This window comes from Neorhizobium alkalisoli (genome assembly GCF_007829835.1).
In the GTDB taxonomy this organism is placed as follows: domain Bacteria; phylum Pseudomonadota; class Alphaproteobacteria; order Rhizobiales; family Rhizobiaceae; genus Neorhizobium.
In genome coordinates this window covers 56,819-283,267 of the sequence record NZ_VIWP01000004.1, presented here as the reverse complement: position 1 = coordinate 283,267, position 226,449 = coordinate 56,819, and the positions used below count along the sequence as shown (strand labels likewise).

Sequence of the window (226,449 nt, the reverse complement as noted above, 5' to 3'; positions counted from 1 at the left end):
GCCATCTGGCCGAGCCGATAGCCCGGATCGGAGACGAGGGGCGTGCCGGCATCGGAGACGAGTGCAACGGATTTGCCCTGCTCAAGCGCGGCCAAGAGCTTCGGCCCGGCGTCGCCGGCATTGTGTTCGTGATAGGCGTAAGGACGCTGGACGATGCCGTAACGATCCAGCAGGACGCGGGTGACGCGTGTGTCCTCGCAGGCCAGAACTTCAACGCCGGCAAGGGTTTCCAGTGCGCGCAGCGTGATATCGCCGAGATTGCCGATCGGCGTCGCGACCAGATAAAGCGCAGGCTCGATCGGCCGCGCGGGAATGAATGTATTGCCGATACGGTAACCGCGCTCTCTGCTGCGCTGTTCCGTTGCGGGCTCTGAAGGATGCTCGATGGTCATGGCCTGTTATGCGCGAGCCGGCTGGCTTGGGCAAGCAGGCTTGAGCGGGCGGTGATCACCCATGTTTTCTGTGTGCAAATGCCGCGCGAGCAAGCAAATCCGACAGGGAACCCTGCGTTCTCCCCTTGCGTTCCCAGCAACTTGTCTGCCATTTTGCCCGTCCACGTCATCCGGCTTTTCCAAAGCCGCAGAATATCAGACGGTCCGGTCCGACCGGATCGCCACGGTCGAAAGCGATTGCGTCCATGCGTATTACTCTTGAGCGGTCCAACCTGTTGAAGTCGCTGAACCACGTTCACCGCGTGGTCGAGCGTCGGAACACGATCCCGATCCTGTCCAACGTCCTGCTGCGCGCTTCCGGCGCCAATCTGGATCTGAAGGCGACCGACCTCGATCTGGAAATCACCGAAGCCGTACCGGCCATGGTAGAACAGGCCGGTGCAACGACCGTGCCGGCACATCTGCTCTACGAAATCGTCCGCAAGCTGCCGGACGGTTCGGAAGTGCTGCTCGCGACCAATCCGGACGGCTCGTCGATGACGGTCCAGTCCGGCCGTTCGAAGTTTTCGCTGCAATGCCTGCCGGAAACTGATTTCCCGGATCTGACGGCCGGCACGTTCAGCCATAATTTCAAGCTGAAGGCGACCGATCTGAAGATGCTGATCGACCGCACGCAGTTTGCCATCTCGACCGAAGAGACCCGTTATTACCTGAACGGCATCTTCTTCCACACGATCGAGGCTGGCGGAGACCTGAAGCTGCGCGCCGTCGCCACCGACGGCCACCGCCTCGCTCGCGCCGATGTCGACGCGCCCTCGGGCTCGGAAGGCATGCCGGGCATCATCATTCCGCGCAAGACGGTCGGCGAATTGCAGAAGCTGGTCGACGATCCGGAAATGATCGTCGCGGTCGAAGTGTCGGACGCAAAAATCCGCCTGACGATCGGCTCGATCGTCATGACCTCAAAGCTGATCGACGGCACGTTCCCGGATTACCAGCGCGTCATCCCGACCGGCAACGACAAGGAAATGCGCGTCGATTGCCAGAGCTTCACCAAGGCTGTCGACCGCGTCTCGACGATTTCGTCGGAGCGTGGCCGTGCCGTCAAGCTCGCCATTTCCGAAGGCCAGCTGATGCTGACCGTCAACAACCCGGATTCGGGTAGTGCGACGGAAGAAGTGGCTGTCGGTTACGACAACGATCCGATGGAAATCGGCTTCAACGCAAAGTATCTGCTCGACATCACCGCACAGCTTTCCGGCGACGACGCGATCTTCATGCTTGCCGATGCCGGCTCCCCAACCCTGGTGCGAGATACGGCCGGCGACGACGCGCTCTACGTGCTGATGCCGATGCGAGTTTGATTTTTCTCAAGAATTTTAAGGCGGCTAGCGATAGCCGCCTTTTTTAGACCACATTCCAGAAGCGACATTTTCTCTTGTCTTTGCGCCGCTTCGGCCCAGATACAAAAGCAACCATGAGGAGTTGGATGAATGGAATTACGCCTGAAGGAACGGCTCGGCCGGAAATTTGACGAGGAGATCCGTTTCTTCAAGGGCTGGATGGATGGGCCAAAGCGCGTTGGCGCGATCTGCCCGACATCCTCGATCACTGCCAAACGTATGGCGAGCGTTATCGATCCATCCTCCGGCCTGCCGGTTCTCGAACTCGGCCCCGGCACGGGCATCATCACCAAAGCCATCCTCGAACAGGGTATCGCGCCGGAAAAGCTGACATCGATCGAGTTCTCGACCGATTTCTACCAGCATCTGGTGCGCACTTATCCCGGCGTCAATTTCATCAATGGCGACGCTTTCGATCTCGATCGGACGCTTGCCGGCATGGATGGCGTGATCTTCGACAGCGTCGTTTCCGCGATCCCGCTCCTGAGTTTTCCTATGGAGCGCCGCATTGCGCTTCTCGAAAGCGCGCTTTCCCGCATTCCGGCCGGCCGTCCCTTCATGCAGATCACCTACGGCCCGGTTTCGCCGATCATCGCCAATCCCGACCGCTACCGGATCAAGCATTATGACTTCGTGATGCGCAACATCCCGCCGGCGCAGCTCTGGATCTATACGCGAGGATAAGTCTCCGTGACCTTTGCGCTCTACATCACCCATCCGCAGGTGAAGATCGATCCGGAGATCGAGGTCCCGCTCTGGGGGCTTTCGGAGGTCGGGCGCAAGAGAACAGAGGAAGCCGTCGCACTCGGCTGGCCGAAGGAAATCGGCCGCTTCATCTCCAGCGAAGAGACGAAGGCGATCGAAACGGCGGAGATCCTTGCCGAAGCGGCCGGGATTTCGATCGAGATCGCCGATGATATGCATGAAAACGATCGGTCAGCGACCGGCTTCCTGCCGCCGCCGGAATTCGAAAAGGCGGCGGACTGGTTCTTCGCCAATCCGAACGACAGTTTTAAAGGCTGGGAACGTGCGGCCGATGCGCAGATCCGCATCGTTGCGGCCGTCGAAAAAATCCTGGCCGATCATGATCCCACCGTGCCGATTGCCTTTATCGGCCATGGCGGCGTCGGCACGCTTTTGAAATGCCACCTTTCGGGCACGCCGATTTCCCGCGATCGCGACCAGCCGGGCGGTGGTGGCAATCTGTTCCGCTTCACCCTTGCAGACAGGCGCATCTCATGCGACTGGACCCCCATTGAAAAATGGCCGGGAGAATAAAGCACATGAGCGCACGTGAACGCCTGATCGTGGGACTGGATATCCCGACCGTGGCGGAAGCCGAAAAGATGGTGGCGACGCTCGGCGATACCGTCTCCTTCTACAAGATCGGCTATCAGCTGGCCTTTGCCGGCGGCCTTGAATTCGCCCGTGACCTTGCGAAGGACGGCAAGAAGGTCTTTCTCGACATGAAACTGCTCGACATCGACAACACGGTGGCGAAGGGTGTCGAGAACATTGCCAAGATGGGCATGACGATGCTGACCCTGCATGCCTATCCGAAAGCGATGCGCGCAGCCGTGGAAGCCGCCAAAGGGTCGGGCCTCTGCCTGCTCGGCGTGACCGTGCTGACGTCCATGGATGCCGAAGACCTGATCGAGGCTGGTTATGCCCAGAGCCCGAGCGAGCTCGTGGCGCGCAGAGCTGAACAGGCACGCGCAGCCGGCATGGGCGGCATTGTCTGCTCGGCCGAGGAATCCGCCATCGTGCGCGAGATCGTCGGGCCGGACATGGCGGTGGTTACCCCCGGCATTCGCCCGGCCGGCGCCGATGCCGGCGACCAGAAGCGTGTCGTGACGCCCTTCGACGCACTGAAGGCCGGATCGAGCCATCTCGTCGTCGCCCGGCCGATCGTCAAGGCACCGGATCCGAAGGCTTCCGCTGCCGCCATTCTGGAAGAAATGCGCCAGGCGCTGTGGCCGGCCAACGACGCCTGACCGGCTACAGTTACCCGCCTTATTTGTTATTCGACACGATATTGTTCTTGTCGCTGTCGAGAATGAAGGTGGCCAGACCGCCGGTGAGGCGGTTGCCGGTCACCTTGTTATATTGCGCAAAATCGAGCGGGCTTGCGCCACTGCCGAAAGACGATGTCGGCCGCATGATGCAATAGGGGCTGATACCCTGGCGGCTGCCGAGCCAGACGGCAGGCGCCGCCACGAGGCTTTTATAGCGGAAGTCATTGTCGGTAATGATATTGTGCTGCGGCGGCTGGTGCCGGATTGCTCCGCCCTCACCGCAATTGCGGTAGAGGAAGATGCCGCCCTTGACCGGGTTAAGGAAGGTGTTTCGCGAGATGAGATTGTCGGCGGAGCCATCGACGGCAATGACTTCGCGCCAGCTCGTATCCGTATCGAACGTGTTGCCGACGATGCGATTGCGGGCCGATTCCGCATCGAGATAGACGACCGTCGAGCTGACCTTCCCGGTGAAGCGGGAATTTTCGACGCTGACATCGGTCACGCCGGGCGCGATATAAAGCGGGATGACGTCGTTCGCGACAAAATTGATGTTCGACAGGATGATGCGGCTCGGTGCTGCCGCCTGCGCCCGTTCCAGATGGCCGGGCTGCAGCGACGAGGCTTTCACCTTCTCCGCCTGACCGTTGCCGCCCATGCCCTGGATGCGCAGATCACCCTTGATCGTGCAATTGCGGATGCGGATGTTCTGCGGCACGTCCCAGCGGCCGTCCCTGCCCTGCATCGAGCGGATCAGTACCGTGCGCCCTTTCGGCACGGTGCCATCGAGCGTGGCGCCGTTGCAGTCCAATACCGCACCCGATGCGCGCGATCCGGAAAAGGCGATCGGCACCTTGATGACGTCTCTTTTCGAAAGGGTGACATCGCAATCGAGCTCGACGGGCCGCGAGCCGGCGGCCGCCGGCGCATGCAGGGCAGCCATCACGTCAGGGCTGCAGGTGGCGGCATCGCTTCTTGCGGGAAAGGCGGCAATCAGGAGAAGCAGAAGGGGGGCAAACAGGCAGGAGTATCGCATCACATTCCGTATCATATTGACTTGTGGAGGAATCCTGCCTGAAATCGGCGTAACAAAAAACCCTTGGGAGGAGAGTTTCATGGCAAAAGGGTACTGGATTGCACGCGTCGACGTTCACAATCCCGAGCGTTACAAGGATTATGTCGCCGCTTCGAAGGTCGCCTTCGAGAAATACGGAGCGCATTTTCTGGCGCGCGGCGGCGCGATCACAGAGCTTGAAGGCACTGCCCGCATGCGCAATGTCGTGATCGAATTCGCCTCCATGCAGGCCGCGGTCGATTGTTACAATTCGCCCGAATACCAGATCGCCGCAAAAATCCGTCAGGAAGCTGCGGATGCGGAAATGGTGGTGGTCGAAGGCATCTGATCGGCAATCCGATTCATTCCCCTAGAATCACTTCCACCCTCGCCGCGATTCGGCTACACAGCAATTATACCCACCTTAAAGGCTCCTGGAGCACGCCATGACAGTCAACAATCTTCCGCCTCTCGTCACTGTTTTCGGAGGATCGGGCTTCGTTGGTCGACATGTCGTGCGTACGCTCGCGAAACGCGGTTACCGCGTTCGCGTTGCGGTTCGCCGGCCGGATCTCGCAGGCTACCTCCTGCCGGCCGGTTATGTCGGCCAGATTTCGCTTGTCCAAGCCAACCTGCGCTACCGCCAGTCGGTCTACAAGGCGGTCGAAGGCTCGGCGCATGTCGTCAACTGCGTCGGCATTCTCTTTGAAAGCGGCCGCAACACGTTCGACGCCGTACAGGATGTCGGCGTGCGCCTGCTTGCGGAAGCCACCAAGGCGGCCGGTGCCAAGCTCACCCATATTTCGGCGATCGGCGCCGATCCGCAGTCGGCCTCCAGTTATGGCCGCAGCAAGGGTCGCGCCGAGGTGACGATCCAGTCCATGCTGCCGGATGCCGTGATCCTGCGTCCCTCCGTCATTTTCGGTGCAGACGACAGCTTCTTCAACAAATTCGCCTCGATGGCCCGCAGCTTCCCCGCCCTGCCTCTGGTTGGCGGCGGCAAGACCAGGCTCCAGCCGGTTTATGTCGAGGACGTTGCTGAAGCCGTTGGCCGCTCCGTCGATGGCACGATCGCTTCCGGCAAGACCTATGAACTCGGCGGCGGCGAAGTGATGACGCTGCGCGATTGCATGGAAACCGTTTTGCGGGTGACGAACCGCGAGCGTCCGCTCATCTCGCTTCCATTTGGTGTCGCTTCCCTGATCGGCAGCATCGCTTCCATGGTACCCTTCGTGCAGCCGCCGATCACGGCCGACCAGGTTCAACTGCTGAAGAGCGACAATGTCGTTTCGGACGCGGCAGTGAAGGAAGGCCGTACGCTTGCCGGCATCGGCATCCGTCCGACGCTCCCGACCTCGATCCTGCCGTCCTATCTCGTTCGTTACCGGCCGCAGGGCCAGTTCACCGGCTCCGGCAAGGCTGCCTGATTTATTTCAGCGACTTACTGCAACAAAACAGTGGATGGGCGCCCTTTCGGGCGACCTCCGCAGATCGAGAAATTGTCTTCACGCCCAATTATGTGGCTTAAACGCCGCAGTTAATCGCAGTCTCGCGTTAACGGGCAGTTTAATAAAAAGCTTTATTGAATCTGTCTCATACGCGCCGTACATCGACCGGGCAAAATCCGGTCTGCGGCGATGACGAGATACCCAGACCCCGTTTGAAAGGCGTTCGTACATGGGCAAGCCTATCGCCCTCTTTTTTGCGTGTGCAGCATTGGTGATCCTCGCAGGATCCTTCATGGCGCCCCAGACCGGCGCCGCCGGCAAGCTGGATTGCTCGCCGGCCTATGGCGTCGATCCGTGCAGCACGGCTTCGATCAAGCACTGAGACACGTAAAATAAAGGCGGCCATTGGCCGCCTTCGTCATTTCCGAGATATCACCGCACATCACTTGGTAATGACGGGACGCAGTTCGGTCGCGGCAGCGGCCGGCGCTTCGTCGTTCGACTGCGGCATGTAGCCAAGCGCGACCATGCCGAGCAGAAGTCCACCGAAGATGATGCGGTAGATGGCAAAGGCCGTGAAGCGGTTGGTCTGGATATAGGCCAGCAGCCACTTGACCGAGATGAAGGCGACGATCGTCGAGACGACGAATGCGATACCGAGTGAGGTCCAGTCCTCACCGGCCATGCCGCCATCCTTCACCGTTTTCAGAAGTTCATAGCCGCTTGCCGCATACATGGTCGGAATGCCGACGAGGAAGGCAAATTCGGTGGCAGCGGCGCGGCTGCCGGTGCCGGCAAGCATGGCGATGAAGATCGTCGTGCCGGAGCGCGACAGGCCGGGAAAGACGCCGGCGACGACCTGGGCGATACCGACAAGGATCGCGACATACCAGGTGATCGAGGTATAGGGCGGTCTTTTGGCAGCGGCCCATTCGGCGAAGATCATCCAGATGCCGCCGATGACCAGCGCCCAGGCGATCGGTGTGGCGTTATCCGGCAGTTCGAAACCCATCTTCTTGACGATGAGGCCGAGAACGGCGGTGATCAGGAAGGCGACGATCAGCTTGCCAGCGTAAAGACGATTCTTCGGCTCCCTCCAGCCGAGCGCCAGATCCATGAGGCGGCGCCAGTAGATGATGGTGACGGCGAGAATGGCGCCGGCCTGGATGACGATATTGAACGTGTCCGAACGCTTGCCGAGCCATTGCTCGGCGATAATAAGGTGGCCGGTGCTCGAAATCGGGAGAAATTCGGTTATCCCCTCGATAACGCCGAGCAGAACGGCGCTGATAATCGACTGGTCTGCCATTCTTAATCCTTTGCTGACAACTTACAGGCAGTTTTAATCACGGCATGGCGCCTTGCTTGTCTTGGCCCTACCAAATCCATATAGCTGCCATATGTCCGGTGGGGCGCACGAAGCAGCCATGCCCTTCCTATACAATATAATCGAAACCCAAGTATCCATGCCGACGCTCTATCATCACTCCATGTCCTCTGCCTCTCGCTTCGTGCGTTTGATCCTCGCCGAATATGGCTTTCAGATGGATCTCGTCGAGGAACAGCCATGGGAAAAACGCCGAGAGTTCCTCTCGCTCAATCCGGCAGCGACCTTGCCGGTCTATGTCGACGACAATATGCGCGTCCTCTGTGGACATTCTGTCCTGATGGAATTCCTGGACGAGACCCATGGCGTCTTGAAGCGCGACCGGCGGCTTCTGGCCGAAGATCCCTGGCAGCGCGCGGAAATCCGCCGCCTGACCGAGTGGTTCCTGCAGAAGATGGAGCAGGACGTGACGCGGCCGCTGACACGCGAACGGGTCTATAAACTGCAGATGACCGCGGCGCAGGGCGGCGGCGCGCCGGATTCGAAAGTGCTGCGCACCTCGCGCGCCAATATCCGCCAGCATATGAAATATCTCGCCTGGCTCGCCGGCTCGCGCCAATGGCTGGCAGGCGAACGCCTGAGCTATGCCGATCTTGCTGCCGCGGCCTCCATTTCGGTTCTCGACTATCTCGGCGAGATCGACTGGGCGGAAACACCGATTGCCAAGGACTGGTATCAGCGGATCAAATCCCGCCCCTCCTTCCGGCCGCTGCTTGCCGAGCGCATTCGCGGCCTCACCCCGGTGTCTCATTATGCGGACCTCGATTTCTGATCAGGATCGGATGATCGACGACCGGGCAGCCGCAAAGGCACAAGCGCGACGAGAGAAGCTGACCGCCTTCATCCGCGAGGAAGCGAAGGCGCAGGGGTTCGATCTCTGTCGCGTGACCGGGCCGGACAGCATTCCGCGCGCACCTGAACGATTGGAAATCTTTCTCGCCGACGGCCATCACGGCACGATGGACTGGATGGAAGAGACGCGCGAACGGCGCGGCGATCCCAAGGTGCTTTGGTCGGATGTGCGGTCCATCGTGATGTTTGCGATGAATTACGGGCCGGAGGAAGATCCGCGCGGCATTCTCGACAGGCCGGATAAGGCCGCGATCTCCGTCTATGCGCGCAATCGCGACTATCACGACATCATCAAGGGGCGGCTCAAGGAAGTCGCCACGCGCTTTGCAGCGCGCGCCGGCGAGGACGTCAAGGTTTTCGTCGACACGGCCCCTGTCATGGAAAAACCGCTCGGGGAAGCCGCCGGCCTCGGCTGGCAGGGAAAACACACGAACCTCGTCAGCCGCACGCACGGATCCTGGCTGTTTCTCGGCAGCATGTTCACCACGGCCGACCTTATAGTGGACGAGCCGGAGCGCGACCATTGTGGCTCTTGCCGCGCCTGCCTGGACGCCTGTCCGACATCGGCCTTTCCGGCGCCCTACCGGCTCGATGCCCGGCGCTGCATTTCCTATCTGACGATCGAGCACAAAGGGACGATCGCCCCCGCCTTCCGGCCGCTGATTGGCAACCGCATCTATGGCTGCGATGATTGCCTTGCCACCTGCCCGTGGAACAAGTTTGCCGCCAGCGCCTCAGAAATGAAGCTGAAGGCGCGCGAAGACCTGAAGGAACCCGCAATCGCCGATCTTCTGACGCTCGACGATGCCGACTTTCGGGCGCTGTTCAGCGGCTCGCCGGTAAAGCGCATCGGCCGCGACCGTTTTGTCCGCAATGTGCTGATCGCTGCCGGAAACTCTTCCGACGGGAGCCTGATCGCGCAATGTCGGGTGCTCTCGGCCGACAGCTCGCCGGTCGTGCGAGGAATGGCGATCTGGGCATTGAAGCAATTGATGACGGACGAGGTTTTTCGCGCGTTTGCGGACGAACGTGGTGCGGAAGAGGATCCGGACGTGCTTGAAGAATGGCGAATGGCAGGAGCGGCTTGATGCGGGTGATGATTTTCGGATGCGGTTATTCCGGCATGGCGATTGCCAAAGCCTTCCAGGCCGCAGGCGCAGACGTGGCCGGAACTGCAAGAAGCACCGAAAAAACCGACATCATATCCGCTGCCGGAATCGTGCCGTTTCTGTTTGATGGCAGTGCATTCGCCGGCGATATCCTTTCGTGGATGGGAAGCGTCACTCATCTCATCCAATCGATCCCGCCGGGACGGGAGGGCGATCCATTATTGAAACTGGTCACCGGCCGGCTTGCCGCACTTTTCCCAAAGCTCGAATGGATCGGCTATCTCTCCACCGTCGGCGTCTATGGCGATCACGGTGGCGGCTGGGTGACGGAAGAGACGCCGGGAAGCCCGATCCTCGGCCGCTCGATCGAGCGGGTGGATACGGAAGAGGCCTGGACAGCGGAAGCGGCGACGGCTGGCGTACCGGTGGCGGCGCTGAGGCTGTCCGGCATTTACGGGCCGGGCCGCAACGCTTTCGTCAATCTCTCCCGCGGCACGGCGCGGCGCATTATAAAGAAGGATCAGGTGTTCAACCGGATCCGCGTCGAGGATATCGGAGGCGCGGCGCTCTTCCTCGGCACAGCCAGGATTGGCGGCATATATAATGTCACCGACGACGAGCCCGGTCCGCCGCAGGACGTGATCGTGGAAGCGGCGCGCCTGATGGGTGTCGAGCCGCCGCCGGAACTGGATTTTGACACGGCCGAAATGACACCTATGGCGCGCTCTTTCTATGGCGCCAACAAGCGCGTTTCGAATGCCAGAATCCGGGCTGCGGGTTTCCAGTTCCGCTTTCCGAATTACCGGATGTCGCTTGCCGAAATGTGGGATTCAGGCCGCTGGAAAGGATGATATTCCCAAACTGGAACAGGTGAAAATTCCATCCAGCGGCACCTTTCTAGTCATTCTTTCTTAACCCATGCGGCATGTCGCCACAAATTTTGCCCGAATGAGGCAAAGAATCTGCCTCGGCGATAAATTTTTTTCTGCTGTTTTCGTGATCGCAGAGTCTCTCGCCACACACGCGGAACGAAATTTCGTTTCCAGACTGTTTTTAAAGGTTTTATTCCGACGAAACTTAGCTGGCTTCTTAAAAAGATCGGCAGCAATCTAATCACAAATGTTACAATCCGTAACGTTCCGTGATCAAAAGTCCCACGTTTTCGCCACTTTTGGCCCCGCTTAAGCCCCGCCGCACGACTTGTGCAGGGACAAAACGACGGGGACGATCGATTTGACAACAATTCGAAACGCGACTTTCGCGGCGGCCGTGATAGCTGCATTCGCATTCAACGGCGTGGCGGAAGCCAATGCCGCACCGGGCTGTGGCCACGCATCGTGGTACTCGGCCGGATCCAGGACTGCATCCGGCGAACGGATGAACGCATCACTTCTGACGGCAGCACATCGCAGCCTGCCATTCGGCACGAAGGTTCTGGTGACCAACAAGCGCAACGGCAAAAGCGTCATCGTGCGCATCAACGACCGCGGCCCGTTCATCCGCGGACGTGTCCTGGATGTTTCCAAGGCAGCTGCCCAGGACATCGGCATGGTTTCCTCCGGCACCGCGCAGGTCTGTTATCAGATCGTCGACGCCGGCAGCCAGAAGGTCGCCGGCAAGGGCATCAAGGAAGATAACGGCTAATCGGCTCTGCGCCTGGGGTTGATCCAGGTTGACGGCCTCTCACAGTCCTGACGGACCTCACCTCTTGCCCTTCGGCTCAATCGCCGCTAGGACCCTTCCCATACGGGTTCAACCGACGGAGACCGAGATATGCGACTGGGCGGACGAGTGGCCGGAGCCATTGATGTGTTGGCCGACATCGAGACGCGCAAGCGTCCTGTCGCCGATGCTCTGAAGGACTGGGGCCTTGCCCACCGTTTCGCCGGATCCGGCGACCGGGCTGCGATCGGCAACATCGTCTATGACGCGCTGCGTATGCGGCTTTCCCACGCCTACCTGATGGATGACGAAAGCCCGACCGCATTGGCCTATGCCGTGCTCCTGCGCCAGTGGGGCTATTCCGCCGAGGCACTTGCTTCGGACTTCGCCGATGACAAGTTTGCGCCGCATCCGCTGAGCGTCGACAATCTGGCCGCCTTCACCTCCCGCGATCTTTCCGATGCGCCGCTGCATATCCAGGGCGACATTCCTGACTGGGTCGAGCCGTCCTTCGAAGCCAATTTCGGCGAGGACTGGCTGAGCGAAGCCAAGGCACTGGCGGAACGCCCGACGCTCGACCTGCGCGCCAATACTCTCAAGGCTGGCCGCGACAAGGTCGTGAAGGCGCTCGAACGCTCAGGCGCGAGGCCCGCCTCGATCGCCCGTAACGGCATCCGCATTGCCGCAGGCGACGGTGCCTCGCGTCTTCCAAACGTCACAGCCGAGCTTTCGTTCCAGAAAGGCTGGTTCGAGGTTCAGGACGAGGGTTCGCAGATCGTTGCCGATCTCGTGCAGCCGGGCGAACACGACCAGGTGCTGGACTATTGCGCCGGCGGCGGCGGTAAGACGCTCGCCATGTCGGCTGCGATGAACAACAAGGGTCAGGTGCATGCCTATGACGCCGATCGCAAGCGGCTGGCGCCGATCATCGAGCGCCTGCGCCGCGCCGGCACCCGCAACGTTCAGGTGCACGACGATCCGCAGCAGCTCAATGGGCTGAGAGGCAAGCTCGATACCGTGCTTGTCGATGCACCCTGCACCGGCACCGGCACCTGGCGCCGCCGCCCCGACACGAAATGGCGGCTGACCCAGAAGAACCTCGACGAGCGGATTGCCCAGCAGCAGGAAGCGCTTTCCGAAGCGGCCGTGTTCGTCAAGCCCGGCGGGGCGCTGGTCTATGTCACCTGCTCCATCCTGCCGGAAGAAAACGACCGCCAGGTGGCGCGCTTCTGCGCCGAGAACCCGGGTTTCTCCATCGCACCGGCCGCCCAGAACTGGGGCGCCCTGTTCGGCGCGCAGGCTCCGGCGCCGCGCTCCAGCGACGGATCGACCGTGACGCTGACACCGGCCAGCACCGACACGGATGGTTTCTTCTTCTGCCGGATGCAACGCAAGGCATAAATCCGCTGCGGTTTGGAGCCTTTGGCAAGCCAAATACATCTGACGGTTTTATTTGAAACCGTTCTAAACTAGATTGTTTGACACCAGTTTGCATTTGCGCAAAGTACCCCACGGACGGCCTTCAGATCAGGCCGCGAAGGAGAGGGATATGATCCGCAAGATCGCTTTCAGCGCCACATTGGCGCTTCTCGCCGCTTCGGCGACATTCACCGTGACACCGGCCAGAGCCGAGACCGTGACGACCGCCGCCGTGCTCAAGCACTATTCCGAGCTGGCCCATGCGAAATACCAGGATGCGCTGACCACCGCGCAGGCGCTGAACAAGGCAGTCGATGCCCTGATTGCCAAGCCGAGCGACGAAACGCTGAAGGCTGCCCGCGAAGCCTGGATCGCAGCCCGCGTTCCCTACCAGCAGACGGAAGTCTACCGTTTCGGCAACCCGATCGTCGACGACTGGGAAGGCAAGGTAAATGCCTGGCCGCTGGACGAAGGCCTGATCGATTACGTCGATGCCTCCTACGGCACCGAAAGCGATGAAAACGCGCTCTATACCGCCAATGTCATTGCCAACAAGAAGATCAAGGTCAATGGCAAGACCATGGACCTCACCAAGTTCAACGCCAAGACCCTGCGCGGCCTGAACGAGGCCGGCGAAATCGAGGCGAATGTCGCCACCGGCTATCATGCGATCGAATTCCTGCTCTGGGGTCAGGACCTGAACGGTACGGGACCGGGCGCCGGCAACCGGCCCTTTACGGATTACAGCAAGGCCGATTGCACCCATGGCAATTGCGACCGCCGCGCCCAGTATCTGAAGGCCGCGACCGATCTTCTGGTTTCCGACCTGAAGGACATGGTCGCCGCCTGGGCACCGAAGGGCAAGGCTGCCAAGCATGTCGAGGCCAATGGCAAAAAGGGCCTGACCGCGATCCTGACCGGCATGGGCTCGCTCTCCTATGGCGAACTCGCCGGTGAGCGCATGAAGCTCGGCCTTCTGCTGCATGATCCGGAAGAAGAGCATGATTGCTTCTCCGACAACACCTACGCCTCGCACCTGAACGACGCGATCGGTATCAAGTCGGCCTATACGGGTGAATATACCCGCGTCGACGGCACGAAGATGACCGGCCCGTCGCTCTCGGATCTCGTTGCCGCCAAGGACAAGGCGCTCGATACCGAGATGAAGGGCAAGCTCGATACGACGCTCGACGCCATGAACGCCATGGCCGACCGCGCTCACAAGGTCGAGGCCTATGACCAGATGATCGGTGAAGGCAATACCGAGGGCAATGCCGTCGTGCAAAAGGCGATCGACGGTCTGATCGACCAGTCGAAGTCGGTCGAGCGCGTGCTCGCCGCACTTGACCTCGGCACCGTCAAGCTCGAAGGTTCCGACAGCCTCGACAATCCCGACGCCGTCTTCAAATAAGAACCGAAAAGGCGGGCCGCGGCGTTTTCGTTTACGCCTGCGGCCCGATCATTCATGAACGCGCCCAAAACACTTGCGCCAAAAGCGCTCGCCTTTCTGCTGCCGCTGATTTCGGGCGCCCTGGTTCTGACGCCACTGATCGCCACCGGCGGTGACGTGGCCTTTCCGACCACCCGCACGGATCTCAATCCGAAAGACCTGAAGCGCGTCGAGACCGTGACGCGGCCGACGACCGATTTTTCCAAGCCGGAACAGTTCGAACTGATGGCAGGCGGAGCGGCGACCACGCGCGCCGATGTCAACGGCGATTCATTTTCGCATTTTTCCGCCAATATCACCTTTGCCGAAGAGGGTACTTTCAAGCTCGGCAATGCGCTTTTCACCAAGCTTTGGGTAGCAGCCCCCTCCTCGACCCAGGCTTCCGACGGGCTCGGGCCGCTGTTCAATGCGCGGGCCTGTCAGAGCTGTCATCTGAAGGACGGGCGCGGGCATCCGCCGGAAGGCGGGGCCGACGCGACCTCGATGTTTTTGCGGCTGGCACGCCCGGCGCGCACCGAGGCGGAAAAACAGCAGGTCGCGACCTATCAGAAACTGAATTTCCCGGACGCGGTCTATGGCGAGCAGTTTCAGGACCTCGCCGTTCCGGGACTTGCCTCGGAAGGCAAGATGCAGATTTCCTATGAGGAGATCCCGGTCAAGCTGGCGGATGGCGAGATCGTACACCTGCGCAAGCCGACCTATTCCGTCACCGATCTCGGTTACGGGCCGATGGAAGGCGATGTGACGCTGTCGCCGCGCATTGCGCCACCAATGCTCGGCATGGGCCTGATCCAGGCAATCCCCGAAGCCGACATTCTTGCCAGGGCCGATCCCGACGACAAGGACGGTGACGGCATTTCCGGCAAGGCCGCGATGGTGCGCGATCACAAGAGCGGTGAGCTGAAGCTCGGCCGGTTCGGCTTCAAGGCTCAGAACGCCTCGGTGCGCGACCAGAGTTCTTCGGCCTTCGCTGGTGACCTCGGCATCTCGACGCCGGACGATCCGTTCGATCACGGCGACTGCACCAAGGCTCAGGCTGCCTGTCTTGCCATGCCGACCGGTGTACAGGAACGGCTCGGGCCGGTGGAGGCACCGGACCCGGTTCTCGACCTCGTCACCTTCTATTCCGAAAACCTTGCCGTGCCGCAGCGCCGCGATATGGGCAATCCGGAAGTGCTGAAGGGCAAGGAGATGTTTTATCAGTCCGGCTGCACCGCCTGCCACACGCCGAAATTCGTCACCCGACGCGATGCCGGCAACAAGGCGCAGTCGTTTCAGCTGATCTGGCCCTATTCCGACTTCCTGCTGCATGACATGGGCGAAGGTCTCGCCGATGGCCAGCAGGTGGGCGTGGCCGACGGTAATGAATGGCGCACCCAGCCGCTCTGGGGCATCGGCCTTACAAAAACCGTCAACGGCCATACGTTCTTCCTGCATGATGGGCGCGCCCGCAATCTTACCGAAGCCGTTCTCTGGCATGGCGGCGAGGCCCAGAAATCCCGCGATGCCTTTGCAGCGCTTTCCAAGACCGATCGTGCCGCCCTTCTCAAATTCCTGGAGTCACTCTGATGCGTAGGATCCTTGCCGCCGGCCTCCTCTCCCTTCTGCCCCTATCGGCCTTTGCGCAGGAGGCGGATAATGCAGCGCCCGCGGTCGCACTTCCTGAAGCGGAAGTGACGAAGGTGATGACGGCGGCGGTCGATGGTTTTATCCGGCCGGGTTACGATGCGCTTGGGGTTTCGGCTGAGGCGATGGCGGCTTCGATGAAGACGTTGTGCGATGCGCCTTCCAAGGCAAATCTTGCCGCGTCGAGAACCGAGTTCGGCAAGCTCGCGGCCAGCTGGGCGCATATCGAGATCGTCCGCGTTGGTCCCGTCATCGAGCAGAACCGTTTTGAACGCATCCTGTTTTATCCCGACCGCAAGAGCACCGGGCTGAAACAGGTCCAGGCCATCCTCTCGAAATCCGACGAGACGGCGACCGATGCGAAAACGCTCGGCACCAAGAGCGTTGCTACCCAAGGGCTCGGCGCGCTGGAATATCTGCTGTTCGGCACCGGGTCGGAGACACTTGCCGCTGACAAGAACAGTTTCCGCTGCCGTTATGGCGCAGCCGTTGCCGGCAATGTCGGCAATGTGGCGAAGGAACTTTCGGATATCTGGGATGCGCCTGACGGTATCCAGAAAGCCTGGGAGCAGCCAGGCCCGGACAATCCTGCCTTCCGCACTGGCGGCGAGGCGATCACCGCGCTGCTCGGCATTCTCGTGCATGGCGCGGAAGCCGTGCGCGACCAGCGGATCGAAACCTTCTACAAGGGCGCCGACAAGGTAACTTTTCCGAAGCAGGCGCTGTTCTGGCGTTCGGAAAACACATGGCCGATGGTCGCCGCCAATCTGAGCGGACTTTCGTCGCTGCTTGAGAAATCGGGCATGGTTGCCCTGCTCGACGAAAAGGACCGGCCCGTGGTCAGTGCCATCCATGTCCAGCTCAAGGCGATGACCGATCTGACGGCGAAGATCGACCCGGATCTCGAAAAGGCTGTCGTCAATCCGGCCGACCGCAAGAAGCTGGATGCCCTGCTTGCCGATGGCAAGGATGTGATCGCCAAGCTGAACGATGGTTATGGCGGTGCAATCGGCCTCTCCTCCGGCTTCTCCTTTGCGGACGGAGACTGAACCTTGTCCTTTCGCGGCGAGACGATCGACCGGCGCAATTTCCTGAAGGCGGCAGGCATCACCTTTGCCGCAGGGCTGGTACCCGGCTCGCTGATGGCACTGGAACGGGCCGACGCCGTTTACGCCTCCGGTTTTCGCGCGCCGGATGGCGCGTTCGGTATCGCTACCGTATCCGAACGCGGCGAGATCATCGACCGGATCACTCTGCCGGCACGCGCCCACGGGCTTGCCTTCAGTCCCGCCACTGGCCGCGCCGTCGCCTTTGCCCGCCGTCCGGGCACATTTGCCATGGCTTTCGACCCGGCGCGCAAGGCCGAGCCGGTCATCATCACCTCGCCGGTAGGCCGGCACTTCTACGGCCACGGACACTTTTCGCCGGATGGAAGACTGCTTTACGCCAGCGAGAACGACTTCGAAGGCAATCGCGGCATGATCGGCATCTATGATGCGGGCCAGTCCTTCCAGCGTATCGGCGAATTCGAGGCGTATGGCATCGGCACCCATGACATGACCGTGTCCGACGATGGAAAAATGCTGGTGATCGCCAATGGCGGGATCGAGACCCATCCGGATTTCGGCCGCACCAAGCTCAATATCGACCGGATGGAACCGTCCCTGGTGCTGCTCGATGCGAAGAGCGGTGCCCTGATCCAGAAACACACCCTGCCCTCCTCGCTGGCCCAGCTTTCCACACGGCATCTCGATATCGCCGACAATGGCCGCATCTGGTTTGCCTGCCAGTGGGAGGGCGCCCGCAACGCGCTGCCGCCGCTGGCGGGTTGGCTATCGAAGGGCGAGGATATCGCGCTGCTCGATCTGCCGGAGGAGACGACGGTACGGCTCGGCAATTATGTCGGTGCGATCGCCGTCAACCGTCGTGATGGCGTGGTTGGCCTCACCTCCCCGGTCGGCGGGACGGCCGTAACGCTCGATGTGAAGACCGGGCTGGTGCTGAAGGAAGATGTTTTGCGCGAGGCGGCGGGCGTTGCACCAGCAAAAAGCGGCATCGCCACCTCCTCCTATGACGGGCAGTTCAACCAGACCCGCAGCAGGGTGGCCTGGGACCAGCATATCGTGCGGATAGTCTGACTTCCAAACCGCCCTGCCCGCCCTATCTGCGCGGGCATGAGCAAGGTCATCGTCTTCAGCATTTTCATCCTCGCTTCCATCGCCATCGGCGTGATCAGCGGTGTCAGCAATCTTCCGGGCGAATGGTATCAGTCGCTCAACAAGCCCTTCTTCAATCCACCCAGCTGGATCTTTGCGCCCGTCTGGACCGTGCTTTACGGGATGATCGGCGCAGCCCTTGCCGCAACCTGGTATGACGAGAATAACGGGCGGCGGCTTATCGTGTTCGCAATACAGGGATTTCTGAACATCCTCTGGTCGCCGGCCTTTTTCGGCATGCAGAACCCGGCGCTCGGACTGGCGATCATCATCCCGATGCTTGTCTTCATCCTTCTCTTCATCGCCATGAGCTGGCGGCCGAACCGCTGGGCGGCTCTGCTTTTTGTGCCCTATGCGCTCTGGGTCGCCTTTGCGACGATGCTCAATCTTTCGATCGTCATGCTGAATTGATGTGACATTCCGGTGGCTTGCCTGATGGCGCAGGGCGTGCGAGTTTCATGAACACTATAGGAAAGACAGCGAGCGCACCCGATCCCCATGATTGATACCGGCGACTTCCGAGACCGCATCAGGCAGAGTTTTGGCCGGCAGGGGGCAATGGACATGCTCGGCGCCGAGCTGACCCGTGCCGAACAGGCCATGGTCGAGATCGAATTTGCCTATGACGAAAAGCTGACGCAGCAGCATGGCTTTCTGCATGCCGGCGTGATTTCCGCCGCGCTCGAAACCGCCTGTACCTATGCCGCCTATACGACGATCGCTCCGGACGTCTCGATCCTGACGATCGAGTTCAAGGTCAACCTTCTGTCGCCCGGACGCGGCGAACGGTTTCTGTTTCGTGGCGAAATCACCAAGCCGGGCTCGACGATCATCGTTGCCGACGGCCGCGCCTATGCGATCGGCGACGGGCCGGCAAAGCTGATCGCCTCCATGACCTCTTCGATGATGGTAATCCGTGGCCGAGAGGATGTGGTCGGATGAGTTTCGAACTGAAAACACTTGGCGGCAAACAGGTTCTGTTCGTCATGGCTGTCGATGCGGAATATGGGCCGCATCTGAAAAGCCGCATCAAGCCGCTGATGACCGGCGTCGGCCCCGTCGAGGCGGCCATCGTGCTCTCGCATGCGCTGACAAAACTGCAGGCGTCAGGGACGATGCCGGATCTTCTCGTTTCGCTCGGTTCGGCCGGTTCGCGAAACCTCGAACAGACGGAAGTCTATCAGGTTTCCTCCGTCGCCTATCGCGACATGGACGCCTCGCCGCTCGGTTTCGAGAAGGGTCGCACGCCGTTTCTCGATCATCCCGCCATCATGCCCCTTTCGCTTATCATCCCCGACGTTCCCAGGGCATCGCTTTCGACCGGCGGCAATATCGTGTCCGGCGCAGCCTATGATCTGATCTCGGCCGATATGGTGGATATGGAAACCTTTGCCGTGATGCGCTGCTGCCAGCTGTTCGGCCTGCCGCTGATCGGCCTGCGTGGCATTTCGGATGGCAAGGAAGAGCTGAAACATGTCGGCAGCTGGACCGAATATCTGCATGTGATCGACGAGAAGCTGGCGATCACCATCGATGCGCTCGAAAAGGCCCTCGAAAGCGGCGTTTTGGCACTCTGACGCAGTTGCAAAAAACGCGAAGCTTCTTTAAAGGCTCGCCATGACCCAGATAGCTCATCCCGACAGCATCCTCATCATCGATTTCGGCAGCCAGGTGACGCAGCTCATTGCGCGCCGTATCCGCGAGGCCGGGGTCTATTGCGAAATTCATCCGTTCCAGAACGCCGCTGAAGCTTTCCAAAAGCTGCAGCCGAAGGGCGTGATCTTCTCCGGCGGCCCGGCTTCGGTGACGACGGAAGGCAGCCCGCGCGCTCCGCAGGCGGTGTTCGACAGCGGCGTGCCGATCCTCGGCATCTGCTACGGCCAGCAGACGCTCTGCACCCAGCTCGGCGGTGTCGTCGAAGGTGGCCATGCCGCCGAATTCGGCCGCGCCGATGTCGAGATCAAGAAGGCAAGCCCGTTGTTCGACGGGTTCTGGGAACAGGGTAGCCGTTATCCGGTCTGGATGAGCCATGGCGACCGCGTCACCCAGCTGCCGGACGGTTTTGAAGTCATCGCAACCTCGGAAAACGCGCCGTTCGCGATCGCAGCCGACGAGAGCCGCCACTATTATTCGACCATGTTCCACCCGGAAGTGGTGCATACGCCGGATGGCGCCAAGCTTCTTTCCAACTTCGTGCACAAGATCGTCGGCCTGAAATCCGACTGGACCATGGCGGCCTATCGCGCCGAAATGATCCGCAAGATCAAGGACCAGGTGGGTTCCGAGCGCGTCATCTGCGGCCTTTCCGGCGGCGTCGACTCGTCCGTTGCAGCGATCCTCATCCATGAGGCGATCGGCGACCAGCTCACCTGCATCTATGTCGACCACGGCCTGATGCGTCAGGGCGAGACCGAACAGGTCGTCGGCATGTTCCGCGATCACTACAACATTCCGCTCGTGGCCGTGGACGCATCCGAACTCTTCCTCGGCCAGCTCGAAGGCGTTACCGACCCGGAAGTGAAGCGCAAGACGATCGGCCGGCTGTTCATCGAAGTGTTCGAAGCGGAAGCCGCCAAGATCGCCGCGGACGGCAAGGGCGCTCCGCGCTTCCTGGCGCAGGGCACGCTTTATCCCGACGTCATCGAAAGCGTCTCCTTCTCCGGCGGCCCATCGGTCACGATCAAGAGCCACCACAATGTCGGCGGCCTGCCCGAGCGCATGAACATGCAGCTCGTCGAGCCGCTGCGCGAACTGTTCAAGGACGAAGTCCGCGCGCTCGGCCGCGAACTCGGCCTGCCGGAATCGTTTATCGGCCGTCACCCCTTCCCGGGTCCGGGCCTCGCGATCCGCTGCCCGGGCGGCGTTACCCGCGAAAAGCTCGATATCCTGCGCAAGGCGGATGCGATCTATCTCGACGAAATCCGCAAGGCCGGCCTCTACGACACGATCTGGCAGGCTTTCGCCGTGCTGCTTCCGGTCCAGACCGTCGGCGTCATGGGCGACTACCGCACCTACGATTTCGTCTGCGCTCTGCGCGCAGTCACCTCGGTCGATGGCATGACGGCGGATTTCTATCCTTATGACATGAACTTCCTCGGCCGTGCAGCAACCCGCATCATCAACGAGGTGCGCGGCATCAACCGCGTCGTCTATGACGTCACGTCGAAGCCGCCCGGCACGATCGAGTGGGAATAAGCCTGTTCGCATCCCGAGATGTGGGGCCTTTGCCCCACTCTCCCAAAGAAGCTCTTCTTTGAATTACGCTTTTCGCCTTAACCGATGAAGGATCACACGAAACTTCATCGCGTCTGCGCTTGACCTTTCCGACCCATATGTGGATTTTTCTGACGCTCCGGACAGCCGGATTGCGGCGGCGCACAAAGTTCGTCGTCTTCAGGCCGTATTCATAAATACAGATCACGCCGTCGGTCACGAAATCACACAGGAAACCCAAAGCATGCTGCGTAGACTCTATGACTGGACCATGGCGCTCAGCGCCCGCAAATCCGCGGAAATCTGGCTGGCCGTCATCGCTTTTGTCGAAAGTTCAGTCTTCCTCGTCCCCGCGGACGTGCTTTTCCTGCCGATGTCGCTGGCAAAGCCCGAACGGGCCTGGCGTTATGCGCTGGTCGCCACAGTGTTTTCCGTTCTGGGCGGTATTGCGGGCTGGTGGATCGGGTATTTCGCCTTCGACGCGATCGCAGCGCCGATCCTGGAATTTTATGGCAAGCTCGACACGTTCAACCAGCTGAAATCCGGCATCACATTCGAAACGATCGTGCTGATGCTGGTGACGTCAGGTTTTGCGCATCTGCCGCCGATCAAGGTCGTGACGATCCTCTCCGGCGCCGTGCATGTCGATATCTGGCTGTTCATCGTCTCGGCGATCATCACCCGCGGCGCGCGCTTCTTCCTGCTCGCCTGGCTGCTGCGCCGTTATGGCGAAGGTATTCGCCATTTCATCGAAAAGCGGCTCGGGCATATCGCCATGGCCGTGGCAGCGGTGCTGATCATCGGTTACGTCGCGTACAAATTCCTGGCCCATTAAGGGCCAGATCACCGCCTCAGAAGGCCAGGGATTGCTGGGCCGGTTCGGCAGCGGCAAGCACGATGCCTTCCAGCTCCAGCATCTTCGCCTTCGAATGCGAACCACCCGGCGCGGAAAAGCCGCCGATCTTGCCGCCTGCCGCCAGAACGCGGTGGCAGGGGATGATCAGGGCAACCGGGTTCTTCGCCATGGCCTGGCCGACATCGCGGGCCGCTTCCGGCCCGGCGCCGAGCGATTTTGCGATCGTGCCATAGGTCGTTGTTTCACCCCAGGCGAGTTTTCGCGCAGCCGTATAAATCTGCCGGAAGAAATCTTCCTGGGCGCCGAGATCGAGCTTTACGCCGCTGAAATCGACGTTTTCGCCGGCGAAATAGCGCCGGATATCGGCGATCACCTTTTCGATCTCTGCGGATGGCATTACCGCAACCGCTTCGTGCGCAAGGCGCTTCAACAGCAATTTTTCCGTTGCATCGGCAGACTGCGTCGGCAACTGGAATCGGGTTATACCATTGGCATTCCAGGCGATGCCGCAAAAGCCGCCGGCAGTTTCAAAGATTGAATAAGAATGCTCAGCCACGAGTGACCTCCCGCGTTTGTTGAAGCCTTGAGAATCGCGCCACGCACAGCCGGTTTCAACCCGTTTCTTGCGCGCTCACAAAACACCCACTGATTTCAGCTTGAAGCAAAATCATCACCGAAACCATATGTTCACTTTATGTTCTTTATATAATACGCTGCCGGCATCGAGGCAACAGGAACATGATATCGGAGTGGAGCAATGGGTGCCGTCGAGGCATTACAGCCAAAACCTGGCCAATTGCCGCTTCTGGGCACAGAGGGCTGGACGCGCCATCGCGCGGTAAAAGGTCGATCAAAGAGCGAGTTGATCTTCGTTTTCAAGCCACCCGCAGCCCTTGCCACGCGCATGCACGAGGATGCGGCGCTGTACATGGGCGGCCAGAGCGACCGTCCGCCGCATCCGGCGGATATGCTGCATATTTCACTGTTGGCGCTGGATGACCCGAAAGGCACGCGGGATGAAACGGTTGCCAAGGCGGTTGCAGCGGCAGTGGAGATCAGCGCCCGCCCCATTCCGATCACGCTCGACAGCGTCGGCCTCTTCGGCGGCGCCAGACATCTGGCGCTCTATCCGGAGAAAGATCATGGACAGGTGGCGCAATTTGCAGAACGGCTCGCCAAAGCTCTTAAGGGCCGAAACGTCCCGCATTCCTACAAGAGAGATTCAACGCCGCATGTGACGCTGGTGTATGGCTGCGGCAGGATCGAGCCGCAGCCGATCACACGCAACTATGCCTGGATCGCAGGCGAATTCATGCTGATCTGCAGCCATGTCGGCGAAACGCGACATGAAGAGATCGGCCGGTGGCAGCTTGATCCCGCAGCACCTGCCTACGCGGAAAGGCCACGGCAGTTGCAGTTGAGGATTTGAGCAGCTCTAGCCTGAGCGCCGGAAATCCAGCGCCCAAGATCAATCAGGCGATTAGCCGATGCGGTTGAAAGCCTTGGCGTCGATGCCGAGCGTTTCGAGGTCCTGGGCGCGGGCGCGGCGGCCACCTTCGACAGCGGCGGAAACCGAGATGGCAGCACCGAGAACTGCGAATGCGCGACCAATGCGGCTGCCACGGATATTCTTGTGAGCGGACATGATAAGCTCCTTTTTCGTATGACTAATATATGCGTGCGAGAGGCCGTTTGTGCAACGCACAAGGGAACAGGTCAGGCATGCAAAGGCAGCATGCCCCGCTTGACCGGCATCAATGTCGCCTGCCTTCCTTGCGACCAATCTGAAAACCTTGCCATCGGCAGCCGGCGCTTGGTATCGCTTGCAGTGGCAAAAGGATTTTGAAATGACGATCACCATTTACGGCATCAAGAACTGCGACACGATGAAGAAGGCGCGCAGCTGGCTGGACGACAAGGGCGTGGCCTACACGTTCCACGACTACAAGGCTTCGGGCATAGACCGCGCGCATCTGGAAGCCTGGACGAAAGAAGCCGGCTGGGAAACGGTGCTGAACCGCGCCGGCACCACCTTCAAGAAGCTCGACGATGCCGACAAGCAGGATCTGACCGCGGACAAGGCGATCGCGCTGATGCTGGCGCAGCCTTCTATGATCAAGCGGCCGGTTCTGGAAAAGGACGGCAAGCTGATCGTCGGGTTCAAGCCGGAGATCTACGACTCCGCGTTTTCGGTCTGAGGCACCATGTCCAAGACCACCCGTGCGACCCAGGCGCTGCAGAAGGCCGGCAAGGCGTTTACCACCGTCACCTATGACTACGACCCGAATGCCGACCGGATCGGCATGGCGGCGGCCGAGGCGATCGGCGAGGCGCCGCAGCGGGTGTTGAAGACGCTGATGGCGGAAGTGGATGGCAAGGCAGTCTGTGTTGTTGTGCCATCGGACCGGGAAGTGTCGATGAAGAAGCTGGCGGCGGCTTTTGGCGGCAAGTCGGCCAACATGATGAAGCCCGCCGATGCGGAGCGGGCAACCGGTTATCATGTCGGCGGCATCAGCCCGTTTGGGCAAAAGAAACAGGTGCCGACGGCAATCGAGATCACCGCACTCGATGAACCGCATATATTCATCAATGGCGGCCAGCGGGGCCTGCAGATCAGGCTGGCGCCGGGTGACGCCCGGGATGCTCTGAAGGCGATCGCTGCCGCGCTGATCGCCTGAGGCTGCCCTCCGCATCACCTGGAAGCAAGATCTAGGATTGCGGCCGGCCTTCAATTTTGCCTCAAAGCGCCTTAAGTCTTGGCGACGCAGATTTTCAAAAGAGGCATGTCCATGACCATCCAGCCCATTTTCCAGACCGCCATCGATCCCCAAAAACTCGAAAAGCTGGCGGAAGTGGCCGTGCAGGTGGGCCTGCGGCTTGAAAAGGGTCAGGATCTGGTGATTACCGCGCCGATTGCCTCGCTGCCACTGGTGCGCCTCATCACCAAACACGCCTACAAAGCCGGTGCCGGCATCGTCTCCACTTTCTATTCCGACGAGGAAACGACACTTGCGCGTTACCAGTATGCGCCGGATGCGAGCTTCGACAAGGCGTCGGACTGGCTCTACGAGGGCATGGCCAAGGCCTATGCCAATGGCGCTGCGCGACTGGCGATCGCCGGAGACAATCCGATGATGCTTGCGGGCCAGGATCCGGCCAAGGTGGCGCGCGCCAACAAGGCCAATTCCATGGCCTATAAGCCGGCGCTGGAAAAGATCGCCAATTTCGACATCAACTGGAACATCATTTCCTACCCTAATCCCGCTTGGGCCAAACAGGTGTTTCCGGACCTGCCGGAAGAGGTGGCGGTGGCAAAACTTGCCGATGCGATCTTTGCCGCCTCGCGCGTCGATCTTGCCGATCCGGTCGCAGCCTGGGCCGATCACAATGCCAATCTGAAGAAGCGCTCCACCTGGCTGAACGGCGAGCGTTTTGCCGCGCTGCATTTCACCGGGCCCGGCACGGACCTGACTGTTGGCCTTGCGGACGGCCACGAATGGCATGGCGGCGCCTCGACCGCGAAGAACGGTATTACCTGCAACCCGAACATCCCGACTGAGGAAGTCTTCACCACGCCGCATGCGCTGAAGGTGGAAGGCCATGTGTCGAGCACCAAGCCGCTGTCGCACCAGGGCACGCTGATCGACGATATCCAGGTGCGTTTCGAAGGCGGCCGGATCGTCGAGGCGAAGGCTTCCAAGGGCGAGGAAGTGCTGAACAAGGTTCTGGATACGGACGAAGGCGCGCGCCGGCTTGGCGAAGTGGCGCTGGTGCCGCATTCATCGCCGATCTCGGCCAGCGGCATCCTGTTCTACAACACGCTGTTCGATGAAAACGCCTCGTGCCATATCGCACTCGGCCAGTGCTATTCGAAATGTTTTGTCGACGGCGCTTCGCTGACGCCGGAACAGATCAAGGCACAGGGCGGCAATTCGAGCCTGATCCACATTGACTGGATGATCGGGTCCGACAAGGTCGATATCGACGGCATCAAGCCGGATGGTTCGAAAGTGCCGGTCATGCGCAAGGGCGAATGGGCCTGAATCTACGCATTTACCTGAAAAGAAATCTGGAAATGACTGCGGGGGCCGAAAGGCCCCCGTTTTGCGATCAGCGGTAATAGACGATCTTGCCGCCATTGCCAGCGGTGATGACCTTCAAGACGTTATGGAGCGCAATGCCGCGCTCTGCCAGCGCATGCTGCAGGCCGCGATCGTGAGCGGCTTCTGCCTGGGCGGCGCGGATAGTGAGGGCATTATGGGCCTGAGGCGTCCTATTGCTGTCGTCGCCCTGGCCATAGATCGGTGCCACCTGGATGGCGATGACATTGTCATCATAAGCCTTGCCGAACAGGATTTCCGACGCGGCCGTCTGGTCGGCCAGAGCAGGTGCTGCTCCAAGCGTGGCGCCCAGCAGCAGAAGAGATGCGGCTATTGCTGTTTTCATGATCGCTTTCTCCATTCGGCGAAGTCCGTTCGGCTATGCCATGCTTATAAAGATAGGAAGTTTGCCGGCGAGTTAAATGGCTCTCGAGAACCGAGAATGGCGATCATGTGAGAGGGCACTCAAAAATCGTTTCATGAATAACGATGAGAAAATCCCAATATCCGGCAGCCAAAATACAGGATTTCGAATAATATTGGCGAAAATCATCTTTCTGCAAGCGCCGCGCAAGCTTGCTGATCAAGCATCCGCCAATCATCACGATGGAAGCGTATAAGAGGCGGCCGACAAACAGGGCTTCTCTCCGTGGTGCCCATTTGAACCGGAGGGTATTATGCCAATTATTACTTTCGCAAATACAAAAGGTGGTGCGGGCAAGACGACCATGGCACTCGTCACGGCCGGGGAATTGTCGAAACGCGGATATCGGGTCGCCATGCTGGATGCCGATCCGCAGCAATGGGTTTCACGCTGGATGGTGAAAGCGGCAAAACTGCCGAAATTTTCCATCATTCCGAATATCGGTGCAGAGAATATCGACGAAACGATCGCCGAGCTGAAGAAGAAGGCGGATTACATCCTTATCGATCTGCCGGGCGGCCTAACGCCGCTTCTGGCAAAGGCGATCGGATTTTCCAGCCATGTCTTCGTCCCGGTACAGGGCTGCGCGCTCGACGCCGCTGGCGGGGCACAGGTTCTGGAAATCATGAAGCAGCTGGAGAGCGAATGCGGCATCCATATCCCACATTCGGTGGCACTGACACGTGTGAGCTCGATCATCACCACACGGGCACTGCAGGCCGTAAAAATCTTTCTGGCGGCCAAGAACATTCCGGTGCTCAACACGCCGCTGATCGAACGCGCCGCCTATCGCGACATGTTCGATGCCGGCACGATCGTGAATGCGCTAGACCCGGAAATGGTCAGCAATCTCGACAAGGCACAGGAGAATGCCCGCGTTCTGGTCGACGAGATCATCGCTCTGGTTCCGGCCAAGGCGCCGCGTGCAAAGGCGGCTGCACCCCGCAAAACCGCTTCCGTTGCCAAGAAGGCGGCTTGAACCATCGACTTCGGCCGGACGTGTTTTTCACGCCCGGCCGGTCCATATTTCCTAGAAGAGACTTCCCTGTTTCGGCGGATCGGACGGTGTTTCGGCTTTGGCCGCTTCCGCCTTCTGAGGCTTCTTTTTCGGCTGTGGCGACACAAGGGGCTGCTCATGCGATCCGGGATCGCTCCCCGTGATCGCAGCAATCCGGCCATCGGCGAATTCGACCGAGATCGCCCTTCCCTCGCCTATCCCGGCGGCACGGGTCAGCGGCCTGTTCTCCTCATCCCGCACCACCGCGAAACCGCGTTTCAGCACGTTCTTGTAGGAGAGCGACTGAAGAACACGATCCTGCGCGACGATCGCGGCGCGCCCACGGGAAAGGGCGTGGCTGATCGCCGTATCGCCCTGCCGGGACAGCGAGCCGACATGCTGGCGTTCGCGCTGGACATGGCCGAGCAGGCGCGCCGGCAGCGCCTTCAGCGAGGCGTCAGAGCGCGCGATGCGGCCGCGCTCGCCGAGCAGTTGTCGTTCCAGGCAGCGGTCGGCGCGGATCAGGCGATCGTTCAGCAACTGCCGTTGCTGCTGCAACCGGCCGGTCAGTAGATCAAGCCGAAGGCCGGACGAGGCCTTTTCGAAGGAGCGGCGCTTGATAACCGTGTTGCGCTCCAGACCGCGGCCCAGACCGGCGGACGCCTCATCGAAACGGCGGCGTGGCAAAGCGAGGAGCTGGTCGAGCGAAGGCAGCGCCCGGACAAGCGCGCGCAGCGACTGGCGGCGGAACTCCATCTGGCGGCTGGCGATATTGCTGAGACGTGCGGCAAGGCCTGCGATCTGCGCATCGAGATCGACCTTGACCGGAACCGCCATTTCCGCGGCACCCGTCGGCGTCGGGGCGCGGATATCGGCTGCGTGGTCGATCAGCGTCCAGTCGGTTTCGTGACCGACGGCCGAGATAAGCGGAATAGAGCTTTCGGCCGCAGCCCTGACGACGCTTTCGTCGTTGAAACTCCAGAGATCTTCGAGACTGCCGCCACCGCGGGCGACGATCAGCACGTCGGGCCGTGGCATTGGATCACCGGATTTTACGGCATTGAAGCCACGGATCGCGGCCGCGACCTCATCGCCGGAACCTTCGCCCTGCACCTTTACCGGCCAGAGGACGACATGGACGGGAAAACGATCGGAGATACGGTGCAGAATATCGCGGATGACGGCGCCGGTCGGCGAGGTCACGACGCCGATGACGCGCGGCAGATAAGGCAGGCGGCGCTTGCGGTCCTGATCAAACAGGCCTTCCGCGGCCAATTTCCGGCGACGCTCCTCAAGCAGCGCCATGAGGGCGCCGGCACCGGCGGGTTCCAGGCTTTCAATGACGATCTGGTATTTGGACGAGCCCGGAAAGGTGGTGACCTTGCCGGTGGCGATCACTTCCATGCCCTCTTCCGGCCGGAAACGCAGGCGCGAGAACGTGCCCTTCCAGATGACTGCATCGATGCGGGCGCGATCGTCTTTCAGCGAAAAATAAGCGTGACCTGAAGAATGCGGGCCGCGGTATCCGGAAATTTCTCCCCTGACCCGGACCTGATCAAAGGCCGTCTCGACCGTGCGTTTGATCGAACCGGAAAGCTCCGAGACGGAGAATTCGGTGAGGTTGGAGAGAGAATCGCTGGCGGCAAAACTGGTCATGCCCTCGTTCTACAAGAACCGGGCGGCAAAACAAATGCACTTCAGCCGGATCAACCGGCCGGTGCCGGCGCGGTTTCCGGAACAAAGCGATAGAGCATGAAACCATCGACCGGCTTTTCGGTCATGGGTTTCAGGAAAGGCGGCACCTTGCCATGCGCAAGAGCGGCGTAAAGTCCGTCGGGCTTGGCATGCATGATGGTGAGGGCCTGAGGATCGGTGCGGCAGAAGGCAAGTACCGTTACACCGGCACCACGCAGAAAAGCTTCCGCCTCATCCGGCTCGGCAAGGCTGATATGGAGTTCCGTCAGCATGCCGCCCTGATTGCGGTGATAGGGAGCGGATAGCGCCCGATGCGCGGTGAAGCGCAGGAGATCGGCTCCGCTGTTTGACGGTGCTGCAATGACACCGGGCGGAAGCGTATTGAGAAGCGCCATGCTTTCAGGCCCGCCGCATTCTCCAGCCTCTGCACCGCTGGTCGAAAGTGCGTTCAGATCGAGACCGCCAAAACCATCCTTTGCCACCATGCCGCCGACACCCCAGACGGCGGGAACGGCGGCGAGGACCGCGACGACATAGGTAAGAGCCGCCTTTGTGCTCTTTGGGTCTGAACGCATTGCCTGTCGCAGATCGGCGATCAGCAGTGACAGGGGCAGGATCGACAGAAGATTGGCGAAAAAGGCGCCGCGGATCTGGATCAACGCCACGCCCCAGGCGGCGGCGATCAGCGCAAAGAGGATGAGATAGAGGCCCGGACAATTGCCGCGAAAAACCCGCCCTAGGCAGACGAGAAGTGAAAACAGGCCCGCTGCATAAAATCCGCCGACCATTTCCGGCGCGTATTTCAGCTCTCCAAATATGGAGCGCGCCTCGATGACACCGCGCAGCCAGAACTCCACCAGGAGGGGATCAAGATTGCCGAGCGGATCGCCGAGGCATTCCGGTGCAATGACGACGGCTGCGACCGCCAGCAGCACGCCGACGCCGCCAAGGACGAGGAAACGCAGCAGCCGCGATTTCAGGCCCGAGAAACCCGTGACGAGGAAAAGCCCGGCACCGCCGAGCGACGAGAGCGAATAGAAACCGAAAGAGAGATTATCGCAGGTGACGACGGCGTAAGAAGACGGCGGCACGGTCGCGACAAAGGCGGCAGAAACGGCAAGCGCCAGTGACAGACCGAAGGCACGTGCCGCGCGATCGAATTTTTGGCCGATCCAGGCCCATTGAACAGCAACGCAAATGCAGGCGACGGCGACGAAGGGCATGGTTTCGGCGCCGACCGCGATCGCCAGTGCAGCAGCAATGCCGGCAACCACATAACTCCAAGGCTTGCGCTCAGGATCGACCAGCATGGCGGCAATCCACATGGTGAGCACGAGCTGGACATTGTGGTGATCCAGCGCCCCCGGCCTGAATTTCAGGCAGGTAAAGATGAAGATGGCGCCGAGGCCGAGCGCGATATGCATGATCGAGGTGCCGCCGAGCCTGCGGCCCGCAAGCCCGAGCGGCAGAAGCAGAAACCAGCCGAGAATGAGCGGCCAGGTGACGGCGGCGGCACCTTCGGCGGCCGAGCGATCGAGGAAAAGCGAGAAGAAACGGATCAGGGTCGCGATCGGCAAGTCGATGAACCGCGACCAGTGCATCAGCGTGCCGCCGGCCAAACCCAACCGGTGCTGCATGAGATCGAACCAGCCCTGGCCGGCGAGAAAATCCCGCACTTCGACAAGACGCATGGAATCGTCATTGTCGGGGCCGATCAGGTCCGTGGCACCGGGAAGCGTGGCGACGAGGCAGAGCAACGTGACGCACAGCCAATAGATCGAGACGGCAGGCAGCAGCCGCGAGAAAAACGGTTCGCGATCATCGATGGAAGGCGGAGCAATCGGGTTCCCAGCCATGCTTTTTGCCATCGATCGATACTTTTCACCGGGTTGCAACAGTCGCCGAAACCTAGCCTTAACCTTCCCAAGAAATAGTAAAGCGCGATGGCGCAGGCTGTTTCTGCGTCAGATTTTCCGTGTATCGAGTGAAAATCATGACAGCAGCCCTACACGGTGATCCGAAGATCGCCGTCCTCCTGCCTTGCTACAATGAAGCTGCGACGATCGAATCCGTCGTGCGCGGGTTCCGTGAGGCACTGCCCGGTGCCCGGATCTATGTCTATGACAACAATTCCACCGACGGCACGGCACTGAAGGCGATGCTGGCCGGTGCCGAGGTGATGCGCGAGCGGCGCCAGGGCAAGGGCCATGTCGTCAGGCGCATGTTCGCCGATATCGAGGCTGATATCTACGTCATGGCAGATGGCGACGGCACCTATTCGGCGGCCGATGCTGAGGATCTCATTCGCACGCTGATTACCGAGCGTTCCGACATGGTGGTCGGCACGCGGCGTGGCGTGCATGCCGATGCCGGGCGGCAGGGCCATGCGGCCGGCAACCGGCTGTTCAATATTCTCTACCGGACGATCTTTGGCCGCGATTTCACCGATATCTTTTCCGGCTACCGGGTGTTTTCCCGCCGGTTCGTGAAAAGCTTTCCGGCCGTTTCCGGCGGATTCGAGATCGAGACGGAAATGTCCGTACATGCCTCGCGATTGAAACTGCCGGTGACCGAGATCGAGCTCGATTATGGCCGACGCCCAGAAGGTTCACACTCGAAACTCTCGACCTTCAAGGATGGAGCAAAGATCCTCTGGATGTTTGCCATGCTGATGAAGGAAACCCGGCCCTTCGCATTCTTCAGCGCAATCAGCTCCGGTTTCATGGCGGCGAGCCTGATCTTCATGGCTCCGGTTCTTCTCGCCTATTTCCAGACGGGCCTTGTCGATCGCATGCCGACCTGGATCTTCTCGCTGGTGCTGATGCTGATCTCGATCCTGATGTTCACCGCCGGGCTGATCCTTGATTCCGTCTCGCGGGCAAGGTCCGAGCAGCTTCGCATCCACTATATGAACCTGCCGCTGCGCAGCGAAGCCTTTGAGCCGATTGCGGCCCGCAAGCCGGCCGAACGGCGCAGGGCTTCCAAGACCGCGGCATGAAGCGGCTGTTCTGGTTTCTCATCGCCGGCGGCGGCGGTTTTTTGATCGACGCCGGTATCACGCATCTTCTGGTGACCATATTTTACGCCAGCCCTTTCGCGGCCCGCATCCCCGCGATCGTGATGGCGATGGGCTTTACCTGGCTGATCAACCGCAGCCGCACATTCGGTCCGTCGCGCCATTCACTGGCGGTCGAAGGCTTTCGTTACTGGGCAGTCGGTATCACCTCGGCGCTGCTCAACTACGCCGTCTATTCGGCGCTGATCTATCAGCTGCCAATGCTGCAGCCGGTGGCGGCGATCGTCTTCGCTTCCGCCGCCGCCATGGCCTACAGCTTTTTCGGTTATTCCCGTTTCGTCTTTCGCCGCTGAGATTCAGACCGCTTCCCAGCCATCATGGTCTGCGGCGCGGTAGATCGCGTCGATGAAACGCTGGTTCATGAGCGAGCTTTCGAGCGTTACAACTTCCACTGCCTCACCGGCCACGGCGCGTGAAAAGGCCTCTGCCTGCTTGCGATACTGGCGGCTGTCGGGGAAACGGAAGATCTGTGAAACCGTGTGCTTCTGGTTGGTCAGCTCGATTTCCTCGGCACCCCAGCGATCGGCATTAAAGGGCGACTTCACCTCGATCGTGCCTTCCGTACCGTGGAAGACCATCAGCTGGCGGCTGGCGAGCTGGGTTGAGATATAGAAGCTCAATTCGAACGAGCCGAAATCCGCCTTGACGCTGGCATAGATATCCGTGCCGAATTCCGGATCACGGCGAACGGTGGCCTGGACGCGCTGCGGTTCCTTGCCCGTTGCAAAGCGCGTGGTGATCGTCGGATAGACGCCGATATCCGGAAGCGCACCGCCGCCGAGCTCGGGAATGTTGCGCATATTGCCGGGATCGCGGTTGAAATAGCTGAAGGCGCCCTGGACATGCTGCAGATCGCCGATCGCGCCCTCCGCCAGAAGCTCGCGCACTTTCAGCCAGACGGGGGCATAGGTGACCATGAAGGCTTCGGAGATCAGCACCCGCGCCGTATTGCGCGTGCTGATCAGCGCCTCGATCTCTTCCGCCTTCAGCGCCAGCGGCTTTTCGACCAGCACATGCTTGCCGGCCTTGGCGGCTTTGCGGGCCCATTCGACATGCTGGCTGGTCGGCAGCGGAATATAGACCGCGTCGATGACATCCGAGGCCAGCATTTCCTCGTAAGTGCCAAAAGCGTGCGGCGCGCCAAAACGGTCGGCAAGGGCGCGCGCCTTGGCGAGATCGCGGCTGGCGACGGCCGTGACGACGCAGTTTTCCGCATCCTGGATGGCCGGCATCACCGCATCGCGGCCGATCTTGGCGGTCGACAGGATTCCGAAACGCAGCATGGGCTCTCTCCGTGAAGGGGTTTTGTGGCCGGTATTGCGGGTGGTTGAAAAATCGGCCCTTCGCGCAAAATAAGACTGGCCCCATAGGGATCAAGAGTTAATCTGGGCTTCCTTCCTCAAGACCACCCACGCACCTGAAAATCTGGAGACTATCATGGAGCTGCGCGCACTCGGCCGGACCGGCCTTTCCATTTCGCCCATCGTTTTCGGCGGCAACGTGTTCGGCTGGACGGCGGACGAAAAGACCTCGTTCGACCTGCTCGACCGTTTTTTCGACGCCGGTTTCAACACGATCGATACGGCCGACGTCTATTCCAAATGGGTGCCGGGCCATGTCGGCGGCGAAAGCGAGACCGTGATCGGCAAGTGGCTGAAGCGCGGCGGCGTTTCCCGCGACAAGGCGATCATCGTCACCAAATTCGGCCATCCTTCGATGGGTGAGAACAACAAGCTGAAGGCCCATTGGGTCGCGGAAGCAGTCGAGCTTTCGCTGAAGCGGCTGCAGACCGACTATATCGATCTCTACCTGTCGCATTTCCCCGATGACAGCACGCCGCACGAAGAAACACTCGGCGCGCTGGCAAAACTCAAGGACGCGGGCAAGGTGCGCTCGATCGGCTGCTCGAATTTCAGCGCCGAGCAGCTGAAGGCATCGCTCGATGCGGCGAAGGCAGGCGGCCTGCCGCGTTACGACGTGCTGCAGCCGGAATATAACCTCTATACCCGCGACACGTTCGAAGGCCCGATTGCGGATCTCTGCATGGCCGAAGATATCGGCGTCATCAGCTATTACGCGCTGGCCGCCGGCTTCCTGACCGGCAAATACCGCAAGCCGGAAGATGCCGAGGGCAAGGCGCGCGGTTACCGCATTCCCGACTATATCAATGACAAGGGGCTGAAGATCCTCAGCGCCATGGATACGGTCGCGGCCGAGACCGGCGCCAGCCTTGCCTCGATCGCGATTGCCTGGGTCGCCGCACGGCCGGGGATTACCGCGCCGATCGCCAGCGCCACCAGCATCAACCAGTTGGAAGCGATGATCGCCGCCGGCAATCTCAAGCTCACCGACGCGCAGATGGCCCTGCTCAACGAAGCCGGCGCCTGAGCCGACGTTACTAGCGATTTCTATTCCGCGTGACGGAAGAAATCCACGAAAGCCCGCAGCGCCGGACGCATCTGGCGCCGCGACGGATAGTAGATGTAGAAGCCGTCAAAGGGCTCGCACCAGTCTTCCAGCACACGGATAAGCCGCCCTTCGCGGATATCCTCGAAAATGCGCTGGTCGAAGATGAATGCGAGCCCGGCACCATCGATGGCTGCCCTGCGGATCAGGCTCTGATCGGAAAGAATGAGCGGGCCTTCGACATCCACGACGATCGTTTTGCCGGCCTTTTCCAGTTCCCAGCGATAAAGATGTCCGCTGGTGAAACGGCGGCGGATGCAGCGGTGCTGGATCAGGTCGCGCGGGTGGCGGGGAATCGGATGATTTTCGAAATAGGAAGGCGCGCCGACCACAGCGCCGCGCCAGCGACCGCTAGCCCGCACCGCGATCATATCCGCCTCCAGATGTTCGCCGAGCCGCAAGCCGGCATCGTAACCGCCGGCGACGATATCCTCGAAGCGGTCGTCGGTCGTCACTTCCAGTTCGATATCCGGATAAAGCCTGAGGAAGGCACCGATGCGGGGCACGACGACCTCGTCAGCGGCCAGCCGCGGCATGGTAATGCGCAGAGGACCGGCCGGCCGGCCATCCCGTTCGGCCAGCCCGTCCAAAGTCGCGCCAATATCGCCCAGTGCGGGACCGAGCGTTTCAAGCAGCAGGCGCCCCTCTTCGGTCGGTGCAACGCTGCGGGTCGTTCTTGCCAGCAGGCGCAGGCCGAGGCTTGCTTCCAGCGATGTGATGGCATGGCTGATCGCGGACGGTGCTATGCCGAGTTCGAGCGCCGCGCCGCGAAAGCTGCGGGCTTCGGCGACGGCGGCGAATACCACCAATTGAGAAAGCTGGGTGCGGTTCATTGTTCTATATGTTAGAACAAGCCGCACAGGATTGCAGCGATTTTCTTAACCCCGATTTAGCTCTACTTTTCCGTCATGCCGGTCAGCCGGATCAAATTGCAAAAGGGTATTGTGATGAAAACGAGAAAGCTCGGTCAGGATCTCGAAGTGTCGGCCATCGGCCTCGGTTGCATGGGCATGAGCCATGCTTATGGCGGGCAGGACGAAGAAACCTCGATAAAAACCCTGCATCGCGCCGTCGAGATCGGCGTCAATTTCTTCGATACGGCCGAGGTCTATGGCCCATTCGTCAATGAGGAACTGGTCGGCAAAGCTTTGAAGCCGATGCGCGACAAGGTGGTGATCGCCACGAAATTCGGTTTCAATATCGATCCGTCCAAGAAGGACGCCGCCGCCATGTCCGGGCTGAACAGCCGGCCGGAAAATGTCCGGGCCGTGGCCGAAGCTTCGCTGAAGCGGCTTGGTGTCGATGTGATCGACCTGTTCTACCAGCACCGCTACGATCCCGAAGTGCCGATTGAAGACACAGTCGGCGCCATGGCCGAACTGGTCGCCCAGGGAAAGGTCAGGGCGCTCGGCCTTTCCGAGGCGAGCACCGATATCATCCGCCGCGCCCATGCTGTGCACCCGATCTCGGCCCTCCAGAGCGAATATTCGCTCTGGACCCGCGACCCGGAAGGTGACGTGCTCGATACCTGCCGCGAGCTCGGCATCGGTTTCGTGCCCTTCAGCCCGCTCGGCCGCGGCTTTTTGACCGGCAAGATCCAGAGCATGTCGGACATGGGCGAGAATGATCTGCGCCGCACGATGCCTCGGTTTGAAGCGGAAAACATGGCCGCGAACCTGGCGCTGGTGAAGCTCGTCGAAGAGATGGCCGCGGAAAAGGGCATTACTGCCGCGCAGCTGGCGCTTGCCTGGGTTCTGGCCAAGGGCGATTTCATCGTGCCGATCCCCGGCGCGCGCAAGATTCCGAATCTTGAGCAGAATGCTGCCGCAGCCGATGTGACGCTTTCGGATGCCGACGTCAAACGGCTGGACGACATGCTGTCGCCCGACAAGATTTCCGGTGCACGTTATGGCGGGCAGGCCGCCTGGACGCCGAGACGGTAAACAGCCGAGATCCGGTTCGGCCAGCTTTTTTGAAGCTGGCCGACCGTTCATAGACTTGGCGCGGAACATCCCTATGTTAGCATCATAACAGTCTGGGAGGGCTCGCGATGTCCGAGGAACAAGCAGTACAGGCGGTGGTCCATCTCTATGTCGACGGGATGGCACGGGCGCATGCGGGCGCGTTGCGCAAGGCCTTTCATCCAAAGGCCTCGATCATCGGCAATTACGATGGCAAGATCGAATGGCTTTCGCTGGATGATTTCATCGCCGAGGTTTCGTCACACGAGGCAGCCCCGGCCGATGCACAGCCGCTTCTGCAGATCGAGACGCTGGACGTCACCGGCACAGCCGCCTCGGTGAAGATCGTCGACGATTATGCCGGCATGCGGTTTTCCGATTACCTTTCCCTGCTGAAGATCGAGGGGCGCTGGGTGATCGTCAACAAGATCTACCACCTTCATTCGTGACACCGGCGGCTACCGCACCAGGGCCGGAAAACCTTCGTAGAGAGCCGAGTGATCGCCGTCATGATTGGCAATGCCAGGCTTGGTCAGCACGCCGCGCGGGGCAACGTAACTCATGATCCGGCGGGTAGGACGCTCGTGCCACTGGATGTTGAAGGCCCAAAGTGTCGGGAAGAAGCAGAGTGAAGCATAGGGCAGCTTGTCATGGATCCACCATGCCAGCTTCTGCCAATCACCTTCATTCTTGTGAGTATCGATCAGCCAGGGAATGACGATGCAGGCGGTAGCCCCCATAAAGCCGTGTTCGTCGCGGCGGTCCCAGATGTGGTCCGCCGCCGTGCTGGCATTGGTCGAGCAATTGAGATCGTTGCGATTGCCAAATTCGTTGACCTGCGCTGAGCGATAGCCCGAGCGGATATGCAGACGGCCGAATGTCGCCTGCAGCGGCTCCAGGAGTTCCTCGCAGAGATGCTGGCCAGCCTCAATGGCGAGATCCGGATCGTCGGGGATATTCGGAATGCTATAGAAATCGGCGATTTCCGAATGCAGGAAATCGCGCAGGAAGAAATTCTTCGACAGTCGCGCCCGGCCGAGATCTTCCAGGCCTTTCATCGAATTCGGCTTGCGCATGCCCCCTACCCGATCGCTATTGCAGGCAGAAAACTATCGCGGCAGTCGGCTTTGAACCACCCGTTTTCGTCACGACAAGACAATGCGTTTTCTGCTTTGATTTTATAATTGCATATGCAATCATATGTGATATTGTGAGTTCATGTTCGACCATTGCCTCTACTTCAACACGACCGCGCTTGCCCGCCAGCTGGAACGCGTCTGGACGGAAGCCTTCAAGCCTTTCGAGCTGACGCCATCGCAGGCATTCACACTGCGGGCGGTGCTGGAAAAGCCGGGCATGCTGCATAGCGAGCTTGCCGACACTTTGAAGATCGCCCGCGCCACTGCGACACGGGCGGTGGACGGGCTTGCCGCCCGCGGCCTTCTGGAGCGGCGGGCAACCAAGCGGGACGGGCGGGAATGGGAAATCCATCCGACACCCGCGGCAGTCGCGATCAAGGATGCTCTCAACGACGCCAGTGGCGCTGTTACGAAGCGGCTGAAACAGGATCTTGGCGACGGCGTATTTGGCGACTTCGTGCAGCAGGCACGATCGATTACCGGCAAGCTGCCGTAAAGTTTACGCATATAGTTGCATAGCTAATCAATGGAGAAAGACATGCCTATTCTCAATGTCAAAGTCAGCGGCGAGCGTTCCGATGCGATGACCAGGGCGATCGCGACCATGCTGATCGAGCTTACCCAGCGTATTCTCGGCAAGGACCCGGCGGTGACGGCGATCGCCATCGACTATGTCGATCCGCGCGACTGGATTGCCGGCGGAAGCACGCTTGCCGAGCAAGGCAAGTCGAGCGTCTATTTCGACATCAAGATCACGGACGAGACGAATACCAAAAGCGAAAAGGCCGCCTATATCAAGGCGGCCTTCGAAGGGTTCGAAGCCCTCCTCGGCAATCTGCACGAGGAAAGCTATATCTATGTCCAGGATGTCCGCGCCGCCTCCTATGGTTACGGCGGCAGGACGCAGGAATGGCGGTACCAGCGCGCCGGTTAGGCGCGCAGAACACCACCCGTCGTCTTTTCGACATTGGCGACAATCTTGCCGGTCAACGCCTCGAAGTCTTCGTCCGTCAGGGTCTTGTCGACCGGCTGGATCTGGACTTCGATCGCGACCGACTTCTTGCCTTCGCCGACAGATGCGCCTTCAAAGACGTCAAAAACGTTGACGCCTGATATCAGCTTGCGGTCTGCGCTGGTGGCCGCCTTGACGATTGCGCCGGCCTCGACATCGCTTGCGACGACGAAGGCGAAGTCGCGCTTGACGACCTGCAAGGGCGAAAGCTCAAGTGCAGGCTTGGTGCGGGTCGCCTTCTTCTTCGGTTCCGACATGGCATCGACATAAACTTCAAAGCCGGCCAGCGCGCCAGATACGTCGAGCGCTGCCAGCGTCTTCGGATGGAATTCGCCGAAATAGCCGAGCACGATTTTCGGGCCCATCTTGATCGTGCCGGAACGGCCCGGATGATACCAGGAAGGCGCGCCCTTTTCGATCTGGACATTGGCCATCGGCAGGCCGCAGGCCTCGATCACCGCCAGCGCATCGGCCTTGGCATCATAGACATCGACCGGCTTGCCGCCGCCCTTGTCCTTGTTGGACCAGAGGCGGCCAGCACCGTTGATGGACGCAGTGCCGCGACGGATGCCACCGGCAACGCGGCGCTGGCCTTCGGGCGTGTCGGTTTCATAGGTGCCGGAAACCTCGAAGATCGCCACATCACCAAAACCCTTGTCGGCATTGCGCTGGGCGGCGGCCAGCAGGCCCGGCAGGAGCGACGGTCGCATGTCGGACATGTCGGCTGCGATTGGGTTGGCGAGCTTCAGGGAGCGATCGCCCCCGCCGAACAGCTTGGCCTGGGCTTCGGAAATGAAGGACCAGGTGACGGCTTCCAGCATGCCTCGGGCGGCCAGCGCGCGCTTGGCGATGCGGGTGCGGATCTGCAGCGTGGTGAGGATCTTTGCGTTGACGCTGGAGAGCTTTTCCAGCGGCTCCGGCTTGATCTGGTCGACGCCATGGATGCGCATGACTTCCTCGACGAGGTCGGCCTTGCCATCGACATCCGGACGCCAGGACGGAACCGTGACGGAAACGCGCTCGCCCGAACCTTCGACATGGAAGCCGAGACGAGTCAGGATATGGCGGCTTTCCTCGGTCGAAACGTCAAGGCCGGTCAGGCGCTTGACTTCCGAGAAGGGGAAATCGACGGTCTTTGCCGCATGAGGCTTGTAACCGACGATCTTTGCTTCCGCAGGCGTACCGCCGCAGAGTTCCAGAACCAGTTCCGTGGTGCGGTCGAGGCCGGGGACCATATAGTCCGGATCGACGCCGCGCTCGAAACGGTAACGGGCATCGGTGATGATGCCGAGCGTACGGCCGGATTTCGCGATGTTGATCGGATCCCAAAGGGCGCTTTCGATCAGCACGTCGACGGTGTTTTCGTCACAGCCGGAATGTTCGCCGCCCATGATGCCGCCGATCGACTCGACGCCGTTGTCATCGGCGATGACGACGTTGTTGGGAGTGAGCTTGTATTCGCGCTGGTCGAGCGCCAACACGGTCTCGCCTTCCTTGGCACGGCGCACGATGAGGTCGCCCTTCACCTTGGCGGCGTCAAAGACGTGCATCGGGCGGCCCTGGTCGAAGGTCATGAAATTGGTGATATCGACCAGCGCATTGATCGGGCGAAGGCCGATCGCCTTCAGCCGCGTCTGCATCCAGGCCGGGCTCGGGCCGTTCTTGACGCCGCGCACGAGGCGCAGGCCGAAACCGGGGCAAAGCTTTGCATCGTCGAGATCGATCGACAGGCCGACCGAGGTCTCCCCTTCCGTCTTGAAGGACGGTTTTGCATGCGGCTTCAGCGTGCCGAGGCCGGAGGCGGCCAGATCGCGGGCAATGCCGTGGATCGAGGTGCAGTCCGGGCGGTTCGGCGTCAGGTTGATCTCGATCATCGGATCATCGAGGCCGGCATAGGAGGCGAAGGACGTGCCGATCGGCGCGTCCTGCGGCAGATCGATGATGCCGTCGTGATTGTCGGACATGTTCAGCTCCTTTTCGGAGCACATCATGCCGTGGCTTTCGACGCCTCGGATTTTGCCGACGCCGAGCGTCACATCGATGCCCGGAACATAATCGCCCGGACGCGCCAAAGCGCCAACCAGGCCGGCGCGGGCATTCGGAGCGCCACAGACGATCTGCAGCGGCTTGCCGCCGTTGACGTCAGGGCCGGCATCGACCGACAGGACCTTCAGACGGTCAGCTTCTGGATGCTTTTCCGCCGACAGGATTTTGGCGACCACGAAAGGCTTGTAGGCCGCCTTGTCATCGACATCCTCGACCTCGAGGCCGATCGCGGTCAGGCGCTCGCAGATCTGGTCGAGCGTGGCATCGGTTTCGAGATGATCCTTGAGCCAGGAGAGGGTGAATTTCATGCAATGTCTCCTTCGGGTCTCGGCGCAGTATTGGTTTCCATGCGGGGCAAACCGTCGTCGAGATGGAAATAGGGAAGCTCTTCGCGCACATAACCGTGCACGCGGGGCGGATAGTTTTCCGGCGCATCCATGGCGCCGAGCATAAAGAAGATCTGGTCGGCAATCCGCTCGTCCATATAGGCGATCGGCGCACCGCAGGTGGCGCAGAAGCTGCGCTTGACGGGCGCCGTGCCGTAAGTCGCGCCCGTCGCGCCCTCGTAACGGACATCCGCGGCGTAGAAACCGACAAAGGCGGCGACCGGCGCACCGCTAGCGCGGCGGCAATCGCTGCAATGGCAATAGCTGGTATAAAAAGGCTCGGCGCTCGCTTTGAACCGGATCGCTCCGCAGCGGCATCCGCCGGTATGAAGGGTCATGAGGTTATGCCGCCTTCTCCGGAGCCTGGGCACCGGGTGCTTTCCAGCCAAGGAACATGCTCTTCACTGAAATCCCCTCATCGACCCGCGACCACCAGATGCCTTCGTACATGAGCTCGATATCGTTCAGTGCTTCAGCATCGAGACCACTCAGAAACGGGTACCACCACAGCGGCGCTGAAATCGTGCGACCATCGGCGAGAGTGACATGCACCTCGTGCTCGGTGCACCAGGCCTTTACCGGGCGCATATCTTCGGTTTCAAATTCCAAAGAAGTCATTCCACGCCTCAATCCAACCCGATCGGTGTTGCGCGATGACGGCAAGCAGCCGCTCGATCTCCCGCTCATTGTACCCAACGTTCCTCGCCACGGCTACAGACTCCAGCCAGACCTTCAATGACTTGCCGTCCTTGACGACATGCACATGCGGCGGCTCTCCCCGATCAAGGGCGTAGAAACGAAACTTGTATCCGTGCCAGATCAGAAGGGTCGGCATCGCTTACTGGCTGAGCCCTCCGAACAGCGTCGGCATGTCGAGCGGGCGGAAACCGTAATGGTTCATCCAGCGGACATCGGCGTTGAAGAAGTCGCGCAGGTCCGGCATGCCGTATTTCAGCATGGCGATACGGTCGAGGCCCATGCCCCAGGCAAAACCCTGGAATTCATCCGGATCGAGACCGCCGGCGCGCAGCACGTTCGGGTGCACCATGCCGCAGCCGAGAATCTCCATCCAGTCGGTGCCTTCGCCGAATTTTACGATCGGGCCGGAACGGTCGCACTGGATGTCGACTTCGAAGCTCGGCTCTGTGAACGGGAAGAAGGACGGGCGGAAACGCATGACGACATTGTCGACCTCGAAGAAGGCTTTGCAGAATTCTTCGAGAACCCAGCGCAGGTTGCCGACATGCGCCTTGCGGTCGATGACAAGGCCTTCGACCTGGTGGAACATCGGCGAGTGGGTGGCGTCGGAATCCTGGCGATACGTCTTGCCCGGAATGACGATGCGGATCGGCGGCTTCTGTGCCTCCATCGTGCGCACCTGAACCGGCGACGTGTGGGTGCGCAGAACCTTGCGCTCGCCCTTTTCGTCGGGTTCGAAGAAGAAGGTGTCGTGCATTTCGCGGGCCGGATGGCCCTCGGGGAAGTTCAGGGCCGTGAAATTGTAATAGTCGGTCTCGACATCCGGGCCTTCGGCAATCGAAAAGCCCATGTCGCCGAAGATCGCGGTGATCTCGTCGACGATCTGGCTGATCGGATGGATACGGCCGCGTTCGGCCGGCGAGGAACGGACCGGCAGCGATACGTCGAGTGCTTCGGCGGCGAGGCGCGCATCGATCGCGGCGTCCTTCAGAACCGTCTTGCGGGTGGTGATCGCATCGGTGATCTCGTTCTTCAGCGCGTTGATCGCCGCGCCGCGGGTCTGGCGCTCTTCCGGCGTCATCGTGCCGAGCGTCTTCAGGAGCTCCGAGACGGATCCCTTCTTGCCGAGCGCTGCGACACGCACAGCCTCGATCGCCGCTTCGTCCGAGGCGCCTGCGACATCCGCCAGAAGAGCGGTTTTCAGTGTATCGAGTTCCGTCATCGTTTCCCTGCTTGGGTTTTCCTCCTTGCGGCGCTTCAGCCGTTCAGAGTCCCGTTCAAGATGTTTGTAAGAGTAGTCGTCGCCTGGATGAACTGCCGCAGATCTCTACCCATGTGAACCCGCCCGATCAACCGGGCAAGCCATAAAAAGCCGCCGAGAAAGCCGGTGAGCTTCGCAAGTTCTTGCCGTGCAGCGGCGGGAGCCGCCTGCGCCCAGGCAAAGTAGGCGCGGTCATGGGTCTCGCGGCCAAGTTTTGCCCGGCTTGCGACCTGCATGAAGAGAAGCCAGATGTCGCGCGCCTGCGCCACTTCCAGCGGCATCACAGCCTCGGGCTCTTCTTCAAAATCGATAAAGCCGATCCGCCCGCCGCGGGTGAACATATCGCGCGGAAAAGGTCTTCCGTGGCACAGCCCAATCGCATGGAGATGGCCGAGTTCTTCGCAGCAGAAGACGAGAAGGTCGTCATGCGCCTTGGGATCGTCGAGGGCTGCGAGCAGTTTGTGGACGGTGCGGCCGACGTCGCTGAAAACCAAGGCGCTGCCGGAAGCATAAAGAATGTCCGCGGTTGGAATGCCGTTTTGTCGGAAGCGCTGCATGCGGCGCATGTCGCGGGCGGCGTAATCGCCCTTTTCCGGCACCGGTGAGGGCCTGAGGAATGGCATGCGAAGAAGGCCCGCAAGCGCGCGCTGTACTGCAGCGAAACGCGGCCCGCTCTTGACGTCGTGCCGTTTGATCCAGACCGTGCCGGACGACAAGGCGACAGGCTGCACGCGGCCGGAGCTTGAAAGCAGCGCCGCAAGCAGGATGGGCACATCCCTTTCCGGCAATGCCGGGATATGGGCCGTTTTCAGGCCCAGCTTCTGTCTCAGGCTGATGAACTCGTCGACCACGCGACGGCTCCTTCCTCCGGTGAAAACGAAAGAACCCGCGCGGGCCAGGGCCGGCGCGGGTTCTTGAGAAGAGAATTATCTCTTGGGCGCCGACTTACTTGACGGCTGCTTCAAACTCGTTGGCCGTACCGGCATCCTTGAGGTACTCAAGAGCCTTCTTGGCAGCAGCGACGAGCGCACCGAAAGCTTCCGGCTCATGGATTGCCATGTCGGACAGAACCTTGCGGTCGACTTCGATGCCAGCCTTGTTGAGGCCATCGATGAAGCGGCCGTAGGTCAGGCCGGATTCGCGGACGGCAGCGTTGATACGCTGGATCCACAGAGCGCGGAAATTGCGCTTCTTGACGCGACGGTCGCGGGTTGCAAACTGACGCGAACGGTCAACTGCAGCCTTTGCGGCGCGGATGGTATTCTTGCGGCGGCCGTAGAAGCCCTTGGCTGCCTTCAAAGTCTTGGTGTGCTTGGCGCGGGAAGTTACGCCACGTTTTACGCGTGCCATGTCATGATCTCCTTAATCTGATCCAAAAAGCGAAGAGGTCTCAGAGACCGTTCGGCAGGTAGTTCTTGATAACCTTCTTGCCATCAGGTTCGGCAAGGATCATCGTACCGCGAGCATCGCGGATGAACTTGTTGGACCGCTTGATCATGCCGTGGCGCTTGCCGGCGGCGGCAGCGACAACTTTGCCAGTTGCGGTGATCTTGAACCGCTTCTTGGCAGCAGACTTCGTCTTCATCTTGGGCATTTTGCTACTCCATGTTCTTGTATCGACCCAGCAGACGAGGCTGGATCAAGCTATTCAAGAACGGCCACGGCATGCCCTGCCGGACCGTTCGGACGGGCGCTTATAACCGCAGTCGGTCAAAAGCGCAATGGGAAAGAAGCATCACTAAAAACCGGCTGAAACGCCGGCAAAACCGCTTGGAGGCGGTGAGATGCGGCGCTTATTTCGGCGCCAGCACCATCATCATCTGGCGGCCTTCGAGCTTGGGCTCGGCTTCCACCTTGGCGATTTCGGTCGTGTCGTCCTTGACCTGCAGGAGAAGCTTCATGCCGAGTTCCTGGTGAGCCATTTCACGGCCACGGAACTTCAGGGTGACTTTCACCTTGTCGCCTTCTTCGAAGAAACGGTTCATGGCCTTCATCTTCACGTCATAGTCATGCGTGTCGATGTTCGGGCGCATCTTGATTTCTTTGATTTCGACGATCTTCTGCTTCTTGCGGGCCTCGGCGGCCTTTTTCTGGTTCGCATATTTCAGCTTGCCGAGGTCGAGGATCTTGCAAACCGGCGGTTCGGTGTTCGGCGAGATCTCTACGAGATCGAGGCCGGCTTCCTCTGCCATGCGAAGGGCCTGGTCGGTGGCAACCACACCGAGGTTCTGACCTTCGGCATCGATAAGCTGGACCTTGGGAATGCGAATTTCCCGGTTGGAGCGCGGCCCCTCCTTGACGGGGGCATCGGCTTTGAAGGGTCTGCGAATGGTCGTATTCTCCTAGATAGTTTTTGGAACGCGGCGACGACTCTGCCTCGCCAACATCCAGCCGGCGGCAATGTCGTGATCGCTGTGCGGAAGTCAATAGCACAGCATTGCAGAAAAATCACCTGCTGTGACACGTACAATTCTGATTTATAGGGTTCTCCATCAAATAGGAGTGCCCCATGCAAGATGCCAGCAATATTACGTCCTACAAAGTAGCTGTCGGCTCCGGTGAAAGCAAACGCGAAATCGCCGTGGAACGCCGGCCGGCCGCGATGGACGGCTCGGACAGGCCTGCACTCGTCTGGCTCGGCGGTTACCGGTCCGACATGAGCGGCACGAAGGCCATCGCGCTCGAGGCTCTTGCAGACGAACTCGGACTGGAGTCGATCCGCTTCGACTATTCCGGCCACGGCATTTCCGGTGGCGCCTTTCGCGACGGGACGATTTCCCGCTGGCTCGAAGAGGCAATCGCCGTCGTCGAACATGCGGCGCCGAAGAAAGTGCTGCTGGTCGGCTCCTCAATGGGCGGATGGATTGCGCTGCGCATGGTGCAGGCGCTGAAAGCCAAGAGCGGCGCACCGAAGGTCGCAGGCCTCGTCCTCATCGCGCCGGCACCGGATTTCACCGCCGAGTTGATCGAGCCGAACCTGACAGATATCGAACGCCAGTCGCTGGCCGAAAAAGGTTATTTCGAGGAGCCTTCCGAATATAGTCCCGAGCCGAACATCTATACACGGGCACTGATCGAGGACGGGCGCGACAACCGGGTGATGACCGGCATGATCGAAACCGGCTGCCCGGTACATATCCTGCAGGGCATGCAGGATCCCGACGTACCCTACCAGCATGCGCTGAAGCTGATGGAATTCCTGCCGGCCGACGACGTCGTGCTGACCCTGATCCGCGATGGCGATCACCGCCTGTCGCGCCCCCAGGACCTCGAAAAGATGCGGTCCGCCGTCGCCAGCCTCATTAATAATTGATGAAATTTTGGGCTGGGACAGAAATGCCGCACTGTTAACCATAAAGCGAGATCAACGAAGATTAACAAATCCTGAACGATTGACTTACCCGCCCTTCGGCCCTTAACTTTTCGTTAGGACTTGAAGGGACGGGTTCATGATGAAAGCCTTGCAGGCGCGGCGCGTTGCCGCGATCCTAGTATGTGTCCTTGCGTCAGCAAGTGCAGCCATGCCGGCCCCGAGGCCGATCGCTTCGATGACGACCGGTGCGGTAACGTCCCAGCCGATCGGTCATTACGAATTCTGCCAGCGCCTTCCCGCCGAATGCGACATCAAGAGCCGTTCGGCGCCCGCCGCCAAGGTCAGCGCCAAAGGCTGGGAAGCCATCCGCCGCATCAACCACGACGTCAATGCGCGTTATATCGCCAAGACCGACCTCGAGGCCTATGGCAAGGAAGAGTACTGGACCTATCCGACCATCTACGCCGATTGCGAGGACTATGCCCTGCAGAAGCGCAAGGAACTGGCGGAAGAAGGTTTTGCGCTTTCCGACCTGCTGATCACTGTCGTTCGCAAGCCGGATGGTGAAGGTCACGCGGTTCTGACCCTTCGCACCTCCGATGGCGACTTCATTCTCGACAATCTCGAGAACGACGTGCTGCCCTGGTATGCCACGTCCTACACCTTCCTCAAGCGTCAGGCGACGTTCAATACCGGCCGCTGGGTAACGATCGAAAACGGCCGCGACCTGCTCGTCGGTGCCCTGCGCTAATTCTCTTCCGGCAGCACCTGCTGCACAGCTTTCGCGACAGACAACCCGCCCCGCTTGCAGTGGCGGGTTGTTGTTCTTATTGTCCTTGAGTCGGAAACCACCTGTCAGACCAAGGGGTCGTGACAGCCTGTGATTGCGGCCGGAGCCCTGTCGTGCGTGACGATGTGAAAACAGGTTTGCCACGTTCCATGGGGGCTGCGATGCCCACATTGCCGATCTGGCTGACTGCGGCTCTGCTTCTCACCATCATGACTGTGGCCGGGCTGATCGTCTACGGCAACTATAACAGCGCCTTGCGCGAAGGAGAGGCAAAGGCCGTTTCTTCCGCCCATGTCGTCGCCGCGCATATGGAATGGATGATGGAGGCAAGCGATCTTGCCCTGAAGAGGATCGAGGCGGCGCTTGGCGACCGGCCGATCGATTCTTCAGCAGACCTTGTCCGGGAAATGTCGCAGGCGGTCGGTGAATTGCCGGTCGGGTTCGAATATTCGCTGCTCGACAGCGGCGGCGCCATGCGGTTTTCCAGTCGCACCGACGGACTTTTGCCCAACCATGCCAATCGCGCCTATTTCAAGCGCCTGAGCGAAGGAGAAGAGCTCACCTTCAGCCGCTTGCTGGACGATGAAAGGGCAGGCAGGCCCGCCTTCATCATTGCCCGGCGCATCGATCACAAGGGAACATTCACGGGCGTTGCCAGCATCACCATTCCCAACGAGAATCTCGACCGCTTCTGGGCGTCGATGGATCTCGGTCCGCATTCGACGATATCGGTGGTGCGCGATGATGGCTGGCTGATCGCCCGCAGGCCCGTCGCGTCAAAGCCGGTCGATCTCAGCACGACCGAATGGTATCCCCTCACCCGCAACAACAAATCCGGTTTCTACCACAACCCCGTTTCACAGATCGACGGTTACGCCCGGATCGTCGCGTTCTGGAAAGTGCAGGGCTGGCCGCTAATAGCGCTTGCGGCGATCGAGCGTCAGGAGGTTCTGGACCAGTTCTGGAGCAATCTCTTTTCCGATGCCATGCTGATGGTGCCCTTGATGGCCATTCTGGTCGTCGGAGCCTTCTGGATCTACCGGCTGCTCTATCGGACCGCCTTGCGCAATGATGAACTGGAACAGGCACTGGAGCGAAACCGCTTCCTGCTGCGAGAAATCCACCATCGGGTGAAGAACAACCTGCAGGCCGTGATGGCGCTGGTGCGCCTACAGCAGCTGCCGAGCGAAGCCCGCGAGGACATGTCGAGGCGTATCGCGGCGATGATCGCCGTCCACGAACAGATCTACAAGACCGACCAGTTCGACGAAGTGGACGTTGCGCCTTATGCGACCAAGCTGATTACCGACATCGCGTCCGGATATGATGCCTCCACCACGCTTTCCCTCGACCTGCAGGACCTGACCGTCGACCGCGATCAGGCGCTTCCACTCGGCATGATCATCAATGAAGTCGTGTCGAACGCCTTCAAATATGCATTTGCCGAGCGAAAGGGCGGCAGGCTTTCCGTCAAGCTCGCCAGCGACGGCCAGTCACTGACCCTCGTCATCCGTGACGACGGGCCGGGCTTCGAAGAGTTCAATCGCAAGGGCGGAATGGGCAGCAGGCTGATCGCCAATTTTGTCAGGCAGATCGGCGGCGAATTTTCCATGCGAAACGAAGGGGGCGCCGTGTTTTCCATGACGGCGCCGGTGAAACGGGACGAGCAGGAAGCGGCTTAGAGCTTGCCGCAACCTAACCCAGCGCTTCGCTTTGGCTCAGCGCGTTCGGCGCTCAAAACGCTCCACTGGAGCGTTTTGCCGGCCGTAGGCCGTCGCTTCTCACCCATTTCCAATCAGGATGCCTGCGGCGAGGACAAGCGCACCACCGAAAACGACCTGGAAAACGGCCCGCATAAACGGCGTTTCCATATAGCGGTTCTGGATGAAGGCGATGGCCCAGAGTTCGAAGAAGACGACGATGGCGGCAATCGCGGTCGCGGTCCAGAAATGCGGGATGAGATAGGGCAATGCGTGGCCCAGGCCACCGAGCGCCGTCATGATGCCCGAGGCAAGGCCACGCTTGACCGGCGAGCCGCGGCCGGAAATCTTGCCATCGTCATGGGCGGCCTCAGTAAAGCCCATCGAGATGCCGGCACCGACCGATGCGGAGAGGCCGATCAGGAAGGTGGACCAAGTATTTCCGGTCGCAAAGGCTGCTGCAAAGATTGGTGCGAGTGTGGAGACCGAACCATCCATCAGGCCGGCAAGGCCCGGCTGAACATAGGTGAGGATGAACTGCCGCCTCGCATCCTCGTTTTCCTGCTTCAGCGTGTCTTCCGGAACATGTTTGCCTTCGAGCATGCGGGCAATATCGCCATGCCCTTCTTCTGCGAGCGCCAGATCGCCGAGCAGCTGGCGTGTCGAGGCATCCGAGACGCGGGTGGTGGCTTCACGATAGAAACGGGCGGCCTGCTCCTCCATCATCTCCGCCTGCATGCGGACCGCTTCCAGAGACAGGTTCTTGCGCAGCCAGTCCGGCTTGCGCTGGTAGAAGCCGCGCACATGTTCGCGCCGGATCAACGGGATGCGCTCGCCAAAACGCGACTGGAACATCCCGATCAGCATGTTCTTGTGGGTCTGCTCGACCTCCGCCATATCCTCGAACACTTTTGCCGAGCCCGGGTACCGGTCACGCAGCCCGTCCGCATAGGCAAGATAGATGCGCGCATCCTCTTCCTCCGAGGCGATGGCGAGCGCCAGGATTTCCTCTTCGCTCAACGAAGAGAAAGGGCGTCGGGACTGGGGAAGCAGGCGGCTGAACATCATCGATCCTCTTTTTAGAATTATTCTAAATTAAAGATCGCCGGGGAAAATTCAAGCGGTTTGCAGGCCGTAATCCAGTCCGCAGGAAAAATGCCGCAGCGCGCAATAATCAAAAAAAACTTCCACCGGAGATCGCAATTTTCCGACACCATTCTTGCCCTTTGTGAAATGATCGGTTTATGGACCGATGCAAGCAAAAGGCGCATGTGCCGACAGGCACAAACGGGCGAATGCTGTATTTTTCGCGTTTGCGCTTGTCGTCGGCAAATCGGACGGACTAGGAATTGAATGACGCCGCGTAAAGCGGCATCCCGTTGATCAGGAGGAGGGATTTGATGGATCGCAGAAGCTTTTTTAAAAATGCAGCAACAGCTGGTGTCGGCGCCGCGGCGGCGGCCGGATTGGCAGCGCCCGCCATTGCGCAGGAAAACCCGACCATCACGTGGCGGCTGACATCGTCGTTCCCGAAGAGCCTCGATATCATCTTCGGCGCCGCAAACGAGATTGCCAATACCGTCAAGGCCGCGACGGACGGCAAGTTCACCATCCAGACCTTTGCCGCCGGCGAACTCGTGCCGCCGCTGCAGGCCGCTGACGCGGTCGCCAACGGCACGGTCGAGATGGCGCATACCTGCTCCTATTATTACATCGGCCAGGATCCGGCCTTTGCACTCGGCACCGCCATTCCCTTCGGTCTCAATGCCCGCATGACCAATGCCTGGTTCCTGAATGGCGGCAATGACCTGATCAACGAGTTTCTGGCGCCGCGTAATCTTTACGCGCTTCCGGCCGGCAATAGCGGCACACAGATGGGCGGCTGGTTCCGCAAGGAGATCAACACGATCGACGACCTCAAGGGCCTGAAGATGCGGATCGCCGGCCTCGCCGGCCAGGTCATGCAGAAGGTTGGCGTCACTCCGCAGCAGATCGCCGGCGGCGACGTCTATGCGGCGCTGGAAAAAGGCACGATCGACGCGACCGAATTCGTCGGCCCCTATGACGACCAGAAGCTCGGCTTCGTGAAGGTCGCCAAATATTACTACTATCCGGCATGGTGGGAAGGCGGCCCGGCCATGCACGCCTTCTTCAACCTCGAAAAGTTCAACGGCCTGCCGAAGAGCTATCAGGAAATCCTCAAAGCCGCATGTGCACAGGCGAACATGTCGATGCTGGCCAATTATGATGCGCATAACGCAACGGCGCTGAAAAAGCTGGTTGCCGAAGGCGCCGTGCTGAAGCCTTTCAGCCGCGATATTCTGGACGCGTGCTACAAGGCGGCGATGGAGACCTATGCCGAGCTTTCGGCAAAAAGCCCGGCCTTCAAGAAGCTCTACGACCACCAGCAGGCGTTCAAGAAGGACGCGTATCTCTGGGCGCAGGTCGCCGAATATAGCTACGACACGTATATGATGATCCAGCAGCGCAACGGCGCGCTCTGATCTTGCCACTTCGTTTTGCTGAAAGGCCCGGCCGTGAAAACGGCCGGGCCTTTCGCGTTCATGCTGGTTGAAGTTTCTCCGCCTCACGGCCGGGCAGCGGCGGGAAGAACAGCGCGATCAGCACCGCACCCAGCCCGACCAAGGCTGAGCCCAAGAAAAGCCCGTTGTAATTGTTGAAGGCGTCGAAGGCCCAGCCGCCTGCGAGCGGGCCAAAAGCCATGCCGATGCTCGACAGCATCGAGGCGGCGCCGAGAACGGTGCCGAGAATTTTCGGACCGAAATATTCGCGTGCCAGAACCGCATAAAGCGGCATGACGCCACCATAGGTTCCACCGAAAATAATCGCCAGCATGTAGAAATGGGAAAGGTCGCTGGCCAGAGTGTAGGCGGCAATCACCACGGCCTGGATCAGGAGGCCAATGATCAGCACTGGCTTGACGCCGACACGGTCGGCAAGGAGGCCATAGAGAATGCGGCCGCCCAGACCGGCCGCACCTTCGACGCTGTAGATCGTCACGGCGGCCATGGGTGCGACGCCGCAGGTCATGGCATAACTCACCATGTGGAAGATCGGGCCGGAATGGGCCGCACAGCAGGCGAAGAAGGTGAAACCGAGCACGAGGAACTGCGGCGACCGAAATACGGTCGATAGCGGCATTCCGGCGCCTTCGGCCTCGGTTTCAGGCGCCGCGCCGGCTGCGGCGACGGGCGGATTTCGGACCAGCATGGCCGTCGGCACGAGAATGACCCAGGCGCCGATACCGATGACGAGCATGGCGAAACGCCAGTCGCCGTAATCGGTGATCAGCCAGCGGGCGATCGGCGAGACCGTCATCGGCGCCATGCCCATGCCGGCGGAAACCAGCGAGACGGCAAGCCCTCTGTTCTTGTCGAACCAGGCCATGGTGACCGACATCATCGGCGCGAAAAAGGCGCTGGCCGAGAGGCCGACGAGACAACCATAAACCAGCTGGAAGGCGATCAGCGTTTCCACCCGGCTTGCAAGCACAAGCGCCAGCCCGAGGATCAGCGAACCGATCAGCACGACGACGCGGGCGCCAAACCGGTCGCTCGCCGCACCCCAGAAGAAACTGCCGATTCCCATGACGATAAAATTCACCGTCATGGCACTCGATATGCCCGCATGCGACCAGCCGGTCGCCTCGGCAATCGGTGCCAGGAAAATGGCAAGCGAGAACATGGCGCCCATGGCGACGCAGCCCATCAGCCCGCCGGCAAAAACGATTACCCAACGATAATTGCTGCTCATGATGCCTCCCGATATTTTTGCCGGTCATTCGATGCGCATCATCGTCCCGCGATGTCGCTCATGACCCGAGGACGTCTGCCGGATCCTCCTCCCGACAGTGCCCATTCGAATTTTTACGCGCGCTTGGGATCACGGCAACAAAAAAGCCCCGCACGGGGCGGGGCTTTTCCGAAAACTCGTATCAGGTGACGTCAGCTGCCCGTATTCGGGCGGTTGCTGCCGACATTGCTGTTGGTCGATGCCGTTTTGCCGTCAGGACCCTGACCATAATAGGTCCCGCCCAGATGGCCGCCGGCGCTGGTATTTTCGACCTGCTTTTCGGCACGTTTGATTGCCTGTTGTACGTCACTCTTGCTCATATCGTCCTCCAAGCTTTGGGGTTGGTGACAGGGATCAAACCCATGCGCGGCACTTATGTTCCCGCTAAAATGCTTGACGGCGGAGATCGGCGCCCCTATTAGGGAACGATCATTTCCAAATATGGACCACTAAAATGGCCATCGACATCGAGAGCCCAGCCGCAAGCCGACCTGCCGGGCGGCCGCGCGAATTCGACATGGATGAAGCGCTGGACAGGGCGATCGTCGTGTTCACGGAGCGCGGCTATCACGCGACCTCCATCTCCGATCTCGGTCCGGCAATGGGCCTTACGGCCGGCAGTCTCTACAAGGCATTCAAGGACAAGAAGGCGATCTTTCTGGCCGCCTTCGATCGTTACAAGCTGGTGCGCAATGCGGCGCTGGCAGAGGCGATTTCAACTGGCCGTACCGGGCGCGAGCGCATTCGGCTGGCATTGCGGCACTATGCCGATTCCGCGCATGGCGATGACGGGCGTAGGGGTTGCCTTGTCGTCGGAGCGGCCGTCGAGCTTTCGCTGTTCGATGCCGAGACCGATGAGAGGGTGCGCCTATCGCAATCGCGGCTCGAAGCCTTTTTCGAAGGGATCATCCGCCAGGGCCAGGCCGATGGATCGGTCGGTGGCCATATCGATCCGGAGGCGACGGCCCGCCTTCTTTATGCCGTGGTGCAGGGCCTGCGCATTGCCGGCAAGGCCGGGCAGGATCAGGCCCGGGCCATGGCAATTGCCGAGGCCGCCCTCAAGATCCTCGATTGATCCTTCACGTTTTCTTCCTCCCTCCTCCTTCTCCCGGGACATTTTCATGACTTCGCAATCTGCTTCAGCGACTGCATCGCAATCGCCAGCTTCCACGCTCTCGACGGCCATGACCTTCATCATGGCTGCGGCCTGCGGCCTGATCGTCGCCAATCTCTATTATGCCCAGCCTCTCGCCGGGCCGATCGCTGCCGATATCGGCCTGCCGGCCCATGCGACCGGGTTGATCGTCACGCTCACGCAGATCGGCTATGGACTTGGTCTGCTGCTCATCGTGCCGCTGGGGGATCTCCTGGAAAACAGGCGGCTGATCATCACCATGCTCGGCGCTTCGACCATCGCGCTGATTGCGGCAGGCCTCTCCAATTCGCCTCTTCCCTTCCTCGCGGCCTCGCTGGCAATCGGTCTCACCTCGACATCCGTCCAGATGATCGTTCCGTTCGCCGCCAATCTGGCACCGGATGCGACACGCGGCCGTGTGGTCGGTAATGTCATGAGCGGGCTGATGCTCGGCATCATGCTGGCACGGCCGGTATCGAGCCTGATCGCACGCTTTGCCTCATGGCATCTCGTCTTCTTCCTTTCGGCCGCCGTCATGATTGCGCTCGGAATTCTTCTGTCGATGCGCCTTCCCTTGCGCCGGCCGCAGCCGCGCATGGGCTATTTCCAGCTCCTGGCATCGCTCGGAACGCTGGTTGCCACCCAGCCCCTGCTGCGTCGACGCGGCTTCTACCAGGCCTGTCTTTTCGCCTCCTTCACCCTGTTCTGGACGGTGACGCCGCTGCTTCTGGCAGGCCCGGTCTTCAACATGACGCAGTCGGGTATCGCTCTTTTCGCCTTTGTCGGCGTCGCAGGTGCGATCGCTTCGCCGATTGCCGGCCGACTGGCGGATCGCGATCTCAGCAAGCCTGCGACCGGCCTTGGACTGGCGGCCGCCATTCTCGGCTTCCTCGTCACCTACATCACCTCGGAAGGATCCATGCTGGGCCTCGGCCTGCTGATGCTTGGCGCCATCCTGCTCGACTTCGGCACGACGATGACGCTGGTGATCAGCCAGCGGGCAATCTACGGACTGGGTGCCGATCTGCGCAGCCGTCTCAACGGCCTCTTGATCGCAGCTGCCTTCTGCGGCGGTGCGATCGGCTCGGCTCTCGGAGCATGGGCCTTTGCAGAGGGTGGCTGGCTACTTGCCTCGGCGATCGGCATGGCTTTACCGATCGTTGCCTTCTGTTACTTCCTGACGGAAAAACGCTGAATCAATCCCGTGGCCCGCTCTTGAGCGGGCCATTGCTTTTCAAACCCGAAAACGAGCACGGCAATGAAAATCCTGATGGTCGATGTGGACGGTGTTCTGGTGCATGGACGCCCCAGGGACGGACTTGCCTATTTCACCGATATCGAACGCGATCTCGGCATTTCGATCAAGCTGCTGCAACGGGAATTCTTTCATCCCCATTGGGCAGAGATCATTATCGGTCATGAGCCGATCGAACCACGGCTGACTGCCGTCCTCAAAAGGATCGCCCCGCATCTCGATACCGAAACCCTGCTGCGTTACTGGTTCGAGAACGATAGCCGGCTTGACCAGACCCTGCTGGCCGACCTTGCTGATCTTCGTGCAAAAGGCACGCGCCTCTATCTCGCGACCAATCAGGAGCATCGCCGCGCAAACTGGCTGATGAAAGAACACGGTCTCGCCCAGCATTTTGACGGGATTTTTTATTCCGCCGCGCTCGGCTGCAAGAAGCCGAGCCACGATTTCTATCGACTGGCGACGGAGGCCGTCAGCCTGCCGCGGGAAGAGATCTTCTATATCGACGATGCCGCAGAGAATATCGAAAGCGCCACCGCATTCGGCTGGAACGCTGCGCATTGGCGGCAGGGCATGCGGCTGGACGAGGCGTTTGCGGCTAAGTCCGAATGACCTCGATCCTGTTCGAGGACGTCGCATAACGCGATCAAGGTCGAACGAACATCTCCGCCAGACCGAATGTGAGCCATCGTTTCCCAAACCAGACGAGGCTCTCATGCAAAAAATCCCGGCTCTTGTTATCGCCCTCACTGCCGTCCTTTACGGCAGTACTGCCCTCTCAGCCGAAACAGTCGGCGTTCGGAAAATCAGCGTCGTCTCCCAGGACAATCCCCGGCCGCTTGCCGTAACCGTATGGTATCCGGCAAAGGCCGATGGCGAGGTTGCGCCCAGCAGTGGGAACCGGGTGTTCGAAAGCATTCCGGTATCGGCCAATGCGTCGGTTCGTGACGGGCGGTTTCCGCTCATCCTCATCTCGCATGGTTCCGGCTCCCGCGCGGAGGGCATGGGCTGGATCGCGACGAAACTGGCGGAGGCCGGCTTCATCGTCGCCGGCCCCAACCATCCCGGCACGACAAGCGGCGATTCGACACCCGCTGCCACGCCAAAGGTCTGGGAGCGGACGAAGGACATATCGACGATCATCACCATGCTTTCCGCTGATAAACACTGGGCCGCATCGATCGATCCGGCACGTGTCGGCGCCCTAGGCTTTTCGCTCGGCGGCACAACGGTGATGGAGCTTGCGGGTGCGCGCGGCGACCTTAGCGCTTATCAGCGCTACTGCGTCGAAAACCCCGAAATGATGGATTGCCACTGGTTTCGCGGCGGCCATGGCTTTGCCGATGGCGAACAGGTTTCGGTCGATCCGCTTGATCTCGGCAGTATCGATAAAGCGCGCTTTGAACAATCAAATCGCGATGATCGGATCAAAGCCGTTGTCGCCGTCGATCCGGGCCTGGCCACAGCCTTCCAGCCGGAAAGCCTGAAGGAGATCAAGATACCCCTCGCCCTGATCAACCTCGGCAGCCCCGGTCATGTGCCCGTTGCTGTGCTCGCCGACAAACTGGCCAACCAGATCACCGGCTCGAATTACGCGCAGGTGAGCGACGCCGACCATTTCAGCTTTCTGCCCGTCTGCAAACCGGGCGCTGCGGATTTCCTGAAATCGGTCGGCGAGCCGGACCCGATCTGCGCGGAGACGGCGCGGCCACGCAAGGATATTCATGCCGAGCTCGAGCGGCAGATCGTCGGAGCCTTCACGAGCATGTTGAAGCCCGGCAATTGAGCCGGGCTTTCAAGCCTCATCCGATCCGCTTGTAAAACAGCGTCGTGTCGCAAAAACCGCCCTGCGGCCAGAGCGCGTAGTCCGGGATGACGCCGACGCGCTCCCAGCCGAAACGCGGATAGATGCTTTCCGCATCACTGCCTGTCGCGGTGTCGAGCACGAGGAGCGTGCGGCCGCGGCTTGCGGCCTCCGCTTCCACCGCTTCCATCAGTTTTCGCGACAGGCCGAGGCCACGGGCCGAGCGGTGGACGAGGAGTTTCATCAGGTCGCCGCGATGCGGCTGGTTGGGTTTCGAGGCGAGCCCAACCTGCACCGTGCCGACGATACGGCCATCGACTTCAGCGGCGGCGAGGATGATGCCGCCCTTTTCCACCTCATCGGCAATGCCCTGCCAGTAGGCCTTTGCATCCTCCGGCGCATAGGGCAGCATGAATCCGAGCGAGGCACCGCCATTGATGCAGTCGGACAGGATCTCGCAGAGATCGGCTGTCGCGGCTCTGGCTTCTTTTGCGGTCAGGATGCGGATGGAAAGGGTCACGGGAAAAATCTCCAATCAAAATATCAGCGGCCGCGATCGAGGATGACCGCATAACGGGCCGGCTTGTCGGACGGGTTGTGGAAGTCGAAAGCGTCGCCGATATCCATGAACAGGCAATCGCCCGGCATGAGCCGATAGGTTTCGGCCGGCAAGACCATGTCCAGCACGCCCTCGAACAGCCAGACATGCTGGGTGATGACTCGGCTTTCGGCGCGCGGCGGAAAGCTGACGCGGGCACCGGCCGGAAACTCCACCTCGACGATATCGACCCGGCTCGGCATGCCCGGCGGGGAAACTGAGCGGCGCAGATAACCGGTATGCGGATCCCGCCAGAGCTTTTGGTTCTCTTTGCGGCTGAGCGGCGATGCCGAAGGTTCATCGTCGGCGAAGAAGGCAGACAATGTCAGGCCGAGCGCCTCCGACAATCGCGCCAGAAGGGCCGCTGTCGGGCTCGCCTCGGTCCGCTCGATGCGGGAAATCATCGCCCGGCTAACGCCGGAGCGTTCCGCCAGTTCATCGAGCGTCAATCCTGCCCTTGCCCGCAGCATTTTCAGCCGCTGGCTGATGGCGCCATCTATTTCACGAGAAGTATCATCCATTATTTGAGATTTACATTCCCTTATAATGGAATCAAGCGAAATCCCGCATGCCGATGGATTTTTACAAGCGATGGCGTTTCCGCGATAGCTAAGGTGTGCGGCGCCCGCTAAGGAAGATTATCCTTCACTGCCGGCTTTTCCCCGGCGGTCCAACGCCTGCCGGAGCACCGACATGAACGGGGACCATATCGATACCGCCTCGCCTTTTTCGATCGCCAGCATCGTCATCTCCATGACAATCGCCGCGATCGGCAGCGGCATCATGTTTGCCTATGTTCCCTATATGCTGACGCATTCGGATGCGGCCGGTTGGGCGGCGGGCGGCGCGGTGACGGCGGTTGCCTTCGGCGGTCTGGTTGGCTGTGTCGTCGGCGGGCCGCTGATCCGGCGTGTCGGCCATGCGCGGCTGTTTGCCTGCTCGATGGCGATGGTGATCATCGCTGCCATCCTGATCGCGGCCGACCTGCCGCCGATCTGGTGGATTTTTGCCCGCGGCATTTATGGCGCGGCAGCCAATGTCAATTTCATCATCGCCCAGAGCTGGCTCAACCACGCCGCCTCCAATCAATGGCGCGGCCGGGCCATGTCCTTCTTCTACATGACCTACGTTCTCGGCCTCGGTTGCGGTGCCTGGATCTTTGGGCAGATCCCGACCGACGGCAATCTGGCGCCGCTGGCGGTCGTCTTCTTCACGGCGATCGCCATCCTGCCAATCGGGCTGACCCGCCTGCCGAACCCGCCGGCGCCGGCCAGCGTCAATGTGAACGTGAAAATGGCCTGGCGGATCTCGCCGGTCGGCCTGATCGGCGTCCTTGCTTCCGGCGGACTTTCCATGGTCGTGCAGGGTTTCGTGCCGATCTATGCCTCGACCAACCAGCTGCCGCAGGCCGATATCGCACTGCTGATGTTCGTGATGCAGACCGGCCTGCTCTTCGTGCAATATCCGCTCGGCATTCTCTCCGACCGGATGGACCGTCGTTATGTGCTGCTGATTGCCTGCGCGATCATCCTGATTGCGGGCTTCGGCGCATTCCTCGCCTCCTTCTCGCATCTCGTACTGCTGATGATCGTCTTCATGGTCTTCGGCGGCGCCGTCGAAACCGTCTATTCGATCGCCAATGCGCATGCCAATGACCGTGCCGATCCGGGAGATTTCGTGCCGCTCTCCTCGACCCTGCTCGTTGCATGGTCGACGGCCGCGACGATCGTGCCACTTTGCGTGACCATGCTGACCCCGATCTTCGGCGGACGAACCTTCATCATCGCCGCCATGTGCGTGGCCGTCGCCTATGCGCTTTTCGTGCTGCGGCGCGTCAAGGAGCGCGGTCCTGCACCGGAAGACGAGCGCGAAAGTTTCGGCATCCGCAGCGCGCAGCTGCCGAATGCGGCGACGCTCTCCGAGCCGGGCAAAGGAAATCCCGAAAAATAAGGGGTTTCATCCTCAACGAATGGTTATCTTTCCGCTTTGCGGTAAGGGCCGGCGCTGCTATATGCGCCAGCCATGAGCACCAATTCGCGCACGCCCCTCGACCATATCCGCAACTTCTCGATCGTCGCCCATATCGACCATGGCAAATCGACGCTCGCCGACCGACTGATCCAGTCGACAGGCGGCCTTGCCGAACGCGAGATGTCGGAACAGGTCCTCGACTCGATGGATATCGAGCGCGAGCGCGGCATCACCATCAAGGCCCAGACGGTGCGCCTGCACTACAAGGCCAATAATGGCGAGACCTATATCCTCAACCTGATCGACACGCCCGGCCACGTCGACTTTGCCTATGAAGTGTCGCGCTCGCTGACCGCCTGCGAAGGTTCGCTGCTCGTCGTCGATGCCTCGCAGGGCGTTGAAGCGCAGACGCTCGCCAACGTCTATCAGGCGATCGACGCGAACCACGAGCTGGTCACCGTCCTCAACAAGATCGACCTGCCGGCGGCCGAGCCCGACCGGATCAAGGAACAGATCGAGGAAGTGATCGGCATCGACGCCTCCGAGGCCGTGCTGATTTCGGCCAAGACCGGCCTCGGCATTCCCGACGTCCTGGAAGCGATCGTCAACAAGCTGCCGCCGCCGAAGAGCGAGATCGGCGAAAAGGGCCCGCTGAAGGCGCTTCTCGTCGACAGCTGGTACGACACCTATCTCGGCGTCATGGTTCTCGTGCGCGTCATCGACGGCGTGCTCGAAAAGGGCCAGACGATCCGCATGATGGGCACCGGCGCCAAATACGGCGTCGAACGCGTCGGCGTGCTGACCCCTAAAATGGTCAATGTCGACTCACTCGGCCCCGGCGAGATCGGCTTCATCACCGCCTCGATCAAGGAAGTGGCCGATACCCGCGTCGGCGATACGATCACCGAAGACAAGCGCCCGACGGCGACCGCCCTTCCCGGCTTCAAGCCGGCGCAGCCGGTCGTGTTCTGCGGCCTCTTCCCGGCCGATGCGGCCGATTTCGAAGACCTGCGCGCGGCGATGGGCAAGCTTCGCCTGAACGACGCCTCCTTCTCCTTCGAAATGGAGAGTTCTGCGGCGCTCGGCTTCGGCTTCCGCTGCGGCTTCCTTGGCCTACTGCATCTCGAAATCATCCAGGAGCGTCTGGAGCGCGAGTTCAATCTCGATCTCGTCGCCACCGCACCTTCGGTCGTCTACCAGATGTCGCTGACCGACGGCACGGAAGTCGAGCTTCACAACCCGACGGACATGCCTGACGTCGTCAAGATCGACGAGATCCGCGAGCCGTGGATCAAGGCGACGATCCTGACGCCGGACGAATATCTCGGCGGCATTCTAAAACTCTGCCAGGACCGCCGCGGCATCCAGACCGAACTCACCTATGTCGGCACCCGCGCGATGCTGACCTATGAATTGCCGCTCAACGAAGTCGTGTTCGATTTCTACGACCGCCTCAAGTCGATCTCCAAGGGTTATGCCTCGTTCGACTACAACATCATGGACTACCGTGCCGGCGACCTCGTGAAAATGTCGATCCTCGTCAATGGCGAGCCGGTCGATGCGCTTTCGATGCTTGTCCACCGCTCGGCGGCCGACCGCCGCGGCCGCGGCATGTGCGAAAAGCTGAAGGAACTCATTCCGCCGCACATGTTCCAGATCCCGATCCAGGCCGCGATCGGTGCCAAGGTTATCGCCCGCGAGACGGTGCGCGCGCTGCGCAAGGACGTGACGGCCAAGTGCTACGGTGGCGACGCGACGCGTAAGCGCAAACTTCTGGAAAAGCAGAAGGAAGGCAAGAAGCGCATGCGCCAGTTCGGCAAGGTCGACATTCCACAGGAAGCGTTTATCGCCGCGCTGAAGATGAACGACGAATAAGCGCTTCTAAAACCGACGAGTTTATTGGGCAGACGGTGATCACCGGCTGCCCAAATCATTTTTGAACATCATCAATTTCTTAAACCAAATACGTTCATATGCGGACCAGTTCGCAAATGACGGGTGATCCCCCTTGGCTCTCGACTATTCCACGGTGCATTTCTGCAGCGCGCTGCTGAGTGTCAGCTATGGGACGATGTTTCTGGTTCTCTGGGCGAAGCGGCGGGAAAAGCCGCTTCTCCTGTGGTCGCTCAGCCTCTTTCTCGCAGCCGGCGCCGGCTATGGCTTTACACTGCAGGGCGGCGCATGGGCGACGGCGCTTCTCTACGGGCTGATTGCAGGTAATGTGACGCTGATCTGGGCCGGTGGGCGAGCCTTTGATGGCCGGGCGCCGTTCGAGTGGCGAATGGCCGCCCTCCCCGTGCTCATCGCCGCCATTCATTATGGCGCCACGCTGTCTGGTGAGCCGCATATTGCCAATGCGCTTGCAACCTTGCTGCTTGGTCTCAACGTCTTTGCCGTCGGCCGCTATTTCTTTACCGAAGGCGCCGCCGTACCGCGCTTCGGCCGGAAGATCGTTGCGGGCTCGCTCTTTGCCTATATCCCGATCTATCTCGTCTCGGTCGCGCTTTCGCTGCTGGAAATGGAGAGCCGGATCTCGGCGATCATCATTCTCGTCGGCGATCTCGTGCTCAACAATGTCTTCGTGGTCGGCCTGTTCTCGGTGATCGAGGACAGGACACGCCATGCGCTGCGCGTGATGGCGGAGACGGACGAGATGACCGGCGCGCTCAACCGCAGCGGATTTCTGAAACAGGGCGCGCGGCGGGTCGCAGGCGAGCAGAAGGCGGCGATGCTGCTTGCCGATCTCGATCACTTCAAACAGATCAACGATACATTCGGCCACGCTGCCGGGGACGCCGTACTGAAAGGTTTTGTCGAGCGGGTTCGTGCCGTGCTGGGTGAAAGCCACCTTGTCGGCCGCATGGGTGGCGAGGAATTCGCCATCCTCCTGCCGGGCCTTGATACCGCCCATGCCGCCGGTCAAGCCGAGGCGATGCGCGTGGCGATGGCGGCCGGCCCGATCCTGTGGGGCGATATCGCGATCATGGCGACGGTCAGTATCGGCGTTGCTGCCCACCAATGCGGCGAACCGCTGGAGATCAGCCTGAGGCGCGCCGATGAAGCGCTTTATCGCGCCAAGAGAACCGGTCGTAACCGGATCGCGGCTTGAAGGGCTGATTGTCCTTCGCTCTCGTTAGGGGTCAGTGCCGTGGCCGCGGCATATCCTCGGGCGTGATCCAGACCCTGCCATCAAAAGCCACCTCGCCGTGATCCAGCTTCCAGGTCGCGATCGTTTCAATCAGGCCGAGCTTTGAGCGCACATCGCCGATCCGACCGTCATTGAGCACGCAGACGGCCTGGCAGGTGCCGCCATTGCGCATGACGAGGAGTGTGTGATGGCTGGTGTGCCTGATCTTTTCCGGTAGCGTGACGAGCCGCATGGTTTTCTCCTTCGGCTGATGGAGCCGTTTGGACTATCTCGTGCAGCCGAAGGGTCGGGAAATATAGTTAACAAAAGGTTAACGGCAGAGGGTTCTATCCAGCCGCGATGATGCCCTGCGGATATAAACGGCAAGGATTTCAAAGGTATCGTCATGCACGAAAAAGCCGCCCGCCCTTTCGGACGAGCGGCTCTCGATCAAGCCGTTAAGGCAAGTTCCTTACGGCTGCGAAGGCTGGCTCCCACCGGTGGCCGGAGCAGCCGGCGCTGCATTATTGGTCGACGGAGCTGCCGGGGTTGCCGGTGCCGGTGTCGCCGGAGCCGGAGTGGTTGCGGCCGGCGGTGTCGTCGAGGACGTCGTGGTCGGATCGGTGGACGTGCCGCCCATCTGCGACCATGCAAAGGCGCCGACGACGATGACCGCCAGGATCGCTACCCATGCCATCCACGAGGACGAGCGCTGCGGCTCGGGCGTGGTGCGCAGGTCGGGACGATTGAGATCCGGGCGGTTGATGTCCGGACGCGGGGTATTCGGATTGGGATCATAAGCCATGTTCATTCCTCCTTTTCCGGCTAGACAATGCCTGGCATCAGCATTTGGTTCCCGTCTGGGTCTTTTGCCGGATGCGGGCACAATCACGCCGGGCATGTTTTGGGGTACGGCGACGGATATGAACCGGCATCCTTCGATCTCTTGCCGATCGCCATAGCTGCCTTTAATTCTTGCCTCGGAACTCTCGGCCAGATGGTCAAGACTTGGAGAAGCGGGCGTTTATGCCCCGGCATGCAGGAGGACGGGCCTTGAAGACAGAGCGGATCGGAATAATCGGCCTTGGCCGCATGGGCCAGGCGATGGCGACACGGTTTTCCCGGCTCGGCTTTTCGGTCAGCGGCTGGAGCCGCAGCGGCATTGATCCCGCGCTTGCTGAAGAGATCGGCATGCACCGGGCGGTCGATATTCCCGCTCTGGTCGCCGCTTCCGACATCGTGATCCTGGCGCTGCTGGATGATCAGGCCGTCCACACAGTGCTGGATGCGCTTGCCACAGTCGATCTTTCCGGCAGGCTGGTCGTCGATACCAGCACGGTCAGCCCGCAGACCCTGCGGGGCCGTGCGGCCGGAATGGAGGCCGCCGGCGCCCGTCTTCTCGATGCGCCGATCTCCGGCGGGCCGGAAATGCTGCTGTCCGGCAAGGTTGGGCTCTATATCGGCGGCGACAAGGCCGATTTCGACCGGTTCCTGCCGCTTGCCGAAACATTGTCCGACCGCATCCACCATGCCGGCGGGCTTGGCGATGGCGCGGCGGCAAAACTCGTCAACAACATGATGCTGATGGGACAGTGGCAGAATTTGAAAGAGGCGCTCATCCTCGGCAAGAAGGCGGGCCTGACATCGGCAAAGATCCTTGAGATCCTGTCCGGCAGCCCGGCAGCCAGCCCGGCTTTCAAGAGCCGCCTGCCGGTCATCCTGGGCGAAACGGATGCGGTCGGCTTTCCGGTCTCGGGCGCCATCAAGGACGGACGCCTGGTGCGCGACGTGGCTTCCGTGCTGGGCATAGATACGCCGGCTATGGCTGCCTCGCTGAAAAGCTTCGAGGCGGCCGCAGAGGCCGGTTTTGGCGATGCGGACCTCGCGACCATGGTTCGTCTGGTCGCTGAACGGTCCGAGTGAGTCTCGGAGCAGGAAATTCACAGGATAAGGGCGAGGGAAACCGGATGACGGACAAGCCGCATATCACCATTCTTTACTGCACCCAGTGCAACTGGCTGCTGCGCGCCGGCTGGATGGCGCAGGAACTGCTGCAGACCTTTGGCGATGCGCTGGGCGAAGTCGGGCTCATTCCCGGCACCGGTGGCGTCTTCGAGATTCGAATCGACGGCAAACTGATCTGGGAGCGAAAGCGCGATGGCGGCTTTCCCGGCCCGAGAGAGCTGAAACAACGTGTGCGTGACATCATCGAGCCGGACAGGGATCTCGGACACATCGATCGTCACAGTGGAAAAACCGACGATTCGTCAGACGGATGAATGATCTTTCGAATGTTTTTTCACGACTGACACGGAAAGTTCAAAAAGCCGGTTGACAGGAGCCGGCCACCCCCGTAAATCCCCCTCCGTCGCCCAGATGGCGGAATTGGTAGACGCGCCAGCTTCAGGTGCTGGTACCCGAAAGGGTGTGGAGGTTCGAGTCCTCTTCTGGGCACCATTTCCCTCTTGCAGATTCCTGCAAGTACTTTGAAAATCCCCGGTTTTCCGGGGTTTTTTCATTTCTGCTTCCAGCAATTACCGCTGAGCTTTTCCCCGCAAAAGACCGGAGGTTTATTCCGGCAGGTTATGCGGGTTGAGGCCGGGCACCCACTGGTTATTCGGCATCTGCGTGCCGGTGTAGCGAATGCCGTTCTTGGTCTCGCAATTGTAGATTCGCGCCGGCGCATTGTCCCAGAAGGGAAAGCCGCCATGGCCGCGGAAGCCGTAAACCGTGCCGATATGGCTGGTGCATTTATAGCTGTTCGGGTCGGAATCGGTCAGGCTCTGCTGCGGCTGGACGCCAGGGAGATTCTTGAAGAAGGAATCCGGCGAGCGGGCGAAAGGCCCGTTATCGGCAGCGGAGGCCGCAGCCGGAACGAGGGCGGCAAGGACAAGCACCACGACCATGACCGCCGGCAAAATCCAGGCACCTTTGAGCATCGGTTCATTCCTTGATCGCTGTTACGACGAGATTTCCAGCATACAGATCAGATATGCGGACCGGCCCAACATATGGATTGGCATGCCCGCCTTCCATGGCGGCGGCTCCACTTTTATGTGATCGCCACGCTGGCAGCCACTCCGGGCGAATCATCCCAGGCTTATCATCTCTCGAGAGGGAAACGCCGATAGGCGGTCGGTTGTTCATACAGCCAGCCGATCCGTTTGACGGCCGCCTCGAAATTTTCGCGCGATACGGTCATCGTATGGCCGTTGGCATGCAGAAGCGTATCCTTGTCCTGCATGAAGCCGACATGGCCCTTCCAGAAGACGAAATCGCCGCGGCGCAGTTCTTCGCGCGTGATTTCGGAGCCGATCTTCGCCTGCATATCCGAATCGCGCGGCACTTTGTGGCCGACCATCATCATCGACAGCTGCACGAGGCCCGAGCAATCGATGCCGAAACCCGAGCGTCCGCCCCAGAGATAGGGTGTCTCGACGAATTTCTCGGCGATCGTGACCGGGTCATCACCCAACACGTCGGCAATCGGCCTGCAATGAGCAGCAATCACGGCGCCACCTGTGGCAAGCTCAAAATAGCGGGTGCCGCGCGTCTCCGCCTCACCGACGACGGTGACGCGACTTCCCATCGACAGGGCGGCGATTGGCGGTTTGCGCAATTCCGCTTGCGGATAAACGAATGTGCGGGTCACGCAGATACGGTGAGACGATGCCTCGACTTCGCCAAGCATGTCTTCCGGCAGATAACCGACATAGCCGTCCTGATCTGCCTGGACCCAGGCGAAGCCTGCAGCGCGATCGAAGACGCGCACGGTTTCGCCGAAGAGAAGCTCGGTATCAATGCCCCGCGCCAGATCCGGCACGGGACGCAGCTGCGCGACCGGAACGCTGATCCGCGCCGGTTCGCCGGGCACAAAGGCGGATGCCTCGACGCTGCCCTTCAGCGCCTCATCTGCGAGATCGGGGCGGAACGCATGCAGTCTTCTGTCGAGCGTCGTGGTCATGATGAATGCCTCAGGTGAAAAATCGAAAATGCTGCAGTCAGGATCCGGTTCGCCGGCCTTCCTGAATGATAAGGTCGCCGAGCTTTTCCAGATAGAGCGCGCCGGCCACGGTACGCTTGATCACCACATTGCGTCGATCCCCCTCGTCGCGTTGGCGATCGACGAGGCCGAGTGCGCCCATCGTATCGAGCGCACGCGTGATGACCGGCTTGGTGACGCCAAGCGTTGCCGCAAGCCCGCGCACCGTGTGGGGCGGCGGCACCAGATAGATATGCAAGAGGATCGACATCTGGCGCAATGTCAGATCGCGGGTGTCGCGTTTCACCTGTTCCAGGCTCACGCGACGCCACAGGCTCAACGCCTCGGTTGCGGTCAGTTCAACGGGCATAGGGCCTCCGCCTCAGAGAGCGGCAATCTTAAGGCCTCAGGTCTTACCCTTTTGTTTCCGCCCGCTGCGGCGCCGCTCAGCCGGAAACCATGCCGCGGATATGGCGGTAGAGGGCACGGATCGCAAAGGCCTCACCGCCGACCGGCGTCTGCGGCTTGTCCGCAAGGGACCAGCCATAGATATCGAAATGCGCCCAGCTTTTCGTCGCCGTCACAAAGCGTTTCAGGAAAAGCGCGGCAGTAATGGCGCCGGCCATGCCGCCGGAGGGCGAATTGGTGATATCGGCAGCGCGGGCGCGAATATCCTTGTCATAGCCCTTCCAGAGCGGCAGGCGCCACATCGGGTCGGACTCGCTGCTTGCGGCATTCATCAGGCCTGCGGATAGCGCTTCGTCATCGGTGAAATAAGGAGCAAGTTCGGTGCCCAGAGCCACACGGGCCGCCCCCGTCAGTGTCGCCATGTCGATCATCAGGTCCGGCGGGGTTTCATCCGCATATGCCAGCGCGTCGGCGAGGATCAATCGGCCCTCGGCATCGGTATTGTCGATCTGGACCGTCACGCCCTTGCGGCTCTTGTAAATGTCGCCAGGCCTGAAGGCATTGCCGGCGATCGAATTTTCCACCGCAGGCACGATCACCTGAAGGTCGACCGGCAGGCCGGCATCCATGATCATCAGTGCCAGGCCCATGACATTGGCGGCACCGCCCATGTCCTTCTTCATCAGCGCCATATTGGCGGCGCCCTTGATGTCGAGGCCGCCGGTATCGAAGCAGACACCCTTGCCGACCAGCGTGATGCGTGGAGCGCCCTTTTTGCCCCAGCGCATTTCCAGAAGCCGCGGCGCCGATGTGCTCGCCTGCCCCACCGTGTAGACGAGCGGAAAATTCTGGGTGAGAAGATCCTCACCGACGATCGAGGTGACGCTTGCGCCATAATGTTCGCCGAGCGCCCGGAAGGCGGCTTCGAGGTCGGCAGGGCCCATGTCATTGGTCGGAATGTTGATGAGGTCGCGGGCCAGGAAGACGCCGGCAAGCTGGCGCTCCAGATCAGCCGCGTCCGCCGAAGACGGAACAGAGAGCCGAACGTCCTTCTGCTTTTCAGTCTTGTAGCGGGTGAAGGAATAGGTTCCAAGGCCGAAACCGAGCAGAAAGCGGGGATCAACAGTTCCGGCCGCCTCGATATGCCAGTCGCCTGCCGGCAGAAGCTTGGAGAGCTTTCCGCTGATGAACGGCGCATCGGCCGGGTCGGCGCCTAGGCCGAAAAGGGCACTGGCCACCTCGCCTTTCTCGTTTGGAACCAGCAGGACCGTGCCCGCCTCACCCGTAAAACCGGCGGCCTTCGCCCAGGCCAACGTGGCCGGATCGATATTGCCTGGACCTGCCTTGATATCGTCCGGCGTCACGGCGTGGACAGGCTTGGAAAGGGCATCGGAAGAGCTGAAAACGGAGGGGCGGGCAATATGCTGGAAAGGGGTCATGGCGGCCTTCGCAAACGTCTGGAATCGTTCATCTTAACGATCTGTTAGGGTTAACAGTTTATTTCTGTCATGCAAATGCGCTTCACATTTTGCCGACAAGAGGGCCGCCGCCAGAGGGTGGTGGCTTCCAGCTTACGAGATCGCGATCCATGACCGTTGCTGCCCTTTCATTCCGCACGTCCCGTCTCGTTCACGCGACCGCGCTTGTGCTTGTCGGCCTGGCGCTTGCGGGCTGCAACACGACGAAGCGGGATGTTGCGACCACGGGCTCGATCCCCAAAATGTCGGCGGCGCCGCTGGACAACATGAATGCGTCGGAACTTGCGGGCACAGAGCAGTCGGTCGGCGCGGCCTATGTCAAGGATCCCAAGGACAAGGACATTGGTCTGCGTTATGCCAACGTGCTCGGCATGACCGGCAAGAACACCCAGGCCCTTGCAGTGATGCAGCAGGTGGCGATTGCCCATCCGGCCGACCGTGACGTGCTCGCCGCCTATGGCAAGGCGCAGGCAGCGGCCGGCCAGCTCGAACAGGCGCTTGCAACGATCAACCGGGCCCAGACGCCGGACCATCCTGACTGGCGTCTCTACTCCGCCGAAGGTGCTGTGCTCGACCAGATGGGCCGCTCGCAGGAAGCGCGCGATAAATATCGCCAGGCCCTCGACACCCGACCGAACGAACCGACAATCATCTCCAATCTCGGCATGTCCTACGTTCTCTCAGGCGATCTGAAGACTGCCGAAACCTATATGCGCAACGCTGCCGGCCAGCCCGGCGCCGACAGCCGCGTGCGCCAGAACCTGGCACTGGTGGTCGGATTGCAGGGTCGTTTCGCGGAAGCCGAAACGATTGCGCGCAAGGAATTGTCGCAGCAGCAGGCAGACGCCAACGTCACCTACCTGCGCTCGATGCTCAGCCAGCAGAATTCCTGGAAGAAACTGGCGGCAAACGACCAGGCGAAAACATCCACGAACTGATTTTTCGCCACGTCATGCCTAAGCCGCGGCAATCGACGGCTTCGCCGGGGTTGAGCTGAACTGCTGCTTCCACCATAAAAGACATGTGATAGCCGGAAACTGTATCCCGGCAGCCCCTCCCAGCCCTTGCCACGCGCTTCGGAGCATCCATGTCCGCCAATGAGCAATCGCCGATTTCCGGCTCCACGACCCTTACTCACACGGATAATCTCATCGCGCTGAGATACCAGTTGGGGCGTCCGGTTGCGATCATCGGAAGCTTCCTGTTCGTGGCCTTGATGACGATCGGCCTTCTCGATGTGCCGTCAGGGCAAAACCCGATCAATGCAATGGCAAGCCTGTTTTCCATGATGTGGCCGTTCATGGCCGGTGGGCTCGCCGGCTTCGTTGTTCTCTTGACCCTGGCCTGTGTCGTCAAATGGCTGCGGTTTCCGAGAGAAAACAAATCGGTGACCTATATCGCGGACGATAATGGAATAACGACGCGCGATTCGGTTGGCGCCTCGATCCACATGCCGTGGGCGATGATAAAATATTCCTGGAAGACGCGGGGTTATCTTATGACGCGAACCAAGGCGGGTGGGCTGCGGATAGCACCCTTCAGGGCGTTTACGCCGCTCGATGCCGAACGGCTGTGGCAGCTCGCCGGCAGCAAGACGCCGACGCGCTGATCCGGTTTTAGAACCGGTCGGAAACCTGGATACCGGCAGGCCCGAGGATGACGGCGATCAGGACCGGCAGGAAGAAAAGAATCATCGGCACGGTCAGTTTCGGCGGCAGGGCGGCAGCCTTCTTTTCCGCCTCGTTCATACGCTCATCGCGGCCTTCCTGAGCAAGGACACGCAGCGCCTGTGCAATCGGCGTGCCGTAACGTTCCGCCTGGATCAGCGCCTGGGCAACGGCCTTGACGATATCGAGCTGAGTTCGGATGCCGAGATTTTCCAACGCCGTGCGGCGATCCTGCAGGAAGGAGAGTTCGGCTGTCGTGAGGACCAGCTCCTCGGCGAGCTCCGGTGACTGGGTGCCGATCTCTTCGGCCGCGCGGCGCATGGCCGCTTCGATCGAAATACCCGATTCGACGCAAATCAGCATCAGGTCGAGCGCATCCGGCCAGGCACGCTTGATCGATGCCTGGCGCTTGTTGATGCGGTTGGAAATGTAGATATTCGGCGAATAGAAGCCGAGATAAGCGAAGCCGATAACCGCCAGCAGGCGGATTGCCACCGGCTTGGAGGCGAGATTGCCCAGCACGAAAATCCACACCGCCGCCGCTGCCAAGAACAAGAACGGCAGGAGGAAGCGTGCAACGAGAAACACGTTGAGGGCGTTCTGGGTGCGCAGGCCGGCGGCACGCAGCTTGTTGACCGTGTTCTCGTCGACCAGCGCCTTGCGCAGGTTGAAGCGCTCGACGATGTTGCGGGCGGACTTGTTGTTCTGGTTCCGCAGGCTTGCCTTGGACCCCTCGGCGTTCATCCGCGCCCGCTCTCGTGCACGGATCGCCTCGCGCTCGGTCGATACGGCCTTCATCCGCTTGTCGAGGCCACCCTTTTCGAGAAAGGGGCTCGCCAGCGTGTAGCAGGTCGCAAACACTGCCACCGCCACGAGGATGGCGAAGAGCATCGTCGGATCAGTAAAGGTGGCGGCAATTTCCTTCACGGGTCAAATCCTCAGATATCGAAATTGATCATGTTGCGCATGACGAAGATGCCGATCGACATCCAGATGCCCGCGCCCAGAAGGATCATGTGGCCGCGCGGATCCGTAAAAAGGATCATGATGTACTGCGGCGACGTGAGGTAGACGAGCGTCGAGACAATGAACGGGAGCGCCCCGATGATGACCGCAGACGCCTTGGCTTCCATGGACAGCGCCTTGACCTTGGCTTTCATCTTCTTGCGCTCGCGCAGCACCTTTGAAAGGTTGCCGATCGCTTCCGAGAGATTGCCGCCCGCCTGGCTCTGGATGGCGATGACGATGGCAAAGAAGTTGACCTCCGCCAGCGGCATGGTCTGCATCATGCGGAAACAGGCCTCGGGAATGCTCAAACCGACCTGCTGTGCCTCGATTACCTTGCGAAACTCGGACTTGACCGGTTCCTGGCCATCGGAGGCGATCAGCCGCAGCGCGTCGTTGAGCGGTAGGCCGGACTTGATGGAGCGGACCATGACGTCAAGCGCGTTCGGAAACTCGTTGAGAAACTTGTTCTGGCGACGCTTGATGAGAAAGCCGATCACCCAGCGTGGCAGGCCGAGGCCTGCGGCAAAGGCAGCACCAAGTGCGCCAAGCAGCTGTATTCCGGCAATCAGGGCGATGAGAAACACGAAAATGCCGAAGGCGGCGCTGAACATGTAGAAGCGACCGAGTGTCAGCGGCAGGCCGGTCTGGCCGATCCGGCTCTTCAGGCTGCGGTCGCCGATCTTGCTGTTCTTCTCTTCCTGCTGCTTTTCGAGATCCTTCAGGGAATCCTGCACCGACTTGCGGCGCTTGGAAAGTTCCTGCACGCGGTCGCGGGCGGCTTTCATCCGCACCAGATCGGTCTCCGCGGACTTGACGCGGCTCAGCCGCGCACCGGCCTTCTTCTCGACCTCCATTCGGGAGAACAAAAAGGCGTAGCAGACCGACCCGGCAGCGACTGCTGCAAGAACGATGATCAGTACGACTGTCATATCCATGCCGAACATCCTTTCCCGATGGGCGGTCGGGCCGCCCTTCCCGTCACGCCTTGCCGGTTTCCATAGCGTCGAGTGCCGACGCCAGCCGCCGCTCTTCGCCGTAATAGCGCGCACGATCCCAGAAATAGGGCTTTGCAATGCCGGTCGAGACGTGGCGGCCGATCAGCCTGCCATTGGCGTCCTCACCCTCGATCTCGTAGCGCATGAGATCCTGAGTGACGATGACGTCACCTTCCATGCCGATCACCTCGGTTACCTGGGTGATGCGGCGCGAACCATCGCGCAGACGGGCTGCCTGGATGATCACATCGATCGAACCGGAAATGATCTCGCGAACTGTCTTTGCCGGCAGCGAATAACCGCCCATGGCGATCATCGATTCCATACGGCTCAGGCATTCGCGCGGCGTATTGGCGTGGATCGTACCCATCGAGCCGTCGTGACCGGTGTTCATCGCCTGCAGAAGGTCAAAAACTTCCGGTCCGCGCACTTCGCCGACGATGATGCGTTCAGGGCGCATACGCAGGCAGTTCTTGACGAGATCGCGCATGGTAATCTCACCTTCGCCTTCGATATTCGGCGGGCGGGTTTCGAGGCGGACGACATGCGGCTGCTGCAGCTGCAGTTCGGCCGTATCCTCGCAGGTGATAACCCGCTCCTCACGGTCGATATAGTTGGTGAGGCAGTTCAAAAGCGTCGTCTTACCCGAGCCGGTACCGCCGGAGATGACGATATTGCAGCGGACACGACCGATGATCTGCAGAAGCGTCGCGCCTTCCGGCGTGATCGCACCGAATTTCACCAGCTGGTCGAGGGTCAGCTTGTCTTTCTTGAACTTACGAATGGTGAGTGCCGGGCCATCGAGCGATAGCGGCGGGGCGATGACGTTGACACGCGAACCATCGGGAAGACGGGCGTCGCAGATCGGCGAGCTTTCATCAACGCGGCGGCCGACCTGGCTGACGATGCGCTGGCAGATCGACAGAAGCTGGGCATTGTCACGGAAACGGATTTCCGATTCGATCGTCTTGCCGCCGACTTCGATAAAGGTCTGGCCTGCACCGTTGACCATGATGTCGGCGATATCATCTCGGGCAAGCAGCGGCTCCAGTGGGCCGTAACCGAGAACGTCGTTGCAGATATCCTCGAGCAGCTCTTCCTGCTCGGAGATCGACATCGCGAAATTCTTGATGGTGATGATGTCGTTGACGATGTCGCGGATTTCTTCGCGCGCGCTTTCGGCATCGAGCTTGGCGAGTTGGGACAGATCGATCGTATCGATCAGCGCCGAAAAGACCTGGCTTTTCGTGTCGTAATAGTGCTCGGTTCGGGCCGGGCGCCTACGGGCCGGTGCGGGGGCAAGCGGTGGCGGCGCGACGGGCTGACGACCAGCGTTCGCTTCACGCGGTTCCGCCAGAATTTCCGGGGTCGAGGATCTCGGCGCCTCGGCCACGGGCGCAGCCGTAGTCACGGGCGGCGGGGCAATACCGCCGCTTCGGCCAGATCCTTCGTTTCCGCGCTTTCCAAACATAATGCGATCCAGTTCCTAAACGTCAGGCCTATTTGCGGCCGAGCATTTGCAGCATCTTGCCCAAGCCGCCCTTCTTGGCCTTCTTGACGGCAATGCGGCCGGTGACGACATGCGCGATCTGAGAAAACGTTTCGGCAGCCGGCGATTTGGCATCGATCTCGGAGATCATCCGGCCACTATTGGCGGCATTGCCGAACAGCTGCGCATCGAAGGGCAATATGGCGATCGGCTCGAGTTCGAGCGGTTCGATGAAATCCGCCGGCGCGATTTCGGGGCGCTTCGGCATGCCGACCTGATTGAGTACGAGATGCGGCGCACGGTCGTTGGGCCTCAGCTTTTTCAAGGCGTCGATCATGTTCTTGGTATTGCGCAGGTTCGCCAGATCGGGCGCGGCGCAGATGACTACTTCGTCGACCGACGACAGAACGGAGCGCGTCCATTCGCTCCAGCCATGCGGCACATCGAGGATGGCGACCGGCGCACTACGCTGCAGGAGCTCGATGATCGGCTGGAAGGCAGCACTTTCAAAGTCATAGGCGCGGTCGAGCAATGACGGCGCAGCGAGCAGAGAGAGATGCTCGGAGCATTTTGTCAGCAGACGATCGAGAAAGACTTCATCCAGCCGTTCCGGCGCAAAGACGGCTTCTGCGATACCCTGAGCCGGGTCCTGATCAAAATCGATATTGGCCGTGCCGAATGGCAGGTCCAGATCGGCAAGAATGGTTTCGGTCGAAAACAGGTTGGAAATGCCGAAGGCGCAGTTATGGGCGATCGTCGATGCCCCGACGCCACCCTTGGCGCCGATCACGGCGATCGAACGGCCGAGCGGCTCAGCTTCCGGATCGATAAAGATCGTCGAAATGACGCCCAGCATATCCGCCATCGGGACGGGGCCGACGAGATATTCCGAGATCCCGTTGCGGATCAGCTCGCGATACAGCGCGATATCGTTATAGCGGCCGATGATAACGACGCGGGTCGAGGGGTCGCAGACTTCCGCAAGCGGTGCCAGCTCCGCCAGAAGCGAGCGCGGCTCGGTCTCGGTTTCCAGAATGATCAAATTGGGCGTCGGCGAGGACGAGAACATGTTGGCGGCCGCGGCGATGCTGCCGCCGGTGACGCGCAGGTTGACCTTCGCCATGCGCCGGTCGCGCGACATGCGGTCCATCATCCGCTGCATCGCGTCGCTTTCGCAAAACGCGTGAATGGAAATCCGCGGCAGCGGCCGCAGGTTCTCCAGATCGGCGGGGCGTTCGCCCTCGTCGCCAAGATGCTCCTCGTTGCCGGAGCCGCGGATTTCGTAGTTGATCGCGCTCATCGTTTTCCCCGGTTCCCGGACACTTCCGTTCATCGGCCTTTCTATCGGGCCGTCAGTTCGTCGTTGTTGTCGTCGTGGTGGTCGTGCCGCCGCTGCTCGTCTCACCACGGTAGTCGCTGATCACCTTGGCACGCTGGGTCGCATCGATCGGAGTCATGCCGCGCGGTGCGATCAGGTCAGACGGGTTGGCAATCTGGGCAGCCAGATTGTTCTGCGAGGCGCAGCCGAAATTGTACCAGTTCCTGTTGGTCATCGTGTCATTAGACAGGTCTTCCGGCCATTCGCCGCATGCGCTCGTCATCGCCTTGGTGGCCACATATTGCAGGCGGATCGGTGCCGCATCGCCGTTTGGTGAAGCGGCGTAATTGGTCATCATGATGCGCTGCGCGCGAATGCCGTTTTCGGTCAGCGTGCGGCGGATATCGCCGGCAATCTTGGTCGCGGCACCGGCATTGTAGGATCCATGCGGAACCTGGATCTGGACGACGCCGGCAGCCGAAGCGCTGAAATTCTGCGCGAAGCCGCGGACCATGTCCTTCTGGCCAACCGTCAGGCGCACATCGCCAGAGGCAACCGGGACATCGAGCGTATAGGCACCTTCCGCAAGAACGATTGGATGGCGGGTGCGATAATCGTCGGAGATCGAACCGGTCGTCATCTGGCTATTGCCGCAGGACGAGAGAAGCACCGAAACGAGCAGGGCGGCCGCCGTCGATGCCATGACCGGGTGACGCGCGCGAATTGACTTCTCCATCTTGCGATGTCCCTTCAGGGCCGAGAGAGGGGTGATTGTGATCGTCATGTCCGGTCCCCGCTCACTTGTAGATGAAACCGACTGCGCCATGATATTGGCCCGGAGCCGCGTCGGCCTGCTCCTTGCGGCCGTAGATCTTGTTGACGCGATTCAGGAAGAAGCTGGCTGCATCGTTTTCAGGATTGAAGTTGTCGTCCGGGCGGGCAATCTCGTTACGGGCCACAGGCCGGACGAGATAAGGCGTCGCGATGATCACAAGCTCGGTTTCGTTGCGAATGAAATCCTTGCTGCGGAACAGCGTGCCGAAGACCGGAACCTTGGAAATGCCTGGCAGCCCGGACATGGCCTGACGGATATTGTCCTGCACCAGACCGGCGATGACGATCGAGCCGCCGGAGGGCAGTTCGACAGTGGTCGAAGCCTCGCGCTTGCGGATCGACAGATAGGTATTGCCCGGGATTCTCAGGCTCGAGCCGTTGCCGGTATTGGCCGAACCTTCGTAGGTCGGCTCGGATACGTTGGTCTCGATATTGAGGCTGATGCGGCCCGGCGAAAGCACGACAGGCTTGAAGTTCAGCTGGATGCCGTAGTCGACCGAGTTGACCGTACGCGTCACTGTTGGGCGGCCGGTATCCTGATCGACATCGACTTCCTGCTCCCCGGGGAGGCGATATTCGCCACCGACGTAGAATTTCGCCTGCTGGCCGGAGATCGCGGTCAGGCTCGGTTCGGCGAGCGTGCGCATGACGCCGGCCTGTTCCATGGCGTTCATATAGGTTGCGATACTTGCCGCGCCGATCGATCCGGTGAGGCTGCCCATGCCGAATGTGCTGACGGCATTGCCGAGGTTCGACGGATTGGAATAGGAGATCGAACCCTTGTTACCGCTGAGCGAACCGTTGAAGCCGAGCTGCTTCAGAACCTGGCGGCTGACTTCGGCAACGGTGACCTTCAGCGTAACCTGGTCTTCGCCTTCAATCGTCAAAAGATTGACGATCTGGGAAGTCTGGCGGTTTTCAGCAAAGATGGAGGCATCACCATTATTGCCTTGCGCTGTGATGTTGCGCGTCGTTGCCTCACCACCCTTCAGGAAGGCGGATGCAAGCTTTTCAGCCTGGGCCGAATCCTGCGGTGTGCGCACCGTTCCAGACAGAACGATGTTGTCGGAGATAATTTCCACTTTGACGTCGGAATCCGGCAGGAAGCGTTTGAGGTTCTGCTGCAGGCCGGCAATGTCACGCTCGATCTCGACGTCGAGGCTGACGATCTCCTCGCCATTGGCACCGAATACGAAGATATTCGTCTGACCGACCGTCTTGCCGAACAGGTAGATGCGGCGCGAGGTGCGGGTCACCGCGTCGGCCATCGCTGGATCGGCGACAAGAATGTCATGGGCATCGGCAGGCAGATCCACGACCAGCGCCTTGTTGAGACCAAGCGAGAGCCGGCGTTTGACGCCCGGGCCGGCATCAGTAATGCGCACGACGCTCGAATCTGCCGCAGACACTTCCGTCACACCGAATTCGACCGATGCAAAACCGATCGGAAACCCAGAAACCGCCATGCAGAATGCCATTCCGGCGGCGGCAGAGCTGCGAATTTTAGCTTTGAAACTGCTCATTGGCCCGCTCCGTTCATTTCGCCTGCTGCGAGGTCGAGGTCTTGACGATCGACCCCGATTTGATCAGTTGAACCTCTGCCTTGCCGCCGCCCTGAAGCAGATAGTCCGCAGCAGCCGTGTCGGGCTCACGCGCATCCGCTACCGAGCGCAGGGCAAGCGTCAGCCGCTCGGCCATCTGCTGTGCGACAGCGAAAACCTTCGTCTGGTCCGGCGTGAGTTCGAGCGTCGCTGTCGTGCCAACCACCGACTTGGAGCCATCGGGGGCCTCCTGGATCTGCTGGTCGATCGCGAGAACGCGAACATTGTTGAGGACGTTCTCGGTGATGAAGGTGCCGCTATCCTTGCTCTGGCGCACCATGATCACATCGACACGGTCGTTCGGCAGGACAAAACCGCCCGCACCGGTCGCAACCGAAATCTCAGTCGCAACCGCCCGCTTTCCGGACGGCAGCAGCGAGGACATGATACGGCTGGAAGAATCGGCGATCTTCTCGGCGCGGATCGGCTCGCCCTTGAAGATCGGCAGGCGCACAACCGAGCCGGCAATCTCCGTCAGGGCATCCGGCCGGCTTTCGGAGGTGATGAAGCCTTCGGCGACGCCACCCTTCGGCCAGTCCATCCATTCGATCGATTTGTCGTTGAGGCGACTGCCGACCGGCAGATTTTCTGCCGATACGAGAACCTTGGTCGTCGGTTCCTTCTGGACGATGGTCTCGACGAGATTCTGCGGCTTCTGGCCAGTCAGACGCATTGCCAGCAGACCTGCAAGGCCTGCTGCCACAACTGCGACTGCGAGAATCATTATGCGTGCGGGCTTCATTACCGTCCCCGAGGGAATCTAAATCTCCAGGGAGAATGGGCCGGCAATGGTATAATTAAGGTTAATGAGTTGCTTACAATCTCAGTTAACGCAATCTTTCCGCGACGGAGGCGAGATTTACTATCTGAGTGTTTGCATTGCCGCGAGGAAGATCGGTGCCTGCTGAAGCGTCATGAACCCGCCGATCGCGATTGCGATGCCGTAAGGGATCTTCTTCTCCGTGGAAAGCGAGGCGGGCAACCTAATACCTATCGCCATGGCCGAATTGGCCTGGGTGCGCAGCAACAGCATGATCAGCGTCAGCGCGCCGCCCACATAGGCAACGGTGACAAGGAAGACGAGAAGCGACGGATCGTAACCGAACCACAGAGCCGTTGCTGTGAGGAGCTTGGCATCTCCCCCGCCCATGATGCGGAATGCGAACAGCCCAAAGCAGACGATAAAAACCAGAAGGGCGGCTGCCAGGCTCATGCCGATCACTGGCCAGGCAAGACCGGATAGTGGGGCGAGCAACAAAAAAGCGACGATCGCCACGGCAGAGATGAAGTTTGGGATGGTCATCGTCCACAGGTCGCTCAGCGCAGCAAATGCCAGCGCAAGAGGCAGCACTGAAAAAATCAAGACAGCGACAACCACATCAGCCATGATTCACCTGTTTTCGAAGCTTAACCGTCGAATCAGGATCGAGAGCCACCCGTAGGAGGCTCTCGATCTGAAATTTCAAGCTTGGCAAGGCTGCTGCATCGCAGCCCATAAGCTATCAGCAGGCTGCGGTACCGGTGCCGCAGTTCAGCTTCTTCGAGATGTTGACGAACTGCGTGTTCAGCGCGCCGCCGAGCGTGGTCGCACCAGCGATCAGCGCAACAGAGATGAGAGCTGCGATAAGGCCATATTCGATGGCGGTCGCGCCGGACTCATCCTTGATGAAACGTGCAAAAATCTTGGACATGGGACTCTCCTACTCCACTTGGGTTCAGCATTTCCCGACAACTGTTTCCGCTGTTCGGTTGAGAGCCAATCTAGGGGCGGACGATTGCCATCGGCTTAAGAAAGACCCTTTCCAAAGGGTTAACGGAGCAAATGCGGGCTCTTTGGTAAATAGCCCGCAAATAAGACCGGTCGCATTTTATGCAGCTGTCCGGATGGGATTATTTCCCTAATATAAATGATAAATCATCACATTGAGCAGAATTACATCAAATGGATTATAAGGAAATAGGGTCCGAAGCTGGCTTTTATCAAAGGTTAAGCAACTCCAAATCAGAGTATGACCCTGTATCACTTAAGATTTCATTCACCATTCACGGGCATCCTTGACGCCCAAGACGATCCATTGAGGCCACCCTATGCTGTTGCGCAGTCTGTCCATTGCACTCGCGTGCGTATGCGGGATTCTGTCATGCGGAAGCGCGCAGGCTGAAGATGATGGCCTGTTGCGGGTCTTCATGAATCACGCGCGCGTCCTGAAACTGGACCGGCCGGCCGCCAAGGTCATCGTCGGCAATTCCGACGTTGCCGATGCAACCGTCGCCGATCCGACGACGATCGTGATCACCGGCCGCAGCTTCGGCACGACAAATCTCGTCCTCCTCGATGCAGAGGGCAATGCGATCGCCGATGAGCGTGTTCTCGTGTCGATCGACGAAGGCAATACGGTGCGCGTTTACCGCCAGACGGATCGTTCCGTGCTTTCCTGCACGCCGAATTGCGAGCAGCATGCAAAGTTCGCGAACAGCGGCAGCAGCAGTGCGACCAGCGGTACCTCGCCCTGATCGGCACAGGTTGTTAAAATCCCGGCGCCTGCCGCAACGGAATATCAATAATCCCTTTCTACGATCCGACGCTCATCCGATCCCGGAATGGAACGATGCGTCAGGAACGTCACGACCTCATAACCGATGCGGCAACACGCCCGAAAAGGCGTGGCTTGTGGCGAGATCTGTTCCGTTCGAAGGACGGCGCGGCAGCAATCGAATTTGCACTGCTCGCGATTCCCTATTTTGTTGTAATCTTTGCGATCCTTGAAACCTTCATTGCCTTCACCGGTGAACAGCTGGTCAGCAATGCTGTCGACACGATGGCGCGCAAGCTGCGAACTGGCAACATCACCTATAATCTCAGTCGGCCAGCCACGGATATGGACCGGAGCAAGTTCCGACAGGCCTTCTGCAACGAAGTCTCGATCCTCATCCAGTGCAGCGCCGATGAAGTCGCCACCCCGAACAAGCTCTGGCTCGACGTACGCAGTTTCACGAGTTTTTCGGCTATTCCGACCACAGTGCCTCGGACCGGCAACAGCACGTATGGTGAGCTCAACACGGCAACCTTCGGCTTTTCGCCGGGTGGCCCGAAAACGATCAACATGCTGCGCGCCTATTATAAATGGGACACGGTCACGGATCTCATTCGCCCCTACATCACCAATGTCCGGCCTGCCGATGGGTCGCGTCCGAACTATTTCCTGATCGTCGAGACCGCCACGTTCCAGAACGAGGATTATCCGTGATGCGGAAGAGGGTGGCGAAGGGGATCGGTAGCGGCATCCTGTCAAGGCTCGGCGAGCTTCTGCGCGATCGCAGAGGTGTTGGCGCGGTCGAATTCGCATTGATCGCACCGCTGCTGCTTTGCCTCTATATCACCGCCTTCGAGCTGACGATCGGTCTCAGCATCTCCAAGCGCACAACACGCAGCGCAAGCACAATTGCCGACCTTGTAACACAGCAGACGGCTGTCACTCCGACCTGGCTTTCAACGATGAAGGATGTGACCGCCAGCCTGTTTGCGCCTTACATAGCGGAAAACCTGCTGATCAAGGTCACTGGTGTCACGATTGATTCCAGCGGCAATCCGACGGTGGCATGGTCCTGGGATCAATCCAACGGACGGCCTTATGCTGTCGGCTCCGCGGTCAATGTACCGACCGACATGCGCTCGGCGAGTACGTTTGTCGTCCGCGCCGAAATCTCGGTCAATCATACATTGCTGATGGTCATGCCTGGCCTGCTGCCGAGCAAGCTTCAGACTGTCACGATCAGCCGCCAGTATTTTTATCGCCAGCGCGTCGGATCGAGCATCAGCTGCAGCGGCTGCTAGCCTTCTCCTTCGCCCTTTGCCAATTTCATCCGGCAACTATATGTATCGCGATTCACGCGGGCACGACACGTGTGCCGTGACCGATACTCCAACCTCCGGGTGACCGATGGCGCGCGCCTTCCTCTTCGTTCTTGATTCCTTCGGCGTCGGCGGTGCCGCGGATGCGCAGGAATATGGGGATCTCGGCGCCAATACTTTGGGCCATATCGCCGAATTCTGTGCCGCCGGTGCGGCCGACCGTGCGGGATTGCGGGAAGGCCCGCTCAACCTGCCGAACATGTCCTCGCTCGGCCTGCTCGAAATCGCCAAGCTTGCAAGCGGCGACTATCCGCTCGGCATGCCGCGACCGGATCGGGTCTTTGGCCTGTTCGGCGCCGCCAACGAGATCTCGCGTGGCAAGGACACGCCCTCGGGGCATTGGGAGATTGCCGGCACGCCCGTGAAATTCGACTGGGGCTACTTTCCGAGCGACGGCGATGCCTTTCCGGCGGAACTCGTCGAAGCAATCTGCGAGCAGGGAGAGGTTCCGGGCATTCTCGGCAATTGCCATGCCTCCGGCACCGAGATCATCGCCAAGCTCGGCGAAGAGCATATCAGGACCGGCAAGCCGATCTGCTACACATCGAGCGATTCCGTCTTCCAGATCGCAGCGCATGAGACGCATTTCGGGCTGGACCGGTTGATCAAGCTCTGCCAAACCGTTCGGACGCTACTCGATCCGCTGAATATCGGCCGGGTGATCGCCAGACCCTTTGTCGGTGAAACGCCGGAAACCTTTGAGCGCACCGGCAACCGTCGCGATTTCTCCGTCCTGCCGCCGGAACCGACGCTGCTCGACCGCCTTGTTTCCGCAGGCCGAAAAGTCCATGCGGTCGGCAAGATCGGCGATATTTTCGCACATCAGGGCGTGACCCGCGTCATTAAGGCAAATGGCAATTCGGCTCTGATGGACGCGACGCTCAAGGCGATGAACGAGGCCGAGGATGGCGATCTCGTCTTCACCAATTTCGTCGATTTCGACATGATCTACGGTCACCGCCGCGATGTCGCCGGTTATGCGGCGGCGCTCGAAGCCTTCGACCGCAGCCTGCCGGATGTGCATCGACGCATGAAGCCCGGTGATCTCGTGCTTCTGACGGCTGACCATGGCTGCGATCCGACCTGGCGCGGAACCGATCATACCCGCGAACGGGTGCCGATCATGGCCTTCGGGCCGGGGGTCAGGGCACGGCCCGTCGGTCTTCGTCCCACCTATGCCGATATCGGCGAAACGATCGCTGCACATCTCGGTATTCCCTCGGGCAAACACGGATGGAGTTTCCTTTGACCGCACATCTCCTGAAAGCCGAGATCCATTGCCACATCGAAGGCGCCACGCCGCCTTCGCTCGCGCAGGCGCAGGCGGCGAAATACGGTCTCGACATCAGCCATCTGCTCGATGCCGATGGCTACGAATGGTCCGACTTTTCCGAATTCCTGGTCTGCTACGACGCTGTCGCGGCGCTGTTTCGCACTGCGGACGATTATGCGCTGCTGACGGAAACCTATCTCGGCGAGCTCGCGGGCTATAACACGATCTATAGCGAGATCATCGTCTCTCCCGACCATGGCGACCGGATCGGGCTGGGTGCGGATGCCTATCTCGCCGGCATCTGCGATGGTATTCATGCCGCGCGCGAAAAGACCGGCATAGAGGCGCGGATCATCGTCACCGGCGAACGCCATTTCGGACCGGACAGCGTCATTGCCGCTGCAGACTATGCCAAGCGGGCGAAAAACCCGCTGGTGACTGGCTTCAACATGGCCGGTGAGGAACGTATGGGCCGCGTCGCCGATTACGCCCGTGCCTTCGATATCGCCCGTGATGCGGGCCTTGGCCTGACCATTCATGCCGGCGAGGTCTGTGGCGCCTTCAGCGTTTCCGATGCGCTTGATCTCGTCCACCCATCCCGCATCGGCCACGGTGTGCGGGCGATCGAGGACCCGGCTCTGGTCGAGCGGCTGGTGGAACTCGGCACGGTGCTGGAAGTCTGCCCCGGCTCGAACATCGCGCTCAAGGTCTTTCCGGATTTCGACAGCCATTCGCTGCGGGCGCTGAAGGCTGCCGGCGTTCGGGTCTGCCTGAATTCCGACGACCCGCCCTTCTTCAATACCTCACTGATGCAGGAATACGAGATCGCATCCTCGGTCATGGGTTTCTCCGATGCGGAGATCAACGGCATGACGCGCACGGCGATAGAGGCGGCCTTTGTCGATGAGGCAACCCGTGGCGCCCTGCTTGCGCGGCTGGATGCTGCAGCGACTGCCTGATTGGGGATAACGGTGCGAAAAGCGCTCACGGCTTGCGAAATCCGCCGTTTTCCTGAATGAAGAGACGAACAACAAAGAGGGAAGCACATGGACGGCGTCAACGTCATCGATCACCCGCTGGTGCAGCACAAGCTGACGATCATGCGCAAGAAGGAAACCTCGACGGCCGGTTTCCGCCGGTTGCTGCGCGAGATCTCCATGCTGCTCTGCTACGAGGTAACCCGCGATCTCGAGCTGACGCTCGAAACCATCGAGACGCCGCTTGTCGAAATGAAGGCACCGATCGTCGAAGGCAAGAAGCTGGTCTTCGTCTCGATCCTGCGTGCCGGCAACGGCCTTCTGGAAGGCATGCTGGAACTGGTGCCCTCGGCCCGCGTCTCGCATATCGGCCTCTATCGCGACCACGACACGCTGCAGCCGGTCGAATATTATTTCAAGGCGCCTGACGATCTCGACGAGCGCCTGCTGATCGTCGTCGATCCGATGCTGGCAACCGGCAATTCCTCGATCGCCGCCGTCCACAAGCTCAAGGAACGGGGTGCGAAAAACATCCGTTTCCTCTGCCTCCTGGCGGCACCGGAAGGCATCCGCAATTTCCAGGAAGCCCACCCGGACGTGAAGATCTACACGGCGTCGATCGACAGCCATCTCAATGAAAAGGGCTATATCGTCCCGGGTCTCGGCGACGCCGGTGACCGCATGTATGGTACGAAATAAGCCCGTTCATCCTTTGCTTACCGCGTTTTGAAGCTTGGCGGCCCGTGAAACCATTCACGGGCCGTTTTCTGTCATGATGGCGAGATCGACTAAAGTGCATCGCGATCTTTCAGATTCGCTCCCTGCACTTTAGTTCTTTGCTTTTGCGCATGTCTTTCTCCCGAAACCGGAGACCACTTTCGGGAGACATGCTGTAGCCGCCTTCGTGGCAAAGGACATTCATGCTTCTGCGCACCGTCATTTTCGCAAGCGTCGTGGCTGTTGCCGCAACGCAGATTCCGGCGATCGTCCATCTGGTCAGTCCGCCGGCTCCCCAGCCGGTCGTGACGGATACCGGACAGCAGGATGCAAAACCGCAGCCCGTCGCGCTCCCCTCCGGCCGGGTCAGGCTCGCGGGTGACGCAAGGGGCCATTTCAACGGCAGTTTCAAGATCAATGGCAAGCCGGTGGATGGCCTGATCGATACCGGCGCCTCACTGGTCGCAATCAACGAAAGCACGGCAAGGCGGCTCGGCTTCGGCGGCAATGGTCTCGATTTCCGCTATACGATCAATACGGCGAACGGCACCACGCAGGGCGCAAAGGTGATCCTCGACCGGATCGAGATCGGCAGTATCCGGGTACGCGATGTCGACGCCTTCGTGCTGCGCGACAATGCGCTTTCCAACACGCTGGTCGGCATGACCTTTCTGCAGAAGCTGAAATCCTACCAGGTGCAGGACGGCGCCCTGACGCTATCGCAATAGGCGCTCGGCAGGGCCAATCAGCCGATCCGGCCGATGATGACAGGCGATTTTGCCGGCTCTTCATCCGAAATCGAATAACAGGCCGCGACGGCAGCCATTGCGCTTTCAGCATCAGACGGTGTCGACGCATGGATCCGGGCAATCACGTCGCCCTTCTCGATCTTGGTGCCGAGGGCCAAGATCCTGTCGATACCGACGCGATGATCGATTGGATCGCTGGCGCGGCGGCGGCCTCCGCCAAGCTCGACAACCGCCATGCCGAGCGCGCGGGTTTCGCAGCTCGACAGATAGCCGGCACGGTCGGCAACGACAGGTCGGATTTCCGGCGCGACAGGCAGATAGGCTTGTCGCCGCTCGCAAAAATCGGCGGGACCGCCGAGCGCATGCACCATGCGGGAAAAATGCTCCGTCGCCTTGCCGGATGCCAAGGCCTGCCGGGCCATCGCGATTGCCGCATCATGATTGGCGGCAACACCGGCCGCAAGCAGCATTTCGGCGGCTTCCGCCAGAACGACCGTCTCCAATCGCGTGCCGGTCTTTTCGCCGCTCAGGAAGGCGAGGCAGTTTTCGATCTCGAGCGCATTACCGGCGGCATCCGCCAGCGGCTGGTTCATGTCGGTCATCAACGCGACGGTTTCTAGCCCTGCCCCGTTCGCCACTTCGACAAGCGAGCGGGCCAGCGTTTCCGCCTCTGCCGGCTCTTTCATGAAGGAGCCATTGCCGACCTTCACGTCTAGGACGAGGCTTTGCAAACCGGCCGCGAGCTTCTTCGAGAGGATCGAGGCGGTGATCAGCGGCACGGATTCGACGGTAGCCGTCACGTCGCGGATGGCGTAGAGGCGGCGGTCGGCGGGCGCCAGCTCCGCGGTCTGCCCCACAATGGCACAGCCGGCTTCGGCCACCACTTTGCGGAATTTTGCCTCATCCGGCATGATGTCATAGCCGGGGACGGACTGCAGCTTGTCCAGCGTGCCGCCCGTGTGGCCAAGGCCACGGCCGGAAATCATCGGCACGGCAAGGCCGCAGGCCGCAGCAATCGGTGCCAGCATCAGCGAGACATTGTCGCCGACGCCGCCGGTCGAATGCTTGTCGGCGACCGGACGGCCGATATCGTTCCAATTCAGGACAAGGCCCGAATCCCGCATGGCAAGCGTCAGCGCCACCGTCTCATCTCGGGACATGCCTTGAAAGTAGACGGCCATCGCGAAAGCGGCCGCCTGGCCTTCGGAAATCTCATCCTTCGCCAGCGCTGCGATGAAATCCGAGATATCATCCGCCTCGAGGGTTTCGCCGTCGCGCTTGCGGCGGATGATCTCTTGCGGGATCATGGGCGGAATCAAGGCTCAGTAACCGGCCGAGGCGCGGGCCGAGGGAGCGCCGCCGAGAACACCCAAAATATCGTCGAGCAGGCTCGATGCGCCGAACCGGAAGGTCGAAGGCATGATCCAATTCGGGCCCATGATGGTTTCAGCAAGGCGCAGATAGAGGTCTGCATCCGCAACCGTGCCGATGCCGCCGGCCGGCTTGAAGCCGACGCGCTTCTTGGAATCGCGGATGGCCTGCAACATCAGGTCGGCTGCCTCGAGTGTCGCGTTGACGCCGACCTTGCCGGTCGAGGTCTTGATGAAATCGGCGCCGGCCGCAATCGCAAGCTCGGAGCCGCGCCGAACGAGGGCCGCATCCTTCAACTCGCCGGTTTCAAGGATGACCTTGAGACATGCATTCGGGCAAGCGGCACGGACGGCCTCGACCATTTCGGTCACGGCGGCTTCGTCACCGGCAATCAGCTTGCGATAGGGAATGACGAGGTCGATCTCGTCGGCGCCGTCAGCCACCGCCTTTGCAGTTTCTTCCACCACCGTTGCGACGGGAAGATCGCCGGACGGGAAGTTGACAACGGTCGCAATACGCACGGCGTGACCTTCACCGAGGATGGCGCGGGCATGGGCGACAAAACGCGGCCAGATGCAGATGGCGGCGGTATTGCCATAAGACGTCTGGGCACGCAGGCACAGGTTTTCGATCGCGGCATTGTCGCAATCGTCACGCAGATTGGTCAGGTCGAGAAGTGACAACGCGAAGAATGCGACTTCGCGCGGGCTCTGGAGTTCCATGGTCTGCCTCCCTCAAAAAGAGCCGCCATATTTATCGTTGAAACGATTAGATGCAACCCGTCGATTGCCGGGGGTGGTGCGGCAAATGCGGCAAGACGATGAAAAGTCAGGGTAATTTCGAGAACATTTCCTGCAGGATGGTGGCCAGACGCTGGCCTCCGACAGGCGCCATGTCCTTGGTTTCCTCGTGACTCAGCTCCTGGCCGGTCATTCCGGCGCCGTAATTGGTGATGACCGAGGCGGCGGCGACCTTGAGACCAAAATAGCGTGCGAGGATGACTTCCGGCACGGTCGACATGCCGACGGCATCGGCGCCGAGAATGCGCGCCATGCGGATTTCCGCCGGCGTTTCGAAGCTCGGGCCGGAGAACCACATATAGGTGCCGGAGAAGAGCGGGATGGCGCTGCGGATGGCAGCATTGCGCATGGCAAGGGCGATTTCCGGATCATAGGCGCTGGTCATGCCAACGAAGCGGCCGTCGCCCTCCTCGCCGATCAGCGGGTTCATGCCGGAATAGTTGATATGGTCGGCAATCTGCATCACCGAACCGGGTGGCATGTCCTCGCGGACGGAGCCGGCGGAATTCGTCAGGATCAGCGCCGTGACGCCGAGGCCCTTCAGAACCTCGATAGGGAAACGCATCGCCTTGGCATCACCCTTCTCGTAATAATGGGCGCGGCCGGAAAGCATGATGACGGGCTCGCGGCCGAGATAACCGGCGACAAGTTCTCCCGCATGGCCAGTGACGCCGCTTTTCGGGAAACCGGGAAGATCGGCATAGGAAATGCGGATCTGGTCCGAAACCTCATCGACCAGCGAGCCGAGGCCGGAGCCGAGCACGATGGCGTAACGCGGCACCAGCCCATCCAGCCTTTCGACCAGCAAGTCGATGACGTTCTTCATCCGATCACATCCGTCTCGAAGGCGTAGGGCAAAAGTTCGGCCATGGTCACCGTCTTCTGGACGCCGAGATCATCACAGAGATGGATGCGGGTATCGGCCGAGGCGAATTCCGAGATTTTTTGGCGGCAGCCGCCGCAGGGCGTGCAGAGCGGCAGCTTTTCGGCAATCACCGCCAGTTCGACGATCTTCTTGGCACCGCCCATGATCATGGCGCCGATTGCCGTCGGCTCCGCGCACCAGCCCTGAGGGAAGGACAGGTTCTCGATATTGGCGCCGAGATAGACCTTTCCGTCCTCGGCGCGGATGGCGACGCCGACCGGGAATTTCGAATAGGGCGCATGGGCCTTGCTCATGGCATCGCGTGCGGCTTCGAAAAGTTCGTGAGACATGGTTCAACGTTCCTTCGTATAGGGCACGCCGCCGGCCTTGGGCGGACGGGCGACGCCGATGAAGCCTGCAAGCAGCACGCAGGTGAGGATATAGGGCAGCGCCTGAAAGATCTGCACCGGCACTTCGCCGATCAGCGGCAAGGACTTGCCCTGCATGAAGTTTGCAAAGGCATCAAGGAAACCGAAGAGCAGGCAGGCGAACATGACCGGCACCGGCTTCCACTTGGCGAAGATCAGGGCTGCGAGCGCGATATAACCCTTGCCGGCCGACATGTTGTTGATGAAGGCGGCGGACTGGGCGATCGACAGATAGGTGCCGGCGAAACCTGCGAGGAAACCGGTGACGATCAGCGCCCGATACCGCAGCCAGGTCACCGAAATGCCGGCCGTATCAACCGCACCTGGATTTTCGCCGACGGCGCGCAGGCGCAGGCCGAAGCGGGTGCGATAGAGAACCCACCAGGAGAGCGGCACCATCAGGAAGGCGATATAGGTGAGAAGGTTGTTGCCGGAAACAACATTGGCGTAGAGCGGGCCAATGATCGGCACCTCGCGCACGAGATCGGCACCCGGAAGGGTGATCGCCGAGAAGCGACCAGACGGAGGCACCTGACCGGTACGACCGCCCTGCTGGAACCAGGCCGTACCAAGCACGATCGTGAGGCCTGCCGCGACGAAATTGAGCGCCACGCCGGAGACGATCTGGTTGCCGCGATTGGTGATCGAGGCAAAGCCGTGCAGGAGCGAGAAGAGGATGGCCGTGCCGATGCCGGCGCCGAGGCCTGCCCAGGCATTGCCGGTCCAATAGGCGACGCAGGCGGCGGCGAAGGCCGATGCCAACATCTTGCCTTCAAGGCCGATGTCGAAGATGCCGGCCCGTTCGGAAAACAGGCCTGCAAGTGCTGTAAACAGAAGCGGGATCGAAAGGCGGATCGCCGAACCCATGATGCTGACGAAGATATCGAAATAATCCATGGCCTATTTCCCGCCGATCTTCTGGTAGGCGCGGACGATCGCCGGGCGCAACATATATTCGAGAGCGCCGGCGAACAGGATGACCATGCCCTGGATGACGACGATCATGTCCCGCGTGATATTCGGCATGTCGAAGGAAAGCTCTGCGCCACCCTGATAAAGAATGCCGAAGAGAAGCGCCGACAGCACGATGCCGGCCGGATGGTTGCGGCCCATCAGCGACACGGCGATGCCAACAAAGCCGGCACCGCCGACGAATTCGATCTGCAGACGGGCGGAAGCGCCCATGACCGGGTTCAGCGCCATCATGCCGGCAAGGCCGCCGGAGATCAGCATGGTGATCATGACGGTCTTTGCATAGGGAATGCCGGCATAACTTGCCGCGGTCGGGCTGATGCCGAGCGTGCGCATCTCATAACCGAGTTTCGTGCGCCAGATGAGAACCCAGACCAGAAAGCACATGACGAGCGCGATCAGGAAGGAGAAGTTGAGCGGCGCGGCGCCGAGCTTGCCGCCGAACATGGAGATCAGCCAATCAAGCTTCTGCAGCTGGCCACCGGGCAGGAAGGTGCGTGATTCCGGCGCCATCTTGCCGGGCACGATCAGCACCCTGACGAGCAGATAGTTCATCAGCGACGAGGTGATGAAGTTGAACATGATCGTGGTGATGACGACATGGCTGCCGCGCTTGGCCTGTAGCCAGGCCGGCACGGCGGCACAGGCGGCGCCGAAAAGGGCCGCGCCAATGACGGCAAAAGGCATCGTCACATACCAGGGCACGTAACGGTCGAGCGCCAGCGCCACCAGCGCGGCGCCGAGACCGCCGAGGTAGGCCTGACCTTCAGAGCCGATATTGAACAGGCCGGCATGGATGGCGACCGCGACCGACAGGCCGGTGAAGATGAAGCTCGTCGTATAAAACAGTGTGAAACCGATGCCTTCGCCGCGACCAAGCGCGCCGATCAGCAGAAGTTGCAGCGCGTCGAACGGGTTCTCACCGATCGCCCAGACGACGAGGCCGGAGAAGAAGAAGGCGAGCAGCAGGTTCAGGAGCGGAATGACGCCGTAATTGATCCAGGCGGGAAGCGGTACGGATGCGGTGTTCATGCGCCGGCCTCCATGTCCGTTGCCGCATTCACGGCGTTGATCGTTGCGAGCGGCAAGCGGCAAAACTCCATGCGGATCGAATATCCTGATCTCATGCGGCAATCCCGGCCATCATCAGGCCCAAAGTCTGTTCACCGGCGTCGCTCGATTTCTCGCCGACGATCTTGCCGGCGAACATGACGAGGATGCGGTCCGACAGCGAACGGATCTCGTCGAGCTCGACCGAGACCAGAAGCACGGCCTTGCCGGCATCACGCATGTCGATGATGCGGCGGTGGATGAATTCGATGGCGCCGATATCGACGCCGCGGGTCGGCTGGCCGATGATCAGCGTGGTCGGATCGCGCTCGATCTCGCGCGCAACGACGATCTTCTGCTGGTTGCCGCCGGAGAAATTGGCGGTGCGCAGCCGGGCGTTCGGCGGGCGGATGTCGTATTTGGCGATCATCGCTTCGGCTTCGGCGCGCATCGCCTTCAGGTCCAGCATCCCGCCGCGGCCATACCGTTCGTCGCGGTGATAACCGAGGGCCGCGTTCTCATATTCCTCGAATTTCAGCACGAGGCCCATATGATGGCGGTCTTCGGGGATATGGGCGAGGCCTAGCTTGCGGAGCCGGGCCGGATCGTAACCGGCGATCGGCTGGCCATCCATGAAGATTTCGCCGGAGGCCGGCTTGCGGATGCCGGCGATCGCTTCGAGCAGCTCGGATTGGCCGTTGCCGGCAACACCGGCTATGCCGACGATCTCGCCAGCGCGGACGTCGAAGGAAACGTCATCGACCATGGTGACGCCGCGGCCGTCCTTGACGGTCAGGTTGCGCACCGAAAGCAGGACGCGGCCGGGCTTCGGCTCGCCCTTTTCGACGCGCAGAAGCACGCGGCGGCCGACCATCAGCTCGGCCAGTTCCTCGGCCGTGGTTTCGGACGTCTTGCGGGTGGCGACCATTTCGCCGCGGCGCATGACGGAGACCGTATCGGTGATCGCCAGGATCTCGCGCAGCTTGTGGGTGATGAGGATGATCGTCTTGCCCTGGTCGCGCAGCACGCTCAGAACCTTGAACAGGTGATCGGCTTCGGCCGGGGTCAAGACACCGGTCGGCTCATCGAGAATGAGGATATCGGCGCCGCGATAAAGGGCTTTGAGGATTTCCACGCGCTGCTGGCTGCCGACCGGCAGTTCCTCGATCACAGCATCGGGATCGACTTCGAGGCCGTAATCGGTTTCCAGCCGCTTCAATTCCTTGCGGGCGCTGGCAACGCCCTTGGCGAGCAGCTGTCCACCCTCGGCGCCGAGCATGACGTTTTCCAGCACGGTAAAATCCTCGACCAGCATGAAATGCTGGTGGACCATGCCGATGCCGGCCGCGATCGCCGCCTGGCTATCATGGATGGCGGTCGGTCTGCCGGAAATGCGGATCTCGCCCTGGTCGGCCTGATAAAAGCCGTAGAGGATCGACATCAGCGTCGATTTTCCAGCACCGTTCTCGCCGATAATGCCGTGGATCGAACCCTTGGCTACCGTCAGATTGATATTCTTGTTCGCATGCACCGAACCGAATTTCTTGTCGATGCCGACAAGCTCGATTGCGGGCTCCTTCGAAGGATCGAGGCTCAATGGTCCGCCTTTCCAACTGCCGGCCAACCCCAGTCGAGGGACCAGTCAGCAGATCTGAAGTGCTACAGCGTCTTTCGCGCGTCGCTGTATATGAAAAAAGGGCGCATGGCGACCTGATCGCCATGCGCCCTTCGGATCACAGACTTACATCGGGCAGGCGTTGTCCGTCGTGTAGTCATGCACCTTGATCGTGCCGGCAACGATGTCAGCCTTGGCCTTTTCGACGGCAGCCTTCATTTCCGGGGTGATCAGCGACTTGTTGTTGTCGTCCATGGCAGCCGAAACGCCATCTTCCTTGACGCCGAGCGTCTGGATACCGGCGGTGAACTTGTCGTCCTTCAGATCCTTGTAGGCGTTGTAGACGGCGAGATCGACGCGCTTGACCATCGAGGTCAGAACTGAACCCGGATGCAGATGGTTCTGGTTGGAATCGACGCCGATCGACAACTTCTTGTTGTCGGCTGCGGTCTGCAGCACGCCGAGGCCAGTCGCACCGGCCGCCGCGTAAACAACATCCGCGCCCTGGTCGATCTGGTTCTTCGTCAGCTCGCCACCACGCACCGGATCGTTCCATGCAGCGCCGGTCGTGCCGGTCATGTTCTGGAAGACCTGGTCGTCCTTCTTGACCGACTTGACGCCCTGAACGTAGCCGCAGCCGAACTTGCGGATCAGCGGAATGTCCATGCCGCCGATGAAGCCGACCTTGCCGGTCTTGGAGGCCATGCCGGCGAGAACGCCAACGAGGTACGAGCCTTCTTCTTCCTTGTAGAGGACAGAGCGGACATTCTTCAGGTCAACGACGGAATCGACGATGACGAACTTCGTTTCCGGGAATTCGGCAGCGACCTTTTCCATGGCCGAGGTCCAGGCGAAGGAGACGGCGACGACCGGATTGTAACCGCGGCTGGCAAAGTTGCGGATCGCCTGCTCGCCCTGCGTATCGTCCTTCGGCTCGAAGTCACGGTAATCGGTACCGGTTTCCTTCTTGAACTTCTCGGCGCCGGCATAAGCGGCTTCGTTGAAGGATTTGTCGAACTTGCCGCCGGTCCCGTAGACCAGTGCCGGCTTGACTTCGGCGGCCAGTGCGGTGGCCGACATGGCGGCCAGAGCGAGAAGGCTCAAAACGGTTCTTTTCATGATTCAGCCCTGTTTTTTTTAAGTTAGGTCCTCCCGCAGAGCCATGAATTCGATGGTTCTTCCTGCGGTCACCTGCCCCCCTCTTTAGAAGGCTTGGCTGGCCGCACTCTTGCATGGGTTGTCGGAAATTTCACGAGATTTTTTTCAATTGGTAAAAAACCACAGGCCCATCCCGGACCTCCCGCAAACCTGCCCATCGCTTGAACAAAAACGCCGCGGACCTGATGAAATCCGCGGCGCCCTGAAGCAATTTTAAGCTGTCATCTGATCCATCAGCCGATCGCGCAGCTGACGCCCGTTCCCCGCAACCCGCAATAGCCGCCGGGATTCTTGGCGAGATACTGCTGATGGTAATCCTCGGCATAATAAAAATCGCCGATCGGTGCGATTTCGGTGGTGATCGGCGTCTTGCGCCCGGCCTTGTCGAGCGCCGCCTGGAAGTTGTCACGCACCTGCCGGGCCTCGTCTTCCTGCTTCGCGTTCACGGTATAAATGGCCGAGCGGTAGGTCGTGCCGATATCGTTGCCCTGTCGCATGCCCTGCGTCGGATCATGCTCCTCGAAGAAGGTCTTCAGGAGTTGGGAATAGGAGACGATCGACGGATCGAACACGACCTTGACGATTTCGGCATGGCCGGTGAGACCGGTCGTCGTTTCGTGATAGGTCGGGTTCGGCGTGACGCCGCCGGAATAACCGACTGACGTCACATAGACGCCGGGGATCTTCCAGAACAGCCGTTCGGCGCCCCAGAAGCAACCCATGCCGAAATAGGCGGTTTCCAGCCCTTCCGGATAAGGCTCCTTCAGCGGCCGGCCGCTGACGAAATGGATCTCGGCCGTATCGAGCGGCATGGAGCGCCCTGGCAACGCCGTATCGGCGGAGGGCATGACGGTCTTCTTGTTGAATATGTCTGTCAGGAACATGTTTGCCTCCAAAGCTTGGCGACCGTTTTTTACCGCTAGGCCAGGAACCGTTCGGAACGGGGCCTGCTATAGCCGGCAATCCAGAAAACCAGTGCCAGCACCAGAAAGATCGCGAAAGCGGGCTGGGCCAGCATCGGCGCCACATAGGGCCGCCATATGTCTGTGCCAATATAGGTATCGGCAGACATTTCCGCCAGTGTCAGACCTTCCGGATCGAAGTTGAGCCAGGCATTGCCGAGACTGGTCATCACGACATCCGAAGAGGAGACGGACTGGATGGCATCAAGCGTGCCGGCAACGATTGCCGCGACCAGCGCCAGAAGGCTGATGAAATGCAATAAAAACCGCAGAACTGCCATGGTCGGCCACCTCTCCAAGCGGCCTTTCGCAGACCGCTTGCCACCCATAAATCATTAGTTCCTCACCCCAGGCTTGGCAACGGCAAGCAACTGATTGCGAACTATGTCAAATTTCCTACAGATTCGGGTTGATCCGGAAGAAGCGATCGGTATATATCGCGCCGACCGCTGCTTCGCCTCTCTAGGCACGCAGCCCTTGATGCAAGGACAGGTGGCCGAGTGGTTGAAGGCGCACGCCTGGAACGCGTGTATACGTGAAAGCGTATCGAGGGTTCGAATCCCTCTCTGTCCGCCATCCTCTTCAAAATCTCCGATATTAAAATGCAAGAGATAAAGAAGCCCAGTTTAAGCTGATGCTTCACCGTGCTCGGCTGCCGCCGAATACATCGTGGCCAGGCGCTATCGTCGCGCCTCATCATTTTCATGTTTTCTAACAAAGAAATGCCTTTCGGCATCACCTTTTGTTCAACTTGATAAAAATAATCATCTTTCTGATTATTAAACTTGACGCTTTACATCATGTTAAAATAACGCTGCTGCGCAAGCCTCGTCTCTAGGGAGTTTCATCAATGGCGATCACCATCACCGCGACCGACGTCAACAATGACGGCACCGGCGTTAACCTGCTTTCCTATCTCGACAATTTCGAAGCGACCTTCGTTGCTACCGGCCGCGGCCAGTTTTCGGCTGCCAACGGCATTTCCGGCGCCCAGTATCTGGCGTCCGACGCTTCCAGCAACAGCGTCGTCTTCACCGCACTGAGCAGCGCACCTTGGTCCTACAGCCTGACGACGCATACCGTTTCGGGCTCGCTGGACGCCGTCACCTTCGGCACCGGCACCGCGCTCGACACCGCAACGCGCACCTTCACGCAGACGACCGAACTGTCGATCAGCGGCCTCAACATCACCGACAGCACGACGGCTGAAACGATCCGTGGCCAGGTTACTGCCCACAGCGTCGATGACCTGCTCTCCTACCTCGAGAGCGATTCGCTGAACTTCGTCGGCAGCACCGGCAACGACGTCTTCAAGGGTTACGACCACAATGACCGCTTCTCCGGCGGCAATGGCAATGACAGCCTCTGGGGCAATGGCGGCAACGACATCATCTATGGCGGCAACGGCAACGACACGCTCGTCGGCGGCTCCGGCGATGACAAGCTCTATGGCCAGAACGGCAATGACAAGCTGAAGGGCGGCACGGGCAACGACGTCCTCAAGGGCGGTACGGGCAACGACGCTCTCTACGGCGAAGCCGGCAATGACAAGCTTTATGGCGAAGCTGGCAACGACACGCTGAACGGCGGCGCCGGCGACGACCGTCTCTATGGCGGTTCGGGCGCCGACACCCTCACCGGCGGCGCTGGCAAGGACACGTTTGTCTTTACCTCGAAGCTCGACTCCACGGTTGCTGCTTCGGGCCGTGACACGATCACCGACTTCAGCCATTCCGACAAGATCGACCTGTCGGCCATCGACGCCAGCACCAAGAAGGCCGGCAACCAGGCCTTCACCTTCATCGGCTCTGACGACTTCGGCAAGCATGCCGGCGAACTGCGCTACGAAAAGGCTGCCGGTGGCGGCGTCGATATCTACGGCGACCTGAACGGCGACGGCAAGGCCGACTTCGCAATCCACCTCACCAAGGCGATTACGCTGACCGCCAACGACTTCCTGCTCTAAGGCAGTCGAACGTTCGCAGTGGATGCGATAAACAAACAAGGCCGCCCTCGGGCGGCCTTTCTTTTTGGCAAAAGCACGTGAGAGACGCGTTATTCGATCTCGCCGCGATGCGAGACATACCAGTCCACAAAAGCGCGGACGCCTTCGCGCAGTTCGATCGACGGCTTGCGGCCCGTCAGCGCGACAAGCAGATCGGGGCTCGCAAAGGTGCGCGGCACATCACCCTTCTGCATCGGCAACATCTTGCGCCGGGCAGGCTTGCCCATGATCGCCTCGATCGTCTCGACGAAATCGAGAAGGCCGACCGGCTGGCCGCCGCCGATATTGACGACACGGAAAGGCCCCTGCGGTGAAAGCGAGTCGATATCACCGGCAGCGCGATTGGCTTCGGCCGGCGATATCGCCGAAAGATCGATGATCGAATCGACGAGGTCGTCGATATAGGTGAAATCCCGGCTCATCTTGCCTTCGCCGTAGATCTCGATCTCGTCGCCATCCAGCATGGCCTTGACGAATTTGAAGAGCGCCATGTCCGGCCGGCCCCAGGGGCCATAGACGGTGAAGAAGCGGAACGCGGTGGTCGGCACCTTGTAGAGATGGGCATAGCTATGCGCCATAACCTCCATCGACTTCTTGCTGGCGGCATAAAAGGTCAGCGGCTCGTCGGTCTTGTCCGTTTCGCGGAAGGGCACGACGGCATTGGCGCCATAGACTGATGAGGTCGAGGCAAGCATCAGGTGGCCGACCTGCAGCTCGCGGGCAATTTCGAGAATATTCCAGGAGCCGGTCAGGTTGGAATCCAGATAAGCCTTTGGATTTTCCAGGCTGTAACGAACACCGGCCTGCGCTGCGAGATGGACGATCACATCCGGCTGGAATTTTCGCACAGCGTCTTCGAGCGCCGCCTTGTCCTCGAGCATGGCCGTGACCGCCTGGAAGCGCGGAAACTGGACCAGAGCCGCGACACGAGCTTCCTTGAGACGCAGGCTGTAATAGGGCGTCATCCCATCGAAGCCGACGACCTCATGGCCATCCTGCAAAAGACGACGTGCAACGTGGAAGCCGATGAAACCTGCCGTTCCGGTGATGAAATAACGCATGTCTGATTCCGCAGTGGCCTTGGGTGTGTTCCCCATAACCTCTTGCGGCCTCAATGGATAGCCATTGGGGTTAGCTGTTTGCAGCCGTCCGGGACGGCTTCAGTGAAACAGGCGAAGCCGCGCCGGCGGCGTTCCCGCCCGGCCGTTCTTGCGGTCGACGGCAAACTGGATGAGATCCATCGACGCCTGGTCCGTCATCGGCTTTGCCATTACACCGACGACACCGGACACACCCGATGCCACAAGACCCGGATTGCCGGTGATCATGATGACGACGATGCCGAACTCGGCAAGCGTCTTTGCGATTTCGGGGCCGGTCTCGCCGTCCGCCAGCCTGACATCGACGAAGGCTATGTCCGTCTCCCGGGTGTAGTTCAGGGCAACGGTCATATCCGGGGCAATGCCCACGACATCATGGCCACTGCGGTGAACGGCGTCCTCGATATCCATGGCGACGAGCAAGCTGTCTTCCACGATCAGAAAACGATATTCCAAGGCACATTCCCTCCTGCGGCCATCAGACAGATAGAGAGACAATCGGCGCAGGCAATAGCTGAGATGCAATCGTTACTCCTGCCGGTTGGCATCCAGTAATCGGGCCGTGCCCCGCCTCTCCAAAGATTTCAGCAGATCATGAAAGGTGAGAGAACGTGAGGAACTGCCTTCAAGGTTGCAGGGTTTAGTTGCCGGAAGTTGAACAACACGACGTCCAAAACACGAGGAGAAGACAAAATGAAAAAGATCATTCTCGCTTCCTGCGCAATTCTTGCAGCCGCCATCGCTGGTCAGGCCAGCGCCCAGCAGAGCACCGTCACCGGTGCGGCTGGCGGCGCCGTTACCGGCGCGATCGTCGGTGGGCCGGTCGGTGCGGCCGTTGGTGGTGTCGTCGGCGCCGTAGCCGGCTCGGCAATCGACCCGCCGCCGCGTGAAGTCGTCACCTATGTTCAGGAACAGCCGGCTCCGACCACGGCCGTCACCGTCGAACAGCCGGTCGTCGTCGGCAAGGCCATTCCCCAGACCGTGGTGGTGACCCCGGTTCCGAGCAATCCGCATTACGCCTATGCGGTCGTCAACAATCAGCGGGTGATCGTCGATCCGCAGACGCATACAGTGGTTCAGGTGATCCAGTAAGAGCGGGATCGCCAACCGATCTGGCATGACAAGGCAGGCCCCGGCAAAACACCGGGGCCTGCTTTTTTATTGGTCGCTCAGACGACAAGTTCCTGATCGACCCGATCCTGCTGACCGAAGAATTTCAGGTAACGCTCGACCTCGGCCGGTTCGCCAGTGGCCTTGCGCGGATTGTCGGAGAGTTTGACGGCTGGACGGCCATTTGCCTCGCTGACCTTGCAGACGATGGAAATGGGCTTCAGCCCGTCGATCTCGCGCGGTGCGCAATCGGCAAAATCGTTGGTGAGGTTGGTGCCCCAGCCAAAGCTCATGCGTACCCTGCCCTCGAAATGCCGGTAGGTATCGATGATCGCATCGACATCCAGCCCGTCCGAAAAAATCAGAAGCTTGTTCTTCGGGTCGCGGCCCATCTTCTTCCACCAGTCGATGATCCGCTCGCCGCCTTCGATCGGCGGGGCGCTGTCCGGCCTGAAACCGGTCCAGTCGGCGACCCAGTCCGGCGCGTCGCGCAGGAAGGCGGCAGTACCAAAGGCATCCGGCAGCACGATCAGCAGGTTGCCATGATAAAGCCGGTTCCAGTCCTTCAGGACCTGATAAGGCGCCTGGCGCAGCTCGTCATCGGTCTCAGCAAGTGCTGCCGCGACCATGGGAAGTTCATGCGCATTGGTGCCGACAGCCTCCAGATCCGAATCCATGGCGAGGAGCACATTGCTGGTGCCGGTGAAGGCGTTGCCGATGCCTTCTTTCAGGGCTTCGACGCACCAGCGCTGCCAGGTAAAACTGTGGCGGCGGCGCGTTCCGAAATCGGATATCCGCAGGCCCGGCAGATCCCGCAGGCGCTGCACCTTGTCCCACATCCTCGATTTCGCCCGCGCGTAGAGGACATCGAGCGTGAAATAACCGAGCGAGCGCATGGCCGAGCGGGAACGCAGCTCGTTGATGATGGCAAGCGCCGGAATTTCCCACATGGTCGTTTCCATCCACTTGCCGTGGAAGGTGAGTTCATACTGCCCGTCGCGTTTGGAAAGCTCGTATTCGGGGAGTTTGAAGGTCGAGAGCCAGGTCAGGAACTCGGGCTCGAAAATCTGCTTGCGGCCGTAGAACGTGTTGCCCGCCAGCCAGATCATTTCCTTCTTCGAAAGGCTGACCGTGCGGGCGTGGTCGAGTTGCTCCCGCAGCGCACCTTCGTCGATCTCCTCTGCGAGTTTTACCTTCGTGGTCCGGTTGATCACGGAAAAGGTCGCATCGACATCCGGGTAAAGTTTCCAGATCATCTGCAACATCAGAAGCTTGTAAAAGTCCGTGTCGATCAGACTGCGGATGATCGGATCGAGCTTCCAGGTGTGATTGTAAACCCTGGTCGCGATATCGGTTTTCGTCATGCCTGCCCCTCACCGATCTTGCGACCGGCTCCACCACCTAAGCGCATTTCGTCATGGAGGAAGCAGATGCTTAACCTCCGGGCATGTTTAGCGAAAAACTATGGCTCAAGTCCACAACGCAATTCGGTCGCGCCGTTGCGGAGGGACGACATTGCCAATGCCGTCAAACCATCCGCCACAGCGATCGTTCCCGCCAGAGGGTCAATAACCGGACTTGCGATCCACCAGATGCTGCAACGCCTCACCCGCCTCATAACGCTGCATCTGCAGTTCGCTGTTGCGGAACAGGGCGCGGACATCGGATGCCGCAGCGGCATGCGGTGTGACGATGACATTCTCCATGGCCCAGAGCGGGCTGTCGGCCGCGAGCGGCTCCTTCTCGAAGACATCGAGGGAGGCGCCGCCGAGAACACCGCCATTGATGGAAGCAACGATGTCAGCCTCGACCTGGCTGCCGCCGCGGCCGGCATTGATGAAAACCGGCTTTCCGAGCGCCCCACCCTGGCGAAGCTTGCCAAACAGCTTTGCATCGAAAATGCCGCGGGTTTCATCCGTCAGCGGCACGAGACCGACGAGGATATCAGTGCGGGCAAGGAAGGCGTCGAGACCGGAGGAATCGAAAGTCTCGACGCCATCGATCTGCTTCAGGCCGCGCGACCAGCCGATCACGTTGAAACCCATGACCTTGAGTTTGGCGACGGAATCGAGGCCGAGCACGCCAAGGCCCATGACACCGACGGTGATCTCGCTCGCCTGCGGCTGCGAGAGCTCGCGCCATTCATGCTTGCGCTGCTGGGCAAGATAGGCCGGCGTCTGGCGCAGATGGCTCAGCGCCTGCAAGACCACCCATTCGCTCATCCGCGTCGTCAGGCTTTCATCAACGAAACGAACGATCGGCAGATCCGGCAGGCCAGGGACGGCAAGGATGGCATCGACGCCGGCACCACCGGAGAAGATGACTTCGAGGTTCGGCGCCCGCTTGAACAGATCGAGATCGGGCTTCCACAGAACGGCATAACGCGCATCCGAAAGATCGGCAGATCGATCCGAAGCGTGCAGCACCTTTCGGCCCACATACGAACCCGGAAGCGCCGCATCGACCTCCCGGCGTTCGAACTTCAGATCGATGACGACAGACGCGTTTGCAGGCATGACAGGTTCCCGGTTTATTGGCTGATGGCGCCGTTTTCGACGGCTTCCAGATTGAAGGCTGCGGCCATGAGGGCGCGGGTATAGGCTTCTTTGGGTGCACCAAAAATCTGCGCAGACGGCCCTTCTTCCACCACCTTGCCGAGCCGCATGACGATGACGTGGTTGGCGAGCGCCTTCACCACTTTCAGGTCGTGGCTGATGAAGAGATAGGCGAGGTCGTGCTTTTTCTGCAGGTCGCGCAGAAGATCGACCACCTGCGCCTGCACCGTCATGTCGAGCGCAGACGTCGGCTCGTCGAGCATGACGAAACGCGGTTTCAGCACCATGGCGCGGGCGATCGCGATGCGCTGCCGCTGGCCGCCGGAAAACTCATGCGGATAGCGCCAGCGAGTCGCAGGATCGAGGCCGACCTCGTTCAGCGCCCAGGCAACCCGTTCATCGCGCTCGTCTGCGGAAAGCGATCGTTCATGCACCTTCAGGCCTTCGGCGATGATATCGCCGACCGGCATGCGCGGGCTGAGCGACCCGAACGGATCCTGAAAGACGATCTGCAGCCGATCGCGGAAAGGCCGCATCTGCTTGAAGGAATATTGATCGATCTGGTTGCCGATGAAGACGATGCGCCCCTGTGACGAAATCAGCCGGGCAAGCGCCAGGCCGAGAGTCGTCTTGCCGGAGCCGGATTCCCCGACCACGCCGAGCGTTTCACCGGCTCTGAGCTTCAGATCGACGCCATCGACCGCCTTCACATGATCGACAATCTTGCGCATGAACCCCTGCTTGACCGGGAACCAGACGCGGATGTCCTTGCCTTCCATCACGACCGGGCTTTGAGCATCAACCACCGGCGGTTCGCCCCGCGGTTCGGAAGAAAGGAGATGCTGCGTATAAGCGTGGCTCGGGCGGGTGAAGACATCTTCCACCGGGCCTGTCTCGACGATCTTGCCCTTGGTCATGACGCAGACCCGGTCGGCAAATTTGCGGACGATGCCGAGGTCGTGGGTGATGAACAGCATGGACATGCCATGCTCGCCCTTCAGCTTGCGCAGGAGATCGAGGATCTGCGCCTGAACCGTGACGTCGAGCGCCGTCGTCGGTTCATCGGCGATCAGCAGCTTTGGCCGGTTGGCGAGCGCCATGGCGATCATGACACGCTGGCGCTGGCCGCCGGACAGTTCGTGGGGATAGGCCTGCAGGCGTTTTTCAGGATCGCGGATACCGACCTGGACAAGCAGTTCAAGCGTGCGGGCGCGGGCCGCCTGACCTGTCATGCCCTGATGCAGCTCGAGGATCTCGCCGACCTGCTTCTCGATCGAATGCAGCGGGTTGAGCGAGGTCATCGGCTCCTGAAAGATCATCGTGATGTCGTTGCCGCGCACCTGGCGCAGCTCCGCCTCACTCGCCTTCAGCATATCCTTGCCCGAAAACAGGATCTCGCCGGAGGGATGGCTGGCGGCCGGATAAGGCAGGAGCTTCAGGATCGAATTGGCCGTCACGGACTTGCCGGAGCCGGATTCGCCGACCAGCGCCACGACCTCACCCGGCATGATATCGAAGGAGACGCCATCGACGGCAAGAGAAGTGTTGCCGCCCTGATGAAAGGCGACCGAGAGATTGCGAACGGAGAGAAGCGGTTCGGTCATGACATCACCGGAACGTCTTGCGCGGATCGAAGGCATCGCGCACGGCCTCGCCGACAAAGATCAGCAGCGACAACATCAGCGACATGGTGAGAAAGGCTGTGAGGCCGAGCCAGGGCGCCTGCAGGTTGTTCTTGCCCTGGGCGATCATCTCGCCCAGCGACGGCGAACCGGGAGGCATGCCGAAGCCGAGGAAATCGAGCGAGGTGAGCGTTGCGATCGAGCCCGACAGGATGAAGGGCAGGAAGGTGAGCGTCGCCACCATGGCATTCGGCAGAAGGTGGCGGAACATGATCGTCCAGTTGCCGACACCGAGGGCACGGGCAGCGCGGACATATTCGAAATTTCGGGCACGCAGGAATTCGGCGCGCACGACGCCGACGAAGCTGACCCATGAGAAGAGCAGCATGATGCCGAGAAGCACGAAGAAGCCGGGCGGCAGGATGGCTGCGATGATCAGCAGGATGTAGAGGACCGGCATGGAGGACCAGATCTCGATCAGCCGCTGCATGATCAGATCCGTCCAGCCGCCGAAATACCCCTGAACCGCACCGGCGAGAACGCCGATCACCGCCGAGCAGATGGTCAGCGCCAGACCGAACAGGACCGAGATCCGGAAACCGTAGATCATCCGCGCCGTGACATCGCGCGCCTGATCGTCGGTGCCGAGCCAGTTGAGGTTACCGATGATGCAGTTCGGATCCTTGTCACCCGCGGCATAACCCTTGCAGCGATCTTCCTTCGACATCAGCCAGAAGGGTTGCGTCGGAGCAGAATGGGGAATGTTGGAATTGACCGTCTGGTAGGAATAGCGGATCGGCGGCCAGATCATCCAGCCATTGGCATCGATCTCCTGGGTGATGAAGTCGGACCGGTAATCCGTCGTCGCCAGGAAGCCGCCGAATTTTTCCTCCGGATAATCGATCATCACGGGAAACAGGATCTCGCCCTTGTAGGAGGCGATGATCGGCCGGTCGTTGGCGATGAATTCTGCCAGCAAGCTCAGGATGAACAGCAGCATGAAGATCCAGAAGGACCAGAAGCCACGCTTGTTGGCACGGAAATTCGAAAGCCGGCGGCGATTGGCGGGCGAAATCCAGGGGCGTTTCGGCGCTGCTGCGGCAGGGGCGGTCACGGTGGATGCTTCCATCACACGTCCCTCCGCTCGAAATCGATACGCGGGTCGATCCAGGTGTAGATCAGATCGGAGATGAGGCTGACGACAAGGCCCATGAGCGAGAAGATGTAGAGCGTGCCGAATACGATCGGATAATCGCGGTTGACGATCGCGAGATAACCCAGCCGGCCGAGGCCATCGAGCGAAAAAATGTTCTCGATCAGCAGCGAGCCGGTGAAAAAGGCGGAGATGAAGGCGCCCGGAAAACCGGCGATGACGATCAGCATGGCGTTGCGGAAGACATGACCATACAGCAGCCGGCGCTCGGTCAGGCCCTTTGCACGAGCGGTCGTGACATATTGCTTCTTGATCTCGTCGATGAAGGAATTCTTGGTGAGTAGCGTCGTCGTCGCGAAGGCCGAGAGAGACAGCGCGATCAGCGGCAGCGTCAGGTGCCAGAAATAGTCGACGATCTTCTGCCACCAGGAGAGATCGGCGAAATTATCGGAGACAAGGCCGCGCAGCGGGAACCAGTCGAAGAACGAACCACCGGCGAACATCACGATCAGCAGGATGCCGAACAGAAAACTCGGCACGGCGTAACCGACGACGACGATCGCAGACGTCCAGACGTCGAAGGTCGAGCCGTCACTCACCGCCTTGCGGATGCCGAGCGGGATGGAGATGACGTAGGAAACGATCAGGATCCAGAAGCCGAGCGACATGGAGACGGGCAGCTTGTCGAGGATCAGATCAATAACCGATGTGTTGCGGAAGAAACTCTCGCCGAAATCGAAACGAATGTAATTCCACATCATGTCGAGAAAGCGGGTCAGCGGCGGCTTGTCGAAACCGAACTGCTGTTCGAGCTTCTTGATGAATTCCGGATCGAGGCCCTGGGCGCCGCGATAGCGAGACTCGTCACCACCACCCTGGCTCATGACATCGCTGCTGCCGCCGGAAAGACGGTCACCGCTGTCCTGCCCCTGGATCTGGGCAATTACCTGCTCGACCGGGCCGCCGGGGGCGAACTGCACGACGAGAAAGGAAATCGCCATGATGCCGACGATGGTCGGGATCATCAGAAGAATGCGACGGAGAATATAGGCGCCCATCAGAGCGCCCCGCCTGCGGACGGTCGCCCGACCTGTCGCATAGTCTCACCGCGTCTCGGTGCCAGGATCAAAGGCTTTCCCTTGTTTTGAAGCGAATCATTCGGTGCATTTGGACCAGTTGCCGCCGCGGGGCGCAAGTCTCGCACTTGCGCCCTTGGCTGCACAGACTACTTGGCGGCGTCCTTCGACCACCAGATTTCCGGGAAGCTTATTCCGTATTCCGGCAGGGTGGCCGGATGAGCCAGCCGGTTCCAATAGGCAATTCTCGTTTCGCCGGAATAGAACATGGGTACCACGAAGTGATTGGCGAGCAGGACGCGATCCAGCGCGTGAACGACGGCGATCTGGTCTTCACGGGTCGGTGCGGTGATGATCTTCTTGATCAACGCATCGACGGCCGGATCCGCGATACCGGCGTAGTTGCGCGAGCCCTGGCGATCGACCGAAGCCGAGCCCCAATATTCCGTCTGCTCATTGCCCGGATTCATCGTCTGCGCCCAGACGCCATATATCATGTCGTAGTCGAAGCTGCGCACACGATTGACGTATTGCGAGGAATCGACTGATCGCATACGCGCATCGATCCCGATCTTTTTCAGGCTGGCGACAAAGGGCGCCACGGTACGCTCCTGCGACTGGCTCGACAGCAGGATTTCGAAGCTCATCGGCTTGCCGGTCTTGGTATTGACCATCTGGTTGCCCTTCAGCTCCCAGCCGGCCTGCTTGAAGAGGCCGATTGCGGTGCGAAGGTGGTCGCGTACCTTTTCCGGATCGCCGTTGACCGGATTGGTATAAGGCTCGGTAAATACCCGGGCCGGAACCTTGTCCTTGAGTTCGTTCAGGATTTCGAGTTCCTTGCCCTGCGGCAGGCCGGATGACGCAAGTTCGGTACCCCAGAAGAAACTGTCGACCCGCTTCAGGCCGCCAAAGGCGAGAGTCTTGTTCAGGTCCTCGAAGTCGTAGACATAATTCAAAGCCTCACGGACACGTGCATCCTTGAAAACGTCGCGACGCATGTTCGGAACGAAGGCCTGCATGACGCCGGTCGCCTTGAAGGGGTTGGTCAGGGCCTCGCGGGTGATCTTGCCATCCTTGACTGCTGCGAAGTCGTAACGTGTCGCCCAGCGGCTGGAACTGTTTTCCGAACGATAGTCGATCGTACCGGCCCGGAAGGCCTCGAACTCGACATCCGCATCGGCAAAATAGGTGTAGCTGATATTGCGGAAATTATACTGGCCGAGATTGATCGGCAGAGCCTTGCCCCAATAATCGTCACGCAATTCGTAACGGATACCGGAGCCCGGCTGGATCGAAGCGATCTTGTACGGTCCCGATCCGATCGGCGCTTCCAGCGTCGTCTTGGAAATGTCTCGCTGCTTGCCGCTTGCGTCCTTCCCCTCCCACCAATGCTTCGGCAGGATCGGAAAGTCACCGACGATCGACGGCAATTCCTTGTTGTTCTTTTCGTCGAAACGGAAGGTGACTTCCCGCTCGCCGGTCTTTTCGACCGTCGTTACATGGCGATAGTAGCCGGAATAGAAGGCGCTGTATTCCTTGAAGCTCTGCATGCTGAAGATGACGTCTTCCGGCGTCACGGGCTCACCATCCGCCCATTTCGCCTCGGCTCTCAGCCTGAAGGTCACCGACGACATGTCGTCGGGGTAGGAGACGGCTTCGGCAAGCAATCCGTAGGTGCCGAACACCTCGTCTTCCGAACGTTTCATCAGCGTATCGAAGAGTGTACCCGTGCCGGCACCAAGCGCGCCGCGATCGATGACGGGATTGAGATTGTCGAACGTGCCCTCGTCTGCCAGCCGAAGCTCGCCCGTCTTTGGCGCGTCGGGATTGACATAAGGGAGCTGCTTGAAGTCCTGCGGCAGCTTCAGATCACCGATGACGGCCATGCCGTAACGCCATTGCGGCTCACCCGTCTGGGTCTTGGCCGCGTCCTGCGCAGACACCTGCCCGGCGGCCAAAACCGCCGCTGCGACGAGAGTTACGAAACCGGTTTTCCATTGGCCAAAAGCCATTCGCCATCCCTTTTATAGATCGAGTCTTGTTGCGGGACAGCATAGGGCAAAACAAAGCAAAAGACAGGCAGGCCCGGTCACAAGCATTTTATTCCGGGCATGATCTTGCCGGTTCGGGGCGGTTGTCCATTTCACCAAATTGCCTTTTCCCGTTACAGTTCAGGCAAAGTGATTTGCGGCAGATGTTCATGAGATCGATTTCGAAGGCAATTCCAGCACTGGTGTCCGCGGCAATGTTCTGCAGCGGCCTGATCGATCCGGCGGTGGCCGAAGAACCGAAAACGGCCAAGCAGCTTTTCGGCAGCGTCAAACTGCCAAGCAAGGCCGAAGCGGATCCGCTCGGCTTCTATGCCAAGGGCTGCATGTCGGGCGCGGTGGCACTTCCGACCGACGGGCCGACCTGGCAGGCGATGCGGCTTTCGCGCAACCGCCGCTGGGGTAATCCGGCGATGATTTCCTTCCTCGAACAGTTTTCGCAGGATGCGGCCCGGCTCGGCTGGGGATCGGGCATTCTGGTCGGCGATATTTCGCAGCCGCGCGGCGGGCCGATGATCACGGGCCATGCCTCCCATCAGGTCGGGCTGGACGCCGATATCTGGTTCACGCCGAAACCGGCGCAGCCGCTTTCGGTGCAGCAGCGCGAGGACATGCCGTTCACCTCCATGCTCGACAAGAGCAAGTTTTTGACGGTCGATTCGAACCGCTGGACCAGCACGCATGCACGGCTAGTCATGCAGGCTGCGAGCTATCCGCAAGTGCAGCGCGTCTTCGTCAACCCTGCGATCAAGAAAAAACTCTGCCAGACCTGGACCGGCGATCGCGACCTGCTGGGCAAGGTGCGGCCGATCTACGGCCATGACGAGCATTTTCACGTGCGCCTTTCCTGCCCGCCGGGTGCAACCTCCTGCCAGAAACAGGCGGCCGTACCGAAGGGCGACGATTGCGACAGCAAGGGTCTTGCCTGGTGGTTCACCAAGGAGCCCTGGGCGCCGCCGCCAAAACCCGATCCGAACAAGAAGCCGGTCAAGCCGCGCCAGGTGATGTTGTCAGATCTGCCAAAGGCCTGCGCCGCCGTGCTTGCCGCTCCGGCGCGCTCGGAGGCGGACGCGACCTTCGGTGGAAGCGTCATTTCCTATTCTCCGCAAACTGCCCTGCCGACTAGCACAACAGAAGCCGAGCCCGCCGAGGATGCGACCTCGCAAGAGCAGGTGCCGCTTCCAACGCCAAGGCCCAGCCGGTAGATGCCACAAGCTCCGGCTGTTTTTCCGCGACACCTTTCCATCCTCGCTTTGGCAGGCTAGAAGGCCTACACAAATCGATTGAAGACCTGGTTGAGGAACCCATGTCGCCCCTTCCCTGCATAGCGCTGATCGCCCACGACCTGAAAAAGGACGAGATGGCGGATTTTGCGCGCCAACATCAGGTTGCCCTTGGCCGTTACCGGATCGTCGCGACGGGCACGACCGGCGGCCGCGTTCTGGATGCCTGCCCCGGGCTCGATGTGACCCGGCTGAAAAGCGGCCCGCTTGGCGGCGACCAGCAGATCGGCGCAATGATCGCCACCGGCGAGGTCGGCATGCTGATCTTCTTCATCGATCCCTTGAGCGCGCTTCCGCACGATGTCGACGTGAAGGCGCTGACCCGGCTTGCGACGGTCTACGACATTCCGATGGCGCTGAACCGCGCCACCGCTGAAAAATTCATCGATTTCCAATAGGACGAGACAGGCTGCACATGTCCGACGCTCAATCCGACAAACTCGCATTCCCGATCCTGATCGGTGATATCGGCGGCACCAATGCCCGCTTTTCCGTGCTGATCGATGCCGAGAGCGAGCCGGAGAATTTTCCGACCGTCCAGACGGCGGATTTTGCAACGATCGACGAAGCGATCGAAGCCGTGGTGCTGAAGGCCGTGTCGAAAAAGCCGAAATCGGCCATTCTCGCCATTGCCGGGCCGATCGATGGTGACGAAATCGATCTGACGAATTGCGACTGGGTTGTCCGCCCGAAAAAGATGATCAGCGAACTCGGTTTCGACGAGGTCGCCGTGCTCAACGATTTCGAGGCGCAGGCACTTGCCGTCGCCTCGCTGACCCATGAAGACCGTGAACCGATCGGCACGCTGACAGAAGCAACGGATGCTTCGCGTGTCGTGCTCGGACCCGGCACCGGGCTCGGTGTCGCCGGCCTCGTACATGCCCGCAACACCTGGTTCCCCGTTCCCGGCGAAGGCGGGCACGTGGATATCGGGCCGCGTTCGGAACGCGATCTGCAGGTGTTTCCGCATCTGCGCACGATCGAAGGCCGTGTCTCGGCCGAGGAGATCATCTCCGGTCGCGGGCTGGTCAACATCTATCAGGCCGTCTGCAAGGCCGATGGGCTGGAGCCGATCCTCAAGACGCCGCCGGAGGTCACTGAACAGGGCCTTTCCGGCGAGAACAGCCAAGCTGCCGAAACGATCGACCTGTTTGTCGGCTATCTGGGCCGGCTTGCCGGCGATCTCGCTCTGATCTTCATGGCGCGCGGCGGTATTTTCCTCGGTGGCGGCATTTCGCCAAAAATCATCGACGCGCTGCGCAAGCCGCGTTTCCGCGCCGAGTTCGAGGACAAAGCGCCGCACACGGAACTGATGAAGACGATCCCGACCTTCGTCGTAACCCACCCGCAGGCGGCCCTTGCCGGGCTGTCGAGTTTCGCGCGAACCCCCCAGTCCTACGGCATTTCGCTCGATGGTCGCCACTGGCAGCGCTGAGGCGCATGCCGGTCTCTGACAGGCGGCGACCGGGCCTTCCGGTTTGCCCGAATGCAACAGCAATCGCGAATCCCGCCGCCTTGGCTGGCAAAAGCGACGTCAAGCGGTTAATAGGCGCCATCGAAAATATGCTGCGGCATGATGCCGAAACGGGAAAGCCTTATTGAAAGTCGCCCAGGACAAGAAACGCCACGTGGATTCCGGCACCGTCGTCCGCGTGCTGAAACGGATCATTGCCGAGAACGGCCGTGACCATATCCGCGGCTATGCGTTCGCGATCTTCTGTCTCGTGGTCGTCGCATTGTCGACGGCCTTTACCGCATGGATCATGGAATCCGTCGTCAACGAGGCTTTCGCCAATCGGCGCGCCGATATGGTGCTAGTGATCTGCGGTGCGATCCTTGCTGCCTTCGTGTTGCGCGGCTTTGCGACCTACGGGCAGGCCGTGACGCTGTCGAAGATCGGCAACAATATCGTCGCTCGTTACCAGCGCCGTCTTTACAAGCATCTGATGACGCTGTCTGTCGGTTATTTCGCCGAAGCCCGCTCGGCCCATCTTGCCGCCCAGATCAGCCAGAACGTCAACGGTATCCGCGACGTCCTCAACCTGACGGTCACCTCCACCGCGCGCGACCTGCTGACGCTGGTCTCGCTGATCGGCGTGATGGTTTCAAAGGATTGGGTGCTATCGCTGATCGTCTTTGCCGTGGCGCCGCCGCTTCTTTATGCGCTGCGCTATGTGTCGAAGCGGTTGCGTTCCGCAACCCGCGAGGCGATCGAGACGAACAGCCGCGTTCTCGGCGCCATGCAGGAAACCGTGCAGGGCATTGCCGTGGTGAAGGCCTTCACCATGGAGACCGAGCTCGACAACAAGGTCAGCAAGATCATCGACACGGCCGAGCGCCGCGCCAACCGCATCGCCCGGCTTTCCGAGCGCACCTCGCCACTCACCGAAACCTTTGCCGGTTTTGCGATCTCGAGCGTGCTTGCCTATGCGGCCTTCCGCTCGATCTATGACAATGTGCCGCCAGGTGCCTTCTTCTCCTTCGTCACCGCACTGCTGATGGCCTATGACCCGGCCCGGCGTCTGGCCAAGTTGCAGGTGCAGATCGACCGTGCCGTCGTCAACGCGCAGATGATTTATGCGCTGCTCGACATGCAGCCGGCGCAGCGGGAAAAGCCGAATGCCAGGGATCTTGTCGTCGGCCCGGCGCGGGTCGAATTCAAGAATGTCGTCTTCTCCTATGCGGGTGGCGGGCCGATCCTCAAGGGTGTCGACCTCATGGCCGAAGGTGGCCAGACGACCGCGCTGGTCGGCCAGTCCGGCGCCGGCAAGTCGACGATCATCAATCTCATTCCGCGTTTCTACGATCCGGCCGAAGGTCAGATCCTGATCGACGGACAGGATATCGCCGACGTCACCAAGTCTTCGCTGAGACGGCAGCTCGCCTATGTCTCGCAGCAGCCCTACATGTTCGAAGGCACGATCCGCGACAATATCCGCTACGGACGCCCGGATGCGACCGATACCGAGATCGAGGAAGCCGCGAAGCTTGCCTATGCCCACGATTTTATCGTGGCGCAGCCGGAAGGTTACGATACGCCCGTCGGCGAAAACGGCATGACGCTTTCCGGCGGTCAGCGGCAGCGGCTGTCGATTGCCCGCGCCCTCGTGCGCAACGCGCCGATCCTGCTGCTCGATGAAGCGACATCGGCCCTCGACAACGAGTCGGAAGCAGCCGTGCAGAAGGCGCTGGAAACGGCGATGCATGGGCGTACCGTGATCGTCATCGCCCACCGCCTTTCGACCGTCGTGAAGGCCGACAAGATCGTCGTCATGCATGAAGGTCTCGTGGTCGAACAAGGCACGCATGAGGAGCTTGCGCAGCGCAAGGACGGGCTTTACGCTCGCCTCAACAATCTGCAATCGCCCGACCGGGCCATATAGAATCTGAAGTAGGCAGGACTGCGCATGACCACGAATGACATGAAGCTGGTAGTGGTCGGCGCGGCAGGCCGGATGGGTCAGACGCTGATCCGTATCATCCATGAAACGCCGGGTGTGACGCTGCATGCCGCTATCGGTCGCGAAGGGTCAGCCTTCATCGGCAAGGATGCGGGCGAACTTGCCGGTGTCGGCCAGCTCGGCGTCCCGGTGACCAGCGATCCGCTGAAGGCGTTTCTCGATGCGGAAGGCGTCATCGATTTCACGACGCCGAGCACAAGCGTGGCATATTCCGTTCTCGCTGCCCAGGCACGCATCGTCCATGTGATCGGCACCACCGGCTGCTCGGTCGAGGACGAGGAAAAGTTCAAGGCCGCCTCCCGCCATGCCCGCGTCGTCAAGTCCGGCAATATGAGCCTCGGCGTCAATCTTCTGGGCGTGCTCACCCAGCAGGCGGCAAAGGCGCTGCCGGCGGCGGGCTGGGATATCGAGATCGTCGAAATGCACCACAAGCATAAGGTCGATGCGCCGTCCGGCACAGCACTGCTGCTCGGTGAGGCGGCGGCGCGTGGGCGCGGCATCGATCTCGCCAGCCAGTCGGTGCGGGTGCGCGATGGCCATACCGGGCCGCGTCCGGGCGGCACGATCGGCTTTGCGACACTGCGCGGCGGTTCCGTCGTCGGCGATCATTCGGTTCTGCTTGCCGGTGAAGGCGAAATCGTCACCCTGTCCCACAGCGCCCGTGATAGATCCATATTCGCCCGTGGCGCGGTCGCGGCAGCGCTCTGGGCGCGCGGCGAAAAACCCGGCTTCTATTCCATGCTCGACGTACTCGGGCTTTCCAACTGACATATCTCGGAGGGATTATTCAATGAGCGGCACTCTCGTCCTCGTTCGGCACGGCCAGAGCGACTGGAATCTCAAAAACCTGTTTACCGGCTGGAAGGATCCTGACCTCACCCCACTCGGCATCCAGGAAGCTGAAACCGGCGGTCAGGCGCTGGCTGATACCGGCATCAAGTTCGACATCGCCTTCACGTCCGACCTGAAGCGCGCCCAGAACACGCTGAAGATCGTGCTCGGCAAGCTCGGCCAGGAAGGTCTCGAAACGATCCGCGACCAGGCTCTCAACGAACGCGATTACGGCGACCTTTCCGGCCTCAACAAGGACGATGCCCGCGCCAAGTGGGGCGAGGAGCAGGTTCATATCTGGCGCCGTTCCTACGACATCCCACCGCCGGGTGGCGAAAGCCTGCGTGATACCGGCGCCCGCGTCTGGCCCTATTACCTGACGGAAATCCTGCCCCGCGTTCTGCGCGGCGAAAAGGTTCTGGTTGCCGCACACGGCAACTCGCTGCGCTCGCTGGTCATGGTTCTCGATCGCCTGACCAAGGAAGAGATCCTGCAGCTCAATCTCGCGACCGGCGTGCCGATGGTCTACACGCTGAACGCCGATTCGACTGTCGCCACCAAGACTGTTCTTGGCGATATGTCCGGCGCACACTAAGTATTTCGGCGTAAAATAACCATGTGTCACATTATATAAATTGTGACACATGGTCTAAATATTCGATTTTTACCGAGTGACTATCGTAATTCCTGCAAATTACTTGCCGGATGACGAAAATGCCTGCGACAAATTGACATTCGTCAGGCCTATTAACCAATAATATCAGACATATTGACTAGCTAGCTGCATCGGGGGAGGCCGAGACCTTTTCATATCCAATCGATGGGCCAGCTATGAAGAATATTAAAATCAAAGTGTTGATCCCCGCGCTTTTCGCGGGCCTCGTCACCCTCGGCATTATTCAAGGGGGATTTGCGCTTCATTCGCTGTCAGGCATGGAGACGCAGTCGAAAGAACTCGGCCGCCACATTATCGGCAATGCCAATATCGCCGCACTTGATGGCGCCTTCAGCATGGAGCGCCGCGCCGCCTTGACGATGCTGTCGGCTGTCGACAATGCCGAGATCGATGCGCTGCAGAAGCAGGTCGAGCAGGGCAAGGTAGCGCGCGACGCCGCCCTCAAGGCATTCTCCGAACGCATCACCCTTCCCGAAACCCGCGCCAAATATCAGACGCTCGTCAACGATTTCGGCCGTTACGACAAGTTCGCGGCGGAGGTTTATACCCGTGCGCAGGCCGGTGAACGTGCCAGCCTCAAGAGCTTCGTCGTTGAACAGATGGAGCCGATCGGCATCGAGGCGATCCTGATCATCAAGGATATCTCGGCCAACAATCTCAAGCTGGCGGAAGCCTCGATCGACCATGCCGGCTCTGTCGCCTCCAGCGCGCAGCTCGTGACGATCATTTCCATCATCCTGTCGGCGCTCGTCGCAGCCGGCGCCGCCGTCCTGTCCTATATGCGCGTGGCACGGCCGATCGGTGCGATCACCGCTTCGATGAACATGCTTGCGGCCGGCGATACGCGCTCTGCAATTCCTTACGCCGAGCGCACCGATGAGGTCGGTGAGATGGCCGCCGCCGTCGGCGTGTTCCGCGAAAACGCGCTGGAGCGCGAACGTCTGGAGCGCGAGACCGAAGCCAACCGCTCGATGAGCGAACAGGAACGCCTTGCCCGCGAGGAACAGAAGGCCCGCGAAGCGGCCGATGTTGCCGAAGCAGTCGATGGTCTCGCCCTTGGCCTGAAGAACCTCTCCGATGGCGACATGACCTTCCGTCTGGACAAACCCTTCGTCAGCCAGCTGGATCAGCTGCGCCTCAACTTCAACGACTCTGTGGCCAAGCTGCAGTCGGTTCTGCGCTCGGTCGGTGAAAATGCCCGCGCCATCGATTCCGGCGCCAACGAGATCCGCTCGGCCGCCGACGATCTTGCCAAGCGCACCGAGCAGCAGGCTGCCTCCGTCGAGGAAACTGCAGCCGCACTGGAACAGGTGACGACGGCGGTCAAGGATTCGGCCGTGCGCGCCGGTGAAGCCGGAAAGCTGGTCGACCATACCCGCCTCGGCGCCGAAAAATCCGGTGACGTCGTGCGCCGGGCGATCGATGCCATGCAGCAGATCGAAGCCTCTTCCAGCGAGATCGGCAACATTATCGGCGTGATCGACGATATCGCCTTCCAGACCAACCTCCTGGCCCTCAATGCCGGCGTGGAAGCGGCGCGTGCCGGTGAAGCCGGCAAGGGTTTTGCCGTCGTCGCACAGGAAGTGCGCGAGCTCGCCCAGCGTTCGGCAAAGGCGGCCAAGGAGATCAAGGATCTGATCAACGCTTCCAGCGCCAAGGTCGAAGACGGGGTCAGCCTCGTCGGCGAGACCGGCAGGGCACTGGAGACGATCGTTGCCGACGTTCAGCGTATCAACACCAATGTCGCGTCGATCGTCGTCTCGACCCGCGAACAGTCGACCGGCCTGAACGAGATCAATGTCTCGGTCAACCAGATGGACCAGGGCACGCAACAGAACGCCGCCATGGTCGAACAGACCAATGCGGCCAGCCACAGCCTCGCCGCCCAGGCGGCCGCTCTGAACGAGCTGTTGTCGCAGTTCAGGCTTGAGGATGGCCGTGGAGCAGCGCAGGCGACCTCCCGCAACGCGCATCCAGTCTCGTCGGCGTTCCGCGCCGTCAGGGCCGCATTCGGCTAAAACTTTCCCGAAAGGGATTGATCAGAAGCAGGCCGCGCATTCCGCGGCCTGCTTTTTTGTTTTGCGGTTGCCGTCAGGTCTCGATCGTCAGCTGGACGATATCGGCCGGGAAGCGCGTGATCGAGAACTGAACCGGCACGCCATCCATATCGGTGTTGAGAGCACGGGCAACGAGCACGATCGCGCCGGGGGACAGCGCCAGATCGGCAAGATCGGCGTTTTCGGCATGGACGGCGGTAACCTCTGTCGTCTCGCGGATATAATCGGTCAGGCCCTGTTCCCGATAGGCGGCCGTGATCGATCCGGTCTTCTCGTAGGCTTCGGCAATGCCGCCAAAACGATCCGCCGGGAACCAGGATGTCGCGCGGGAAACCGGCCGTTTGTCGGCCTTGCCGAGCGTTTCCATACGGACCACCTGTGATCCGACGGCGATCTTCAGCCGTGCCGCCACTTCTGTCGAAGCCTCCTCGACAGCCGAGCGCAAAAGCACGCTCTGCTTTTCCCGCGCCTGATCCCCCACACCCTGGCTGAAGCGGGTGCGCTTCGAAATCGGAAAGTTGATGCGCTCCTTGCGCATGATCAGCGTGCCGCGCCCCTGAACCGAGCGGACGATACCTTCCTGCGCCAGCGCCTGAAGCGCGCTTCTGACCGTATGCCGGTTGACCCCGAACTGCGCGGCCAGCACGAACTCCGCCGGCACTTTTCCGGCCTCGTCATATTCCCCATTCGCAATCGATGTACGGATGCGGTCGGCGATCTGGCGCCAGAGGGCGACGCCATTCTGCCTCTGAACCGTCAGCTGATCCCTGTCGTCACCAATATCCATGTCACACGCTTGTTATGTCGCCACGCTAAATGTAACCTACATTGTATGGTTGTCTATATCAATAGACATTTCGGAGTTAAACGATGAACCAGGCAGAAAACACCCTGGCCGCAGATGCGATGGAACGGCGCCGCGCCGTCGGCCTGCTTGCGCGCGCGCTCGGTGACGAACTTGACGCGGCATGGCAGGGACTTGAGAACAAGCCGGACGCAAAGCCCGTGCGCGGGCCGGAAACCGGACTTGTCATGGTGCGCGGCCGGATCGGCGGCGATGGCGCTCCCTTCAATCTCGGCGAAGCGACCGTGACACGGGCAACCGTGCTTCTGGCCTCCGGCACGGCCGGCCATGGACAGGCGTTGGGCACGAACAAGAAGGCCGTACAGCTGGCCGCGATCTTCGATGCCCTCTGGCAGGAAGCCGGCACCCGCGATTACGTCGAAAAGGTGCTGCTTGGCCCGATCGAAACGCGCATCGCCCTTGAAGACGAAAAGAAGGCTGAAGAGACGGCTGCGACACGTGTCGACTTCTTCACCATGGTCAGGGGAGAAGACTGATGACCAGCAAATCCCAGATCTTTGCCGGCGGTTTTTCCGAACCGGTTTTTGAGAGCCAGAGCGTCTTTCGGATGCTGATGGACGGCATGGCCCGCCCCGGAACGATCCGCACGGTCACGACCGATGTCGGCCAGCCGGAACCGCTTGGCCCGGCCGCCGGCGCCATCGCGCTCACCCTTTGCGATCACGAGACGCCGGTCTGGCTGAGCGCCGGGCTTGCCAAATCTGCCGTTGCCGAATGGATCGGTTTCCATACCGGTGCGCCGATGACCCGCGAAAAGGCGGAATCGCGCTTCGCCTTCATCGAGCCCGGCATGTCGCCCTCTTCCTTCGGCCTTTTTGCGGCAGGAACGCAGGAATATCCGGATCGTTCGACGACGCTGGTAATTGAAGTTGCCGCGCTTGGTGACACCGGGGGCGAAGGCCAGGATCTGACGCTGACCGGTCCCGGCATTCCGCATGCAACCACGGTCAAGGTCAGCGGCCTGCCGGAGGTCTTTGCCCGGCTATGGTCCGATAACCGGGTGCTGTTTCCGCGCGGCGTCGATGTCGTGCTGACGGCCGGCCAGCAGATCCTCTGCCTGCCGCGCACCACGAAGATCGCAATGCAGAAATCGGATTTTTCCTCGGCGAAATGACGCGGATCCCGGCGGCATCCTCAAAACGGGTGCCGGAGCCGAGGACAGGAGACTGAAACATGTATGTAGCCGTCAAGGGTGGCGAAGCCGCCATCAACAATGCCCACCGCCTGTTGGCGGACCGGCGCCGGGGCGATCGCTCGCTGCCCGCGCTGACGATCGAGCAGATCATCGAACAGCTCGGCCTTGCCGTCGATCGCGTCATGGCCGAAGCCTCGCTTTACGACCGGTCGCTGGCGGCCTTGGCAGTGCGCCAGGCCCGCGGCGACATGATCGAGGCAATCTTCCTGCTGCGCGCCTATCGCACCACCCTGCCGCGCTTCGGTTCGTCCGTGCCGGTCGATACCGCGCAGATGAAGATCGAGCGGCGCATCTCCGCCACCTACAAGGATCTGCCGGGCGGCCAGCTGCTCGGCCCGACCTTCGACTATACGCATCGCCTGCTCGACCCCTCCCTGCTTGAGGACAATCCGGTCGAGGAACCGCAACGCCGCGATGCGCCGGATGAGGAGATCATGCGCGTCTCCGATATTCTCGCCCATGAAGGCCTGATCGAGAACGCCGGCGAGTTCGGCGAGGATCACGAGGCGGGCGACCTGACCCGCGAGCCGATGGAATTCCCGATGAGTCGGGATCTGCGCCTGCAGGCGCTGGCCCGCGGCGATGAAGGGTTTCTTCTGGCGCTCGGTTATTCGACCCAGCGCGGTTACGGTCGCAACCATCCCTTTGTCGGCGAAGTGCGGATCGGCGAAGTCGAGATCGAACTCGATATTGCCGAACTCGGCTTCTCCGTCTCGCTCGGCCGCATCCGCGTCACCGAATGCCAGATGATCAACCAGTTCAAGGGTTCCTCCAAGGCACCGCCGCAGTTCACCCGCGGTTACGGCCTGGTTTTCGGCCAGAGCGAACGCAAGGCGATGTCCATGTCGCTCGTCGACCGGGCCCTGCGCGCCGACGAACTCGGCGAGGACCGGACGGCACCGGCGCAGGACGAGGAATTCGTCATTTCCCATGCCGACAACGTTCAGGCGACCGGCTTCGTCGAGCATCTGAAACTGCCGCATTACGTCGACTTCCAGGCGGAACTCGCGCTGGTGCGCCGGATGCGCTCCGATATCGAAAAATCCCGTAGCAGCAGTGACAATCTCAATCAGGAGGCTGCCGAGTGACCGACCTCGCGACATATAATTTCGGCTATCTCGACGAACAGACGAAGCGGATGATCCGCCGGGCGATCCTGAAGGCGATCGCCATTCCCGGTTATCAGGTTCCTTTTGCCTCCCGCGAAATGCCGATGCCTTACGGCTGGGGCACCGGCGGCGTGCAGGTGACCGCCGCGATCATCGGCCCGCAAGACGTGCTGAAGGTGATCGACCAGGGTGCCGACGACACGACCAACGCCGTCTCCATCCGCGCCTTCTTCCAGAAGGTCGCCAATGTCGCCGTCACCACCCGTACCCAGGATGCGACGATCATCCAGACGCGCCACCGCATTCCCGAGCAGAAGCTCGGCGAAGGCCAGGTTCTCGTCTATCAGGTGCCGATCCCCGAGCCCCTGCGCTTTCTCGAGCCGCGCGAGACCGAAACGCGCAAGATGCACGCGCTCGAGGAATACGGCCTCATGCATGTGAAGCTGTATGAAGATATCGCCCATAACGGCCGCATTTCCAAGACCTATGCCTATCCGGTCAAGGTTGCCGGCCGCTACGTGATGGATCCGTCGCCGACGCCGAAATTCGACAATCCGAAAATGCACATGTCCGACGCGCTGCAGCTGTTCGGCGCCGGCCGCGAAAAGCGCATCTACGCCGTGCCGCCCTATACCGAAGTCGTCAGCCTGGATTTCGAGGATCATCCTTTCGAGATCCAGAAGTTCGACAAGCCCTGCGCGCTCTGCGGCGCCGAGAACGTCTATCTCGACGAGGTGGTTCTCGATGACAAGGGCGGTCGCATGTATGTCTGCTCCGATACCGACCATTGCGAGGACCGCCGCGAACACGGCCACCATGGCGCGATGCTGGCAACGACAAAAGAGGCTGCGGAATGAGTTACCCCCCTCTGTCCTGCCGGACATCTCCCCCACAAGGGGGGAGATCAGCTAGACGCACTCACGCCGCACTTCTCAGCATCACCGCCCACCGCACGCTCGGCTTTTATAGAGGATCGAGGCTTTGCCACCTGCCGATCTCCCTCCTTGTGGGGGAGATGGCCGGCAGGCCAGAGGGGGGTGAGCGCCGCGCACCGACACGCAAGGATCAAGCCCAATGACCGATACTCCCCTTCTCAAAGTCAGCGGCGTCTCGAAATTCTATGGCAGCCGGATCGGCTGCAAGGATGTCAATTTCGAACTGTGGCCGGGCGAGGTTCTCGCTATTGTCGGTGAATCCGGCTCGGGCAAGACGACGCTGCTCAACTGCCTTTCGACCCGGCTTCTGCCGACCACCGGCAGCGTCGAATACCGGATGCGCGACGGCAATTTCCGCGATCTCTACCATATGAGCGAGGCCGAGCGCCGTTTCCTGATGCGCACCGACTGGGGTTTCGTCCACCAGAACCCGGCAGACGGGTTGCGCATGACGGTGTCTGCCGGCGCCAATGTCGGCGAACGGCTGATGGCCGTCGGGGACCGGCATTATGGAAAGATCCGCGAGACGGCGACCGACTGGCTCGGCCGCGTCGAAATCTCCGCTGACCGGATCGACGACCAGCCGCGCGCCTTTTCCGGCGGCATGCGCCAGCGCCTGCAGATCGCCCGCAACCTCGTCACCGGCCCGCGCCTCGTCTTCATGGACGAGCCGACCGGCGGTCTAGACGTTTCGGTTCAGGCGCGCCTGCTCGATCTGGTCCGCGGTCTCGTCAACGATCTCGGCCTTGCGGCGATCGTCGTCACCCACGATCTCGCCGTCGCCCGCCTTTTGTCGCACCGGATGATGGTGATGAAGGATGGTCATGTCATCGAACACGGCCTGACCGACCGGGTGCTCGACGATCCGCGCGAGCCCTATACCCAGCTTCTCGTCTCTTCCATTCTCCAGGTGTGAGGTAAAAATCATGGCCACTCCCCTCGTCGTCTCGGAAGTCTTCAAGAGCTTCACCATGCATCTGCGCGACGGCATCAAGCTGCCCGTCGTCAACGACGTGAACTTTTCCGTCGCGTCTGGCGAATGTGTCGTGCTCGGCGGCCCGTCGGGCATCGGCAAGAGCTCGATCCTGAAAATGCTCTACGGCAATTACGCCGTTGATGCCGGCCAGATCCTCGTCGATCACGGCGGCCGTATCGTCGATATCGCCAGCGCCGATCCGCGCACGGTGCTCGACGTGCGCCGTCACACGATGGGTTATGTCAGCCAGTTTTTGCGCACCGTGCCGCGCGTTTCCGCGCTTGATGTCGTGGCCGAACCGCTTGTGGCCCGCGGCATCAATGCTGCCGAAGCCCGCGAAACGGCAGGCGACCTGCTGGCAAAGCTCAACCTGCCGCGCGAACTCTGGTCGCTGCCGCCCGCCACCTTTTCCGGCGGCGAACAGCAGCGCGTCAACATTGCCCGCGGCTTCATCACCAGCCACCGTATCCTGCTGCTCGACGAGCCGACTGCTTCTCTCGACGCCACCAATCGCCGGGTCGTGGTCGATATGATCGCCAAAAAGAAGGCCGAGGGTGTTGCCATGCTCGGCATCTTCCATGACGAGGAAGTGCGCGAGGCGGTTGCCGACCGCATTCTCGACGTCTCGAAATTCTCGCCACGCAAGGCGATTGCCGCATGAGCAGGATGCTGTCCGAAAAGCCGTATATCCATGAAACGGCAAAGGTCGAGGCAACGGTGCTCGGACGCTATACGGAAGTGGCGGAATTCTGCCGCATCCGCGAATGCGAGATCGGCGACTATTCCTACGTGATGGAACATGGCCATCTGTGGAACGCAAAGATCGGCAAGTTTTCCAACATTGCCGCCTTCGTGCGCCTCAATGCCACCAATCATCCGGTCGAGCGCGCGACGCTGCACCACTTCACCTACCGGGCCGGCGACTACTGGCCGGGCGAGGCGGAACATGAGGAAAACTTCTTCGCCGCCCGCCGCTCGAAACCGGTAACGATCGGCAACGATACCTGGATCGGCCATGGCGTCACCATCCTTCCGGGAGTGACGGTCGGCAATGGTGCGGTGGTCGGAACGGGTGCTGTCGTGTCGAAGGATGTCGCGCCTTACACCATCGTCGGCGGTGTTCCCGCCAAGCTTATCCGCGAGCGTTTTTCAGCCAAAACGGGCGAGGCGATGGATCGTCTCGCGTGGTGGGACTGGGAACATGCCAAGCTGCGCACGGCGCTTGATGACTTCCGCGCCCTCTCGGCTGACGAATTTCTGTCACGTTACGCCTGAAGACCCGGAAATCCGGGCTTTTCAATTGTTACCGAACCTATACACAAACGACATCTCAGCTTCATATCGCCGCGCTATTCGATCGTTGATGAACGCTTAACGAGCGAGAGAATATGAAGTTCGAACTCAAAAACCTCACCCGCCGGTTTGGCGACCGTATCGCGGTCAATTCCGTGAATGTCGAAATCCCGCAGGGTCAGATGGTTGGCGTGATCGGCCGCTCCGGCGCCGGCAAGTCGACGCTGCTGCGGATGATCAATCGCCTGCAGGAGCCGAGCTCGGGCTCGATCCATTTCGGTGACCAGGAAGTGTCTGCCCTGCGGGGCGCTGCACTGCGCCACTGGCAGCGCGACTGTGCGATGATCTTTCAGCAGTTCAACCTCGTCCCGCGTCTCGACGTGATGACGAATGTTCTGCTCGGCCGCCTCAATCATCGTTCGACCACGATGAGCATGCTCAATATCTTCACCCGTGAAGAACGCATCATGGCGATTGCGGCGCTTGAGCGTCTCGGCATCGAGCAGACGGCGCTGCAGCCGGCCGGTACGCTTTCGGGCGGCCAGCAGCAGCGCGTGGCGATTGCCCGCGCCCTGATGCAAACGCCGAAAATGCTGCTTGCCGACGAGCCGATTGCCTCGCTCGATCCGCTCAACGCCAAGATCGTCATGGATGCGCTGCGCGACATCAACGAGCGTGAAGGCATTACCGTCATCACCAACCTTCACACGCTCGACACGGCCCGCAACTATTGTGAGCGGATCATCGGCATGGCCGGCGGCAAGGTCGTTTTCGACGGCCCGCCAAGCGCGCTGACGGCATCGGCCGTGCAGGAAATCTATGGTTCCGACAGGGACGGCGCCGGTATCGACGAAACGATGACGTCGACCGCCATCAACATTCCCGCCGCAGCTATCAGCTCCGGCGCTTCTCAATCTGTCGGCATCGAACACCTGGCCGGCGCCAGGGCTTAGATCGCCGCTGAAAGATCGTAAGCCCGCGTAAAGGGCGCATATCTTCCAAACCAAAGATCCCGGGGACGGGTCAGGAGAGAACTATGCTGAAGAAAATGCTTTTGGCTGCGGTTGCGCTTGCCGCACTCGCTGGTAACGCTGCCCAGGCAGCAGACCTCAAGGAACTGCGCATCGGCATCCTCGGCGGCGAAAACGAAGCCGACCGCCTGCGCAACTACGCCTGCCTCGCTGAAGGCCTGAAAAAGGAATTCAAGCTGGACAAGGTTTCGCTTTTCCCGGCTGCCGACTATGACGGCGTTATCCAGGGCCTGCTCGGCGGCACGCTGGACGTTGCCGGCCTCGGCGCTTCCGGCTACGCAGCCGTTTACCTCAAGGACCCGAAGGCTGTTACGCCGGTTCTGGTTCCGCAGCAGAAGGACGGCTCGACCGGTTACTACTCGATCGGTCTCGCTCTGAAGTCCTCCGGCATCAAGACGATCGCTGACGCCAAGGGCAAGAAGCTCGGCTACGCCGATCCGGATTCGACCTCGGGCTACCTCGTTCCGCTGACGCAGATCCCGAAGACCACCGGCGTTCCGAACGACAAGTTCTTCGCTTCGACCCAGTTCAACGGCGGCCACGAGAACAACCTTCTCGCTGCTTACGACGGCAAGGTTGACGTTGCTGTCGACGACTCGTCCGGTATCGGCGATTTCAAGGACGGCTTCACCTCGGGTACCTTCCACAAGGTCGTTGCCAAGGGTTCGGTCGACCCGAACAAGCTGGTTGAAGTCTGGCGCTCGCCGCTGATCCCGAACGGCCCGCTCGTCGTTCGTAACGGTCTCGGCCAGGAATGGATGAAGAAGATCACCGACTTCTACATGGCTCTGCCGAAGAAGGACGAGAAGTGCTTCAACGCCATCGAAGGCGGCGATTTCAGCGCATACGTACCGGTCAACCACGACTTCTACATCCCGGTCGTCGACGTACGTAAGGCTGCCATCGGCGGCTGATCCTTTCAGCACAGCATTCGGGCGGCCGGCGACGGCCGCCCTTTCTTTAGCAACTGCCTGCAGCTGGGGGAGCACGCGGCGGATGCTTGAAGCAGTTTTTACGCTCGCATCGGCGGTCGCTTTTCGCCCGGCCTGAATGCGATGGATTGACGGGGCCTCCATGACCTATGCCGACACGCAACAGACCGTGCCAAGCGCCCAGCCGAAACCGGCTGTCGGAGCAAACGCCCACAGCATCCGTGCCGACTGGGAAAAGATGGTCGCCCGCCGGCGGATCTACACGCTGCTCGGTCTCGGCATCCTGTTTGCCGCATTCATGGCATCGGTTCGCTTTGCCGACGAGAGCAATGCCGGCCATTTCTTCGAACGCCTGCCGCACCTCTTCGACTTCCTAAGCTGGCTGATCCCCAAGGACTGGAGCGACGTCTGGCGCGCGCTGTTCGATATTGCCAGCCCGAACGACAAGGGCGGCGAGGAATTCAACTTCGCCAAGGGCCGTGTCTACGTCTGGGGTAGCTTCTATATCCCCGAATATTTCGAGCTGATGATCACCACGATCAATATCGCGATCATGTCGACGATCATCGGTTTTGTTTTTGCCGTGCCGCTGAGCTTTCTCGCCGCCCGCAATTTCAGCCCGTCCTGGCCGCTTAGGATCGTTGCCAAGCGCGTCATGGAATTCCTGCGTGCCTTCCCGGAAATCGTCATTGCCGGCCTGTTTGCCGCCGTGCTTTCGATCGGTCCGGTCTCGGCCATCATCGCGGTCAGCCTGCACACGATCGGCGCACTCGGAAAGCTCTTCTACGAAGTGGTCGAGAATGCCGACATGAAATCCGACGAGGGCATGCGCGCCGTCGGTGGCAACTGGTTCGAGCGGGTGCGTTTCGCCGCCATTCCGCAGGTCATGCCGAATTTTGCCTCCTACGCGCTGCTGCGCCTCGAAATCAACGTACGCGCCTCGACGATCATCGGCGCGGTCGGCGGCGGCGGTATCGGTGAAGAACTGAAACTGTCGATTTCGCGTGGTTTCGGCGCAAAAACCGTCGCGCTCGTGCTTCTTCTGTTCATTACCATCGTTGCGGTCGACCAGTTCTCCGCATGGCTGCGCCGCAAGCTCGTCGGCGAACACGCCTTCCTTCTCCAGCATTAAGGGCCGCCGCCATGACGATGACCATGATCCACGAAAGCCGGCGCCACGAGATCGAAGAGCGCTATCCGGAATATTTCAAGCGCTCCTTCAAGCAGCGCTTCGGTTTCCTGATGATCTCCGTCGGCACATTGCTCTATATGCTCTATGCCGTATGGTTCTTCGACCTGCCGAAGCTGGTGGCGGAAGCCCAGTGGCAGCGCGTCGGCATCTATCTCAGCCAGTGGATCAGCTATGACGTGCAGCCGGAACTGCGTGTCAATGACGATGGCACGATCCAGGTCCGTTATCCGCGTTTCTCGGTGCTTGGCGACAATCCGCATCCGGACTGGATCGTCAACAATCCGGGCGGCGGCATCACGGTCGAAGTAAGCGGCACGAGCCGCAGCGTTACCGTCGACCACAAACAGGCGATCGTAACCGCGCATGGCCAGAGCGTCACAGTCGATCTCAGCGGTGAAAACCCGAAAGTGATCGGCCAGGCGCCGTCGTGGATGACGGTCTATGACGACAACGTGCTCGCCAATCTCGGTTTTGCCGGCGATGCCAGCATTTCCTCGGACCGTGTGCGTGTGCGCAAGCGCTTCCTCGGCTGGGCCAATTTCGTGTTCGACACGCATTCGCCCTTCTTCGACAAGCCGGCCGGCGAAGTGATCAGCCTGATCGTCTCCGGTCCACGCATCGATCCGGACCAGTCGAACCTGTCGCTCGCCTTCGACAATATCTGGTACAACAATGCCTGGCAGCATGGCGACGTCTGGACCAAACTGTTCCAGACGATCGTCATGGCCTTCCTTGGCACGTTGCTCGGTGCGGTCGCAGCCTTCCCGCTTGCCTTCCTTGCGGCCCGCAACATCACGCCGAACCGTTTCCTCAATTTTACCCTGAAGCGTTTCTTCGACTTCCTGCGTTCGGTCGACATGCTGATCTGGGCGCTGTTCCTGACGCGCGCCTTCGGCCCCGGACCGCTTGCCGGCTCCGGCGCGATCTTCCTCACCGAGACCGGCACGCTCGGAAAGCTCTATTCCGAAGGCCTGGAAAATATCGACGACAAGCCGCGCGAGGGCATCAAGTCGACCGGTGCGGCAACGACGCTGGTGCATCGTTACGGCGTCATGCCACAGATCGTGCCGGTCATGATCAGCCAGACGCTTTACCAGTGGGAATCCAACGTGCGTGGTGCAACGATCATTGGTGCCGTCGGCGCCGGCGGTATCGGCCTCAAGCTTTGGGAATCGATGCGCACCAATTCCAACTGGGCCAATGTCGGCTACATGGTCATCCTGATCCTGATCGTCGTCTTCCTGTTCGACGCCGCCTCGAATGCACTGCGCCACCGTCTGATGGGCACCGACAAGGCATCGATGCGGCATTAGGCTGCCCCATCACCTCGACTGCCATTTCGGCCTGTTTTCGTGCTCCGCCATCATCATTCTGTCACGGAAATCTTTTAGCCGAAGTCCTGTTTCCGGGTGCTGTCGTCAGCTAGGTTGACGCCACCCGGTTTCCTGATTCCCCCCGTGCCCGTCTTGGTGTCCGTTTTGCGCTATGCCCTTTATTTCGCCCCGTCCGAAAACCACCCGCTGAGCAAGGCGGCGTCCGCCTGGCTCGGTCGCGATGCCTTCGGCAACAGCACCTCGGCAACGCCGGCCGTGGCCGGTATCAGCGAAGACGACGTGCATGCGCTTACCGCCGATCCGCGCCGTTACGGTTTTCACGCGACGCTGAAGGCGCCTTTTGCGCTCGCAGACAGCAAGAGCGAAGCCGAACTTCTGGCCGCCATCGAGGCTTTTGCCGCCGAGACGACCGTTTTCGATATCCCTCGCCTCGTGCTTGGCCAGCTCGGCCGCTTCTTCGCGCTGGTTCCGGCCACCGTCTATCCCGAGCTGCAGCAGTTCGCGGGATCCGTGGTCGAGACCTTCGAGCCGTTCCGCGCTCCCCTGTCGGAAGCCGATATCGCCCGCCGCAAGCCGGACAGCCTCGACGAGGCGCATCGCGACAATCTTCTGCGCTGGGGCTATCCTTACGTGTTCGATCAGTTCCGTTTCCACATGACGCTGACGGCCCAGGTGCCGCCGGAACAATCGCCCGCGATGAAGGCCGAGCTCGAAAACCGCTTGGCCGCCTTTACCGACCGCCCGCTGACGATCGACGCGCTTGCGCTCTTTGTCGAGCCCGAGCGCGGCGCAGACTTCACCGTATATCGCCGGTTTGCCCTGCAGCCGGCATCCGACCAGAGAAAGACCGCCCCATGACCGCCGAAACCGTCTTCACAAATGCCCGCATCGTTCTGGAAGACAGTATCGTTTCCGGTTCCATCCAGATCATCGATGGCAAGATCGCCGATATTTCCGCAGGCAATGTCCATACCGGCGAAAATTTCGAAGGCGATTACCTGATCCCGGGTCTCGTCGAACTGCATACCGACCATCTGGAGCAGCATTATTCGCCCCGCCCCGGTGTCCGCTGGAATGCCACGGCTGCGATCCAGGCCCATGATGCACAGGTCGCATCCTCCGGCATCACCACCGTTTTCGATTGCCTGCGCATGGGCGCGGACGAGGATGGCGGCTTCGAGCATGGCGAAATGCGCGCCATGGCCGATGCGATCGCTGCCGCCGGCGCCGAAGGCCGCCTGCGCTCGGAACACCTGCTTCACCTGCGCTGCGAAGTTTCGGCCGACAATGTCATGCAGCATTTCGCCGATTTCGAAAACGACCCGCATGTCCGGCTCGTTTCGCTGATGGACCATGCACCGGGCCAGCGGCAGTTCCAGACGATGGAACAGTACACGCTCTATTACCAGAAGAAGCGCGGCCTGAGCGACGAGGCGTTTGCCCGCTTCTGCGCCAAGCGTCAGGAAGAATCGGCCCGCAACTCGACGCCGCACCGGCTTGCCATCTCCAAGGTCTGCTCCGAGCGCGGCATCACCATTGCCAGCCATGACGATGCTACGCTCGACCATGTCGGCGAGGCGATCGAGAACGGCGTACGTCTCGCCGAATTTCCGACCAGTTTCGATGCCGCCAAGGCCTCGCACGAAGCCGGCATGAGCGTGCTGATGGGTGCGCCGAACGTGGTGCGCGGCAAATCGCATTCCGGCAATATCGCCGCGCGCGATCTGGCAGAACGCGGCGTGCTCGATGTTCTCTCTTCCGACTATGTGCCGCTTAGCCTGCTTTACGCGCCCTTCGTGCTGGCCGATGAGGTCGAGGGCATCACGCTGCCGACCGCACTTGCCATGGTCACCTCGACGCCGGCAAAAAGCGTCAGCCTGAACGACCGCGGCCGGATCGCAACCGGCCTGCGTGCCGACCTCGTGCGTGTTCACCGCGAACAGGGTGTGCCGGTTGTCCGCGCCGTCTGGCGCGAAGGCCGGCGGGTGGCCTGATATGGACGCCCTCCCCTCAGAAACCGGCTGTGACAGCCATGGCCGCATGGTCGTCGTCGTGGGACCGAGCGGTGCCGGCAAGGATACGCTGATGGCGGAAGCCGCCCGGTTCTTTGCAGGGCGGGACGACATCCAGTTCGCAAGGCGGATCATCACCCGTGACGGCGCGGCCGGCGGCGAAGACCATGACGGCGTTTCCGAGGCGGAGTTTCAGGACCTGAAGGAAGCCGGCCGACTGGCCGTTTCCTGGCATGCGCATGGCCTCTTTTACGGTATTCCGGCCGAAACGCGCGATGCGGTGGAGGCCGGCAAGCTGGTCATCGCCAACGGATCCCGCTCGGCACTCGGCGCCTTCAAGTCCGCCTATCCGAGGCTGACGGTGATCAATGTCGTGGCCCGGCCGGATGTGCTGGCCGCACGGCTTGAAGCCCGCGGACGCGAAAGCCGCAGCGATATATTGCGGCGGCTGGAGCGCAGCTCGCTGACGGTCGGGGGTGATTACGACGTCGTTACGATCGACAATAGCGGTGCCCTGGCGCAGGCGACCGATATAATGATCAAAGCGCTTAGCAATTGCCTTCACTTAAAAGTATAAATTTTGACATAATATCGATTACTGCACTTTACACTGACAACAGCCTCCCTATTTGTTCCCGTATATTAGGGGGTTCGGAAATGGGCAGTTCACAATCGAGAAGTGGCTCGAGTGAAGAAAGTGCATTCAGATCCGATCTGGAAGCGCGTTTCGTCGTACTCGAGATCATCTCCATGACATCACTGGCTCTGGCGCTCGACACGTCGGAAAATGCCGATATCGAACACGCACGCGGCATTACCAGCCTTGTGCGAGAGACGATTCGGCAGCGCTGTCGAGAGCTGAACATGTCCGAGGCCGGGCAGAGATCAGCCGCCGGTTATGCCGACGAGCTGCTGTCGACAGCCCTTTCCTCGCTCTATCCGTCCGACGAATAGAATATCCTGCGGCCGGCTTACGCTCGCCTGCTCAGTGCGCCTCGTCCCAGTTGTTGGCGGCGCGCGCATCGACCTTCAGCGGCACAAGCATCGAGATCGCCGGCATCGCCGCCTGTTCCATGGTGGACACGACGACCGGGATCGTCCGCTCGACATCCTCATCCTCGACTTCGAAGATCAATTCGTCATGCACCTGCAAGAGCATGCGGGCCTTTTCGCCAAGCCCGGCCGCGGCAAGTGCCGGCTCCATCTTCACCATGGCGCGGCGGATGATATCTGCCGCCGAACCCTGGATGGGCGCATTGATCGCCGCACGCTCGTTGAACGCGCGCATGGAGGGGTTGGAGGAGCGGATTTCCGGATAATGGGCGCGGCGGCCGAAGATGGTCTCGACATAACCGTTTTCGCGCGCAAACGCCTTGGTGCTTTCCATATAGTCGCGAATGCCCGGAAAGCGCTCGAAATACTTCTTGATGTAATCGCTGGCTTCGGAGCGTTCGATCGACAGCTGGTTGGCAAGACCGAAGGCGGAAATGCCATAGATGATGCCGAAATTGATCGCCTTGGCGCGGCGGCGCACTTCGCTCGGCATGCCTTCCACCGGCACGCCGAACATTTCGGACGCCGTCATCGCGTGGATGTCGATGCCGTCTTCGAACGCCTGGCGAAGCTGCGGGATATCGGCGACATGCGCCAGAACACGAAGTTCGATCTGGCTGTAGTCGGCCGAAAGAAGCTTGTGGCCGGGCGTCGAGATGAAGGCCGTACGGATCTTGCGGCCTTCGGCTGTGCGCACCGGAATGTTCTGCAGGTTCGGTTCCGACGAGGACAGGCGGCCGGTCGTCGTCGAGGCCAGCGAATAGGACGTGTGGACGCGCTTTGTCTGCGGATGGACGTAGGTCGGCAGGGCGTCGGTATAGGTGGATTTCAGCTTGGTCAGCTGGCGCCAGTCGACGATTTTTCGTGGTAGATCGTGGCCGGCGGCGGCCAGATCTTCCAGCACGCTTGCCGATGTCGACCACTGGCCGGTCTTCGTCTTGGCGCCGCCCGGCAGGCCCATCTTGCCGAACAGGATATCGCCCAGCTGCTTTGGCGAGCCGATGGTGAATTTTTCGCCGGCGAGTTCGTAGATCTCGTCTTCGAAGGCTGCGGCCTTCTGGGCAAGCTCGCCCGACAGGCGCGACAGGATCTGGCGGTCGATGGTGATGCCGCGCTCTTCCATATCGGCCAGCACAGAGACCAGCGGCCGTTCCAGCCGCTCATAGATGCGCGTCAGGCCCATGGATGCCAGCTGCGGCTTAAGAACCATCCAGAGGCGCAAAGTCACGTCCGCATCTTCCGCCGCATAGGTGGAGGCGCGGTCGATATCGACGAAATCGAAGGTGACGCCCGACTTGCCCGAGCCGGCGACATCCTTGAAGGCGATCGGCTTGTGGTTGAGCCAGCGCTCCGACAGGCCGTCCATGCCGTGATTGGCCTTGCCGGCATCCAGCACGTAGGACATCAGCATCGTATCGTCGTAACCCACGACAGTGACGCCGTGGCGTTTCATCAGCAGGTAATCGAACTTCAGGTTCTGCGCGACCTTGAGGACCGACGGATCTTCCAGAAGCGGTTTCAGCCGGGCAAGCGCATCGGCAACCGGGATCTGGTTTTCTGCCATTCCACCGCCGAGCAGGTCGCCGACGCCAGTCTTGTGGGTCAGCGGCACATAGGCGGCGCGGATATCGAGGCCTGCGGGGTTTTCGCTATTGTTGGCGATCGCCAGCGAAAAGCCGACCAGTTCAGCCTGCATCGGATCGAGTGAATTGGTTTCCGTGTCGAACGCGACAAGCCCGGTTTCGCGGGCATCCGCAATCCAGCGATCAAGCGTCGCGGTATCGCGAATCGTGACATATTTCGACGGGTCGATCGGCGCCTTGGCAAAGGCCTCGATGCGGCTTGCAGCGAAATCGGCGGGCGTCGCCTCGCCTGTCCCTTTGGCAATGGCAGTCTTTGCCGGGCTGGCGGGCGCCTTGGCGGCGGCGTCACCGGTATCCTTGGCGGCAGCTTCGGTCTTGGCTGTAGCGGCGTCCGTATCGAGGTCCGGGCCATGCGCGGCATCGCCCCATTCGGCGGTGACGGTGGCGGCTTCGATCTCGTCGGCATTGCAATCGCAGGCGGAGGCGACGCGGCGGGTCAGAGTGCCGAATTCCATCGCCTTGAGGAAGGCAACGAGTTTCGGGCCGTCCTGCGGTTCCAGAACCAGCGCATCGAGCTCGAGATCGAGCGGCACGTCGATGCGCAGTTCGACCAGCTGGCGCGACAGGCGCGCCAAGTCGGCATTGGCAACGATGTTTTCGCGGCGCTTGACCTGCTTGATCTCGCCAGCACGCGCGAGCAGCGTGTCGAGATCGCCGAACTCTTCCAGAAGCTGGGCGGCAGTCTTCGGGCCGATGCCGGGGATGCCGGGCACGTTGTCGACGGAATCGCCGACCAGCGCCTGCAGGTCGATCATCTTTTCCGGCGGCACGCCCCATTTCTCGATGACATCCGGAATGCCGATCTGCTTGTCCTTCATGCTGTCGTACATGTGGACATTGGGGGTCACCAGCTGCATCAGGTCCTTGTCGGACGAGACGATGGTGACATCGGCGCCGGTCTTTTCCGCCATGCGGGCATAGGTGGCGATGATGTCGTCCGCTTCAAAACCTTCGGTCTCGATGCAGGGCAGATTGAAGGCACGCGTCGCCTGGCGGATCAGGCCGAATTGCGGCACCAGCTCTTCCGGCGGCGCCGAACGGTTGGCCTTGTAGGCGTCATAGATTTCCTTGCGGAACGTTTTCGACGAATAGTCGAAAATGACCGCGAAATGGGTAGGCGTCACCCCGACGGACGTGTCGCGCGCATCGGTCAAAAGCTTCCACAGCATGTTGCAGAAACCCGAGACCGCGCCGACCGGAAGGCCGTCGGATTTGCGGGTCAGCGGCGGCAGCGCGTGGAAGGCGCGAAAGATGAAGCCGGAGCCGTCGATGAGGAAAAGATGATCGCCTTTTTGCATGGGCATGGAATAGCCTGCGGCAACCGAAAGGTCCATGGAAACTTGACACCGCCCCGATGGCAGTTCCTGCCCTGAAGACCGGTTTGACGTCACACAGGGCTCACCGGAAGGTTACCGTTTTGTAATCGAGCTTTCCCTTGAAAAGCCTTATTCCGGCTCTCATTTCATAATCACCGGCGATTGATCACGCCGCAGTCTGGCAGCAGGCATGTCCCCCGCCGCGCCAGACCGGGCAAAGGCCTACCCCCCTCTCCGGGCCTTTGTCCTTCAATCGAAACGCCATGGCTGTCCCCTCCGGCCATGGCGTTTTTTATTGGCCCTTTTGTCGATCGACGTTTTCATGACAGAAATGCAGGATGTTCCCGCCGCAGGCTTGGCGAAAGCATGGCCTGCGATATATCGATAATGCTGCCCGCGGCTCGACAGGGAGGTTGAACGAGGCCATGGCATTCGATCGTTCCCATTCCGCCACCTATCTCGCCGGGCAGCTCGCCAAGGGCTTTGCACGGTCGCTGCAGAAACGATCCCTTTCGCTCGGCTTTTCACCGGGACAATTCCCCGTCCTGCTTGAGCTCTGGCAGGAAGACGGCCTGACCCAGAAACAGCTGCTCGACCGGCTGGAAGTGGAACAGGCGACGCTTGCCAATACGCTGGCACGGATGGAGCGCGACGGGCTGATCGCCCGCGTCAAACATCCAAGCGACAAGCGGGCCCAGATCATTACCCTGACCGAAGCCGGCCGGGCGCTGGAGATGAGCGCGGTCGAGGCTGCGGCGGATGCCGACGCGGCACTGTTTTCCGGTTTCAAGCGCTTTGAGCGTGACCTGATGATCGAATATATGCGGATGATCGTCGAGAATTCCCGAAAACTCTGAACCTCACCCGCGACCTAAGCTGACAACCTCTTTTCGATTGTGTCGCAGCGGCAAGGCTTGCTAACACTGTCAGCGGAAAAGACGGGTTTCTGATCTTTTGAGCCCGCCACTCTTTTGAACCCGCCATTGGGTGCCCGTCATTCAGGGTGCGTTTCCCCGCAGCAGATACAGGACAATTTCATGAGCGATCTTTCCGCCGTTCTCGATCGAGCCGACCAGAACCTTCCCGCCGCCATCGAACGCCTGTTCGATCTCGTGCGCATCAAGTCCATCTCTACCGATCCGGCCTTCAAGGCCGATTGCCGCAAGGCCGCCGAATGGCTGGTCGAGGACCTAAAGACGCTCGGCTTCGACGCCTCGGTGCGCGACACCGCCGGCCACCCGATGGTCGTTGCCCATCATGCCGGTGCGACGGCGTATGCGCCACATGTTCTCTTCTACGGCCATTACGACGTGCAGCCGGTCGATCCAATCGAACTGTGGGAAGACGACCCCTTCGATCCGAAGATCAAGGAGATCAGCGCCGGCCGCAAGGTGCTGACCGGCCGCGGCACGGCCGACGACAAGGGCCAGCTGATGACCTTCGTCGAAGCCTGCCGGGCCTACAAGGAAATCAACGGTTCGCTGCCGATCCGCGTCACCATCCTGTTCGAAGGCGAGGAAGAATCCGGCTCGCCGTCGCTGAAGCCTTTCCTCGAAGCCAATGCGGACGAGCTGAAAGCGGATTACGCGCTGGTCTGCGATACCGGCATGTGGGACACGGATACGCCGGCCATCGCCGCAGCCCTCCGTGGTCTGGTCGGTGAGGAAATCACCATCACCGCGGCCGATCGCGACCTGCATTCCGGCCTTTATGGCGGTGCTGCCGCAAACCCGATCCATATCCTCACCACGCTGATTGCCGGCCTGCGCGACGAGACCGGCCGCATCACGCTCGAAGGTTTTTACGAAGGCGTCGAAGAGACGCCGGAAAACATCAAGCAGAGCTGGGAAACGCTCGGCCGCTCGGCTGAAAACTTTCTGGGCGAAATCGGTCTTTCTGTCCCCGCGGGCGAAAAGGGCCGCTCGGTTCTGGAACTGACCTGGGCGCGGCCGACCTGCGAAGTGAATGGTATCTGGGGCGGTTATACCGGCGACGGCTTCAAGACCGTGATTGCCGCCAAGGCCTCGGCCAAGATTTCGTTCCGCCTTGTCGGCACGCAGGACCCGCAAAAGATCCGCGACAGTTTTCGCGCTTATGTGCGTTCAAAAATCCCGGCCGATTGCTCGGTCGAGTTCCACGAGCATGGCGGCTCGCCGGCCATCCAGCTCTCCTATGATTCGCCGGCCCTGACCAAGGCGAAGAACGCGCTTTCCGACGAATGGGTAAAGCCGGCCGTCGTCATCGGCATGGGCGGCTCGATCCCGATCGTCGGCGATTTCCAGAAGATGCTCGGCATGGATTCGCTGCTGGTCGGTTTCGGCCTCAATGACGACCGCATCCATTCGCCGAACGAAAAATACGACCTGAAGTCCTACCACAAGGGCATTCGCTCCTGGGCTCGGATCATTGCAGCGCTGGCCGTCTGAGCTCAAATAAGCAAAAGGCCCCGCTCTGGCGGGGCCTTAAAAACAAAAAGGCCGGGCAAGCCCGACCTTTCCACTCCCATTCATCGTGCCAGTACATCCGTGGTCACAGTCGATGGGACAAGCATTTTCGGCGCGGCCACTTTCAGATCTCCAGGATCGATAAATCCCTAAAATCACCGCGGCTCTGGCGATCATCGTCTCGCAGGGGAGTTAACATACCGTTAATACGGATATGCGGACTGTTCCGAGGCGGCACGGTTTCCCGTATCTGCCGTTAAATGCAGGCGGCTCTGCCTATCTGGCGACTCGCCTTGCATTGCGCCGGAAACGCTCTTGAACCCTAGATGGGGGCGGTATTGGCCGATTGCAAGGGCCGGCGGTCGGCGCAGTCGAATATCCGGCGTCAGCACGAATCAGTGTCCAAAACGACCGAAGGCCGGCGTGAGCCGGCCTTCGTTCAAAATCCGGAAAGGGAAAAGTCCCTTTCACGCAAACCTTACATAGCCTGCAGGCGGTCTGCGGATTCCTTGCCCGAGCGGCGGTCGGTGGTCAGCTCGTAGCCGATCTTCTGACCGTCAGCCAGCTGGCCCATGCCAGCGCGCTCAACAGCGGAAATGTGAACGAAAACGTCCTTGCCGCCGTCGTCCGGGGTGATGAAGCCGTAGCCCTTGGTTGCGTTAAACCACTTTACAGTACCAGTCGCCATAGTGATGCCTTTCCTTGCAAATGTCCGACTACCCCACCCTCAACGGGTGAGACGTTTGTGTTTCGAATTTGAAGAAAGATCGTCGCAGGCGAGGCATTGGGGCCAAGTGCTGGCTATCAAACAAATATCGATGCGACGGATTTAGAGGCTCAACCGGAATGCGTCAAGGGTGCGAAAATTAGCCCTATCCCGGCTGCATGGCTGAGCCGGATACAGAAAACCCGGCGCGGGAGGAGGTGCGCCGGGTTTCTGAAACTGACCAACAACCGGGAGGAGGAGGTGTTGCTGGTCCCATCGAGGACACTGGGAGGAGGAGTGCATCCGTCGATGATTGTGTTATACACCCGATCAGCTTAAAAAACAGCCAGAATTTCGCAGCGCAGCAATGCGTTTTCGACATGGCTCGATTTGATGGCTTTGACGGCTTGCCGAGACTTTTTCATTCGGCCATTCTCGACCCCATGAGTCTTACATCCGTCCGCGCCTTTTTCGCCGCCAAAGCACCCGATATCGAGGTGATCGTCACTGCCGAAAGTTCGGCGACCGTGCCGCTCGCGGCAATCGCCCATAGCGTCGATCCGGCCCAGATTGCCAAAACGATCTGTGTTCGGGCGGGCGAGCGCACCGTTCTGGTTGTAATGTCGGGCACGACCCGGCTGGACAATCGGAAATTTCGCGATGTCTTCGCAGCCAAGCCGCGCATGCTGGCGGGCGAAGAGGTCGAGGCTCTGACCAGCCATCCGGTCGGCGGCGTCTGCCCGTTCGGGGTGGCGACGGACATGCCGATCTATTGCGATCAGTCTTTACGGAAATTCGATCTGGTCGTGCCGGCTGCCGGAGCACCGAATGCAGCGGTACGGATCGGTACGGAACGCATGGCTGAGCTGACGGGCGCCATCTGGATCGATATCGGCCAGCCTCCGGCAGAAGCCGCTGCGGATTGATACCGGCGGACGCCAAAACAAAAGCGGGTGGATCGCTCCACCCGCTCGCTTCAAAAACCCGTCCGGCCGATAATATCAGAACCGGTCGTTGATATAACGGCTGTACCAAGCCTGCTTGCTGTCAGCGGAGGCCGTGGCGACCACATAACCGACGGCAAAGCCGATGGCGCCGATCAGGGTGAACAGGGTCGTGGTGGCAGCCGGATGCTCCTTGATCGTGGTCGCGACCGAGCTTGCCTCGTCAGACACATAATTGACAGCGCTCGAAGCGCGGCTGGAAACCTTGTCGTAGACGATGCCGGTCTTGTCGGCGAGCAGATCGCGCAGGCTGGCGATCTCGGAACGCAAGGTCGCGATTTCCGAGCTGAAATTGCCGCTGTCGCTGGGCTCATGATCAAAGGACGGCGCTTTGGTTTCGACCGTCTTCAAGCTCTTCACTGTATCTGCCATTCTGACCTCCTGGGAATTGATCGAGAGACCGTTCAACTTCCCAGAGGCAGATAGGTTCCTTTAGAGCCTTTCCTTGTTAGATTGAAGCATTCTGCCGGAGCAGGTTTTCGTTGGGGCAGAGGCGATTGGCGAAGGGCATACCGCGGGGTACGTCCGAGCCGATCGCCTCTGATCCCGGCGGAAAGATGCCCGGCCCCTTCGGGGTTGGCTGAAACGGGCCGGATGGTCGCCTGGCCGGCTTGGCCGTATGCCGCAGCTACGACGCGCGCCGGCCAGGCGACCATCCGACTCCGTTTGAGCCAACAGAATGCTTCAATCTAACAAGGAAAGGCTCTAAGAACCGTCAAAAGCAATGCCGCAGCACCTCGCAGGCACTGCGGCATGATAATGTGTCATCCGTGGTTCAGCAGGTCACAGGCCTTTGGCGAGCGTTTCCGCCAAAGCTGCAAGACGATTCTTGTCGTCCGAGCCCTTCTGAAGGGAGTTTACGAGAATGAGCGCCAATGCCTCGGCATCGGGGCTGGACTTCTCGATATGATGTTCAAGACAAGTCTCATCGAAGACCTGCTGCAGTAGATTAAGCTGGTCCGGATTGACCGGATTTCTGATTTGTTGTGTCGGCATATCACCCTCCCGACTACGAGCGGATAAAAAGGCAACCCTTCCTCTTCCGGTGTTCCTTTAGAGCCTTAAACGCTCATCCGGTGGCGCCGATAATTGACGCCAGACTCACCGGTCGAAGACCCCCAGAGTTCCTGCCCAAAAGCGTGAAGAGTGTGAGACCACCCTAATTAAATAGCAATAACAAATTCCCATGGGTGCAATTTAGGGGTTAACCCTTATGGAATTACCCTTATTGCACGCACGAAAAATGGCAGCGCCACTTTCGCAGCGCTACCATTGCAGATTTGGTTGCATCAGCCGATCAGGCCATGCCGGCGGGATCTCCGATGGGGAGAAGCGCCGGATCAAGTGTCGGATCCTGCGGATTCTTGGTATCGCCAGGATCCTGCGCCGGCGTCAGCGGCGGCTTTTCCTGGGTGTGGTCCGGCACACCTCCGGTGGGTACAGGGCCACGCGGAGTTTCCGCGCCGGGTGTCGGAAGCGGATCGCGATTGGGCATAACTGTCTCCTTGGTTGAGGTACCAAGGATAAAACTGCGTTGCCCTGTGATGGTTCCAAAAACTGATCGCTCCCGAAACGGCCGCAATTTACGAAGCCCCGCTTCCTGGTCGCTCCGGCCGTCTTATCTCGGCCAGAGACCGGAGCGTGCTGCGCCGGACCTGTTTCCAAGCAGATAACCCAGAGCGAAAGCGACCAATCCGACGGCAACGACTGCCGAACCGGTCACCGCCGGATGATCGGCGGCATGGGCCGCAACCATGCCGGCTTCGTCCTTGATGCGATTGGCTGCAGATTTTGCCCTGACGGCGACGCCGGTCTCTTCCGCGACGTCACCGGTAAAACCGAGATTGAGAGTTTTCTTTGCCATGATCATCTCCTTTGAATGAGACAACCATTCAGCCGCGCACGAAGTTCCGCCGCGTCGAGAATCAGTCATGGGGATCGAGCCGGAGAGCGAGCGTTCTCCCGGAGACACGAAATCGATTGCTCTTCGTCGATTTTCCGGCGGCGCTCCTCCACGCCGCAAGCTTTACGACAGGCTGAGCTTGTACAAAGCCTCACGGCTCAGGAAGACATCCGTTTTCCCGGCCTCGAAAGCCGGATGGCTGAACTCGAATATTCCCTTTTCGGGCATGTCGAGCGCCTGCTTGACCGTAACCAGTCCAACCGGTACGCGCCGGTCACCATTCTTCACTACTGCTTCAACGATCGTATTCATGGCCTCCCCTCCTCAAGGGCTGATCCAGAACGCATCACAGTGATTCCTAGAATAGTAGAAAGCCGGTTTTTTTGAGATTTACCAGCGTTTTTTAGTGGTGCCGCATATAAAGGTGCCAAAAGCATCCTTTTACACCTCGTTAAATCGCCGCATTTAGAGTGCAGCAGTCGGATCGGGCGAGGAAATTCAGACATAGGCAGGTCGGGCGACCTGCCGCAACGGGGGTATGCCGGCTCACCATGGCAGCCAGGAAATCGGACAGGCGCGTCGAACCTTCCTTCGAAGGGGCTCGACAGAACGAGGATTTTCGCCTTGACGCGGACGACCGGATCAGCGGTTCCGGACGCGGCAAGCGGCGCGTGCCGAAAGCCGAGGTCGAGTTTGACGACGACGATGATCAGGACGATCGCGACGAAGAACCCGTAGCCCGTTCCCGCCCCTCCCGTGCTCCCCGCAACAAACAGGCCCCGCGCCGCGAGCGCGAAAGCCGAGGCCGTGAAAGACGGCGCGAACGCGAAGGCGGCGGATTTTTCGCCGGCATCCGCAGGCTGATCTACTGGTGTGTCGTGCTTGCCATCTGGGCCGGCATCGGTGTTGGCGGACTGGTGCTTTATTACGGCGCCCGCATGCCATCGGCCAGCACCTGGACGATCCCGGATCGCCCGCCGAACATGAAGATCACCTCCAATGACGGCTCCGTGCTTGCCAATCGCGGCACGACCGGCGGCGAGGCTCTGGCGCTCGAGGACATGTCGCCCTATCTGCCGCAGGCGGTGATCGCGATCGAGGACAGGCGTTTCTATTCGCATTTCGGCGTCGATCCGCTCGGGCTGGCGCGCGCCTTCGTCAACAATATTACCGGCCAGCCGATCCAGGGTGGCTCGACGATCACCCAGCAGCTGGCAAAAAACCTGTTCCTGTCGCCGGACCGCACCTTCGAGCGAAAAATCCAGGAAGTGCTCCTGTCCTTCTGGCTGGAACACACATTCACCAAGGACCAGATCCTTGCCATGTATCTGAACCGCGTGTTCTTCGGCTCGAATGCCTATGGCGTCGAGGCGGCATCGCGGCGTTATTTCAACAAGTCGGCACGCGACGTCAGCCTCGGCGAAGCCGCCACGATCGCAGGTCTTCTGAAGGCGCCGTCGCGCCTGTCGCCGGCGCGTGATCCCGAGGCGGCCGAAGCGCGTGCGCAGGTCGTGCTTGGCGCGATGCGCCAGGAAGGGTTCATCACCGACAGCGACCTGAAGACCGCCATGTCGCAGCCGCCGACCAAGGCAAAGAGCAACTGGACCGGCGCGCAGCAATATGCGGCCGACATGGTCGTCGACGAAGTGAAAAGCCTGATCGGCGAGCCGAAGACGGATATCGTCGTCGAGACGACGATCGACCGCCGGTTGGAAGACGCCGCCGACAAGGTTCTGAACGAGGTCCTGAAGAAGGACGGCGCGAAATCGAATGTTTCGCAGGCCGCTCTCGTCTCCGTCGATGCGACGGGCGCGATCCGCGCACTGGTGGGCGGGCGCGACTATGGCGAAAGCCAGTTCAACCGCGCCACCAAGGCAAAACGCCAGCCCGGCTCGTCGTTCAAGCCGTTCGTTTATGCGGCAGCGCTCGAATCGGGCTTGAGACCCGATACGATCCGCAACGACACGCCGGTCAGGATCGGCAACTGGACGCCGGAAAATTACGAGAAGGAATATAAGGGGCCGGTTCCCCTCTCCTACGCGATCGCCCATTCGCTGAACACGATTGCCGCCCAACTCGTCATGGAAGTCGGCCCCGACAAGGTGATCGCGCTGGCGCACCGGCTCGGCGTCGATTCGGAGATCCAGCCGAATGCCTCGATCGCGCTCGGCACGTCGGAAGTCTCGCCGCTTGAGCTCACCTCCGCCTATGCCGCCTTCATGAACGGCGGTTACAAGGCGACACCTCATATCGTGAAACGGATCACCGATCCGGACGGCAAGGTGCTTTACGATGCCGATTACAGCAATCCGCCGCGCGTGCTGAGCGCACCGCTGACGGCTGCGATGAACAGCATGATGGCCGGCGTCGTCAATGAAGGCACGGGCCGTGCTGCGCGGATTGACGGCTGGCAGGCAGCCGGCAAGTCCGGCACGACCCAGTCTTTCCGCGACGCCTGGTTCGTCGGCTTTACCAGCATCATGACGACCGGCATCTGGATGGGCAATGACGACGGCGCCTTCATGAAAAAGGTGACGGGCGGCGGCCTGCCGGCCAAGGCCTGGAAGGAATATATGACGGTGGCGATGAAGGGCTATACGCCGACACCGCTGTTCGGCTCCAATAGCGGGCTTGCCTTGCCGCCGGCAACGGAACAGCCGCAGGCGCCCACGACGACGATCGGTGAGATCATTTCCGGCATCCTGCCCGGCTCGACCGGAAACAAGCTGCCTGCCGGCGCAGTGCAGGGCAATTTCCCGCCGGCGCCAGCGCCGGCACAGCAGGCCCCCGCGCAGCAGGCACCAGCCCAGGCGGAAGCCTCGCTGGAACAGCTGCCCCAGCGCCCCGTGCAGCAGCCGATGCCGCAGCAGCCTGTCCAGCAACAGGCAACCCGCCAGCGTGCTCAGCCGGTGCAGCCGCAATCGCCCTGCGCCTATGGCGACAACGCCTACTGCAACGACAATCGCCCCACATATGATAACCGGCAGGTTTACGACAACCGTCAGGCGGCGCGCCAATATGGCGATGGCAATGGTTCGAACCGCGCGCAACAGGCCGGCGGATACCGGGATTACCGGCAATATAAGGGGCCTTATGACGGCCAGGCACCGGTGCCGCCCGGCAATGTCGGCGGCGTTCCGATGCCTCCGGGAGATGTCGGCCAGGTCTACCAGCCGCAGCCGCAGCGCCGCACGACGCTTCTCGACGCCATCCTGGGGCAGTGACGCTGGCCGTATCGCCTTTTCGGCCAACGTTATTTTGCTTGGCTTGAGGCCAATTCGCGCCTTGCAGTCGGAAAAACCCCTCCTTATATACCCCGTCAGGACGCAGCTTGCGCTGCTAAAAACCATCCCAATCGAGGAACGGTCAATGGAATGCCTTTAAGGGGGTTCCGACAGTTCGCTTAAAGGAGAGAGAAGATATGGCAAAAGTTATTGGCATCGACCTCGGTACAACCAATTCCTGCGTCGCCATCATGGACGGCAAGGACGCGAAGGTGATCGAGAACGCGGAAGGTGCGCGCACGACGCCTTCCATGGTGGCATTTTCCGATGATGGCGAACGCCTCGTCGGCCAGCCGGCCAAGCGCCAGGCGGTCACCAACCCGACCAACACCCTGTTTGCGGTAAAGCGCCTGATCGGCCGCCGCTTCGACGACCCGACCGTCGAGAAGGACAAGAGCCTCGTTCCGTTCGACATCGTCCGCGGCGACAATGGCGATGCATGGGTCAAGGCTCAGGACAAGAATTACTCGCCGGCACAGATTTCCGCGATGATCCTTCAGAAGATGAAGGAAACTGCCGAATCCTACCTCGGTGAAAAGGTCGAAAAGGCCGTCATCACCGTTCCGGCATACTTCAACGACGCTCAGCGCCAGGCAACCAAGGATGCCGGCCGCATTGCAGGTCTTGAAGTTCTCCGCATCATCAACGAGCCGACCGCCGCTGCCCTTGCCTATGGCATGGACAAAAAGGACGGCAAGACGATCGCCGTTTACGACTTGGGCGGTGGTACGTTCGATATCTCGGTTCTGGAAATCGGCGACGGCGTCTTCGAAGTGAAGTCGACCAATGGCGACACCTTCCTCGGCGGTGAAGACTTCGACATGCGTCTCGTCGAATATCTCGCAGCCGAGTTCAGGAAGGACCAGGGCATCGACCTGAAGAACGACAAGCTTGCCCTGCAGCGCCTCAAGGAAGCTGCCGAAAAGGCCAAGATCGAACTGTCGTCCTCGCAGCAGACCGAAATCAACCTGCCGTTCATCACGGCTGACGCTTCCGGTCCGAAGCACCTGACCCTGAAGCTGACCCGCGCCAAGTTCGAAAGCCTGGTCGACGATCTCGTCCAGCGCACGATCGCACCGTGCAAGGCAGCTCTCAAGGATGCCGGCGTCACGGCTGCCGAGATCGACGAAGTCGTTCTCGTCGGCGGCATGAGCCGCATGCCGAAGGTCCAGGAAGTCGTCAAGCAGCTGTTCGGCAAGGAGCCGCACAAGGGCGTCAACCCGGATGAAGTCGTCGCACTCGGCGCGGCTATCCAGGGCGGCGTTCTGCAGGGCGACGTCAAGGACGTTCTTCTGCTCGACGTGACCCCGTTGTCGCTCGGCATCGAGACCCTCGGTGGCGTCTTCACCCGTCTGATCGACCGTAACACGACGATCCCGACCAAGAAGAGCCAGACCTTCTCGACCGCTGAAGACAACCAGCAGGCTGTGACGATCCGCGTTTCGCAGGGCGAGCGCGAAATGGCTGCCGACAACAAGTCGCTCGGCCAGTTCGACCTCGTCGGCCTGCCGCCGGCACCGCGCGGCATGCCGCAGATCGAAGTCACGTTCGACATCGACGCCAACGGCATCGTCCAGGTTTCGGCCAAGGATAAGGGCACCGGCAAGGAACAGCAGATCCGCATCCAGGCATCTGGTGGTCTTTCCGACGCCGACATCGAGAAGATGGTCAAGGACGCTGAAGCAAACGCCGAAAGCGACAAGAAGCGTCGTGCAGCCGTCGAAGCCAAGAACCAGGCCGAAAGCTTGATTCACTCGACCGAGAAGTCGCTCAGCGAATATGGCGACAAGGTTTCCGAGACCGACAAGAAGTCGATCGAAGATGCCATCGCAGCGCTGAAGGGCTCTGTCGAAGCTTCCGAACCGGATGCCGACGACATTCAGGCCAAGACCCAGACGCTCATGGAAGTTTCCATGAAGCTCGGCCAGGCCATCTATGAGGCCCAGCAGGCCGAAGGTGGCGCTTCCGAAGGCGGCAAGGATGACGATATCGTCGATGCCGACTACGAAGAGGTCAAGGACGACAAGAAGTCGGCTTAATCGTTGGTTGCCACGTGGCAACGGCTCGACCATAGTTGACTATCATCCGGCTGCCATCGTGCAGCCGGACCGCTTTCTGGAACCGGTTACCTGAATGGCTAAAGCAGACTTTTACGAAACACTGGGTGTCGGCAAATCGGCTGACGAGAAGGAGCTGAAAAGCGCCTTCCGCAAGCTCGCCATGAAGTACCATCCGGACAAGAATCCGGGCGATGCCGAGGCAGAGCACAAGTTCAAGGAATTGAACGAAGCCTACGAGACGCTCAAGGATCCGCAAAAGCGCGCAGCCTATGACCGGTTCGGCCATGCAGCCTTCGAACAGGGCGGCATGGGCGGCGGCGGATTTGGTGGCGGCGGCGCGGGTGCCGGCGGCTTCTCCGACATTTTCGAAGACATTTTTGGCGAGATGATGGGTGGCGGTCGTGCGCGCCGCTCCTCTGGCGGTCGCGAACGCGGCGCCGATCTTCGCTACAATATGGAAATCAGCCTGGAAGAATCCTATGCCGGCAAGACGGCGCAGATCCGGGTTCCGACCTCGATCACCTGCGATGTCTGTTCCGGCTCCGGCGCCAAGCCCGGCACGCAGCCGAAGACCTGCGGCACCTGCCAGGGTTCGGGCCGCGTCCGTGCCTCCCAAGGCTTCTTCTCGGTCGAACGCACCTGCCCGACCTGCCATGGCCGCGGCCAGACGATTACCGATCCCTGCACCAAGTGCCACGGCCAGGGCCGTGTAACGGAAGAACGTTCGCTCTCGGTCAACATCCCGGCCGGCATCGAGGATGGCACGCGCATCCGTCTGCAGGGCGAAGGCGAAGCCGGCGCACGCGGTGGTCCGGCGGGCGATCTCTACATCTTCCTGTCGGTCAGGCCGCACGAGTTCTTCCAGCGCGATGGTGCGGATCTCTATTGCGCCGTGCCGATCTCGATGACGACGGCAGCGCTTGGCGGCACGTTCGATGTCGCGACGCTGGACGGTTCGAAGTCGCGTGTTACGGTGCCGGAAGGCACACAGGCCGGAAAGCAGTTCCGCCTGAAGGGCAAGGGCATGCCGGTTCTGCGCTCGTCGCAGACGGGCGATCTCTATATCCAGATCGGTATCGAGACGCCGCAGAAGCTGACCAAGCGACAGCGCGAACTGCTGCAGGAATTCGAGGAAATCTCCTCGAAGGAAAACAATCCGGAATCGACGGGCTTCTTCGCCCGGATGAAGGAATTCTTCGACAGCTGATCCCGATGGATTGAGACCGATATAGAAACGCCGGCCTTTGCGCCGGCGTTTTTCGTTTCAGGCCTTTGCCAGCTTGCCGGGACGCGGCAAACCGGCGACGAACCAGCCGAAATGCCGGTTGATGGCCGGTGAGACGGCGAAGACGATCGAAAACACCATGAAGGGCGTGATGATCATCGTGCGATGCCAGATCTCCCAGCCTTCGGTGAAGGATGCGAGCGCATAAAGCAGCGTCGTGATGATCGGATAGACCGCGATCACCAGCAAGACCGAAAAGCGCAGTTTTGACGGTTGGGCCTGAACCGGCGGCACATGCGGCAGTTCCAGCTCGGCTTCCTCCAGCATTTCGATGAATTCGGCATCGTTGGTATCGGTCGGCGCGGTCATGCCTGATCTCCATAGGAACGGTGCGTTTCGGTAGCGCAAACCATAACGAAACGAGGCGTTTCGTTCAAGAGTGCCGTATGCTAGGCATCGATGCTCGTGGAGGGGGTGATTGCATGACGAATGCAGGGACAAGCCGGCGGCGATCGATCGGTGCACAACGCAATCCGGAAAGCCAGCAAGCGATCCTGAAAGCGGCCGAAGCGATCCTGATGGAAGACGGACTGGCCGGCTTCTCGATCGAGGCCGTGGCGCGCCGTGCGCATGCCGGCAAGCCGACCATCTATCGCTGGTGGCCGTCCCGCGCAGCCCTTCTGCTCGATGTCTACCATCATCAAAAGCATGTCGAGCGGGTGCCGGATACCGGCAGCCTGGAAACCGACATCATCGCCTTCCTGACCGCGCTATTTGGTTATTGGCGCGACGGCAATGCCGGTGCGATTTTTCGTTCGGTGATTGCCGAGGCGCAGACCGATGTAAAAGCCACGGATGCGCTGCGGGCCTATGTGCTCGACCGTTTTTCCCAATCGGCGGAATTTGTGCGCCGCGCCCAGGCAAGGGGCGAGGCCGCAGACTGGGTTTCTCCTGAACTGGCGATCGAACTTCTGGCCGGTTTTGCCTGGAACCGGCTGCTGACATCCCGGCTGGATGACAACCCGGAAGAGCTGCAGCGCCTAGCCCGCCAGATCTCCCTCGGCCTCAAGGGGTGAGACAATAGCGCGCGACCACTCGGCGAACAGGAAACGCGCTCTAGATAATCTCCCTCAAGACCCCGACAGATCCGTCCATATGGGAGACACGATGGCAGCCGACATGACGAAAGAGACGACAGGCAGCAAGCGCAGCTGGCTGAGGAAGGATGACCATGAATCCACCAAGGCGAGCTTTCCGGAACTGTTCTTCGATCTCGTCTTCGTCTTTGCCCTGATCCAGCTCTCCGAGACGCTGGCCGCCGATCTCTCCTTCGGTGTCGCCGGGGCAGCGCTGCTGTTCATCTTCGCGCTCTGGTGGATCTGGATCCACACGACCTGGGTGACCAATCTCCTCGACGCAGAGATCGAGCCGGTGCGGCTTCTGCTGTTCGGGCTGATGTTCCTCGGTATCATCCTCGCAATCGCCTTGCCGCGGGCCTTTGGCGATATGGGGCTGCTGTTTGCGCTCGCCTATTCGGCCATGCAGATCATCCGTTGCCTGTTTGCGCTTTATGCCTTTCGCGGCGCCGACCGGGATTCTTTCGTGACCTTCGAGCGGATCACCGTCTGGCTTGCGATCTCCAGCCTGTTCTGGATTGCCGGCGGGCTTGCCGAGGGCGAGACGCGTGTCTGGCTCTGGATCGCAGCACTCGCGGTCGAATATGTGGCGCCGATCTTTCGCTACTGGCTACCCGGTGTCGGCGCGGCGCCACCGGAGACGCTCGACATCAATGGTGAGCACATGGCGGAACGCTGCGCCCTGTTCGTCATCATCGCGCTCGGCGAGACGATCCTGACGACCGGCAAGAACGCCTCCAGCCATATGGAAGGCGATCTCACGCCGCTCGTGCTTGCCTGCGCCTTCCTGTCGACCGTGCTGATGTGGTGGATCTATTTTCACGACGGCCAGGAAAAGGCGGCCGACAAGGCGGAAGAGACAAGCGCGCCGCAATCGACTGCACATCACCTCTTCACCTATGGCCACCTGCCGATCGTCGGCGGCATCATTCTTGCCGCCGTAGGCGAGGATTTCGCCCTGTCGCATCCCGATCAGCGCGGATCATTCGCCCAGGCCTCTGCCCTGCTCGGCGGACCGATCCTGTTCCTCACGGGCATGATCTGGATGAAGACGGTATCGTCAAGGTTCATTCCCTGGTCGCATTGCACCGGGATTGCCCTGCTGGCTCTCTGTTTCCTGCTCGTTCCGACTGCCACCAATTTCACCATCCAGATCCTGGCGACGACGGTGCTTCTGCTGGTTGCGATCTGGGAATATGTGGCGCTTAAGTCAGCAAAACCTGCCGCGGCCTGAGGCCCGTCAGTAATGCGGTGGCCGGGTGATGGCGGGGGCTTCGAGAGATGTTTCTTCGAGGCTGAGAAACCGCTCCGTCAGCCGGTCGAGCTTGGCACGGGTCTGCTCCACGACCTTCCACTGTTCGGCCAGCTGGTCGGACAGTTCCTCGATCACCTTGGCCTGATGGGCGGCAAGCTCCTCCAGCGCAACAATGCGGGCGTCTTCAGTCACTCTTCTTCTCCTTGGAGGCTTTCCAGGCGCGCACGGCGTCCGGCATGCCGTCATGATCGCCAAGCGGTCGCGGCGGCGGGTTTTCCCACCAATCGGGCCGGATCGGCTTCATGTCCAGGTTTTTCGGATAGAAGATGCGGTTTTCCGGCTTGTTTGCCTCGCCGACCACCAGCAGCCGCACCTCTTCTTCCGTGTTGTTGATAAAGGTATGAGCGATGCCGGTTCCGGCCGGGAAACCGACGGAATCGCCGGGCTTTAACGGATAAAGCTCACCATCCAACCAGACGTCCGGATATCCCTCCAGCACGTAGACGAATTCCTCCTCCGACATTTCCGCATGCGGAAAGGAGGAGCGGCGGCCGGGTGGCAGGCGTTCGTGATGGATACCGATCCGGGTCAGCCCGTATTGCCGGGCGAGCGGCGCGCCAAAACCCATCAGTTCGTCGTCACCGCGATAATGGCCTTCCTCAGGCTTTTCGACCTCGGTCCAGTGGCGGATGAAAGATGGGCGGTCTTTTTCGCTCGTCATGCGGCTCTCCTCCGGAATGCCGCAAGTCTATCCAAGCGACCGGCCCCGGTCGAGGCTGTCCTTGCCAGTCACGCGTAAAGGTCAGGCCCGCAGTCTTGGACGCTCCGTTACCTGCTCGCGCGACCGGCGTGTGGTGAAGCGCGATACCAGCGTGGAGAGGGCGCGGCTGATCGAAACCAGATTCTGGCTCGACGCGTTGGTTTCCTCCATCACGGCAGCGTTCTGCTGGGTGATCTGGTCCATGGACCGAACTGCGGAATTGATCTCGTCGATGCCAGACGCCTGTTCCTGGGCCGACTGGGCGATGGCATTGATATGCTCGTCGATCACCTTGACGCGGCCACCGATGCCGAGCAGCGCCTCGCCGGTCTGGTTGACCAGCTGCACGCCGCGTCCGACGTCATGCGACGAACGGTCGATCAGTTCCTTGATCTCCTTGGCGGCATTGGCCGAGCGCTGGGCAAGCTCGCGCACTTCCTGCGCGACGACGGCAAAACCCTTGCCCTGTTCGCCGGCACGGGCCGCCTCGACGCCGGCATTCAGCGCCAGAAGGTTGGTCTGGAAGGCGATCTCGTCGATTACGCCGATGATCTGCGTCATCTTCTGGGACGACTGTTCGATATGGCCCATGGCGGCGATCGCGTCTTCCACCACCTTGCCGGAGCGCTCCGTGGCAGCGGCAGATTCCTGGATGATCTGCTGAACATCCCGCGTGCGCTTGGCGGACTGGGCGGAAATCGTCGTGATCTGCTCCAGCGCGGCAGCGGTCTCTTCGAGAGCAGAGGCCTGCTGTTCGGTGCGCTTGGCCATGTTGTCGGCAGCCGAGGAAATGCCCTCGACTTCGTCGCCCACCTGTTCGACCGAGGAGCTGATCTCCTGCATGGCTGCGGCCAGCGCGCCGATGGAGGAATTGTAATTGGTCTTGAGATCGCTGAAATCCGGCGCCAGCTGCTGCCAGAGCTCGGCGGTCAGGTCACCATTCGACAGGCTCTTCAGGGCGGCGCCAAGCGCCTGCATTGCGGCATCCTGGGCGGCCTTTTCTTCGGCACGACCATTTTCGGCGGCCTGCCGCTGCTCGTTCAGAGAATCGAGATAGACGGAAATCGAATAATCCATATCGAGCAGCGCTGCCTTGACGGCGGCTGAAAGGCTGTTGGCAAGTCCTTCCGCTTTCTTCTCGACGAAGAAGCCCTTGATCTCTTTCTTGACGATGGCGCGGATCAGACCATCCAGAATGAGGGCGTAACCGCCGATATACCAGCGCGGTTCGAGGCCAAGGCGGGCATGCGTGCGGCCGATCGCCGATACCGCGTCAACATAGACGCCATCGAAACGGGCCGAGGCGATCATTTCCCAATGGGTTGCCTGTCTCGACTTCGCATGGGCGATATGGGCTTCGGTGGCGAACAGTCTTGCCGTGTGCGGATCGCTCTTGGCCTTCTTGTAGAAGGCGTCCAGCGACGGACCGATGGCTTCCTTGACAACAGGCAGGAGCGCAACCAGATCGCGACGTTCTTTTTCCCCGAGATTGATGAAATCGAGGCGCTCGTTGAGGCCAGCCTTTTTCGTGTCGCGTTCCAAGATCGTCTCCGGCAAAGAGCGCCCTCGGGATCGGGACGCGAAATGAAGTATAGCCAGTTCTAGGAGTGACCCTTTAAGAGGTTGTTAGCCATGTGCCCCAAGTTTTCATTAATCATAAGTTGGTGTGTTATTGCGAATAAATTGAAGTTCTAATGGATTTGCTTGCGCCGACAGAATCGGTACCGATCCGGCCAGAACCATTCTCTTCCAAGCGAATGCTTGCCTTTGCGCGCCGCAATCCTTAGCTCAATCCGGACATCAACGTGATTCCCGATGGCGCAAAAGACTTTCCTCTCCCGTCTGCAGCTGACCGACTTCCGCAATTATGCGGCGGCGTCCCTGTCGCTCGACGAGCGCCATGTCGTGTTGACCGGCGAGAACGGCGCCGGCAAGACCAACCTGCTTGAAGCCGTCTCCTTCCTGTCGCCCGGCCGTGGCCTGCGCCGCGCCGTCCTTTCCGATGTTTCCCGCGTCGGCGCCGCCGGCGGCTTTGCGATCTTTGCCGATGTCGAAGGCATGGACGGGGAAGTTGCGATCGGCACCGGGACCGAAGCTGGCGAAGGTGAGAATGTGTCCCGCAAGCTGAGGGTGAACGGCACATCGGCGAAATCGACCGAGGAATTGTCGGACCATTTGCGGGTTCTCTGGCTGACGCCTGCCATGGACGGGCTGTTTACCGGCGCATCCTCCGACCGCCGCCGTTTTCTCGATCGGCTTGTCCTGTCGCTCGATGCGGCCCATGGCCGAAGGGCAGGTGATTTCGAGCGCTCCATGCGCAGCCGTAACAGGCTTCTGTCCGAGGGACGGTTCGACCCTTCCTGGCTTTCAGCCATCGAAGCGCAGATGGCAGGGCTCGGCATTGCCATGGCCGCGGCGCGACGGGAAATGCTCGGCCTCCTGAGCCGGCTTTCGGCCGGCACCGCCGAGACGCCTTTCCCGACACCGCTTCTGTCGCTGGAAGGGTTTCTGGACGAGTTTCCGGACCAGCCGGCCGCCGTGCTGGAAGATATCTATCTTGAAATGCTGCGGACCAGCCGCAACCGCGATGCCGCGGCCGGGCGCACGCTCGACGGGCCGCACCGGTCGGACCTGCTCGTGCGGCATCGCGAGAAGGACATGGATGCGGCGCGCTGTTCGACCGGCGAACAGAAGGCATTGCTGATCGGTCTCGTGCTCGCCCATGCACGGTTGACGGCCGACATGACCGGTTATGCGCCGATCCTGCTTCTGGACGAGATTGCCGCGCATCTGGACGAAGGCCGGCGAGCGGCGCTGTTCGACCTCATTCATGGGCTCGGCGGCCAGTCCTTCATGACCGGTACCGACCAGGCGATGTTTTCCGCACTCGGCGACCGCGCCCAGTTTCTCACCGTGTCGCATGGCGGTATCGCGCGCTGAAAATGCCTTACCCGCGATTGATCCCGGTGCTAGGGTTGCGGCATGCCAGACCAGACAGATCCCCTCGCCCAGCAGGCCCCTCTCATGCCCGACGAGATCGAGCGTTACCGCCGCCATATCCTTCTGCCGGAGATCGGCGGTAGCGGGCAGCAGAAGCTGAAGAATGCCCGTGTGCTAGTGATCGGTGCCGGCGGGCTTGGTGCGCCGGTGCTCGAATATCTGGCCGCGGCCGGAATCGGCACGATCGGCATCGTCGATGACGACCGGGTCTCGCTGTCCAACCTGCAGCGGCAGGTGATCCACGATACCGGTACGATCGGCGAGCTGAAGACCAAGAGTGCACGGGAAAAGATCGCGCGGCTCAACCCCAACGTCCGCGTGGTGGATTTCGAGCAGCGGTTCGGCGCAGACTGGATGACTTCGGGTCACCTTGGCCGTTTCGATCTTCTGGTCGACGGCTCCGACAATTTCGACACCCGTTATGCCGCAGCGGACGCTGCCGAGCGGGCGAAAATTCCACTGGTGACCGGGGCTGTCGGACGTTTCGATGGCTCCGTGACGGTGCTGAAACCCTATGAGACGAATGCGGATGGCATTCTCAACCCGTCCTATCGCGACCTTTTTCCCGAAAAGCCGCCGGAAGGGCTGATTCCGGCCTGCGCCGAGACCGGTGTGATCGGGGCGCTGACCGGCGTGGTCGGGACGCTGATGGCGATGGAGGCGATCAAGGTGATCACCGGGATCGGCGAACCGCTGGTCGGCCGACTGATGCTCTATGACGCGCTTGCTGCCCGTTTCGATATCATCAAATACAAGCGCAAAGCGCCGAAGGCTGCTGCCGAATGATCGAGATCCGGCCCATCGACGCAAGCTTCCAGCGCTGGGATGCGCTGCTGGCGCTGATCCTCTCCTCCTTTGCCTATATGGACGACATCATCGACCCGCCCTCTTCCGCGCATCGGCTGACACTGGCTTCGCTCGCCCAGAAAGCGCATGATGAAATCGCCTATGTCGCAACCGACGAGACGGGAAAGCTGGTCGGCTGCGTGTTCTGCAAGCCGGAGGCGGCGACGCTTTATGTCGGCAAGCTGGCGATCTCGCCTGACCATCAGGGCAAGGGGATCGGCCGGCTGCTGCTTGCGAAAGCCGAGGAGGTTGCCGCGAATGCCGGGCTCCGCGCACTCCGGCTGGAAACGCGGATCGAGCTTGTCGCCAACCACAACACCTTCGCCCGCTGGGGTTTCGTCAAAACGGCCGAAAACCGCCATGCAGGCTTCGACCGCACGACCTCGATCGAGATGCAGAAACAACTCTCCTGATCAGTTGCGGCCAGGCAGAACCCGGTTCGGCGGCCGGTGGCCGTCGAAGAAGGTGCGGATGTTGATGATCACCTTGTCGCCCATATCGATGCGGCCTTCGATCGTTGCCGAGCCCATATGGGGTAGGAGCACGACACGCCCCTGATTGGCGAGCTTGATCAGCTTCGGATTGATAGCCGGCTCATTCTGATAGACATCGAGACCGGCGCCGGCGATCCTGTTGTCGCGCAGCAGCTGGATCATGGCCGCTTCGTCGATGATATCGCCGCGGGCGGTGTTGACGATGATCGAGGTCGGCTGCAGCAGCGCCAAGCGGCGGGCCGAGATCAGATGGAAAGTGGCGGGCGTCGAGGGGCAGTTGATCGAGACGATATCGACCCGCGCCAGCATCTGGTCGAGACTGTCCCAATAGGTCGCTTCCAGCTCTTCCTCGGTCGCCGGGTTGACGCGCTTGCGATTGTGATAATGGATCGACAGGCCAAAGGCCTTGGCGCGGCGGGCGACGGCCGTGCCAATGCGGCCCATGCCGACGATACCGATCCGCTTGCCCCAGATCCGCCGGCCAAGCATCCAAGTCGGGCTCCAGCCGCCCCAGTCTCCCGGCTTTTCGGTCAAAATCTGCGCGCCTTCGGTCAGGCGGCGGTTGACGGCGAGGATCAGCGCCAGCGTCATGTCGGCCGTGTCTTCGGTCAGCACGTTCGGCGTATTGGTGACAGTGATGCCGCGTTTTGCTGCCGCATCGACATCGATATGGTCGGTGCCGTTGGAAAAACTGGCGATCAGCTTCATCTGCGGCCCGGCCTCGGCCAGCAGCGCCTCGTCGATCCGGTCGGTTACGGTCGGCACCAGCACGTCGACGGTCTTCATCGCAGCGGCCAGCTCGTCGCGGCTGCGCGGCGTGTCGTCGATATTGAGCTCGGCATCGAAGAGTTCGCGCATGCGCGTTTCGACGGCATCGGGCAGCTTGCGGGTGATATAGACCCGCGGTCTTTTCTTGGACGTCATGCGTTCAGATCCACTGTAGCGCGCTTCGGGTTATCGCTTTTCCGCATGCCCCGATCCACAGCCGATACCGGTTTTCGGGAAGCATGCTTTAGAGGTCCTTAACCAAGTCGCGCGATAGTCATTCTATCCAGGGCGTTTTCTACCAGACCCACGGGCGAAGACAAACAAAACCTCGCGACCGTCGGGACACGCCTTCAGGAGTTCAGCCGGAACCCTCGACCCATGCGTATCGCCATTCTCGCCTCCCTCGCCGCTTTTTCCTTCAGCGTTCTTGCAGGCCTGTCCGTCATTCCCGATGCTGCCCATGCACAGGGTGCGGCCAAGGGCGCAAGCGGCCTGCCGCTGCCGCGTTTCGTCAGCCTCAAGTCGAAAAAGGTGAATATCCGCATCGGCCCGAGCACCGACTATGCGGTGTCGTGGATGTATATGAAGGCGGGCACGCCGATGGAGATCATCCAGGAATATGACACCTGGCGGCGGGTGCGCGATGCCGACGGCACCGAGGGCTGGGTGAACCAGGCGCTGCTTTCCGGCGAGCGCACGGCCGTGGCCGCTCCGTGGATGCGCGGCAAGGGCAAGGACATCTATGTCAACATGCGCCGCGAGCCGCAGGCGACCGGCAGCCTCGTTGCCAAGCTCGAGCCCGGCGTGATGATCAAGATCGACGAATGCAATGGCGACTGGTGCCATGCCAAGGCGGATGGCGCCGATGGCTGGATCTCTCAAGGCGAGATCTGGGGCGCCTATCCGGGCGAGGCCTTCAAGTAAGGCCCCACCCTTTTTCAATCGGTATTAGAGAAGACCGGCTTCGACAGCCGCGTCCTTCAGCGAGCCCATCGGCCGCGGGCCGAGCTGCTGGATGACGACGCCGGCCGCCAGGCAACCGAGCTTGCCGCAATCTTCCAGCGAACGGTCATTGGTGTAACCGAAGAGGAAACCGGCGGCGAAAAGATCGCCGGCGCCGGTCGTATCGACCAGTTCGGCAATCGGAGTTGCCGGGATGCTGACGCGTTCCGTGCCACGCACGATAACGGCGCCTTCTTCGCTCAACGTCACCGCCGCCAGCTTGCAATCCTGCGACAGCTTGGAGAGCGCCAGTTCGAAATCTTCGGTTTCGTAGAGAGACAGGGCTTCCTGACGGTTGGCGAAAACGATGTCGACCGTGCCGGAGCGCATCAGGTCCAGAAATTCATCGCGATAACGGCCGACGCAGAACGGGTCGGACAGGGTCATGGACATTTCGCGGCCATTCGCATGGGCGATACGGGCAGCTTCGCGGATCGCGTCCTTGGCGCGCGGCGGATCCCAGAGGTAACCTTCGAAATAGGTGACCTTGGCTTCGGCGACGACGTCTTCCTCGACATGTTCCGGACCGAGCTCGACGCAGGCGCCAAGATAGGTGTTCATCGAACGCTCGCCATCCGGCGTCACGAAAATCATCGAGCGGGCGGTCGGCGGGTTAACGCCTTCCGGCTTGGTCTGGTAATGCACGCCCTGAGCGCGGATATCGTGCTGGAAAATGCCGCCGAGCTGGTCTTCGGCAACCTTGCCGAAATAGGCCGCCTTGCCGCCGAAACCGGCAATGCCGGCCGCCGTGTTGCCGGCCGAACCGCCGGATGCTTCGACCGCAGGGCCCATCTTCGAATAAAGAAGCTCGGCGCGCTCCGCATCGATCAGGTTCATCGCACCCTTGATGATCGCGTTGTCGGAGAGAAACTGATCGTCGCAGCGGGCGAGAATGTCCACGATGGCATTGCCGATGGCAAGCACGTCAAATTTGGGCATGCGGTCCTGGTCCTTTGATTGGCTTTGCCGAAAGCCGTATTCGGCTTTGCCGGGGATTGGAAGAAAAAATTGCGCAGTGCAGCGGATCGCGAAAAAGCCTTGGCCCCGTCATGCCGCCGTCACGATAGGCTGCTAGATATTGCCTCGATCGATTGAGGGCGACCACGGATGAACTGGCGCCCGACGATCGATTTCCCGGCACGACCGGGTGGGAAAGCGGGGAAATTGCCCCGCTTTTTTGTTGCGCGCTTTTGCCGCCGACAATTTTGCCCCGGATCCGGGACTTATGCGTGATCCGCATTTGTCGTGACTGGCGATATGCTCTAGACGCAGATGATATCTTTTCGATCCGTCCTGCCCGAGAGCTTTGATCCGTGTCTTCCGTTTTTGCCAATGTCCTGCCGGTCTTCATTCTTATCCTGATCGGCTGGCTGGTGGCGCGGATCGGTTTCATGAAGGCCGAGACCGGCGACGCGCTCGGCGAGTTCGTCTTCAAGATCGCCGTCCCCGTGCTGATCTTCCATACGCTGGCAGATGCCAATTTTGCCGGCGTCTCCCCCTTCGGGCTCTGGACTTCCTATTTCCTCGGCGTCGCCGTGACCTGGACGGTTGGCCACCTGATTGCCACGCGGGTTTTCGGGCGTGACGCCAAGGTGGGCGTAATCGCCGGCATGTCGGGCTCCTTCGCCAACAACATCTTCATCGGCCTGCCGCTCGTCGCGCATATGGTTGGCAGGGAAGGGCTGGTGGCGCTCTCCATCCTGCTCGCCATCCATCTGCCGATCATGATGATCGTCGGCACGGTTCTGATGGAAGGCGCGACGGCGCGGGTGGACGGCACGCAGAAGCGCGGCATGGGCGCAGTGCTGCGGCAAGTCGGGCAGAACCTTGCCCGCAACCCGCTGGTGAGCGCGCTGGCGCTCGGCATCATCTTCAACGTCTCGGGCCTCAGCATGCCATCGGCTGTGCGGCCGGTGATCGACCAGATCGCCGCCTCGGCCGGTCCGGCGGCGCTGATCTCGATCGGCATGGCGCTGACCCGTTATCCGATTCGTGGCGATGTGGGGCTGGCGACCGGCGTTGCCGCGATGAAACTGCTCCTGCTGCCGGCCGTCGTCTACCTGACGAGCCATCTGATCGGCCTGCCGAACGACTGGTCCGCGGCGCTGGTTCTGACGTCTTCGGTGCCGACCGGCATCAATGCCTGGCTGATCGCCCAGCGCTTCCGCTCCGGCCAGAGCCTAGCGGCCTCATCGATCAGCATCACCACCGCCGTTGGCGTCATTTCCGTCGGCTTCTGGGGCTGGCTGCTCTCCTGACACGACGAAACGCCCGGCAAATCAATGCCGGGCGCTGGATCGAGATCCGCTTATCCGCAAGATTAGTTGGTGGCAGGCGCCGGCGCGTTCGGATCCGGCAGCGGCACCGGCGTATCGGCAAGCGTTGCCAGATAGGCGATCAGGTTGGCGCGTTCCTCATCCTTCTTCAGCCCGGCAAAGCCCATGGCCGTGCCCTTGACCGCCGTCTTCGGCGCAAGCAGGAAGTGATCGAGGTGATCGAAGGTCCAGTGTTCGGCGCCACCCTTGGAAAAATCCTTCATGGCAGCCGAATAACCGAAACCTTCATGCGAGGCGATCGGACGGTTCACGACACCAAAGAGGTTAGGCCCAACCTTGTTGGGTCCACCCTTGGTGCCGTCATGACAGGCCTGACACTTCTTGAAGACCGTCTCGCCGGCCTTGGCATCGGCCTTGGCCAAAAGCTGCGCGATCGGCACAGCCGGTGCCGCCGCTTCTCCACCCGCACCTTCTGCCGGCGTCTCGGCAGCGGCAATCGCAAAGCCCGGTTTTTCGGGCGCGCCGGAGTGGAAAATTCCCTCCGAGGCGATCGATACCGACATCATCACGAACACCGTGGCGAGCAGAGCGCCCACCGCCATGTTGACATATGGGTTCATCCGCAAATGCTCCTTCCCAACCCGTCCACCCCATCCTCCAGAACGGACACCTTGAAATTGCGGAAAAGCTATGTCTTTTGCGTAAGTGTTGCAACACGAATAACGCCGCGCCGCTTGAGACGTTTTGACACTGGCGGTTGCGGAACATGAAGGATCTTCGATGGAAAATTCGGCTTTCGACCGGACGCTGGTGCTGATCCCGGCGCGTATGGCTTCGACACGCCTGCCGGGCAAGCCGCTGGCCGATATTGCCGGCCTGCCGATGATCGTGCAGGTGGCGAAGCGGGCCGAGGAAGCAAAGGCCGGCCGAATCATCGTTGCGGTCGACCATCAGGATATTTTCGACGCGGTGAAATCGGCCGGTTTCGATGTCGTGATGACCAATCCCGATCATCAGTCCGGCTCCGACCGCATTTTCGAGGCCGTGCAGAAGGCCGATCCGCAGGGAAAAGCGGAATTCATCATCAACGTTCAGGGTGACCTGCCGACGATCGAGCCGGAGGCGGTGCGCGCCGCAATCCGCCCGCTCGAAAACCCGTCGACGGATATCGCCACGCTGACGGTCGAGATCACCGACGAACACGAAAAGACCAATCCGAACGTCGTCAAGATCGTCGGCTCGCCGCTGTCGGAAACGCGGCTGAAGGCGCTTTATTTTACGCGCGCCACCGCTCCCTACGGCAATGGGCCGCTCTATCACCACATCGGGCTTTACGCCTATCGCCGTGCGGCGCTTGCAAAATTCGTCTCCCTCGGCCCGTCGGTGCTGGAAAAGCGCGAATCGCTTGAACAGCTGCGCGCGCTCGAGGCCGGCATGCGGATTGATGCGGAAATCGTCCGCTCGGTGCCGCTCGGTGTCGATACGCCGGCCGATCTCGAAAAGGCCCGCGCCATTCTTTCCTCTCGTGCTTCTTAAGGAACATCTGCGATGAACGCCCCCACCAATCGCATCGCCTTCCAGGGTGATTTCGGCGCCAATTCGGACATGGCCTGCCGCGACATGTTTCCGGACATGGAACCGCTGCCCTGCGCAACGTTCGAAGATGCCTTTCAGGCGCTGGAAAGCGGCGAGGCGGATCTGGCGATGATCCCGATCGAAAACACGATTGCCGGCCGCGTCGCCGATATCCACACACTGCTGCCGGAGTCGCGGCTGCATATCATCGGCGAATATTTCATGCCGATCCGCTTTCAGCTGATGGTGCTGCCGGGCGTCACGCACGACGAGATCCGCACCGTGCACAGCCATATCCATGCGCTCGGCCAGTGCCGCAAGATCATCCGCTCGAACGGCTGGAAGGCCGTCGTTGCCGGCGATACGGCGGGTGCTGCTAAAATGGTGGCCGAAAAGGGCGACCGGACGATGGCAGCGCTTGCGCCGCGCCTTGCCGCCGACCTCTACAAGCTCGAAATCCTGGCCGAAAACGTCGAGGACACGGAAAACAACGTCACCCGTTTCGTCGTTCTTTCCCGCGACGAAAAATGGGTCCAGCGCAACAATCCGGACGACGTGATCGTCACCACATTCGTGTTCAACGTCCGCAACATTCCGGCTGCGCTTTACAAGGCGATGGGCGGGTTTGCGACCAACGGCATCAACATGACGAAGCTCGAAAGCTACCAGCTCGGCGGAAAATTCGTGGCGACGCAGTTTTATGCCGATATCGAAGGCCATCCGGACGACGCACCGGTGCGCCGGGCGCTGGAAGAACTGCGTTTCTTCTCGGAAAAGGTTCGCATCCTCGGCAGCTACAAGGGCCACCCGATGCGCGGGGCGCTGCAGAAGAGCTGACACAGCAGGCATACTCCTCCCTTGGCGATCCCGGTTTTCAAGATTTCGGCCGGGACACGTCGGGTGCCTCGAATTGAAATTTTATATGTGACACGCGACGTGCCCCGTTCGGTGTTTTTTCCGCGCAACTCCGGTCCGTCTGCGGCGATCCAAGCCCCGGTTGGGATGTCAGCCCCGACCGGAACCAGCTATCGCATGTGTGCGACACACGCACGTCCCTCCTTGTTCAGGCGAGAGGCAGACCATTTTCTGCGCGGCCTCCGATCTTACGCCTGCATCACAGCGCTCGACCGGATCACCGGTCCCACCTCGCCGGCGATGCGTGCCGGTGTAGCCGAAGCGGGACAGGAGTGATTTTAGGAGTGGTGGGAATGAGGTGGAGGTGAAATCGTTCAAAGCATTGGTTTTGCTCGATCCGGTGCTCTGAACTTCCCCATATTTGCGCACCTCTGTGTGTGCGTCGGCCCCTCACCCTAACCCTCTCCCCGCTTGCGGGGAGAGGGGACCTGCCCCGCGCTAAGTGGTGGGTAGGTCATTGTCGCGCTTTAAATGCGGAGCGAGCGGGCGCGGCATACCCTTCTCCCCGCATGCGGGGAGAAGGTGGCGGCAGCCGGATGAGGGGCAGTTGGGCCAGAGCAAACCCAAACACTCAAGAATTTCACTTGCTGGCGGGCACAAACCGGAAATCATAAGCATTGACGGCTTCGGTCAAACGGCCATCCAGAATGGCAACTATTGTTTCCAGAACCGCGTCCGTCTCAAGCAGAACATCAAAATTTCGGAACCGTGCGACCGACCAGCCGTGCTCGGACATGAATTGATCACGCCGCATGTCATGGCCGCTATCGGCATGCTGACTGCCATCCAACTCGACCACCAGAAAAGCTTCGCGACATGCGAAATCCGCAAAATACAAACCGATCGGGAATTGTCGCACGAACTTGAAGCCGTTCATCCGCCGATTGCGCAATTCGCTCCAAAGCTTCGCTTCGGCATCGTTATCTGCCTGTCGGAGCTGGCGCGCCCTTGAAGTCGATTGGGTTTTGGGTCCGCGCATCGATTATCTCCAAAAGAGCGCGCAATCTAAGTAGCAAAACCAGCGCCAAATGCAATCAGTGGTATTGTTTGCGTAACTTGCAATTTCCAGGGACACGCCCGCAGCCGAAACTCCACAAGCGTCGCCCCTCACCCTACCCCTCTCCCCGCTTGCGGGGAGAGGGGACCTGCCCTGATCGTGCCTTTACGAGGAAGAATCGCCTGAGCTCTTTCCTCGCGATCGGTACGGTCCAAATTTACTTATCCGGCTCACAAACCCGGATCCGGTGACCGTCGGGATCAACGATCACGAAGGTCGGGCCGAAATCGAGGGTGGTCAGTTCCTGAATGAACTGGTGACCGGCGGCCTTCCAAGTGTCGTATTGCCGGTCGACGGCGCCTTCGCCGGCGATCATGACGCCGATTTCGCCCTGGCTGCCCGTGCCGGTCGCTTCCGGCAGGACCTTGGCCTTGCCCCAGAGGCCGAGAAAAAAGCCGCCGCCCAGCGGGAAAGACGCGAAATTCGGGGCCTGAACGGCCGGCTCGCGGCCGAGCAGGTCACGGTAGAAGGAAACGCTTCTCGCCATTTCCTCGACGTAAAGCAGGATGAGGTTCGGATTGATCATGTCAGTACTCCCTGATTGGGCTCCATAAGTGGAACTGTCGGGCGATTAGACCGGCATGATGTCAGATTCTGGCAGCAGTGTTCACAGAGGCGCCGCGATGCCCTGGGTGGCGCGCCATTCCTTGAGCAGCACCTGCCGGCTACGCGGATAACGGTCTTCCGTCACGGTCAGCGTGACGAGGCGGTCGGTGCGGAAATGCCGGAAATCCTGGCGCATCTCGCACCATGCGGCGACGATCCGCACATTCTCGAAAAAGCCCAGTGCAAAGGGCCAGACGATGCGGTCGGTCACCGCGCCCCGCTCGTCTTCATAGGAAAGTTCGATCCGGCGCTCGGTGCGGATCGCCTGGCGGATCAGGCCGAGATCGGCCTTGTCCTGATGGCCGCGCCGGGCGGCGACGAGCAGGGTCGATTCGTCGACCTCCTGTTTCAGTTCCGGCGGCAGGACGGCGGCGATCTTGGCAAGCGCATCGACGGCACCGGCGGCAAGCCGCGGATCGGCGGTCTGCGCCACCCAGCGGGAGCCGAGCACCAGCGCTTCGATCTCCTCCTCGGAAAACATCATCGGTGGCAGCATGAAGCCCGGCCGCAGCACGTAACCGACACCCGCCTCGCCTTCGATACCAGCGCCCTGTGCCTGCAGGCTGGCGATATCGCGATAGAGCGTGCGCAGGCTGACGCCGGTTTCAGACGCGAGTGTCGCGCCGCTGACGGGATGGCGGTAGCGCCTCAGCACCTGGATGAGGGCGAGGAGGCGCTCGGAGCGGGGGACGGTCATGTGTGGCCCCTCCTGTGCAGGGTCATTGCATTTTGGCTTGTAGCATCACGGGCTGAGACCTTTGGGGCCTCATCCCTGTGCTTGTCACAGGGATCCAGCCGACGCGCGTCTGCGCGGCGAAAAGAGTCCTTTCAGCCCACGGACGTAGGCTGGCTGGATTCCTGTGACAAGCACAGGAATGAGGTGAGTTTGGCACTGCCTCGGCGACCTAATCCTCCGGGGTCGCTCAGTAGCCTATCGAATTGAGTCGGCGCCTCTGCCCCTCCGTCACTTCCAATCTAGCCAATCCCGCATCAGCCGATTGGCGATCGCCCCGCGCGCCGGTCCGTAGGGTTTTACATCCGGGCCGGCGTCGAGCATGACTTCCACGTCGGCGCGCGAAAACCAGCGGACGTCGGACATTTCCTGCGGGTCGATAGTGATCTCGGTCGATTTTGCCTCGCCGAAACAGCCGATCATCAGCGAATGCGGCATCGGCCAGGGCTGCGAGGCGTGGTAGCGGACGCGGCCGACCTCGATTGCCGACTCTTCCACCGTTTCACGGCGCACGGCATCCTCGATCGTTTCGCCCGGTTCGACGAAACCGGCGAGACAGGAATACATGCCCTCCTGAAAATGATGGCTGCGGCCAAGCAGGCAGCGGTCATTCTCGACATCGATCACCATCATGATCACGACCGGATCGGTGCGCGGGAACATCATGTGCTGACAGGCGGTGCAGACGCGCTTGTAGCCACCGATCTTCATTTCGGTCGGCGCACCACATTTGCCGCAAAAACGGTTGGCGGCATTCCAGTTCAGGAGCGCGACCGCCTGGGCGACTTCGCCCTGCAGTTCCGCATCGAGCAGCGCATCGCGAAACAGGGCGCGCGCCTCGGTCGGCTTGAAATGGCTGGCAAGCGTCGCTTCCTCGACGCCGACGGGCACGGCGATGCGCGGCTCGCCGGTCTCGCGATAACCGAGCAGGACGGCGTTTTCGAAATCCGGCTTCAGTTCGGCGAGCTCGTAAGGGGCAAACAGCGGATCGAGGATCTGGCCATCGTGCTTGAGGATGATGCGGCTGCCGATGAAGGCGAGCAGATGCGCGTCCGCGGCGGACAGCGCCTTTTCAACGCAATCGTCCTCGCGATATTCGGCCTGACGGTCCAGCTTGTTGCCGGAAAAGGCGGTCAGCGTGCTGGGTTCGGGATGCGGCGCACCGCTTTCGAAAATATTAGCTGTCATGAAGAAATGGCTTCCACCAGTTTGTCGATGAGATCCTGACGGGATTTTTGGTCTTGATAAGGCACGGACTGGCCAAAACCCCAGATCGGGCCGGGCCAGGCGGGATCGCCCTCGAAACGGGCGATGACATGGATATGCAGCTGGCGAACGATATTACCGAGCGCGCCGATATTGACCTTGGTGCAGCCGGTCACCTGTTTCAGCGCAGCGCCGACCATATTGGTTTCGAAGGTGAGAAGCGCCTGATCGAGCGGCGTCAGCTCAAAAATTTCGGTCATTGACGGGCGCTGCGGAACCAGCATCAGCCAGGGCCAGCGGCTGTCTTTCAAAAGGCGCAGCTGGCAGAGGCCGAGCACGGTGATGAGCTCGGAATCGCGCTCCAGCCTCGCGTCCAGTTCGAATCGGCTCAAGCTCTCCTCCCTTTTGTTTTTCTTTGCTGATAGTTTTTTACAGGGTTGGCTTGCATTTGGAAGCGTTATTGACGATATGAGCGGTGGGAGGTTGGTGGTGGACGAGCCACTCGCCAACCGGGTCAGGTCCGGAAGGAAGCAGCCCTAACGAGCCAGGCACGGGTCGCCGTGCCAGCCTCCCACCCTCTCATCTTGGTCAGCATCCGGTCCGGTCAAGAGATTGACTGCCGGAATGGCCCGTACAGGCTGGCAGGATTTATGAGCGACACCGGGCCAATCCCAGGAAATAACGGCGGCGCCTACCGCGTTCTGGCGCGAAAATATCGCCCCAAGGATTTTTCGGATCTGATGGTCGGCCAGGAGCCGATGGTCCGCACCTTAACCAATGCGTTCGAGACCGGCCGTATCGCCCAGGCCTATATGCTGACCGGCGTGCGCGGTGTCGGCAAGACGACGACCGCCCGCATCCTTGCCCGTGCCCTCAATTACAAGACCGCCGAGATCGACCGGCCGACGATCGACCTGCGCGAGCCCGGCGAACATTGCCAGGCGATCATGGAAGGCCGGCATGTCGACGTGATCGAGATGGACGCCGCCTCGCATACCGGTATTGACGATATCCGCGAGATCATCGAGCAGGTGCGCTACCGGCCGGCTTCGGCGCGCTACAAGGTCTATATCATCGACGAAGTGCACATGCTGTCGACGCAAGCCTTCAACGGGTTGTTGAAGACGCTCGAAGAGCCGCCGGAACATGTGAAATTCATCTTCGCGACGACGGAAATCCGCAAGGTTCCGATCACGGTCCTGTCGCGCTGCCAGCGCTTTGACTTGCGCCGCATCAGTGCCGCCGATCTCGTCGGCCTGTTCACCACCATTTTGGAAAAGGAAGGCATTCCGGCCGAACCGGAAGCGCTTGCCATGGTGGCACGTGCCGCCGAAGGCTCTGCGCGTGACGGCCTGTCGCTGCTCGACCAGGCGATTGCCCATGGCGGCGGCCAGGTGATGGCCGATACGGTGCGCGGCATGCTCGGCCTCGCCGACCGCGCCCGCATCGTCGATCTGTTCGAACATGTGGTGCGCGGCGATGTGACGGCCGCCCTTTCCGAATTTACCGCGCAATATGAGGCGGGCGCCAATCCGGTCGTGGTGCTGACGGATCTTGCCGATTTCACCCATCTGGTGACGCGGTTCAAATATATTCCCGAGGCTGCCGACGACCCGTCGCTCAGCGAAGTCGAACGGCTGCGCGGAAAAGAGTTTTCCGAAAACGTCGCGGTCAGCACGCTGTCGCGCATCTGGCAGATGCTGTTGAAAGGCATTCCGGAAGCGGAAAACTCTTCCCGCCCGGCAGGTGCGACCGAAATGGTGCTGATCCGGCTGACCCATGCCGCGCATCTGCCTTCGCCGGAAGATGCGGCGCGGCGGGTGATGGATTTCGCCAATGGTGACGCGTCTTCGGCTGGTGCGCCGAATGGCGGCGGTAATGGTGGTGGTGGAGCGCGGGCTTCCATGGTGGCTTCGGGCGGCGCAAGCGCCCGTGGCATCGAGATGGGCCAGCGGGCGCCATCCGGTGGACCGACGGCGATGTTGCGTGCCGTTCCTTCGTCTATGCCAATGGCGGATGCGGCGAAAAATCCGATCGAGAAGCCGGCAGCCCAGGCCGAGGCCCAGCCGGAACCACTGGTTCCCGTCCGCTCGATGGAAGATATTGCCGAGCTCTGCGCCAAGAACCGCGAGCCGGTTCTGCGCGCGCGGATGCGCAATTCCGTGCATCTGGTGAAGATCGAGCCGGGCCGGCTGGAGATCAATCTCGAGCCGGATGCGCCGAAGACGATCGTCAACGACCTCGCCACCAAGCTGCGCGAATGGACCGGCATTACCTGGTGGGTGACGCTCTCCAACGAACGCGGCGCGCCGACGCTGGTTCAAGTCGAGGAACAGGCCAAGGAAAGGCGGATGACCGACGCCCGCGCCGATCCCGACGTGGCGGCGATCCTTGCGCAGTTTCCGGGTGCGAAAATTACCGACGTGCGCATTCGCGTGACCGAGGAAGAGCCGGAGATCGAAGACCTGCCGGCACCGGCGACGGCCGAATCCGCCGAGGGCGACATCCTGCCCGGCGACGACATCGAATTCTAAGCGAAGAAAAAAGAGGACTGACTGATATGCGCGACATCATGGGCATGATGGGCAAGGTCAAGGAAATGCAGGCCAAGATGGAGAAGATGCAGGCGGAGATCGCCGCGCTCGAAGTCGAAGGCACGTCCGGCGGCGGGCTCGTGACCGTGAAGATGAACGGCAAGGGCGAGATGCTCGGCCTGAAGATCGATCCGTCGCTGTTCAAGGAAGACGAGGCCGAAATTCTCGAAGACCTGATCGTCGCCGCCCACAAGTCGGCCAAGGATCGCGCCGAGCAGATCACCGCCGAAAAGACCAAGGACCTGACCGCCGGCCTGCCGATCCCGCCGGGTATGAAGCTGCCGTTCTGATTTTTTCGGGGGGCAGCGGGGCAAGAGGCAAGCCCCTCATCTGGCTGCCGCCACCTTCTCCCCGCTCGCGGGGAGAAGGGATATGCCGCACTCTCCGTGCCCCACGTGGGACACGTCCCCTCTCCCCGCAAGCGGGGAGAGGGCTAGGGTGAGGGGCAATTTTTACCACGGGCGCAAATAGCGAGGATCGCGCCCTATAAAAGCATGGAACGGGGAGGTTCCGATGACGATCACATCATTGCTGGTTTTCGCAGGCGCGCTGTTCATCGCCGCCGGCACGCCGGGGCCGAGCGTTGCGGCGCTAGTGGCCCGTGTGCTGTCGAAGGGCGCGCGCAATGTCCTGCCCTTCCTGTTCGGCATGTGGGCGGGGGATGCGGTGTGGCTGACGGTGGCGGTGGCCGGCCTGTCGGCCATTGCCGAAAGCTTTTACCACGCCTTCCTCGTCATCAAATGGCTCGGCGTTCTCTATCTCCTCTACCTCGCATGGAAGATGTGGTTCGCCAATCACGCCACGACTGAAGAAGAACTGCCCGAGGCGCGTTCCAGCGGCCGGCTGTTCCTGACGGGGTTGGCGATCGCGCTCGGCAATCCGAAGATCATGATGTTCTACGTCGCGCTTCTGCCGTCGATCATCGACATTCACTCGGTTTCGGTTCTCGGCTGGTCCGAACTGGTGGCGACGCTGCTCGTCGTGCTCGCCGTCGTCGATTTCAGCTGGATGTTTCTGGCGGCGAAGGTGCGCGGTTTCCTGAAAAGCCCGCGGGCGCTCAAGGTCGCCAATCGCATTTCGGCCGGCACGATGGCGGGTGCCGCGGTGGCGATCGCTTCGCGTTAAGGCAATGACCTATCCGCGCGCGGCCTTCTTTTCGAAGGTCGGACGCCAGCGGATGCCGATCGGTGCTGCGAGAAATCGCGCGCGTTGCGCATCCGTCAGGGGCTTGCCGACAGCGGCCAGCATTTCCCATATTAAGACCCGGTCACCATCGAAAAGCTCATGACGAACGGTATCGCCGGGCGACACCATGCCCGGCCGGATCACCCGGCAATAGATGCCCGGGCGGGCAGCGCGAATACAGGCCTTGGCAAAACCGGGATCCCCCATCCTGGCCGACAGCGTGGCGCAGGGCGAGCGGGCGCAGCTCGCTTCGAGGATGAGTTCGCCGATGTGGAAGCGATCACCGACTGCGACATCACGATTGTCGAGGCCTTCGATCACGAGGTTTTCGCCGAGCATGCCGGGCGTGATGTCGCGACCGAGCTCTGTGCTCCACCAGTCCAGCGTCCGCGATCCTTCCAGCAGGATCGCCTGGTCGGGGCCACCATGGTGTTTGGCATTGCAGACCGCGTCGCCGACAAGGCCATGCGTATCGATCATGACGGCGGAATTGACCGGCGTCTTGAAAATGCCTGTCTTAAAACTTTTGCCCGGAAGCTTTTCGGGGCGGCCGAGACAGGCAGCGAGAAGTTTCATGAAGAGCAGTCCTTCGACGATTCCGTTTTACAGACATATGGGCTAGATAAAAAACATGGCAAAGCGAGTCACCGGCCCCGAAATCGAAAAACTCATCCAGCTTCTGGCAAAGGTACCCGGCCTCGGCCCCCGGTCCGCCCGCCGGGCGGCGCTGCATCTGATCAAGAAAAAAGACCAGCTGCTCGGGCCCCTCTCGCATGCGATGGGCGAGGCTTATGACAAGGTGAAAATCTGCTCGCGCTGCGGCAATGTCGATACCGTCGACCCCTGCACCGTCTGCACGGATATTCGCCGCGACCAGTCGGTGCTGATCGTCTGCGAGGATGTTTCGGACCTCTGGGCGCTGGAACGGTCGGGCGCGATGAACGCCGCCTATCACGTTCTCGGCGGCACGCTGTCGCCGCTCGACGGCGTCGGGCCGGACGATCTCAATATCCGCAGCCTGATCGACCGGGTGGGCGAAGGCGTGGTGCGCGAGATCATCATCGCCGTCAACGCGACCGTCGAAGGACAGACGACAGCACACTATATAACCGACCAGCTGGCCGGGCTGGAGGTGAAGATCACCCGACTTGCGCATGGCGTGCCGGTTGGCGGCGAGCTGGATTATCTCGACGAGGGTACGCTGACGGCAGCGCTCAGGGCACGAACGGCGATTTGATTTCGGGAGGCTGGAATGTGGAACTTTACCCCCCTCTGGCCTGCCGGCCATCTCCCCCACAAGGGGGGAGATCGAATCGTAGTAAAGCCTCGCTCACCTCAGCCGTCGAGATTTGGGCTGCGTAACCAAGCCCAGCCGATCTCCCCACCCGTGGGGGAGATGGCCGGCAGGCCAGAGGGGGGCATGCTGGCGCAAACCGCCAAAATCCTGGTGGCAACTCTCCTCACCCTCCTTCCTCTCCCCGCCCTTGCCCAAAACAAGCCTGACGTCGAAAAGCAGTTCCAGCGATGGATCGCCAGCGATCTTGGCCCACAGGCAAAAAAGGCCGGGATTTCCGAAAAGACGCTGAAGGCTGCGTTTGCCGGCGTCGAGCTCGACTGGAGCCTGCCGGATCTCGTGCCGCCGGGATCGACGCCCCCGAAGCAACAAGACCAGAGCCAAGCGGAATTTTCCTCCCCCGGCGCCTATTTTTCGGAAAAGCGGCTGCAGATGCTGGCGACGACCGGGCGCGGGCTTGCCTCCACCTATGCCTCGACACTGAAACAGATCGAGGCGGCCTATGGCGTGCCGGGCGAGATCGTGGTTGCAATCTGGGGCCGCGAATCCGGTTTCGGCAAGGCAAAGCTCTCCTATTCGGCCATCCGCGTTCTGGCGACAAAAGCCTTCATGTCGACCCGCAAGGACATGTTTCGCGACGAGTTGATCGATGCACTGAAAATGGTGCAGCGGGGCGATGTCGATCCGTCGGACATGCGCAGCTCCTGGGCCGGCGCGCTCGGCCAACCGCAATTCATGCCGTCGAGCTATCTCAAATATGCGGTCGATTTCGACAAAAACGGCCATCCGGACATCTGGAATTCGGTGCCGGACGCGCTCGCCTCCATCGCCCACTACCTGCAACAGGAAGGCTGGCAGCGCGGGCGTGACTGGGGTTTCGAGGTGAAAATCCCGGCAAAACTCTCCTGCGCGCAGGAAGGGCCGGATCTGGCCAAGCCGATCTCGGCCTGGGCTGCGACGGGGATCACCCGTGTTTCCGGCAAGCCTTTTCCGGCGGCGGATCTCAAGGCCGATGGCATGATGCTGGTTCCGGCCGGGCGCAGCGGGCCTGAATTCATCGTCACGCCAAATTTTTACGTGCTGAAGCAATATAACAATTCCGATCTCTATGCGCTGTTCATCGGCAATCTCGCCGATCGCATTGCCAATGGCGGCGGCGCTTTCCAGGCATCCTGGGGCGATGTCGGAAAAATGCTGCGCTCGGATGTACTGGCCATGCAGAAGGCGCTGGTCGCCAAGGGTTATGATGTCGGCAATGTCGATGGTCTGCCGGGTTTCAAGACACGGCGGTCGCTCGGGGACTGGCAGGCGAAGAACGGTATGGCGCCGACCTGCTATCCGGAAGAGGCATTGAAGGCGAAGTTGAAATAGGCTGAGCCTCGGGTTCGGTGGCCGGAAATTGCCCCTCATCCCCCTGCCGGGACCTTCTCCCCGTTCTGACGGGGAGAAGGTATATGCCGCAGCCTCACCACTTCCCCTCGCCCCGTTTACGGGGAGAGGGTGCGCCGAGCGTAGCGGAGGCGGGGTGAGGGGCGGCCCTCGGCGCCGATCAAAAGCGAAACGACTCCATCATCATCAATGATGCAGGTCGATATGCGGCTTGTGAAAGATGTCGTCGCTCGGCGGAATCGCCTGGCGTTCGATCATCCGGTGCACCCTTGGCATGTCTTCCGACTGGTGCAGCTTGCGGATCGCATCCCAGATCTCCGCATCGGCCTGGGTTCGGCGCTGGTTGTGGCGGACATAATCGGCCCAGGTGGCCGTGTGATAGGTCTCGGTCCATGTATCGGGATGTTCGAGATCGCGCATCAGCGCCCATTGGCGGGCACCATCACGGATACGGACCCGGCGGCGGCGGGCCATCAGGCTCAAGAACTCGGGAATGTCCTTCTCGTCGATCAGGTAATCGATCAGCAGCACGACAGGGCCGCTGCGCGGCTGCAGGTCGAGGCTGAGAAGCGGCGCGTTGAAGCGGTTGAGCGGATCGACATTGACGTCGCCGAATTGCGGCAGCGGCATGCGCCAGCCAATGACCGCGCCGAAGAGCATGGCAAGGCTTGCAATCGACAGGGCCGCGGGCGCGCCAAGCCCATCCGAAGCGAGACCCCAGATCCAGCTGCCGGCCGCAATGCCGCCAAAGGCCGCCGTCTGGTAGAAGGACAAGGCCCGGCCGACCACCCAGCGCGGCGTCGAGAGCTGCACGGTCGTGTTGAACAGCGACAGAGCGAGAACCCAGCAGGCGCCGGGAATGAAGAGAACGAGCGTCGTCACCGTGGCATTGGTGCTGATACCGATCACCGCGGCACTGGCTGCAAAGCCGGTGAAGGAACATCGGACGATGATTTCGCTCGAAAATTTTTCACGCAGTCTGGCATTGGACATAGCGCCTGCGATTGCCCCGACACCGAAGGCGCCGAGCATGATGCCATAGGTCAGCGGGCCGCCATGGACGATATCGCGGGCGACGATCGGCAGCAATGCCAGGATGGCGCTGGCGGAAAAACCGAAGATCAGCGCGCGCAGCAGGACATTGAGGATGTTCGGCGACATGGCCACATAACCAAGACCGGCCGACAGTGCGCGCAAAAGCGTTTCGCGCGGCAGGCTGTCGTCGATCCGCTGCGGCTTCCAGCGGAACAGCGCGTAGATGATGGCAAGATAACTGCAGGCATTGACGGCGAAGGCGGCCGCGGCCCCTGCAGCAGCCACGATCGCGCCGCCGAGGGCCGGGCCGAGGCTGCGGGTGATGTTGAAGCCGACACTGTTCAGCGTCACGGCCGAGGGCAGGATTTCGCGCGGGACCATGTCGCCGACCGAAGCCTGCCAGGAGGGATTGTTGAGCGCCGTGCCGCAGCCGATCAGGAAGGTGAAGCCGAGCAGCAGCCAGGGGGTCAGCAGGCCGAGATAGGCGAAGACGGTGAGCGTGATCGAGACGATCAGCATGAAAAGCTGCGCGGTCAGCATCAGGCTGCGGCGATTGTAATTGTCGGCGAGTGCGCCGGCCACCAGCGAGAAAAGCATGATCGGCAGGGCATTGGAGGCCTGGACCAGCGCGACCATATCCTGCGAACTGGCAATTGCCGTCATCATCCAGGCGGCGCCGACGGCCTGGATGAGGCCGCCGAAATTGGAGGCGATACTGGCGATCCAGATCATCCGGAAGGTCGGCACCTTGAAAGGGGCCAAGGTCGAGATCCGTTCCGGCACCGCGCATCCTCGTCTTTTATATTCGTTCCAGATTGTTATAGGCGATCGGAGATCGAATTCCAGCGACTTGGCCAGTGATCTGATGGTATTATGCCGCCCGCAGGGGTTGGAGGCCGGCAAAACACGAACCCTTGCAATCGCCGCCCCAAGCGCGTATATGCAGCCCATATTCTTGATCGTCCGATGAAGAGTGGGCCCTCCCGGACCCGCTCTTTTTTGTTAGGCGATCGCTTCAAGTCCAGCATTGGCCCCGCTCCGAGTAACCCGCGGGGATCATGAACCGGAGAGCTTATGCAGCAGATCGAAAACGAGCCGCGTCTCATCGTCGAGACCGGGCTCGAACTCAGGATCGCCGAAATCATCGAGCCTGTTCTCACCTCCATGGATTTCCGTCTCGTGCGGGTCCGGATGCTGAACCAGAACGGCGCGACGCTGCAGATCATGGCCGAACGCAACGATGGCACGATGGATGTCGACGGCTGCGAGGCGGTCTCGACGGCGATCTCACCCGTTCTTGATGTGGAAGATCCGATCGATAAAGAGTATCATCTCGAAGTGTCCTCGCCCGGCATCGACCGGCCGATGGTGCGCAAGTCGGATTTCACCCGCTGGAGCGGGCATATCGTGAAATGCGAAACCTCGATCATGGTCGACAATCGCAAGCGGTTCCGCGGCAAGATCGTCGCGGCGGATACGGAAGGCTTTACCATCGAGCGCGACCAGGTCGCCTATGGCGAAGCGCCGAGCGTAACGATCCCGTTCACGGCGCTGGCCGAGGGCAAGCTCATCCTGACCGATGACCTGATCCGCGACGCGCTGAAGGCCGACAAGCTGGCAAAGCAGCAGGCGGCCAACCAGAACGACGAGCCAGACGAAGAATAACGAGACAATGTCCTGCCTGATGGCACGACGTTTTGAAGACATCCCGACTTACGGAGACCAACGACAATGGCAGTGAGCGCAAACCGGCTTGAACTTCTGCAGATTGCAGATGCTGTGGCCCGTGAAAAGGTCATCGATCGCGAGATCGTGCTGGCAGCGATGGCCGATGCCATCCAGAAGGCCGCCCGTTCGCGTTACGGTTCCGAGACCAATATCCGCGCCGACATCAATTCCAAGACCGGCGAAATCCGCCTGCAGCGTCTTCTGGAAGTGGTCGAGCATGCGGAAGACTACGGCACGCAGATCCCGCTGGCTCTCGCCCTCGACCGCAATGTCGACGCCAAGATCGGCGACTTCATTGCCGATCCGCTGCCGCCGATGGATTTTGGCCGTATCGCCGCCCAGTCGGCCAAGCAGGTCATCGTGCAGAAGGTGCGCGAAGCCGAGCGTGACCGCCAGTTCGACGAGTTCAAGGACCGCGTCGGCGAAATCGTCAACGGCACCGTCAAGCGCGTCGAATACGGCAACGTGATCGTCGATCTCGGCCGTGGCGAAGGCATCATCCGTCGTGACGAGATGATCCCGCGCGAAAACATGCGTTACGGCGACCGCGTCCGCGCCTTCGTCTACGACGTCCGCCGCGAACAGCGCGGCCCGCAGATCTTCCTGTCGCGTACCCATCCGCAGTTCATGGTGAAGCTGTTCACCATGGAAGTGCCGGAAATCTACGACGGCATCATCCAGATCAAGTCGGTTGCCCGTGACCCGGGTTCGCGCGCCAAGATCGCCGTTCTGTCGAACGATTCGTCGATCGATCCGGTCGGCGCCTGCGTCGGTATGCGCGGTTCGCGCGTTCAGGCCGTTGTCGGCGAGCTTCAGGGCGAAAAGATCGACATCATTCCGTGGAGCCAGGATCCGGCTTCCTTCATCGTCAACGCCCTGCAGCCGGCTGAAGTCGCCAAGGTCGTTCTCGACGAAGATTCCGAGCGGATCGAAGTCGTGGTTCCGGACGAGCAGCTGTCGCTGGCCATCGGCCGCCGCGGCCAGAACGTCCGTCTCGCCTCGCAGCTGACCGGCTGGGATATCGACATCATGACGGAAGCCGAAGAATCGGAACGCCGTCAGAAGGAATTCAACGAGCGCACCAACCTCTTCATGGAAGCGCTCGATGTCGACGAAATGGTCGGCCAGGTTCTGGCTTCGGAAGGCTTTGCCGCCGTCGAGGAACTGGCTTACGTCGACCTCAACGAAATCGCCTCGATCGACGGTTTCGACGAAGACACCGCCAACGAAATCCAGATGCGCGCCAAGGAATATCTGGAGCGGATCGAAGCCGAGATGGATGCCAAGCGCAAGGAGCTCGGCGTTCAGGACGAACTGAAGCAGATCGACGGCCTCACCGCCCAGATGCTGGTCGCGCTCGGCGAAGACGGCATCAAGACGGTCGAAGACTTTGCCGGTTGCGCCGCGGACGATCTCGTCGGCTGGAGCGAACGCAAGGACGGCGAAACCAAGAAGTTCGAAGGCCTGTTCTCCAAGTTCGACGTCTCGCGCGCCGAAGCCGAAAACATGGTCGTACAGGCTCGCCTTCTGGCCGGCTGGATCACCGAAGCGGATCTCGCCCAGCCGGAAGCTGAGGCCGAGGAGGCGGACGCCGCAGAACAGGAATGATACCGCTCCCAACGGAGCGGGAGGCCGATGACGATGACGGGTTGGGCGACATTACCGTGAACGACCGTACCTGCATCGTCACCCGTGAGGCTGGATCGCCGGAAACGCTGATCCGCTTCGTGGCCGGCCCCAACGGCCAGGTGGTGCCGGACCTGAAGCGTCAGCTTCCGGGCCGGGGCTGCTGGGTCAAGGCGGAACGCGCGCTTGTCGAGCGTGCGATCGCCAAGAACATTTTTGCCCGGGCACTGAAGACCGGGGTGAAGCCCGACGCCGATCTCGGCGCCCTTGTTGACCGGCTGCTCGCAGCCGATCTGATCGGCATGATGAACATGGCCCGCAAGGCGTCCCAATTCGTGACTGGCGCCATGAAGGTCGATGCCGCCGTGCGCTCCGGCGCAGCACTTGCCGTCTTCCACGCATCCGATGCGGCGGCCGACGGCGTTCGAAAGATAGACCAGGCCCGCAAGGCCTGGATGCTCGGTTCAGGCACCGGGGAAGACATTCCGTCCTTTTCGCTCTTCACTGGAGCCGAATTGGACGAAGTGATGGCCGCGAATGCTTTTATCCATGCCTGCGCGCTTGCGGGACAGGCGGGTGAGGGTGTAGTGAAGCGCGCAAACCTACTTGAACAGTACCGCAAGGGCGGTCTGTCCCAGACCAAGGGTGTCGCTGACATGCCGAAAGAATGATGCGGGTCACCGGCTTTAGCCGGACGCCTATCGATATGTACGGATTAAACGACAGGTTCTGATGGCTTCCATCCGTTCCTGTGCGAAGGAACAGGAACGGAATGACCGATAATAAAGACGACAAGACACTGGGCGTGAAGAAGACCCTTACCCTGAAGCCGTCGGGTGTGACGCAGGGTACGGTGCGCCAGGACATGGGTCGCGGCCGCACCAAGGCGGTCGTCGTCGAGACGGTAAAGCGTCGCCCGACCCGCCCGATGGACGAAAAGCCAGCATTTACTCCGGCGGCAGCACCTGCTGCGCCAGCCCCTGCGCCCGTTGCAGCAGCAGCAGCACCGGTTGCCGCACCGCGCCCGGTCGAGACGGTCGCTGCGGCTCAGCCGCAGGTTCAGCAGCCCGCACCGCAGCAGCAGCCGCCGCGCCCGGCGCAGCCCGCTGCACCGGCACCGCGCATGCACACGCCTTCCCCGCAGGGCCAGCGCCCGGGCGGCTACAATAACCAGGGCCAGCGCCCGGGCGGTTCGCAGGGCGGTCAGCGCCCGGGTGGTGGCCAGCAGGGCAACCAGCGTCCGCAGCAGTCCAGCTCGGCTCCGCGCCAGCAGCAGCGTCCGAACGTCCTGCACGATCTGTCGGCAGGCGAGATGGAAGCCCGTCGCCGCGCGCTGATGGAAGCGCAGGCCCGCGAAGTCATCGAAGCCAAGCAGCGTGCCGAAGACGAAGCCCGCCGCAAGGTCGAAGAAGAACGTCGCAAGGTCGAGGAAGCTGCCGAAGCCGCCCGTCTGGCGGAAGAAGCCAAGAACCGTCCGCCGGTCGTTGAAGAGCCCGTTGTTGCCGAAGCCGCTCCGGCTCCGGCTGCCGCACGGACCTCCGAGCGCGAAGCGCCGGCCAGCCGCACGCCTGACAATCGTCCGCAGCCGCCGCGTCCGGCGCCTGGTGCTGCTGCACCTGCCGGCCAGCCGGTCGCAGGCCGCCGCCGCGGTCAGGACGACGAAGAAGAGCGTCCCGCAGCACGCATCATTCCGGGTCGCGGTCGTGTACCGGCTCCGGCTCCGGCCAAGCCGCCGGCACGTCCGAAGGGTGACGAAGGTCGCCGCCAGGGCAAGCTGACGATTACCGCTGCCAGCACGGATGACGACGGCAACGCCCGTGGCCGTTCGATGGCCGCCATGCGCCGCCGGCAGGAGAAATTCCGCCGCAGCCAGATGCAGGAAACGCGCGAAAAGGTCATGCGCGAAGTCATCCTGCCGGAAACCATCACCATTCAGGAACTGTCGCAGCGTATGTCTGAACGTGCTGTCGACGTCATCAAGTACCTGATGAAGGAAGGCCAGATGATGAAGCCGGGCGACGTCATCGACGCCGACCTCGCAGAACTCATCGCCGGCGAATTCGGTCATACCGTCAAGCGCGTTTCGGAATCCGACGTTGAAGAAGGCATCTTCAACCAGGCCGACGACGAAGGCGAAATGGTTTCCCGTCCGCCGGTCGTGACGATCATGGGTCACGTCGACCACGGCAAGACCTCGCTGCTCGACGCCATCCGTCAGACGAGCGTCGTTTCGGGTGAAGCCGGTGGCATTACCCAGCATATCGGCGCCTATCAGGTCGAGCAGAACGGTCAGAAGATCACCTTCATCGACACCCCCGGCCACGCCGCGTTTACCGCGATGCGTGCCCGCGGCGCCCAGGCGACCGATATCGCCGTCCTGGTCGTTGCTGCCGACGACAGCGTGATGCCGCAGACGATCGAATCCATCAACCACGCCAAGGCGGCTGGTGTTCCGATCATCGTGGCGATCAACAAGATCGACAAGCACGAAGCGAAGCCGGAAAAAGTGCGCCAGCAGCTGCTGCAGCACGAAGTCTTCGTGGAATCCTTGGGCGGTGAAGTGCTCGACGTCGAAGTTTCGGCGAAGAACAAGCTGAACCTCGACAAGCTGCTCGAAGCGATCCTGCTGCAGGCCGAAATCCTCGACCTCAAGGCCGATCCGAACCGGACTGCCGAAGGTACCGTGATCGAAGCCCAGCTCGACCGTGGCCGTGGTGCGGTTGCGACCGTGCTCGTCCAGAAGGGTACGCTGAAGCCTGGCCAGATCATCGTTGCCGGCGATCAGTGGGGCCGTGTCCGCGCCCTCGTCAACGACAAGGGCGACCACGTCAAGGAAGCCGGTCCGGCCATGCCGGTCGAAATCCTTGGCCTTTCCGGCACGCCGGCTGCGGGTGACCGCTTCGCCGTCGTCGAGAACGAAAGCCGCGCTCGTGAAATCTCCGAATACCGCCAGCGCCTGGCACGCGACAAGGCTGTCGCACGCCAGACCGGCCAGCGCGGTTCGCTCGAGCAGATGATGAGCAAGCTGCAGGATACCGGCTTCAAGGAATTCCCGCTGGTCATCAAGGCCGACGTGCAGGGTTCGGTCGAAGCGATCATCGCATCGCTCGACAAGCTCGGCACCGACGAAGTGCGTGCCCGCATCGTCCATTCGGGCGCAGGCGCGATCACGGAATCGGATATCTCGCTTGCCGAGGCATCCAACGCCGCGATCATCGGCTTCAACGTCCGTGCCAATGCACAGGCCCGTACGGTTGCCGAGCGCAACGGCATAGAGATCCGCTACTACAACATCATCTACGATCTGGTGGATGACGTGAAGGCAGCGATGTCGGGCCTGCTTTCGCCGGAACGTCGCGAAACCTTCCTCGGCAATGCCGAGATCCTGGAAGTCTTCAACATCACCAAGGTCGGCAAGGTTGCCGGTTGCCGTGTCGTCGAAGGCAAGGTCGAACGTGGCGCAGGCGTCCGCCTGGTGCGCGACAACGTCGTCATCCACGAAGGCAAGCTCAAGACCCTCAAGCGCTTCAAGGACGAAGTTTCCGAAGTGCCGATGGGCCAGGAATGCGGTATGGCCTTCGAGAATTACGAAGACATCCGCGCCGGCGACACGATCGAGTGCTTCCGCGTGGAACACATCACCCGCACGCTCTGATCCTTCAAAGCGTCATCACTTTTCAGAAACCGCCGGGAAGAAATTTTCGGCGGTTTTGCTTTATCCGGCGCGTTTTCGACCCGGTTGACGCCCGCCATGCGCCAGGGCGACGGCACCGCCGCAAAATTGCCTTAACTGCTCAAGATTTATTAGTTGCCATTTCTAGTCATGTTTATTATCGCATAGCAGCAAGCTCAGACGCCGGCGTCCGGCCGCGCGTGAGCGGACAAGATCGCGCCCAAGGCGGAAAATCCGACTTGCGGCGACCAGTCGGAGTATCAATTGCCATGTCTGCTGCCACCAAGCCCATCGCTGTCGAAACGCGTCTGCCGGTCGCCAAACCGGCATATTTCGCCAGTGCGGTTTTGGCGCTTGCCTTGATGGCAGCACCGGTCATGGCGCAGGCTCCCGAACAGCCGGCCGCCGCAACCACCAGCCAGCCGACCGCGCCGGCCGCCAACGAAAATCAGGCCCAGTCCACGCCGGCTCAGCCTACGCAGGCCCCGGCAGCTCAGGCTCCAGCCGCCCCCGTGGCACAGACGCCTGCCACCCCTGCCCCGGCAAGCCCGGCGCCCGCACCGGAAGCGACTGCACCGGCAGCATCGCAGACCGCCCCGGCACAGCCGAACACGGTAACAACGCCTTCCACGCAAACTGCACCGGCCGCGCCTGCCACATCTGCTACCCCTGCCGAAACGCCGGCACCGGCAGCTTCATCCGCGGCTCCCGCAGCCCCTGCCCCGGCTGCCGCACCGGCACCGGTCGCAACCGAGCTCGCCCAGCCGGGCCAGCGTTCCGACATTCCGCATAACCTCTCGCCCTGGGGCATGTTCATGGCCGCCGACTGGGTGGTTAAGGGCGTGATGAGCGGGCTTGCTCTGGCATCGCTCGTCACCTGGACCATCTGGGTTGCCAAGACGATGGAACTGGCCGGCGCCCGTGCCCGCGCAAACAGGGTGATGAAGATCGTCCGCCATTCCCGCACGCTGCCGGAAGCGCTGGAAAAGACCGGCCGTCGCGGCGGTCCCGCAGCGCTGATGCTGCATGCCGCGGCCCACGAGATCAACCTTTCGGAAGCCGCGCTCGACTACGCCCATAATGACGGCGTCAAGGAGCGCGTCTCCTCGGTCCTGTCGCGCATCGAATCCTATGCCGGCCGTCGCATGGCGCGCGGCACGGGCATTCTGGCGACGATCGGTTCGGTTGCTCCCTTCGTTGGCCTGTTCGGAACGGTCTGGGGCATCATGAACTCGTTCATCGGCATTTCGCAGTCGAACACGACCAACCTTGCCGTCGTGGCACCCGGCATTGCCGAAGCGCTGCTTGCGACCGCGATCGGCCTCGTGGCCGCTATCCCGGCCGTCGTCATCTATAACGTCTTTGCCCGCGCCGTGACCGGTTACCGGCAGCTGCTCGCCGATGTGGCGGCCGGCGTCGAGCGCACGGTCAGCCGCGATCTCGATTTCCGCAAGGCACCTCCGGGCAGCCGCAAGACCGGCCCGGTTTCGCTGGTTGCCGGAGGCTAAAACATCATGGCTGGCGGTATCCGCGAACATCACGGCGAAGAGCTTCCCGAAAACCACGAGATCAACGTGACGCCGTTCATCGACGTCATGCTGGTTCTGCTGATCATCTTCATGGTGGCGGCTCCGCTCGCCACCGTCGACGTCAATGTCGACCTGCCCGCTTCCAGCGCCAAGCCGGCGCAGCGGCCGGACGAACCGCTTTATCTGACCGTCAAACAGGACCTTTCCCTCAATCTCGGCAATGACGCGGTTGCCCGCGAGCAGCTGGCCGCGACGCTCGATCGGGTGACGCAAGGCAACAAGGATACGCGGGTCTTCCTGCGCGCCGACAAGATGGTCGATTACGGCCAGTTCATGGAGGTGATGAACCTTCTGCGCGACGCCGGTTACCTGAAGATCGCGCTGGTCGGGCTGGAGACGGTTCCTGTCGCGCCTGCAGCTGCTCCTACAGCTCCCGGAACCGCAGCGCCCGCACCGGCTGCTGCCCCGAGCGGAGGCAATCCATGAACGGCATGATGCCGCACAGGAAGCTCAGCGGAAAGCTTGGCGAGGTCGGTCTGTGGACCTCTGCCGCGCTTTTGGTCGTGACTGTGCATATCGCGGCCGCGGCACTGCTGATGCAGGAAGAGCCTGAAAAGCCCGCCGATAACGGCCCGCCTGCCGCGATCATGATCGAGCTTGCGCCAGAGCCCGAGGCTGCCAAGACCGAAGAGGAACAGGTCGCGACCGAGACCATGAACCAGGAAGAGGTCAAGAGCGACGAAACGCAGCCGGTCGAGGAAGCTCAGCCCGAGCCGGAACCTCAGCCCGTTGCCGAACAGACGCCGGAGCCTGTCGAACCGCCGCCGCCGGAAATCGTCGAACAGCCGCCCGAACCGGAGCCTCCGCAGGAAGTCGCGGAAGTGCCGCCGGAGCCTGAACCCGAGCCGGAAATTGCCGAGCCGCTGCCCGAGCCGCCGGAACCGGTCGATCCGATCGAGGAAAAGGTGACGGCAGCGCTCGAAAATGTCGAAGTGCCGCTGCCGGTCGTCAGGCCGCCGCCACCGAAGGAAGAGCCGAAAAAGCCGGTGCGCAAGGTGCAGAAGCCGAAGCAGCAGCAGGCCCAGAAGGAAATGGCGGAAGCCAAGCTCCAGACCGAGCAGTCGGACCGCACCGCGGCCACGCAGACCTCTACTGGCTCGATCTTCTCGTCGATGTCGCCGACCACGTGGAAATCGCGCGTGCAGTCGCGTCTGGCCCGCAATGCCCGCCGTTGCCCCGGCAATGGTGCGGGTACGGCCGCCGTGCGCTTCAGCTTCGATGGCGGTGGCAATGTGACGAATGTCTCGCTGTCGCGCTCCTCGGGCGACGGGCAGATCGACGACTATCTCGTCTCGGTCGTGCGCCGCGCCTCGCCGATCCCGGCACCGCCGGCCGGTGTTCCGAATTATCTCGTCCAGGCACTAACCTGCTCGCGCGGATAAGGGTATAGCAGGGTTCCTCCCTTCCAAGAACGATCCGGAACAGCCTGCATGAACATGACAATCGAAGAAGCCGAAACGCTGGTGAGCAGCGTTTTCGAAGAAAACGGCGTTTTGCCCGCGACCGCCCGTTCCGTGGCACGCGCGCTCGTGCAATCGGAAGCCGCCGGCCAGTCCGGCCACGGCCTGCGTCGCGTTCCGGCCTATGTGAAACAGGTTCGCACCGGCAAGGTGGATGGCAAGGCAGTTGCCGTTTCGACGCGCCCGAAACCCGGCATTCTGGCAATCGATGCGGCGCATGGCTTTGCCTATCCGGCACTCGACCTCGCTGTGGCCGAACTTCCGGCGATCACCCGCGAACAGGGCATTGCCTTTGCGACGATCAACCGTTCCCACCATGCGGGCGTGATGGCACTGACCGTCGAACGGTTTGCCGAACTCGGCCTCGTGGCGATGATGTTTGCCAATGCGCCGGCGGCCATGGCGCCCTGGGGCGGAAAGAAGCCGCTGTTCGGCACCAATCCGATCGCCTTTGCCGTACCGGCCCGAAAGGGCGAGCCTCTGGTCATCGACCTTGCGCTTTCAAAGGTGGCGCGCGGTAAGGTGATGGAAGCGACGCAGAAGAATGTCGCCATTCCCGATGACTGGGCTTTTGACGTCGACGGCAATCCGACGACAGATCCGTTTGCCGCGATGAAGGGCACGATGGCGCCTTCCGGCGGGGCCAAGGGTGCGGCGCTGGCGCTGATGGTGGAAGTACTATCGGCCGGCCTGACGGGCGCACATTTTTCCCATGAAGCCAGCTCGCTGTTCGATGAAAAGGGTCCGCCGCCGTCTCTCGGCCATTCGATCATCGCGATCGACCCGGATGCCTCGACGGGCGGCGGTACGACAGAGCGGATCGCGCATCTGGCGGCCGAGATGGCCGGTCAGGACGGCGTGCGCCTGCCGGGCAAACGTGGCCGTGGATTGCGCTCCGAGGCCGTTCTGAAGGGCCTTACGCTCGAAGACGACGTTATGGAAGCGATCAAGGCGCTTGGCTGACGCCCACGTTTTTCTATGAACGGACATTAAAACGCCGGGCGAGCTAAAATCTCCCCGGCGTTTTTCGGTTCAGGCAGGGCTCAATCAGCTCCTGAGTGCCTTTGCCGGCGACTGGCGGTAGGCGAGTAGCGCCGGGACCGCCGCGAGAATGGCAGCCACGATGAGGAGGCCGAGGAAGGACCGAACATCCTGGCCGGTGAACTCGACGGGAAGGACGATGCCGCTCTGACCCGTAAAGGCATCGGCAATCAGCCGGGCGGCGGCAAGGCCGATCAGGAAACCGAGGCAGATGCCGAGCGCCACCATGAGGAAAAGTTCGGCCCAGGCGATGGTGAAGACGGAAAGCCGCGGAGCGCCGAAGGCCCGCAGCGCGCCGATCTGGCGCCGCCTCTGGGCGACATGGGTGACGGTGACGAGGACCAGTGCGGCTGCGACCAGAGCCTGCGAGCCGGCGGCGACAGCGCTCAGAACGAACTTGGCATCGCCGAGCGTGGAATAAAGGCTGGTCAGGACCTCGCCGGGGAAAACGGCCAGCGTGCCGCCTGTGCGATAGGCCTGACGCAGGCGATAGGCATCGGCGATGGTTTTCGGCTTGACGAGGATGGCCGGCAGGCCCGGCGCATCGGTGCCGTAATCCTCCATGATCGGCGCATCGGCATCGATCGTGCCGTGATGATCGTGGTCGTCGTGATGCTCTTCGGCGTGGGTTGCGCTGTTGGCCGCGGTTTCGCCGGTAGCCGGCGCAACCTCAGCCGCATGCGCTGCCTCACCGGCGTGCTGGGCCTCGCCATCGTGGTCGTGATCGCCGTCAGCGTGATCGTGGCCGGCCTCTTCGTGCTCGCCTTCCTCATGCGCATGGCCGAGGCCGTGAACATGCCAGACGGCCTGCAGGGGCACGAGAATGGCGCGGTCCCATGGCGTGCCAGTGGGCTTGAGGCGGCCGGCGACGTGATAAACGACCCCGGCATGGGTTTCGCCGCCGCTGGCGGCCGTGCCATGCATGGGCTTGATCTCGGCGCCGAGCGGCAGATTGACGGCAGCACCGAGGATTGCCTCGCCTTCCTTTTCAAACATGCGGCCTTCGGTAAAACCGGTCGTCGTGTTCGAGATCAGCGCACGGGTGGTGCCGACCAGCGGGTAACCGGCGAAAGAATCGCCAAAACCGATCGGGGCCGCCCATGCGACACGCGGATCGGCGGCGAGCTTTGCCAGGACATCGCCGGAGACGAGCGGCAGCGGTGCGGCCTGCAGGAAGACGGAAGAGAGAACGAGCTGGGTCTCGCTGCCGGGGGCGCCGACGACGAGATCGAATTTATCCGCCGCCCGCGCACTGCCGAGGCGCAATGCGCGCTCCTGCAGGGTGACGGTGACGCCGAGGGCGGTTGCGAGCGCTACGAGCAGGACCACAACGATGGCGCCGGCCCACATGCGTTTGATATCGGCGAGGATGAAACGGATCATTGTGCCCTCTCCCCGGCCTTCGTATCGGTCTTGATGCGCCCAGCCGCGAGCGTCAGGCGGCGGTCGAGGCGATCGATCAGGGTCTGGTCATGCGAGACGACGATCAGCGTGCTGCCGGCCGATGCAGCCATCTCGAGCAGAAGCTTGCCGACTGCTTCGCCGGAGGCGCCATCGAGGCTTGCGGTCGGTTCATCGGCAACCACCACGCCCGGCCGGCGCAGGAGTGCGCGGGCGATCGCCACGCGCTGCATCTCGCCGCGCGACATGGTGTCGATCTTCTGGTTCGGACGGGACAACCCCACCGAAGAGAGAAGTTCGTGGGCGCGGTCGGTCATGGCGCGATCGGCAACGCGCGAGAGGCGCGCGGGCAGAAGCACGTTGTCGACGGCAGACAGCCCCTGGAACAGGTGAAAATCCTGCATGACGAGGCCGACATGTTCAGCCCGCCAGCGGTCACGCGCGCCTTCCGACAGGCGGGCGATATCCTGGCCATTCCAGAAAATATTTCCGGAGGCGGTGCGGTCGAGGCCGGTTACCATATTGATGAACGTGCTCTTGCCCGAACCGGAGCCGCCGGTGACGGCGACATGCTCGCCGGCTGCGATCTTCAGGTCATCGATGACAAGCACGGGGGCATCGAGCCCCGGAAAAGAGACGGACAGGTTTTCGACGGAGAGAGAAAGCATGCTCAGGCGGTCTGATATTCGGCCTGGCGCAGGCGAAGCAGGCTGACGAAACCAGTCTCGGGATCGGTCCAGGAGCCGAATTCCAGCTTGCCATCGACCTCGATCGTCTGGCCCGGCTGGGTAAAGGTCTGCTTGTCGGAGAGATAAACGACGACGATATTGTCCGGCCAGTCGGCATCCGAGGAGCAGAAGGGGCAGATCGACATCGGGATTTCGGTCAGCACGAAGAATTTTGCCTCGGCCTTCAACGGCGGCGCCATGAAGCCGCGCATCGTCACCGGACGACCGGAGAGTTTTTTGACCTTGTCGGAGAATTCCAGGCCAAGAACGCCGAATTTTCCATAGAGCTCATCGAAACCGAGCGTGTCGGCTGCGCGGGCGGAACCGGCTGCTGCGAGGGGTGCGGCAGCGATGAGGCCGAGCATGGAACGTCGGCTCAGAGTGACCGAGAGGGGCTTTGTCATGGCAATCTCCTGGAGTTGGCTCTGAAAACGGCATTCCCGGCCGAGTGACCGGCCGGGAGATATCTTAACGGAATTTCTCCGTTCAGTCAGACCTTAGTTGGTCTGCTTGGTGCCGAGAGCCAGCGTATCGGCCAGAACCTTGTAGACGTCGCTCTGCTCCATGTAGCCACGGAAGCCTTCGGCACCCGGGCCGACCGACTGCAGCACGACGTCGTCAACAGCGTGAACGCCGCTGTCGCCGTTCTTCGGAATGTTGCCCTGTACGAAGACGGCGCCGGGCACGTCCTTGTACTGTTCGTTGGCGACATATTCCTTCTTTTCGTTCTGGATGGCCGGAACGAACGGACCGTCCATCTTCGGGCGGAAGGTTTCGTAATGGTCCGGGCCGTTATTGGCGTTCAGGAACAGGCGGCGGGAGACGTCGATCTTGTCCGGGAAGCCGTCCTTGTTCTCGTCCTTGTAGTTCGGGAAACCGGCATCGGCGTAGGTGCCGACCTTTTCGCGCATCTCGGTGCCCGGCTTGTCGTCATCAACGGTACCGATGATCGAAACGCCGTGGGTGTGGTCGCCGGTGACAACGATCAGCGTGTCCGGATGGGACTTCTGGAATTCGCGGGCAAGGCCGATGGCCTGGTCGAATTCGATGGTTTCGATGACGGCGCGGTCCCAATCGAGCGGATGGGACATCTTGTCGATCGAAGAACCTTCAACCATCAGGAAGAAGCCGTCTTCGTTCTTGGACAGGCGGTCGAGGGCGACCTTGGTCATGGCAACGAGGCCCGGCTGGTTCGGGTACTTGTCGACCGTGCCCTTTTTCAGGAATTCGCGGTCGAGCGTGACGTCCATATTGCCCGGATGGAAGAGGCCGAGCAGCTTGCCGTCGGCAGTAGCGTTGGCGGCCAGCTCGTCCTTGTTGGTCGCGACCTTGTAGCCGGCGTCCTTGAAGAGCTGGATGTAATCCTGGTTGTCCTTGCGCTTGGAGCCCGGGACATCCTTGCCGAGGAAATAGGCCGAACCGCCGCCAAGCAGGACTTCCGGCTTGACGTCATAGAGCATGCCGACGATCTCGGCCTTGTCGTTGCGGTTGCGGGTATGGGAGACGACGGCGGCCGGCGTCGCGTCTTCGACTTCGGCGGTCACAACGATGCCGATCGACTTCTTGGGTTTGGCGGCGGAGCGCCTCGGCAATGGTCTCGACCTTCGGGTCGTCCATCGAGTCCGGCGTACGGTCGGCATAAACGCCGATTGCGTTCACGGCCGTCTTATGGCCGGTCATGTAGGCCGACATGGTGTTGGCGCTATCGGTGGCAACGGCATTGGTGGCCGAGGTGCCGATGAAAGCTGCCGGCGGCACGTCATCCATGTTGAGGCGGCCGTTTGCCTTGCCTTCGGTCATGCCCTTGGACATGATGCGGGCAGCGGTGCGGTGCGCAACCGAGAGGCCGTCGCCGAGCATGAAGATGACGTTCTTGGCCTTCGGCTTTTCGCCGGTGCCGTAAACGTTCCAGGTGACCGACTTGGTTTCCGAACCGGCCGAAACTTCGACCTTGTAATCGCCAGCCTTGGCGATCGTCACGCCGCGCAGGATGATGGCCGAGCCGAGGGCCTTGTCCTTGCCCTTTTCTTCAGCGACGAACTGGGCTTCCTTGCCGAGAGTCGCCTTGTAATCCTCGCCGTTGACGGTGACCTTGATGTCTTCCGGCTTGACGTTGGCGGTGAACTCGACCTTGAAGTCGAAGGGCGAACCGGTGAGGATCGTTGCACGATCCAGCGGATAAACGTTGGCGGCCTGGGCGGCGCCGGCGAGAACGGTCGAAACGGCTAGAGCGGCAAATAGCTTGCGCATGGAAACCTCGCGAGAATTCGAAGGGAAAGCAGGTTCCCTATAGCGAGGCCATATGACACTTACGTGAAATCTCAACCACTGGTCAGCGAAAGCGGATTTAAACCGCCGAGCGCACACTCCCGATTCGTCTTCACGTTTCAAATGCCGGTTTGCAGCATGCTGCGCACGGCAAGCTCAACGCGGCTTCGCCGGTGTGCTTCAAAGGAAAAATGTCGAGAAAATCAGGCCCTAAAACGGGAAAAGCCTGGCGCGGGAGGAGGATGCGCCAGGCTTTAAACTTGATCGACAACTGGGAGGAGGAGGATGTTGTCGATCCGTATCCAACGGCACTGGGAGGAGGAGGTGTGCCGTTCGATGAGATAGTTTCTAATCCAATCATCCGGCATCGCCAAGAGCTCTCGTTGCAATGCAGCAATGCGTTTGACGCAAGGCTGGGCATTTGCCCGGCAGTTTCAGGGCGCCTGATTGACGATAAAGACGCAGGAACCCGGTTGGGAGCGCCTAATTGCCGAAAACATGATCAACCCCGACAGATGCTTACCTTGTTGGGAACAGGTTTGCAGCTTTCGAAAAGCGATTTTGATTCCAGCACCTGTGTTATAGCGAAAGGTATGACCAGAAATGCGGAGACAGCCATGACGACCATCCGGACCCATGAAGGGGATATCGCGGCAGAGGATGCGGCGCGCTACACGGATGCGATCGCCATCGATACCGAGACGCTTGGCCTGATACCGCGACGTGACCGGCTCTGTGTCGTCCAGCTTTCGCCTGGAGACGGTTCGGCGGATATCATCCGCATCGCCGCCGGCCAGACGGCCGCACCCAATCTCGTGGCGCTTCTGTCGGATCCAGCACGGCAAAAAATCTTTCATTATGGCCGTTTCGATATCGCCGTGCTGTTTCACACGTTCGGCGTGACGACGAACCCGGTCTTCTGCACCAAGATCGCCTCGCGCCTGGTGCGCACCTATACCGACCGGCATGGCCTCAAGGACAATCTGCGGGAAATGCTGGAGATCGACGTCTCGAAGGCGCAGCAGCAGACCGACTGGGCGGCCGAGACCCTGTCGCAGGCCCAACTCGATTATGCCGCTTCGGACGTGCTGCATCTGCATGCGCTCCGGGACAAGCTGACCGCGCGGCTGGTGCGCGACGGACGAATGGAGCATGCCCGCGCCTGTTTCGAATTCCTGCCGACCAAAGCGAAGCTCGATCTGCTCGGCTGGGACGAAACCGACATTTTTGCCCATAGCTGAGGCAGAGCCCCCGGATCCTTGCGGCTTGCTGTTTAACAAGAGTTAACCCTGCGATTCTATCTTGGCGAGCAACTGCCTTTCGCCAAGAGAGATAGAACTCATGCTGCTTCCTACCCAACAGTCGCTCGGCCTCGTCGCCAACAATACGCTGCAGTCGATGCTCGACGGCATCGAGGAAGAGCGCAAGAAGCAGGAAGAGAAGAGTACCGGCAAGGAACGCGACGTCGTTACCGAGGCGAAGATCAGCGCCAGCGAAGAGGCCAAACGCGCCAAGGACAAGATCGCCACGGCGCTGTTCAGCGCCAACAATGCCGATCCGAACGAGGTCAAGATCAAGCTGATCGACCGGCTGGCCGACAAGCTCGGCATCGATACCGACGAGGCCCGCTCCAACTACACGCTCGGCAAGGCGCTGGAAGACGCGCTGAAGGGCCTCGGCTCCAACGGCACGAGCGAGCTCGAAAAGGATCTCGGCCTCGACGAGATGGGCGTCTCCGCTGCCACGCTGTTGAAGGCGATCCAGAATCCTTATGGCGACGACAATCAGCGCCTGATGGATGGCATCAACCGCAAGATCAATGGCGGCAAGCTCGACACGGAAGTCGAACGCGTCGTGCAGCGGCTCGAAAACGTTGCCGATCCGAAGACGCTGGCAGAGCTGAAAGCCGGTCCGCAGGGGTATGATCCCACCCGGATCGAGGATGCGGAAACGAAGGCCGAGCGGCAGGACGATATCACCGCCGCCGAAGCCGGCGAAAAATTGAAGGACGTCCAGAAGGTTCAGGACGTCGTCGAGAAGAAGAACGATGTGGCGACCGGCAAGGTCGATGGCGCGGCAAGCACCTCCAGCGCCGATGCGGCGGATGCAAAATCCGCCGAAGCCGCCGAGATGATCACGCTTTTCGCCGCAGCCGCCGAACAGGCCGGCCATGCGAGTGACGCCGACACGACCGCCAGGGCTGCCGATCAGGCACAGAATGCGGACGCTGCCGCCTCAACAGACGGCGACGCTTCCTCGGCAGTGACGGTGCTGAAGGCCGAGGCGTCCAAGAGCGAAGCCGGCGAGAAGACTGCGACCGACATGCTTGCCGACGACGCGGCAGACGCGAGCAAGGCGGATATCCAGCCGGTCCGCGTCGACGATATCGGCCTCTACGAACTGCTCAAGAAGAAGCTGGCCGCCTGACGACAGACGACAGGCGAAGCCGGCAAGAGTGGTCGCCGGCTTCAATCGCGGATCAGGCGATGATGTCGAAATCTGCGAAAGTCATCTTCAGATGCTTGTCGATGGTGGCAAACAGCACAGCCGCTTCTTTGCCATTACCATCGGCATCATACCAAAGCTTGCCTGACTTATCGTCATAGATGATCCGGTCGGTGGCATCATGCGCCTTGGTGCCGATCCAGAAGGCGTCCTTGGCGAGATGGCCGGTCTTCCCGACCTTGGTAAAAATATCGTCGTCCAGCCAGATCGTGTCGTCCTTGACGACGAAATCAGCGATATTATCGACATTCGTCGCGCCGAGCTTGGTGTCGAAGACGAACGTATCCTTGCCAAGGCCGCCGACGAGCACATCCTTGCCGAGACCGCCGTAAAGCTTGTCATTGCCGGCGCCGCCATAGAGCTTGTCATTGCCATCACCGCCCGAAAGCGTGTTGCCTGCGGCATCGCCAGTCAGCACGTCGGAATATTTCGAACCGGCAAGATTTTCGATCGAGGCATAGACATCACCCTTGGCATCGCCGGTATTCTTTGCGGAATTAGCAAGGCTGGCGCTTATGGCTTTCGTCGCATCGGCATAGGATGCCGTATCCGATCCCGTGCCGCCGAGCAGCTTGTCGGCACCAGCGCCGCCCACCAGGATGTCGTTGCCGCCACCACCAACGAGCACATCATTGCCGCCCTTGCCCGAGAGGGTCTGGGCCTTGGAGCCGCCGAAGATGGTGTCGGCCGATGCCGTGCCGGTGACATTGCCCGCAGAGATCTGCATGGAGGCAACCGTCACCTGATATTTTCCGTCGTAATTGCCGACCTGGACGATCTCCGGCACGCCGTCGCCATTGACGTCCATCACCTCGATCGTGCCGCCCGACGAGAAAAGGGCATCGGGGGCGAGCTGATAGAAATGGTTGGAGCCGTCGTTGATATAAGCGACAACACCATCGCCAGACTCGCCGATCATGTCGAGCGAGCCGTCCTTATTGATATCTGCAAAGCTTACATACTTGATCCAGCCGCTCAATGTTGGCTGGCTATCAAGATAGAGCGCGCTTTGATCCGAAAAACCACCGTGCCCGTCCGAAATGAGGACCTGCAGTTTCGCTCCCTGATAGAACGGATTGTTATTGGTCTGGACCGAGAGGATATCGGCCTTGCCGTCCCGGTTGAAATCGAAAGCCTTCGCATCGAGCCGGATTGAATCGGCAGGACCGAAGAGGCCGGAAGGCATGGACGACGATGCGTCGATGAACTGCCCGGCGCCGTTGTTGATCAGCAGCCTGTCGTTTGTCGTGTCGCTGCCAAGATAGAGGTCCTTGTCGCCGTCCCCATCGACATCAATAAAAAGCGACGTGGTATAGACCCCTTGGCGATTGACGATATCCGAGGGAAGACCAGCGCTTGAAACGGTGAAATGCGCCGTGCCGTCATTGATCAGGAAATAAGGCCCGCTTCCGCCGCCATTGATATTGCCGACATAGAGATCGAGATCGCCATCACCGTCGATATCCGCTGCATCGGCAGAGTGGGAAAAATCGGGGATGGTCGGGAGCGTCGAACTCGCATCGACGAAGCCGCCGGTGGCCTTGCCGAGCATCAGGACATTAGTGTGGCCGGGAAACGGCGAAGCGTCATAGCCGTGATCGGCGATGAAGATATCGGTTATGCCATCGCCGTTAAAATCGCCGGTGACCATTTCACGGGGATGGACGGTTGCCGGAACGCCACCAGTGATGAGGCTCTGCGCACCAAGCGTGAAACCGCCGCTGCCATTGTTCAGCAAGGTGAAGACCGGAATGGCGCTATCCTGAAGCGGATAATAGAGGTTGGCGCCGACCAGATCGAGCTTTCCATCGTGGTTCACATCGACGGCGACAAGCTCCTGCGTCCCTCCGACCGATCCGCTGATCTGGAAATATGCGATCTTAACGGGCTTCAATCCTGCACTCATTTTCACGTCCGCTTCAAAGAGGGTTATCACCGATCAGGCGATGATGTCGAAATCCGCAAAGGTCATCTTCAGATGCTTGTTGATGGTAGCAAAGAGGACGGCGGCCTCCTTGCCATTGCCATCGGCGTCGTACCAGAGCTTGCCGGACTTGTTGTCGTAGATGATCCGGTCGCTGGCATCATGCGCCTTGGTGCCGATCCAGAAAGCGTCCTTGGCGAGATGGCCGGTCCTGCCGACCTTTGTGAAGATGTCGTCGTCCAGCCAGATCGTATCGTCCTTGACGACGAAATCAGCGATCTTGTCGACATTCGCTGCACCAAGTTTGGTGTCGAAGACGAATGTATCCTTGCCGAGGCCGCCGACGAGGGTGTCCTTGCCGAGACCGCCGTAAAGCCGGTCGTTGCCGGCGCCGCCATAGAGCTTGTCATTACCGTCACCGCCCGACAGCATGTTGCCTGCAGCATCGCCAGTCAGCACGTCGGAATATTTCGAGCCGGCAAGGTTTTCGATCGAGGCATAGACATCGCCCTTGGCATCGCCGGTATTTTTAGCCGTGTTGGCAAGATTGGCGGTGACGGCCTTGGTTGCGTCGGCATAGGATGCCGTGTCCGATCCCTTGCCGCCGAGCAGCTTATCACCAGCTGCACCGCCGACCAGAACATCGTTTCCGCCGCCGCCGACAAGCACATCCTTGCCGCCTTTGCCCCATAGGGTCTGGGCCTTCGAACCGCCAAAGATGGTATCGGCCTTGGACGTGCCGGTGACATCGCCGGAATCAATCTTCATCGAAATGACGGCAAGCTGGTATTTGCCATCGGAATTGCCGACCTGAACGATTTCCGGAACCTTGTCGCCATTGATATCCATGACCTCGAACGTGCCGCCCGGCGCGTAAAGGGCGTCTTTCGGAAGCTGGTAGAAATGGTTGGTTCCGTCGTTGATATAGGCAACGATGCCCTGCGTATTGCCGGACAGCTCGCCAACCATGTCGAGCGCGCCATCCTTGTTGATGTCAGCGAAGGTTATGTATTTGATCCAGCCTGCGATATTCGGCTGGCTGTCGAGATAGAGGGAGCTGGCATCGGTAAAGCCGCCGACGCCGTTCGACTGCAGGATCTGCAGCCGCGCGCCAACATAAAAGGGGCCGTTGCTCGTCTGGACCGAGAGGATGTCCAGCTTGCCGTCACGATTGAAATCAAACGCCTGGGAATCGACGCGGATGGAATTGGCGGCACCAAACAGGCCGTCCGGCAGCGATGTGGCTGAACTGGTAAAATGGCCGGAGCCATCATTGATGAGAAGCTTGTCGCCTGCGGAATCGGCGCCGAGATATAGATCCTTGTCACCATCCCCGTCGACATCGATGAACAGCGAGGTCGTATAAGTCTTTGTCCGCGCAACGATATCGGCCGGAAGACCGGCCGTGGACACCGTGAAATGCGCGCTGCCGTCATTGATCAGGAAATAGGGGCCGGTGTTTCCGCCGAAGACATTGCCGACATAAATGTCGAGATCGCCGTCACCATCGATATCGACCGCAGCTGCGGAATGGGTGAAATCGGAATAACCGGGCAGATTGGCAACTCCGGTCGCGTTGACGAAACCGCCACCCGCCTTGCCGAGCAGCAGCGTGTTCCGATAACCGGGATAAGGATTGGCATCGTAGCCGTGGTCAGCGATGAAGATATCCGTGATACCGTCGCTGTTGAAATCGCCGGTCAGCATTTCGCGCGGATGGGTGGTTCCCGGGACGCCACCGCTGATCAGGTTCGAGCCGAGCGTGAAGCTGCCCTTGCCATTGTTGAGAAGCACGTAGACCGGAATGGAATTGTCCTGTGGCGGCCAGAAGAGGCTGGCGCCGACAAGATCGAGCTTGCCGTCATTATTGACGTCGAGGGCAACAAGTTCCTGGGTCAGGCCAACAGAACCGCTGATCTGGTAATACTTGACTGTGGTCGGCTGCAAGCTCGGCTTCTCCTCTTGCCAACGTTCCGTGTCCGAGATCTGGAAAGCGTACAACTTGCGGCAGCTATAGCGCGACCGGTTCGCGACGTAAATCTATAAGAAATTTCTGATGCGAATCGATATTCCAAAGCAAAAAACGGAATTGCTTCCGAATTTTACCGAGCACTCATTGAGAGTTTTCTTGAGCATTGCTCCGATTAACACGACCAGACAGCGATGTTGCAAAAGCGAACATTTATCAGCGCGTGTGCGAACTGATTTTCGCAATCTTTATCGAAACGTTAACTATTTGCGGGCACTACTTGACGATCGGCAATATCGGGCGCCATGAGGCGTCGCGGGCTGGGCCTGGAAGGCCGCATTTCATATCCGCACATGGCCGACCTGTTTCACGGTTGTTTTGAGCCAGAGATGGAGCAGGCCCATGCTACCTCCAGTTCGTGCCCCTTCAAGCGTATCGCCGGACTATCAGTCACAAGTCCCGCAGATCGCCATCCGTCCGCGGCTTGATCTTGCAAGCGCCCATAGTCATGCGGCCGCCAACGACATGCCGCTTTCCGGCGGCAGGCTCGATATCCTCTCGCTCTCCGGCCAGCTGCAGATCGCGCAGGGATCCTCCATCTTTGCCGAGACGATCGGCGCCCTGCTCGACATGCCGCGCGGCGAAAACGAGCCGCTGACCGACTATGCCAAGCGGTTGACGGAAGCCGTGAAAGCCATGTCGCCGGGCGAACGCGCCGTGCTGGAGCGCATGCTGAACCAGCTGGTCAAGGGCGTTTCGGTGCGCCTGCTGGCGGAATTCCTCAACAATCCGGCAGGGCTCGAAGCGGCAAAGCTCGCCATGTCGATCGAAGGTGCACAGCTGGCCGGCACGGACCAGGCAACAAGCGCCGTGGTCAGCTCCTATCGCCAGAACGGTGGCGATGCAGCGGCCAGCAGGACAGCTGCCGCATCGTCGGCGAACCCGGCTGCGCCGGCCGGTGGTCAATCGACCGCACCGGCCCAGGCACAGGCAGCCGCAACACCGATGACAACGCCTGCCTCTCCTGCATCGACCGCCATGTCTCCGGCGGCGCAGCAGCCACAGGCGGCCGGCCAGTCGAGCGTGAATGGCGCCGAGCCCCTACCCACCGGCCTTGCGGACGCAATCGAAGCGGACGTCGAAACAATCTCCGAAGGTGGCACGCAACGTTCCGGCGCCGACCGATCGCCCCCCCTCGCCGGCCGGCCGATGCAAGGTGTTCAGGCGGGAGAGGCGAGCGGATCCCGATCGACAGCATCGACATCCGGCGGCCTCGCGACCGGAGCGGCATTTGCGCCGATGGCAAAGGCCGGCGGCGACGGGCTCGCGGCAGCGGTGCAAACGAGTGTTTCCGGCCGCATGATGCAGGCCGCATCCACCCAGATGCCGGGTGCATCGGCTGAAGCCACCAAGGCTCATGGGCAGGCGATTTCCGGAACGCCAAGGCCGGACAATGGCGGCGGGATGACCGGTTCGATCAAGCATCCGGAAGCCGCGCGGCATGCTGCGCCGGAAAACGCTGCCAGACCAAGCCGGTCGGCCAACGAACCGATGCCGGCAGCACTTGCAGAATGGCTGGCCGAAGCATTTGCCGCCGACCTCAGCGATGCCTCGACGCTGTCGTCGCTTCTGGCGCGCGCGCCGGAAACCTCGCTGGACGAGGTATTGCGCCGGCTGTTCGGCCGCTCCACGCCTTCGGCCCAAGCTGAAACGGCACAGACGGCGGCTCCGGAACATACGGGCCCGAACGGCGCTGCCGCTCAAGCGGAGACGGCTTCTGCGGAAACCACGGCTGCAGAAGAAGGGCGTTCACCAAATACCGCAAACCCGAAGATGGCGAATGCCGATGCCGCCGATGCGCCCGATGCACGCTTCGTACCGACATTGCCGGTACCGGTGATGCGGGAAGCGCTGGTTCCAAACTTCGTTCCTTATCCTCCCGCCGAAGAGGAAGAGGAGCGTCGCGAGCGCAAGGCCCAGGAAGTGGACGCGATCGGCGAGGACAGGCAAGAAGACGCACCGGAAGACCAGTCCTTTCATCACCATGGTGAAGAGGAAGAAGGTGCCGAAGGCGACGATACGGAAGAAGGCCAGGGCAAGGTGCCGGATGAGGAAAGCGCCCGCGCCAACGATCTCTACTGGCGGATGGCCGGCTGGAACTGATCTCGGCGTATCGGCCTTTTCAAAAATACGCGCATGAAAAAACCGCCGGACTTTCGCCCGGCGGTTCTTTTATTCCGAAAGCAACGATTACTCGTTGCCGCCGCGGTTCTTCAGAGCCGCGCCGAGAATGTCGCCGAGCGAAGCGCCCGAGTCGGACGAACCGAACTGTGCAACTGCTTCCTTCTCTTCAGCGATTTCCAGCGCCTTGATCGAAAGCATGACCTTGCGGTCCTTCTTGGAGAAGTTGACGACGCGGGCGTCGACAACCTGGCCAACCGAGAAACGCTCCGGACGCTGATCGTCGCGATCGCGTGCCAGGTCGTTGCGGCGGATGAAGGACACGAGGTCTTCGTGGTTGACGAGCTTCACTTCGATGCCACCGTCGTTGACGGCGATGATCTCGGCCGAAACGACAGCGTTCTTGCGCAGGTCGCCAGAGGCAGCTGCGTCACCGACAGCGTCCTTGCCGAGCTGCTTGATGCCGAGCGAGATACGCTCCTTTTCGACATCCACATCGAGAACGACAGCCTTGACGACGTCGCCCTTGTTGAACTCTTCGATGACCTGTTCGCCCGGACGGTTCCAGTCGAGATCCGACAGGTGAACCATGCCGTCGACATCGCCTTCGAGGCCGATGAACAGGCCGAATTCGGTCTTGTTCTTGACTTCGCCTTCGACTTCAGTGCCAGCCGGATGCGAGTAGGCGAATGCCTGCCACGGGTTTTCCAGCGTCTGCTTGAGGCCGAGCGAGATACGGCGCTTGGACGGATCGACTTCGAGAACGACAACGTCGACTTCCTGGCTCGTGGACAGGATCTTGCCGGGATGTACGTTCTTCTTGGTCCAGGACATTTCCGAAATGTGGATCAGGCCTTCGATGCCCGGCTCCAGCTCGACGAATGCACCGTAGTCGGTGATGTTCGTGACGGTACCGGAAATCTTCTTGCCGACCGGGTACTTGGCGGCAATGCCATCCCACGGATCCGACTCGAGCTGCTTCATGCCGAGCGAGATACGGTGGGTTTCCTGGTTGATGCGGATGATCTGAACCTTGACCTGCTGGCCAATGGACAGGATTTCCGACGGATGGTTGACGCGGCGCCAAGCCATGTCCGTGACGTGCAGCAGGCCGTCGATGCCGCCGAGGTCAACGAACGCACCGTAATCGGTGATGTTCTTGACGACGCCGTCAACAACCTGGCCTTCTTCGAGGTTCTGAACGATTTCAGAACGCTGCTCTGCGCGGGACTCTTCGAGAACCGTACGGCGCGAAACAACGATGTTGCCGCGACGCTTGTCCATCTTGAGGATTTCGAAGGGCTGCGGGTTGTGCATGAGCGGGGTAACGTCGCGGATCGGACGGATGTCGACCTGCGAACGCGGCAGGAAGGCAACGGCGCCGTCGAGATCGACGGTGAAGCCACCCTTGACCTGGTTGAAGATAACGCCTTCAACGCGCTCGCCAGCTTCGAACTTGGCTTCGAGCTTGACCCAGCTCTCTTCGCGGCGAGCCTTCTCGCGCGACAGAACTGCTTCGCCGAGTGCGTTTTCAATGCGCTCGACATAGACTTCGACTTCGTCGCCGACCTTCAGCGAACCGTCCTTGCCCTTTGCACCGAATTCCTTCAGCGCGATGCGACCTTCGACCTTGAGGCCGACGTCAACAACCGCCATGTCCTTTTCGATCGCCGTTACCAGACCTTTGGTAACGTAGCCTTCGGCCAGATCGTTGGAAGCGAAGGATTCTTCGAGAAGGGCTGCGAAGTCCTCCCGGGTGGGGTTAGATACTGCCATGGAATCTCCTAGAGCATCCTCTATCCGAGGATACATATGCGCCGGTGGGTTCGTGTTGATCACGCCCGCAGTCCAAGCCCGCCTCTCTTGGAGGCAATCCGGCGCGAGGACTGAACTGCAAGCCTTCCGAAGAAACACCGGCAAGGCCGGCATCTCGTCATCTCATTTCAGGGCGGCGTCGATAATCGCTTTCGCGGCCCGAAACGCGGCCTCTATACTCATTTCCGACGTATCAAGCAAGTGCGCGTCGGATGCGGGGCGCAGAGGGCTGTCGGCCCGGCCCATGTCGCGCTCGTCGCGCTTCTTCACATCGGCAAAGACATGGTCGTAATCCGCCATCTCACCCTTGGCGACGATCTCGTCATAACGACGTCTGGCGCGGACTTCCGGCGAGGCCGTAACGTAAAGCTTTACGGGCGCATTCGGGCAGACGACGGTGCCGATGTCGCGGCCATCGAGAACGGTGCCGGGCTCGCGGCGCGAAAATGCCTGCTGCGCCTCGACCAGTGCACGGCGGACGGACGGCATGACGGCGATCTTTGAGGCCGCCTCGCCGATATCATGAGCAGATAGAATATCGCGGTCGAGACCCGCCAGCTCGACTTCGCGCGCCACCTTTTCGGCCACGGCCTCGTCATCAAGGGCCAGACCGGCATCGATCAGCGCCTTGGCCGTTGCCCGATAGGTCAGGCCGGTATCGAGATGGTGAAAGCCATAGGCTTCCGCGATCTGGCGCGACAGGGTGCCCTTGCCGGCGGCGGCCGGGCCATCGATGGCGATGATCATGTTAGTATTTCTTCCCAAGGTAGTCATCGGCCTGACCCTCTACCGGAAACCCTGCCGATAGGGCAAGCGCATGATTCGATCCGGTCTAGCGCCAGGTCTTGAGCTTTCTCCAGCCAATCCAGATGACGAGGCACATAGCGAGCACCAACAGGCACCCGAACAAAATCGGCGTCAACGGACCCTCCGGAAGCCATGGACCCAGGATTTCGTGAAAAAGTCGATAGCGCCCCCGGTATGGCCGGATATGAGCAGGTAGGCCGTTCAGCAAACGAGTCGCGACCTCTCCCATCGCAAATATACAGACCGGCAAAGCGATGAGGAGAAAGACGAGCTTCGGCCAGGAAATTGCCGAGGTATCAATTTTCTCGGGATGGTCATAAACCGTTTCACGCTGGTTGATTTCATGCGCACGCCGATGACCACGCCTGGAAAGTACGGCGATGGTGGTCGACAGAATTATGATCGGCACGCAAAGGGCGGCGAGCAAAAACACCGCAAATGCAGTGCTGATATGTCCGACCCACCAGTGGCCATCGATTACTGTGAAGCATATCAAAAAGAAAAGGCTGTAGGGCACGAGGACTACGAACGAAAACCAGAAGCGATGGTTTTCTCGCTGATCCAACAGACTACCGGCGTTCACAGGCAGTCGCGGGAGCTCCCCCCTCCAATGTCGGCTTACGCCAGATAATTGAACGTTTAAGCCTTGCTCGCCGCATCTGCCGGGCGCGATCACGTTCGGCCTTCATCGCTTTGCCTTATCCGATTAGCCGTCATCCTTAAACGGAAGGCTATCGTAAGCCGCGCAGCCTAAAATAACTGCTACCGGTATCGCTAGAATTCTAGACGCCGGGAACCCGGTTCTATCTCAATTTGCCATAGTCTCGCACCAGCCCAGCCATATCTTCCTGCCCCGGCACTTGGTCTAACCCCGCCGCAACACCCTCGCGGTCGCTGACCGGGCGGTTCTGGCTGACCTTCCACTTGCCTTCTATCTCGGCAATCTCGATCTCGACGCCGACAATGCCCTTCAGCTGGGCGCGTATGAACTCTTCCGGCGCATCCTCTACGGACCAGGGCATTGGGCGGTTGCCCTCGTGCTGGCTGGTGATGGCACCGATCTGGGCGAGCAGCCAGTCGGCATCCTCGATGATACGGGCGGGGCCGCGAGCCTGAACGATGGCGTAGTTCCAAGTGGGCACGACCTTGCCGGTTTCGCGTTTCGTCGCATACCAGGAGGGCGTGACATAGCTGTCGGCGCCCTGAAAGACGGCGAGAACCGAAGCGCCATCCCGGATATCTTTCCACTGGCCGTTGGCGCGGGCGAGGTGCAGCCGCAGCACGCCCTTTTCCGACGCTGCCGCATCGAGATGAAACGGCACCGGATTGGCGATGAGGCCGGAAGCGCCCGACGTGACCAGCAGACCCAGCGGATGGGCGCGGATCAGCGCCTGCTGGGTGCCAAGATCCTCTTCCCGAAAATGCGGCGGCTGGTACATGTCAGGCTCCTCCGAACCCCGTTTCGTCAGATGTCGTTTTCGATCCGGGCGCCAAGGCCAGTCATCAGGTCCATGAATTCCGGAAAGCTGGTGGCGATGATCGAGGTGTCATCCACCGTCACCTCATGTTCGGAGGCAAGCCCCAGAACCAGAAAACTCATGGCAATGCGGTGGTCGAGATGAGTGACGACGGCAGCGCCGGAAGCATTGCCATACCCTTTGCCACCCGGACGGCCGCGCACGACCAACGTTTCCTTGCCTTCGTCACAATCAACGCCGTTGAGCTTCAGCCCTTCGGCGACGGCCGAAAGGCGGTCGGATTCTTTCACGCGCAGTTCTTCGAGGCCGAGCATGGTCGTCGTGCCTTCGGCATAGGCGGCGGCAACGGCGAGAACCGGGTATTCGTCGATCATCGACGGGGCGCGATCGGCCGGGACCGTGACACCCCTCAGTTCGGAACCGCGGACACGCAGATCGGCAACATCCTCGCCACCGGCGCTGCGGGCGTTCATCACTTCGATATCTGCACCCATTTCCTGCAAGGTGAGGATGAGGCCGGTGCGGGTCGGGTTCATCAGGACGTTCTTGATCGTCACGTCGGAGCCCGGCACGAGAAGAGCTGCGACCAGCGGGAAGGCCGTCGAGGACGGATCGCCCGGGACGTCGATGACCTGGCCGGTAAGTTTTCCGCGGCCTTCGAGCCGGATGGTGCGGACGCCGTCCGCATCCGTTTCAACGGTGAGGTTGGCGCCAAAACCCTGGAGCATCTTTTCCGTATGGTCGCGGGTCATGACCGGCTCGATGACGGTGGTAATGCCCGGCGTGTTGAGGCCGGCGAGCAGGACCGCGGATTTCACCTGGGCGGATGCCATCGGCACGCGATAGACGATCGGGTTCGGCGTTTTAGGCCCGCGCAGGGTGACAGGCAGGCGGTCGCCATCGGCAGCCTTTACCTGCACGCCCATTTCGCGCAGCGGATTGAGAACACGGCCCATCGGGCGCTTGGTCAGCGACGCATCGCCGATAAAGGTGCTGTCGAAATCATAGACGCCGACCAGACCCATGGTGAGGCGGCAGCCGGTGCCGGCATTGCCGAAATCGAGCGGGGCTTCGGGCGCCAGAAGCGCACCATTGCCGGTGCCCTGGATGATCCATTCGGCGCCGACCTTTTCGATCTTGGCGCCCATGGCGCGCATCGCCTTGCCGGTATTGATGACATCCTCGCCTTCGAGCAGGCCGGTGATGCGGGTTTCACCCGAAGCAAGGCCGCCAAACATGAAGGACCGGTGCGAGATGGACTTGTCGCCCGGAATGCGGACGGTGCCGGAAAGGTTTTCGGATTTTTTCGATCTTGCCGGCTTCAGGGCGATCCCATGCGACATGGCCAGTCCTTATATCATCTGTGTCGTATTATTCGCGTGCTTGCGAATTTTCGCCGTCGTTATCATAAACACATAGGCCGGTCATCCGCTTGTTGGCCCGGCAAATCAGGAAAAGTTAGCCTTTGACATCCGGCCCGTCAGGCCTTATGGGGACCGGCTTAGATTTTCACCCATTGAACGCCGCATTTGCGGCCCGCCGACCTGATCGGCTATCCCATGAGGCTCTGACTGTGGCTAAAGCGGAACTCGGCACCAAGCGCACCGACCCCGAAACCGGCAAGAAATTCTACGACCTGAACCGTGATCCGGTCGTTTCGCCCTATACCGGCAAATCCTACCCGCTGTCCTTCTTCGCGGAAAACAGCGCTGCCGTGAAGATGGAACAGGCTGAGGAAGAAGACGTCCAGGAAGTCGATACCGAGAACCCCGATATCGAAATGGTCGCGAACGACGACGGCGACGATGCGGCCGGCGGCGATGACATTCCTGACATGGGCGATGACGACGATGTCGATCTCGGCGATGACGACGATACCTTCCTCGAAGCCGATGAAGACGACGAAAACGACGACGTGAGCGGCATTATCGGCGTCGGCGGCGACGACGACGAAGCCTGATCTTTTGAACTTAAGGCCCGGCAAAAACAGAAAAAATTGCCGGGCCTGCAAAATTCGGCTTGCACTCCTGAAAAACCGGAAGTAATAAGCCGCCACTCCACAAGCGAACGCCGCTTCGGAGTTTCCCAGGACCGGAAATACCGGACCACCCTGATGGGGCTATAGCTCAGCTGGGAGAGCGCTTGCATGGCATGCAAGAGGTCAGCGGTTCGATCCCGCTTAGCTCCACCAAACTTTCCACAGAAGAACGACCAAATCCCCTTCCATAGATTCGCTCATCGTCTGAATCGCGTTTCAGCCGACCTGACGCGATATGAGCAGAAAAATGATCGTTTTTCTGCATTCTGCAGCACTCCTCAACACGCATGAAATGAAGCGGAAAATCTGCCGCCACCAGAGGGTGAAACTTGCTATGTTGCTAAAATGATTATGTATAATTTTATTTTTTAAACATCATCTCAAATAGCTTTCACCGCGCTATTCCCATCTCGGCACAAGCCAAACGGATTGTGATTCGGGGATTCGACAAGGGGACTTAAGGGCATGAATTGCGTCACTGACGCAGGGACCGATCGCGGGCAGAGATACCTTCGGGGGAAGGTTGCCACGCTGATCGCGAACTGGATTTCTGTATTTTCTGTTTTTGCTACACTTTGCGCCATGATTTTCGGGCTGAAGCCCGGCTTTGTGTTATCCCGCTATCGGCAATCAGCTCTGGCGATACTCGTCTCTACACTTGGATTGGGCGCCGCCGCCGGCGAAGCACAGGCCATGTCGGCGGGCTGCATAGCGATCAACGCGGCCAACGGTGCGACGGGCAATATCGACGTCCATAACGTGGAGTTCCGCTCGGGCGATGTCATCAATTACAGCGTCACCGGAACCTATTCCGACTTCTTTTACATAGATTATTCCGGCGTTTTCGGCAGCGGCGGCGGCTGGAACTATTCAACGCCGCAATCCGGGACGTTGACGGCCACCTCGACCGGCGTCGGTGGTTTTAGAATTCTGTACGGCAGCACGAGCTACACAAAGTCTCTCAGCTGCACCAGCGTACCGACTGTTCCGGACGCCCCGACGGGCGCAACCGCCACGGCCGGTGACGAACAGGCGAGCGTGGCCTTTACCGCACCGAGCAACAATGGCGATGCGACCATCACCAGCTATACCGTGACCTCCAACCCGGGCGGCCTGACGGCGACCGGCGCGGCAAGCCCGCTCGTTGTCAATGGCCTCACCAACGGTACGAGCTATACGTTCACCGTCACGGCCAAGAACAGCGTCGGCACCGGCACGGCCTCCTCGGCATCGCGCGCCGTTACGCCCAAAGGCAGCCAGACGATCACTTTTGCCAATCCTGGCGCCCAGGCTTATGGCAGCTCCCTCTCGCTCACGGCGACAGCGGATTCCGGCCTGCCCGTCAGTTTTTCCTCACAGACGAGCGGCGTCTGCACGGTCACCAGTGCCGGCGCAGTCTCGTTCGCATCCACCGGAACCTGCAAGATCGAGGCAAGCCTGGCCGGCAGCAGCGCCTTCACAGCCGCAACGGCTGTCGTGCAGAGCTTTGCAGTGACGGCAGCGGCACCATCCAGCCCGACCGTTGGTTCGGTAACGGCAGGTGATGGCGAAGCAACCGTCTCCTTCACTGCATCGAGCAGCGATGGCGGTTCGCCGATCTCGAAATACACCGTTACCGCAAATCCTGGGGGCCTGACCGCGAGCGGTTCGACCAGCCCGATCACGGTGAGCGGCCTCAAGAACGGCACGAGCTATAGCTTTACCGTGACCGCGACCAACAGCGCAGGCACCAGCAGCAGCTCGGCATCGTCCGCTAGCGTTACGCCGGCTGCAACCCTTGCTGCCCCGGTGGCAGGTGGAGTCGCCATCACGGTTGCGGCCAATTCCTCCGCCAATGCTGTGACGCCGAGCCTTTCCGGTGGCACTGCAGCCTCGGTCGATATCGCATCGGCACCGTCGCACGGCGCAGCGACCGTTTCCGGCCTGTCGATCAGCTATACGCCGACATCCGGATATTCGGGTTCGGACAGCTTTACCTACACGGCCACCAACGCGACCGGCACGTCCGCTGCAGCCACCGTGACGGTAACCGTGACGGCACCCGCGCCGACGGCCTCCTTCACCTTTTCTCCGACCGGCGGCGCGCTGACGGCGGCGATGGCAGGCGAGGATTACAGCGAGCAGATCACTGCCACTGGCGGCACTGCTCCGCTGACCTACAGCCTTGCCTCGGGAAGCCTGCCAAAGGGCATGGTCCTCAACGTATCGACCGGCGAGCTGACTGGTCCGCTGGATGAGGACACCGAAGGCAAATACAGTTTTGCGATCAAGGTCGTGGATGCCAAATCCGCGTCGGCAAGCGCAAGCTATAGCCTGACGGTCAAGGAGCGCACCGTCACAGCCGCCAACAAGGTGGTGAATGTGGCAGCCGGCTCGAGTCCCGCGGATGTCAATCTGAATGACGGCGCCACTGGTGGCCCGTTCACCTCCGCAGACTTGACCTTTGTCGAGCCGGCCAATGCCGGAACGGCGACGATCATCCGCGGCACGGTAGCCGCAATCTCCGCAACGCCGCCACGCGGCTGGTATCTGAAGTTCACGCCGAACCCGTCCTATTCGGGTGACGCCAAGGTTGGCTACAAGCTGGTCAGCTCGCTCGGCACTTCCAATACCGGGACGGTGACCTATCGCCTGGCCTATGATGCCAAGGACGTGGCTACAGAGATCTCCACGCTTGTCGAGAACTTCGTCAAGTCTCGCCAGAGCATGATTTCTTCGGCGATCAAGATCCCGGGCCTGATGGAACGCCGCCAGGCCGAACAGGCTACGGAAGCGGTAACCACGACTGTATCGCCCTCGGCCGAGGGGATGTCACTTGGTTTCTCCACCAGCACGGCCCAGATCGAGGCCGCCCGAAACCATGCGGACGGTATATCCGGCGGCGCTTCGTCGCCCTTCAATGTCTGGATCGACGGGACATTGATGACGCATAACCGCAACGACAATGGCGACCGCTGGGGCTTTTTCGGGATGGTCGATCTCGGTGCCGACTATCTTCTCAACGAGAAGGCGCTGGTTGGCGTGTCGCTGCATTACGACCGGATGACCGATCCGACTGACGAGGATGTCGAACTGACCGGCAATGGCTGGCTTGCCGGTCCTTACGCCTCGCTGGAAATCGGCAAGGGTGTGTTCTGGGATACGAGCCTGCTCTACGGCGGATCCTCGAACGATATCGACACCGCCTATTGGGACGGCGCTTTCGATACGACCCGTTGGATGGCTGACACGTCGCTCAAGGGTCAGCTGATGCTGGACGAAAAAACCGTCCTGACGCCAAAGCTGCGGGCGGTCTACTTCTCCGAAAAAGTCGAGGACTACAGCGTCAGCAATGCTGCCGGCGACCGGATCGACATTGATGGTTTCGACGAGAAGCAGTTCCGCATCAGCCTTGGCGCCGAAATAGCCCGCTCTTTCACCCTGGAGAACGACGCCACGCTCACACCGAAACTCGGTGCAACCGGCGGCTTCTCCGGAATTGATGGTGCCGGCATGTTCGGTTCGTTGTCGGCCGGCTTCTCGTTGCAGATGGCCAATGCCTGGGCGATTGACGGTAGCGTACTGGTCAATTTCGAAGGCGATGGCGACAAGTCCATCGGCGCAAAACTGGGTGCCAGCAAGCGCTTCTGATTAAGAACGCGACATCATGTCGAAGTCAGGCGCCGCCGGAGCAATCCGGCGGCGTTTCCTTTGAATAGACGGACCTCTCGGGCTTGCCGGCCGAGCTATTTCGCAGATGTTCGTAGCCACAAAAAGCACCGTATGACCTTGACGTAAGGGATGTTCTTGCCACATCTCGGTTAATACGAATGGCGACTGATTCTGATCGGACAGGTCTGAACGGGAGGGAATGAATGAAGAAGTTTATCCTGGCAATTCTGGTCGGCGGGGCGGCTTTGACTTCGGCCGTTACCACGGCCTCGGCGCAGAGATATCTCGACGATTATCGCGGCCGCGAGATCAACAGCGTGAAGGACTCCCTTCGCTATCAGGGTTTTCGTGATGCAGGCCGTATCTCGAACCGCCGCGGCAGCTACGCCCTGATGTTCGATGGGCGCACCTGCATCGCACTGCATGGCTCGCGCGGCGTGATCGACGAGATCGCCACGTTCGACCCGCGCGATTGCGATCCGCGTCGCGGACCGCCGCCACCGCCGCCGCGTGGTTATGGCGCTCCGCCGCCGCCGCCGCCGCCAGGTTGGGGTCCTCCCCCGCCGCCGCGTTACTGAGCCGGCAACATAGCGAGTTAAACAAATCGGCCCGGGATCGAATGCGATCCCGGGCCGATTTTCGTTCCTGGCAATGTCTGTTTCGAATCACTCGGCGGGAACGGCAGGCGTTGCAGCCGCAGAGACTTCGCCGGAAGCAGCCTCGACCTCGACTGCCGGCTTTGCCTGCTTGGCCGGATTGCGGCCGATGATCTGACGGTAGCCCTTTGTCGAGAAAGGCTGCACGAGCTGGCCCCAGAAGCTTTTTGCGACCTTGCCGGTAATGCCGATATCGACCGAGGACGGGCGCGGCGGATTGAAGAATGTGCCAAAGATCTGGTCCCAGAGGACGAGGTTTTCGCCGTAATTGGTATTGCCCTCGGCAAGCACCTTCGAATGGTGCCAGCGATGCAGGCGCGGCGTGCTGAAGACCCAGTCGAGCACCCCGGTCCTGACATCGATATTGCAATGGGTGAGCAGGCCGACGAAGGCGGTGACGGCGCCTATCCAGAGGAAGACCGGCAAGGGCGCGTCGAGGAGATAGAGCGGGATCTGGCTGAGCACGATCTTGATCAGCGAATCGACGACGTGGAAACGTCCGGTATTGATGACCCAGAGACGCTCGACGCTGTGATGCAGCGCATGGAAGCGCCACAGCGACAGTTTTTCATGAGCGAGCCTGTGAGCCCAGTAGAGGCCGAATTCGGCAACGATCAGGCCAAGGATCGCCTGGAAGAACATCGGCCAATGGGTGGGCCAGAGATGGAAGGGCGATTCGAAGGCCGGGCGGGCGGTTATGGCGACGGCGATCGGGAAGGACGTGCCGATCGCAGCCGCAATCTGCACGCCGCCCTTGTTGAGCAGCGTATGAGCGATGTCGTTGAAGGTTTCGCCGTCGCGCTTCAGCCAGGTCTGTTCATAGGGCATCAGACGCTCGAACAGGGCGATGGTTGCGACGACCGAGAAATAGACGACATTGAACCACAGAAGCCGCGACGGCGACTGGAAGGCAAAATAGGCGCCGACAAGGCCGCCTGCGAAGATGCCGGGCCAGATGAGATAGGAGATGAAGACGTAAAGACGCGAACCGTGGAAGCTCGTCATGGGCAATTCCTGATGCAATGGGGCAGCGCTTCAAATAGTGGAGCGAAAAACTCAAGGCTGCGCAATGCGGCGGAGTTTGCCGAGACGACTGTCCGACGTCAAGCTTTAGGATGGACCGGGTTACTGTCTGCCAAGGCCGATGTTCTGGTGCGCGGCATGGGCCTGGTTGATGCGCCGGCGGCGTGTCGCCATCGCGCGCAGGCTGGAAGCCAGCGGTCCAAAACCACGATTGCGCAGACGCCTTTCGCGACGATCGGCAAATTCGAAGGCTGCGACTTCGTCGCGATACTGTCGACGACGGGCACGGGCTATCTGGCGGACCGCCAGGGCCAGACAGAGGGCGATCATCACGGGGATCAGAACGAATATCATCATTTTTCTTCCTTCAGTCCTCAACGCGCCAGACTGGAGAAAGTTCTTTGAAAAGACAGGCGGGACAGCCTTTCGAGCGTCCCGCCTTTGGGCCGGGCGTCGATCAGGGTGTGGCTGACGTGATTGCCCGGTCATTGGCGTCGAAACGGTGCATGGAGGCGCGGTCCGGCGTGGCGAAGACGATATCGTCCGCAGCATAACGATGCTCGCCGAACAGGCGGACCGTCAGGAGGCCTGTAGCCTCCGTTTCGAGGTAGAGGATGGTGTCGGCGCCCAAATGTTCGGCATGCACGACCTTGGCCTTCCAGTCGCCACTCTCGCGCGACAGGGCAATATGTTCGGGGCGGATGCCGATGGTCTTGGCTCCAGTCTCGCCGAGCTTGCCGGCCTCGATGAAATTCATCTGCGGCGAACCGATGAAACCTGCGACGAAGACATTGGCCGGCTTGTTATAGAGCTCCATCGGCGAGCCGACCTGTTCGATCGCGCCGGCTGAGAGCACGACGATCTTGTCGGCCAGCGTCATCGCCTCGACCTGGTCATGGGTGACGTAGATCATCGTCGCCTTGAGGCGGCGGTGCAGGGCGGCGATTTCCAGCCGCGTCTGGACACGCAGGGCCGCGTCGAGGTTGGAAAGCGGTTCGTCAAAGAGGAAGAGGCTCGGTTCGCGCACGATGGCGCGGCCGATGGCGACGCGCTGGCGCTGGCCGCCGGACAGTTCTGCGGGACGTCGGGCGAGATAGGGATCGAGCGACAGCATGGACGATGCCTTCGTCACCCGGCTTTCGATCTCGGCCTTGTCCGTGCCGGCCTGCTTCAGGCCGAGCGCCATATTGTCCTTGACCGTCAGATGCGGATAAAGCGCGTAGGACTGAAAAACCATGGCGATGCCGCGCTTGGCCGGCGGGGTCGTCGCCATTTCCTGACCGTCGATGCGGATCGAGCCGGAGCTTGCATCTTCGAGGCCGGCGATGACGCGCAGAAGCGTGGACTTGCCGCAGCCCGAGGGACCGACGAAGATGACGAATTCGCCATCTTTCACCTCGAGATCGATGCCCTTCAGGACCTCATGGTCGCCGAAGGCCTTGCGGATGGATTTCAGTTGCAGCGAACCCAAGGGCGTCTTCCTTTAAAACTCAAGAACCGGCATCAGAGACGGACGGGCTTGCCGGAGCGGGCGCTTTCGTCCGCCGCCAGGCAGATACGCAGCGATTGCACCGCATCGTCCATATGCCGGGTTAGATCGATATTCTCGCGGATGGCCTTCAGCATATAGGCCTGTTCCAGGTCGCAGAGTTCCTGGTGGCCGGGCTCTCCCGCCATCTTCATGTCTTCGTCGGGCCGGATGAACTTCCCGTCCGGGCCGGTTTCGGCGCTGTGCAGCCGGATGACCGAGGTTTTCGTGTGGGTGTCGATATCGTCGGACTTGGCGTTCGGATCCATGACGATCGAGACGGCGCCGTTGGGCGACATGACGTCCTTCACGAAAAACGCCGTTTCCGAAATCATCGGCCCCCAGCCCGCTTCATACCAGCCGAGCGAGCCATCCTCGAACAGGACCTGCAGATGGCCGTAATTATACATGTCCGGCGCGATCTCGTTCGACAGGCGCAGGCCCATCCCACGCACCTCGACCGCCTTTGCATCGGTGATCTGGCACATGACATCGACATAATGCACGCCGCAATCGACGATCGGCGGTGTCGTCTGCATCAGCGCCTTGTGCACGTCCCAGGTCGGGCCGGAGGATTGCTGGTTGAGGTTCATGCGAAAAACGTAAGGCGGCCCGAGCTTGCGGGCTTCCGCGATCAGCCGGATCCAGGACGGGTGGTGGCGCAGGATATAACCGATCACAAGTTTTTTGCCGGCCTTCTGGGCGGCGGCGACCACGCGCTCGGCATCGGCAACCGTCGTTGCCAGAGGCTTTTCGACGAAGACGTCACACCCGGCCTCGAATGCGGCGACGGCGTAATCGGCATGGCTGTCGGAATAGGTGCAGATGGCGCAGAGATCGGGTTTCAGCTCGGCCAGGGCGGTGAGAAAATCCGGATGGATCTCGTAGCCGTCAAGCGCCGGGTCGAGTTTTGGCTTCGAGCGATTGACGAGGCCGACGATCTCGAAGCCAGGATTGTTATGATAGGCGAGCGCATGGCTGCGGCCCATATTGCCAAGGCCGGCGACGAGAACCCGGATGAGGCGGTCGGACGAGGTCATTTCACCGCTCCTGCCGTGATGCCGCGGATCAACTGCCGGGCGAAGATGACGTAAAGGACGAGGATCGGCAGGATCGCCAGCGATAGTGCTGCGAGAACCGCGTTCCAGTTGGTGACGAACTGGCCGATGAAGATCTGGCTACCCAAGGTTACCGTCTTCGTTTCTTCGGATGGCGCAAGGATGAGCGGGAACCAGAGATCGTTCCAGATCGGGATCATCGTGAAGACCGCGACCGTTGCCATGGCGGGCCGCACCAGCGGCAGGACGAGGCGGAAGAAGATCGCGTATTCGGACAGGCCGTCAATACGCCCGGCATTTTTCAGGTCGTCGGAAACGGAACGCATGAATTCCGAGAGGATGAAGATCGCAAGCGGGATCCCTTGCGCCGTATAGACGAGGATCAGCGCCGTCAGCGTGTTGACGAGGCCGGACGCCACCATGCCCTGCAGGATAGCCACCGTGCCGAGACGGATGGGGATCATGATGCCGATCGCCATATAAAGGCCCATCAGGGCATTGCCGCGAAAACGGTATTCAGAGAGGGCAAAGGCGGCCATGGCGCCGAACAGAAGAACAAGCGCGATCGACACGATGGTGACGACGAAGCTGTTCTGGAAATAGTGCAAAAAGTCCGCCTGGCCGAGCACGGTCTTGTAACCGACGAGGCTGAAGGTGGAGGGCAGCGGCACCTGCATCGGCGACCGGAAGATCGCGTTGCGGTCCTTGAACGAGTTGATCACCGTCAGGAAGACCGGAAACAGCGCGATCAGCGTATAGGCGCTCAGCGCCAGATGCACGAGGCCGATGCGGATGGGGGATGTGCGGGCTCGGTTCGACATGTTTCCGCTCCCTTAGAACTGGTAACGGCGCATGCGCCGCTGGATGGCGAAGAGGTAGAAGGAGACGCCTGCAAGGATGATCAGGAACATCACGGTGGCGATCGTGGCACCCATCGACCGATCGCCGAGCTGCAGCTGGAAACCGAAAAAGGTGCGGTAGAGAAGCGTGCCGAGAATATCCGTCGACATGTCGGGGCCGGCAAGCGCGCCCTGCACGGTGTAAACGAGGTCGAAAGCGTTGAAATTGCCAACGAAGGTGAGGATCGAGATGATGCCGATGGCCGGCAGGATGAGCGGCAGCTTGATCTTCCAGAACTGGCTCCAGCCGGTAATGCCATCCATCTCGGCCGCCTCGATCACCTCTTCGGGGATGGAGAGCAAGGCCGCATAGATCAGCATCATCGGGATGCCGATATATTGCCAGTTGGAAATGAGGGACACAGCGATCAGCGCCGGGCCGGACTGGCCGAGCCAGGGTGCAAACATCCATTTCGCGCCGACAAGGCTCATCAGCCAGGGTGCGACACCCCAGATCGGCGAGAGGATGAGTTTCCAGATGAAACCCACGATGACGAAGGAAAGCAGTGTCGGCAAGAAGATGGCGGTGCGGTAGAAGGCGACGAAACGCAGTTTCGGCACAGACAGGAGAGCCGCGAGCGCAATGCCGATCGGGTTCTGCACGCACATATGGATGACGAAGAAGATCAGGTTGTTGACGAGCGCATTCCAGAAATCATGCGACCAGCGCTGCTCGCCGAACAGGACCTGGTAATTGGCGAGACCGACAAAGGTCGAGGCGCCGTCCACGGTGTTGTAGAAGGAAAGCCGCAGCGTCTCGATCAGCGGCAGGATCATGATCGCCGTGTAGACGACGAAGGCCGGCGCAAGGAAGACGCCGATATGCCAGCGTATGGGACGCTTGATCGGGGCGGTATCGATATCAGTCATTTCGGCTTCGCTCACAGGGCCTGACCTTGTCTTTGTCGGCTGGCGACGGGCGCAGCTCAGATGGAGGATTTCCAAGCCTTGCGGCTGTTTATGCCCCTCACCCTAACCCTCTCCCCGTTTAACGGGGAGAGGGGACTTGCCCCGCTTGAGGCATAGAGGGTGCGGCATATCCCTTCTCCCCGTCAAAACGGGGAGAAGGTGCCGGCAGGCGGATGAGGGGCAAAACTGCCGCCCCTCAGATCATATCACTTGCCCGGCTTGTACCAGCCGTCCAAGCCCTTCTGGAGCTTTTCGCCCGCCACTTTCGGCGTATCCGTGCCGTTGATGACATTGGCCGATTCGACCCAGGTCTCGTTTTCGAGGTTGGGCTTGCCGCGCGACAGGATCTGGTAGGTCGAGCGGACGGTCGGCTTGAACGAGGCGCGCCAGGAGACGAATTCCTGGGCGAGCGGATCGCTCATCTTTACCGGCGTCGAATTGAGGCTGAAGAAGCCCGGCAGCGCGTTGGCATAGATATTGGCAAATTCCGGCGAGGCGACCCAGGTCAGGAATTTTTTGGCTTCTTCCTGGTGGGTGCTCTTGGCATTGAGGCCGACGCCGATATCCGGATGGTCAGAGATGTAGCCGGTGTCGCCAGCCTTCAGGACCGGCGGAGGGAAGGCGCCCATCTTGAACTGTGCCTGGCTGGTGAAGAGGGCGATTTCCCAGGAACCGGCCGGATAGATGGCGGCGCGGCCGAGGGTGAAGAGGTTCTGGCTGTCCGAATAGGTCTGGGCTTCGAAACCGTCGCCGAGATAGGGCTTCCACTTGGCAAGCTCTTCATAAGGCTTGACCCATTCCGGATCGGTCAGCTTTTCCTTGCCTTCGATCAGCGCCTTGCGGCCGTCCTCGCCCTTCCAGTAGTTCGGGCCGATATTCTGGTAGCCCATGGTTGCGGCTTCCCAGAGATCCTTCGTGCCCATGGCGAGCGGGATGTAGTTGCCGTCCTTCTTGATCTTGTCGAGGGCAGCAAAGAACTCTTCGTTGGTCTTCGGCACGGAAATGCCGAGTTTGTCGAACGCGTCCTTGTTGTAGATGAAGCCGTGGATGACCGAGGCCATCGGCACGCAGAAGGTGGACTTGCCGTCGTCGGTGGACCAGGCGGCCTTGGCGACCGGCGAAAAATTCGCCATGCCGGACAGGCTGGTCAGGTCGACGAGCTGCTTCTTGTTGAAGAGTTCGAGCGAGGCGTCGAACGGACGGCAGGTGATGATATCGCCTGCGGAGCCGGCATCGAGCTTGGCGTTGAGCGACGCATTATATTCGGTCGGTGCGGTCGGCGAGAATTTCAGCTTGATGCCGGGATTTGCTTTTTCGAAGGCCGGGATCAGCTTTTCCTGCCAGATGGCGAGGTCGTCATTGCGCCAGCTCTCGATGGTGAGCGTGACGTCGGCCGCATGCACCGCGCCCGCAGATGCGAGAACGGTGGATGCGAAAAGCATGCCTTTCAGGAAACGGGTCATAATGTTCTCCCTCTTTGATTAACGCCTTGCGGCGCGCTTGATGGAACTTTCCGTCGTCTTCAGCTCCGCCAGGGCTTTCCTCAAAACCTGGCGGGAGCGAATAAGCAAAGCCTCGGCGGCATCGATATCGGCGGCACCGGCTGCGAGCAGCACGGCGACCTTGACCGAGTTACCGGCAACGGCCATCAGCCGCCGCGCCTCGTCGAAACCGATACCGGCAATCTCCGAAACCATGCCGGCGGCTCGGATGCGCAGCTTTTCGTTGTCGGGGCGCAGATTGACCATGTGGCCATCATGCACATGCCCGAGCTTGATCGCCGCCAGCGTCGAGAGCATGTTGAAAGTGATCTTCTGGGCCGTACCGGCGCCCATGCGCGTAGAGCCGGCGACGATTTCCGGCGGCGTTTCCAACAGGATCGCCACGTCGGCGCCATCAAAAAGCTTTGCGCCGGCATTGTTGGCAATCGCGATAACGCGTGCGCCGCGGCTGCGGGCGATATCGGCAATCTTCAGGACGTAAGGGGTGGAGCCGCTGGCGGAAACACAGATGACGCAGTCACCGGCTGCGATCGGGGCTGCATCGGCCTCGGCCAGAAGGGTATCGTCTTCCGGGGCGCCCTCCATATCGGTCAGGCTGGAAATGCCGCCGGCCAGAAGCAGAAGGATCTTTTCACGCGGGATGCCGTAAGTGCCCGGAAGCTCAAGAGCATCGGCCATGGCCATCAGGCCCGAACTGCCGGCACCGGCATAAACGAGCTTGGCATCAGAGCGTAGCGCGTCGGCAGCTTTTTCCGCAGCCGTAGCAATCGCCGCGACAGCGGCATTGACTGCGCTTGCGGCCTCCTGCTGGCCGGACGCGAGCAACGCAAGGATCTCGGCCGGCTCGAACGTATCGAGGCCTGCCGCCTTCCCATGCTGTGCCTCGGTGGCGTTTTTGCTCATCCGGTTTCTCCCTCTGGCTAAAATGATGCCAAAAAAATACCAATTGTCTAGCGGGAAATTAACATTCGTTACCGTTTGGCGAGCAGCAAACAGTCATACTTTTAAAAAATCATTTTTATCCAATGTCTTATAACTTGAATTTTATATCTCCGGAATTCCCCCTTGGTAAATGGTATTTTTTTGGTATCATCCACGTCGGAGGTGTCCATGACGGCATATTTCATCGGGATCGACGGCGGAGGCACGAGTTGCCGCGCGGCTCTGGCCGACGCGACAGGCAAGGTGTTGGGCCGCGGCAAGCGCGGCGCCTCGAATATCCTGACCGATCCGGATACCGCTCTCAAGCATATTGAAGAAGCGGCCCGCCTGGCTTTCGAAGAAGCCGGCCTTGCTCCCGACCTTTCCAACACGTCTGCCATTCTCGGGCTTGCCGGCAATAATGTCGGCGATGCAGTCAATTATGTGAAGGCGCGCCTGCCCTTCCTTCGATCGGACATCGTCTCGGATGGCGTGATCGCCCTGCAGGGTGCGATCGGCGACGAAGACGGGGCAATCGGCATCGTCGGCACCGGCACGGTCTATATCGTCCGTCGCAATGGCGAGCTGCATTCGATCGCCGGCTGGGGTTTTCAGGTGAGCGATCTCGGCAGCGGCGCGCGGCTCGGCCAACTGGCGCTGCAGGAAAGCCTGCTTGCCTATGACAGGATGCGGCCGATGACCGGGCTTGCGGAAGCGATCCTGCGCGAATTCGACGGCGATCCGGAAAAGGTGGTCGATTTTGCCCGGCAGGCGAAACCGGGCGATTTCGGTCGTTATACGCCCAAGGTTTTTGAATTTGCCGACCAGGGCGACGAGATCGCGATCTCCATTCTGAAGACGGGTGCACACGGCATCGACGATGCGCTGGATGCCGTCGCCGCGATGACCGGTGGCAAAGGGCGGCTCTGCCTGCTGGGCGGGCTTGCTCCCCTCTATCCGCCCTATCTTGCCGAACGGCACCGGACAAAACTTTCCGAACCGCTGGCCGATGCGCTGACCGGCGCCGTGGAACTGGCGGTCAAGGCTTACGGAAGCGTAGTCGAAGACCGCAGGGAGGCGCGTGGATGAACCAGGCTCTCACCGCCATCCTGCCGCTCGACGGCCTGCAATCGGCCGGCACCGGGCCGCTTTACCGAAAACTGCGCCAAAGCCTCGAAGATGCGATCCGGTCCGGCAAGCTCGGCCATGGCGATGCGCTGCCGGCGGAACGGGATCTCGCCGATTATGCCAATGTCAGCCGCGTGACGGTGCGCAAGGCAGTCGATGATCTGGTCAAGGACGGATTGCTCAGCCGACGGCATGGGTCTGGGACCTTCGTCGTGCGGCCGATGTCGCGTGTCGAGCAGCCGCTGACGAAGCTGACGTCGTTTACCGAGGATATGGCGCGGCGGGGGCTCGTGACCCGGTCCGAGTGGCTGGAACGCGGACTGTTTCACCCTTCCCCGGAAGAGATGATGATGCTGGGCCTGGCGCCCGGCACGATGGTTGCGCGGATCGGGCGGTTGCGTATCGGCAACGACATGCCGCTGGCGATCGAGCGGGCCAGCATTTCGGCCGACTTCTTGCCAGATCCGGGTGCGCTGACCGGTTCGCTCTATGCTGAACTGGAGAAGAAAGATGCGCGGCCGGTGCGCGCCATCCAGCGCATCTCGGCTTCCAACATGAAGAAGAATGATGCCGGGCTTCTGGAAGTGCCGGTCGGATCGGCCGGGCTTTCGATCGAGCGGGTGTCCTATCTCGCCTCCGGCCGAGTGGTGGAACTGACGCGCTCGCTTTATCGCGGCGACGCCTATGATTTCGTGGCCGAGCTTTCGCTCGGTGAAAACTGACGGGCCGGTAAGGCCCAAAAGACTTCGAGGATTTGGCATGCAGACGCATATGCGGCAGGAGATCAACGAAATACCGGAAGCGGCAGCCCGCCTGCTGGACGGCTCGGCAAAGGCGCTGGCTGAGGCCGGAAAGGCCTTGCGCGAAAAGGACCCGGCCTTTCTGGTGACGATTGCCCGTGGCTCTTCCGACCATGCCGCGACCTTCATCAAATATGCGATCGAGCTCACCGCCGGCCGGCCCGTCGCTTCGCTCGGGCCTTCGCTTGCCTCTATCTACGGCGCCGATATCAAGCTCGGCGGTGGCGCGGCCATCGCCATTTCGCAATCCGGAAAGAGCCCCGATATCGTTTCCATGGCAGATGCGGCGACGAAGAGTGGTGCGGTCAGCATTGCCCTCACCAACACCCTGCCCTCGCCGATCGCGGAAGTTTCGAGCCATGCGATCGATATCAATGCCGGGCCGGAGCTTGCGGTTGCGGCAACAAAGTCCTTCGTCAACTCGATCGTTGCGGGGCTTGCGCTGCTTTCCGAATGGGTTGGTGACGACGCGCTGAAAGCTGCCGTTCGGGCGCTGCCTGAGCATTTCGAAAAGGCCGTGAAGCTCGACTGGAGCGCGTTTGCCGCCGAGCTCGGCGAGGCGGAATCGCTCTACATGCTTGGCCGCGGCCCGGCGCTGGCGATTGCCAGCGAAGCGGCCCTGAAATTCAAGGAAACCTCCAACATGCACGCTGAAGCCTATTCGGCGGCCGAAGTGCTGCATGGCCCGGTGGCGCTGGTAGGACCGCGTTTCCCCGTGCTGACCTTTGCCGCGCGTGATGCGGCGGAAGCCTCCGTCAGCGATATTGCCGACAGTCTCGGCGCCAAGGGCGCGCTGGCATTTGCGACCTCCGACCGGGTGAAGACGGCGCGCAAACTGCCCTTCGTCGCGACCGGCCATCCGCTGACCGATTCGCTGGCGCTGATCCTGCCCTTCTATGGATTTGTCGAAGCCTGGTCGCGGTCGCGCGGGCTCAATCCCGATGCACCGGTGGCGCTGAAGAAGGTTACGGAAACGATATGACGATGCGCAAGGCAATTGTCGGCGCCCAGATTTTCGACGGCACCTTCTGGCATGATGATGCCGCGCTGCTGATAGAGGCGGGCAAGATCATCTCGATCGAGCCGGCTTCCGGCGTGCCGGACAGTATCGAGATCGTCGAGGCCGGCAATGGCAGCCTGCTGGTGCCGGGGTTCATCGATCTGCAGGTGAATGGCGGCGGCGGCGTGTTGCTCAATGAAGAGCCGACCGTCGAAGGCATAACCCAGATCTGCGCCGCGCATGCCAAATTCGGCACGACGGCGCTTTTACCGACGCTGATCACCGATACGCCGGAGATTACCGCCGCGACGGTGGAGGCCGGCAAGCGCGCGGCCGAGGCGCATGTACCGGGGTTTCTCGGCCTGCATCTCGAAGGCCCGCACCTCTCCGTCGCCCGCAAGGGGGCGCATGATCCAAAATTGATCCGGCCGATGGAGGAGAGCGACATCGAACTCATCCTCTCCTGCCGCGGCAGGATGGATGTGCTGCTAACGACCATTGCTCCGGAAAACGTCACGCCGGAACAGGTGAGCCGGCTTGCGGAGGCGGGCTTCATCGTCAGCCTCGGCCATACCGAGGCGAGTTACGCGACGGCCGCGACCTATGCCGCAGCGGGCGCACGCACCGCGACGCATCTGTTCAATGCGATGAGCCAGCTCGGCAACCGAGAGCCTGGGCTTGTCGGCGCAGCGCTCGATCTCGGCTCGTTGTATGCCGGCCTGATTTCCGATGGCATTCATGTGCATCCGGCGGCGATGGCTGCGGCGATCCGGGCAAAACAGGGGCCGGGAAAGATTTTCATCGTCACCGACGCCATGTCGCCGATCGGCACCGACATGACTTCGTTCACGCTGAATGGCCGTGAAATCCTGCGTCGTGACGGGCGGCTGACATTGGCCGATGGAACGCTGGCAGGCGCCGATATCGACATGGTCGCCTCGGTGCGTTTCGCACATGAAAGGCTCGGCCTGCCGCTCGACGACGTCTTGCGCATGGCCTCCGCCCATCCGGCAGAGGCCGCGCGCGTGGACGACCGCAAGGGTGCATTGAAGGCCGGTTTCGATGCGGATTTCGTGCTTCTGACCACTGATCTGCAGATGAAGAGCACCTGGATCGGCGGCAACAGGGTGTTTCAGGCCTGATTGATCAGGCCGCGGCTGGAAACCGGATCAGGACTTTCAGGCCGCGGCTCCCCTCACCTTCCGTGAGGCTCATTGAGGCGCCATGCAGGCGGGCGATTTCCTCGACGATCGGAAGGCCGAGGCCGGCACCGGTCTGGTCATTGCGGCCTCCGCGTTCGAAACGTTTGAGCACCTGCTCGCGCTTTTCGGCAGGAATTCCGGGGCCGTTATCCTCGACTTCGAGAAGCGGTGCGCCTTCGACCATCTGCACGCGGACGGTCACTTCCGAGCCCGTACCGGCATAAAGCAACGCGTTGCCGATCAGGTTCTTCATCAGCTCACCGATCAGAAGCGGCTCGACCGAGACCCTGACTTCGCAATCGCCCTCGAAACCGAGATCGATGCCGGCATCGGCGGCCTGGGGAACGTGATCGGCCGTCATGCCGCGCACCAGTTCTGCCAGATCCATTTCGCGCATGGTCGAGGAGCGGGCCGAGGCATCGATCCGCGCCATGGAGAGAAGCTGGGCGAGGATATGTTCGGCATCTCCCACCGCCTCATCGGCCTTGCGCACCGCCTTGCGCGCCTCGTCGAGATCGGTGGCGCGGCTTGCCAGCGCCAGCTGGGTGCGGACGATCGCAAGCGGCGTGCGCAACTGGTGGCTGGCATTGCCGGTGAAGTGGCGGAGCGCATCGAGGGCACCTTCCAGCCGCACCATGAAGGAGTTGACGGTATCGACCACACCCTGGACCTCGTTCGGCACGCGCTGGCTGATGGGATGCAGGTCATCCGGATTGCGCTCGGCGATCGCTTCGCTGAACCGGTAGAGCGGCCTCAAGGAAAGCGTCACCGCCACCCAGACGATGACCGCAGCACCCAGGATCATGAACAGCAGGCGCAGCGCCGAGCGGATCAGGATGGTGCGGGTGAGCTGGGCACGCGCCATGGTCGTTTCCGCGACCGTGACGGTGAAGGGCACGGAACTGATGCCGGTCGATGCGGAGCGCGCGAGCACCGCCATGCGGATCGGCTCCCCCCGGAAGGCGGCATTGCCGAATGCTACGGCCTGGCCTTCGCGTCGGGGAATGGAGGGCAGGTTCTGATAGCCCGTGATGAACGTGCCGGGCGGCCCGTCGACCCGGTAGAAGACACGGTCCTGCGCTGCCGAGGTCAGCATTTCGAGTGCAACATAGGGAATATCGACTTCCAGCGATCCGTCTTCGGCAACGATCACCCTTTCGGCAATGGCAAGCGCCGAGCCGGCGAGAACCCGGTCCGAGACTTCATTGGCGGTATCGACCGCCTCGTCCCAGGTATCGATCATCGCCACGGAGCCGATCAGGGCGGTAGAGGCCAGAAGCCAGCCGAGCAGCCAGCGCCGCAGGGAATAAACCGCCGGCCGCATCATTCGGGCGCGGCCAGCTTTTCGAGGTAATAACCGATGCCGCGGGCGGTCCTGACGGTCAGCGCAAAGGGGCCAAGCCGGCGACGCAGGCGGCTGACATATTGCTCGATCGCATTCGGCGAGAGATCGTCGTCAAACCCCGTCAACGAACGGATGATCGCTTCCTTGGACACGACCTTGCCGGCGCGCAGGAACAGCAGTTCCAGAAGCGCCACTTCGCGGGCCGGAATATCGAGCGGCACGCCGGCGCTGGAGAAGGTGCGGGAGGTGAGATCGAAGGTAACGCCGCCATAGGTAATGATCGAGCTTCGAAGGCCCGCCTGACGGCGCAGCAGAACACGGATGCGCGCTTCGAACTCGGAAATGTCGAAGGGCTTGATCATGTAGTCGTCAGCGCCGAGATCGAGGCCTTTTACCCGTTCTTCGGGTGCACCGCGGGCGGTGAGGATCATCACGGCTGCGCGGTTCTGGCGGGCGCGCATGGAGCGCAACACGTCAAGCCCATCCATTTCCGGCAAGTTGAGATCGAGGATGACGAGATCATAGCTTTCGGCGGCGGCAGCGGCCTCCGCAGAGGCGCCGTCGCCGACCAGATCGACCGCATAACCGCTGCCGCGCAGGATTGCCGCGAGCCCGCTGGCAAGTGCCTGATTATCCTCGACAAGCAGTATTCGCACGCAAATTCACCCCCCGTTTCGCGGCAATCTACAAGCGCGGAACGAGGAAGTCATCAGCATCGCATCGCGCAGGCTTTAGGCGCGGCCGATATAATCCATCTTGCCGACCGGTACGCCCTTGTGGCGGATAATCGCGTAGGCGGTGGTGACGTGGAAGTAGAAATTAGGCAGGGCGAAACCGAGGAGGTAATCACGGCCGGTATAGGTCGTTTCGCCGCTTCGGGTCTTCAGCACGACCTCGGCATTTTCCCGGCCCTCGAATGCGGAAGCGGGAATGGTTTTGAGGAAGGCGACGGTCTTTTCAATGCGGGCGTGGAGATCGGCGAAGCTCGCCTCGTTGTCTTCCATCGGCACGTTTTCCGCCTGGCCGAGACGAACGCCGACGAATTTCGCCGTATCGCTGGCACGCTGGATCTGGCCGGCAAGCGGCAGCATGTCCTCGATCAGCCGGGCATTGATGAGATCGGCATGGGCAATGCCCTTCTCATCGGCAAAGGTTTCCGCCTTCTTGAGGATTTCGGTGAGGTTGGAAAAAGCGCGCAGGAAGACCGGAACGCTGACGTCATAGAGCGAAAGAGACATGGCAGACACCTGTTCTTGAGAAATGCCGGGCGGGTTTTCACACCGGCAGGAAATGACGGACAGCAGGTAGGAATGGCGGATGTGAAAACAAGCGGCAGCCGCGCCACGCTGCCGGAAAGTTTGCAGGCAGCACGTTTACGGACACAAGGGGCCGCCTGACAACTTGTCGCAGCCATTCCGGTCAGGCATTCTCTGCGGCATGAGGAGACTGCATTTTCTATCACGCCATTGGCTCTGTCTCGGTTGGCTCTGTCTCGGTATGGCCGCGGGTCCCGTGGCGGCCCGCGAGGTGCTGTATCCGGCGCCTTCCGGCAAGCCGGATGCCCGCGAGCTGATCGTCTATTCGTCGCTTGATGAACCGATCGCAAAGCCGATGATTGCCGGCTTTCAGGCGGCCTATCCGGACGTGGCCGTCAAATACGAGGAATTGCTGACCGGGCAGATCTACGATCGGATCGTCCGGGAAACGGATGCGGGCGAAAAGACCGCCGATTTCGCTTTTTCCTCAGCCATGGACCTGCAGGTCAAGCTTGCCAATGACGGCTATGCGCAACGCAGCGACCTGCCGATGAGTGCTACCTGGCCGAGCTGGGCCAACTGGCGCAACACCGTCTATGCGCTGACCTTCGAGCCGGCCGTGTTCGTCTATCACAAGCCGAGCTTCCACAAGACCAAGCCGCCCGCGACACGGGCCGAACTTGTCGACTACCTGCAGAAAGAGGGCAATGCCGTCTACGGCCGGATCGGCACTTATGACATCGAGCGGTCCGGCGTCGGTTTTCTGTTCATGTCGCGAGACCAGGAACAGTTCGGCGATATCTGGTCCGTGGTCAGGGCGATGGGTGCTGCGGGCGTAAAACTCTATTCCACCAGCGAGGCGATCCTCGAGCGTGTGGCGGATGGACGTTTCCTGCTCGGCTACAATATCGTCGGCTCCTATGCGGCCGACTGGGCATCGCGCCATCCGGATGTCGGGATCCTGCTGCCGAAGGATTATACCGTCGTCATGTCGCGGATCGGGCTCGTTCCGCAGGCGGCGACGCATGCGGATCTCGGAAAGCTCTACCTGCAATTCTTCATGTCGAAGGCGGGCCAGACGATCATGGCCCGCGAGCTGCAGATCCCGGCCGTCAGCCCGGAAGTGGCGGGTGAGAACACGGCGACGACCATGCGCGAAATGCTGGGCGGGCAGCTGAAGCCGGTGCCTGTCAGCCTTGGCCTGATGGTCTATCTCGACCAGGTGAAGCGGGCGCGGCTGATTTCCCGCTGGAACGAGGTTCTGAGGCTTCAATAGGCATAAATTCGCTGGCGTAGGGGCCGGGAGCCTGCCAAAATCGGCCCCTGCGGCAAAATGTCAGGTGGATGTCAGCTTGATATGCTCGCTTAGCCGGCAATCAGCCACCGTGGAGGCGGGGGCATGATGCGCGATGGGAGGGGACGATCGGCGGCATGACTGCCTGCCCAATTTTTTCTTCCCATTTCGAAAAAAAGCCATTCAGCGTCCGCGGACGCCAACGGAGGATTACACCTTGAAGCATTTCTTCCTCGCCACTTTCCTTGCCGGCGCCGTTGCCCTGCCGGCCTATGCCGCCGACTATTCGATCATGGCGCCTGCCGCTCCCGGCGGCGGCTGGGACCAGACCGCGCGTTCGCTGCAGACCGTTCTGCAGCAGGAAAAGATTTCCAAGCGCGTGCAGGTGATGAACGTTCCCGGCGCCGGCGGCACGATCGGTATCGCGCAGTTCGCCAGCCAGCAGAAGGGCAACCCGAACGCCATCATGGTGACCGGTTACGTCATGGTCGGCGCGATCCTGACCAACAAGTCGCCCGTTACCCTGAAGGACGTCACCCCGATCGCACGCCTGACCGGCGAATATGAATCGATCGTCGTTCCGGCTGCGTCCGACATCAAGACGGTTGCCGACCTGGTTGCCAAGCTGAAGGCCAATCCGGGCGCTGTTTCCTGGGGCGGCGGTTCGGCCGGCGGCACGGACCACATCACGGCCGGTCTGATTGCCAAGGCAGCCGGTGTCGATCCGACCAAGATCAACTACATCGCGTTTTCGGGCGGCGGTGAATCGCTCGCCGCCATCCTCGGCGGTCAGGTGACGGCCGGTATCGCCAGCTATGGCGAAATGGAAGCCCAGATCAAGGCCGGCACGCTGCGCCTTCTCGCCGTTTCCTCCGACAAGCGTATCGACGGCATCGACGCCCCGACGCTGAAGGAAAGCGGCCTCGACGTCGTGATCCAGAACTGGCGCATGGTTGCCGCTGCTCCGGGCATTACCGCCGAGCAGAAGGCCGCCATCACCGCTGATTTCGAAAAGCTCGACAAGTCCGCCGGCTGGCAGGAAACGCTGAAGACCAAGGGCTGGTCCGACACCTATCTTTCCGGCCCGGCCTTTGACGAGCAGCTTGCCAAAGACATTGCTTCCACCGAAGCCATCCTGAAGGACATCGGACTCGTCAAATGAGCGTCGACAACAACAACTCGACTGGCATGCAGCGCCGCCCTGATTGGGCGGCGCTTGTCATTGCCGCCATCCTCGTCATCATTGCCGGCGTGATCTTCTTCGACGTATCGCGCCTGCGCGATGTCGGCGGTTATTCGCAGGTCGGTCCGGCAACGGTTCCAGACTGGATCGCGTTCGGCCTGATCGGCCTTGCGATCTGGACCGTGTTTGCGGCTTTCCGCGGTGATTTTCCGGAGCGTGAAAAGCAGGAAATCAAGCCTGTCGTCTGGATCGTTGCCGGTCTTGCCGCCCAGATGCTTTTGATCAATGGCGGTGTGATCAAAGCGCTTTCCTACGTTCATCTCCCGTCACTTCTCAGCGCCGAGAGTTGGGAATGGGTAACGTGGATCCTCACGCTTTTTTCCGGTTTCTCGATTGCGACGGGCGTTCTGTTCGGTCTGACCGCTGCCGGCTTCGGCGCAAAAAGGATCTGGATCAGCATCCCGATCGCCGTCGTCATCTGTCTTTTCATCTGGTGGCTCTTCGCCGTCGTGCTGCAGCTGTCGCTGCCGAACGGCCCGCTGGAAGACTTCGTCCTCCAGTACGCCCAGTAAGGCCTAAAGAGTAGATCATGAGCACATTCGATTTCCTCATGCAGGGTCTGGTCTCCGCCATGGAGCCCATGAACCTGTTCTACGCCCTGATCGGCGTGACGCTCGGCACCATGGTCGGCGTCCTTCCCGGCATCGGCCCGGCAACCACCGTCGCACTGCTTCTGCCCGTCACCTATCAGCTCGACGCGACCGGTTCGCTGATCATGTTTGCCGGCATCTATTACGGCGGCATGTATGGCGGCTCGACGACCTCGATCCTGCTCAACACGCCGGGTGAGAGTGCGTCGATCGTGACCGCGCTCGAGGGCAACAAGATGGCCCGCGCCGGGCGCGGCGGACCCGCACTTGCGACGGCTGCCATCGGCTCCTTCGTGGCCGGCCTGATCGCGACCCTGGCTCTGGCCTTCATCGCCCCCTATATCGTCAAGCTCGCGCTCGTCTTCGGGCCGCGCGAATATTTTGCGCTGATGGTGCTGGCCTTCATCACCGTCTCCTCGGCCTTCGGCGATTCGACATTACGCGGCCTGACCTCGCTGTTCATCGGCCTTGCGCTGTCGCTTGTCGGCATCGACCAGCTGACCGGGCAGAACCGCCTGTCCTTCGGCGTTCCGGACCTTCTCGACGGGATCGAAGTGACGACGATGGCGGTTGCGATGTTCGCGATCGGCGAGACGCTGTTCATTGCCGCCCAGGGCGCCACGGCGCCGGACAAGATCGAAGCCGTCAAGGGTTCGGTCTGGATGACGGCCCAGGACTGGGCACGCTCGTGGAAAGCCTGGCTGCGCGGCACCGTGATCGGCTTTCCGATCGGTGCCATGCCGGCCGGCGGCGCCGAGATCGGCACCTTCCTCTCCTATGCGACGGAAAAGAAGCTTTCCAAGCATCCGGAAGAGTTCGGCAATGGCGCGATCGAAGGCGTTGCGGGCCCGGAAGCGGCCAATAACGCCTCGGCCGCCGGCACGCTGGTGCCGCTCCTGACGCTCGGCCTGCCGACGTCCGCGACCGCCGCCATCATGCTTGCCGGCTTCCAGCAATACGGCCTGCAGCCGGGTCCGCTTCTGTTTGCGACCAATCCGCAGCTCGTCTGGGGCCTGATTGCCTCGCTGCTGATCGCCAACCTCATGCTGCTCGTGCTCAACCTGCCGCTGGTCGGCCTCTGGGTGCGGCTGCTGACCATTCCGAAGCCGTGGCTTTATGCCGGCATTCTGCTGTTTGCGACGCTCGGCACGATCGGCGCCAACCCGTCAGTGTTCGAGCTCGGCATGCTGCTGCTCTTCGGTCTCGTCGCCTATGGCATGCGTGTGTTCGGTTATCCGATCGCGCCTGTCATCGTCGGCCTGATCCTCGGGCCCCTGGCGGAACAACAGCTGCGCCGTGCACTGTCTATCAGCCAGGGCGACGTGACCGTGCTGTTCACCTCGCCGATCGCCGCCACGCTTCTGCTCCTCGCAGCAGCGGCGCTGATCGTGCCGCTCATCCTGCGCGCCCGCGGCCGCGGCGACGTGCTGAACCAGATGGCGGCCAGCGAAGACTAAGTTTTCGAGACAGGCCAGAACAGAAAAAGCCCGGTGAAAGCCGGGCTTTTTTATGCGCGCAAAAAATCAGTCGAAGACGGACCAGCCGGTTTCCGCCGCCAGCATTTCCAGCGCCAGCGAACCGATCAACGAATTGCCATTGTGGTTCAACCCCGGCGACCAGACGGCAACCGAAGCCTTGCCCGGTGCCACCGCCATGATGCCGCCGCCGACGCCGCTCTTGCCCGGCAGGCCGACGCGATAGGCGAACTCGCCCGAACCGTCGTAATGGCCGCAGGTCAGCATCAGCGCATTGATACGGCGTGCCCGCTGTTCCGAGACGACCCTATGGCCGGTCAGCGGATTGCGGCCGCCGGCCGCCAGGAAGAGCGCCGAATGGGCAAGCTGGGTGCAGGTCATGGCCAGTGCGCAATGATGGAAATAGACGCCGAGCACATGCTCGACCGGATGGGTGAGCTTGCCGAAGGAGCGCATGAAATTGGCGAGCGCGAAATTGCGGTAACCGGTCGCCTGTTCGGATTTTGCGACTGAGGGATCGATGGCGATCGATTCGTCATCGGCGAGGTAGCGCACGAAACGGATGATCTCGCCGATCGCCTCGCGCGGCGTGTGGCCAGCCAGAACGAGATCGCTGATCGCGATCGCGCCGGCATTGATGAAGGGATTGCGCGGCTTGCCTTCCTCATGCTCGAGCTGGACGATCGAGTTGAAGGCCGAACCGGAGGGCTCGCGGCCGACACGGTTCCAGGTGGTTTCGCCATGCTTGCCGAGTGCCAGCGTCAGCGTAAACACCTTTGAAACGCTCTGGATCGAGAAGGGCGTGTCGGAATCGCCGGCCTTAAAGACCTTGCCGTCGACGGTGATGACCGTGATGCCGAATTTCTTCGGGTCGACATGGGCGAGCTGGGGAATGTAATCGGCAACCTTGCCTTCGCCGAGCCGCGGCTGCAGCTTGGCATGGATCCCGTCAACGATTGCCTGCAGATCTTCCATCGATCACCCCGAATGTTTTTTCGCGGCGCAGACTACTCACCAAAGGCGCTGCCGGAAAGATGGTCGAGCGCGGATGTTTTGACGGCGCCGATCTCAGAATGAAGAGAGGTGATCATCGCCGGAGGCACATCCGCCATGATATCGCGCAGCCAGTGCTCGTGGGCGGCCGCCATCAGCGTGAAAAGATCGATACCGGCCGGCGTCAACTTGGCGACGGTGACGCGACGGTCGCCATCGGGCGTGACGCGCTGCACGAAGCCATCCGCCTCAAGCCGCTCCACGAGGCCGGTGACATTGCCGTTTGTGACCATGGTGCGCTTTGACAGCTCGCCGAGGCGCAGGCCGTCGCGTTCGCGGTAAAGCTGGGCGAGAAGGTCGAATTGCGGCAGGGTGGCACCGAATTCGTTGCGCAGACGGCGGCGGATTTCCGTGGTGATCAGCTTTGTGGTCGAGAGCATGCGCAGCCAGAGCCGGGTTTCCGGCTTGTTGGCACCATTCGGACTATGGACGATCAGTTCCAGATCGGCGCTCGCTGCATCCGCGTCCCTAGCTGCATCCGCGCCCATGTCTTAAACCCCGAGATATCGATCCTGCGTTTCCACCGTCAGTTCACCGGGCGAACCGCTCCAAACGCTTTTCCCGTTCTCCAGGATGACGCAGCGATCCGCAACCGGCAAAAGTTCCGAGAGCGTCTTGTCCACCACGAGGATGGAGAGGCCTTCGGATTTCAGATGGCGTATTGCCTTCCATATATCCTGACGGATGACCGGCGCCAGCCCTTCCGTCGCCTCATCGAGAATGAGCAGTTTTGGATTGGTCATCAGCGCACGGCCGATCGCCAGCATCTGCTGCTCGCCGCCGGAGAGCGAGCGGGAGAGCTGGGCATGCCGCTCCTTTAGACGCGGAAAGAGATCGTTGACGCGTTCCAGCGTCCATTTGCCAGGTCGGGCCGCGGCCACGAGGTTTTCATGCACCGTGAGGTTTGGAAAACAGCGGCGCCCTTCGGGCACAAGACCGATGCCCAGCCTCGCCACACGATGCGGCGGCATGCGTTCGGTCGGTTTCCCGTCGAAGAAAATGCGGCCGCTCTTCGGCGCCAGAAGATTGCAGATCGACTTGATCGTCGTCGACTTGCCCATGCCGTTACGACCCATCAGGGCGACGACCTCGCCTTCGGTCATGCGGAACTCGACGCCGAAAAGCGCCTGGCTGCTGCCGTAATAGGTGGTGATGTCCTGAACATCGAGCAGCATCAGGCGTGATCTCCGAGATAGGCAGTGCGAACGGTCGGATCGCGGCGGATTTCCTCGACCGTGCCGGTGGCGATGACGCGGCCATAGACCAGCACGGAAATGCGGTCGGCAAGGGCGAAGACGGCGTCCATATCGTGTTCGACCAGCAGGATCGGCGCTTCGTGCCGCAGCGTATCGAGAAAGCGGGTGAGCGATTTCGAGCCTTCCGGCCCCATGCCGGCCATCGGCTCGTCCAGCAGAAAGGCCTTTGAGCCGAGTGCAAGCGCCATGGCGATTTCCAGCTGGCGGCGTTCGCCATGAGACAGTTCTGCCGCGGGAATACGGGCACGAGCGCCAAGGTTGACGCGTTCCAGCATCGCCATGGCCGTATCGATCAGCGAGTGATCCAGCATGACCGG

General features: G+C 60.9%; 224 protein-coding genes, 3 tRNA genes, 1 other RNA gene and 2 pseudogenes (2 of these 230 only partly in view). 124 read left to right on the top strand and 106 right to left on the bottom strand.

Going from position 1 to position 226,449, the window contains the following annotated elements; genetic code table 11:
• Window positions 1–392, bottom strand: the 5' portion of a protein-coding gene (gene rsmI, locus FHW37_RS17115) for a 16S rRNA (cytidine(1402)-2'-O)-methyltransferase (protein ID WP_145638529.1). The gene continues 550 nt to the left of window position 1, outside the view; only the first 392 of its 942 coding nucleotides appear in the window; its start codon is at window positions 390–392; its stop codon lies off the left edge, out of view.
• Between the two features lie 245 nt (window positions 393–637).
• Between rsmI and dnaN the strand changes: the two genes are divergently transcribed.
• The 4 genes from dnaN to pyrF all read left to right on the top strand — a co-directional run bounded on the left by dnaN (window position 638) and on the right by pyrF (window position 3,789).
• Window positions 638–1,756 (top strand): DNA polymerase III subunit beta, encoded by a 1,119-nt coding sequence (gene dnaN / locus FHW37_RS17110; RefSeq protein ID WP_145638527.1) that lies wholly within the window; start codon window positions 638–640, stop codon window positions 1,754–1,756.
• A gap of 129 nt (window positions 1,757–1,885) precedes the next feature.
• Window positions 1,886–2,479, top strand: a complete 594-nt coding sequence (gene pmtA / locus FHW37_RS17105) for a phospholipid N-methyltransferase PmtA (protein ID WP_145638525.1) — start codon at window positions 1,886–1,888, stop codon at window positions 2,477–2,479.
• Between the two features lie 6 nt (window positions 2,480–2,485).
• Window positions 2,486–3,073 (top strand): histidine phosphatase family protein, encoded by a 588-nt coding sequence (locus FHW37_RS17100; protein WP_145638523.1) that lies wholly within the window; start codon window positions 2,486–2,488, stop codon window positions 3,071–3,073.
• A 5-nt stretch (window positions 3,074–3,078) separates the two neighbouring features.
• Window positions 3,079–3,789: an orotidine-5'-phosphate decarboxylase gene (gene pyrF, locus FHW37_RS17095; RefSeq protein WP_145638521.1), complete on the top strand. Its 711-nt coding sequence runs from the start codon at window positions 3,079–3,081 to the stop codon at window positions 3,787–3,789.
• 19 nt (window positions 3,790–3,808) lie between these two features.
• Here pyrF and FHW37_RS17090 read toward each other — a convergent pair whose 3' ends face one another.
• A complete protein-coding gene (locus FHW37_RS17090) occupies window positions 3,809–4,846 on the bottom strand; it encodes a right-handed parallel beta-helix repeat-containing protein (protein WP_145638519.1) in 1,038 nt (345 codons plus the stop codon).
• Between the two features lie 79 nt (window positions 4,847–4,925).
• On the opposite strand from FHW37_RS17090, the gene FHW37_RS17085 reads away from it, so the two are divergent.
• Window positions 4,926–5,213, top strand: coding sequence for a DUF1330 domain-containing protein (locus FHW37_RS17085; RefSeq protein ID WP_145638517.1), 288 nt, complete (start codon window positions 4,926–4,928; stop codon window positions 5,211–5,213).
• 97 nt (window positions 5,214–5,310) lie between these two features.
• Entirely contained in the window at window positions 5,311–6,291 is a 981-nt protein-coding gene (locus tag FHW37_RS17080) for a complex I NDUFA9 subunit family protein (RefSeq protein WP_145638515.1), read from the top strand.
• Window positions 6,292–6,826: 535 nt separating this feature from the next.
• On the opposite strand, the pseudogene FHW37_RS17075 reads toward FHW37_RS17080, so the two are convergent.
• A pseudogene (locus tag FHW37_RS17075) lies at window positions 6,827–7,621 on the bottom strand (undecaprenyl-diphosphate phosphatase); the annotation flags it as partial.
• 157 nt (window positions 7,622–7,778) lie between these two features.
• Between FHW37_RS17075 and FHW37_RS17070 the strand changes: the two are divergent.
• From FHW37_RS17070 to FHW37_RS17005, 14 genes are all read left to right on the top strand, one after another.
• Window positions 7,779–8,471: a glutathione S-transferase family protein gene (locus FHW37_RS17070; protein WP_145638511.1), complete on the top strand. Its 693-nt coding sequence runs from the start codon at window positions 7,779–7,781 to the stop codon at window positions 8,469–8,471.
• 10 nt (window positions 8,472–8,481) lie between these two features.
• Window positions 8,482–9,639, top strand: coding sequence for a tRNA epoxyqueuosine(34) reductase QueG (queG, locus tag FHW37_RS17065; protein ID WP_145638509.1), 1,158 nt, complete (start codon window positions 8,482–8,484; stop codon window positions 9,637–9,639).
• On the top strand, window positions 9,639–10,511 hold the full coding sequence (locus tag FHW37_RS17060; RefSeq protein ID WP_145638507.1) for an SDR family oxidoreductase: 873 nt from the start codon (window positions 9,639–9,641) through the stop codon (window positions 10,509–10,511). The genes queG and FHW37_RS17060 overlap by 1 nt, the downstream gene beginning before the upstream one ends.
• A gap of 382 nt (window positions 10,512–10,893) precedes the next feature.
• The gene (locus tag FHW37_RS17055; protein ID WP_145638506.1) at window positions 10,894–11,304 is read left to right on the top strand and encodes a septal ring lytic transglycosylase RlpA family protein; all 411 of its coding nucleotides are present in this window, start codon (window positions 10,894–10,896) and stop codon (window positions 11,302–11,304) included.
• Between the two features lie 129 nt (window positions 11,305–11,433).
• Window positions 11,434–12,723 (top strand): RsmB/NOP family class I SAM-dependent RNA methyltransferase, encoded by a 1,290-nt coding sequence (locus FHW37_RS17050; RefSeq protein ID WP_145638504.1) that lies wholly within the window; start codon window positions 11,434–11,436, stop codon window positions 12,721–12,723.
• A gap of 148 nt (window positions 12,724–12,871) precedes the next feature.
• Window positions 12,872–14,152, top strand: a complete 1,281-nt coding sequence (locus FHW37_RS17045; protein ID WP_145638502.1) for an imelysin family protein — start codon at window positions 12,872–12,874, stop codon at window positions 14,150–14,152.
• A gap of 54 nt (window positions 14,153–14,206) precedes the next feature.
• Window positions 14,207–15,760, top strand: coding sequence for a di-heme oxidoredictase family protein (locus FHW37_RS17040; protein ID WP_145638500.1), 1,554 nt, complete (start codon window positions 14,207–14,209; stop codon window positions 15,758–15,760).
• Window positions 15,760–16,866, top strand: a complete 1,107-nt coding sequence (locus FHW37_RS17035; RefSeq protein ID WP_145638498.1) for an imelysin family protein — start codon at window positions 15,760–15,762, stop codon at window positions 16,864–16,866. The genes FHW37_RS17040 and FHW37_RS17035 overlap by 1 nt, the downstream gene beginning before the upstream one ends.
• A 3-nt stretch (window positions 16,867–16,869) precedes the next feature.
• Window positions 16,870–17,955 (top strand): DUF1513 domain-containing protein, encoded by a 1,086-nt coding sequence (locus tag FHW37_RS17030; protein WP_145638496.1) that lies wholly within the window; start codon window positions 16,870–16,872, stop codon window positions 17,953–17,955.
• Between the two features lie 36 nt (window positions 17,956–17,991).
• Window positions 17,992–18,444 (top strand): TspO/MBR family protein, encoded by a 453-nt coding sequence (locus FHW37_RS17025; protein ID WP_145638494.1) that lies wholly within the window; start codon window positions 17,992–17,994, stop codon window positions 18,442–18,444.
• A gap of 87 nt (window positions 18,445–18,531) precedes the next feature.
• Window positions 18,532–18,975, top strand: coding sequence for a PaaI family thioesterase (locus FHW37_RS17020; protein WP_186458292.1), 444 nt, complete (start codon window positions 18,532–18,534; stop codon window positions 18,973–18,975).
• Window positions 18,972–19,610 (top strand): 5'-methylthioadenosine/S-adenosylhomocysteine nucleosidase, encoded by a 639-nt coding sequence (locus FHW37_RS17015; RefSeq protein ID WP_145638490.1) that lies wholly within the window; start codon window positions 18,972–18,974, stop codon window positions 19,608–19,610. The genes FHW37_RS17020 and FHW37_RS17015 overlap by 4 nt, the downstream gene beginning before the upstream one ends.
• A 40-nt stretch (window positions 19,611–19,650) precedes the next feature.
• Window positions 19,651–21,228 (top strand): glutamine-hydrolyzing GMP synthase, encoded by a 1,578-nt coding sequence (gene guaA / locus FHW37_RS17010; protein ID WP_145638488.1) that lies wholly within the window; start codon window positions 19,651–19,653, stop codon window positions 21,226–21,228.
• A 262-nt stretch (window positions 21,229–21,490) separates the two neighbouring features.
• Complete coding sequence (locus FHW37_RS17005; RefSeq protein ID WP_145638486.1) at window positions 21,491–22,081, top strand: YqaA family protein; 591 nt, start codon at window positions 21,491–21,493, stop codon at window positions 22,079–22,081.
• Between the two features lie 16 nt (window positions 22,082–22,097).
• Here FHW37_RS17005 and FHW37_RS17000 read toward each other — a convergent pair whose 3' ends face one another.
• The gene (locus tag FHW37_RS17000; RefSeq protein ID WP_145638484.1) at window positions 22,098–22,658 is read right to left on the bottom strand and encodes a methylated-DNA--[protein]-cysteine S-methyltransferase; all 561 of its coding nucleotides are present in this window, start codon (window positions 22,656–22,658) and stop codon (window positions 22,098–22,100) included.
• A gap of 201 nt (window positions 22,659–22,859) precedes the next feature.
• Between FHW37_RS17000 and FHW37_RS16995 the strand changes: the two genes are divergently transcribed.
• A complete protein-coding gene (locus FHW37_RS16995; protein ID WP_145638482.1) occupies window positions 22,860–23,531 on the top strand; it encodes a 2'-5' RNA ligase family protein in 672 nt (223 codons plus the stop codon).
• A 51-nt stretch (window positions 23,532–23,582) separates the two neighbouring features.
• On the opposite strand, the gene FHW37_RS33605 is transcribed toward FHW37_RS16995, so the two are convergent.
• Complete coding sequence (locus FHW37_RS33605) at window positions 23,583–23,747, bottom strand: hypothetical protein (protein ID WP_186458291.1); 165 nt, start codon at window positions 23,745–23,747, stop codon at window positions 23,583–23,585.
• A 202-nt stretch (window positions 23,748–23,949) separates the two neighbouring features.
• Between FHW37_RS33605 and FHW37_RS16990 the strand changes: the two genes are divergently transcribed.
• The 3 genes from FHW37_RS16990 to FHW37_RS16980 all read left to right on the top strand — a co-directional run bounded on the left by FHW37_RS16990 (window position 23,950) and on the right by FHW37_RS16980 (window position 26,145).
• Entirely contained in the window at window positions 23,950–24,300 is a 351-nt protein-coding gene (locus FHW37_RS16990) for an ArsC family reductase (protein WP_145638480.1), read from the top strand.
• A 6-nt stretch (window positions 24,301–24,306) separates the two neighbouring features.
• Window positions 24,307–24,780, top strand: a complete 474-nt coding sequence (ybaK, locus tag FHW37_RS16985) for a Cys-tRNA(Pro) deacylase (RefSeq protein WP_145638478.1) — start codon at window positions 24,307–24,309, stop codon at window positions 24,778–24,780.
• 111 nt (window positions 24,781–24,891) lie between these two features.
• Window positions 24,892–26,145: an aminopeptidase gene (locus FHW37_RS16980; RefSeq protein WP_145638476.1), complete on the top strand. Its 1,254-nt coding sequence runs from the start codon at window positions 24,892–24,894 to the stop codon at window positions 26,143–26,145.
• Between the two features lie 67 nt (window positions 26,146–26,212).
• Here FHW37_RS16980 and FHW37_RS16975 read toward each other — a convergent pair whose 3' ends face one another.
• Window positions 26,213–26,548 (bottom strand): hypothetical protein, encoded by a 336-nt coding sequence (locus FHW37_RS16975; RefSeq protein WP_145638475.1) that lies wholly within the window; start codon window positions 26,546–26,548, stop codon window positions 26,213–26,215.
• Window positions 26,549–26,879: 331 nt separating this feature from the next.
• Between FHW37_RS16975 and FHW37_RS16970 the strand changes: the two genes are divergently transcribed.
• On the top strand, window positions 26,880–27,605 hold the full coding sequence (locus tag FHW37_RS16970) for a ParA family protein (RefSeq protein ID WP_145638473.1): 726 nt from the start codon (window positions 26,880–26,882) through the stop codon (window positions 27,603–27,605).
• A gap of 51 nt (window positions 27,606–27,656) precedes the next feature.
• Here the strand turns inward: FHW37_RS16970 and xseA are convergent, their stop codons facing one another.
• On the bottom strand, window positions 27,657–29,279 hold the full coding sequence (gene xseA / locus FHW37_RS16965; RefSeq protein ID WP_145638471.1) for an exodeoxyribonuclease VII large subunit: 1,623 nt from the start codon (window positions 29,277–29,279) through the stop codon (window positions 27,657–27,659).
• Window positions 29,280–29,329: 50 nt separating this feature from the next.
• Window positions 29,330–31,174, bottom strand: a complete 1,845-nt coding sequence (locus tag FHW37_RS16960) for a hypothetical protein (protein ID WP_186458289.1) — start codon at window positions 31,172–31,174, stop codon at window positions 29,330–29,332.
• Between the two features lie 137 nt (window positions 31,175–31,311).
• On the opposite strand from FHW37_RS16960, the gene FHW37_RS16955 reads away from it, so the two are divergent.
• Together FHW37_RS16955 and FHW37_RS16950 are read left to right on the top strand one after the other, a co-directional pair.
• Window positions 31,312–32,316 (top strand): glycosyltransferase, encoded by a 1,005-nt coding sequence (locus FHW37_RS16955; RefSeq protein WP_145638469.1) that lies wholly within the window; start codon window positions 31,312–31,314, stop codon window positions 32,314–32,316.
• Complete coding sequence (locus FHW37_RS16950; protein WP_145638467.1) at window positions 32,313–32,687, top strand: GtrA family protein; 375 nt, start codon at window positions 32,313–32,315, stop codon at window positions 32,685–32,687. The genes FHW37_RS16955 and FHW37_RS16950 overlap by 4 nt, the downstream gene beginning before the upstream one ends.
• Window positions 32,688–32,690: 3 nt before the next feature.
• On the opposite strand, the gene FHW37_RS16945 is transcribed toward FHW37_RS16950, so the two are convergent.
• Window positions 32,691–33,677 carry a Gfo/Idh/MocA family protein gene (locus FHW37_RS16945; RefSeq protein WP_145638465.1) on the bottom strand — a complete coding sequence of 329 codons (987 nt, stop codon included), beginning with the start codon at window positions 33,675–33,677 and terminating at the stop codon, window positions 32,691–32,693.
• A 154-nt stretch (window positions 33,678–33,831) separates the two neighbouring features.
• Between FHW37_RS16945 and FHW37_RS16940 the strand changes: the two genes are divergently transcribed.
• A complete protein-coding gene (locus tag FHW37_RS16940; protein ID WP_145638463.1) occupies window positions 33,832–34,782 on the top strand; it encodes an aldo/keto reductase in 951 nt (316 codons plus the stop codon).
• 20 nt (window positions 34,783–34,802) lie between these two features.
• Here the strand turns inward: FHW37_RS16940 and FHW37_RS16935 are convergent, their stop codons facing one another.
• A complete protein-coding gene (locus FHW37_RS16935) occupies window positions 34,803–35,693 on the bottom strand; it encodes a LysR family transcriptional regulator (RefSeq protein ID WP_145638461.1) in 891 nt (296 codons plus the stop codon).
• A 114-nt stretch (window positions 35,694–35,807) separates the two neighbouring features.
• Here FHW37_RS16935 and FHW37_RS16930 point away from each other — a divergent pair, with 114 nt between their 5' ends.
• Both FHW37_RS16930 and FHW37_RS16925 read left to right on the top strand, forming a co-directional pair.
• Window positions 35,808–36,803, top strand: coding sequence for an aldo/keto reductase (locus FHW37_RS16930; protein WP_145638459.1), 996 nt, complete (start codon window positions 35,808–35,810; stop codon window positions 36,801–36,803).
• A gap of 107 nt (window positions 36,804–36,910) precedes the next feature.
• On the top strand, window positions 36,911–37,270 hold the full coding sequence (locus FHW37_RS16925; RefSeq protein ID WP_145638457.1) for a nuclear transport factor 2 family protein: 360 nt from the start codon (window positions 36,911–36,913) through the stop codon (window positions 37,268–37,270).
• 9 nt (window positions 37,271–37,279) lie between these two features.
• Here the strand turns inward: FHW37_RS16925 and FHW37_RS16920 are convergent, their stop codons facing one another.
• The gene (locus FHW37_RS16920) at window positions 37,280–37,897 is read right to left on the bottom strand and encodes a hypothetical protein (RefSeq protein WP_145638455.1); all 618 of its coding nucleotides are present in this window, start codon (window positions 37,895–37,897) and stop codon (window positions 37,280–37,282) included.
• A gap of 142 nt (window positions 37,898–38,039) precedes the next feature.
• Between FHW37_RS16920 and FHW37_RS16915 the strand changes: the two genes are divergently transcribed.
• Together FHW37_RS16915 and FHW37_RS16910 are read left to right on the top strand one after the other, a co-directional pair.
• Window positions 38,040–38,456, top strand: coding sequence for a MarR family winged helix-turn-helix transcriptional regulator (locus FHW37_RS16915; RefSeq protein ID WP_145638453.1), 417 nt, complete (start codon window positions 38,040–38,042; stop codon window positions 38,454–38,456).
• 42 nt (window positions 38,457–38,498) lie between these two features.
• Window positions 38,499–38,894, top strand: a complete 396-nt coding sequence (locus FHW37_RS16910) for a tautomerase family protein (protein WP_145638451.1) — start codon at window positions 38,499–38,501, stop codon at window positions 38,892–38,894.
• Here FHW37_RS16910 and pheT read toward each other — a convergent pair.
• The 9 genes from pheT to infC form a co-directional block, all read right to left on the bottom strand.
• Window positions 38,891–41,326, bottom strand: coding sequence for a phenylalanine--tRNA ligase subunit beta (gene pheT, locus FHW37_RS16905; protein WP_145638449.1), 2,436 nt, complete (start codon window positions 41,324–41,326; stop codon window positions 38,891–38,893). The genes FHW37_RS16910 and pheT overlap by 4 nt on opposite strands.
• Complete coding sequence (locus FHW37_RS16900) at window positions 41,323–41,742, bottom strand: GFA family protein (protein ID WP_145638448.1); 420 nt, start codon at window positions 41,740–41,742, stop codon at window positions 41,323–41,325. Before FHW37_RS16900 ends, pheT begins: the two co-directional genes overlap by 4 nt.
• A gap of 4 nt (window positions 41,743–41,746) precedes the next feature.
• Window positions 41,747–42,022: a DUF2442 domain-containing protein gene (locus FHW37_RS16895; protein WP_246690806.1), complete on the bottom strand. Its 276-nt coding sequence runs from the start codon at window positions 42,020–42,022 to the stop codon at window positions 41,747–41,749.
• Window positions 42,003–42,239 (bottom strand): DUF4160 domain-containing protein, encoded by a 237-nt coding sequence (locus FHW37_RS16890; protein WP_145638446.1) that lies wholly within the window; start codon window positions 42,237–42,239, stop codon window positions 42,003–42,005. Before FHW37_RS16890 ends, FHW37_RS16895 begins: the two co-directional genes overlap by 20 nt.
• A 3-nt stretch (window positions 42,240–42,242) precedes the next feature.
• Entirely contained in the window at window positions 42,243–43,325 is a 1,083-nt protein-coding gene (gene pheS / locus FHW37_RS16885; RefSeq protein ID WP_145638444.1) for a phenylalanine--tRNA ligase subunit alpha, read from the bottom strand.
• Window positions 43,326–43,360: 35 nt separating this feature from the next.
• Window positions 43,361–44,215 carry a serine/threonine protein phosphatase gene (locus FHW37_RS16880; RefSeq protein WP_246690805.1) on the bottom strand — a complete coding sequence of 285 codons (855 nt, stop codon included), beginning with the start codon at window positions 44,213–44,215 and terminating at the stop codon, window positions 43,361–43,363.
• Window positions 44,216–44,309: 94 nt separating this feature from the next.
• Window positions 44,310–44,714, bottom strand: coding sequence for a 50S ribosomal protein L20 (gene rplT / locus FHW37_RS16875; protein ID WP_145638442.1), 405 nt, complete (start codon window positions 44,712–44,714; stop codon window positions 44,310–44,312).
• Window positions 44,715–44,754: 40 nt separating this feature from the next.
• Window positions 44,755–44,958 carry a 50S ribosomal protein L35 gene (gene rpmI, locus FHW37_RS16870; protein WP_007751830.1) on the bottom strand — a complete coding sequence of 68 codons (204 nt, stop codon included), beginning with the start codon at window positions 44,956–44,958 and terminating at the stop codon, window positions 44,755–44,757.
• A gap of 199 nt (window positions 44,959–45,157) precedes the next feature.
• On the bottom strand, window positions 45,158–45,694 hold the full coding sequence (infC, locus tag FHW37_RS16865; RefSeq protein WP_145638440.1) for a translation initiation factor IF-3: 537 nt from the start codon (window positions 45,692–45,694) through the stop codon (window positions 45,158–45,160).
• Between the two features lie 179 nt (window positions 45,695–45,873).
• Here infC and FHW37_RS16860 point away from each other — a divergent pair, with 179 nt between their 5' ends.
• From FHW37_RS16860 to FHW37_RS16850, 3 genes are all read left to right on the top strand, one after another.
• Window positions 45,874–46,677, top strand: coding sequence for an alpha/beta hydrolase (locus FHW37_RS16860; RefSeq protein ID WP_145638438.1), 804 nt, complete (start codon window positions 45,874–45,876; stop codon window positions 46,675–46,677).
• A 136-nt stretch (window positions 46,678–46,813) separates the two neighbouring features.
• Complete coding sequence (locus FHW37_RS16855) at window positions 46,814–47,428, top strand: transglutaminase-like cysteine peptidase (RefSeq protein WP_145638436.1); 615 nt, start codon at window positions 46,814–46,816, stop codon at window positions 47,426–47,428.
• Window positions 47,429–47,628: 200 nt separating this feature from the next.
• Window positions 47,629–49,149 (top strand): sensor histidine kinase, encoded by a 1,521-nt coding sequence (locus FHW37_RS16850; protein WP_186458288.1) that lies wholly within the window; start codon window positions 47,629–47,631, stop codon window positions 49,147–49,149.
• Window positions 49,150–49,248: 99 nt separating this feature from the next.
• Here FHW37_RS16850 and mbfA read toward each other — a convergent pair whose 3' ends face one another.
• Window positions 49,249–50,232, bottom strand: coding sequence for an iron exporter MbfA (gene mbfA / locus FHW37_RS16845; protein ID WP_145639287.1), 984 nt, complete (start codon window positions 50,230–50,232; stop codon window positions 49,249–49,251).
• Window positions 50,233–50,567: 335 nt separating this feature from the next.
• On the opposite strand from mbfA, the gene FHW37_RS16840 reads away from it, so the two are divergent.
• Window positions 50,568–51,671, top strand: coding sequence for a TRAP transporter substrate-binding protein (locus tag FHW37_RS16840; RefSeq protein WP_145638432.1), 1,104 nt, complete (start codon window positions 50,568–50,570; stop codon window positions 51,669–51,671).
• Window positions 51,672–51,729: 58 nt separating this feature from the next.
• On the opposite strand, the gene FHW37_RS16835 is transcribed toward FHW37_RS16840, so the two are convergent.
• Together FHW37_RS16835 and FHW37_RS33600 are read right to left on the bottom strand one after the other, a co-directional pair.
• On the bottom strand, window positions 51,730–52,941 hold the full coding sequence (locus FHW37_RS16835) for an MFS transporter (RefSeq protein ID WP_145638430.1): 1,212 nt from the start codon (window positions 52,939–52,941) through the stop codon (window positions 51,730–51,732).
• A 191-nt stretch (window positions 52,942–53,132) separates the two neighbouring features.
• Window positions 53,133–53,300 carry a hypothetical protein gene (locus FHW37_RS33600; protein ID WP_186458287.1) on the bottom strand — a complete coding sequence of 56 codons (168 nt, stop codon included), beginning with the start codon at window positions 53,298–53,300 and terminating at the stop codon, window positions 53,133–53,135.
• Window positions 53,301–53,434: 134 nt separating this feature from the next.
• Between FHW37_RS33600 and FHW37_RS16830 the strand changes: the two genes are divergently transcribed.
• The 4 genes from FHW37_RS16830 to FHW37_RS16815 all read left to right on the top strand — a co-directional run bounded on the left by FHW37_RS16830 (window position 53,435) and on the right by FHW37_RS16815 (window position 57,153).
• Window positions 53,435–54,055, top strand: a complete 621-nt coding sequence (locus FHW37_RS16830; protein WP_145638428.1) for a TetR/AcrR family transcriptional regulator — start codon at window positions 53,435–53,437, stop codon at window positions 54,053–54,055.
• A gap of 46 nt (window positions 54,056–54,101) precedes the next feature.
• Window positions 54,102–55,310, top strand: coding sequence for an MFS transporter (locus FHW37_RS16825; RefSeq protein ID WP_145638426.1), 1,209 nt, complete (start codon window positions 54,102–54,104; stop codon window positions 55,308–55,310).
• A gap of 63 nt (window positions 55,311–55,373) precedes the next feature.
• Complete coding sequence (locus FHW37_RS16820) at window positions 55,374–55,979, top strand: HAD family hydrolase (protein ID WP_145638424.1); 606 nt, start codon at window positions 55,374–55,376, stop codon at window positions 55,977–55,979.
• A gap of 103 nt (window positions 55,980–56,082) precedes the next feature.
• Window positions 56,083–57,153, top strand: a complete 1,071-nt coding sequence (locus FHW37_RS16815) for an alpha/beta hydrolase family protein (RefSeq protein ID WP_145638422.1) — start codon at window positions 56,083–56,085, stop codon at window positions 57,151–57,153.
• A 16-nt stretch (window positions 57,154–57,169) separates the two neighbouring features.
• On the opposite strand, the gene FHW37_RS16810 is transcribed toward FHW37_RS16815, so the two are convergent.
• The gene (locus tag FHW37_RS16810; protein ID WP_186458286.1) at window positions 57,170–57,691 is read right to left on the bottom strand and encodes a GNAT family N-acetyltransferase; all 522 of its coding nucleotides are present in this window, start codon (window positions 57,689–57,691) and stop codon (window positions 57,170–57,172) included.
• A 23-nt stretch (window positions 57,692–57,714) separates the two neighbouring features.
• Window positions 57,715–58,290, bottom strand: a complete 576-nt coding sequence (locus tag FHW37_RS16805) for a helix-turn-helix domain-containing protein (protein ID WP_186458285.1) — start codon at window positions 58,288–58,290, stop codon at window positions 57,715–57,717.
• Window positions 58,291–58,462: 172 nt separating this feature from the next.
• Here FHW37_RS16805 and FHW37_RS16800 point away from each other — a divergent pair, with 172 nt between their 5' ends.
• From FHW37_RS16800 to FHW37_RS16790, 3 genes are all read left to right on the top strand, one after another.
• Window positions 58,463–59,719, top strand: a complete 1,257-nt coding sequence (locus FHW37_RS16800) for an MFS transporter (protein ID WP_145638418.1) — start codon at window positions 58,463–58,465, stop codon at window positions 59,717–59,719.
• Window positions 59,720–59,791: 72 nt separating this feature from the next.
• On the top strand, window positions 59,792–61,615 hold the full coding sequence (lepA, locus tag FHW37_RS16795; RefSeq protein ID WP_145638416.1) for a translation elongation factor 4: 1,824 nt from the start codon (window positions 59,792–59,794) through the stop codon (window positions 61,613–61,615).
• Between the two features lie 133 nt (window positions 61,616–61,748).
• Window positions 61,749–62,849 carry a GGDEF domain-containing protein gene (locus FHW37_RS16790; protein WP_145638414.1) on the top strand — a complete coding sequence of 367 codons (1,101 nt, stop codon included), beginning with the start codon at window positions 61,749–61,751 and terminating at the stop codon, window positions 62,847–62,849.
• A gap of 31 nt (window positions 62,850–62,880) precedes the next feature.
• Here FHW37_RS16790 and FHW37_RS16785 read toward each other — a convergent pair whose 3' ends face one another.
• On the bottom strand, window positions 62,881–63,120 hold the full coding sequence (locus FHW37_RS16785; RefSeq protein ID WP_145638412.1) for a hypothetical protein: 240 nt from the start codon (window positions 63,118–63,120) through the stop codon (window positions 62,881–62,883).
• Window positions 63,121–63,339: 219 nt separating this feature from the next.
• Window positions 63,340–63,672 carry a hypothetical protein gene (locus FHW37_RS16780; RefSeq protein ID WP_145638410.1) on the bottom strand — a complete coding sequence of 111 codons (333 nt, stop codon included), beginning with the start codon at window positions 63,670–63,672 and terminating at the stop codon, window positions 63,340–63,342.
• A 221-nt stretch (window positions 63,673–63,893) separates the two neighbouring features.
• Here FHW37_RS16780 and FHW37_RS16775 point away from each other — a divergent pair, with 221 nt between their 5' ends.
• From FHW37_RS16775 to FHW37_RS16765, 3 genes are all read left to right on the top strand, one after another.
• A complete protein-coding gene (locus tag FHW37_RS16775; protein WP_145638408.1) occupies window positions 63,894–64,790 on the top strand; it encodes an NAD(P)-dependent oxidoreductase in 897 nt (298 codons plus the stop codon).
• A 44-nt stretch (window positions 64,791–64,834) separates the two neighbouring features.
• Window positions 64,835–65,146 carry a SelT/SelW/SelH family protein gene (locus FHW37_RS16770; RefSeq protein WP_145638406.1) on the top strand — a complete coding sequence of 104 codons (312 nt, stop codon included), beginning with the start codon at window positions 64,835–64,837 and terminating at the stop codon, window positions 65,144–65,146.
• A gap of 91 nt (window positions 65,147–65,237) precedes the next feature.
• Window positions 65,238–65,324, top strand: a tRNA-Leu gene (locus tag FHW37_RS16765).
• Window positions 65,325–65,437: 113 nt separating this feature from the next.
• Here the strand turns inward: FHW37_RS16765 and FHW37_RS16760 are convergent.
• From FHW37_RS16760 to FHW37_RS16745, 4 genes are all read right to left on the bottom strand, one after another.
• Window positions 65,438–65,806, bottom strand: coding sequence for a hypothetical protein (locus FHW37_RS16760; protein WP_145638404.1), 369 nt, complete (start codon window positions 65,804–65,806; stop codon window positions 65,438–65,440).
• Window positions 65,807–65,970: 164 nt separating this feature from the next.
• The gene (locus FHW37_RS16755) at window positions 65,971–66,831 is read right to left on the bottom strand and encodes an NlpC/P60 family protein (protein WP_145638402.1); all 861 of its coding nucleotides are present in this window, start codon (window positions 66,829–66,831) and stop codon (window positions 65,971–65,973) included.
• Between the two features lie 37 nt (window positions 66,832–66,868).
• Entirely contained in the window at window positions 66,869–67,219 is a 351-nt protein-coding gene (locus FHW37_RS16750) for a MarR family winged helix-turn-helix transcriptional regulator (protein WP_145638400.1), read from the bottom strand.
• A gap of 76 nt (window positions 67,220–67,295) precedes the next feature.
• Window positions 67,296–68,696, bottom strand: a complete 1,401-nt coding sequence (locus tag FHW37_RS16745) for a leucyl aminopeptidase family protein (protein WP_145638398.1) — start codon at window positions 68,694–68,696, stop codon at window positions 67,296–67,298.
• A 149-nt stretch (window positions 68,697–68,845) separates the two neighbouring features.
• Between FHW37_RS16745 and FHW37_RS16740 the strand changes: the two genes are divergently transcribed.
• Both FHW37_RS16740 and FHW37_RS16735 read left to right on the top strand, forming a co-directional pair.
• Window positions 68,846–69,673, top strand: coding sequence for a tetratricopeptide repeat protein (locus FHW37_RS16740; protein WP_145638396.1), 828 nt, complete (start codon window positions 68,846–68,848; stop codon window positions 69,671–69,673).
• A 149-nt stretch (window positions 69,674–69,822) separates the two neighbouring features.
• Complete coding sequence (locus tag FHW37_RS16735; protein ID WP_145638393.1) at window positions 69,823–70,344, top strand: YcxB family protein; 522 nt, start codon at window positions 69,823–69,825, stop codon at window positions 70,342–70,344.
• 7 nt (window positions 70,345–70,351) lie between these two features.
• Here the strand turns inward: FHW37_RS16735 and FHW37_RS16730 are convergent, their stop codons facing one another.
• The 9 genes from FHW37_RS16730 to FHW37_RS16690 form a co-directional block, all read right to left on the bottom strand.
• A complete protein-coding gene (locus FHW37_RS16730; protein ID WP_145639284.1) occupies window positions 70,352–71,293 on the bottom strand; it encodes a type II secretion system F family protein in 942 nt (313 codons plus the stop codon).
• Between the two features lie 47 nt (window positions 71,294–71,340).
• On the bottom strand, window positions 71,341–72,354 hold the full coding sequence (locus FHW37_RS16725; protein ID WP_145638391.1) for a type II secretion system F family protein: 1,014 nt from the start codon (window positions 72,352–72,354) through the stop codon (window positions 71,341–71,343).
• A gap of 34 nt (window positions 72,355–72,388) precedes the next feature.
• Window positions 72,389–73,876, bottom strand: coding sequence for a CpaF family protein (locus tag FHW37_RS16720; protein ID WP_145638389.1), 1,488 nt, complete (start codon window positions 73,874–73,876; stop codon window positions 72,389–72,391).
• A 28-nt stretch (window positions 73,877–73,904) separates the two neighbouring features.
• Window positions 73,905–75,194 (bottom strand): AAA family ATPase, encoded by a 1,290-nt coding sequence (locus tag FHW37_RS16715; RefSeq protein ID WP_145638387.1) that lies wholly within the window; start codon window positions 75,192–75,194, stop codon window positions 73,905–73,907.
• 52 nt (window positions 75,195–75,246) lie between these two features.
• Window positions 75,247–75,948 carry a CpaD family pilus assembly protein gene (locus FHW37_RS16710; protein ID WP_145639282.1) on the bottom strand — a complete coding sequence of 234 codons (702 nt, stop codon included), beginning with the start codon at window positions 75,946–75,948 and terminating at the stop codon, window positions 75,247–75,249.
• 61 nt (window positions 75,949–76,009) lie between these two features.
• Window positions 76,010–77,569, bottom strand: coding sequence for a type II and III secretion system protein family protein (locus FHW37_RS16705; protein WP_145638385.1), 1,560 nt, complete (start codon window positions 77,567–77,569; stop codon window positions 76,010–76,012).
• 13 nt (window positions 77,570–77,582) lie between these two features.
• Window positions 77,583–78,389 (bottom strand): Flp pilus assembly protein CpaB, encoded by an 807-nt coding sequence (gene cpaB / locus FHW37_RS16700; RefSeq protein ID WP_145638384.1) that lies wholly within the window; start codon window positions 78,387–78,389, stop codon window positions 77,583–77,585.
• Window positions 78,390–78,509: 120 nt separating this feature from the next.
• The gene (locus FHW37_RS16695; protein WP_145638382.1) at window positions 78,510–79,034 is read right to left on the bottom strand and encodes an A24 family peptidase; all 525 of its coding nucleotides are present in this window, start codon (window positions 79,032–79,034) and stop codon (window positions 78,510–78,512) included.
• A 115-nt stretch (window positions 79,035–79,149) separates the two neighbouring features.
• Window positions 79,150–79,338: a Flp family type IVb pilin gene (locus FHW37_RS16690; protein WP_145638380.1), complete on the bottom strand. Its 189-nt coding sequence runs from the start codon at window positions 79,336–79,338 to the stop codon at window positions 79,150–79,152.
• A 397-nt stretch (window positions 79,339–79,735) separates the two neighbouring features.
• Between FHW37_RS16690 and FHW37_RS16685 the strand changes: the two genes are divergently transcribed.
• The 7 genes from FHW37_RS16685 to FHW37_RS16655 all read left to right on the top strand — a co-directional run bounded on the left by FHW37_RS16685 (window position 79,736) and on the right by FHW37_RS16655 (window position 85,255).
• Window positions 79,736–80,161, top strand: a complete 426-nt coding sequence (locus FHW37_RS16685; protein ID WP_145638378.1) for a pilus assembly protein N-terminal domain-containing protein — start codon at window positions 79,736–79,738, stop codon at window positions 80,159–80,161.
• A gap of 95 nt (window positions 80,162–80,256) precedes the next feature.
• Entirely contained in the window at window positions 80,257–80,895 is a 639-nt protein-coding gene (locus tag FHW37_RS16680) for a TadE/TadG family type IV pilus assembly protein (protein WP_145638376.1), read from the top strand.
• On the top strand, window positions 80,895–81,482 hold the full coding sequence (locus FHW37_RS16675) for a TadE/TadG family type IV pilus assembly protein (RefSeq protein ID WP_145638374.1): 588 nt from the start codon (window positions 80,895–80,897) through the stop codon (window positions 81,480–81,482). The genes FHW37_RS16680 and FHW37_RS16675 overlap by 1 nt, the downstream gene beginning before the upstream one ends.
• A gap of 106 nt (window positions 81,483–81,588) precedes the next feature.
• A complete protein-coding gene (locus FHW37_RS16670; protein ID WP_145638372.1) occupies window positions 81,589–82,809 on the top strand; it encodes a phosphopentomutase in 1,221 nt (406 codons plus the stop codon).
• Entirely contained in the window at window positions 82,806–83,792 is a 987-nt protein-coding gene (locus FHW37_RS16665) for an adenosine deaminase (protein WP_145638370.1), read from the top strand. The genes FHW37_RS16670 and FHW37_RS16665 overlap by 4 nt, the downstream gene beginning before the upstream one ends.
• Window positions 83,793–83,879: 87 nt before the next feature.
• Window positions 83,880–84,509 carry a uracil phosphoribosyltransferase gene (gene upp, locus FHW37_RS16660; RefSeq protein ID WP_145638367.1) on the top strand — a complete coding sequence of 210 codons (630 nt, stop codon included), beginning with the start codon at window positions 83,880–83,882 and terminating at the stop codon, window positions 84,507–84,509.
• Between the two features lie 221 nt (window positions 84,510–84,730).
• Complete coding sequence (locus tag FHW37_RS16655) at window positions 84,731–85,255, top strand: TIGR02281 family clan AA aspartic protease (RefSeq protein WP_145638365.1); 525 nt, start codon at window positions 84,731–84,733, stop codon at window positions 85,253–85,255.
• A gap of 17 nt (window positions 85,256–85,272) precedes the next feature.
• On the opposite strand, the gene deoA is transcribed toward FHW37_RS16655, so the two are convergent.
• The 10 genes from deoA to FHW37_RS16605 all read right to left on the bottom strand — a co-directional run bounded on the left by deoA (window position 85,273) and on the right by FHW37_RS16605 (window position 94,769).
• On the bottom strand, window positions 85,273–86,583 hold the full coding sequence (gene deoA, locus FHW37_RS16650) for a thymidine phosphorylase (RefSeq protein ID WP_145638363.1): 1,311 nt from the start codon (window positions 86,581–86,583) through the stop codon (window positions 85,273–85,275).
• Window positions 86,584–86,598: 15 nt separating this feature from the next.
• Window positions 86,599–87,369: a deoxyribose-phosphate aldolase gene (gene deoC, locus FHW37_RS16645; protein ID WP_145638361.1), complete on the bottom strand. Its 771-nt coding sequence runs from the start codon at window positions 87,367–87,369 to the stop codon at window positions 86,599–86,601.
• Window positions 87,370–87,475: 106 nt separating this feature from the next.
• Window positions 87,476–88,273, bottom strand: a complete 798-nt coding sequence (locus FHW37_RS16640) for a purine-nucleoside phosphorylase (protein WP_145638360.1) — start codon at window positions 88,271–88,273, stop codon at window positions 87,476–87,478.
• Window positions 88,270–88,662 (bottom strand): cytidine deaminase, encoded by a 393-nt coding sequence (locus tag FHW37_RS16635; protein WP_145638358.1) that lies wholly within the window; start codon window positions 88,660–88,662, stop codon window positions 88,270–88,272. The genes FHW37_RS16640 and FHW37_RS16635 overlap by 4 nt, the downstream gene beginning before the upstream one ends.
• A 3-nt stretch (window positions 88,663–88,665) precedes the next feature.
• Window positions 88,666–89,637, bottom strand: coding sequence for an ABC transporter permease (locus tag FHW37_RS16630; RefSeq protein ID WP_145638357.1), 972 nt, complete (start codon window positions 89,635–89,637; stop codon window positions 88,666–88,668).
• A 3-nt stretch (window positions 89,638–89,640) separates the two neighbouring features.
• Entirely contained in the window at window positions 89,641–90,744 is a 1,104-nt protein-coding gene (locus FHW37_RS16625; protein WP_145638355.1) for an ABC transporter permease, read from the bottom strand.
• Window positions 90,745–90,835: 91 nt separating this feature from the next.
• Window positions 90,836–92,359, bottom strand: coding sequence for an ABC transporter ATP-binding protein (locus FHW37_RS16620; protein ID WP_145638354.1), 1,524 nt, complete (start codon window positions 92,357–92,359; stop codon window positions 90,836–90,838).
• Window positions 92,360–92,503: 144 nt separating this feature from the next.
• On the bottom strand, window positions 92,504–93,496 hold the full coding sequence (locus tag FHW37_RS16615) for a BMP family lipoprotein (RefSeq protein WP_145638352.1): 993 nt from the start codon (window positions 93,494–93,496) through the stop codon (window positions 92,504–92,506).
• A gap of 272 nt (window positions 93,497–93,768) precedes the next feature.
• On the bottom strand, window positions 93,769–94,419 hold the full coding sequence (gene msrA / locus FHW37_RS16610; RefSeq protein ID WP_145638350.1) for a peptide-methionine (S)-S-oxide reductase MsrA: 651 nt from the start codon (window positions 94,417–94,419) through the stop codon (window positions 93,769–93,771).
• Window positions 94,420–94,454: 35 nt separating this feature from the next.
• Window positions 94,455–94,769 carry a hypothetical protein gene (locus tag FHW37_RS16605; protein WP_432442873.1) on the bottom strand — a complete coding sequence of 105 codons (315 nt, stop codon included), beginning with the start codon at window positions 94,767–94,769 and terminating at the stop codon, window positions 94,455–94,457.
• Window positions 94,770–94,983: 214 nt separating this feature from the next.
• On the opposite strand from FHW37_RS16605, the gene FHW37_RS16600 reads away from it, so the two are divergent.
• Both FHW37_RS16600 and FHW37_RS34495 read left to right on the top strand, forming a co-directional pair.
• A tRNA-Ser gene (locus FHW37_RS16600) sits at window positions 94,984–95,073 on the top strand.
• A 274-nt stretch (window positions 95,074–95,347) separates the two neighbouring features.
• The gene (locus tag FHW37_RS34495) at window positions 95,348–96,463 is read left to right on the top strand and encodes a calcium-binding protein (RefSeq protein WP_145638348.1); all 1,116 of its coding nucleotides are present in this window, start codon (window positions 95,348–95,350) and stop codon (window positions 96,461–96,463) included.
• Between the two features lie 89 nt (window positions 96,464–96,552).
• Here the strand turns inward: FHW37_RS34495 and FHW37_RS16590 are convergent, their stop codons facing one another.
• Window positions 96,553–97,563 (bottom strand): NAD-dependent epimerase/dehydratase family protein, encoded by a 1,011-nt coding sequence (locus FHW37_RS16590; RefSeq protein ID WP_145638346.1) that lies wholly within the window; start codon window positions 97,561–97,563, stop codon window positions 96,553–96,555.
• A 99-nt stretch (window positions 97,564–97,662) separates the two neighbouring features.
• Window positions 97,663–98,058 (bottom strand): response regulator, encoded by a 396-nt coding sequence (locus FHW37_RS16585; protein WP_145638345.1) that lies wholly within the window; start codon window positions 98,056–98,058, stop codon window positions 97,663–97,665.
• 237 nt (window positions 98,059–98,295) lie between these two features.
• On the opposite strand from FHW37_RS16585, the gene FHW37_RS16580 reads away from it, so the two are divergent.
• Window positions 98,296–98,694, top strand: coding sequence for a DUF1236 domain-containing protein (locus FHW37_RS16580; protein ID WP_145638344.1), 399 nt, complete (start codon window positions 98,296–98,298; stop codon window positions 98,692–98,694).
• 77 nt (window positions 98,695–98,771) lie between these two features.
• Here the strand turns inward: FHW37_RS16580 and pncB are convergent, their stop codons facing one another.
• From pncB to FHW37_RS16550, 6 genes are all read right to left on the bottom strand, one after another.
• Entirely contained in the window at window positions 98,772–100,076 is a 1,305-nt protein-coding gene (gene pncB, locus FHW37_RS16575; protein ID WP_145638342.1) for a nicotinate phosphoribosyltransferase, read from the bottom strand.
• A gap of 201 nt (window positions 100,077–100,277) precedes the next feature.
• Entirely contained in the window at window positions 100,278–101,228 is a 951-nt protein-coding gene (locus FHW37_RS16570) for a 2-hydroxyacid dehydrogenase (RefSeq protein ID WP_145638341.1), read from the bottom strand.
• Window positions 101,229–101,242: 14 nt separating this feature from the next.
• Entirely contained in the window at window positions 101,243–102,871 is a 1,629-nt protein-coding gene (locus tag FHW37_RS16565; RefSeq protein WP_145638339.1) for an ABC transporter ATP-binding protein, read from the bottom strand.
• Window positions 102,872–102,875: 4 nt separating this feature from the next.
• Complete coding sequence (locus tag FHW37_RS16560) at window positions 102,876–104,018, bottom strand: ABC transporter permease (RefSeq protein WP_145638338.1); 1,143 nt, start codon at window positions 104,016–104,018, stop codon at window positions 102,876–102,878.
• On the bottom strand, window positions 104,018–105,100 hold the full coding sequence (locus tag FHW37_RS16555) for a microcin C ABC transporter permease YejB (protein WP_145638336.1): 1,083 nt from the start codon (window positions 105,098–105,100) through the stop codon (window positions 104,018–104,020). Before FHW37_RS16555 ends, FHW37_RS16560 begins: the two co-directional genes overlap by 1 nt.
• A gap of 167 nt (window positions 105,101–105,267) precedes the next feature.
• A complete protein-coding gene (locus FHW37_RS16550; protein ID WP_145638335.1) occupies window positions 105,268–107,130 on the bottom strand; it encodes an extracellular solute-binding protein in 1,863 nt (620 codons plus the stop codon).
• A 188-nt stretch (window positions 107,131–107,318) separates the two neighbouring features.
• On the opposite strand from FHW37_RS16550, the gene mepA reads away from it, so the two are divergent.
• From mepA to FHW37_RS16515, 7 genes are all read left to right on the top strand, one after another.
• Window positions 107,319–108,371, top strand: coding sequence for a penicillin-insensitive murein endopeptidase (gene mepA, locus FHW37_RS16545; protein ID WP_145638333.1), 1,053 nt, complete (start codon window positions 107,319–107,321; stop codon window positions 108,369–108,371).
• A 101-nt stretch (window positions 108,372–108,472) separates the two neighbouring features.
• Complete coding sequence (locus FHW37_RS16540; RefSeq protein WP_145638332.1) at window positions 108,473–108,847, top strand: methylglyoxal synthase; 375 nt, start codon at window positions 108,473–108,475, stop codon at window positions 108,845–108,847.
• 17 nt (window positions 108,848–108,864) lie between these two features.
• Complete coding sequence (locus FHW37_RS16535) at window positions 108,865–109,884, top strand: glucokinase (RefSeq protein ID WP_145638330.1); 1,020 nt, start codon at window positions 108,865–108,867, stop codon at window positions 109,882–109,884.
• 163 nt (window positions 109,885–110,047) lie between these two features.
• Window positions 110,048–111,832 (top strand): ABC transporter ATP-binding protein, encoded by a 1,785-nt coding sequence (locus FHW37_RS16530; protein WP_145638329.1) that lies wholly within the window; start codon window positions 110,048–110,050, stop codon window positions 111,830–111,832.
• 24 nt (window positions 111,833–111,856) lie between these two features.
• Complete coding sequence (dapB, locus tag FHW37_RS16525) at window positions 111,857–112,678, top strand: 4-hydroxy-tetrahydrodipicolinate reductase (RefSeq protein ID WP_145638327.1); 822 nt, start codon at window positions 111,857–111,859, stop codon at window positions 112,676–112,678.
• A gap of 22 nt (window positions 112,679–112,700) precedes the next feature.
• A complete protein-coding gene (locus FHW37_RS16520) occupies window positions 112,701–113,336 on the top strand; it encodes a 2,3-bisphosphoglycerate-dependent phosphoglycerate mutase (RefSeq protein WP_145638326.1) in 636 nt (211 codons plus the stop codon).
• A 236-nt stretch (window positions 113,337–113,572) separates the two neighbouring features.
• A complete protein-coding gene (locus FHW37_RS16515) occupies window positions 113,573–115,435 on the top strand; it encodes a methyl-accepting chemotaxis protein (protein ID WP_145638325.1) in 1,863 nt (620 codons plus the stop codon).
• A gap of 73 nt (window positions 115,436–115,508) precedes the next feature.
• Here the strand turns inward: FHW37_RS16515 and phnF are convergent, their stop codons facing one another.
• Complete coding sequence (gene phnF, locus FHW37_RS16510) at window positions 115,509–116,261, bottom strand: phosphonate metabolism transcriptional regulator PhnF (protein WP_145638323.1); 753 nt, start codon at window positions 116,259–116,261, stop codon at window positions 115,509–115,511.
• A gap of 83 nt (window positions 116,262–116,344) precedes the next feature.
• Here phnF and phnG point away from each other — a divergent pair, with 83 nt between their 5' ends.
• From phnG to FHW37_RS16430, 15 genes are all read left to right on the top strand, one after another.
• Window positions 116,345–116,815: a phosphonate C-P lyase system protein PhnG gene (phnG, locus tag FHW37_RS16505; protein WP_145638322.1), complete on the top strand. Its 471-nt coding sequence runs from the start codon at window positions 116,345–116,347 to the stop codon at window positions 116,813–116,815.
• Window positions 116,815–117,453 carry a phosphonate C-P lyase system protein PhnH gene (gene phnH, locus FHW37_RS16500; RefSeq protein ID WP_145638320.1) on the top strand — a complete coding sequence of 213 codons (639 nt, stop codon included), beginning with the start codon at window positions 116,815–116,817 and terminating at the stop codon, window positions 117,451–117,453. The genes phnG and phnH overlap by 1 nt, the downstream gene beginning before the upstream one ends.
• A gap of 59 nt (window positions 117,454–117,512) precedes the next feature.
• Window positions 117,513–118,622, top strand: coding sequence for a carbon-phosphorus lyase complex subunit PhnI (locus FHW37_RS16495; protein WP_145638318.1), 1,110 nt, complete (start codon window positions 117,513–117,515; stop codon window positions 118,620–118,622).
• Entirely contained in the window at window positions 118,619–119,500 is an 882-nt protein-coding gene (locus tag FHW37_RS16490) for an alpha-D-ribose 1-methylphosphonate 5-phosphate C-P-lyase PhnJ (protein ID WP_145638317.1), read from the top strand. Before FHW37_RS16495 ends, FHW37_RS16490 begins: the two co-directional genes overlap by 4 nt.
• 217 nt (window positions 119,501–119,717) lie before the next feature.
• Window positions 119,718–120,494 (top strand): phosphonate C-P lyase system protein PhnK, encoded by a 777-nt coding sequence (gene phnK, locus FHW37_RS16480; RefSeq protein ID WP_145638315.1) that lies wholly within the window; start codon window positions 119,718–119,720, stop codon window positions 120,492–120,494.
• A 10-nt stretch (window positions 120,495–120,504) separates the two neighbouring features.
• Window positions 120,505–121,215, top strand: a complete 711-nt coding sequence (gene phnL, locus FHW37_RS16475; protein ID WP_145638314.1) for a phosphonate C-P lyase system protein PhnL — start codon at window positions 120,505–120,507, stop codon at window positions 121,213–121,215.
• Window positions 121,212–121,829 (top strand): DapH/DapD/GlmU-related protein, encoded by a 618-nt coding sequence (locus tag FHW37_RS16470; RefSeq protein ID WP_145638312.1) that lies wholly within the window; start codon window positions 121,212–121,214, stop codon window positions 121,827–121,829. Before phnL ends, FHW37_RS16470 begins: the two co-directional genes overlap by 4 nt.
• Window positions 121,830–121,942: 113 nt before the next feature.
• Complete coding sequence (phnC, locus tag FHW37_RS16465; RefSeq protein ID WP_145638311.1) at window positions 121,943–122,800, top strand: phosphonate ABC transporter ATP-binding protein; 858 nt, start codon at window positions 121,943–121,945, stop codon at window positions 122,798–122,800.
• Between the two features lie 83 nt (window positions 122,801–122,883).
• A complete protein-coding gene (phnD, locus tag FHW37_RS16460; RefSeq protein WP_145638310.1) occupies window positions 122,884–123,792 on the top strand; it encodes a phosphonate ABC transporter substrate-binding protein in 909 nt (302 codons plus the stop codon).
• A 160-nt stretch (window positions 123,793–123,952) separates the two neighbouring features.
• Window positions 123,953–124,942 (top strand): phosphonate ABC transporter, permease protein PhnE, encoded by a 990-nt coding sequence (gene phnE / locus FHW37_RS16455; RefSeq protein WP_145638308.1) that lies wholly within the window; start codon window positions 123,953–123,955, stop codon window positions 124,940–124,942.
• Window positions 124,943–124,959: 17 nt separating this feature from the next.
• The gene (gene phnE / locus FHW37_RS16450; RefSeq protein WP_145639280.1) at window positions 124,960–126,315 is read left to right on the top strand and encodes a phosphonate ABC transporter, permease protein PhnE; all 1,356 of its coding nucleotides are present in this window, start codon (window positions 124,960–124,962) and stop codon (window positions 126,313–126,315) included.
• 165 nt (window positions 126,316–126,480) lie between these two features.
• Window positions 126,481–127,194 carry a DUF1045 domain-containing protein gene (locus FHW37_RS16445; protein WP_145638307.1) on the top strand — a complete coding sequence of 238 codons (714 nt, stop codon included), beginning with the start codon at window positions 126,481–126,483 and terminating at the stop codon, window positions 127,192–127,194.
• Window positions 127,191–128,330 carry an alpha-D-ribose 1-methylphosphonate 5-triphosphate diphosphatase gene (locus FHW37_RS16440; protein WP_145638306.1) on the top strand — a complete coding sequence of 380 codons (1,140 nt, stop codon included), beginning with the start codon at window positions 127,191–127,193 and terminating at the stop codon, window positions 128,328–128,330. The genes FHW37_RS16445 and FHW37_RS16440 overlap by 4 nt, the downstream gene beginning before the upstream one ends.
• Before the next feature lies 1 nt (window position 128,331).
• Window positions 128,332–128,925, top strand: a complete 594-nt coding sequence (phnN, locus tag FHW37_RS16435; protein ID WP_145638304.1) for a phosphonate metabolism protein/1,5-bisphosphokinase (PRPP-forming) PhnN — start codon at window positions 128,332–128,334, stop codon at window positions 128,923–128,925.
• Between the two features lie 173 nt (window positions 128,926–129,098).
• Window positions 129,099–129,302: a hypothetical protein gene (locus FHW37_RS16430; RefSeq protein ID WP_145638303.1), complete on the top strand. Its 204-nt coding sequence runs from the start codon at window positions 129,099–129,101 to the stop codon at window positions 129,300–129,302.
• A gap of 31 nt (window positions 129,303–129,333) precedes the next feature.
• On the opposite strand, the gene polA is transcribed toward FHW37_RS16430, so the two are convergent.
• Entirely contained in the window at window positions 129,334–132,342 is a 3,009-nt protein-coding gene (gene polA, locus FHW37_RS16425) for a DNA polymerase I (protein ID WP_145639278.1), read from the bottom strand.
• 443 nt (window positions 132,343–132,785) lie between these two features.
• On the opposite strand from polA, the gene FHW37_RS16420 reads away from it, so the two are divergent.
• Window positions 132,786–133,217, top strand: a complete 432-nt coding sequence (locus tag FHW37_RS16420) for a MarR family winged helix-turn-helix transcriptional regulator (protein ID WP_145638301.1) — start codon at window positions 132,786–132,788, stop codon at window positions 133,215–133,217.
• A 180-nt stretch (window positions 133,218–133,397) separates the two neighbouring features.
• Complete coding sequence (locus FHW37_RS16415) at window positions 133,398–134,786, top strand: dipeptidase (RefSeq protein WP_145638300.1); 1,389 nt, start codon at window positions 133,398–133,400, stop codon at window positions 134,784–134,786.
• Between the two features lie 496 nt (window positions 134,787–135,282).
• On the opposite strand, the gene FHW37_RS16410 is transcribed toward FHW37_RS16415, so the two are convergent.
• A complete protein-coding gene (locus FHW37_RS16410; RefSeq protein ID WP_145638298.1) occupies window positions 135,283–135,492 on the bottom strand; it encodes a cold-shock protein in 210 nt (69 codons plus the stop codon).
• 461 nt (window positions 135,493–135,953) lie between these two features.
• On the opposite strand from FHW37_RS16410, the gene FHW37_RS16405 reads away from it, so the two are divergent.
• A complete protein-coding gene (locus tag FHW37_RS16405; protein WP_145638297.1) occupies window positions 135,954–136,436 on the top strand; it encodes a YbaK/EbsC family protein in 483 nt (160 codons plus the stop codon).
• Between the two features lie 75 nt (window positions 136,437–136,511).
• Here FHW37_RS16405 and FHW37_RS16400 read toward each other — a convergent pair whose 3' ends face one another.
• The 5 genes from FHW37_RS16400 to FHW37_RS16375 form a co-directional block, all read right to left on the bottom strand.
• Window positions 136,512–136,886: a hypothetical protein gene (locus FHW37_RS16400; RefSeq protein WP_145638296.1), complete on the bottom strand. Its 375-nt coding sequence runs from the start codon at window positions 136,884–136,886 to the stop codon at window positions 136,512–136,514.
• A gap of 411 nt (window positions 136,887–137,297) precedes the next feature.
• Complete coding sequence (locus FHW37_RS33595) at window positions 137,298–137,510, bottom strand: hypothetical protein (protein ID WP_186458284.1); 213 nt, start codon at window positions 137,508–137,510, stop codon at window positions 137,298–137,300.
• A 301-nt stretch (window positions 137,511–137,811) separates the two neighbouring features.
• A complete protein-coding gene (locus FHW37_RS16385) occupies window positions 137,812–138,009 on the bottom strand; it encodes a hypothetical protein (protein WP_145638294.1) in 198 nt (65 codons plus the stop codon).
• Window positions 138,010–138,132: 123 nt separating this feature from the next.
• On the bottom strand, window positions 138,133–138,378 hold the full coding sequence (locus FHW37_RS16380) for a hypothetical protein (RefSeq protein WP_145638293.1): 246 nt from the start codon (window positions 138,376–138,378) through the stop codon (window positions 138,133–138,135).
• Window positions 138,379–138,540: 162 nt separating this feature from the next.
• The gene (locus FHW37_RS16375; RefSeq protein WP_145638291.1) at window positions 138,541–138,729 is read right to left on the bottom strand and encodes a hypothetical protein; all 189 of its coding nucleotides are present in this window, start codon (window positions 138,727–138,729) and stop codon (window positions 138,541–138,543) included.
• A gap of 239 nt (window positions 138,730–138,968) precedes the next feature.
• Here FHW37_RS16375 and FHW37_RS16370 point away from each other — a divergent pair, with 239 nt between their 5' ends.
• From FHW37_RS16370 to dnaJ, 3 genes are all read left to right on the top strand, one after another.
• Window positions 138,969–141,641 carry a transglycosylase domain-containing protein gene (locus FHW37_RS16370; protein WP_145638290.1) on the top strand — a complete coding sequence of 891 codons (2,673 nt, stop codon included), beginning with the start codon at window positions 138,969–138,971 and terminating at the stop codon, window positions 141,639–141,641.
• A gap of 197 nt (window positions 141,642–141,838) precedes the next feature.
• Window positions 141,839–143,740 (top strand): molecular chaperone DnaK, encoded by a 1,902-nt coding sequence (dnaK, locus tag FHW37_RS16365; protein ID WP_145638288.1) that lies wholly within the window; start codon window positions 141,839–141,841, stop codon window positions 143,738–143,740.
• Between the two features lie 94 nt (window positions 143,741–143,834).
• Window positions 143,835–144,968, top strand: coding sequence for a molecular chaperone DnaJ (gene dnaJ, locus FHW37_RS16360; RefSeq protein ID WP_145638287.1), 1,134 nt, complete (start codon window positions 143,835–143,837; stop codon window positions 144,966–144,968).
• Window positions 144,969–145,025: 57 nt separating this feature from the next.
• Here dnaJ and FHW37_RS16355 read toward each other — a convergent pair whose 3' ends face one another.
• A complete protein-coding gene (locus tag FHW37_RS16355) occupies window positions 145,026–145,355 on the bottom strand; it encodes a hypothetical protein (RefSeq protein WP_246690802.1) in 330 nt (109 codons plus the stop codon).
• Between the two features lie 113 nt (window positions 145,356–145,468).
• On the opposite strand from FHW37_RS16355, the gene FHW37_RS16350 reads away from it, so the two are divergent.
• Complete coding sequence (locus FHW37_RS16350) at window positions 145,469–146,062, top strand: TetR/AcrR family transcriptional regulator (RefSeq protein ID WP_145638286.1); 594 nt, start codon at window positions 145,469–145,471, stop codon at window positions 146,060–146,062.
• Window positions 146,063–146,153: 91 nt separating this feature from the next.
• On the top strand, window positions 146,154–147,356 hold the full coding sequence (locus FHW37_RS16345) for a low temperature requirement protein A (RefSeq protein ID WP_145638284.1): 1,203 nt from the start codon (window positions 146,154–146,156) through the stop codon (window positions 147,354–147,356).
• 6 nt (window positions 147,357–147,362) lie between these two features.
• On the opposite strand, the gene FHW37_RS16340 is transcribed toward FHW37_RS16345, so the two are convergent.
• The 3 genes from FHW37_RS16340 to FHW37_RS16330 form a co-directional block, all read right to left on the bottom strand.
• Window positions 147,363–147,569, bottom strand: coding sequence for a SlyX family protein (locus FHW37_RS16340; protein ID WP_145638283.1), 207 nt, complete (start codon window positions 147,567–147,569; stop codon window positions 147,363–147,365).
• The gene (locus FHW37_RS16335; RefSeq protein WP_145638282.1) at window positions 147,562–148,098 is read right to left on the bottom strand and encodes a cupin domain-containing protein; all 537 of its coding nucleotides are present in this window, start codon (window positions 148,096–148,098) and stop codon (window positions 147,562–147,564) included. The genes FHW37_RS16340 and FHW37_RS16335 overlap by 8 nt, the downstream gene beginning before the upstream one ends.
• Window positions 148,099–148,179: 81 nt before the next feature.
• Complete coding sequence (locus tag FHW37_RS16330; RefSeq protein WP_145638281.1) at window positions 148,180–149,679, bottom strand: globin-coupled sensor protein; 1,500 nt, start codon at window positions 149,677–149,679, stop codon at window positions 148,180–148,182.
• Window positions 149,680–149,952: 273 nt separating this feature from the next.
• Between FHW37_RS16330 and recF the strand changes: the two genes are divergently transcribed.
• Genes recF through FHW37_RS16315 form a run of 3 tightly spaced genes read left to right on the top strand, consistent with a single transcriptional unit; the run spans window position 149,953 to window position 152,396 of the window.
• A complete protein-coding gene (gene recF, locus FHW37_RS16325; RefSeq protein ID WP_145638279.1) occupies window positions 149,953–151,077 on the top strand; it encodes a DNA replication/repair protein RecF in 1,125 nt (374 codons plus the stop codon).
• A gap of 42 nt (window positions 151,078–151,119) precedes the next feature.
• On the top strand, window positions 151,120–151,923 hold the full coding sequence (locus FHW37_RS16320) for a molybdopterin-synthase adenylyltransferase MoeB (RefSeq protein WP_145638278.1): 804 nt from the start codon (window positions 151,120–151,122) through the stop codon (window positions 151,921–151,923).
• Window positions 151,920–152,396 (top strand): GNAT family N-acetyltransferase, encoded by a 477-nt coding sequence (locus FHW37_RS16315; RefSeq protein WP_145638276.1) that lies wholly within the window; start codon window positions 151,920–151,922, stop codon window positions 152,394–152,396. The genes FHW37_RS16320 and FHW37_RS16315 overlap by 4 nt, the downstream gene beginning before the upstream one ends.
• On the opposite strand, the gene FHW37_RS16310 is transcribed toward FHW37_RS16315, so the two are convergent.
• The gene (locus tag FHW37_RS16310) at window positions 152,397–153,401 is read right to left on the bottom strand and encodes a 2-hydroxyacid dehydrogenase (protein WP_145638275.1); all 1,005 of its coding nucleotides are present in this window, start codon (window positions 153,399–153,401) and stop codon (window positions 152,397–152,399) included.
• 222 nt (window positions 153,402–153,623) lie between these two features.
• On the opposite strand from FHW37_RS16310, the gene FHW37_RS16305 reads away from it, so the two are divergent.
• Window positions 153,624–154,169, top strand: a complete 546-nt coding sequence (locus FHW37_RS16305; protein ID WP_145638274.1) for an SH3 domain-containing protein — start codon at window positions 153,624–153,626, stop codon at window positions 154,167–154,169.
• Between the two features lie 24 nt (window positions 154,170–154,193).
• Here the strand turns inward: FHW37_RS16305 and FHW37_RS16300 are convergent, their stop codons facing one another.
• A complete protein-coding gene (locus FHW37_RS16300; RefSeq protein WP_145638272.1) occupies window positions 154,194–155,186 on the bottom strand; it encodes an adenosine kinase in 993 nt (330 codons plus the stop codon).
• A 374-nt stretch (window positions 155,187–155,560) separates the two neighbouring features.
• Here FHW37_RS16300 and FHW37_RS16295 point away from each other — a divergent pair, with 374 nt between their 5' ends.
• Window positions 155,561–156,505: an AEC family transporter gene (locus tag FHW37_RS16295; RefSeq protein ID WP_145638271.1), complete on the top strand. Its 945-nt coding sequence runs from the start codon at window positions 155,561–155,563 to the stop codon at window positions 156,503–156,505.
• A gap of 62 nt (window positions 156,506–156,567) precedes the next feature.
• Here the strand turns inward: FHW37_RS16295 and FHW37_RS16290 are convergent, their stop codons facing one another.
• Window positions 156,568–157,143: a c-type cytochrome gene (locus FHW37_RS16290; RefSeq protein ID WP_145638269.1), complete on the bottom strand. Its 576-nt coding sequence runs from the start codon at window positions 157,141–157,143 to the stop codon at window positions 156,568–156,570.
• A 160-nt stretch (window positions 157,144–157,303) separates the two neighbouring features.
• Here FHW37_RS16290 and FHW37_RS16285 point away from each other — a divergent pair, with 160 nt between their 5' ends.
• The gene (locus FHW37_RS16285; protein WP_145638267.1) at window positions 157,304–158,059 is read left to right on the top strand and encodes a 3-deoxy-manno-octulosonate cytidylyltransferase; all 756 of its coding nucleotides are present in this window, start codon (window positions 157,304–157,306) and stop codon (window positions 158,057–158,059) included.
• Between the two features lie 12 nt (window positions 158,060–158,071).
• Complete coding sequence (locus FHW37_RS16280) at window positions 158,072–158,935, top strand: prephenate dehydratase (RefSeq protein WP_145638266.1); 864 nt, start codon at window positions 158,072–158,074, stop codon at window positions 158,933–158,935.
• A 658-nt stretch (window positions 158,936–159,593) separates the two neighbouring features.
• On the opposite strand, the gene FHW37_RS16270 is transcribed toward FHW37_RS16280, so the two are convergent.
• From FHW37_RS16270 to FHW37_RS16245, 5 genes are all read right to left on the bottom strand, one after another.
• Window positions 159,594–159,992: an endonuclease domain-containing protein gene (locus tag FHW37_RS16270; protein WP_145638265.1), complete on the bottom strand. Its 399-nt coding sequence runs from the start codon at window positions 159,990–159,992 to the stop codon at window positions 159,594–159,596.
• A gap of 235 nt (window positions 159,993–160,227) precedes the next feature.
• Window positions 160,228–160,596 (bottom strand): VOC family protein, encoded by a 369-nt coding sequence (locus tag FHW37_RS16265; RefSeq protein ID WP_145638263.1) that lies wholly within the window; start codon window positions 160,594–160,596, stop codon window positions 160,228–160,230.
• Window positions 160,597–160,677: 81 nt separating this feature from the next.
• Window positions 160,678–161,373, bottom strand: coding sequence for a helix-turn-helix transcriptional regulator (locus FHW37_RS16260; RefSeq protein ID WP_145638261.1), 696 nt, complete (start codon window positions 161,371–161,373; stop codon window positions 160,678–160,680).
• A 267-nt stretch (window positions 161,374–161,640) separates the two neighbouring features.
• Complete coding sequence (nudC, locus tag FHW37_RS16250) at window positions 161,641–162,597, bottom strand: NAD(+) diphosphatase (protein WP_145638260.1); 957 nt, start codon at window positions 162,595–162,597, stop codon at window positions 161,641–161,643.
• The gene (locus FHW37_RS16245; protein WP_145638259.1) at window positions 162,594–163,007 is read right to left on the bottom strand and encodes an HIT family protein; all 414 of its coding nucleotides are present in this window, start codon (window positions 163,005–163,007) and stop codon (window positions 162,594–162,596) included. Before FHW37_RS16245 ends, nudC begins: the two co-directional genes overlap by 4 nt.
• Window positions 163,008–163,093: 86 nt before the next feature.
• Here FHW37_RS16245 and ffs point away from each other — a divergent pair.
• The 4 genes from ffs (at window position 163,094) to FHW37_RS16225 (ending at window position 166,334) form a co-directional block, all read left to right on the top strand.
• An RNA gene (ffs, locus tag FHW37_RS16240) (signal recognition particle sRNA small type) lies at window positions 163,094–163,190 on the top strand.
• Window positions 163,191–163,265: 75 nt separating this feature from the next.
• Window positions 163,266–165,149 (top strand): DNA polymerase III subunit gamma/tau, encoded by a 1,884-nt coding sequence (locus tag FHW37_RS16235; RefSeq protein ID WP_145638258.1) that lies wholly within the window; start codon window positions 163,266–163,268, stop codon window positions 165,147–165,149.
• 26 nt (window positions 165,150–165,175) lie between these two features.
• Window positions 165,176–165,499: a YbaB/EbfC family nucleoid-associated protein gene (locus FHW37_RS16230; RefSeq protein WP_145638256.1), complete on the top strand. Its 324-nt coding sequence runs from the start codon at window positions 165,176–165,178 to the stop codon at window positions 165,497–165,499.
• Window positions 165,500–165,722: 223 nt separating this feature from the next.
• Window positions 165,723–166,334, top strand: coding sequence for a LysE family translocator (locus tag FHW37_RS16225; protein ID WP_145638255.1), 612 nt, complete (start codon window positions 165,723–165,725; stop codon window positions 166,332–166,334).
• Between the two features lie 9 nt (window positions 166,335–166,343).
• On the opposite strand, the gene FHW37_RS16220 is transcribed toward FHW37_RS16225, so the two are convergent.
• Window positions 166,344–166,970 carry an MOSC domain-containing protein gene (locus FHW37_RS16220; RefSeq protein ID WP_145638253.1) on the bottom strand — a complete coding sequence of 209 codons (627 nt, stop codon included), beginning with the start codon at window positions 166,968–166,970 and terminating at the stop codon, window positions 166,344–166,346.
• A 55-nt stretch (window positions 166,971–167,025) separates the two neighbouring features.
• Between FHW37_RS16220 and recR the strand changes: the two genes are divergently transcribed.
• Together recR and FHW37_RS16210 are read left to right on the top strand one after the other, a co-directional pair.
• Window positions 167,026–167,631, top strand: coding sequence for a recombination mediator RecR (recR, locus tag FHW37_RS16215; protein ID WP_145638252.1), 606 nt, complete (start codon window positions 167,026–167,028; stop codon window positions 167,629–167,631).
• 183 nt (window positions 167,632–167,814) lie between these two features.
• Window positions 167,815–169,059: a lytic murein transglycosylase gene (locus FHW37_RS16210; RefSeq protein WP_246690800.1), complete on the top strand. Its 1,245-nt coding sequence runs from the start codon at window positions 167,815–167,817 to the stop codon at window positions 169,057–169,059.
• Window positions 169,060–169,263: 204 nt separating this feature from the next.
• Here the strand turns inward: FHW37_RS16210 and FHW37_RS16205 are convergent, their stop codons facing one another.
• Complete coding sequence (locus tag FHW37_RS16205; RefSeq protein WP_145638249.1) at window positions 169,264–170,895, bottom strand: MFS transporter; 1,632 nt, start codon at window positions 170,893–170,895, stop codon at window positions 169,264–169,266.
• A 291-nt stretch (window positions 170,896–171,186) separates the two neighbouring features.
• On the opposite strand from FHW37_RS16205, the gene rimP reads away from it, so the two are divergent.
• The 8 genes from rimP (at window position 171,187) to FHW37_RS16165 (ending at window position 181,151) form a co-directional block, all read left to right on the top strand.
• Window positions 171,187–171,777 (top strand): ribosome maturation factor RimP, encoded by a 591-nt coding sequence (gene rimP, locus FHW37_RS16200; RefSeq protein WP_145638247.1) that lies wholly within the window; start codon window positions 171,187–171,189, stop codon window positions 171,775–171,777.
• 66 nt (window positions 171,778–171,843) lie between these two features.
• A complete protein-coding gene (nusA, locus tag FHW37_RS16195; RefSeq protein WP_145638246.1) occupies window positions 171,844–173,448 on the top strand; it encodes a transcription termination factor NusA in 1,605 nt (534 codons plus the stop codon).
• A complete protein-coding gene (locus FHW37_RS16190; protein ID WP_145638244.1) occupies window positions 173,445–174,137 on the top strand; it encodes an RNA-binding protein in 693 nt (230 codons plus the stop codon). The genes nusA and FHW37_RS16190 overlap by 4 nt, the downstream gene beginning before the upstream one ends.
• 101 nt (window positions 174,138–174,238) lie before the next feature.
• The gene (gene infB / locus FHW37_RS16185; RefSeq protein ID WP_145638242.1) at window positions 174,239–177,121 is read left to right on the top strand and encodes a translation initiation factor IF-2; all 2,883 of its coding nucleotides are present in this window, start codon (window positions 174,239–174,241) and stop codon (window positions 177,119–177,121) included.
• Window positions 177,122–177,516: 395 nt separating this feature from the next.
• The gene (gene exbB, locus FHW37_RS16180; protein ID WP_210249305.1) at window positions 177,517–178,647 is read left to right on the top strand and encodes a tonB-system energizer ExbB; all 1,131 of its coding nucleotides are present in this window, start codon (window positions 177,517–177,519) and stop codon (window positions 178,645–178,647) included.
• Window positions 178,648–178,653: 6 nt separating this feature from the next.
• Entirely contained in the window at window positions 178,654–179,154 is a 501-nt protein-coding gene (gene exbD / locus FHW37_RS16175) for a TonB system transport protein ExbD (protein WP_145638241.1), read from the top strand.
• Window positions 179,151–180,110, top strand: coding sequence for an energy transducer TonB family protein (locus FHW37_RS16170; protein ID WP_145638239.1), 960 nt, complete (start codon window positions 179,151–179,153; stop codon window positions 180,108–180,110). The genes exbD and FHW37_RS16170 overlap by 4 nt, the downstream gene beginning before the upstream one ends.
• Window positions 180,111–180,158: 48 nt before the next feature.
• Window positions 180,159–181,151: an Ldh family oxidoreductase gene (locus FHW37_RS16165; protein ID WP_145638238.1), complete on the top strand. Its 993-nt coding sequence runs from the start codon at window positions 180,159–180,161 to the stop codon at window positions 181,149–181,151.
• An 84-nt stretch (window positions 181,152–181,235) separates the two neighbouring features.
• Here the strand turns inward: FHW37_RS16165 and FHW37_RS16160 are convergent, their stop codons facing one another.
• From FHW37_RS16160 to FHW37_RS16145, 4 genes and pseudogenes are all read right to left on the bottom strand, one after another.
• Window positions 181,236–182,612: an ABC transporter permease gene (locus FHW37_RS16160; protein ID WP_145638236.1), complete on the bottom strand. Its 1,377-nt coding sequence runs from the start codon at window positions 182,610–182,612 to the stop codon at window positions 181,236–181,238.
• Entirely contained in the window at window positions 182,609–183,298 is a 690-nt protein-coding gene (locus FHW37_RS16155) for an ABC transporter ATP-binding protein (RefSeq protein WP_145638235.1), read from the bottom strand. The genes FHW37_RS16160 and FHW37_RS16155 overlap by 4 nt, the downstream gene beginning before the upstream one ends.
• 2 nt (window positions 183,299–183,300) lie before the next feature.
• Window positions 183,301–183,762, bottom strand: a complete 462-nt coding sequence (locus FHW37_RS16150) for a hypothetical protein (RefSeq protein WP_145638233.1) — start codon at window positions 183,760–183,762, stop codon at window positions 183,301–183,303.
• 93 nt (window positions 183,763–183,855) lie between these two features.
• Window positions 183,856–185,608: pseudogene (locus tag FHW37_RS16145) on the bottom strand (alkaline phosphatase).
• 635 nt (window positions 185,609–186,243) lie between these two features.
• Between FHW37_RS16145 and FHW37_RS16140 the strand changes: the two are divergent.
• Window positions 186,244–186,867, top strand: coding sequence for a ribonuclease D (locus FHW37_RS16140; protein ID WP_145638232.1), 624 nt, complete (start codon window positions 186,244–186,246; stop codon window positions 186,865–186,867).
• A gap of 100 nt (window positions 186,868–186,967) precedes the next feature.
• Complete coding sequence (locus FHW37_RS16135; RefSeq protein ID WP_145638231.1) at window positions 186,968–188,053, top strand: hypothetical protein; 1,086 nt, start codon at window positions 186,968–186,970, stop codon at window positions 188,051–188,053.
• Between the two features lie 52 nt (window positions 188,054–188,105).
• Here the strand turns inward: FHW37_RS16135 and FHW37_RS16130 are convergent, their stop codons facing one another.
• Entirely contained in the window at window positions 188,106–190,037 is a 1,932-nt protein-coding gene (locus tag FHW37_RS16130; protein WP_145638229.1) for an FG-GAP-like repeat-containing protein, read from the bottom strand.
• Window positions 190,038–190,070: 33 nt separating this feature from the next.
• Window positions 190,071–192,002 (bottom strand): FG-GAP-like repeat-containing protein, encoded by a 1,932-nt coding sequence (locus tag FHW37_RS16125; protein WP_145638228.1) that lies wholly within the window; start codon window positions 192,000–192,002, stop codon window positions 190,071–190,073.
• 424 nt (window positions 192,003–192,426) lie between these two features.
• Here FHW37_RS16125 and FHW37_RS16120 point away from each other — a divergent pair, with 424 nt between their 5' ends.
• Window positions 192,427–194,187, top strand: a complete 1,761-nt coding sequence (locus FHW37_RS16120) for a hypothetical protein (RefSeq protein ID WP_145638227.1) — start codon at window positions 192,427–192,429, stop codon at window positions 194,185–194,187.
• Between the two features lie 87 nt (window positions 194,188–194,274).
• Here the strand turns inward: FHW37_RS16120 and rpsA are convergent, their stop codons facing one another.
• The 5 genes from rpsA to aroA form a co-directional block, all read right to left on the bottom strand.
• A complete protein-coding gene (gene rpsA, locus FHW37_RS16115) occupies window positions 194,275–195,981 on the bottom strand; it encodes a 30S ribosomal protein S1 (protein WP_145638225.1) in 1,707 nt (568 codons plus the stop codon).
• Window positions 195,982–196,143: 162 nt separating this feature from the next.
• Window positions 196,144–196,767, bottom strand: coding sequence for a (d)CMP kinase (cmk, locus tag FHW37_RS16110; RefSeq protein WP_186458283.1), 624 nt, complete (start codon window positions 196,765–196,767; stop codon window positions 196,144–196,146).
• 85 nt (window positions 196,768–196,852) lie between these two features.
• Window positions 196,853–197,392, bottom strand: coding sequence for a hypothetical protein (locus FHW37_RS16105; RefSeq protein ID WP_186458282.1), 540 nt, complete (start codon window positions 197,390–197,392; stop codon window positions 196,853–196,855).
• Window positions 197,393–197,630: 238 nt separating this feature from the next.
• Entirely contained in the window at window positions 197,631–198,266 is a 636-nt protein-coding gene (locus tag FHW37_RS16100) for an FMN-binding negative transcriptional regulator (protein WP_145638221.1), read from the bottom strand.
• A 26-nt stretch (window positions 198,267–198,292) separates the two neighbouring features.
• Window positions 198,293–199,648, bottom strand: coding sequence for a 3-phosphoshikimate 1-carboxyvinyltransferase (gene aroA / locus FHW37_RS16095; protein ID WP_145638220.1), 1,356 nt, complete (start codon window positions 199,646–199,648; stop codon window positions 198,293–198,295).
• A gap of 230 nt (window positions 199,649–199,878) precedes the next feature.
• On the opposite strand from aroA, the gene FHW37_RS16090 reads away from it, so the two are divergent.
• The 4 genes from FHW37_RS16090 (at window position 199,879) to FHW37_RS16075 (ending at window position 204,572) form a co-directional block, all read left to right on the top strand.
• Window positions 199,879–200,265: a TIGR02300 family protein gene (locus FHW37_RS16090; protein ID WP_145638218.1), complete on the top strand. Its 387-nt coding sequence runs from the start codon at window positions 199,879–199,881 to the stop codon at window positions 200,263–200,265.
• Window positions 200,266–200,420: 155 nt separating this feature from the next.
• A tRNA-Ala gene (locus FHW37_RS16085) sits at window positions 200,421–200,496 on the top strand.
• 456 nt (window positions 200,497–200,952) lie between these two features.
• Window positions 200,953–203,973 (top strand): fibronectin type III domain-containing protein, encoded by a 3,021-nt coding sequence (locus tag FHW37_RS16080; RefSeq protein WP_186458281.1) that lies wholly within the window; start codon window positions 200,953–200,955, stop codon window positions 203,971–203,973.
• 224 nt (window positions 203,974–204,197) lie between these two features.
• Entirely contained in the window at window positions 204,198–204,572 is a 375-nt protein-coding gene (locus FHW37_RS16075; RefSeq protein WP_145638215.1) for a hypothetical protein, read from the top strand.
• Between the two features lie 87 nt (window positions 204,573–204,659).
• On the opposite strand, the gene FHW37_RS16070 is transcribed toward FHW37_RS16075, so the two are convergent.
• From FHW37_RS16070 to FHW37_RS16035, 8 genes are all read right to left on the bottom strand, one after another.
• Window positions 204,660–205,655 carry a sterol desaturase family protein gene (locus tag FHW37_RS16070; protein WP_145638214.1) on the bottom strand — a complete coding sequence of 332 codons (996 nt, stop codon included), beginning with the start codon at window positions 205,653–205,655 and terminating at the stop codon, window positions 204,660–204,662.
• Window positions 205,656–205,775: 120 nt separating this feature from the next.
• On the bottom strand, window positions 205,776–206,030 hold the full coding sequence (locus FHW37_RS16065; protein WP_145638212.1) for a hypothetical protein: 255 nt from the start codon (window positions 206,028–206,030) through the stop codon (window positions 205,776–205,778).
• Window positions 206,031–206,130: 100 nt separating this feature from the next.
• Window positions 206,131–207,144, bottom strand: coding sequence for an ABC transporter ATP-binding protein (locus FHW37_RS16060; protein ID WP_145638211.1), 1,014 nt, complete (start codon window positions 207,142–207,144; stop codon window positions 206,131–206,133).
• A gap of 32 nt (window positions 207,145–207,176) precedes the next feature.
• The gene (locus FHW37_RS16055; protein ID WP_145638210.1) at window positions 207,177–208,241 is read right to left on the bottom strand and encodes a Gfo/Idh/MocA family protein; all 1,065 of its coding nucleotides are present in this window, start codon (window positions 208,239–208,241) and stop codon (window positions 207,177–207,179) included.
• Window positions 208,238–209,080, bottom strand: a complete 843-nt coding sequence (locus FHW37_RS16050; protein ID WP_145638208.1) for a carbohydrate ABC transporter permease — start codon at window positions 209,078–209,080, stop codon at window positions 208,238–208,240. The genes FHW37_RS16055 and FHW37_RS16050 overlap by 4 nt, the downstream gene beginning before the upstream one ends.
• A 12-nt stretch (window positions 209,081–209,092) precedes the next feature.
• A complete protein-coding gene (locus FHW37_RS16045) occupies window positions 209,093–210,028 on the bottom strand; it encodes a carbohydrate ABC transporter permease (RefSeq protein ID WP_432442866.1) in 936 nt (311 codons plus the stop codon).
• 245 nt (window positions 210,029–210,273) lie between these two features.
• Window positions 210,274–211,530: an ABC transporter substrate-binding protein gene (locus FHW37_RS16040; protein WP_145638205.1), complete on the bottom strand. Its 1,257-nt coding sequence runs from the start codon at window positions 211,528–211,530 to the stop codon at window positions 210,274–210,276.
• Between the two features lie 18 nt (window positions 211,531–211,548).
• A complete protein-coding gene (locus tag FHW37_RS16035) occupies window positions 211,549–212,472 on the bottom strand; it encodes an N-acetylmuramic acid 6-phosphate etherase (RefSeq protein ID WP_145638203.1) in 924 nt (307 codons plus the stop codon).
• Window positions 212,473–212,679: 207 nt separating this feature from the next.
• Here FHW37_RS16035 and FHW37_RS16030 point away from each other — a divergent pair, with 207 nt between their 5' ends.
• The 4 genes from FHW37_RS16030 to nagA are packed head-to-tail and all read left to right on the top strand — an operon-like array spanning window position 212,680 to window position 216,560.
• Window positions 212,680–213,579 (top strand): N-acetylglucosamine kinase, encoded by a 900-nt coding sequence (locus tag FHW37_RS16030; protein ID WP_145638202.1) that lies wholly within the window; start codon window positions 212,680–212,682, stop codon window positions 213,577–213,579.
• Window positions 213,576–214,340, top strand: a complete 765-nt coding sequence (locus tag FHW37_RS16025; RefSeq protein WP_145638200.1) for a GntR family transcriptional regulator — start codon at window positions 213,576–213,578, stop codon at window positions 214,338–214,340. Before FHW37_RS16030 ends, FHW37_RS16025 begins: the two co-directional genes overlap by 4 nt.
• A 37-nt stretch (window positions 214,341–214,377) precedes the next feature.
• Complete coding sequence (locus tag FHW37_RS16020) at window positions 214,378–215,400, top strand: SIS domain-containing protein (protein ID WP_145638199.1); 1,023 nt, start codon at window positions 214,378–214,380, stop codon at window positions 215,398–215,400.
• Complete coding sequence (gene nagA / locus FHW37_RS16015; RefSeq protein ID WP_145638198.1) at window positions 215,397–216,560, top strand: N-acetylglucosamine-6-phosphate deacetylase; 1,164 nt, start codon at window positions 215,397–215,399, stop codon at window positions 216,558–216,560. Before FHW37_RS16020 ends, nagA begins: the two co-directional genes overlap by 4 nt.
• 4 nt (window positions 216,561–216,564) lie before the next feature.
• On the opposite strand, the gene FHW37_RS16010 is transcribed toward nagA, so the two are convergent.
• The 3 genes from FHW37_RS16010 to FHW37_RS16000 form a co-directional block, all read right to left on the bottom strand.
• Window positions 216,565–217,944, bottom strand: a complete 1,380-nt coding sequence (locus FHW37_RS16010; RefSeq protein WP_145639272.1) for a sensor histidine kinase — start codon at window positions 217,942–217,944, stop codon at window positions 216,565–216,567.
• Window positions 217,944–218,621 (bottom strand): response regulator, encoded by a 678-nt coding sequence (locus FHW37_RS16005; protein ID WP_145638196.1) that lies wholly within the window; start codon window positions 218,619–218,621, stop codon window positions 217,944–217,946. The genes FHW37_RS16010 and FHW37_RS16005 overlap by 1 nt, the downstream gene beginning before the upstream one ends.
• A 75-nt stretch (window positions 218,622–218,696) precedes the next feature.
• Window positions 218,697–219,203 (bottom strand): DUF1993 domain-containing protein, encoded by a 507-nt coding sequence (locus tag FHW37_RS16000; RefSeq protein WP_145638195.1) that lies wholly within the window; start codon window positions 219,201–219,203, stop codon window positions 218,697–218,699.
• A gap of 259 nt (window positions 219,204–219,462) precedes the next feature.
• On the opposite strand from FHW37_RS16000, the gene FHW37_RS15995 reads away from it, so the two are divergent.
• The 4 genes from FHW37_RS15995 to FHW37_RS15980 all read left to right on the top strand — a co-directional run bounded on the left by FHW37_RS15995 (window position 219,463) and on the right by FHW37_RS15980 (window position 223,805).
• Window positions 219,463–220,497, top strand: a complete 1,035-nt coding sequence (locus tag FHW37_RS15995; protein WP_246690798.1) for an ABC transporter substrate-binding protein — start codon at window positions 219,463–219,465, stop codon at window positions 220,495–220,497.
• Window positions 220,498–220,732: 235 nt separating this feature from the next.
• Window positions 220,733–221,677, top strand: a complete 945-nt coding sequence (locus FHW37_RS15990) for a Bug family tripartite tricarboxylate transporter substrate binding protein (protein WP_145638192.1) — start codon at window positions 220,733–220,735, stop codon at window positions 221,675–221,677.
• Window positions 221,674–222,270 carry a tripartite tricarboxylate transporter TctB family protein gene (locus FHW37_RS15985; protein WP_145638191.1) on the top strand — a complete coding sequence of 199 codons (597 nt, stop codon included), beginning with the start codon at window positions 221,674–221,676 and terminating at the stop codon, window positions 222,268–222,270. The genes FHW37_RS15990 and FHW37_RS15985 overlap by 4 nt, the downstream gene beginning before the upstream one ends.
• Window positions 222,271–222,287: 17 nt before the next feature.
• A complete protein-coding gene (locus FHW37_RS15980; RefSeq protein ID WP_145638189.1) occupies window positions 222,288–223,805 on the top strand; it encodes a tripartite tricarboxylate transporter permease in 1,518 nt (505 codons plus the stop codon).
• 66 nt (window positions 223,806–223,871) lie between these two features.
• Here the strand turns inward: FHW37_RS15980 and FHW37_RS15975 are convergent, their stop codons facing one another.
• The 4 genes in view from FHW37_RS15975 to FHW37_RS15960 are tightly spaced (at most 32 nt apart) and all read right to left on the bottom strand, a layout consistent with a single transcriptional unit that may run on beyond the window.
• Window positions 223,872–224,798 carry a glutaminase gene (locus FHW37_RS15975; protein WP_145638187.1) on the bottom strand — a complete coding sequence of 309 codons (927 nt, stop codon included), beginning with the start codon at window positions 224,796–224,798 and terminating at the stop codon, window positions 223,872–223,874.
• A gap of 32 nt (window positions 224,799–224,830) precedes the next feature.
• A complete protein-coding gene (locus FHW37_RS15970; protein ID WP_145638186.1) occupies window positions 224,831–225,364 on the bottom strand; it encodes a MarR family winged helix-turn-helix transcriptional regulator in 534 nt (177 codons plus the stop codon).
• A gap of 3 nt (window positions 225,365–225,367) precedes the next feature.
• Window positions 225,368–226,054, bottom strand: coding sequence for an ABC transporter ATP-binding protein (locus tag FHW37_RS15965; RefSeq protein ID WP_186458322.1), 687 nt, complete (start codon window positions 226,052–226,054; stop codon window positions 225,368–225,370).
• On the bottom strand, window positions 226,051–226,449 hold the 3' portion of the coding sequence (locus FHW37_RS15960; protein WP_145638183.1) for an ABC transporter ATP-binding protein. The gene runs 351 nt beyond the window's last position; 399 of the gene's 750 nt are visible here — the last part of the coding sequence; its start codon lies off the right edge, out of view — the gene reads right to left on this strand; it ends in the stop codon at window positions 226,051–226,053. Before FHW37_RS15960 ends, FHW37_RS15965 begins: the two co-directional genes overlap by 4 nt.

Coding starts and splice junctions, on each gene's coding strand:
- dnaN (WP_145638527.1), top strand. CDS start 638: ATGCGTATTACTCTTGAGCGGTCCAACCTGTTGAAGTCGCTGAACCAC.
- pmtA (WP_145638525.1), top strand. CDS start 1,886: ATGGAATTACGCCTGAAGGAACGGCTCGGCCGGAAATTTGACGAGGAG.
- pyrF (WP_145638521.1), top strand. CDS start 3,079: ATGAGCGCACGTGAACGCCTGATCGTGGGACTGGATATCCCGACCGTG.
- FHW37_RS17090 (WP_145638519.1), bottom strand. CDS start 4,846: ATGCGATACTCCTGCCTGTTTGCCCCCCTTCTGCTTCTCCTGATTGCC.
- FHW37_RS17085 (WP_145638517.1), top strand. CDS start 4,926: ATGGCAAAAGGGTACTGGATTGCACGCGTCGACGTTCACAATCCCGAG.
- FHW37_RS17080 (WP_145638515.1), top strand. CDS start 5,311: ATGACAGTCAACAATCTTCCGCCTCTCGTCACTGTTTTCGGAGGATCG.
- FHW37_RS17070 (WP_145638511.1), top strand. CDS start 7,779: ATGCCGACGCTCTATCATCACTCCATGTCCTCTGCCTCTCGCTTCGTG.
- queG (WP_145638509.1), top strand. CDS start 8,482: ATGATCGACGACCGGGCAGCCGCAAAGGCACAAGCGCGACGAGAGAAG.
- FHW37_RS17060 (WP_145638507.1), top strand. CDS start 9,639: ATGCGGGTGATGATTTTCGGATGCGGTTATTCCGGCATGGCGATTGCC.
- FHW37_RS17050 (WP_145638504.1), top strand. CDS start 11,434: ATGCGACTGGGCGGACGAGTGGCCGGAGCCATTGATGTGTTGGCCGAC.
- FHW37_RS17045 (WP_145638502.1), top strand. CDS start 12,872: ATGATCCGCAAGATCGCTTTCAGCGCCACATTGGCGCTTCTCGCCGCT.
- FHW37_RS17040 (WP_145638500.1), top strand. CDS start 14,207: ATGAACGCGCCCAAAACACTTGCGCCAAAAGCGCTCGCCTTTCTGCTG.
- FHW37_RS17035 (WP_145638498.1), top strand. CDS start 15,760: ATGCGTAGGATCCTTGCCGCCGGCCTCCTCTCCCTTCTGCCCCTATCG.
- FHW37_RS17025 (WP_145638494.1), top strand. CDS start 17,992: ATGAGCAAGGTCATCGTCTTCAGCATTTTCATCCTCGCTTCCATCGCC.
- FHW37_RS17020 (WP_186458292.1), top strand. CDS start 18,532: ATGATTGATACCGGCGACTTCCGAGACCGCATCAGGCAGAGTTTTGGC.
- FHW37_RS17015 (WP_145638490.1), top strand. CDS start 18,972: ATGAGTTTCGAACTGAAAACACTTGGCGGCAAACAGGTTCTGTTCGTC.
- guaA (WP_145638488.1), top strand. CDS start 19,651: ATGACCCAGATAGCTCATCCCGACAGCATCCTCATCATCGATTTCGGC.
- FHW37_RS17005 (WP_145638486.1), top strand. CDS start 21,491: ATGCTGCGTAGACTCTATGACTGGACCATGGCGCTCAGCGCCCGCAAA.
- FHW37_RS16995 (WP_145638482.1), top strand. CDS start 22,860: ATGGGTGCCGTCGAGGCATTACAGCCAAAACCTGGCCAATTGCCGCTT.
- FHW37_RS33605 (WP_186458291.1), bottom strand. CDS start 23,747: ATGTCCGCTCACAAGAATATCCGTGGCAGCCGCATTGGTCGCGCATTC.
- FHW37_RS16990 (WP_145638480.1), top strand. CDS start 23,950: ATGACGATCACCATTTACGGCATCAAGAACTGCGACACGATGAAGAAG.
- ybaK (WP_145638478.1), top strand. CDS start 24,307: ATGTCCAAGACCACCCGTGCGACCCAGGCGCTGCAGAAGGCCGGCAAG.
- FHW37_RS16980 (WP_145638476.1), top strand. CDS start 24,892: ATGACCATCCAGCCCATTTTCCAGACCGCCATCGATCCCCAAAAACTC.
- FHW37_RS16975 (WP_145638475.1), bottom strand. CDS start 26,548: ATGAAAACAGCAATAGCCGCATCTCTTCTGCTGCTGGGCGCCACGCTT.
- FHW37_RS16970 (WP_145638473.1), top strand. CDS start 26,880: ATGCCAATTATTACTTTCGCAAATACAAAAGGTGGTGCGGGCAAGACG.
- xseA (WP_145638471.1), bottom strand. CDS start 29,279: ATGACCAGTTTTGCCGCCAGCGATTCTCTCTCCAACCTCACCGAATTC.
- FHW37_RS16960 (WP_186458289.1), bottom strand. CDS start 31,174: ATGGCTGGGAACCCGATTGCTCCGCCTTCCATCGATGATCGCGAACCG.
- FHW37_RS16955 (WP_145638469.1), top strand. CDS start 31,312: ATGACAGCAGCCCTACACGGTGATCCGAAGATCGCCGTCCTCCTGCCT.
- FHW37_RS16950 (WP_145638467.1), top strand. CDS start 32,313: ATGAAGCGGCTGTTCTGGTTTCTCATCGCCGGCGGCGGCGGTTTTTTG.
- FHW37_RS16945 (WP_145638465.1), bottom strand. CDS start 33,677: ATGCTGCGTTTCGGAATCCTGTCGACCGCCAAGATCGGCCGCGATGCG.
- FHW37_RS16940 (WP_145638463.1), top strand. CDS start 33,832: ATGGAGCTGCGCGCACTCGGCCGGACCGGCCTTTCCATTTCGCCCATC.
- FHW37_RS16935 (WP_145638461.1), bottom strand. CDS start 35,693: ATGAACCGCACCCAGCTTTCTCAATTGGTGGTATTCGCCGCCGTCGCC.
- FHW37_RS16930 (WP_145638459.1), top strand. CDS start 35,808: ATGAAAACGAGAAAGCTCGGTCAGGATCTCGAAGTGTCGGCCATCGGC.
- FHW37_RS16925 (WP_145638457.1), top strand. CDS start 36,911: ATGTCCGAGGAACAAGCAGTACAGGCGGTGGTCCATCTCTATGTCGAC.
- FHW37_RS16920 (WP_145638455.1), bottom strand. CDS start 37,897: ATGCGCAAGCCGAATTCGATGAAAGGCCTGGAAGATCTCGGCCGGGCG.
- FHW37_RS16915 (WP_145638453.1), top strand. CDS start 38,040: ATGTTCGACCATTGCCTCTACTTCAACACGACCGCGCTTGCCCGCCAG.
- FHW37_RS16910 (WP_145638451.1), top strand. CDS start 38,499: ATGCCTATTCTCAATGTCAAAGTCAGCGGCGAGCGTTCCGATGCGATG.
- pheT (WP_145638449.1), bottom strand. CDS start 41,326: ATGAAATTCACCCTCTCCTGGCTCAAGGATCATCTCGAAACCGATGCC.
- FHW37_RS16900 (WP_145638448.1), bottom strand. CDS start 41,742: ATGACCCTTCATACCGGCGGATGCCGCTGCGGAGCGATCCGGTTCAAA.
- FHW37_RS16895 (WP_246690806.1), bottom strand. CDS start 42,022: ATGACTTCTTTGGAATTTGAAACCGAAGATATGCGCCCGGTAAAGGCC.
- FHW37_RS16890 (WP_145638446.1), bottom strand. CDS start 42,239: ATGCCGACCCTTCTGATCTGGCACGGATACAAGTTTCGTTTCTACGCC.
- pheS (WP_145638444.1), bottom strand. CDS start 43,325: ATGACGGAACTCGATACACTGAAAACCGCTCTTCTGGCGGATGTCGCA.
- rplT (WP_145638442.1), bottom strand. CDS start 44,714: ATGGCACGCGTAAAACGTGGCGTAACTTCCCGCGCCAAGCACACCAAG.
- rpmI (WP_007751830.1), bottom strand. CDS start 44,958: ATGCCCAAGATGAAGACGAAGTCTGCTGCCAAGAAGCGGTTCAAGATC.
- FHW37_RS16860 (WP_145638438.1), top strand. CDS start 45,874: ATGCAAGATGCCAGCAATATTACGTCCTACAAAGTAGCTGTCGGCTCC.
- FHW37_RS16855 (WP_145638436.1), top strand. CDS start 46,814: ATGATGAAAGCCTTGCAGGCGCGGCGCGTTGCCGCGATCCTAGTATGT.
- FHW37_RS16850 (WP_186458288.1), top strand. CDS start 47,629: ATGCCCACATTGCCGATCTGGCTGACTGCGGCTCTGCTTCTCACCATC.
- mbfA (WP_145639287.1), bottom strand. CDS start 50,232: ATGTTCAGCCGCCTGCTTCCCCAGTCCCGACGCCCTTTCTCTTCGTTG.
- FHW37_RS16840 (WP_145638432.1), top strand. CDS start 50,568: ATGGATCGCAGAAGCTTTTTTAAAAATGCAGCAACAGCTGGTGTCGGC.
- FHW37_RS16835 (WP_145638430.1), bottom strand. CDS start 52,941: ATGAGCAGCAATTATCGTTGGGTAATCGTTTTTGCCGGCGGGCTGATG.
- FHW37_RS33600 (WP_186458287.1), bottom strand. CDS start 53,300: ATGAGCAAGAGTGACGTACAACAGGCAATCAAACGTGCCGAAAAGCAG.
- FHW37_RS16830 (WP_145638428.1), top strand. CDS start 53,435: ATGGCCATCGACATCGAGAGCCCAGCCGCAAGCCGACCTGCCGGGCGG.
- FHW37_RS16825 (WP_145638426.1), top strand. CDS start 54,102: ATGACTTCGCAATCTGCTTCAGCGACTGCATCGCAATCGCCAGCTTCC.
- FHW37_RS16820 (WP_145638424.1), top strand. CDS start 55,374: ATGAAAATCCTGATGGTCGATGTGGACGGTGTTCTGGTGCATGGACGC.
- FHW37_RS16815 (WP_145638422.1), top strand. CDS start 56,083: ATGCAAAAAATCCCGGCTCTTGTTATCGCCCTCACTGCCGTCCTTTAC.
- FHW37_RS16805 (WP_186458285.1), bottom strand. CDS start 58,290: ATGGATGATACTTCTCGTGAAATAGATGGCGCCATCAGCCAGCGGCTG.
- FHW37_RS16800 (WP_145638418.1), top strand. CDS start 58,463: ATGAACGGGGACCATATCGATACCGCCTCGCCTTTTTCGATCGCCAGC.
- lepA (WP_145638416.1), top strand. CDS start 59,792: ATGAGCACCAATTCGCGCACGCCCCTCGACCATATCCGCAACTTCTCG.
- FHW37_RS16785 (WP_145638412.1), bottom strand. CDS start 63,120: ATGCGGCTCGTCACGCTACCGGAAAAGATCAGGCACACCAGCCATCAC.
- FHW37_RS16780 (WP_145638410.1), bottom strand. CDS start 63,672: ATGGCTTATGATCCCAATCCGAATACCCCGCGTCCGGACATCAACCGC.
- FHW37_RS16775 (WP_145638408.1), top strand. CDS start 63,894: ATGCCCCGGCATGCAGGAGGACGGGCCTTGAAGACAGAGCGGATCGGA.
- FHW37_RS16770 (WP_145638406.1), top strand. CDS start 64,835: ATGACGGACAAGCCGCATATCACCATTCTTTACTGCACCCAGTGCAAC.
- FHW37_RS16760 (WP_145638404.1), bottom strand. CDS start 65,806: ATGCTCAAAGGTGCCTGGATTTTGCCGGCGGTCATGGTCGTGGTGCTT.
- FHW37_RS16755 (WP_145638402.1), bottom strand. CDS start 66,831: ATGACCACGACGCTCGACAGAAGACTGCATGCGTTCCGCCCCGATCTC.
- FHW37_RS16750 (WP_145638400.1), bottom strand. CDS start 67,219: ATGCCCGTTGAACTGACCGCAACCGAGGCGTTGAGCCTGTGGCGTCGC.
- FHW37_RS16745 (WP_145638398.1), bottom strand. CDS start 68,696: ATGACCCCTTTCCAGCATATTGCCCGCCCCTCCGTTTTCAGCTCTTCC.
- FHW37_RS16740 (WP_145638396.1), top strand. CDS start 68,846: ATGACCGTTGCTGCCCTTTCATTCCGCACGTCCCGTCTCGTTCACGCG.
- FHW37_RS16735 (WP_145638393.1), top strand. CDS start 69,823: ATGTCCGCCAATGAGCAATCGCCGATTTCCGGCTCCACGACCCTTACT.
- FHW37_RS16730 (WP_145639284.1), bottom strand. CDS start 71,293: ATGCTCTTCGCCATCCTCGTGGCGGTGGCAGTGTTTGCGACCTGCTAC.
- FHW37_RS16725 (WP_145638391.1), bottom strand. CDS start 72,354: ATGTTCGGCATGGATATGACAGTCGTACTGATCATCGTTCTTGCAGCA.
- FHW37_RS16720 (WP_145638389.1), bottom strand. CDS start 73,876: ATGTTTGGAAAGCGCGGAAACGAAGGATCTGGCCGAAGCGGCGGTATT.
- FHW37_RS16715 (WP_145638387.1), bottom strand. CDS start 75,194: ATGAGCGCGATCAACTACGAAATCCGCGGCTCCGGCAACGAGGAGCAT.
- FHW37_RS16710 (WP_145639282.1), bottom strand. CDS start 75,948: ATGGAGAAGTCAATTCGCGCGCGTCACCCGGTCATGGCATCGACGGCG.
- FHW37_RS16705 (WP_145638385.1), bottom strand. CDS start 77,569: ATGAGCAGTTTCAAAGCTAAAATTCGCAGCTCTGCCGCCGCCGGAATG.
- cpaB (WP_145638384.1), bottom strand. CDS start 78,389: ATGAAGCCCGCACGCATAATGATTCTCGCAGTCGCAGTTGTGGCAGCA.
- FHW37_RS16695 (WP_145638382.1), bottom strand. CDS start 79,034: ATGGCTGATGTGGTTGTCGCTGTCTTGATTTTTTCAGTGCTGCCTCTT.
- FHW37_RS16690 (WP_145638380.1), bottom strand. CDS start 79,338: ATGTCCAAGATTTTTGCACGTTTCATCAAGGATGAGTCCGGCGCGACC.
- FHW37_RS16685 (WP_145638378.1), top strand. CDS start 79,736: ATGCTGTTGCGCAGTCTGTCCATTGCACTCGCGTGCGTATGCGGGATT.
- FHW37_RS16680 (WP_145638376.1), top strand. CDS start 80,257: ATGCGTCAGGAACGTCACGACCTCATAACCGATGCGGCAACACGCCCG.
- FHW37_RS16675 (WP_145638374.1), top strand. CDS start 80,895: ATGCGGAAGAGGGTGGCGAAGGGGATCGGTAGCGGCATCCTGTCAAGG.
- FHW37_RS16670 (WP_145638372.1), top strand. CDS start 81,589: ATGGCGCGCGCCTTCCTCTTCGTTCTTGATTCCTTCGGCGTCGGCGGT.
- upp (WP_145638367.1), top strand. CDS start 83,880: ATGGACGGCGTCAACGTCATCGATCACCCGCTGGTGCAGCACAAGCTG.
- FHW37_RS16655 (WP_145638365.1), top strand. CDS start 84,731: ATGCTTCTGCGCACCGTCATTTTCGCAAGCGTCGTGGCTGTTGCCGCA.
- deoA (WP_145638363.1), bottom strand. CDS start 86,583: ATGATCCCGCAAGAGATCATCCGCCGCAAGCGCGACGGCGAAACCCTC.
- deoC (WP_145638361.1), bottom strand. CDS start 87,369: ATGGAACTCCAGAGCCCGCGCGAAGTCGCATTCTTCGCGTTGTCACTT.
- FHW37_RS16640 (WP_145638360.1), bottom strand. CDS start 88,273: ATGAAGAACGTCATCGACTTGCTGGTCGAAAGGCTGGATGGGCTGGTG.
- FHW37_RS16635 (WP_145638358.1), bottom strand. CDS start 88,662: ATGTCTCACGAACTTTTCGAAGCCGCACGCGATGCCATGAGCAAGGCC.
- FHW37_RS16630 (WP_145638357.1), bottom strand. CDS start 89,637: ATGGATTATTTCGATATCTTCGTCAGCATCATGGGTTCGGCGATCCGC.
- FHW37_RS16625 (WP_145638355.1), bottom strand. CDS start 90,744: ATGAACACCGCATCCGTACCGCTTCCCGCCTGGATCAATTACGGCGTC.
- FHW37_RS16615 (WP_145638352.1), bottom strand. CDS start 93,496: ATGAAAAGAACCGTTTTGAGCCTTCTCGCTCTGGCCGCCATGTCGGCC.
- msrA (WP_145638350.1), bottom strand. CDS start 94,419: ATGTTCCTGACAGACATATTCAACAAGAAGACCGTCATGCCCTCCGCC.
- FHW37_RS34495 (WP_145638348.1), top strand. CDS start 95,348: ATGGCGATCACCATCACCGCGACCGACGTCAACAATGACGGCACCGGC.
- FHW37_RS16590 (WP_145638346.1), bottom strand. CDS start 97,563: ATGCGTTATTTCATCACCGGAACGGCAGGTTTCATCGGCTTCCACGTT.
- FHW37_RS16580 (WP_145638344.1), top strand. CDS start 98,296: ATGAAAAAGATCATTCTCGCTTCCTGCGCAATTCTTGCAGCCGCCATC.
- pncB (WP_145638342.1), bottom strand. CDS start 100,076: ATGACGAAAACCGATATCGCGACCAGGGTTTACAATCACACCTGGAAG.
- FHW37_RS16570 (WP_145638341.1), bottom strand. CDS start 101,228: ATGCCTGCAAACGCGTCTGTCGTCATCGATCTGAAGTTCGAACGCCGG.
- FHW37_RS16565 (WP_145638339.1), bottom strand. CDS start 102,871: ATGACCGAACCGCTTCTCTCCGTTCGCAATCTCTCGGTCGCCTTTCAT.
- FHW37_RS16560 (WP_145638338.1), bottom strand. CDS start 104,018: ATGGAAGCATCCACCGTGACCGCCCCTGCCGCAGCAGCGCCGAAACGC.
- FHW37_RS16555 (WP_145638336.1), bottom strand. CDS start 105,100: ATGGGCGCCTATATTCTCCGTCGCATTCTTCTGATGATCCCGACCATC.
- FHW37_RS16550 (WP_145638335.1), bottom strand. CDS start 107,130: ATGGCTTTTGGCCAATGGAAAACCGGTTTCGTAACTCTCGTCGCAGCG.
- mepA (WP_145638333.1), top strand. CDS start 107,319: ATGAGATCGATTTCGAAGGCAATTCCAGCACTGGTGTCCGCGGCAATG.
- FHW37_RS16540 (WP_145638332.1), top strand. CDS start 108,473: ATGTCGCCCCTTCCCTGCATAGCGCTGATCGCCCACGACCTGAAAAAG.
- FHW37_RS16535 (WP_145638330.1), top strand. CDS start 108,865: ATGTCCGACGCTCAATCCGACAAACTCGCATTCCCGATCCTGATCGGT.
- dapB (WP_145638327.1), top strand. CDS start 111,857: ATGACCACGAATGACATGAAGCTGGTAGTGGTCGGCGCGGCAGGCCGG.
- FHW37_RS16520 (WP_145638326.1), top strand. CDS start 112,701: ATGAGCGGCACTCTCGTCCTCGTTCGGCACGGCCAGAGCGACTGGAAT.
- FHW37_RS16515 (WP_145638325.1), top strand. CDS start 113,573: ATGAAGAATATTAAAATCAAAGTGTTGATCCCCGCGCTTTTCGCGGGC.
- phnF (WP_145638323.1), bottom strand. CDS start 116,261: ATGGATATTGGTGACGACAGGGATCAGCTGACGGTTCAGAGGCAGAAT.
- phnG (WP_145638322.1), top strand. CDS start 116,345: ATGAACCAGGCAGAAAACACCCTGGCCGCAGATGCGATGGAACGGCGC.
- phnH (WP_145638320.1), top strand. CDS start 116,815: ATGACCAGCAAATCCCAGATCTTTGCCGGCGGTTTTTCCGAACCGGTT.
- FHW37_RS16495 (WP_145638318.1), top strand. CDS start 117,513: ATGTATGTAGCCGTCAAGGGTGGCGAAGCCGCCATCAACAATGCCCAC.
- phnK (WP_145638315.1), top strand. CDS start 119,718: ATGACCGATACTCCCCTTCTCAAAGTCAGCGGCGTCTCGAAATTCTAT.
- phnL (WP_145638314.1), top strand. CDS start 120,505: ATGGCCACTCCCCTCGTCGTCTCGGAAGTCTTCAAGAGCTTCACCATG.
- FHW37_RS16470 (WP_145638312.1), top strand. CDS start 121,212: ATGAGCAGGATGCTGTCCGAAAAGCCGTATATCCATGAAACGGCAAAG.
- phnC (WP_145638311.1), top strand. CDS start 121,943: ATGAAGTTCGAACTCAAAAACCTCACCCGCCGGTTTGGCGACCGTATC.
- phnD (WP_145638310.1), top strand. CDS start 122,884: ATGCTGAAGAAAATGCTTTTGGCTGCGGTTGCGCTTGCCGCACTCGCT.
- phnE (WP_145638308.1), top strand. CDS start 123,953: ATGACCTATGCCGACACGCAACAGACCGTGCCAAGCGCCCAGCCGAAA.
- phnE (WP_145639280.1), top strand. CDS start 124,960: ATGACCATGATCCACGAAAGCCGGCGCCACGAGATCGAAGAGCGCTAT.
- FHW37_RS16440 (WP_145638306.1), top strand. CDS start 127,191: ATGACCGCCGAAACCGTCTTCACAAATGCCCGCATCGTTCTGGAAGAC.
- phnN (WP_145638304.1), top strand. CDS start 128,332: ATGGACGCCCTCCCCTCAGAAACCGGCTGTGACAGCCATGGCCGCATG.
- FHW37_RS16430 (WP_145638303.1), top strand. CDS start 129,099: ATGACATCACTGGCTCTGGCGCTCGACACGTCGGAAAATGCCGATATC.
- polA (WP_145639278.1), bottom strand. CDS start 132,342: ATGCAAAAAGGCGATCATCTTTTCCTCATCGACGGCTCCGGCTTCATC.
- FHW37_RS16420 (WP_145638301.1), top strand. CDS start 132,786: ATGGCATTCGATCGTTCCCATTCCGCCACCTATCTCGCCGGGCAGCTC.
- FHW37_RS16415 (WP_145638300.1), top strand. CDS start 133,398: ATGAGCGATCTTTCCGCCGTTCTCGATCGAGCCGACCAGAACCTTCCC.
- FHW37_RS16410 (WP_145638298.1), bottom strand. CDS start 135,492: ATGGCGACTGGTACTGTAAAGTGGTTTAACGCAACCAAGGGCTACGGC.
- FHW37_RS16405 (WP_145638297.1), top strand. CDS start 135,954: ATGAGTCTTACATCCGTCCGCGCCTTTTTCGCCGCCAAAGCACCCGAT.
- FHW37_RS16400 (WP_145638296.1), bottom strand. CDS start 136,886: ATGGCAGATACAGTGAAGAGCTTGAAGACGGTCGAAACCAAAGCGCCG.
- FHW37_RS33595 (WP_186458284.1), bottom strand. CDS start 137,510: ATGCCGACACAACAAATCAGAAATCCGGTCAATCCGGACCAGCTTAAT.
- FHW37_RS16385 (WP_145638294.1), bottom strand. CDS start 138,009: ATGCCCAATCGCGATCCGCTTCCGACACCCGGCGCGGAAACTCCGCGT.
- FHW37_RS16380 (WP_145638293.1), bottom strand. CDS start 138,378: ATGGCAAAGAAAACTCTCAATCTCGGTTTTACCGGTGACGTCGCGGAA.
- FHW37_RS16375 (WP_145638291.1), bottom strand. CDS start 138,729: ATGAATACGATCGTTGAAGCAGTAGTGAAGAATGGTGACCGGCGCGTA.
- FHW37_RS16370 (WP_145638290.1), top strand. CDS start 138,969: ATGGCAGCCAGGAAATCGGACAGGCGCGTCGAACCTTCCTTCGAAGGG.
- dnaK (WP_145638288.1), top strand. CDS start 141,839: ATGGCAAAAGTTATTGGCATCGACCTCGGTACAACCAATTCCTGCGTC.
- dnaJ (WP_145638287.1), top strand. CDS start 143,835: ATGGCTAAAGCAGACTTTTACGAAACACTGGGTGTCGGCAAATCGGCT.
- FHW37_RS16355 (WP_246690802.1), bottom strand. CDS start 145,355: ATGACCGCGCCGACCGATACCAACGATGCCGAATTCATCGAAATGCTG.
- FHW37_RS16350 (WP_145638286.1), top strand. CDS start 145,469: ATGACGAATGCAGGGACAAGCCGGCGGCGATCGATCGGTGCACAACGC.
- FHW37_RS16345 (WP_145638284.1), top strand. CDS start 146,154: ATGGCAGCCGACATGACGAAAGAGACGACAGGCAGCAAGCGCAGCTGG.
- FHW37_RS16335 (WP_145638282.1), bottom strand. CDS start 148,098: ATGACGAGCGAAAAAGACCGCCCATCTTTCATCCGCCACTGGACCGAG.
- recF (WP_145638279.1), top strand. CDS start 149,953: ATGGCGCAAAAGACTTTCCTCTCCCGTCTGCAGCTGACCGACTTCCGC.
- FHW37_RS16320 (WP_145638278.1), top strand. CDS start 151,120: ATGCCAGACCAGACAGATCCCCTCGCCCAGCAGGCCCCTCTCATGCCC.
- FHW37_RS16315 (WP_145638276.1), top strand. CDS start 151,920: ATGATCGAGATCCGGCCCATCGACGCAAGCTTCCAGCGCTGGGATGCG.
- FHW37_RS16310 (WP_145638275.1), bottom strand. CDS start 153,401: ATGACGTCCAAGAAAAGACCGCGGGTCTATATCACCCGCAAGCTGCCC.
- FHW37_RS16305 (WP_145638274.1), top strand. CDS start 153,624: ATGCGTATCGCCATTCTCGCCTCCCTCGCCGCTTTTTCCTTCAGCGTT.
- FHW37_RS16300 (WP_145638272.1), bottom strand. CDS start 155,186: ATGCCCAAATTTGACGTGCTTGCCATCGGCAATGCCATCGTGGACATT.
- FHW37_RS16290 (WP_145638269.1), bottom strand. CDS start 157,143: ATGAACCCATATGTCAACATGGCGGTGGGCGCTCTGCTCGCCACGGTG.
- FHW37_RS16285 (WP_145638267.1), top strand. CDS start 157,304: ATGGAAAATTCGGCTTTCGACCGGACGCTGGTGCTGATCCCGGCGCGT.
- FHW37_RS16280 (WP_145638266.1), top strand. CDS start 158,072: ATGAACGCCCCCACCAATCGCATCGCCTTCCAGGGTGATTTCGGCGCC.
- FHW37_RS16270 (WP_145638265.1), bottom strand. CDS start 159,992: ATGCGCGGACCCAAAACCCAATCGACTTCAAGGGCGCGCCAGCTCCGA.
- FHW37_RS16265 (WP_145638263.1), bottom strand. CDS start 160,596: ATGATCAATCCGAACCTCATCCTGCTTTACGTCGAGGAAATGGCGAGA.
- FHW37_RS16260 (WP_145638261.1), bottom strand. CDS start 161,373: ATGACCGTCCCCCGCTCCGAGCGCCTCCTCGCCCTCATCCAGGTGCTG.
- nudC (WP_145638260.1), bottom strand. CDS start 162,597: ATGACAGCTAATATTTTCGAAAGCGGTGCGCCGCATCCCGAACCCAGC.
- FHW37_RS16235 (WP_145638258.1), top strand. CDS start 163,266: ATGAGCGACACCGGGCCAATCCCAGGAAATAACGGCGGCGCCTACCGC.
- FHW37_RS16230 (WP_145638256.1), top strand. CDS start 165,176: ATGCGCGACATCATGGGCATGATGGGCAAGGTCAAGGAAATGCAGGCC.
- FHW37_RS16225 (WP_145638255.1), top strand. CDS start 165,723: ATGACGATCACATCATTGCTGGTTTTCGCAGGCGCGCTGTTCATCGCC.
- FHW37_RS16220 (WP_145638253.1), bottom strand. CDS start 166,970: ATGAAACTTCTCGCTGCCTGTCTCGGCCGCCCCGAAAAGCTTCCGGGC.
- recR (WP_145638252.1), top strand. CDS start 167,026: ATGGCAAAGCGAGTCACCGGCCCCGAAATCGAAAAACTCATCCAGCTT.
- FHW37_RS16210 (WP_246690800.1), top strand. CDS start 167,815: ATGCTGGCGCAAACCGCCAAAATCCTGGTGGCAACTCTCCTCACCCTC.
- rimP (WP_145638247.1), top strand. CDS start 171,187: ATGCAGCAGATCGAAAACGAGCCGCGTCTCATCGTCGAGACCGGGCTC.
- nusA (WP_145638246.1), top strand. CDS start 171,844: ATGGCAGTGAGCGCAAACCGGCTTGAACTTCTGCAGATTGCAGATGCT.
- FHW37_RS16190 (WP_145638244.1), top strand. CDS start 173,445: ATGATACCGCTCCCAACGGAGCGGGAGGCCGATGACGATGACGGGTTG.
- infB (WP_145638242.1), top strand. CDS start 174,239: ATGACCGATAATAAAGACGACAAGACACTGGGCGTGAAGAAGACCCTT.
- exbB (WP_210249305.1), top strand. CDS start 177,517: ATGGCGCAGGCTCCCGAACAGCCGGCCGCCGCAACCACCAGCCAGCCG.
- exbD (WP_145638241.1), top strand. CDS start 178,654: ATGGCTGGCGGTATCCGCGAACATCACGGCGAAGAGCTTCCCGAAAAC.
- FHW37_RS16170 (WP_145638239.1), top strand. CDS start 179,151: ATGAACGGCATGATGCCGCACAGGAAGCTCAGCGGAAAGCTTGGCGAG.
- FHW37_RS16165 (WP_145638238.1), top strand. CDS start 180,159: ATGAACATGACAATCGAAGAAGCCGAAACGCTGGTGAGCAGCGTTTTC.
- FHW37_RS16160 (WP_145638236.1), bottom strand. CDS start 182,612: ATGATCCGTTTCATCCTCGCCGATATCAAACGCATGTGGGCCGGCGCC.
- FHW37_RS16155 (WP_145638235.1), bottom strand. CDS start 183,298: ATGCTTTCTCTCTCCGTCGAAAACCTGTCCGTCTCTTTTCCGGGGCTC.
- FHW37_RS16150 (WP_145638233.1), bottom strand. CDS start 183,762: ATGACAAAGCCCCTCTCGGTCACTCTGAGCCGACGTTCCATGCTCGGC.
- FHW37_RS16140 (WP_145638232.1), top strand. CDS start 186,244: ATGACGACCATCCGGACCCATGAAGGGGATATCGCGGCAGAGGATGCG.
- FHW37_RS16135 (WP_145638231.1), top strand. CDS start 186,968: ATGCTGCTTCCTACCCAACAGTCGCTCGGCCTCGTCGCCAACAATACG.
- FHW37_RS16130 (WP_145638229.1), bottom strand. CDS start 190,037: ATGAGTGCAGGATTGAAGCCCGTTAAGATCGCATATTTCCAGATCAGC.
- FHW37_RS16120 (WP_145638227.1), top strand. CDS start 192,427: ATGCTACCTCCAGTTCGTGCCCCTTCAAGCGTATCGCCGGACTATCAG.
- rpsA (WP_145638225.1), bottom strand. CDS start 195,981: ATGGCAGTATCTAACCCCACCCGGGAGGACTTCGCAGCCCTTCTCGAA.
- cmk (WP_186458283.1), bottom strand. CDS start 196,767: ATGATCATCGCCATCGATGGCCCGGCCGCCGCCGGCAAGGGCACCCTG.
- FHW37_RS16100 (WP_145638221.1), bottom strand. CDS start 198,266: ATGTACCAGCCGCCGCATTTTCGGGAAGAGGATCTTGGCACCCAGCAG.
- aroA (WP_145638220.1), bottom strand. CDS start 199,648: ATGTCGCATGGGATCGCCCTGAAGCCGGCAAGATCGAAAAAATCCGAA.
- FHW37_RS16075 (WP_145638215.1), top strand. CDS start 204,198: ATGAAGAAGTTTATCCTGGCAATTCTGGTCGGCGGGGCGGCTTTGACT.
- FHW37_RS16070 (WP_145638214.1), bottom strand. CDS start 205,655: ATGACGAGCTTCCACGGTTCGCGTCTTTACGTCTTCATCTCCTATCTC.
- FHW37_RS16065 (WP_145638212.1), bottom strand. CDS start 206,030: ATGATGATATTCGTTCTGATCCCCGTGATGATCGCCCTCTGTCTGGCC.
- FHW37_RS16055 (WP_145638210.1), bottom strand. CDS start 208,241: ATGACCTCGTCCGACCGCCTCATCCGGGTTCTCGTCGCCGGCCTTGGC.
- FHW37_RS16050 (WP_145638208.1), bottom strand. CDS start 209,080: ATGTCGAACCGAGCCCGCACATCCCCCATCCGCATCGGCCTCGTGCAT.
- FHW37_RS16045 (WP_432442866.1), bottom strand. CDS start 210,028: ATGACTGATATCGATACCGCCCCGATCAAGCGTCCCATACGCTGGCAT.
- FHW37_RS16040 (WP_145638205.1), bottom strand. CDS start 211,530: ATGACCCGTTTCCTGAAAGGCATGCTTTTCGCATCCACCGTTCTCGCA.
- FHW37_RS16035 (WP_145638203.1), bottom strand. CDS start 212,472: ATGAGCAAAAACGCCACCGAGGCACAGCATGGGAAGGCGGCAGGCCTC.
- FHW37_RS16030 (WP_145638202.1), top strand. CDS start 212,680: ATGACGGCATATTTCATCGGGATCGACGGCGGAGGCACGAGTTGCCGC.
- FHW37_RS16025 (WP_145638200.1), top strand. CDS start 213,576: ATGAACCAGGCTCTCACCGCCATCCTGCCGCTCGACGGCCTGCAATCG.
- FHW37_RS16020 (WP_145638199.1), top strand. CDS start 214,378: ATGCAGACGCATATGCGGCAGGAGATCAACGAAATACCGGAAGCGGCA.
- nagA (WP_145638198.1), top strand. CDS start 215,397: ATGACGATGCGCAAGGCAATTGTCGGCGCCCAGATTTTCGACGGCACC.
- FHW37_RS16010 (WP_145639272.1), bottom strand. CDS start 217,944: ATGCGGCCGGCGGTTTATTCCCTGCGGCGCTGGCTGCTCGGCTGGCTT.
- FHW37_RS16000 (WP_145638195.1), bottom strand. CDS start 219,203: ATGTCTCTTTCGCTCTATGACGTCAGCGTTCCGGTCTTCCTGCGCGCT.
- FHW37_RS15995 (WP_246690798.1), top strand. CDS start 219,463: ATGGCCGCGGGTCCCGTGGCGGCCCGCGAGGTGCTGTATCCGGCGCCT.
- FHW37_RS15985 (WP_145638191.1), top strand. CDS start 221,674: ATGAGCGTCGACAACAACAACTCGACTGGCATGCAGCGCCGCCCTGAT.
- FHW37_RS15980 (WP_145638189.1), top strand. CDS start 222,288: ATGAGCACATTCGATTTCCTCATGCAGGGTCTGGTCTCCGCCATGGAG.
- FHW37_RS15975 (WP_145638187.1), bottom strand. CDS start 224,798: ATGGAAGATCTGCAGGCAATCGTTGACGGGATCCATGCCAAGCTGCAG.
- FHW37_RS15970 (WP_145638186.1), bottom strand. CDS start 225,364: ATGGGCGCGGATGCAGCTAGGGACGCGGATGCAGCGAGCGCCGATCTG.